The sequence below is a fragment of the Streptomyces sp. NPDC052910 genome (assembly GCF_055585605.1).
In genome coordinates, this window is sequence record NZ_JBVJJR010000006.1 from 292,647 (window position 1) to 523,332 (window position 230,686).

At 74.9% G+C, this 230,686-nt stretch carries 142 protein-coding genes, 3 pseudogenes and 1 riboswitch (2 of these 146 only partly in view); of the genes and pseudogenes, 59 read left to right on the forward strand and 86 right to left on the reverse strand.

Translation table 11 applies throughout. The features are described 5' to 3' along the window. The 4 genes from ACZ6X9_RS23100 to ACZ6X9_RS23115 all read right to left on the reverse strand — a co-directional run. On the reverse strand, positions 1-850 hold the 5' portion of the coding sequence (locus ACZ6X9_RS23100; RefSeq protein WP_469779885.1) for a helix-turn-helix domain-containing protein. 38 nt of this gene lie to the left of the window's left edge; only the first 850 of its 888 coding nucleotides appear in the window; the start codon lies at positions 848-850; its stop codon lies beyond the left edge, outside the window. A 491-nt stretch (positions 851-1,341) separates the two neighbouring features. Further along, positions 1,342-2,379 carry a TolB family protein gene (locus tag ACZ6X9_RS23105; RefSeq protein ID WP_469779886.1) on the reverse strand — a complete coding sequence of 346 codons (1,038 nt, stop codon included), beginning with the start codon at positions 2,377-2,379 and terminating at the stop codon, positions 1,342-1,344. A gap of 82 nt (positions 2,380-2,461) precedes the next feature. Next, positions 2,462-3,121 (reverse strand): pentapeptide repeat-containing protein, encoded by a 660-nt coding sequence (locus ACZ6X9_RS23110; protein ID WP_469779887.1) that lies wholly within the window; start codon positions 3,119-3,121, stop codon positions 2,462-2,464. Positions 3,122-3,260: 139 nt separating this feature from the next. Beyond that, a complete protein-coding gene (locus ACZ6X9_RS23115; protein ID WP_469779888.1) occupies positions 3,261-3,812 on the reverse strand; it encodes a hypothetical protein in 552 nt (183 codons plus the stop codon). Between the two features lie 336 nt (positions 3,813-4,148). On the opposite strand from ACZ6X9_RS23115, the gene ACZ6X9_RS23120 reads away from it, so the two are divergent. Further along, positions 4,149-4,550 carry a YchJ family protein gene (locus ACZ6X9_RS23120; protein WP_469779889.1) on the forward strand — a complete coding sequence of 134 codons (402 nt, stop codon included), beginning with the start codon at positions 4,149-4,151 and terminating at the stop codon, positions 4,548-4,550. Here ACZ6X9_RS23120 and ACZ6X9_RS23125 read toward each other — a convergent pair. Next, a complete protein-coding gene (locus ACZ6X9_RS23125) occupies positions 4,532-5,047 on the reverse strand; it encodes a GNAT family N-acetyltransferase (RefSeq protein ID WP_469779890.1) in 516 nt (171 codons plus the stop codon). The genes ACZ6X9_RS23120 and ACZ6X9_RS23125 overlap by 19 nt on opposite strands. 203 nt (positions 5,048-5,250) lie before the next feature. On the opposite strand from ACZ6X9_RS23125, the gene ACZ6X9_RS23130 reads away from it, so the two are divergent. Together ACZ6X9_RS23130 and ACZ6X9_RS23135 are read left to right on the forward strand one after the other, a co-directional pair. After that, a complete protein-coding gene (locus ACZ6X9_RS23130; protein ID WP_469779891.1) occupies positions 5,251-5,784 on the forward strand; it encodes a DinB family protein in 534 nt (177 codons plus the stop codon). A 261-nt stretch (positions 5,785-6,045) separates the two neighbouring features. Beyond that, the gene (locus ACZ6X9_RS23135) at positions 6,046-6,390 is read left to right on the forward strand and encodes a DUF1330 domain-containing protein (protein ID WP_469779892.1); all 345 of its coding nucleotides are present in this window, start codon (positions 6,046-6,048) and stop codon (positions 6,388-6,390) included. Between the two features lie 92 nt (positions 6,391-6,482). On the opposite strand, the gene ACZ6X9_RS23140 is transcribed toward ACZ6X9_RS23135, so the two are convergent. From ACZ6X9_RS23140 to ACZ6X9_RS23180, 9 genes are all read right to left on the reverse strand, one after another. Then, entirely contained in the window at positions 6,483-6,956 is a 474-nt protein-coding gene (locus ACZ6X9_RS23140) for a C40 family peptidase (protein WP_469779893.1), read from the reverse strand. Between the two features lie 7 nt (positions 6,957-6,963). Continuing rightward, positions 6,964-7,114: riboswitch (cyclic di-AMP (ydaO/yuaA leader) on the reverse strand. A gap of 180 nt (positions 7,115-7,294) precedes the next feature. Then, a complete protein-coding gene (locus tag ACZ6X9_RS23145) occupies positions 7,295-8,281 on the reverse strand; it encodes an endo alpha-1,4 polygalactosaminidase (RefSeq protein WP_469779894.1) in 987 nt (328 codons plus the stop codon). A gap of 158 nt (positions 8,282-8,439) precedes the next feature. Further along, a complete protein-coding gene (locus ACZ6X9_RS23150) occupies positions 8,440-9,108 on the reverse strand; it encodes a spherulation-specific family 4 protein (protein WP_469779895.1) in 669 nt (222 codons plus the stop codon). Then, the gene (locus tag ACZ6X9_RS23155) at positions 9,105-10,010 is read right to left on the reverse strand and encodes an NAD-dependent epimerase/dehydratase family protein (RefSeq protein ID WP_469779896.1); all 906 of its coding nucleotides are present in this window, start codon (positions 10,008-10,010) and stop codon (positions 9,105-9,107) included. Before ACZ6X9_RS23155 ends, ACZ6X9_RS23150 begins: the two co-directional genes overlap by 4 nt. 9 nt (positions 10,011-10,019) lie before the next feature. Further along, entirely contained in the window at positions 10,020-10,733 is a 714-nt protein-coding gene (locus ACZ6X9_RS23160) for a sugar phosphate nucleotidyltransferase (RefSeq protein WP_469779897.1), read from the reverse strand. A gap of 124 nt (positions 10,734-10,857) precedes the next feature. Next, entirely contained in the window at positions 10,858-11,925 is a 1,068-nt protein-coding gene (locus tag ACZ6X9_RS23165; protein ID WP_469779898.1) for an SDR family NAD(P)-dependent oxidoreductase, read from the reverse strand. A 343-nt stretch (positions 11,926-12,268) separates the two neighbouring features. After that, on the reverse strand, positions 12,269-13,702 hold the full coding sequence (locus ACZ6X9_RS23170) for a hypothetical protein (RefSeq protein ID WP_469779899.1): 1,434 nt from the start codon (positions 13,700-13,702) through the stop codon (positions 12,269-12,271). Continuing rightward, positions 13,699-15,222: a GT4 family glycosyltransferase PelF gene (pelF, locus tag ACZ6X9_RS23175; protein WP_469780064.1), complete on the reverse strand. Its 1,524-nt coding sequence runs from the start codon at positions 15,220-15,222 to the stop codon at positions 13,699-13,701. Before pelF ends, ACZ6X9_RS23170 begins: the two co-directional genes overlap by 4 nt. 78 nt (positions 15,223-15,300) lie before the next feature. Next, positions 15,301-17,475, reverse strand: a complete 2,175-nt coding sequence (locus tag ACZ6X9_RS23180) for a hypothetical protein (RefSeq protein ID WP_469779900.1) — start codon at positions 17,473-17,475, stop codon at positions 15,301-15,303. 1,059 nt (positions 17,476-18,534) lie between these two features. On the opposite strand from ACZ6X9_RS23180, the gene ACZ6X9_RS23185 reads away from it, so the two are divergent. Next, entirely contained in the window at positions 18,535-19,272 is a 738-nt protein-coding gene (locus tag ACZ6X9_RS23185; protein WP_469779901.1) for an O-methyltransferase, read from the forward strand. Positions 19,273-19,416: 144 nt separating this feature from the next. Next, entirely contained in the window at positions 19,417-20,616 is a 1,200-nt protein-coding gene (locus tag ACZ6X9_RS23190; protein WP_469779902.1) for a cytochrome P450, read from the forward strand. Between the two features lie 172 nt (positions 20,617-20,788). On the opposite strand, the gene ACZ6X9_RS23195 is transcribed toward ACZ6X9_RS23190, so the two are convergent. Continuing rightward, on the reverse strand, positions 20,789-21,526 hold the full coding sequence (locus ACZ6X9_RS23195; RefSeq protein ID WP_469779903.1) for a 2OG-Fe dioxygenase family protein: 738 nt from the start codon (positions 21,524-21,526) through the stop codon (positions 20,789-20,791). A 652-nt stretch (positions 21,527-22,178) separates the two neighbouring features. Between ACZ6X9_RS23195 and ACZ6X9_RS23200 the strand changes: the two genes are divergently transcribed. The 3 genes from ACZ6X9_RS23200 to ACZ6X9_RS23210 all read left to right on the forward strand — a co-directional run bounded on the left by ACZ6X9_RS23200 (position 22,179) and on the right by ACZ6X9_RS23210 (position 26,909). Further along, positions 22,179-23,297: an alpha/beta hydrolase gene (locus ACZ6X9_RS23200; RefSeq protein WP_469779904.1), complete on the forward strand. Its 1,119-nt coding sequence runs from the start codon at positions 22,179-22,181 to the stop codon at positions 23,295-23,297. Between the two features lie 178 nt (positions 23,298-23,475). Then, on the forward strand, positions 23,476-25,341 hold the full coding sequence (locus tag ACZ6X9_RS23205; RefSeq protein ID WP_469779905.1) for a serine/threonine-protein kinase: 1,866 nt from the start codon (positions 23,476-23,478) through the stop codon (positions 25,339-25,341). A 179-nt stretch (positions 25,342-25,520) separates the two neighbouring features. Further along, positions 25,521-26,909 (forward strand): DUF6777 domain-containing protein, encoded by a 1,389-nt coding sequence (locus ACZ6X9_RS23210; RefSeq protein ID WP_469779906.1) that lies wholly within the window; start codon positions 25,521-25,523, stop codon positions 26,907-26,909. Here the strand turns inward: ACZ6X9_RS23210 and ACZ6X9_RS23215 are convergent. Then, entirely contained in the window at positions 26,826-27,431 is a 606-nt protein-coding gene (locus ACZ6X9_RS23215; RefSeq protein WP_469779907.1) for a LysE family translocator, read from the reverse strand. The genes ACZ6X9_RS23210 and ACZ6X9_RS23215 overlap by 84 nt on opposite strands. Before the next feature lie 107 nt (positions 27,432-27,538). On the opposite strand from ACZ6X9_RS23215, the gene pdxR reads away from it, so the two are divergent. Further along, on the forward strand, positions 27,539-29,047 hold the full coding sequence (pdxR, locus tag ACZ6X9_RS23220) for a MocR-like pyridoxine biosynthesis transcription factor PdxR (protein ID WP_469779908.1): 1,509 nt from the start codon (positions 27,539-27,541) through the stop codon (positions 29,045-29,047). An 18-nt stretch (positions 29,048-29,065) separates the two neighbouring features. On the opposite strand, the gene ACZ6X9_RS23225 is transcribed toward pdxR, so the two are convergent. Beyond that, positions 29,066-29,653: a TetR/AcrR family transcriptional regulator gene (locus ACZ6X9_RS23225; protein WP_469779909.1), complete on the reverse strand. Its 588-nt coding sequence runs from the start codon at positions 29,651-29,653 to the stop codon at positions 29,066-29,068. 142 nt (positions 29,654-29,795) lie between these two features. Here ACZ6X9_RS23225 and ACZ6X9_RS23230 point away from each other — a divergent pair, with 142 nt between their 5' ends. The 5 genes from ACZ6X9_RS23230 to ACZ6X9_RS23250 all read left to right on the forward strand — a co-directional run bounded on the left by ACZ6X9_RS23230 (position 29,796) and on the right by ACZ6X9_RS23250 (position 35,604). Continuing rightward, positions 29,796-30,233 (forward strand): nuclear transport factor 2 family protein, encoded by a 438-nt coding sequence (locus ACZ6X9_RS23230; RefSeq protein WP_469779910.1) that lies wholly within the window; start codon positions 29,796-29,798, stop codon positions 30,231-30,233. 816 nt (positions 30,234-31,049) lie between these two features. Next, the gene (locus ACZ6X9_RS23235; RefSeq protein WP_469779911.1) at positions 31,050-32,048 is read left to right on the forward strand and encodes a terpene synthase family protein; all 999 of its coding nucleotides are present in this window, start codon (positions 31,050-31,052) and stop codon (positions 32,046-32,048) included. 363 nt (positions 32,049-32,411) lie between these two features. Further along, positions 32,412-32,753: a hypothetical protein gene (locus ACZ6X9_RS23240; RefSeq protein ID WP_469779912.1), complete on the forward strand. Its 342-nt coding sequence runs from the start codon at positions 32,412-32,414 to the stop codon at positions 32,751-32,753. Between the two features lie 522 nt (positions 32,754-33,275). Next, complete coding sequence (locus ACZ6X9_RS23245; RefSeq protein ID WP_469779913.1) at positions 33,276-34,394, forward strand: serine hydrolase domain-containing protein; 1,119 nt, start codon at positions 33,276-33,278, stop codon at positions 34,392-34,394. Between the two features lie 232 nt (positions 34,395-34,626). Next, positions 34,627-35,604 carry a DUF6528 family protein gene (locus tag ACZ6X9_RS23250; RefSeq protein WP_469779914.1) on the forward strand — a complete coding sequence of 326 codons (978 nt, stop codon included), beginning with the start codon at positions 34,627-34,629 and terminating at the stop codon, positions 35,602-35,604. Positions 35,605-35,708: 104 nt separating this feature from the next. Here the strand turns inward: ACZ6X9_RS23250 and ACZ6X9_RS23255 are convergent, their stop codons facing one another. From ACZ6X9_RS23255 to ligD, 3 genes are all read right to left on the reverse strand, one after another. Continuing rightward, positions 35,709-36,917, reverse strand: coding sequence for a hypothetical protein (locus ACZ6X9_RS23255; protein WP_469779915.1), 1,209 nt, complete (start codon positions 36,915-36,917; stop codon positions 35,709-35,711). 193 nt (positions 36,918-37,110) lie between these two features. After that, on the reverse strand, positions 37,111-37,515 hold the full coding sequence (locus ACZ6X9_RS23260; protein ID WP_469779916.1) for an SH3 domain-containing protein: 405 nt from the start codon (positions 37,513-37,515) through the stop codon (positions 37,111-37,113). 101 nt (positions 37,516-37,616) lie between these two features. Continuing rightward, on the reverse strand, positions 37,617-38,696 hold the full coding sequence (gene ligD, locus ACZ6X9_RS23265; RefSeq protein WP_469779917.1) for a non-homologous end-joining DNA ligase: 1,080 nt from the start codon (positions 38,694-38,696) through the stop codon (positions 37,617-37,619). 78 nt (positions 38,697-38,774) lie between these two features. Here ligD and ACZ6X9_RS23270 point away from each other — a divergent pair, with 78 nt between their 5' ends. Together ACZ6X9_RS23270 and ACZ6X9_RS23275 are read left to right on the forward strand one after the other, a co-directional pair. Continuing rightward, complete coding sequence (locus ACZ6X9_RS23270; protein ID WP_469779918.1) at positions 38,775-39,851, forward strand: ATP-dependent DNA ligase; 1,077 nt, start codon at positions 38,775-38,777, stop codon at positions 39,849-39,851. Positions 39,852-40,615: 764 nt separating this feature from the next. Then, positions 40,616-41,620 (forward strand): annotated as a pseudogene (locus tag ACZ6X9_RS23275) (glycoside hydrolase family 6 protein); the annotation flags it as partial. A 425-nt stretch (positions 41,621-42,045) separates the two neighbouring features. Here the strand turns inward: ACZ6X9_RS23275 and ACZ6X9_RS23280 are convergent. Continuing rightward, positions 42,046-42,891 carry an esterase/lipase family protein gene (locus ACZ6X9_RS23280; RefSeq protein ID WP_469780065.1) on the reverse strand — a complete coding sequence of 282 codons (846 nt, stop codon included), beginning with the start codon at positions 42,889-42,891 and terminating at the stop codon, positions 42,046-42,048. Positions 42,892-43,119: 228 nt separating this feature from the next. Here ACZ6X9_RS23280 and ACZ6X9_RS23285 point away from each other — a divergent pair, with 228 nt between their 5' ends. Then, a complete protein-coding gene (locus tag ACZ6X9_RS23285; protein WP_469779919.1) occupies positions 43,120-43,998 on the forward strand; it encodes a class I SAM-dependent methyltransferase in 879 nt (292 codons plus the stop codon). A 102-nt stretch (positions 43,999-44,100) separates the two neighbouring features. Here the strand turns inward: ACZ6X9_RS23285 and ACZ6X9_RS23290 are convergent, their stop codons facing one another. Both ACZ6X9_RS23290 and ACZ6X9_RS23295 read right to left on the reverse strand, forming a co-directional pair. Next, positions 44,101-45,222: a hypothetical protein gene (locus ACZ6X9_RS23290; protein ID WP_469779920.1), complete on the reverse strand. Its 1,122-nt coding sequence runs from the start codon at positions 45,220-45,222 to the stop codon at positions 44,101-44,103. Positions 45,223-45,370: 148 nt separating this feature from the next. Further along, positions 45,371-47,371, reverse strand: a complete 2,001-nt coding sequence (locus ACZ6X9_RS23295) for a glycosyltransferase family 2 protein (RefSeq protein WP_469779921.1) — start codon at positions 47,369-47,371, stop codon at positions 45,371-45,373. A 285-nt stretch (positions 47,372-47,656) separates the two neighbouring features. On the opposite strand from ACZ6X9_RS23295, the gene ACZ6X9_RS23300 reads away from it, so the two are divergent. The 3 genes from ACZ6X9_RS23300 to ACZ6X9_RS23310 all read left to right on the forward strand — a co-directional run bounded on the left by ACZ6X9_RS23300 (position 47,657) and on the right by ACZ6X9_RS23310 (position 49,596). After that, positions 47,657-47,785, forward strand: a complete 129-nt coding sequence (locus ACZ6X9_RS23300; protein ID WP_469779922.1) for a DUF6126 family protein — start codon at positions 47,657-47,659, stop codon at positions 47,783-47,785. Positions 47,786-48,147: 362 nt separating this feature from the next. Then, on the forward strand, positions 48,148-48,510 hold the full coding sequence (locus ACZ6X9_RS23305) for a DUF6233 domain-containing protein (protein ID WP_436780917.1): 363 nt from the start codon (positions 48,148-48,150) through the stop codon (positions 48,508-48,510). 120 nt (positions 48,511-48,630) lie between these two features. Next, the gene (locus ACZ6X9_RS23310; RefSeq protein ID WP_469779923.1) at positions 48,631-49,596 is read left to right on the forward strand and encodes a hypothetical protein; all 966 of its coding nucleotides are present in this window, start codon (positions 48,631-48,633) and stop codon (positions 49,594-49,596) included. 82 nt (positions 49,597-49,678) lie between these two features. Here ACZ6X9_RS23310 and ACZ6X9_RS23315 read toward each other — a convergent pair whose 3' ends face one another. Further along, a complete protein-coding gene (locus ACZ6X9_RS23315; RefSeq protein WP_469779924.1) occupies positions 49,679-50,101 on the reverse strand; it encodes a hypothetical protein in 423 nt (140 codons plus the stop codon). Between the two features lie 262 nt (positions 50,102-50,363). On the opposite strand from ACZ6X9_RS23315, the gene ACZ6X9_RS23320 reads away from it, so the two are divergent. From ACZ6X9_RS23320 to ACZ6X9_RS23330, 3 genes are all read left to right on the forward strand, one after another. Next, entirely contained in the window at positions 50,364-50,813 is a 450-nt protein-coding gene (locus tag ACZ6X9_RS23320) for a VOC family protein (protein WP_469779925.1), read from the forward strand. A gap of 331 nt (positions 50,814-51,144) precedes the next feature. After that, positions 51,145-51,423 (forward strand): acyl carrier protein, encoded by a 279-nt coding sequence (locus ACZ6X9_RS23325; protein ID WP_469779926.1) that lies wholly within the window; start codon positions 51,145-51,147, stop codon positions 51,421-51,423. Continuing rightward, positions 51,420-52,643: a beta-ketoacyl-[acyl-carrier-protein] synthase family protein gene (locus tag ACZ6X9_RS23330; protein WP_469779927.1), complete on the forward strand. Its 1,224-nt coding sequence runs from the start codon at positions 51,420-51,422 to the stop codon at positions 52,641-52,643. Before ACZ6X9_RS23325 ends, ACZ6X9_RS23330 begins: the two co-directional genes overlap by 4 nt. Before the next feature lie 173 nt (positions 52,644-52,816). On the opposite strand, the gene ACZ6X9_RS23335 is transcribed toward ACZ6X9_RS23330, so the two are convergent. Together ACZ6X9_RS23335 and ACZ6X9_RS23340 are read right to left on the reverse strand one after the other, a co-directional pair. Then, on the reverse strand, positions 52,817-53,029 hold the full coding sequence (locus ACZ6X9_RS23335) for a DUF5302 domain-containing protein (RefSeq protein WP_469779928.1): 213 nt from the start codon (positions 53,027-53,029) through the stop codon (positions 52,817-52,819). A 129-nt stretch (positions 53,030-53,158) separates the two neighbouring features. Then, a complete protein-coding gene (locus tag ACZ6X9_RS23340) occupies positions 53,159-54,586 on the reverse strand; it encodes a HEAT repeat domain-containing protein (protein WP_469779929.1) in 1,428 nt (475 codons plus the stop codon). Between the two features lie 326 nt (positions 54,587-54,912). On the opposite strand from ACZ6X9_RS23340, the gene ACZ6X9_RS23345 reads away from it, so the two are divergent. Further along, on the forward strand, positions 54,913-56,364 hold the full coding sequence (locus ACZ6X9_RS23345) for a PP2C family protein-serine/threonine phosphatase (protein WP_469779930.1): 1,452 nt from the start codon (positions 54,913-54,915) through the stop codon (positions 56,362-56,364). A gap of 94 nt (positions 56,365-56,458) precedes the next feature. Here the strand turns inward: ACZ6X9_RS23345 and ACZ6X9_RS23350 are convergent, their stop codons facing one another. Continuing rightward, positions 56,459-57,958: a DNA-binding protein NsdB gene (locus ACZ6X9_RS23350; protein WP_469779931.1), complete on the reverse strand. Its 1,500-nt coding sequence runs from the start codon at positions 57,956-57,958 to the stop codon at positions 56,459-56,461. A gap of 388 nt (positions 57,959-58,346) precedes the next feature. On the opposite strand from ACZ6X9_RS23350, the gene ACZ6X9_RS23355 reads away from it, so the two are divergent. Together ACZ6X9_RS23355 and ACZ6X9_RS23360 are read left to right on the forward strand one after the other, a co-directional pair. After that, positions 58,347-59,462, forward strand: coding sequence for an aminoglycoside phosphotransferase family protein (locus ACZ6X9_RS23355; protein ID WP_469779932.1), 1,116 nt, complete (start codon positions 58,347-58,349; stop codon positions 59,460-59,462). A gap of 226 nt (positions 59,463-59,688) precedes the next feature. Then, positions 59,689-61,722 carry an N-acetylmuramoyl-L-alanine amidase gene (locus ACZ6X9_RS23360; RefSeq protein WP_469779933.1) on the forward strand — a complete coding sequence of 678 codons (2,034 nt, stop codon included), beginning with the start codon at positions 59,689-59,691 and terminating at the stop codon, positions 61,720-61,722. A 70-nt stretch (positions 61,723-61,792) separates the two neighbouring features. On the opposite strand, the gene ACZ6X9_RS23365 is transcribed toward ACZ6X9_RS23360, so the two are convergent. Next, entirely contained in the window at positions 61,793-62,293 is a 501-nt protein-coding gene (locus ACZ6X9_RS23365) for a hypothetical protein (RefSeq protein WP_436781468.1), read from the reverse strand. A 129-nt stretch (positions 62,294-62,422) separates the two neighbouring features. On the opposite strand from ACZ6X9_RS23365, the gene ACZ6X9_RS23370 reads away from it, so the two are divergent. Next, on the forward strand, positions 62,423-63,145 hold the full coding sequence (locus tag ACZ6X9_RS23370) for a leucine-rich repeat domain-containing protein (RefSeq protein ID WP_469779934.1): 723 nt from the start codon (positions 62,423-62,425) through the stop codon (positions 63,143-63,145). A 96-nt stretch (positions 63,146-63,241) separates the two neighbouring features. Here ACZ6X9_RS23370 and ACZ6X9_RS23375 read toward each other — a convergent pair whose 3' ends face one another. Together ACZ6X9_RS23375 and ACZ6X9_RS23380 are read right to left on the reverse strand one after the other, a co-directional pair. Beyond that, positions 63,242-63,478, reverse strand: a complete 237-nt coding sequence (locus tag ACZ6X9_RS23375; protein ID WP_469779935.1) for a DUF397 domain-containing protein — start codon at positions 63,476-63,478, stop codon at positions 63,242-63,244. A 77-nt stretch (positions 63,479-63,555) separates the two neighbouring features. After that, positions 63,556-64,263: an alpha/beta fold hydrolase gene (locus ACZ6X9_RS23380; protein ID WP_469779936.1), complete on the reverse strand. Its 708-nt coding sequence runs from the start codon at positions 64,261-64,263 to the stop codon at positions 63,556-63,558. A gap of 111 nt (positions 64,264-64,374) precedes the next feature. Between ACZ6X9_RS23380 and paaK the strand changes: the two genes are divergently transcribed. Both paaK and ACZ6X9_RS23390 read left to right on the forward strand, forming a co-directional pair. Next, entirely contained in the window at positions 64,375-65,661 is a 1,287-nt protein-coding gene (gene paaK / locus ACZ6X9_RS23385; protein WP_469779937.1) for a phenylacetate--CoA ligase PaaK, read from the forward strand. 182 nt (positions 65,662-65,843) lie between these two features. Beyond that, positions 65,844-68,330, forward strand: a complete 2,487-nt coding sequence (locus tag ACZ6X9_RS23390) for a penicillin acylase family protein (RefSeq protein WP_469779938.1) — start codon at positions 65,844-65,846, stop codon at positions 68,328-68,330. An 80-nt stretch (positions 68,331-68,410) separates the two neighbouring features. Here the strand turns inward: ACZ6X9_RS23390 and ACZ6X9_RS23395 are convergent, their stop codons facing one another. Continuing rightward, the gene (locus ACZ6X9_RS23395) at positions 68,411-68,995 is read right to left on the reverse strand and encodes a CGNR zinc finger domain-containing protein (protein WP_469779939.1); all 585 of its coding nucleotides are present in this window, start codon (positions 68,993-68,995) and stop codon (positions 68,411-68,413) included. Between the two features lie 105 nt (positions 68,996-69,100). Between ACZ6X9_RS23395 and ACZ6X9_RS23400 the strand changes: the two genes are divergently transcribed. Further along, entirely contained in the window at positions 69,101-70,474 is a 1,374-nt protein-coding gene (locus ACZ6X9_RS23400; RefSeq protein WP_469779940.1) for an MFS transporter, read from the forward strand. 468 nt (positions 70,475-70,942) lie between these two features. On the opposite strand, the gene ACZ6X9_RS23405 is transcribed toward ACZ6X9_RS23400, so the two are convergent. After that, complete coding sequence (locus ACZ6X9_RS23405; protein WP_469779941.1) at positions 70,943-73,348, reverse strand: ATP-binding protein; 2,406 nt, start codon at positions 73,346-73,348, stop codon at positions 70,943-70,945. 445 nt (positions 73,349-73,793) lie between these two features. On the opposite strand from ACZ6X9_RS23405, the gene ACZ6X9_RS23410 reads away from it, so the two are divergent. The 3 genes from ACZ6X9_RS23410 to ACZ6X9_RS23420 all read left to right on the forward strand — a co-directional run bounded on the left by ACZ6X9_RS23410 (position 73,794) and on the right by ACZ6X9_RS23420 (position 76,158). Further along, on the forward strand, positions 73,794-74,222 hold the full coding sequence (locus ACZ6X9_RS23410; RefSeq protein WP_469779942.1) for a DUF8189 domain-containing protein: 429 nt from the start codon (positions 73,794-73,796) through the stop codon (positions 74,220-74,222). Between the two features lie 380 nt (positions 74,223-74,602). Further along, positions 74,603-75,547, forward strand: a complete 945-nt coding sequence (locus ACZ6X9_RS23415) for a thermonuclease family protein (protein WP_469779943.1) — start codon at positions 74,603-74,605, stop codon at positions 75,545-75,547. A gap of 140 nt (positions 75,548-75,687) precedes the next feature. Further along, positions 75,688-76,158 (forward strand): nuclear transport factor 2 family protein, encoded by a 471-nt coding sequence (locus ACZ6X9_RS23420; protein WP_469779944.1) that lies wholly within the window; start codon positions 75,688-75,690, stop codon positions 76,156-76,158. A 70-nt stretch (positions 76,159-76,228) separates the two neighbouring features. On the opposite strand, the gene ACZ6X9_RS23425 is transcribed toward ACZ6X9_RS23420, so the two are convergent. Both ACZ6X9_RS23425 and ACZ6X9_RS23430 read right to left on the reverse strand, forming a co-directional pair. Continuing rightward, positions 76,229-78,970 carry a serine/threonine-protein kinase gene (locus tag ACZ6X9_RS23425; protein WP_469779945.1) on the reverse strand — a complete coding sequence of 914 codons (2,742 nt, stop codon included), beginning with the start codon at positions 78,968-78,970 and terminating at the stop codon, positions 76,229-76,231. A gap of 352 nt (positions 78,971-79,322) precedes the next feature. After that, entirely contained in the window at positions 79,323-80,084 is a 762-nt protein-coding gene (locus ACZ6X9_RS23430; protein WP_469779946.1) for a phosphatase PAP2 family protein, read from the reverse strand. A 319-nt stretch (positions 80,085-80,403) separates the two neighbouring features. Between ACZ6X9_RS23430 and ACZ6X9_RS23435 the strand changes: the two genes are divergently transcribed. Beyond that, on the forward strand, positions 80,404-81,666 hold the full coding sequence (locus tag ACZ6X9_RS23435; protein ID WP_469779947.1) for a sensor histidine kinase: 1,263 nt from the start codon (positions 80,404-80,406) through the stop codon (positions 81,664-81,666). A 187-nt stretch (positions 81,667-81,853) separates the two neighbouring features. Here ACZ6X9_RS23435 and ACZ6X9_RS23440 read toward each other — a convergent pair whose 3' ends face one another. Then, positions 81,854-82,969, reverse strand: coding sequence for an NYN domain-containing protein (locus tag ACZ6X9_RS23440; protein ID WP_469779948.1), 1,116 nt, complete (start codon positions 82,967-82,969; stop codon positions 81,854-81,856). A gap of 163 nt (positions 82,970-83,132) precedes the next feature. Here ACZ6X9_RS23440 and ACZ6X9_RS23445 point away from each other — a divergent pair, with 163 nt between their 5' ends. Continuing rightward, positions 83,133-83,783, forward strand: coding sequence for a response regulator (locus ACZ6X9_RS23445; protein WP_469779949.1), 651 nt, complete (start codon positions 83,133-83,135; stop codon positions 83,781-83,783). 58 nt (positions 83,784-83,841) lie between these two features. Here the strand turns inward: ACZ6X9_RS23445 and ACZ6X9_RS23450 are convergent, their stop codons facing one another. The 11 genes and pseudogenes from ACZ6X9_RS23450 to ACZ6X9_RS23500 form a co-directional block, all read right to left on the reverse strand. Continuing rightward, positions 83,842-85,632 (reverse strand): FAD-dependent monooxygenase, encoded by a 1,791-nt coding sequence (locus ACZ6X9_RS23450; RefSeq protein ID WP_469779950.1) that lies wholly within the window; start codon positions 85,630-85,632, stop codon positions 83,842-83,844. After that, positions 85,619-86,428, reverse strand: coding sequence for a bifunctional 2-polyprenyl-6-hydroxyphenol methylase/3-demethylubiquinol 3-O-methyltransferase UbiG (gene ubiG, locus ACZ6X9_RS23455; protein ID WP_469779951.1), 810 nt, complete (start codon positions 86,426-86,428; stop codon positions 85,619-85,621). The genes ACZ6X9_RS23450 and ubiG overlap by 14 nt, the downstream gene beginning before the upstream one ends. A gap of 56 nt (positions 86,429-86,484) precedes the next feature. Beyond that, positions 86,485-88,326, reverse strand: coding sequence for an asparagine synthase (glutamine-hydrolyzing) (gene asnB, locus ACZ6X9_RS23460; RefSeq protein ID WP_469779952.1), 1,842 nt, complete (start codon positions 88,324-88,326; stop codon positions 86,485-86,487). A 110-nt stretch (positions 88,327-88,436) separates the two neighbouring features. Then, on the reverse strand, positions 88,437-88,940 hold the full coding sequence (locus ACZ6X9_RS23465) for an SRPBCC family protein (RefSeq protein ID WP_469779953.1): 504 nt from the start codon (positions 88,938-88,940) through the stop codon (positions 88,437-88,439). Between the two features lie 16 nt (positions 88,941-88,956). After that, the gene (locus ACZ6X9_RS23470) at positions 88,957-89,646 is read right to left on the reverse strand and encodes a class I SAM-dependent methyltransferase (protein WP_469779954.1); all 690 of its coding nucleotides are present in this window, start codon (positions 89,644-89,646) and stop codon (positions 88,957-88,959) included. 440 nt (positions 89,647-90,086) lie between these two features. Further along, positions 90,087-97,742: pseudogene (locus ACZ6X9_RS23475) on the reverse strand (beta-ketoacyl synthase N-terminal-like domain-containing protein); the annotation flags it as partial. A 51-nt stretch (positions 97,743-97,793) separates the two neighbouring features. Continuing rightward, positions 97,794-103,490, reverse strand: a complete 5,697-nt coding sequence (locus ACZ6X9_RS23480) for a type I polyketide synthase (protein ID WP_469780066.1) — start codon at positions 103,488-103,490, stop codon at positions 97,794-97,796. Next, entirely contained in the window at positions 103,487-110,011 is a 6,525-nt protein-coding gene (locus tag ACZ6X9_RS23485) for an SDR family NAD(P)-dependent oxidoreductase (RefSeq protein ID WP_469779955.1), read from the reverse strand. The genes ACZ6X9_RS23480 and ACZ6X9_RS23485 overlap by 4 nt, the downstream gene beginning before the upstream one ends. A gap of 37 nt (positions 110,012-110,048) precedes the next feature. Next, positions 110,049-116,105 (reverse strand): type I polyketide synthase, encoded by a 6,057-nt coding sequence (locus tag ACZ6X9_RS23490; RefSeq protein WP_469779956.1) that lies wholly within the window; start codon positions 116,103-116,105, stop codon positions 110,049-110,051. Between the two features lie 68 nt (positions 116,106-116,173). Further along, complete coding sequence (locus tag ACZ6X9_RS23495; RefSeq protein ID WP_469779957.1) at positions 116,174-126,634, reverse strand: SDR family NAD(P)-dependent oxidoreductase; 10,461 nt, start codon at positions 126,632-126,634, stop codon at positions 116,174-116,176. 135 nt (positions 126,635-126,769) lie between these two features. Then, positions 126,770-135,664 (reverse strand): SDR family NAD(P)-dependent oxidoreductase, encoded by an 8,895-nt coding sequence (locus tag ACZ6X9_RS23500; protein WP_469779958.1) that lies wholly within the window; start codon positions 135,662-135,664, stop codon positions 126,770-126,772. A gap of 689 nt (positions 135,665-136,353) precedes the next feature. Between ACZ6X9_RS23500 and ACZ6X9_RS23505 the strand changes: the two genes are divergently transcribed. After that, positions 136,354-137,163, forward strand: a complete 810-nt coding sequence (locus ACZ6X9_RS23505) for an AfsR/SARP family transcriptional regulator (RefSeq protein WP_469779959.1) — start codon at positions 136,354-136,356, stop codon at positions 137,161-137,163. 310 nt (positions 137,164-137,473) lie between these two features. On the opposite strand, the gene ACZ6X9_RS23510 is transcribed toward ACZ6X9_RS23505, so the two are convergent. Continuing rightward, a complete protein-coding gene (locus ACZ6X9_RS23510; RefSeq protein ID WP_469779960.1) occupies positions 137,474-138,607 on the reverse strand; it encodes a DUF5954 family protein in 1,134 nt (377 codons plus the stop codon). Positions 138,608-138,865: 258 nt separating this feature from the next. Here ACZ6X9_RS23510 and ACZ6X9_RS23515 point away from each other — a divergent pair, with 258 nt between their 5' ends. Then, positions 138,866-139,366 carry an NUDIX domain-containing protein gene (locus tag ACZ6X9_RS23515; RefSeq protein ID WP_469779961.1) on the forward strand — a complete coding sequence of 167 codons (501 nt, stop codon included), beginning with the start codon at positions 138,866-138,868 and terminating at the stop codon, positions 139,364-139,366. Positions 139,367-139,467: 101 nt separating this feature from the next. On the opposite strand, the gene ACZ6X9_RS23520 is transcribed toward ACZ6X9_RS23515, so the two are convergent. Next, positions 139,468-140,070, reverse strand: a complete 603-nt coding sequence (locus tag ACZ6X9_RS23520; RefSeq protein ID WP_469779962.1) for an HD domain-containing protein — start codon at positions 140,068-140,070, stop codon at positions 139,468-139,470. A gap of 335 nt (positions 140,071-140,405) precedes the next feature. On the opposite strand from ACZ6X9_RS23520, the gene ACZ6X9_RS23525 reads away from it, so the two are divergent. Then, positions 140,406-141,710, forward strand: coding sequence for a CAP domain-containing protein (locus ACZ6X9_RS23525; protein WP_469779963.1), 1,305 nt, complete (start codon positions 140,406-140,408; stop codon positions 141,708-141,710). 332 nt (positions 141,711-142,042) lie between these two features. Here ACZ6X9_RS23525 and ACZ6X9_RS23530 read toward each other — a convergent pair whose 3' ends face one another. Further along, positions 142,043-142,975 carry an NADP-dependent oxidoreductase gene (locus ACZ6X9_RS23530; protein ID WP_469779964.1) on the reverse strand — a complete coding sequence of 311 codons (933 nt, stop codon included), beginning with the start codon at positions 142,973-142,975 and terminating at the stop codon, positions 142,043-142,045. A 121-nt stretch (positions 142,976-143,096) separates the two neighbouring features. Here ACZ6X9_RS23530 and ACZ6X9_RS23535 point away from each other — a divergent pair, with 121 nt between their 5' ends. Continuing rightward, entirely contained in the window at positions 143,097-144,077 is a 981-nt protein-coding gene (locus tag ACZ6X9_RS23535; protein ID WP_469779965.1) for a GlxA family transcriptional regulator, read from the forward strand. 121 nt (positions 144,078-144,198) lie between these two features. Here ACZ6X9_RS23535 and ACZ6X9_RS23540 read toward each other — a convergent pair whose 3' ends face one another. Further along, on the reverse strand, positions 144,199-144,378 hold the full coding sequence (locus ACZ6X9_RS23540; protein WP_469779966.1) for a hypothetical protein: 180 nt from the start codon (positions 144,376-144,378) through the stop codon (positions 144,199-144,201). 1,071 nt (positions 144,379-145,449) lie between these two features. Here ACZ6X9_RS23540 and ACZ6X9_RS23545 point away from each other — a divergent pair. Next, positions 145,450-146,520, forward strand: a complete 1,071-nt coding sequence (locus tag ACZ6X9_RS23545) for a cation diffusion facilitator family transporter (RefSeq protein ID WP_469779967.1) — start codon at positions 145,450-145,452, stop codon at positions 146,518-146,520. A gap of 490 nt (positions 146,521-147,010) precedes the next feature. Here the strand turns inward: ACZ6X9_RS23545 and ACZ6X9_RS23550 are convergent, their stop codons facing one another. The 8 genes and pseudogenes from ACZ6X9_RS23550 to ACZ6X9_RS23585 form a co-directional block, all read right to left on the reverse strand. Beyond that, positions 147,011-148,585, reverse strand: a complete 1,575-nt coding sequence (locus tag ACZ6X9_RS23550) for an MFS transporter (protein ID WP_469779968.1) — start codon at positions 148,583-148,585, stop codon at positions 147,011-147,013. Positions 148,586-149,617: 1,032 nt separating this feature from the next. Further along, the gene (locus tag ACZ6X9_RS23555) at positions 149,618-149,995 is read right to left on the reverse strand and encodes a hypothetical protein (protein ID WP_469779969.1); all 378 of its coding nucleotides are present in this window, start codon (positions 149,993-149,995) and stop codon (positions 149,618-149,620) included. A 147-nt stretch (positions 149,996-150,142) separates the two neighbouring features. After that, complete coding sequence (locus ACZ6X9_RS23560; RefSeq protein WP_469779970.1) at positions 150,143-150,373, reverse strand: hypothetical protein; 231 nt, start codon at positions 150,371-150,373, stop codon at positions 150,143-150,145. Positions 150,374-151,127: 754 nt separating this feature from the next. Continuing rightward, a pseudogene (locus ACZ6X9_RS23565) lies at positions 151,128-151,691 on the reverse strand (TerD family protein); the annotation flags it as partial. 327 nt (positions 151,692-152,018) lie between these two features. Next, the gene (locus ACZ6X9_RS23570; RefSeq protein WP_469779971.1) at positions 152,019-152,579 is read right to left on the reverse strand and encodes a hypothetical protein; all 561 of its coding nucleotides are present in this window, start codon (positions 152,577-152,579) and stop codon (positions 152,019-152,021) included. Positions 152,580-152,840: 261 nt separating this feature from the next. Further along, the gene (locus tag ACZ6X9_RS23575; protein WP_469779972.1) at positions 152,841-157,136 is read right to left on the reverse strand and encodes a golvesin C-terminal-like domain-containing protein; all 4,296 of its coding nucleotides are present in this window, start codon (positions 157,134-157,136) and stop codon (positions 152,841-152,843) included. A gap of 403 nt (positions 157,137-157,539) precedes the next feature. Further along, positions 157,540-158,064 carry a cupin domain-containing protein gene (locus tag ACZ6X9_RS23580; RefSeq protein WP_469779973.1) on the reverse strand — a complete coding sequence of 175 codons (525 nt, stop codon included), beginning with the start codon at positions 158,062-158,064 and terminating at the stop codon, positions 157,540-157,542. Positions 158,065-158,153: 89 nt separating this feature from the next. Then, on the reverse strand, positions 158,154-160,364 hold the full coding sequence (locus ACZ6X9_RS23585; protein WP_469779974.1) for an MMPL family transporter: 2,211 nt from the start codon (positions 160,362-160,364) through the stop codon (positions 158,154-158,156). Between the two features lie 211 nt (positions 160,365-160,575). Between ACZ6X9_RS23585 and ACZ6X9_RS23590 the strand changes: the two genes are divergently transcribed. Further along, complete coding sequence (locus ACZ6X9_RS23590; protein WP_469779975.1) at positions 160,576-161,097, forward strand: ester cyclase; 522 nt, start codon at positions 160,576-160,578, stop codon at positions 161,095-161,097. Here ACZ6X9_RS23590 and ACZ6X9_RS23595 read toward each other — a convergent pair. From ACZ6X9_RS23595 to ACZ6X9_RS23615, 5 genes are read right to left on the reverse strand one after another with little or no spacing between them, the layout of a single operon-like run. Further along, positions 161,038-161,859 carry a thioesterase II family protein gene (locus ACZ6X9_RS23595; RefSeq protein ID WP_469779976.1) on the reverse strand — a complete coding sequence of 274 codons (822 nt, stop codon included), beginning with the start codon at positions 161,857-161,859 and terminating at the stop codon, positions 161,038-161,040. The genes ACZ6X9_RS23590 and ACZ6X9_RS23595 overlap by 60 nt on opposite strands. Then, a complete protein-coding gene (locus ACZ6X9_RS23600; protein ID WP_469779977.1) occupies positions 161,856-163,292 on the reverse strand; it encodes a flavin monoamine oxidase family protein in 1,437 nt (478 codons plus the stop codon). The genes ACZ6X9_RS23595 and ACZ6X9_RS23600 overlap by 4 nt, the downstream gene beginning before the upstream one ends. Beyond that, positions 163,289-165,061 carry an AMP-binding protein gene (locus ACZ6X9_RS23605; protein WP_469779978.1) on the reverse strand — a complete coding sequence of 591 codons (1,773 nt, stop codon included), beginning with the start codon at positions 165,059-165,061 and terminating at the stop codon, positions 163,289-163,291. The genes ACZ6X9_RS23600 and ACZ6X9_RS23605 overlap by 4 nt, the downstream gene beginning before the upstream one ends. Continuing rightward, positions 165,048-166,394 (reverse strand): flavin-containing monooxygenase, encoded by a 1,347-nt coding sequence (locus tag ACZ6X9_RS23610; protein ID WP_469779979.1) that lies wholly within the window; start codon positions 166,392-166,394, stop codon positions 165,048-165,050. The genes ACZ6X9_RS23605 and ACZ6X9_RS23610 overlap by 14 nt, the downstream gene beginning before the upstream one ends. Continuing rightward, the gene (locus ACZ6X9_RS23615) at positions 166,391-171,037 is read right to left on the reverse strand and encodes an amino acid adenylation domain-containing protein (RefSeq protein WP_469779980.1); all 4,647 of its coding nucleotides are present in this window, start codon (positions 171,035-171,037) and stop codon (positions 166,391-166,393) included. Before ACZ6X9_RS23615 ends, ACZ6X9_RS23610 begins: the two co-directional genes overlap by 4 nt. A gap of 551 nt (positions 171,038-171,588) precedes the next feature. On the opposite strand from ACZ6X9_RS23615, the gene ACZ6X9_RS23620 reads away from it, so the two are divergent. Then, complete coding sequence (locus ACZ6X9_RS23620; RefSeq protein ID WP_469779981.1) at positions 171,589-172,461, forward strand: alpha/beta fold hydrolase; 873 nt, start codon at positions 171,589-171,591, stop codon at positions 172,459-172,461. 127 nt (positions 172,462-172,588) lie between these two features. Here the strand turns inward: ACZ6X9_RS23620 and ACZ6X9_RS23625 are convergent, their stop codons facing one another. The 16 genes from ACZ6X9_RS23625 to ACZ6X9_RS23700 all read right to left on the reverse strand — a co-directional run bounded on the left by ACZ6X9_RS23625 (position 172,589) and on the right by ACZ6X9_RS23700 (position 190,276). Next, complete coding sequence (locus tag ACZ6X9_RS23625) at positions 172,589-173,725, reverse strand: SagB/ThcOx family dehydrogenase (protein WP_469779982.1); 1,137 nt, start codon at positions 173,723-173,725, stop codon at positions 172,589-172,591. Positions 173,726-173,766: 41 nt separating this feature from the next. Further along, a complete protein-coding gene (locus tag ACZ6X9_RS23630; protein ID WP_469779983.1) occupies positions 173,767-175,017 on the reverse strand; it encodes an ATP-grasp domain-containing protein in 1,251 nt (416 codons plus the stop codon). 98 nt (positions 175,018-175,115) lie between these two features. Then, the gene (locus ACZ6X9_RS23635) at positions 175,116-176,918 is read right to left on the reverse strand and encodes a glycoside hydrolase family 13 protein (protein ID WP_469779984.1); all 1,803 of its coding nucleotides are present in this window, start codon (positions 176,916-176,918) and stop codon (positions 175,116-175,118) included. After that, complete coding sequence (locus ACZ6X9_RS23640; RefSeq protein WP_469779985.1) at positions 176,915-177,466, reverse strand: sugar O-acetyltransferase; 552 nt, start codon at positions 177,464-177,466, stop codon at positions 176,915-176,917. Before ACZ6X9_RS23640 ends, ACZ6X9_RS23635 begins: the two co-directional genes overlap by 4 nt. Before the next feature lie 32 nt (positions 177,467-177,498). Then, positions 177,499-178,506, reverse strand: a complete 1,008-nt coding sequence (locus ACZ6X9_RS23645; RefSeq protein WP_469779986.1) for a methyltransferase — start codon at positions 178,504-178,506, stop codon at positions 177,499-177,501. A 252-nt stretch (positions 178,507-178,758) separates the two neighbouring features. After that, positions 178,759-179,025, reverse strand: coding sequence for a response regulator transcription factor (locus ACZ6X9_RS23650; protein WP_469779987.1), 267 nt, complete (start codon positions 179,023-179,025; stop codon positions 178,759-178,761). After that, positions 179,022-179,849 (reverse strand): HAD family hydrolase, encoded by an 828-nt coding sequence (locus tag ACZ6X9_RS23655; RefSeq protein WP_469779988.1) that lies wholly within the window; start codon positions 179,847-179,849, stop codon positions 179,022-179,024. The genes ACZ6X9_RS23650 and ACZ6X9_RS23655 overlap by 4 nt, the downstream gene beginning before the upstream one ends. Before the next feature lie 52 nt (positions 179,850-179,901). Further along, a complete protein-coding gene (locus tag ACZ6X9_RS23660) occupies positions 179,902-180,768 on the reverse strand; it encodes an endonuclease/exonuclease/phosphatase family protein (RefSeq protein WP_469779989.1) in 867 nt (288 codons plus the stop codon). After that, positions 180,765-181,757 (reverse strand): methyltransferase, encoded by a 993-nt coding sequence (locus ACZ6X9_RS23665; RefSeq protein WP_469779990.1) that lies wholly within the window; start codon positions 181,755-181,757, stop codon positions 180,765-180,767. Before ACZ6X9_RS23665 ends, ACZ6X9_RS23660 begins: the two co-directional genes overlap by 4 nt. 484 nt (positions 181,758-182,241) lie before the next feature. Beyond that, positions 182,242-182,874, reverse strand: a complete 633-nt coding sequence (locus ACZ6X9_RS23670) for a DUF1349 domain-containing protein (protein WP_469779991.1) — start codon at positions 182,872-182,874, stop codon at positions 182,242-182,244. After that, the gene (locus ACZ6X9_RS23675) at positions 182,871-183,707 is read right to left on the reverse strand and encodes an SDR family NAD(P)-dependent oxidoreductase (RefSeq protein ID WP_469779992.1); all 837 of its coding nucleotides are present in this window, start codon (positions 183,705-183,707) and stop codon (positions 182,871-182,873) included. The genes ACZ6X9_RS23670 and ACZ6X9_RS23675 overlap by 4 nt, the downstream gene beginning before the upstream one ends. Then, positions 183,704-185,074 (reverse strand): glycosyltransferase, encoded by a 1,371-nt coding sequence (locus ACZ6X9_RS23680; RefSeq protein WP_469779993.1) that lies wholly within the window; start codon positions 185,072-185,074, stop codon positions 183,704-183,706. Before ACZ6X9_RS23680 ends, ACZ6X9_RS23675 begins: the two co-directional genes overlap by 4 nt. Further along, positions 185,055-186,842 carry a 1-deoxy-D-xylulose-5-phosphate synthase N-terminal domain-containing protein gene (locus ACZ6X9_RS23685; protein ID WP_469779994.1) on the reverse strand — a complete coding sequence of 596 codons (1,788 nt, stop codon included), beginning with the start codon at positions 186,840-186,842 and terminating at the stop codon, positions 185,055-185,057. Before ACZ6X9_RS23685 ends, ACZ6X9_RS23680 begins: the two co-directional genes overlap by 20 nt. After that, entirely contained in the window at positions 186,839-188,167 is a 1,329-nt protein-coding gene (locus ACZ6X9_RS23690; protein ID WP_469779995.1) for an aminotransferase family protein, read from the reverse strand. The genes ACZ6X9_RS23685 and ACZ6X9_RS23690 overlap by 4 nt, the downstream gene beginning before the upstream one ends. Positions 188,168-188,271: 104 nt before the next feature. Next, positions 188,272-189,336 (reverse strand): phosphotransferase family protein, encoded by a 1,065-nt coding sequence (locus ACZ6X9_RS23695; protein ID WP_469779996.1) that lies wholly within the window; start codon positions 189,334-189,336, stop codon positions 188,272-188,274. A gap of 127 nt (positions 189,337-189,463) precedes the next feature. Beyond that, a complete protein-coding gene (locus ACZ6X9_RS23700) occupies positions 189,464-190,276 on the reverse strand; it encodes a response regulator transcription factor (protein ID WP_469779997.1) in 813 nt (270 codons plus the stop codon). Between the two features lie 220 nt (positions 190,277-190,496). On the opposite strand from ACZ6X9_RS23700, the gene ACZ6X9_RS23705 reads away from it, so the two are divergent. From ACZ6X9_RS23705 to ACZ6X9_RS23755, 11 genes are all read left to right on the forward strand, one after another. Then, the gene (locus tag ACZ6X9_RS23705) at positions 190,497-194,861 is read left to right on the forward strand and encodes a BTAD domain-containing putative transcriptional regulator (protein WP_469779998.1); all 4,365 of its coding nucleotides are present in this window, start codon (positions 190,497-190,499) and stop codon (positions 194,859-194,861) included. Between the two features lie 243 nt (positions 194,862-195,104). After that, on the forward strand, positions 195,105-195,770 hold the full coding sequence (locus ACZ6X9_RS23710) for an HAD family hydrolase (RefSeq protein WP_469779999.1): 666 nt from the start codon (positions 195,105-195,107) through the stop codon (positions 195,768-195,770). Positions 195,771-195,817: 47 nt separating this feature from the next. Next, entirely contained in the window at positions 195,818-196,954 is a 1,137-nt protein-coding gene (locus ACZ6X9_RS23715; protein ID WP_469780000.1) for a monodechloroaminopyrrolnitrin synthase PrnB family protein, read from the forward strand. A gap of 5 nt (positions 196,955-196,959) precedes the next feature. Beyond that, a complete protein-coding gene (locus ACZ6X9_RS23720) occupies positions 196,960-198,033 on the forward strand; it encodes a GHMP family kinase ATP-binding protein (protein WP_469780001.1) in 1,074 nt (357 codons plus the stop codon). Continuing rightward, positions 198,030-198,698: a class I SAM-dependent methyltransferase gene (locus ACZ6X9_RS23725; protein WP_469780002.1), complete on the forward strand. Its 669-nt coding sequence runs from the start codon at positions 198,030-198,032 to the stop codon at positions 198,696-198,698. The genes ACZ6X9_RS23720 and ACZ6X9_RS23725 overlap by 4 nt, the downstream gene beginning before the upstream one ends. Position 198,699: 1 nt before the next feature. Then, positions 198,700-201,096, forward strand: coding sequence for a pyridoxal phosphate-dependent decarboxylase family protein (locus ACZ6X9_RS23730; RefSeq protein WP_469780003.1), 2,397 nt, complete (start codon positions 198,700-198,702; stop codon positions 201,094-201,096). Next, the gene (locus tag ACZ6X9_RS23735) at positions 201,093-202,643 is read left to right on the forward strand and encodes a hypothetical protein (RefSeq protein WP_469780004.1); all 1,551 of its coding nucleotides are present in this window, start codon (positions 201,093-201,095) and stop codon (positions 202,641-202,643) included. The genes ACZ6X9_RS23730 and ACZ6X9_RS23735 overlap by 4 nt, the downstream gene beginning before the upstream one ends. A 209-nt stretch (positions 202,644-202,852) precedes the next feature. Further along, a complete protein-coding gene (locus tag ACZ6X9_RS23740; protein ID WP_469780005.1) occupies positions 202,853-203,956 on the forward strand; it encodes a hypothetical protein in 1,104 nt (367 codons plus the stop codon). Then, positions 203,953-204,969, forward strand: a complete 1,017-nt coding sequence (locus ACZ6X9_RS23745) for an ABC transporter ATP-binding protein (protein WP_469780006.1) — start codon at positions 203,953-203,955, stop codon at positions 204,967-204,969. The genes ACZ6X9_RS23740 and ACZ6X9_RS23745 overlap by 4 nt, the downstream gene beginning before the upstream one ends. After that, positions 204,966-205,784, forward strand: a complete 819-nt coding sequence (locus tag ACZ6X9_RS23750) for an ABC transporter permease (RefSeq protein ID WP_469780007.1) — start codon at positions 204,966-204,968, stop codon at positions 205,782-205,784. Before ACZ6X9_RS23745 ends, ACZ6X9_RS23750 begins: the two co-directional genes overlap by 4 nt. A 5-nt stretch (positions 205,785-205,789) precedes the next feature. Further along, positions 205,790-206,620, forward strand: coding sequence for an ABC transporter permease (locus ACZ6X9_RS23755; RefSeq protein WP_469780008.1), 831 nt, complete (start codon positions 205,790-205,792; stop codon positions 206,618-206,620). A gap of 87 nt (positions 206,621-206,707) precedes the next feature. Here ACZ6X9_RS23755 and ACZ6X9_RS23760 read toward each other — a convergent pair whose 3' ends face one another. Together ACZ6X9_RS23760 and ACZ6X9_RS23765 are read right to left on the reverse strand one after the other, a co-directional pair. Beyond that, positions 206,708-209,164, reverse strand: a complete 2,457-nt coding sequence (locus tag ACZ6X9_RS23760) for an FtsX-like permease family protein (protein WP_469780009.1) — start codon at positions 209,162-209,164, stop codon at positions 206,708-206,710. After that, the gene (locus tag ACZ6X9_RS23765) at positions 209,158-209,907 is read right to left on the reverse strand and encodes an ABC transporter ATP-binding protein (RefSeq protein WP_469780010.1); all 750 of its coding nucleotides are present in this window, start codon (positions 209,905-209,907) and stop codon (positions 209,158-209,160) included. Before ACZ6X9_RS23765 ends, ACZ6X9_RS23760 begins: the two co-directional genes overlap by 7 nt. Positions 209,908-210,063: 156 nt before the next feature. Here ACZ6X9_RS23765 and ACZ6X9_RS23770 point away from each other — a divergent pair, with 156 nt between their 5' ends. Both ACZ6X9_RS23770 and ACZ6X9_RS23775 read left to right on the forward strand, forming a co-directional pair. After that, complete coding sequence (locus ACZ6X9_RS23770) at positions 210,064-211,362, forward strand: sensor histidine kinase (protein ID WP_469780011.1); 1,299 nt, start codon at positions 210,064-210,066, stop codon at positions 211,360-211,362. Then, a complete protein-coding gene (locus ACZ6X9_RS23775; protein ID WP_469780067.1) occupies positions 211,362-211,994 on the forward strand; it encodes a response regulator transcription factor in 633 nt (210 codons plus the stop codon). The genes ACZ6X9_RS23770 and ACZ6X9_RS23775 overlap by 1 nt, the downstream gene beginning before the upstream one ends. 45 nt (positions 211,995-212,039) lie before the next feature. On the opposite strand, the gene ACZ6X9_RS23780 is transcribed toward ACZ6X9_RS23775, so the two are convergent. Continuing rightward, entirely contained in the window at positions 212,040-213,866 is a 1,827-nt protein-coding gene (locus tag ACZ6X9_RS23780; RefSeq protein ID WP_469780012.1) for a sugar-binding protein, read from the reverse strand. A 210-nt stretch (positions 213,867-214,076) separates the two neighbouring features. Here ACZ6X9_RS23780 and ACZ6X9_RS23785 point away from each other — a divergent pair, with 210 nt between their 5' ends. Together ACZ6X9_RS23785 and ACZ6X9_RS23790 are read left to right on the forward strand one after the other, a co-directional pair. Then, complete coding sequence (locus ACZ6X9_RS23785; RefSeq protein WP_469780013.1) at positions 214,077-215,546, forward strand: flavin-containing monooxygenase; 1,470 nt, start codon at positions 214,077-214,079, stop codon at positions 215,544-215,546. A 413-nt stretch (positions 215,547-215,959) separates the two neighbouring features. Further along, on the forward strand, positions 215,960-216,874 hold the full coding sequence (locus ACZ6X9_RS23790) for a short-chain dehydrogenase/reductase (protein WP_469780014.1): 915 nt from the start codon (positions 215,960-215,962) through the stop codon (positions 216,872-216,874). Between the two features lie 35 nt (positions 216,875-216,909). On the opposite strand, the gene ACZ6X9_RS23795 is transcribed toward ACZ6X9_RS23790, so the two are convergent. The 4 genes from ACZ6X9_RS23795 to ACZ6X9_RS23810 form a co-directional block, all read right to left on the reverse strand. Continuing rightward, the gene (locus ACZ6X9_RS23795; protein WP_469780015.1) at positions 216,910-218,430 is read right to left on the reverse strand and encodes an ABC1 kinase family protein; all 1,521 of its coding nucleotides are present in this window, start codon (positions 218,428-218,430) and stop codon (positions 216,910-216,912) included. Between the two features lie 112 nt (positions 218,431-218,542). Continuing rightward, positions 218,543-220,144 (reverse strand): PfaD family polyunsaturated fatty acid/polyketide biosynthesis protein, encoded by a 1,602-nt coding sequence (locus ACZ6X9_RS23800; protein ID WP_469780016.1) that lies wholly within the window; start codon positions 220,142-220,144, stop codon positions 218,543-218,545. Further along, a complete protein-coding gene (locus ACZ6X9_RS23805) occupies positions 220,141-222,405 on the reverse strand; it encodes a hotdog family protein (RefSeq protein ID WP_469780017.1) in 2,265 nt (754 codons plus the stop codon). Before ACZ6X9_RS23805 ends, ACZ6X9_RS23800 begins: the two co-directional genes overlap by 4 nt. Positions 222,406-222,523: 118 nt before the next feature. Continuing rightward, positions 222,524-229,030, reverse strand: a complete 6,507-nt coding sequence (locus ACZ6X9_RS23810) for an SDR family NAD(P)-dependent oxidoreductase (RefSeq protein WP_469780018.1) — start codon at positions 229,028-229,030, stop codon at positions 222,524-222,526. 1,118 nt (positions 229,031-230,148) lie between these two features. On the opposite strand from ACZ6X9_RS23810, the gene ACZ6X9_RS23815 reads away from it, so the two are divergent. Then, complete coding sequence (locus tag ACZ6X9_RS23815; RefSeq protein WP_469780019.1) at positions 230,149-230,442, forward strand: hypothetical protein; 294 nt, start codon at positions 230,149-230,151, stop codon at positions 230,440-230,442. Between the two features lie 7 nt (positions 230,443-230,449). After that, on the forward strand, positions 230,450-230,686 hold the start of the coding sequence (locus ACZ6X9_RS23820; RefSeq protein WP_469780020.1) for an ABC1 kinase family protein. The gene runs 1,290 nt beyond the window's last position; 237 of the gene's 1,527 nt are visible here — the first part of the coding sequence; it begins with the start codon at positions 230,450-230,452; its stop codon lies off the right edge, out of view.

A 230,686-nucleotide genomic window follows, 5' to 3' on the forward strand; every position in this document is an offset into this window, starting at 1 on the left:
CGCGGGCCAGGTCCCGCAGCACCGCGGCGGTGGGCGAGCCCTCCGCCGCGGTGTAGGCCACCATGATCTCCTCGGGGTTGTCGGTGAGCTGGAAGGTCTCCCAGGAGAGTTCCAGTGTCGTCCCGGCCTCCGGGCCGCGCAGCCGGCAGGTGGCGTGGGTGGTGTCGAGGACCGGCAGCTCGGTCCAGATCCGGTCGAAGTCGGCGCTGGCCGCGCGGAGTTCCGCGATGTGCCGGGCGAGATCCCGGTCGTGGGGCCACCGGCCGGTCACCGAGCGCAGATAGGCCACCGTCTCGTGGGCCTTGGCCTCCCAGTCGAGGTAGAGCGTCCGGGCCCGCGGGTCGGTGAAGACGATCCAGCCGATCGTCCGCCGTTCCGCCGGGAACTCGGCGAAGTCGACGAACACCCGGGTCGCCGACCGGTTCCAGGCGAGGATGGACCCGTCGCGGCCGACGAGGTAGGCGGGGCTGCCGGCCAGGGCGTCGAGCAGCCGGCGGACGCTCGCCCGCACGCGCGGCCCGGCGGCCGCCTCCGGACCGGCCGGCACCGGGCCCGCGGGCGCGGGGTCATGGCGGCCGGGCCGCGCCAGGTCGCGCAGGTAGCGCCGCTCGCCGGGGCTGAGCCGCAGCGCGTCGGCGACGGCGTGCAGGACGGCGTCGGAGACCAGTGACGCGTTGCCGCGCTCCAGCCGGATGTAGTGGTCGACGCTCACCGCGGCCAGCGCGGCCACCTCCTCGCGCCGCAGGCCGGGCACCCGGCGTGCGCCGTGCGCGGGCAGCCCGACGTCCCCGGGGTTCAGCCGGGTGCGGCGGGAGACGAGGAAGTCCCGGAGAGCGATCTTGGCGTCCACTCCCGCATTCTCCGCAGCGGCCGGGGTGGCGGGAGAGGCGGCAACCGGCCAGATTCCGGGCCGGCCCGGCGCCGTGCCAAGCCCCCTGCCAGGGCGAGTCCTGCCCTCCCTCGCGGGGGCGCCGGCGGGGGATGCTGGTTCCGCTTTCCCCGTACGTCCGGGGCCGCTCATGGGGGGCCGGACGTCCTGGGATCCCGTACGTCCGGTGCCGGGCCGCGGGCCCGGCGTACCCGAACGCCCCGCGCACGGCCTCGCGCGGGGCCCGGGCACGCCGGGAACGGCCCCGCGGCCCGGCACCGGCGTCCACACCCGCGCTTGCACCGGCATCCCGGAACCGTCCGGTCCATGTCTCGCGAAGGAGCGAACCGCCATGGCACGTCCGGCAACCCGCACGACGACGGCCCGCCACCCCGCCGGCCCGCGCCCGCGCACCGCGCGGCGGACCGGTCCCGGCCCCCCGGGCGGCCCTCGCCGGGGCGTCGGGTCCCGGCTCAGCGGCGCGGCGCCGGGACCCGCCACAGGGCGGACGGCCGGTCCTCGCCGCCCGGGTGGGACTCGAACGCGATCCACTTCCCGTCCGGCGACCAACTGGGGGCGCCGTCGTACGAGGTGTCGTCGTGGGTGACGCGGACCGGCCGGCCGCCGGTCACCGGGACGGCGAAGACCTGCGGCAGGTCCAGCCCACCGGCGGTGGAGGAGAACACCACCCACTTCCCGTCGGGCGACCAACTGGGGTCGGTGTGCTCGCCCTCGCCCCGGACGGCCAGTTCGCGGAGCCCGCCGCCGTCGGCGTCCATGACGTACAGGCGCCACTCGTCGGTGCCCTGCCGGCGGCGCTGGAAGACCAGCCGGTCGCCGGCGGGCGACCAGTTGGGCTGCCGGTTGTCGGTCCGGGTGGCCGGTCCGTCGACGAGCCGGGTACGCCCGGTGCCGTCGCGCCTGACCTTCCAGAGGGAGCCGTCGCCGCCGCTGCCGTCCTCGCGCTCGGTGCTCTCCTGGAAGACGATCCACCGGCCGTCCGGGGAGAAGCTGGGTTCCAGGTAGCCGGTGTCGCCGTCGTGTTCCGTCACCCGCTCGGGCCGGCCGCCGGGCCGGAGCACCCACACCTCGTCGCGGCCCGCGCGGTCGGAGGCGAAGGCGACGCCGGCGGACGGGTTCCAGCTCGTCCCCGGCAGGTTGACGGCGGCCCGGTCCGACTCGTCCAGCAGGGTCCGGGGTGCCTGCCGCCGGGCGCCGCCGAGGGGGAGCGTGCGCAGGGCGGCGGCGCCGGCGTTGTAGCCGCCGTGGAAGACCGTGAAGAGGAGGGACGTGCCGTCCGGCGAGAACGCGGGGTTCTGGGCGCTGGCCCGGCCGCCGGGGCGGTACAGGAGCTCGGCGCCGTCGCGGCGGGTCTCGGGGCGGGGGCCGGCGGACCGTGGGGGACGGGGGTCCTCACGGTCGTCGGTCCCGGACCCGGAGTCGGATCCCGCCTCGCAGGCCGTCAGCAGGACGGCGGCGGCGAGCAGGGCGGTGAGCGGACGTCTGCGCACCGGGCCGACGCTAGCGCAGGGGGGCGGCCGGGGTCCGCCGGAGGGCGGGATGCCCCGGTTCACACCGTTACCGGGCCGGCGGTCAGTCGTCCTTCACCGTGAGGCCGACGTGCCCGGCCAGGGCGGGTGCCAGGTCGAAGAGCTGCGGCGTGCTGATCGTCGCGCCGCCCAGGTCGCCGAGTCCGGCGGCGATGCCCAGCGCGGTGGCCCCGCGCAGGTCGGCCCGGGTGAGGCGGGCGCGTTCGAACCGGGCGCGCTCCAGGGAGGAGCCGGGGAAGCGGACGTCGGTCAGCGTCGCCCCGCCGAAGTCCACGTCCCGCAGCAGGCAGTCGACGAACACCACCTCCCGCAGGGTGGCCGAGCGCAGGTTGACCGAGTCGAGCTTGCACTGGTGGAAGACGACGCGGCGCAGCTCGGCGCGGTGGAGCTCGGTGCCCGCGAGGACGCCGGCGGCGAACTCGGCGTCCAGCCAGGTGGTGTCGGCCAGGTCGGTGCCGACCACGCGGACGGCGTGCAGCCACACGTCGTCGAAACGCGAGCGCCGGAAGCTGCCGCGCTCGAAGACCACCGAGGAGAACGCCGCCTCGCTGAAGAGGGAGCGGCCACCCTCCGCTTCCTCGAAGACCGAGCCGTCGAAGTGGAGACCCTCGTAGCTCTCCGCCCGCTCCACCGCACCGGTGAAGGGCGCGAGGCGGTGCGCGTAGGGCAGCGCGGCCAGGTCTCGGGGGGCGGGAACTCGCATGCGCCGCAGCCTACGTGACGGGGTCCTTGGCGCGCGGCCGGCCGGGTGGACGCGGGGGGCGGCGGGGGCGGGTGCCGGGCCGCGGTGCTCACCGGCCGCCTGGCCGGCTCACCGGCGGCCTGGCCTGGGGAGGCCCGGCCTAGGGAGCGGCGGCGCCGGCGGCTCCGCCTCCGCCCAGTGCCTGCAGCACGACGCCGAGGAGCTGCTGGAGGTCGCCCAGGAGTTTGCTCACGTCGGCGGCGACGCCGAGGATGTTGGCCGCGGCCAGGTCCATGAGGAGCTGGTTGAGGTCCTTGACGAGCTGGTCCACGACCTTCTGGACGTCCGCGACGACGTCCCGCTGGGCGGCGGCGCCCGGCTGGCCCGGCTGCGATGGCTGCTGGACGTGCGTCCTGACGGAGGCACGCAGCCGCGCGCCCTGTTCGGTGAGCTGACGCTGCATCTCCCGCAGCTTCTCCATGTCCGGCTTGGCCGCCTGGGCCTCTTTGCCGATCCGGGCGCCCAGCGAGAGGATGTCGCCCAGGCTCCCGACCGTGGTCAGCCGGTCGGCGGTGCTCGGGCCGGGCGCCGTCGCCGTCGTCGCCGCCGGCGGCACCGGCGCCGGGTCCGCCGCCAGGGCCGGCCCGGCGACGGCCAGGGCCAGCGAGCAGCAGGCCGCTAGGGCGGCGGTGGTCGTTCTGCTGATGCGCATGCGGGAAACTCCCTCCAGGAACGTCCCTCAGGGGGACGAGGCCCACGGTGTGCCGCCGCGCGGGGGCTCGCAACCGCTCGCCGGACCGGTGCGGGCCGCCTCGGTCGCCGCCCGCGGCCCTTGCGACCTGCTGTTTCGCCGTGGCCGACGGGACATCCCGGTGCCGGCGAGGGGTTCGGCCGGTAGGGTGCCCCGGTCCCTCCCCCGGAGGGGCCACCCCCACTCACCGTTCCCGGGCCACGTCCCAGTCCCCTGATCGCGGCTTCACCGCTCGTCCTCGAACCCCCCGGAGGAGGTGGGACGGGGGCGGCCTCCCCCACGGGGCACAATCGTCAGGTGCCCCGAAACACCATCACAGTCACCCCCACCACCCCCTGCCCCTGCGGCCTCGACGCCACCTACGGCGACTGCTGCGGCCCCCTCCACACGGGCCGGAAACAAGCCCCCACCGCGGAACGCCTCATGCGCTCCCGCTACAGCGCCTTCGCCGTAGGCGACGCCGCGTACCTCCTCCGCACGTGGCACTCCACCACCCGCCCGCCGTCCCTCGACCTGGACCGGAAGATCCACTGGACGGCCCTGGAGATCCTCGCCACCGAAGCGGGCACCGCCTTCCACCAGGAGGGGACGGTCGAGTTCCGCGCCCACTACGTCCTGCGGGGCCACGAGGACACGCAGCACGAACTGGGCCGCTTCGTGCGGGAGAACGGCGCCTGGGTCTACGTGGACGCCGCCTGAAGGCGGTCCGGCTCCCAGTCGGTCTCGTAGAACTTCACCCGCTCGTCCTCCCCCACCAGCCGCATCCCGGCCGCCTTCATGACGTGGTGGGAGGGGACGTTGTCGTGGTCGGCGTCCCCCTTCACCCGGCGGATCCCTCGCGCCCGCGCCGACGCCAGCGCGGCGCGCAGCGCCTCGGAGGCGTACCCCTTGCCGCGCTCGGCGGGCAGCAGCCCGTACCCGACGGTCACAGCCCCCTCCTCGTCGGCCGGCCCATGGAAGTCCAGCCCGCCGACCACCCGCCCGTCCTCCCGCCGCCGTATCTCATAAGCTCCAGGATGCCGCCCGGCCCCCTCCCGCTCCGCCGTCAGAAACCGGAGCGCGGCCTTGACGTCGTCCCCCTCCGGATAACCGGGCACCCAGTGCGGGAGCCGCTCCGGGCGCTCGGCGGCGATGTTCTCCGCCTCGGCGACGGTGAGAGGGTGAAGGATGAGGCGGGCTGTCACGAGATCGTCCATGACCGGATGCGTATCACCCACCGGGGCGGACGGGCATCCGGTTTTCACTCCCCGGGACGCCGCAGGGCGGCACGCAGCGGCCGACGGATCCCCTTCGCAGCGCCCGGATCCACGGGGAACACCTGCCCGCAGTCGCCGAGGTCGTCATGGACCCCCTGCGGGCAACGCAGCATGTCGACCGGATGTCACGTTACGTTCGAGGGATGCAGCAGCCTGCGCCACAGGTCCCGGCCCTCCTCGACGGGCCCGGCGTCGAAGTCTCCGATGCCCGTGAACTCCTCCTCGGGTACCTGGAGTGGTATCGCGAAGCGTTGATGCGGAAGCTCGCCGGGTTGTCCGACTCCCACCTCCGCACGCCGGTGCAGCCGCTGGGCTGGTCACCTCTCGCCCTGGTCCAGCACCTCGGCTGGGTGGAACGCCGTTGGATGCGCTGGGGATTCGCCGCCGAAAACGTCCTCGCGTACCCGCCCGGCGGCGACGAGGAAGAATGGACGATCCATGCCGGCACGCCCACCACGGAGGTCATGGACACCTACCGAGGCGAAGTGGCCGCGACGACCTCGCTGGTCGCGGTTGCGGACCTGGCCGACAAGGCCGGACTCGGCGGTCGCTTCCGGACACCCGACCAGGCTCCCTCCCTCGGGCGGATCCTCTTCCACCTACTCCAGGAGTACGCCCGCCACGTGGGTCAGCTTGATGTGGCAAGAGAGCTCATCGACGGGGCGACAGGGGAGTAACACGCCGGCCCCATCGCTCGGAACACGGGACGACCCGTCACGCGGGTGGGATCGTATATCCCCACGCCAATCCCACCGCCCGCCCACGGATCCGCCGGCCGGGTTTCGGCTTCGGCACCGCCTGGCACCGTTCGGGGCGGTGCGACGGAAAGCCGCCGGAGTCACGCCGGGCATGACCTGCCGGGTAATCGCCCGGCCGCGCGCCGCGCGGCAGGGTGGGGGTCACGACATGCCGCCGAGTCACCCGGTCAGGAGCCGACGATGCCCGCCTACGCCCTCGGTCATTTCCACAGCAGCGTCCCGCACCGGGACGTCGTCACGTACGTCGAGCGGATCCAGGACACTCTCGACCCCTTCGGGGGCCGGTTCGTGGTGCACGGTGGGGAGCCGGACGTCCGTGAGGGGTCGTGGGAGGGGGATCTGGTGCTCATCGAGTTCCCGGACCTGGAGCGGGCCCGGGCGTGGTACGACTCGCCCGCGTACCAGGAGCTGATCCCGCTGCGGACGCCGCATGTCCTGGGGGACGTCCTCCTCGCCGCGGGCGTGCGTTCCGGGTATCACCCGTCGGAGAAGGCGGACGCGATCCGGGCGGCCATGGGCGGCTGAGCGACCGGGGGGACCGGGGGCTGCCGAGGGGACGGGCCGGCGCCGCCGATCGAGCGCCGGCCCGGTGGTGCGACGGGTGGTGCGAGGGGGCGTCAGCGGACGCGGCCGTACCAGACGCTGTTGGCCCAGATCTTCTCCAGGCGGACCTTCTTGCCGGTGCCGGGAGCGTGCCAGATCTTGCCGCCACCCGCGTAGATGCCCACGTGGTAGACGTTGCTGCCGGAGTGGAAGAACACGAGGTCGCCGACGGAGCGGGAGCCGCGCGAGATGTGCCGCGTGGCGTTGTACTGGTCGGCGGCCACGCGGGGCAGCTTCTTGCCGGCCTTCTTGAACGAGTAGAGCGTCAGGCCCGAGCAGTCGAAGCGGTTGGGGCCCGTGGCGCCCCACTGGTACGGGGAGCCGCTCTTGGACGCCGCGACCTTGACGGCCTTGGAGCCGGGGGTGGCCGCCTGGGCGTCACCGGCCATGCCGGGGAGCAGGACGGACGCCGCGACGGTGGCGGCGGTGAGGGCCGATGCGGTTCCGGCCCGGGAGATGAGCGCGGGTATTCGAGGCAGCGCAGACATGCCGAGTAAGCCCTTCGTCATCCGCCTGCGAAAGATGACCTGTCGGGTTCGGGCTGACAAAGTTGCCCGGCCACCATGTGGCTTCACCCCTAGAACCACCGCCATCGTGGTCCGTCTTGCCTGGGTCTCCCGCTCCTGCCGATCCGCGTGTATCCGGTCCGCACCCGGAGCGGCGGCAGGACTCGGCGTCCGCCCGGGTCGCCCGCCTCTGTGACGGGTTCTTGGTTGTTCGGTGCATGATCCTGCACCATCCACCGGCGAAATCCGGTGTCGAAACGGCGTTCTGTGAGGTTCTTCACGCTCGCCGGAAGGTTTGATTCCGGCGGTGTCACCCGCTCTCAGCAGGGACGACGCCAGGAACTGAGACCGAGTTTCTTCTGCATCGAACTGAGCCCCAGATCCTTGGCCCGACCGCAGAACTCCCCGGGTTCCAGCTTGTATTCGACGTGGAACACCGCCTTGCCGCGCTTCACGAACGGCGACAGCTTGTCGCATTCGCCGAACTCGGCGCACTGTTCGTTCACGGCGAAGTCGAAGTCGCCGACGAGCTCCGGGATCTGGTCGAGGTCGTTCTTCAGCCCGACGGACATGCCGCGCTCATGGGCGAGCCGGGCGACCAGGCGGTTGAACGCGAGTTGGTGGGCGGCGGTGAGGGGGAAGCCGGTCTTGTTCCTGAACCCCTCGGTAAGGTCCGGTTCGACGGCGTCGAAGCCCTTCTCGCGGCACATGTCGAAACGTTCCGCCATGATCGGCTCAAGGACGTCGAGCCGCCGGATGTCGAGCCACTTCTCGCCCTTCCAGCCGTCGTTGTCCTCGCCCAGCACCGCCTCCGGGAACTTCTTCGCGTCGGGCCGCCAGTCCTCGTACGCGCCCACGTTGACGTAGCAGACGACCTTGCGGCCGTCGGCGTGCAGCCGTTCCACGGTCGCCGCGTCGTTCTCGAAGCCGTCGATGTCGTAGACGGGGACGTCCACCGAGGTGTCGACCTTCCCGTCGAGCTGCCACTGCCAGCGGGTGCCGGGGCGCGGTTGCCAGCGCGCCCGGCCGCCGTGCGCACCGGACGACGGGGCGGCCTCCGGCGACGACGGTGCGCCGGAGGGCTCACCGGCGGACGGCGTGCCGCCCCCGCCGCGCCGGGGCGCGGCCGACGTCCCGTCCGGGCCGCCGGGGCCCCCGGTTCGGCCGGTGCCGGCGTCGCGGCCGGGCCGGTGCTCCGCCGAGGCGCTCGGAGTCCCGTTCCGGTCCGGTCCGTCGGCCCGGTCCGTGTCCTCCGCGTCCCCCGCGCCCGAGCAGCCGGCGGCGACGAGCAGGGCGGCGGCCGCCAACGCCCCGGCGCCGAGGGCCCGGCGAGGACCCCGGCGCGGGGGGCCGGCCGGTTCCGGCCGGCCGGTTCGGCCACTCCCGGCTTCCCGGCGCCCGGCTTTCAAGCGCCCGGCTTTCACACGTCCGACCGTGGGACGTCCTGCCTTCGGGCGCCCGGCTTTCAGGCGTCCGGTGGTGGTGCGGTCTGCCATGGGTTCTCTCCTCTTCCCGGCACCGCGCAGTGCACTCCGGCGCCGCGCGAACCGGCCGTGCGGGACACGTGACCGGCCCGCTCCTGCGGCACACCGTAGACCAAGTGGCAGAAGCGCGAGGGGAGATGGGATTTCGTCCAGTCGGGTACGGCGGCCGCCCGGTACGCCTCCCAGGGCCCCTCGAAGGTGACGAGCAGATCGGCGATCCGCGCGTACCCGGGATCCGGGTGCGTCCCGTGGTTGAACACGACCGTGCGGGCACCCAACGCCCGCACCACCGTGGTGAGTCGGCGGAAGCGCGGCAGCGCGTCGGGCGCCGTGGGCACCTGGTCGAGGAACACCCCGTCGGCGCCGTACCAGCCCCGGTGCCGGCGGACATCCGTCAGCACCGCCCGCCACGAACGCCGCCCGTAGCCGGTGTCCACGTACCCCAGCACCGGGACCCCCGCGTCCCGGAGCCGGTCGGCGGCGGCGCGGAACGCCGGGTCGGGGCGCCGCCCGGGGCCGTCGGCCGCGTTGAGGACGACGCCGCGCAGCGCGGGGGCGGCCCGCAGCAGGGCCGCCCACGCGCCGGGGTCCACCGTCGGGTGGACGTACAGCGGTACCAGCAGCCGCCGGCCGCCGGGCGGCGGCGTCACCGGGACGCGTCCGCCGGCCGGGCCCGGGCGGCGGCCCAGAGGTCGGCGAGCGTGGCGTCGAACGGGTGCTCGGGATGCCAGCCGAGGGCCCGTTCGGCGGCCGTGACGTCGGCCTGCTGCCAGGGCAGCGCCGCCGAGCGCGGTGATCCGGCGCCGCCCTCGTCGAACCGCCCCCGGAAGCCGGCGGCCCGTGCCAGCCCCTCGGCGACCTCGCGGGCCGCGCGTGCCGTGCCGCTGCCGACGTTGAGCAGGCCGGTCACCGGCTCGGGGGCGGTGACGGCGAGCACGACGGCCCGGGCCACGTCGCGCGCGTCCACGAAGTCGCGGTGCGCGGAGAGGTCGCCGGTGCCGACGACGCCGTCGGGGCCGGCCTCCCGGATGCCCTCGGCCAGTCGGCCCGCGAGCGAGCCGGGCGGCGAGCCGGGGCCCAGCGGGTTGAACACCCGCAGCACAAGGGCGTCGAGCCCGGAGCCGGTGACGGCCAGGGTGCCGGCGAGCTTGGTGGCTCCGTACAGCCCGAGCGGGGCGGCGGGGGCGGACTCGGTGAGGGAGCGGGCGCCGCCACCCGCTCCGTACTCGGCCGACGACCCGAGGTGGACCAGCCGGGCGGTGGGCACGGCCTGCCGCAGCGCCTCGCAGAGCACGGCGGGGCCGCGCGCGTTGGTGGCGGTGAGGACGGTGGCGCTGCCGCCGGTGGCCCCCGCGCAGTTGACGACGGCGTCGGGGGCCGCCCCGCGCAGGGCGACGGCGAGGTCGGCGGGGTCGGCGCCGGCCAGGTCGCAGGGCAGGGCGGAGCCCGGCGACCGGCCGCCGTCGAGCACCCGCGCGCCGGGGAGGGCGCGCAGCGACTCGACGGCGTGCCGGCCGAGGAAGCCGGTCGCGCCCAGGACGAGGATCCGCATGCGGGTCGTTCACGCTCCTTTGATCAGCAGGTCGCGGCGGTGGGAGAACTCCGCGTTGGCCCGGTCGTAGTCGTCGGGGCGCCCGATGTCCAGCCAGTAGCCCTCGAACTCGTAGGCGTTCGGCGGCGTGCCGGCGGCGAGCAGGTCCAGGACCAGTTCGTCGAAGCCGAGCGGCAGGCCGGGTGTGTAGCGGGCCAGGGCGTCGCGGGAGACGCCGTAGACGCCCATGGAGACGCGGTAGTCCATGCTGGGTTTCTCGGTGAAGCCGGTGACCCGGCCGGCCTCGGTGGTGAGCACGCCGAAGTCGATGCTGACCTTGCGGGCGTAGGTGGCGATGGTGAGCGGGGCCCCGGACGCGCGGTGTCCGCGCAGGACGTCGGCGAAGTCGAGATCGGTGAGGACGTCGCCGTTCATCACCAGGAAGTGCTCGGGCAGCCGGTCCTGCATGGTGAGCAGGGGACCCATGGTGCCCAGCGGGCTCTCCTCCGTGGTGTAGTCGACCCGGAGGCCCCACTGGGAGCCGTCGCCGACGTAGGCGCGGATGATGTGCCCGAGGTGGCCGATGGCCAGGGTGCAACTGTGGAAGCCGGCCCCGGCCAACTGCCGCATGACGATCTCCAGGATCGCGTGCTGGTCGCCGATGGGGACGAGGGGCTTGGGCAGGGCGGTGGTGTAGGGGCGCAGCCGGATGCCTTTGCCTCCGGCGAGGATCACTGCGTGCATGGTGCCGTTTCCTCTCTGCGTGCGCTGCGTACGGGACGGGCGTACGGGGACGGGCGTACGGGGACGAACTGAACGGATCGGGCTCACGGGCGCGGACCGGGGGAAGCGGTCGCACGGTGTCCGGTCACACGTTGTAGATGCCGGTCTTGTAGCGGGCCAGGTTGGCCGGGTCGCGGAAGAACTCCACGGTGGCGGCGAGGCCGTCCTCCAGGCTGTGCGCGGGCGCCCAGCCGGTGGCGGCGCGCAGCCGGGAGGCGTCGCACACGAGGCGCATCACCTCGGAGGCGGCGGGCCGGACGCGGGCGGTGTCCTCGCGGACGTCGAGGTCCGTGCCCATGATCTTGCCGATCAGACCGACCAGGTCGCCGACGGATATCTCCTGCCCGGTACCGGAGTTGAAGGTACGGCCGACGACGCGTTCGGCGGGAGCGGTGCCGACGGCGCGGAAGGCGGCCACGGTGTCCTTGACGTAGCTGAAGTCCCGGGTGGGCCGCAGGTCGCCCAGGGTGATGGTGCGCTCCCCCGCCGCGACCTGCCCGATGACCGTCGGGATGACGGCCCGCATGGACTGACGCGGGCCGAAGGTGTTGAAGGGGCGCAGGGTGACGACGGGCGTCTCGAAGCTGGCGTGGTAGCTGTCGGCGAGCCGGTCGCCGCCCGCCTTGGAAGCGGCGTACGGGGACTGGGTGTTGATGGGGTGGTCCTCGGTGATGGGCACGGTCTGCGCGGTGCCGTAGGTCTCGCTGGTGGAGGTGTGGACCAGGCGGCGGATCCCCAGGTGGCGCACGGCCTCCAGGACGTTGAGGGTGCCGGTGACGTTGGTCTCCACGTAACTGTGCGGGGCGCGGTACGAGTACGGGATCGCGATCAGCGCGGCCAGGTGGTAGACGGTGTCGGCGCCCTTGACCAGGTCCTGGACGGAGCCGGGGTCGCGGACGTCGCCGAGGACGACCTCGACGGAGTCGAGCACCTCGGCGGGCAGCACCTCCAGCCAGCCGTAGGAGGAGAAGGAGTTGTACTGCACCATCGCCCGCACCCGGTGGCCGTCGGCGACCAGCGCCTCGACCAGGTGCGAACCGATGAACCCCTCGGCGCCGGTGACGGCGACGCGGCCGGAGGCGGGGGCGGGGGCGGGGGCGCCTTCAGGTGTGGGTGCGGGGGTGCTGCCGGGGGACGTGGACTGCGGGGACATGACTGATGCTCCTTCGGTGGTGGGTCGGGACGGCCGGGGACGGGACGGAGCCCCGGGGGTGGTGGTGGGTCGGGTGCGGTGGGCCGAGGGGTGGTGGTGGCCCGGGGGTGCGATGGGCCGGGGGTGCGGTCGGACGGGGTGGCGGCTGCCGGGTGTGCCGGCGCCCCTGGCCCGCGCCGACGACGAGTCGGACGACGGCCGGGCCACTTCCGACGCGAGCCGACCGGCGCACCGGCCCGGTGCCGGACGCGCCCGGCCCTCGGCCGCCGCGCCCGCGAGGCACCCCCGCTCCCCCCGCCGTCGGACGGCGCGCGTCCCTCCCGGGCGCCCGAGCCCGCCCGCTTCAGCGATGCGCCGTGATCCGCCCCAGCCGGACGGTCGCCGTGACCGCCAGGGCGGCCGTGGCGCAGGCGCAGACGACGAGTTGGACGACGGCCGGCGACGGCAGCCGGGCCACCAGGGCGGCGGCCTCCGCGGCGCCGGCCCCCAGACAGAGCAGGGCCGGTGCCCAGGCGATGCCGTACGCCTGGAGCAGCAGTCCCGTCCACAGCACCGCGCCGAGGGCGAGCAGCGCCGCCGTGCGCAGCGGGGTCGGCGGCGGGCCGCCGGGCCAGACGGCGTCGGCGGCGAGGGCCAGCGCCGCGAGGGCGGTGAGGTAGGCGGCGAGGCAGAGGCCGAGGACCCGGGCGACGCCGGCCGGCAGGCCGCGGAGTGTGGTGGCGTGGGCGAGGACCTTCAGGGCCCGGCTGCGGAACCGGTAGAGCAGCCATTCGGCGGCTCCCATGCTGAGGGTGAGGGCGATGACGGCGGGGCCCGCGGGGTCGGCGTGACTGCCGTGGCGCAGTACGTCGCCGAGCGCGGCGACGCCGGTCAGGACGCCGCAGCCGAGCCCGAAGAGCCCGTAGGGGGCGGAGGCGAGCGGGGAGAGGGCCGGTGGCGGCGTGCCCTCCTCCCGTACGGCCAGGACGTTCTGGTACGCCGCGGTGCCGGTGACGCCCGCCAGGGTGGCGAGCAGCAGGCCGACGGCCAGGGCGCGGGGCGGTTCGGCGACGAGGACGGCCGCGCCCCCGGCGGCGACGGGCAGCAGGGTGTACAGCAGGAGGCGTTCGCGGCCCAGGACGAGGAGGACGGTCGCGGCGGACAGGTAGAGGGCCTGGCCGACGGCGAACGAGGCGGCGCCCGGCGGCCCGTGGAAGGCGAGGGCCGCCGCGGTGGCCAGGAGCGCGCCGAGCGGGGCGCCGGTGCGCAGGCAGCGGCCGGCGGCGGCCCGGCCGCCGGCCGCGAGCCGGAGGTAGGCGCGGTGGGCGAGCGCCTGGTTCCACGCCCAGGCGGTGAGGGCGGCGGCGACCAGCCCGGCGGTGCCGGCGGGCAGTCCGCCGGCGCTCCGGCCGCCGGTGAGCAGGGGTGCGCCGAGGGCGTAGCCGAAGCCGGGGAGGGTGAAGACGAGGGAGCGGAGCAGGACCAGGGCGGGCCGTACCTGCCAGGGGTCGGGGGCGGGCGGGGGTTCGGGGTGGGCGCGCGGGACGCGGGCGAACAGCTCGGCGGCCAGCTCGAAGGCGTCGCGCCGGCCGTAGCGTCCGGCGATCTGTTCGCTGGTCAGGCCGTCGGCCTCCAGGACGGCGGCGATCTCGTCGGGGTGGACGGCGGCGGCGCAGACGTCGTGGAGTTCGCGGGCGAGCTCGTCGAGAGGGCCGTTCCCCGGCCGGGGCCGGGGGACGGCGGTGAGGTTGGGGACGGCCTCGGGATCCGGCGGTACGAGCCGCAGCGGACCGCTCATCGGACACCGCCGCCGGCCAGGGCCATGGCGGGCGTCCCGAAGGAGACGGCCGGTGCGGGAGCGGTCGCGGGCCGGCGCCGGGAGGCGTCGAGGTCGTGGTAGATCTCGCGGAAGGCGCTGATGGTCTGCCGGAGGGTGAACTGTTCGATGACCCGCAGTCGCGCCGACTCCCCCATGCGCGCCCGCAGTTCGCGGTCGCCGAGCAGGGTGAGCGCGGCCTCGGCCATGCTCTCCGGGTCGCGCGGCGGAACGACGAGCCCGCTGTCGCCGACGGCCTCCCGTACGCCGCCCACGTCCGTCGAGACCGTGGCCCGGCCGCAGGACATGGCCTCGATGAGGGTGAAGGGGAACCCCTCGCTGATGCTGGAGAGCATGACGACGTTGCCGGCCGCGTAGGCGTCACGGATGTCCTCGACGCGGCCCTCGAAGGTGACGGTGTCCCCCACCCCGAGCTCGGCCGCCAGTTTCTCGCAGGCGGTCCGGTAGCCCTCACCGCCGCGCGGGGTGCCGCCGAAGAGCCGCAGCCGGGCGTCCGGGACACGCTGTTTGACGAGGGCGAAGGCGCGGATGAGCGTGTCGAGTCCCTTGATGGGGTCGACGCGCCCGGCCCAGCTCAGGGTCGGCACCTCCGGTTCCGGGCCGGCGGGCGGGAACGCGGCGGGGTCGACGCCGTTGTAGACGGTGCGGATGCGGTCGGGCGGGGTGCCTCCGTGCTCCTCCCAGCGGCGGTTGTAGCGGTTGCCGGGCGTGACGAGGGCGGCGCACCGGTAGGACTCGACGGCGAGTTGCCGGAAGAGGCCGAGCATCAGCGCCTTGACGGGCCACCGGTAGGGCTCGGTGCGGAAGCCGAGGTAGCGCTCGCGCAGGTAGATGCCGTGTTCGGTGAGGAGGAACGGGGTGCCGTGGCGGTGGTGGGCGACCAGTCCGGGGACGGCCGCGAGGCCGCCGCTGACGGCGTGGGTGATGCCGTCGGCGGGGACGTCGGCGGCCAGCGGGCGCAGCGCGTGTTCCAGCAGGTCGGTGGCGGTGAGCGCGTCGTGGAGGGTGGGCCGGGCGGCGGCGGTGGGCAGGGCGGGCCGGTTCCAGACGCGGACGAGGACGCGGACGGCGGCCTCGCTCTGCAGGAGGGCCGGCAGGGTGCCGCCGGCGGCGGTGTCGGCGAGCCGGTGGAAGGCGGGGGCGAAGTCGTCCTCGTGCGCCGGGTCGAGCAGGGAGAGCAGGAAGCGCTCGTAGCCGGCGAGGAAGACGCGCAGGGCCCGGCCGCGCGGCGGGCGTCCGGCGGGGGCGGTGCCCCACAGCGGCAGGGCGTCCACGCGGTGGACGTTGGGCGGCAGTGTCCAGGCGAGCCGCTCCCGTCCGGTGCCGGTGACGGCGATGATCCGGAAGCGGATGTCGGGCATGCCCTGCACCAGTTGGTCGCACCAGACGCTGACCCCGCCGTGGCTGTGGGGGTAGGTCCCCTCGGTGAGCAGCGTCACCGAGGGGGCGTCGGCCGCGGGTGCGGCGAGGGGGCCGTGCATGGGTCCGTGCATGGGTATTCGGTTTCTCCGCGAGAGACGGCGTGACGTGGGGAGGTGCGCACGGAGGTACGGCGGTGCTCAGCGCCGGGTGCCGTCACCGGCGCCGCGGGGAACCCGGTGGCCGGTGCCCGGCGGGACGGGCAGGGCGGGGGCGGGCGCCTGGACGCGGGCGGCCTTGCCGGTGGCGTGCGGTGCGGCCGGGGCGCCGGCGGGCAGGGTGAAGACGGCCGCGTCCTGGCCGGCCACCGGGGCGGCCCAGCCGGAGCGCTGCCCGGCGTAGGCGTCGCCGAAGGGCGCGGAGGTGCCGTTCTTCACCTGGGTGGTGCCGGTGGGCAGGGTGAGGGTGGCCTCGACGCCGGCGGGCGCAGTGACGGTGACCGTGCCGCCGGTGCGGTAGGCGGTGACCTTGCCGGCGTCGACGGCGGCGGACCAGGCGGCGCGCTTGCGCATCTCGGTGCCGATGTCGCTCATGCGGAGGCTGACCAGCGGGGTGTTGTCGGCGAACAGGGCGGCGTGGTCGGCGAGGACCTTCTCCAGGACCTGGTAGCCGATCCGCTCCTCGGCGAGGTTGGACTGGTGCATGAAGTGCGGGCGCGGGTCGTTGGCGAGGACGTGCCCGAGGGCGATCCGGGCCTCCAGGGGCGCGATGTAGGAGGCGAAGCCGGTCTTGGTGTCCAGCGGGGCCTTGAGGCAGGTGGTGACGGCGGAGTTCTCGCAGATGCCGCTGCCGCCGTCGGCCTTCCTCGTGTAGAGCCAGTTGTACTCGTCGGTCTGCTCGGCGGCCTTGCCCACGTTGTAGTAGACGTTCATCGGGTAGCGGGAGACGGTCAGCGCGGGTCCGACCTGGCGCTGGCGCGGCTCCCGGGAGCTGTCACTGGCCAGCCACTTGACGCCGGTACGGGTGAGGGCGATGGGCAGGCCGGGGTTGTCGTCCTTCTGCTGCGGCAGGGTGCGCAGGCCGGAGTGCTCGCCGGTGACGAGCTCGTCGGGGTCGACCTTGAGCCCGCGGGCGGCGGCCCAGCCGAGGTTCTGGGCGATCTCCTGGGTGACCTTCTGCTCGTCCACCCAGCGGACGCGGCCGAAGAGGTCGGTGGAGCACTTCCAGGGGACGACGTTGGTGTTCTGCACGCAGCCGAGGAAGGCGTGGGTGTAGGTGTGGTTGATCCAGCGGAAGGACTGCTGGTCGGCCACGAACCGGTCGAGCAGCGGGTCGCGGGCGCCGTCGTTCGAGGCCCGGTACTCCTCGCTGCCGACGCCGTTGTACGCGAAGTCCAGCGGCAGGTTGTGGCTCTTCGACCACTCCTTGGCGTACTCGGCGTCGGCGGCCGTCATCCGGATCGGCGGGGCGTCGGGGGACGGGTTGCCGGGGCAGTCGACGTCGCCGGGGGTGCACTTGCGCTTGCTGTCCCACCGGTCGTCGGAGGCGAAGAGGTCGTCGACGTGGACGCCGAAGTAGGCGCGGGACGCGCCGAGGTGGACGCCCTGGGTCAGCCATTCGACGATGCCGCGGGAGACCAGCCGGAACTGGGTCTGGTACTGGTTGGCGACGAAGGTGACGACGAGTTCGCTGCGGCCGTCGTGGGTGTACTGGCCGATGAGCGAGCCGCGGGAGGAGGTGCCGGGGATGGGGGCGTCGAGGAACGTGGTGAAGGCGGCGCCGTCGTCCTGCCGCTCCAGGGGCGTCGACAGGTAGCCGTAGCTCTCCTTGACGTCGGCGTCGTTGTCCTCGAAGGGGACGTTCTTCCGCAGGTAGCCGAAGGGTCCGCCGGCGCCTTCGGCGGTGACCGTGGCGGTCTTGCCGTCGAGGGGGCCGCTCCAGCCGTGTTCCTGGGCGGCGTTCAGGCCGACAGCGGGCCGGGCGTAGGTGTAGGCGTCCACCTGACGGATGCCGAATCGTTTCTCGTACCCGGCCAGGGCGGCCATCTCCGGCGAACCGTCGCCGAAGGGATTGTCGTTGGGCAGCACGACGCCCTGGAACCTGGCGCGCGGTCTGCCGTCCACGGTGTCGCTGAGGTAGGCCGCGTCGATCCGCGGCCGGCCGGTGTCCTTGAGATCGACTTTGGTGTACGGCGTTCCCGCCGTGGCGAGTTCCGCGGCGATGGCCCCGACGGCGGGCCCGCCGTCGTCGACGAGCAGGACTCGCAGGTCGACGCGGGGTGCCGGATCGTCGGCGCGGGCGCCGGCGGCGGGCAACGCCAGCGCCGTCAGTGTCGCGGCGGCCCAGGCCGCGAGCAGACGTGTGGTACGTACCATGGTGCAACTCCCCCCTGCTGGGACGGCGATGACACGGCGGCGCCGTCCTTTTGGTGAAGATGTCCGCGCGGGGTGGCCGGGCCCCGGCGCGCACGGGTGGTCGAACCCCCGGTTGTTCGGTGGCACTCGGCCGGCTCCCCACGCCGGCCGCATTCGTCTCCCCGGCGCCCCGGTCGAGGGCGTGGGAGCGGGGGGCGGCCGGGAGGCTCAGCCGCCCCTCGATCGCCCAGCCATATAGTGCGGCATGCCGGATCGCGGCGTATGTCGCACGGCACAGGAGACCACCGGCGTTTACCTGTGCCTGGCCGGAATCAGCCGTAGCGCGACGGGCCCGGAACGGGACGGCGGCCTTCCGCCGGGTCACCCCGTTCGCCCGGGTGACCTGCCGTGACGCCATGAAGCCCGACTTCCGGACGCCCGTCTCCCGAACCTCAGTTCACTCCGCCGCCGAGGCGACGTGTGTCGCGAGATCGGCCTGATGACAACTGTCGGATTTGCCAGGTCTGTTCGAGCTCGCACGCTACGACACCGGACCCCCGCGAACCGACACCAGGGGGACTCGCGCGACGGCCCGCGCTCCCCGGCGCCGCCCCGGCCCCCACCACCGAAGAGCTTGACATGAACATTGCCTCGGCTTGGCATGGACCAGCCTTGCCGGGAGCTCCGGCGCGGACTCCACCGCCGCCTTCGCCGAGGGCCGCCGCACCACCCTTCGCCCGTCGGGCAGAGGAGGGCCGGGCCAGGGGCTCCCCGGTGGCGGCGTCCAGGCGGCTCGGGCAGGCTGCTGACAGGAGTCCGGCACGGGCCGCCCGCACGCGTTCCCGGTGGGAGCGGTGAGGAGACCGGCCCCACCGTAAACGCCGGCCGGCCGTCGGCGGTGACCGGGAGTCCGAGCGGCCCCCGGCGGATCCGCGGCCGGGGGAGCGACCCGGCCGCGCTCCCGCCGGACCCGGCCCGCCGCCTCCCGCCTGCCGTCCGCCGCCGGCGGCCTCGGCACACACCGGAAGGACCGGCCGGCCGCCGGACCCGGTCCGGCACCGCCGCGGAAGGGAAGCGACCATGGACGACGCCGGCACGCGGACCGACGAAGGCGCGGACGCCGTGAAGACCGTACGGATGACGCCCGACGTGTACGCGTACCTGCTGGCGCAGGCCGAACCTCCCAGCGCCGTGCAGGCCCGGCTCGTCGAGCGCACGCTGGCTCTCGGGAAGGTCGCCACGATGCGGGTCCCGCACGAGCAGGCGGTGTTCCTCACCCTGCTCACCCGTATCGTCCGCCCACAACTGGTCGTGGAGGTGGGTACCTTCACCGGCTATTCGACGCTGGCGTTCGCGCTCGGGCTCCCGCCGGGCGGCAAGGTGATCACCTGTGACGTCTCGCGGGTGTACACGTCCGTCGCCCGGGCCGCCTGGGAGGAAGCCGGGGTGGCCGACCGCGTCGACCTACGGCTCGGCCCGGCGGCGGAGACCCTGCGCCGCCTGCCCGCACACCCGGCGGTCGACCTCGTGTTCCTGGACGCGGACAAGCCCGGTTACCCGGACTACTGGGAAACGCTCGTCCCGCTGGTGCGCCCCGGCGGACTGCTCCTCGCGGACAACGTGCTGTGGCAGGGCCGGGCGGCGGCGCCCGACGCGCGGGGCGACGCGCGCGCCATCCGCTCGTTCAACGAGCGGGTCCGCGCGGACCCCCGCGTCGAGTCCGTGGTGCTGCCCGTGGCCGACGGCCTGACCCTCGCCCGCAAGCTCGGCGACGACACCCCACCCGGCCACGGCGCACGGGACGCCCCGGGCCGGTGACCGGGGGAACGGCGCGAGACGCCCCCGCGGCCCCTCGGCGCCGCCGCTCCCCGCGCGGCCCGCCGGCCGCCGTCGCGACCGGCCGGCGACGGAGGCCCCCCGGCCGTCCGACGACCCGCCACCACCCGGCCGAAGGAGTCCACGATGACACCGCCCCACGCCACCGCCCCCCTCACCCTGCCGGCCGGCGGCAGGACGTGCCCGTTCGCCCCGCCACCCGCCTACGAACACGCCCGCTCCCGTGGCCCGGTCTCCCGCGCGCGACTGTGGAACGGGGAGTGGTGCCGGCTGGTCACCCGGTACGAGGACGTGCGCGCGGTGCTGAGCGATCCGCGGTTCAGCGCCGACACCCGCCTCCCCGGCTTCCCCTTCCTCAACCCGGCCCGCCGGGCGATGGCCGAGGAGAACCGCACCTTCATCAACCTCGACGGCCCCGAGCACGCCCGGCTGCGCCGCGCGGTCCTGCGCGACTTCGAGCGCCGGAGCGTCACCGCGCTCAGGCCGCGGCTCCAGGACATCGCCGACGAACTGATCGACGCGATGGTCGCCGGCCGTCAGCCCGCCGACCTGGTGACCGCGTACGCCCTCCCGTTGCCGTCCCGGGTGGTCTGCCTGCTCCTCGGCGTCCCCTACGAGGACCGCGAGTTCTTCCAGCGGCAGAGCCGCACCCTGATGGACAACGGGGCCGACCCGGCCCCGGTCCGCGCCGCGATCCGCGAACTCGACCGGTACCTCGTCACCTTGGCCCGCGACAAGCGCGACCGGCCCGACGACGGCATTCTCGGCCGGCTGGCCGCCGAAGGGCTGCCCGACCGGGACATCGCCGCCATCGGCCGGCTGCTGGTGATCAACGGCCACGAGTCGACCGCGCACACGATCGCCCTGTCCGTACTCACCCTGCTGCGCCACCCGGCCGACCTCTCCCGCCTCCGGCACGACCCCGGTCTCACGGCCGGCGCCGTCACCGAGCTGATGCGCTACCTGACCGTCCTCCACAACGGCCTCACCCGGATCGCCACCGAGGACCTCACCGTCGGCGGGCAACCGGTCCGGGCCGGCGAAGGCGTCGTCTGCGTCCTCGGCGCGGCCAACCGCGACGAACGCGTCTTCCCCGACCCCGCCCGGTTCGACCCCACCCGCGACGCCCGCCGCCACCTGGCGTTCGGCCACGGTCCGCACCGCTGCCTGGGACAGCTCCTGGCCGAGCGGGAACTGTGCGTCGCGCTGGAGACCCTGCTGCGCCGCCTCCCCGGCCTGCGCCTCGCCGTCCCCTTCTCGGAGCTCGCCTTCCATTACGACACCCAGGCCTACGGCGTCCGCTCCCTGCCGGTGCGCTGGTCGTGAACGGATTACTCGTCCGAACGAGGCGCGCCCCGCCGGAGCGAACCGTCCCGGCCGGGGCGCCGGCGGAGAGGCTTCCGAGCCCCGCCCCGGCCCTGCCTGCGTACGCCCCCCGTCCAGCCTCCGGTTCGGTCCCCGGTTCAGTCCCCGTCCAGCCCCCGTTTCGGCCCCCGGTTCAGTCCCCGGGCGGGAAGAAGTCGACCAGCAGCATGTCCCGCAGACCTCGTTCGGCCCCCGCGGCCGGGCGGATGGGCGTGACGCCGTGGAAGACCCTGCGGTCGTCGAGGACGATGGTCTCGAACGGCGTGGTCAGCAGCGCCTCGTGGACGGGCGCCCGCTCCAGGTCGTAGAGGCGCGAGTCGGCCCCCTCGACGTTCTCGCGCCGGATGAGCACCTGGGCGACATAGCAGTGCCCGTCCTGGTGGATGCCCTCCGGAGCCGGGTGCCCCTCGGCGTCCGGGGTGGCGACGACGCGTATCTGGTGCACCCCGCAGGCGTCCATCCCCTCGCGCGGCCCGGGCAGCCGTTCCCGGAGGGTCCGGACGACCGTCGCCAGCGCCGGTCCCCCGGCCACGGCGTCGGCGAGTGGCGCGAACATGCGGTCCACGCCGCCGTTCACCGTGTTCACGGCGCGGTCCTGGAAGAAGGGCGCGTGCGGCAGCCGTTCCAGTTCGTCCGGACGGATGCGGAACCTGCTGTACCGGCGGAAGCGGTACGGTCTGCCGGTGCCCGGGTGCGGGTCGGCCGGCAGGTCGTCCCACGACGCGGTGAACGCGGCCGCCTCCCCCGCCGGGAGCGCCGCGAGGGCGCCCGCCAGCAGGTCGGCGGGGAAGTGGACGAACGGGGGCGGCAGTTGGCCGGCGGACGCCTCCGGGTTCTCCGGGGCGCGCGCGGACGCGGACGCAGGGGTCATACGACTTCCTCAGCCTTCCTCGGCCTTCGTGGGCCGTGGGTGCGCCGCGGGCCCTGCCGGGGCCTGCCGCGCACCCGTCGTGAATCCTCGGGTGAGCCGGTACCGGGGACCGAGCCTACGCACGACCGTGACCGGAACCCAGCGGTCCACAACCTCCGTCGTACAGGTCACACTTGCCACGCTGGCACCGGGCGGTGCACGGGGTGGCCCACCGCGTCCCGGCATCCGCCCGACCCGCCCTCGGTCGGCACCCTATTTCCGTCGGGCATTCCGGACATCCGGAATTCCGGTGTGCGGGGAATTCACCTCCGGTCCTCACGGACCACTCGCGGAATACACGATTCCGGCACACGCGCGCCGCACCGTCCGATGCGGCGCGTGACGTATTCCGTACGAACCGTCAGGCTGCTCCCCGGCCCGCGCCTTGCCCCTCCCCCGGCCCCGCCACTCACCCGGGAACCCCCGACTGACCTGCGTTTACCGCTTGGTAATGTCGCCGTACCGCCCGGGCGGGATTCCGGCGGACTTCCGGGGTGGAGATGCACGGCGCCGATCGGCGCCATAGCATGAGATTGCGGTGTATATACGGAACCTCCCCCGGTCGTCTGCCCTCTCTCTCAGGTGAAAGCACCTTCCAGGAGGAGTCACCACCGTGGGTCTCACGTCCCAGAATCTACTGCTGCTCTTGGTGTTCATCGCGGTCGCGGTGTGCGCCCTGGTTCTGTGGCTGTGGCCGCGCGCCGCCCGCAAGGGGGTGTTGGCGTGGGCCTCGCGTCTGGGCATGCTCGTCGTCTCCCAGGTGAGCGTCCTCGCGGTGCTGCTCGTCGCCGCCAACAACGAGTTCGGCTTCTACTCCACCTGGAAGGAGCTGTTCGGGCAGAACTCCAGCCACCAGGAGCTCCAGCCCGGCAAGGCGGGCGAGAAACGGCCGCCCGCGCTGGTGGTGAAGGGACAGGAGTCGGTGGGGCTCGGCCCGCGCGAGAAGGGCGGGCAGGTGGACAGGATATCGATCCACGGGCCGGTCACCGGCCTGAGCATGGACGGGTACGCGTACCTGCCGCCGCAGTACTTCCGGAAGGGCCACGAGAAGGACCGCTTCCCGGTGATCGTCGCGGTCACCGGCCAGCCCGGTGTCTCCAGAAACCTGATCACGCAGATCAAGGTCCCGCAGGCCGCGTCCAAGCTCGTCAAGGAGGGGAAGATGCGGCCGACGATCGTCCTGATGGTCCGGCCGTCGGTCGTCGCCGACCGTGACACCAACTGCACCGACGTCCCCGGCGGCCCGCAGGCGATGACCTTCTTCAACCAGGACCTGCCGCTGGCCGTCAACGACAAGTACCGGGCCGACAACTCGCGCGGCGGCTGGGGTGCCGTCGGCAACTCCACCGGCGGCTACTGCGCGTTGAAGATGGCCATGACCAACCCGGCCCGCTACGGCGCCGGCGCCGGCCTCTCCGCCGACTTCTTCGCCCGCCAGGACCGCGACACCGGCGACCTCTACGCCGGGAACAAGCAGCTCAAGAACGAGGCCGACCTCGTCTGGCGCCTCTCCCACATGCCCCCGCCGCCGGTATCGCTGCTGGTCGGCGTCAGCAAGAAGGGCGAGGAGAAGTACCTGAAGCAGGCCACGCACTTCACCGAGAAGGCCAAGTGGCCGACCAAGGCCGAGAAGCTGATCCGCGACGAGGGCGGCCACAACTTCCAGACCTGGCGCGAGGAGTACCCCGAGGTGCTGCGCTGGCTCGACAAGCAGCTCGCCGACCCCCGCTGACCCCACCGGCCCCTCTCTCCCCACACGCACCGTGCCCCGCCGCCGGTGCCGCGCCGCCGCCGAACCGGTCCCGTTCCGCGGGAACGGGAAGCGGCGCCGTCGCGTCCCAGCCGGTGTGGCCCGATTGCGCGGGTGCCCGGAGCGGCCCGGGCCCCCACGGGGGAGGGGGCGGGACGCCATGGACGCCAACGGCGGCGACGAGCGGTTTCCCCTGCTGGCCGGGCGGTACCGGCTGCTGGGCAGGCTCGGCAGCGGCGGCATGGGCGTGGTGTGGCGCGCCTTCGACGAGGTGCTGGGCCGTGAGGTGGCCGTCAAGGAGGTGCGGGCCCCGGAGCACCTGCGCGAGGCCGACGTCCGCGTGCTGCACGCCCGGCTGGTGCAGGAGGCCCGGGCCGCGGCCCGGATCAGCCACCCCTATGTGATCACCGTGCACGACGTGGTGGAGGAGCACGGCCGCCCCTGGATCGTCATGGAACTGGTCCGCGGCCGGTCCCTCGCCGACGTCCTGGAGACCGACGGCCTCCTGTCGCCCGGGGAGGCGGCGCGCGTGGGGTCGGCGGTGCTCCGTGCGCTCCGCAGCGCGCACGCCGCCGGGGTGCTGCACCGCGACGTCAAGCCCGCCAACGTGCTGCTCCAGGACGACGGCCGGGTGGTGCTCACCGACTTCGGCATCGCCCTCGTGGAGGGCACGGGCACCCTCACCCGCACCGGGGACGTCATCGGCTCGCCCGACTACCTGGCCCCCGAGCGGGCGCTCGGCAAGCACCCCGGCACCCCCTCGGACCTGTGGTCGCTGGGCGCCACGCTCTACGCGGCCGTGGAGGGGATGTCGCCGTTCCGCCGCGCCTCGGCGCTGGGCACGCTCCAGGCGGTCGTGCACGAGGACCCGCCCACGCCCCGCCGCGCCGGGCCGCTCGCCCCTCTTCTGCTCGGGCTGCTCCGCAAGGACCCGCAGGCGCGCATGGGTTCGGTGGAGGCGCAGCGCCTGCTGGACGCGGCGGCGTCCGGCGAGCGGACCCGGACGGGCACCGGGACCGTCTTCCCCGCCCGGGGGAGCTCGGGCGGAAGCCGCGGCGGTCACGGCACGGGCGGGAGCGTCCCCTCGGGGGCCTCGGAAACGGACGGCCGACGCGCGGGCGGGCCGGACGGGACCACAGAGGAACGGGCCGGAGCCGCCGCCGCGGACCCGGGGACGGCCGGGGGCGCGCGGACTCCCCGGCCGGGTCCCGGCACCGGGACGGCGACCGAGCCCTGGGCCGCCGGGCCGGGAACCCCGGCCGGATCGGGGACGCGCGCCCGGCCGGCCCCGGCCTCCGGCCACCGCACGCCCTCCGGCCCCGACCCGGCGTCCCCCGCCCCCGCCGGGACGGCCCCCGCGTCCCACCACCACGCGCCCGCCGGCCCCCGGGTGCCCGACCGGCCCTCGTACCGGGAGCCCGGCACTCCGTCGGGCCATCCCCCGGTGTACCTCCCGACCACCCCCGACGTCCGCCCGTCCGGCGCCTCCCCCGCCTCGCACGCGAACGCGTCGCACGCCCCCACATCACACGCCCCGGGCCCCGGAGCGCCCGCCGCCGGCTACGGCCCCTACCCTCCTCACTCCCCCTACGCCTCCTCCCCGGGCTCCCCGGACACCCCGGGCCTGCCCGGCTCCGGCTCTCCGGCCGTCCTCCGGTCGGCGGGAACGCCGGTCCTCCCCGTCGGCGGTACCGGGCCGGCACCCGCGCGCGGCGGCGGGCGGTGGTCCGCGCGCAGGCTCGCCGCTCCCCTGCTCGCCCTGCTGATCGCGGCCGGGGGCGTCTCGGCCGTCCTCTTCCTCGACGACGGCAAGGACCCGGGGACGACACCGTCGGGCGGGACGTCGACCCCGTCCTCGGCCCCGGGCCCGGTGCGGCAGCCGGACGTCTCCTCGGAGCCGAACGGCGGCCGGTCGTCGGCACCCGCGCCGACCGACGACGACCGGTCCGGCGGCCCGGCCGGCACGCCCGGCGCCACCACGACCTGTCCGCCGGGAAGCTGGGTGGCGACCTGCCGCCCCTACTGAACCGGCCACCGTCACACAACCGTTCACCGTCACCGAACCCACCACCGTCCGCAACGACCCGTCGAGACGGCCGTTTCGGGCCCCGTCCGGCGGCGGCCCGGTCCGCTCACGGCCCGTCCGCAAGACGTTCATCGGCAGCGCGAGAAGCAGTGCAAGAACCGGTAATCGGGGGTGCGCACATGTGGTTGACATCCGTCCCCATCGGCACGTCGGGCAGGCGGAAACGGCGCCGGATCCGGACCGCCGCCCTGCTGACGGTCCCCGTCCTGGCCATCGGCCCGGCCCTGGCGGCCTGTTCGTCGGACGGCTCCGGCGGCGACCGCAAGAAGAGCATCACGCTGGAGGCCGTCGGGCAGGCGGGCGACGGGCCGTTCGTCACGGACCCGCGCAGCGACGTCCAGGGGGTCAGCTCGACCGACGGCGGCGGCGCGACGGACGGCGACGCCCCCGGGGCGTTCGGCGGCACCCGGCAGACCTCCCGCTGCGACAAGGCCCAGCTCCTCAAGGACCTGGCGGGCGACCCGGTCAAGGCCAAGGCGTGGGCCGCGGCCCGGGGCGTCGCGGAGCCGGAGATCCAGGCGCACGTCAACGGTCTGACGCCGGCGGTCCTGATGCACGACACGCTCGTCACCAACCACAACTACGACGGCGACGGCAGGACGCGGGCCTACCAGGCCGTACTCCAGGCCGGTGTGGCGGTCCTCGTCGACGCCTACGGGAAGCCGGCCGTCAAGTGCAACTGCGGCAACCCGCTGCGGGAGCCGGACTCCTCGGTCGACGTGCGCGACGCCGCGTTCGACGGCCCGCGCTGGGAGGGCTTCGCCGCGGTGACGGTCACGGTCATCCGGCCGCGGCCCGCCGAGAAGGGCCCGATGAAGGCGATCCCGTTGGTCGACACCGAGCGGAAGGACCGGATGTTCCACCGCGAGGTCGGTGACGACGGCGCCCACGACTCCGCGCCGACGCCCCGGCCGCCGACGCCGGCCCACTCCCCCGGGGCCCCCGGTTCGTCCGGCCCGTCCGACGCCCCGGGTACGGGCACGGGGTCGCCTTCGCCGGCCGGGCCGGACCCGGCGACGCCGCCTTCCGACCCCTCTGCACCGTCATCGGGTGCGTCCGGCTCTCCCGGTTCGTCTTCGTCCCACCCGCCGGCCTCCGGCTCGTCGGGGACCGCCTCCCGCCCGCCGACCGGCAAGCCGGTCCCCTCCTCGCCCGCGCCCGGCGGGTCCGCCTCGCGCGGCTCGTCGACGCACCCGCCCTCGACGCACACCCCCGCGACGCAGCACGTGCCGTCGGCGCCCCACGTGCCGTCGAAAGCGCCCTCGGTCACCGTGCCCACCCATGCCGCTCCGACGGCGGCACACGAGTCCGGGGCCAAACCCTCCGCGCCGCGGATCGCCACCCCGCCGCACACCGCCTCCGCGCCGGCGGCCCGCCCGGCCGAACCGCCCGCCTCGGGCGGGTACGCGGGCCCGCGGACACCGTCAGAGGAACGCCAGTCCCAGCCCCAGCGCCGCGAAACCGCCCGCGAAGGCGCGCCGAACCCAGCGCGTGGCACGGGGACTTGAGACCACCCGGTCCCGGAAGAGCGCCGCGCACCGTCCGTAGCCGGCGAACACGAGGAACGTGAGGAGCACGAAGACGGCACCCAGCCCGGCCATGCGCGGCAGGGCGTGCGGCTCGTCCTCGCCCACGAACTGCGGGAGGAAGGCGAAGAAGAAGAGGGTGAGTTTGGGGTTGAGGATGTTGATCAGCACACCGTCGAGGACCGTCCGCGCCGCGGACCGGGGCGTGGCGGCCTCGTCGGGGACCAGCGCCCCCTGGTCCCGGAGCGTCGTCCAGGCCATGGCGAACAGGTAGGCCACCCCCGCGTACTTGAGGATCCGGAAGGCCGGGGCGCTGGTGTGCAGCAACGCGGCCAGCCCGGTGACGGCCGCCGCCAGGTGCGGCAGAGTGCCGAGGGTGCAGCCGACGGCGGCGACGAGGCTCGCCCGGGCGCCGCGCGAGAGACCGGCGGCCACGGTGTAGAGCACGCCGGTGCCGGGGGTGGCCACGACGATCAGTGAGGTCAGCAGGAATTCGAGGCTCAAGGCACTCCGTCCGGGGGCACGGGTGCCGGGGGCGCGGCACCGGGCCTTCTTCCCGGCCTTGCCCTCCCGGCGTCTTCTCCTTTCGACCCTGCCGCCACAATGGCCCGATGGACAGGTCCAATGAACGTTCATCCGAAGGGTCCATACCGCCGGGTGCCGCCGGTTCCGACTTCCTCCAGCTCGACGTCGGCGGCGCCCCGCCCGGCGGGCTGGCCGACTGGCTGACCCGGCGGCTCCGGGAGGCCATCGCCGACGGACGGCTCCCGGTGGGCAGCCGGCTGCCGCCCAGCCGGCTCCTGGCCGGTGAACTGCGGATCTCGCGGGGCGTGGTGATCGAGGCGTACCGGCGGCTGACGGAGGACGGGCACGCGGCCGGGCGCGGCCGGCACGGCACCTTCGTGGTCGCGGCACCGGCGGCGGCGCCCTTGGGGCCCTCGCCCTCCGGCCGGGTTTCGGCTCCGGCGCGGCCCGCCCGGCCCGCCGGGCTGTTCACGGCCCCCGGCGTGGACGCGTTCGACGTCCTGCGCACCGCTCCGGCCCGGATCGACCTGTCGCCCGGGCTGCCGGACCTCACGGCCTTCCCCCGGACGGCCTGGCTCAACGCCGAACGGGCCGTGCTCGGTTCGGTCGCCGCCTCCGCCTTCGGTTACGGAGACCCGCGTGGCACGCCGGAGTTGCGCCTGGCCCTGGTTCGCTGGCTCGCCAGGACCCGGGGGATCCTGGCGGACCCGGACGAGGTCATCGTCGTCGTCGGGGCGGCCCAGGCGATGGGGCTGGTGGCCCAGGTGCTGGTCCGGGAGGGGATCGGCGAAGTGGCGGTGGAGGACCCGGGCTCGCTGGGCGTCCGGCAGCACTTCCGGTACTGGGGCGCGGACACCCCGCCGGTGCCCGTCGACGCGGAGGGCGTCCGTGTCGACGCGCTGCGCGCCACGGGCGCGCGGGCCGTTCTCCTCACCCCGGCCCACCAGTTCCCCACCGGGGTGGTCCTGGGGGGTGCCCGGCGGCGGGCGCTGATGGACTGGGTCGCGGACGGCGGCCTGGTCCTCGAGGACGACTACGACGCGGAACACCGTTACGACCGGCCTCCGGTGGCGGCGCTGCGGTCGATGCTCTCGGACGGGGTCTGCTACCTGGGGAGCGTCTCCAAGCTGTTCGCCCCCGCCCTGCGTCTGGGCTGGCTGCTCGCCCCCGCCCGGTACCGGGAGGCCCTGGTGGCGGCCAAGCGCTTCACCGACCTGGGCAACGCGGCCCTGCCGCAGTTGGTCCTGGCCCGGCTGCTGGACTCCGGCGAACTGGAGCGCCACCTGCGGCAGTTGCGGCGGCGCCACCGGAGGCGCCGGGACGCGATGACCGAGGCGATCGGCGCCCGACTGCCCGGCGCGGTGGTGCACGGGGCCGCCGCCGGCCTGCACCTGATGGTCACCTTCGACGACGGCCCGGACGACACGGCCGTCGCCGCGGCGGCCCTGGAGCGGGGCGTGAAGGTGCACCCGCTGTCCTGGCACAGTGTCCGGCCGCGCCGGCCCGGACTCGTGCTGGGATACGCGGCGACGCCCGCGTCCGACATCGCGGAGGGCGTGGCGACCGTCGCGGAGGTGATCCGCGACCTGTCCTGACGCCTTGTCGGCTCCGGCTCACACCCCCATCAGGGCTCGCGCCGCCTCCCGGGCGTGCAGCGCGGCCTCGGGGGTGCCGGAGACGGCCGCGGTGGTGATCGCCCCTTCCGCGAGCAGGAGGAGCTGGTCAGCCAGGGCGTCGGAGCCCCCCGCGGCGGCGGCCAGTCCGGCCAGGTACCGCCGGAAGGCGTCCTTGTGGTTCCGGGCGGCGGCGGCGACGCCGGGGTGGGTGGCCCCCAGCTCCCCGTAGGAGTTGACGAAGGCGCAGCCCCGGAAGTCCGGCTCACGGAACCACGCGTGCAGCCAGTCGAAGACGGCCAGCACCCGTTCGGGCCCGGCCGGGCGCGCGTCGGCGAACCGCTCCAGGGAGGCGCGCCACCGTGCGTCCCGGCGGCTCAGGTAGGCCTCCACGAGGGAGTCCTTCGACGGGAAGATCCGGTACAGCCGCTTGAGGGACACACCCGAGGCGGCCCGGATCGCGTCCATGCCCACCGCCTGCAACCCCCGGCCGTAGAACAGCGCCTCGGCCGCGTCCAGGACCTTGCCCTCCGGATCGCCCGCCGAACTCCCCTGCGGCTCGGGCCTCGTCTGCGCCACGGTCTCCATCGTGCTCTCTCCTTGCGCGAGAACCATCGTTCTCATACGCTACCGCACACCGCAGAGAACGTACGTTCTCCACCTCCGAGACGCCCTTCCCCTCCGGCCGCCCGGCCGCCCTCGCCACCGACGCGAACGAAGGAAACCCGTCATGCCCGACGCCCCCAGGCCCCCACTGCCGCCCTTCACCGCGAAGACCGCCCTGGAAAAGGTGCGCGCCGCCGAAGCCGCCTGGAACAGCCGCGACCCCGAACGGGTCGCACTCGCCTACACCGAGGACTCGGAATGGCGGAACCGCGACGTCTTCCTCACCGGCCGGACGCAGATCGTCGCCTTCCTGCGCGACAAGTGGAGCCGCGAACTCGACTACCGCCTCCGCAAGGAACTCTGGGCGTACGGCGACGACCGGATCGCCGTCCGCTTCACCTACGAGTGGCACGACACCTCCGGCCGCTGGTACCGCTCCCACGGGAACGAGAACTGGGAGTTCGCCCCGAACGGCCTGATGCGACGCCGCTACGCGAGCATCAACGACGTCGCCATCGAAGAGCACGAACGCCACCTGCCCACCCCCGCCCGGGCCGCCTGAGCGCTTCATCGGCGGTGTACTGCTCGCGGCGGTGCAAGGTGAGGGCCGGGAGGAGCCAGAGGGATCCGTTCGGCGAACAGCCACGGTATCCGCAGCGCGAACACCTCCCCGGTCCACCTTCGGACCCCTTTGGGCTCTTTCAGTCGCTTGTTGCGATCTTCGGTTTTACGGGCGGAGTCTCGGTTTCCGGATGCGGGCCTGGTCCCGTCGTGGCTCGAAGCGCCGTGCTCCGGCTCGCAGTTGGGTGGTGAAAGCCATGTCCGAGGGAAGGGAAAAGGTCGGCGTCGTCAGCCAGTCGCGCGGGTGCCCGCGCCACCGGCCGGCGGTTCCGGTCCGGGCGGGACCCGCCGGGTCGTCGAGCGGATCTTCGCATGGCCGCACGTCGCGGCCACCGTCAACCAAGACGAACGTCAACCACTGTTCACTGTCACAGCCCCTTCACACGACGAACGGTGTGCCGTTCACGCCCCCGGCAACTTCTTTCACGGGCTTACTCACCTGACACGGCACCGCCTCCGCTGCGGACCGCCCATTCAACACGTGCACGCACCTGACTGCGTCCGGCCCTTCCTCCCTGCCGGCCCTTCCGGTGAGATGGGGATACACCCCTTGGGCGGCGGGTCAGGCAGTGGTGGAACGTCAGCCCACCACTGGTCCGCTCGTCGGCCCATCGCTCGGGTATCCGGCCAATCCCTCGGGGCTCAGGATCACATGCCAGCCGACAGCCTGTCCTTCATTCCTGAGGCTTGTCCCGTAAAGAGTTGTTTCGCGCGTCGTGGCCACACCGGTGCGCGCCCCCCTGGAAGGAACTCGCTGATGCCGCTCTCCCGCCTCGATATTCCCTTCGCGTACGAGTCCAGCCCTGACCTGGGCCGGGCCCGTGTCAACGGATTGCGAACAGCCCGTCGCACCGGGCTGGTGGCGGACGACCGCGCGGCCGACTACTGGCATGAAATCCTTGTCGCCGAACTGGGCTGCAACTATTGGCCCTACGCCAAGGGTGACGACGCCGACCTCGCGGCCGACGCCATGACGTTCTACTTCTTCATCGATGACCAATTCGACCGTACGCTGGGCACGAAGGTCGATGCATCGATCCATCTCATCGAGGAACTGACCGAACTTACCTTCCACAGCGGCAGCACGGTCATCGCCACCTCCGACACGCCCCTCGTCGTCCATTTCGCGGACATGTGGTCTCGCATCACCGAAGGCATGTCCAAGGCCTGGTGCGTGCGCGCCGGCCGCAACTGGCGTAACTACCTCTATGGCTACATCAGCGAAACGCTCGACAAAAAATCCGGAATGCCCGTCCAGGAAGATACCTGCCTGGCCGGCCGCCGGTACACCATCGGTGCTGAGACCTCCACCGACCTCTGCGAACGGTTCGGCCACTACGAGCTCTCCGAACTCGCCCTTGCCTACCCACCTCTGCAAGTCATGCGCCAGGTCATCTGCGATGCACTGACCTTCAGCAACGACCTGCAGTCCATCGACAAGGAAATCAGCGTCGAAGACACGGAGAACAACTCCATCGCAGTACGTGCGCGCCTGGCCGGGATCAGCATCGAGGAAGCAGCCGGGCAGATCCGCGACCACACGCACGCACTGATTGCTCGGTTCCTGGAGCTTGAGCGAGACGTCCCGCGCATGAGCGAGATACTGGGGCCACATGGAGCCGGGCTCAGCACGTACGTCGAGGCGCTGAAACTGTCGTTGGCCGGCTACAACCACTGGGGCAATACCACACCTCGTTACCACCGACGCCACCCGCATGCTTACCGGACGGCCTTGGACTACGTGGACCCGGTCTGAGTGAGCACCCTCGTTTCTCCTGCCGCCCTCTCCCGCCCCGGATACGGTCGGTCCGGCGCCGCCTCCTTCCGCCGGTTCACTGAGCGTTTTCAGCGTGGCCACTGATCGGGGGGGCGCCGGTGAGGTTGTTGGTGACAGATGGCAGTGGCTCCACCTCGGCAGGTCGTTGTGGTTCCAGCTTGATCGACATTGGATTCGGCCCCACCTGCCCTGGCTCGTGAGGACATGCCCTCGTCTGGGTAAATGGCGTCAGCCGCCTGCCCGATCCCGTCAGGTCGTGTCCGTCGTTCACGGTCATGTCGGAGGCCGTGCCGTTGGTCGTGGCCGTGTCGGCAGGCCAGGGTGGGCTTGTCGCGTGTCGAGTTGTTCGAACGCATCCGCCGGGACGTGCGTGTTGAGCCGCCGCTGTCGCAGCAGGCTCTGGCGAACAAGTACGGGGTCCATCGGCGGACGGTGAAGCAAGCGATGGCCTCGGCGGTCCCGCCGCCATGGAAGGCCGTCCGCAGGAAGTTCCGCGTCCTGGACCCGGCGGCGGAGTGGATCGACGCAAAGCTACGGGAGGACCTGAAGGCCCCGCGCAAGCAGAAGCACACGGTCGAGCGGATGTTGCAGCGGCTGGCTGAAGAGCATGACTTCGACCGGGTTTCGTACTCCACGCTGCGGGACCACGTCCGCAAGCTATGCCCGGTGGGATCCGGACGGTGATCCGGCGGTCGCCGTCGGCGCGCCGGGCGCCTCGGGGCTGCCCTTGATCAGGTTTGGCGGTCTCCCCAACCGCACGTTCCAGCGACCTGACGCTCCCTCACCTCGCGTCCACTCCATGCCCTATTGAACCGGCCACCCTGTCACCCCCTGCCCCCTGCCCACCACTAACCCGACAGGATCACCGCCTCGATCCAGGCGAGGTGGGCGGCGAGGATCTCCCGGAACGCGGTGTCGCGCTCCGCCCCGAGGGGGCGGAGGTCGCGGGCGCGGCGGTTCCGCGGCCGCGTCCAGGGCCTCCTCGGTCGACCAGCGCTTTCGCCGCGCCACGCCTCTCCTCTCCTCTCCTCTCACCGGATTCCACCCCACCAGTGCACTTGGCGTTGCACGCACCGCGTGCATAATGAGGACGTCGGCGCGCCGAGCCGACCCGGCAACGGGCAAAGCGGTGCGCCACCGTGCCCTGTTGCCCGGGCCGGGGACCGGCGTGGAGCTCGTCCCGGGGGAGACGAAAGGACGCATGACGTGCCGAACCCACTGGAATCCGCGGCGCTCGACACCGCCTTGGAGAACGTCCACCGTGCCGGCATACCCGGCCTGTTCGCCGAGGTCCGGGACGGCGATCGGGTCTGGCGCGGCGCCGCCGGGGTCGCCGACCTCGTCACCGGCCGCCCGGTCACCGCCGACATGCGGCACCGGGTCGGCAGCGTCACCAAGACGTTCACCGCCGCCGCGGTCCTTCTGCTCGCCGAAAGCGGGCGGATCGACCTGGACGCGCCGGTCGGCACGTACCTCCCGGAGCTGGTTCCCGGGGAACGCGGTGCCACGATCACCGTCCGGATGCTGCTCGACCACACGAGCGGCCTCGCCGAGTACCTCCCGTACGCCTACCCCTCCCTCAAGACGTTCCCCGACTTCGCCGGCACCGGCCCCCAGAGCCTGGACGATCACCGGTTCACCCGGTTCGACCGCACCGAACTGATCACCATGGGGGTCACCGCACCTCTCGCCGGCCCCCCGGGCGGGACCCCGGGGGTGTACTCCAACACCAACTACCTGCTCCTCGCCGCGCTCCTGGAGCGGATGTCGGGCACCACGGCGGAGCGGTACATCACCCGGAACGTCATCGAGCGCGCCGGGCTCCGGAACACCGAGTTCCCCGTCGGTCCCGAGCTCGCCGGGCCGCACTCCCGGATGTACGAGGCGTGGTTCGGCATGATCGACCCGCCGCGCGACTTCAGCGTCTTCGACATGTCCTGGGTCGGCCCCGCGGGCTCGCTGGTCTCCACCGTCGCGGACCTCAACCGCTTCTTCGGCCTGTTGCTCGCCGGGGAAATCGTCGGTCCCGCCTCGCTGGAGCGGATGCGGCGCACTGTCCCGGTCGTCTCCCAGGAGGGGAAGACCATCGAGTACGGACTCGGCCTGCACCCGACGAAAGCCCCCGGTCAGGACACCTTCTGGGGTCACGGCGGCACGGTCTGGGGCGCCGGCACCCTGGCCGTGACCCGTGCCGACGGCGGGCGGCAGGTGGCCGTGGCGGTGAACACGCAGCGGTGGAACCGGTTCGACTCCTCGGGCAGGCCGCGGCCCCACCCCATCGACGACGCGCTGGCGGCCTTCGTACGGGTGGCGATGTACGGCTGACCGGGCCGGGCCGCATGCCTCGTCCCGCTCGCGGCGGTACGCACCCGGCGCCCGAGCCCGGCCGCGGGCGCCCCGCCACGCACACACACCCCACACCCCACACCGCCGTCAGCACGGAGACCGGCGAACACTCCCCAGGGCGAACTCCCCGCCCGCCCGGGCGTGGCACCGCACCCCGCGTCGGCGTCCGGCCCATCCTGACCCCCGTGCACATCCCCCATCCGGACCGCCCGTGCGACGCCCGCTGACGGCCGCCGTCGCCGTGCTCGTCGCGCTGTCCGCCCCCACCGCCGGCGCGCAGCCGAGGGTGGCCGGGGGCCGGGGCGCGGCGGCGACGCCCGTCGTCGCGGCCGACCAGGCCACGCGGGCGGTGCACGTCCTCCGTTCCGACGCGCGGAGCTGGGACGTGAGCCGGGGCACGGGCGTCCTGTGGTCCTGGAGCGCCGACGACCAGCCGGGGCTGGCCGACCTGGAGCCCGGCTCGTCGTGGAGCAACCCGAGCGAGGCCAAACTCCGTGAACTCGGCGGCCACCGCTATCTGCTGGCCACCGCCTCGGGCGGGCTCGCGGCGGTGGTGGGGTACCCGGGCCGGGACGTGTACTGGGCCGCCCACACCGGTCCGGGCAACGCGCACAGCATCGACCTGCTCCCCGACGGCAACGTCGCGGTCGCGGCCAGTACCGGCGGCTTCGTCCGCGTGTACGCGGCCTCGACCGGTTCGCGCGCCACCCGGCACGCGGAGGTGCCGCTGCGCGGCGCGCACGGTGTGCACTGGGACCCCCGGACGCGCCTGCTGTGGGCGCTGGGCAATCGGGAGCTCGTCGCCCTGCGCGTGGACGGCCCGGCCGACGACCCCGGCCTGACCGTCGTCCATCGCAGCGCCCTGCCGACCCGCGACGGCCACGACCTCGCCCCCGTCCTCGGTACCAAGGGACGCCTGTGGGTGACCACCGGCACGGCCGTGTACCAGTACACGACGGGCGGACACCGCTTCGTGGACTACCCGCAGAGCTCCCGGATCAGCGCCCCCGGCGTCAAGAGCATCGGCGACGACCCGGCCACCGGCCGCGTCCTGATCGCCCGGCCCGAACCGGGCCACTCCTGCGTCTGGTGCACGTCCGTCCTGACCTTCCACCAGCCGGACGGCACCAAGCGGCTGGTGCGCGGCGCGATGTACAAGGCCCGCTGGTGGACGTCCCGCCGCGACTGATGCGGCCTCAGGGGCCGGGGCCGGACAGGCCACCGGAGGGCCGACGCCGGCTCCCCGGGGCCGGGGCCGGACGAGCCGTCGTACGGACGGAGGGGGCCCGTCCCTCAGCGGGAGACCGGCCTCGGCCCCTCCGCCAGCCGGGCGCGGACGTCCGCGGCGGCGTCGAGGCTGCCGGGCACCTGCTCCCACAGGGCGAGGAGGGCGGGGGCGAGCAGGGGCGCCCGGTCTCCGCTGTGCTGCCAGCAGTAGTGGGCGCGTTTGAGGGCCGCGACCGCCTCGGCGTCCGCCGGGCCGCCCCTGGCCAGCCGGTTGGCGGCGGCCGACATCCACAGTTCGGCCGCGCGCGGATGGTCTCCTGCCAGCCGGGCGAGGTCGGCGCGGACCTCGATCCACAGTCCGGCCTCGGCGCTCTGCGGCCCGTGCCGGCGCAGCACCTGCTGCTCCCAGGCGGCGGCCATGGCGGCGGCCTCGTTGTGCCGGCCGGCGTTGGCGGCGGCCAGGATGCGGGGCAGCGCGTCCTCCTCCCGGGCCGGCGCCGGCGGCTCGTCCGGCCGCGCGGACTCGACGGGGGCGGCGGGGGCGATGGCCGCCGCGGCGGGCGGCGCGGGGAGGGCCGCGGCCGGGGCCGCGTGCGCGGGGTTGGCCAGGACGGGCCCGGGGGTGCCGTGCCGGAGGACCAGCCGTCCGTCGGGCAGCCCCGCCTGGTCCAGGGCCAGTTGGTGGAGCAGGGCCGGGTCGAGGACGGGCCCCGCCGTGGGATGGCCGAGGTCGAGGGCGGTGAGGAAGGCCCTGGTGTACGGCGAGGCCTCGGCGGGGGCCCGGTCCGGGCTGGGGGTGACGACGCCGCACACCGCCGGGCCGGAGGTCAGCCGTCCGTCCCGGACGGCGGCGGCGACGTGCGGCCAGGATCTCTCGTCGGCCTCGACGTCGACGACGAGCAGCGTCGGTCCGACGCGCTCGCCGAGGGTGCGGGTCAGCCACTCCCAGGGCAGCCCGGTGTAGCGGACCGTGGCGGGGGTGCTCTCACGGAGCGCCAGGTGCACCTCCCCGCCCTTGCGGGCCGGCACCATCAGGTGGCCGGTGACCCACACCAGCAGCGGGCCCGGCACGCCGGCGGCGTCCCGGAGGTAGGCCAGCACGCTCTGCGGCCCGGCCATCGCCGGGAGCTGGACCACGTCCGCGGTCGCGGCCGCGAGGAAGCCGCGCGGCCGGGCCCCGGCGACGGCGTGCGCGGTCGGGTTCGGCAGGAGGCCCCGCCGCCGGTCAGGGGTGCCGTCCAGCAGCAGAACACAGCCATGGGTCAGGTGGTCCAACGCGTTCTTCCTTCCGGCCGATACGTAAGCTCGTGCCCCTGGCGTGGTGCCCGGTGCCGGATCCCACGTCCGTGCAGTACGTGAGGCAACTGTAGGCGCCCTCACGCGTATCGGCTCCGGCAATCACCCCGTGCGCGCGGGGTGGGGGTCCCGTCCCGCGCTCGGACGGGACCCCGTGCGCCCTGTGGGCGCGTCAGCCCATGGCGTTGCGCGACTCGGCGGTGTCGTCCACGGCGGTGCGGTTGAGCATGCGGCAGTAGGGCACGTCGGCGGCCTTGTTGTCGATGTACTTGGCCGCGACCCAGGTCTGGCGGTCCCTGAGCTGGTACCAGACGTTGTTGCCGCCGATCTCCTGGGCGCGGACCTTGCACCGCAGGCCGATCTGGATCCGGTGGCGCAGGATGCCGCGCACGGAGGCGTCGGTGCTGGGCAGGGCGCGCTCGTTGACACCGGTGCGGGCGCTGACCGTGCCGTACGCCCGGGCGGCGCCGTCCGGCGTCGCCCCGGCCGGTGCGGCGCACAGCACGGTACCCGCCGCGGTCGCCGCCAGCACGCCGGCGACGAGCCGGCCGGCACGGGTCGCGAGTCTCCTGGACATGGAACTCCTCTGGTACGAGGTGGGAAGAGAGCATTGCCCAGTTTCCACCACTTATGTCCGGGTATGCACGACAAGAGGCACCAAGCCGGACTGGCGTGTCGTCAGGTTTCGCTCTCTCGCCGACGTTTGGCGCCCGTTCGGGCTCCCCCGTCCCCGCCGTCGCCTTGCTCCCCGGGCTCCTTCTTCGCCCGGCTGGGCTGGACGCGCTTGGGCTCGCCCCGCATCTTGGGGTGCTCCGGCGGGTAGGGCAGGTCGCCGAGCCCGTGCTCGCTCTCGTCGCGGGCGGCGAGCTCCAGGGCGGCCTCCAGGGCGCAGGCGTGGTCGGCCATGTCCGCGTGGACGTCGCCGAGTTCCGCGTACCGGGCCGGCATGGTGGTGATGTCGAAGTCCTCGGGGGCGGCGCTCTCCAGTTCCTCCCAGCGGAGCGGCGCGGAGACGGGGGCGTGCGGACGGGGCCGGACGGAGTAGGCACTGGCGATGGTGCGGTCGCGGGCCGTCTGGTTGTAGTCCACGAAGATCTTCGCGCCGCGCTCCTCCTTCCACCAGGCCGAGGTGACGTGCTCGGGCATCCGCCGCTCCAGTTCCCGGGCGACGGCGATGGCCGCCCGGCGCACCTGCACGAACGTCCACCGCGGTGCGATGGGCACGAAGACGTGCAGGCCCCGTCCGCCGGAGGTCTTGGGCCAGCCGGTCAGCCCGAGCTCGTCGAGCAGTCCGCGCAGCTCCAGGGCGGCGCGTACCGCGTCCGCGTAGCCGGTGCCGGGCTGCGGGTCGAGGTCGATGCGCAGCTCGTCGGGGTGGTCGGTGTCGTCGCGGCGGACCGGCCAGGGGTGGAAGGTGAGGCAGCCGAGGTTGGCGGCCCAGAGCACGGCGGCGGTCTCGGTGGGGCAGATCTCGTCCGCGTACCGGCCGCTGGGGAAGGCGATCCGGCCGGTGGGGATCCAGTCGGGGAGGTTCTTGGGCGCCCGCTTCTGGAAGAACGACTCGCCGCCGACGCCGTCGGGGTAACGCTCCAGGGTGGTCGGCCGGTCGCGCAGGGCCCGCAGGATGCCGTCGCCGACGCTGAGGTAGTACCGGGCGACGTCGTACTTGGTGTAGCCGCGCTCCGGGAAGTAGACCTTCTGCGGGTTGGACAGCCGTACCGTCCGCTCGCCGACGGTGAGCTCCAGCGTCTCTGCCATGCGGCCACGCTAAGGCGTGCGGGCGGCCGGGCGCCTGTCGGCGGGCGGGCCGGCACCGCCGCCCGCACAATCGGGATCATGGACCTTCCGGTGATGCCGCCCGTGGAGCCGATGCTGGCCAAGCCCGCGGCGACGATCCCCCCGGGCATGCAGTACGAGGCCAAGTGGGACGGCTTCCGGGCCGTCGTCTTCCGGGACGGCGACGAGCTGGAGCTGGGCAGCCGCTCCGGCCGCCCGCTGACCCGCTACTTCCCGGAACTGGTGGCGGCCCTGAAGGACCGCGTGCCGGAACGCTGTGTGCTGGACGGCGAGATCGTCGTCGCCCGGGGCGGGCGGCTGGACTTCGACGCCCTGCTGGAACGCATCCACCCGGCCGCCTCCCGGGTACGCCATCTGGCCGAGACCACCCCCGCCGCGTTCGTCGCCTTCGACCTGCTCGCCCTCGGCGACGCGTCGCTGCTGGCCACCCCGCAGCGCGAGCGCCGCGAGGCGCTGGAGGACGCGCTCCGCGATGCCGGCGACCCGGTCTTCACCGCCCCCGTCACCTACGAACTCGGCGTCGCGCACCACTGGTTCGAGCGGTTCGAGGGCGCCGGCCTGGACGGGGTCGTCGCCAAGCCGCCGGACCTGCCGTACCGCCCCGGCGAACGCGTGATGGTCAAGGTCAAGCACGAGCGGACCGCCGACTGTGTCGTCGCGGGCCTGCGCCCGCACAAGAGCGGACCGGTCGTCGGCTCGCTGCTGCTGGGCCTGTACGACGCCGCGGGCCGGCTCCAGCACGTCGGTGTGTGCGGCGCGTTCACCATGAAGCGGAGGCAGGAGCTGATGGCGGAACTGGAACCGCTGCGCATGCCCACCGCCGAGGGCCACCCCTGGCAGGACTGGGCCGACGCCGACGCCCAGGCCGCCTCCCGCCTTCCGGGCGGCCCCAGCCGCTGGACCGGCAAGAAGGACCTCTCCTGGGTCCCGCTGCGGCCGGAGCGGGTGTGCGAGGTCGCCTACGACCACATGCAGGGCGACCGCTTCCGCCACACGGCCCGCTTCCGCCGCTGGCGCCCCGACCGTGATCCGGGCGGCTGCGTGTACGCGCAGTTGGAGGAGCCCGTGTCGTACGACCTGGCGGAGGTGTTGGGGGGCAGCGGGCCAGGGAGGTAGAGAGAGCTGTGCGGGGAGAGGGTCAGGGGACGGGGTGCGGCCGGGGCGTGCCCTTGACGCGGCACGCCGCGCCCGCGGGCTCGCCGGCGGGCGCGGCCTCCACGATGTCGCGTCCGCTCCGGGGCCCCGCCGGGCGCGGTGCGGACACCGTACGGGTACGGATACGAGTACGGGTACGGCACGGACGCGGTACGGGTTCCTTGGCCGGCGCGGGTGGGTGGGCGGGCGGCCCACCATGTCCCGTCCCGCATAAACGCCTCGCTGCCTCGCTGCCGACGTCCGCGCCCGCGTGCTCCACGAGACGGTCCCGATGCCGCCGCCGCGGATTCCGCCTCGCGAGGAACGCGGGCGGACCGAGCCACCGTCCCCGACCGGCCCTCACCCCCTCGCGCTGCGGCGACGGCACCCGCGACCGCCACCCGGCGGACGCGCACGCCGGCCTCGGTCCGTCCGGCGTCGCCCCCCGACGTCGGCACGGCGCGACCGTGAAGTGAGCAGGGGAAGCGGAAGGCCGCCGCCCGCGGAGGGGACGGCGGCCCGCCTCGCGCGTGTGGGCGCGGCCACCGTCGGTACGGCGCCACCGTCCGCAAGCGTCAGGACGTCACGCGGGCACCCGCACCCCCTGTCCCCGGGCCGCCCGTCCTCGCTCACCCGTCGGGGCCAACCGCCGACCCACACGGCGCAAGCCCGCGCGACCTGACGGCCCGCCACATTACAGCCTGGTAGCACGACGGATCCCCAGGTGAAGGGTGGAGCCCATGCGCATGACGAGTACGGCCCGCGTTCTCGTGCACGCCCGGCGGGGGGCCGTTCTGTTGGCGAGTGCCGGGGCGGTGTGCCTGCCGCTGTGCCCGGAACGGGCCGGTGCCGCGGACGGGGCAGCGGCGACCGCCCCGTTCTGGGTGGAACCCTCCGGGCCGGCGGTGCGTCAGGTGCGGGTATGGCAGGAACGCGGGCGGGAGGAGGACGCGGAGGCGCTGCGGCGCATCGCCGACCGGCCGGCGGCGGACTGGCTGCCGGGGGACGATCCCCGGGCGGAGGCCGAGCGGGTGACGCGCGCGGCGGCCGCCGAAGGACGTGTCCCCCTGTTGGTGGCGTACAACATCCCGCACCGCGACTGCGGCCAGTACTCGTCGGGCGGCGCGCCCGACGCCGCGGCGTACCGCCGGTGGGTGGCCCGGGCCGCGGAGGGCATCGGCGACCGCCGCGCGTGGGTGGTGCTGGAACCGGACGCCCTCGCCCACCTGGCCTCCGGCTGCTCGTCCCCGCCGGAGGCGCTGGCCGAGCGCCCGGTTCTGCTCGCCGAGGCCGTGCGGGCGTTCAAGGCACTGCCCGGGACGTCGGTGTACCTGGACGCCGGCAACGCGGGCTGGGTCTCCGACCAGCAGCGCCTGGCGGACCTGTTGCGCCGGTCGGGTGTGGGGCAGGCGGACGGTTTCGCGCTGAACGTCTCCAACTTCCACACCACGTCCGTCACCCGTGCCTACGGGGACCGGCTGTCGGCCCTCGTCGGCGGGGCCCACTACATCATCGACACCAGCCGCAACGGCAACGGCCCGCCGCCCCGGCAGGAGGGCAAGGAGGACGCGGGCGACGAGGCGTGGTGCAATCCGCCCGGGCGTGCCCTGGGGGCGGCTCCCACCACGGTGACGGGGTCTCCGCTGGTGGACGCCCTGGTGTGGGTGAAGCGGCCGGGCGAGTCGGACGGCGCCTGCCGGGGCGCGCCGCCGGCCGGGCACTGGTGGGCGGAGTACGCGCTGGGCCTCGCGACGACGCAGCCGACGCTGCCCGAGGCACCCCCTTCGGGGGTCGCCCCACCGACGGCCACCGCACCGCCGTCGGCTGCCGCACCCGCGACGGCTGCCGCGCCGCCGACCTTTGCCGCACCACCGACCGTTGCCGCGCCGCCGGCCCCACCCGCTCCCACGGCCCCGCCCGTACCTCCCGCTCGGCAACCGGCTCCCGCGCAGGGCGCACCCGCCGCACAGCAGGCGGGTCCCGCTCCGGCACCGGCCGCCGCGCCCGGCGTCACGCCCACCCCGGCCAGTCCGGCCCTCCCGGCGCCCGGGTCGCCCGCGGCACAGCCGCCCGCCCCGGCCGCCGCTCCCCCGCCCGCCGCCCCGGCACCGGCGCCCGGCCTGACTCCCGCGCCTCCGGGCGGTTGAGCGACGGGGTGCGGTGCCGGCGCCCCCTCCTACCTGCCCGTCGCAGCCGCCTCATCGGCGGGCGCGCAGGTCACCGGCGTGGCGTGGGCCGGGTCGAGCGCGTTGGTCACCAGGTGGAAGGTGACGGGATCCGCGAGGGCCAGCACCCAGTGCCCGCTCGGGTCCGGCGGACACACGTCCTGGAGCGTGACGTTGTCGACGCCGGGGCCGGAGAGGAACTGGGACCGGTAGGGCACGACCACCTCGTCGTGCCGCGTCGCGACGACCGTGTAGCGCACTCCCGGCACCACGTCGCCGTCGCGGTTGAGCGCCCGGAGGAAGTCGGATCCGGCGAGCTGCTCGCGCAAGGCGGGGTGGTGGAGCAGTGCCCCGGTGGCGGGGGCGACCCGGGTCGCCGTGTGCAGCCCCAGGAGGGTGGTGCCGTGGTTGCTGGGCGCGAGGCCGACCAGGTGGTGGACCTTGGGGGCGCCGCCGAGGAACCGCAGGTAGTAGCGCGGCATCATGCCGCCCTGCGAGTGACCGACGATGTCCACCTGCCGGGCGCGGGCCGTCGTGAGGACCGCGTCGACGAAGGAGGCGAGCTCACGGGCCGAGTGGGCGATCGGCCCCAGGCCGGCCGCGCCGGGGGCGTCGGGCACCCGCCCGTAGTCCAGGGAGAAGACGCAGTATCCGCGGCGCACGAGGTGTCCGGCGAGCGCCGGCCACGTGGCCGCGGAACCCAGCCAGGTGCCGTGGACGAGGACGACGGGGCGCGGGTGGGCGGCCGACGGCCGACAGCCCGGGTCGTTCCACCCGCCCCGCTGTCCGGCCGGGGCAAGTGCCGGGGCGGGGGCCGCGGTTGCCGACCCGACGGCCGGGGACGCCGCCCAGCCCATGAGCGCGAGGATCGGGAGGAGCAGGAGCAGCAGGGGTCTGGGCGTCGGGTGCGGTGTGGTCACTGCGGCGCTCTCCTGTTCGGCCGGTGGCGAAGTAAGCGCGGACCAGGGCAGGTTGCCCCCTCGGCGCTCAGCCGGAACCGCGCCGGGACCCGCTCGTGCGTTCACCGTGTCCACCGGCGGGAGGCTTTTCCGTCGTCCGCCGCCCGGCCCGGGTAGATACCGCGCATGTCGACTCCCGGCGAGGGACACCCGCCGCCGCCTCCCGTCCCGGCCGGTCTCCCGGTCGTCGCGCGGACGTGCCTGTGGACGCTCCATCACCGGGCGGCGGCCGCCCGGCGGCGTCCTCCGCTCCTCGAGGATCCGTGGGCCGTGCGGTTGGTCGAGCGGCACGGCGACTGGCCGTGGGTGGCGTGGTTCGGCCGCCCCGGCCCGCTCGTCACGCGGTACCTGGCCCGACGGGCCGACCTGTACGACGCGGTGACGAGGCGACTGCTGCGCGCTCATCCGGCGGCGACCGTCATCGCCCTGGGAGACGGCCTGGAGACGCAGTTCTGGCGCGTGGACAACGGCACGGTGCGGTGGCTGTCGGTCGACCTCCGCGACACCGTGACACTCCGCCGGGCCGTGCTGCCCCACGGGCCCCGGCAGCACACCGTCGGCTGTTCCGTCACCGAACCGGCGTGGGCCGAACACCCCGCCGTACGCCCACCGGTGATCGTCACCGCCCAGGGGTTGCTCATGTACCTTTCCCCGGCCGACGTCGCCGCCCTGCTCCGGCTCTGCGGCATCCGCTTCCCGGGCTGCGTCTTCCTCTACGACACCCTTCCCCCCTGGTTCACCCGCCTGGCCGCCCCCGCGCTGGCGCACGGCGGCACCTTCCGCTTCCCTTCCCTCCGGGGCATCGGCGCCCGCTCCGGCCTCCTGCCGCCCCCGGAGGGCGGGGGCACCGCGGCCGTCCACGCGATCACCCCCGTCGCGCTCCGCCCCTGGGCGACCGTCCCCCCGCCGCTCGGCCGGACTGCGCGCCTCTGCCGGGAAGTCGTGCCCACCTTCGGCTACCTGGAGCTCCCCGTACGGAGTCCGGCAACGCGAGGACGACGGTGAGGGCCCGGCGTGCCGCGGCATTCCAGCGGGCACCGGCACGCAAGCGGGTTCCGGGGCTCGATCGCGCCCCGGCCCACCGGCCCTTCCGCGTCGGCCGCCGTCTCACATGCCGCGTATGCGCCCGCCGGGCCCGCCCGTGCCGTCGGCGCCGCCGCCTACCATGCGCGCCAGCGCCCCGGTGATCTCGCGCAGCGAAAGCCGCTGTGCGCCGGACGGCGCGTCGATCTTCACGGAGGCGCCCCGGAAGCCGACCGTCAGGGGCAACCGGGCGCGCACGTCCTTGTCCAGCTCGGCCATGTCGACGGTGACGGCGGACAATCGGCCGTCCTTGACGGCGACATCGAAGGTGACGTCCTTGTCCGGCGCGTTCTCCAGTGCGCCCAGGCTCCTGTCCTTGCCGGCCTTGCGCAGTTGCCTCCGCACCGGCTCCAGGGCCTCGGAGAGCTGCCCGGCGGCCTTGCGGGCGGGGACGGTGACCTTGACGTGCTCGGCGCCGTTCCTGGTGCCGGCGTCCTTGACCTCGGAGTTGTCGGTGAGCGCCTTGCGGAGGGCGTCGGCGACCCGCTGCCGCGTCCGCGCGTCCAGTCCGTCGGTGGATCCGCCGTCCCGCTCGCGCTTCTCGGCCGCGAGCTTCTCGAACTCCGCGGAGTCGAGGACGACCCACTGTCCCTTGAGCGCGTTCCTCACCGCGGCCAGCGAGTCCGGCATGCGGTCGATCTTCGTCAGCGCGTCGTCGAACTCGCGGCGCTCGGCCCGTTCCTTGGCGTTCTTGGGCTTCACCATCCCGGCGAACGCCTTGACGTCGCCGCGCAGATACATCTTGCGGTCGACCGACCGCAGTTCGGCCAGGACCGTGCCGTCCTTCTTGGTGAGCCGTCCGGCGACAGACGGGCGGGCTCCGTCTCCGCCGCCCTTCCCGTCCCGGTCGTTGCCGCCGCCCTTGCCGTCCCCATCGCCCTCGCCGGCCCGCTCCTTCAACGGTCTGTCGGACACGACGGCGTAACTGACCTTCAGATCGGCGAGCAGACCGGCTTCTTCGCGATCGAGCCCGTCCTTGCCGTCCTTGCCGTCCTTCAGCGCGGCATGGACCTCCTCGGCGTTCGCGTCGAGCGCGAAGTCCACCGCGACGGCCTTGTCCTCCCCCAGTCGTGCGAACGCTTTCTCCAGCCTGGCGCCGGCGCCGGGCTTCTCCTCCGTGCCGCAGGCCACCGCGGTGCTCGCCACGACGAGCGCGCAGCAGGCGACGGCCAGGCCGGTGTGTTTGGTAGCGATGACGATCCCCCCAGATCGAATACGTGTCTGAGTAGACTCAATTACACACAGTGACCCCCTGTCAACTGTTTTCCGTCCGGAGTCGCCACGCGGCGGTTCGCTACACCGGCGTCCGCTGCCCCACCGGCCGGGCGGACTCGGGGTCCTGGCCGCCTTCCCGCCCCGCGTCCGCCAGGGCCGGCGCCGGCCCGCGGCGGCGCTGCGCCAGCAGCCCGGCCTGCCATACGCCCAGCGGGACGAGCGTCGTCACCAGGCCCAGGAACGCCCAGATCCGCATCGCCGTGTGGGCGTGGCTGAGCACGTAGGAGGCGAGCAGCGCGAACCCGAGGACGGCACCCCACGTCAGATGGGTGCGGAAGGTCAGTACGCGGTCCGGGCTGGCGGAGTCGCCCTTCGGCGTGACGACGAACCGCGAGCGGCGGCGCAGCAGGGCCTCACCCAGCGACCGGGCGTACAGCGGCGCCGAGAGGGCGGACATCAGCATGCCCGCGGTGCCGGACGAGCCGGCCGGTTCGTGGGGACTGACGTTGTGGCGGCGGTTCCAGACGTAGAGCCCGATCTGGAGGGCGGCGGCGTCGCCGTAGAGCATCAGCCACACCTGGGACTCGACGTTGATGCCGGAGGCACCGAGGGCCAGGAAGAGGACGCACGAGACGGCGCCGAGCACCCAGTTGAGCGCCGCCATGGGGTAATAGGCCACCATCAGGGAGTAGTTGATCACCCGGCCGGGCGACATCGTCCACACGGCCCGCCAGAACTGGCGGAGGAGCGTCTCGTAGGTGCCGCGGGACCAGCGCAGTTGCTGGGAGAAGAAGTCGGTCCAGGAGGAGGGGCCCTCGCCGACGGCGAGTACGTCGGGGGTGTAGACGGAGCGCCAGCGGCGCCCGGTGGCGGGGTTGCGGCGGCGGTGGATCTCCAGGCCGGTCGCCATGTCCTCGGTGATGGAGTCGTAGAGGCCGCCGATCTGACGGAGCACACTGACGCGGACGCAGTTGCTGGTGCCGACGAACATGGGGGCGCCGTAGGCGTTGCCCGCCCGCTGGATGAGGGCGTGGAAGAGGAACTGCTGGCTCTCGGCGGCCTTGGTCACCGCCGTGGTGTAGTTGCCGTAGACCTGCGGGCCGACCACGAAGGCCACGTCGGGGTCGCGGAAGTACCCCATCATCCGTTCCAGGAAGTTGGGCAGGGGTACGTGGTCGGTGTCCACGCAGGCCATGAACTCGTAGTCGTCGCCGTGCGCGTCGAGCCAGGCGTTGTAGTTGCCGTGTTTGGTGCGGGCCCGGAAGCTGCCCGAGGGCTGGTTCCACCGTTCGACGCCCTTGCGGGTGAAGTGGCGGACGCCGAGCCGCTCGCAGAGCCGCTTGACCTCGGGGTCGTCGCCCTCGTCGAGCAGCCAGACGTCCAGTACGCCGTCGTGCCTGACCCGGACCGCGCCCTCCAGGGTGGCGCGGACCATGGACAGCGGTTCCTTTCCCGGCACGAAGCTGGTGAGGAACGCGACCCGGGTGCCCGGCTGGGCGCGGACCGGGACGGGGTCCCTGGCCACCCAGGTGGCATGGGCGTTGGACACCACGTTGACCAGGCGGAACGTTTCGATGAGGCCGATGGACAGCGTCATCACGGCGTCGGCGACGCGCTCCCACTCGTCGATGAAGGGCCGCTCCACCCAGTGCTCGGGCAGCATCAGCCACACCAGGAGGGCGAGGGAGACCAGGGGAGCCGCCGTCACCAGCAGCAGGGCCCCGAGCTGCCCCCGGATGCCGCCGGCGACCAGGCGCCGGTAGCGCACCCGGTAGACGCCGGCGGGGGGCTCCGTCAACTCGCCCGCCAGTCTGCTGAATCCGTCGTAGTCGTAGTCCGGCGGGGGTCCGGCCGGTGCGGCGGCGACCGGGCCGCCACCCCGGGGGCCGTCCGGGCCGCCGGCGCCCGGTCCGCCGGAACCACCCGGGGTTCCGCCGCCCGAGCCGGGGGGCCCGCCGGGGGCCGAGCCGCCGCGGCCGCCCAGGGCGGGGACGACGTCGGCCGGGCCGCCGTCGAACGGCAGACCGCCGGCGGCGATCCCGCCCGCCGGGAGGGCGGCGGCCGCCCCCTCGCCGGACACGTTCGCGGCTTTCCCCCCACGGGCCGCCGCAAGCCGGGCCTCACGCGCAGAAACCGCCACCACTACACCCCCAGCCGCACAACGGACAGACGGGACCAAGCGGCTTCAAGCTAACAAACCGACCCTATGATCATGTGACAAACGCACCGGACATGCCCTGACTGCCCCCACATGGCCCCACGCGGCCCCACCCACCCCCCACGCCCCCAGCCCCCGGACACACCCGAGGGGTGACCACACTCTCGTGACCTACGATGACCGAACGGTGTTCGACGGGAGCGAGGCATGACAGACAGCGAGAAGTACGCCGAGAAGGCGATCGGCTGGCGCGTGCTGATCTACGTCGTCCTCGGCCATCTGCTGGCCGGCTTCATCTGGCTGCTCTTCTACCTGGGCTCGCACGCCTCGCACTGAGCCCCTGCGGCCCGGAATCCCACCCCGGCCGTCCCGACTGCCCCGGCCGCCCCACCCGCGGCGCCGCGCCTCGTGCTCCGGCCGCCCCCAGGACGGCGCCGGACGGTCCGGTGTTCACAAGGACAGGTGATTCCCGAACATACGGAATGCCCGCCTCCGACGGCTGTCCGATGCCACCTCGAATACACGCTTGTCCTATGCCGGACGAGACGGCGCAGCCACGGCCGTCCGGCGGCGCCCACAGGGCCGCGGGCACATGCCGAGGCGAACCGTACACCCTGGTCAACCCGCAGGTGAGCGCAGTGAGATCATCCTTCGGATCAGGGGTCGGGGCGGCTTCCGCGCTGCTACTGTCCCCGGTCATGGAGGAGCTCTTCAGCCCAGACGAACTCGACCGTATCGAGGCCGCGGCGCACCGCGTCGGCCGCTCCCCGCACGACTGGATCCGCGAGCTCGTGCTCAAACGCCTTTCCGGGGATTCCGATCAGACGCACATTTCCCAGCGGAGGACCCTGCGTCCCGATTTCGAGGACGCGGTCTGGCCGATCACCCTCTACCGCCGTTCCGGCGGCGTTCTCCAGGAACTGCACCACGCCGGGTGCTGGGTGCCGAAGGGCGGCGAGGACACCCTGACGACCGCCGAGGCACGGGCCCAGATGGCCACCCACGACGTCCGTCCCTGCGACGCCTGCCAGCCCGACCGGTTCCTCACCCCGTACGCCTGAGCCCCGCCGCGCCCGGGCTCCCGCGCCGCCCCGGCGCCCGGGCACCCGTAGGTCCGGGCGAGCACACCAACTACGCTGTCCACGTCAAGATCATCAGATGGCTGGGCGGGGTTGTTGGGCATGAGGGCAGGGACGCGGCTCACCGGGTGGGCGACATTGCTCGTCGGGTACGCCACCGCACTGCTCGCCGTCCTCCCCTACGGCACCGTCCCCTTCGCCGAACAGCCGCCCAAGCGCCACCTGCTCTGGATGGTGGGCGCCACGGCGGCCTGCGCCCTCTGCTGGATCCTGGCCTCCCTGGTCGCCCGCGCGCGCCGGCGGGCCGCGCTGCGCCGCGAGGCCTCCCGCCGGAGGGCCGCGCGCGGACGGGCGGCACGCCGCCGGGCCTCGCGCCGGGGGTACGGGGCGTGGCCGGAGCCGCCCCGGTCCCGTGTCCTGTGCTGGGTGCTGGGCCTAGGCATCGCCTTCGCCAGCGCCGCCGCGCTCAGCCAGGCGGTCGGCCCGGACGGGGCGCACGGCCGGTGGCTCGCCGAGATGAACCGGGCCGGCGGGCGCACCCACCAACTGACGGTCGCCCAGGTCGTCGGCAAGTCCCAGGTCACCGGCGCGGTGGAGCGGAACGTCGAGGAGTTCAGCTCCACGATCGTCGTCACCGTGCCCTTCGACTCCGGCCCGCGTCAGGTGACCGTCGACGGCGTGCGCACCCAGGGGGAGCTGGAGCAGGGCCGTTCCATCAAGCTGCTGTACGCCCCGAGCCGCCCCGAGCTGGGGGTGCGCCCGGCCTCGGACGACGACCTGTCGTCCACCGTCGGCCGCATCGTGGTCCGGCCGGTGATCTGGATCCTGGCCCTCGTCGCCGGGCTGAGCACGGCCGTCGCCATGCACCGCCGGGAGGCGGGGGTGGCCCGGGCCCGGCGCTTCGAGCCCTGGGTGCACCTGCCCGCCGCGGTGTTCCTGGCCGGCGGGGTGGTGCTCGTCCTCCCGCTGCTCACCGGCTTCCCCGACACCGCGACGGGCTGGGGGCTGGCCGCCGGCTCGGCGGCCGCCCCGTGGCTCGCCCTGGCCTGGGTCGTCCGGACGAGCTGAGCGAGGCCGCGTCCGAGCGGCGGACGTGCCGGGGGCCGGCCCCGGCCGTCGGCCCGGACCGGCCCCCGCACCCGCCGTGGTGTCAGGTGCGGCGGCGGCGCAGCGCCTTGCGCACGAAGTGGACGATCAGCCAGATCGCGATGATCACCAGGAGGATCACGACGATCAGGATGACGAGCAGGGTCTTGCCCAGCCTCTTGAGGAAGCCCTTCTTCTTCTTTTTCTTCTTCTCCTTGGCCAGGACCCGGTCGTCGGTGTCGGCCCGCTGGACCCACGCCGTCCGCCCGGCCTCGGCCGCGGCTGTGGTCCCCGTCTCCGCCGCGGCGGCCGGGTTCGCGGCGGTCACCGCGCGCACCTGCTGTACCGTCCGGGCCTCGGCCCGGCCGACCGCGGCCGACGCGGGCGTGGCCAGCAGAGCGGTGCCCAGCGCCAGCGCGACGACAGCGGAGATCCGGCGGGCCAGGCGCCCCCGGTACCGCTTCCCGTGCCGCTGCTCGCTCTTCATCGACGCCCCCAAATTCCGGTGCTGATTGGCTGTCGGACCGCCGGCCGGCCGGCATGCTCGGCGGCCGCCTGACGGAACCCCCCATTATCCGCACATCGCCCGGTGGTGAGCAGAGCGCGTTCCGCGCGAGGGAGCGGAGTCGGTTCCACGCCGATAGCCTGTTCGATCATGTGGCGACCGTGAAGGGCTCCGGCGCGGCGGGGCCCGACAGCGGGTCACGTCCCGTCTGCCCCTTCCCCCACCCCCTACTCCTGGAGACCCCATGGCCCTGCACTGGAAGCTCGTCGTCGACTGCGCCGACCCGAACCGGCTGGCCGCCTTCTGGGGCGCGGCCCTCCGCTACGAGGTCGAGGACCACGACGCCCTCATCGCCCACCTGCTCGGCGCCGGCGCCGTCGGACCGGAGGCCGTCGTCGAGGTCGCCGGCCGCCGGGCCTGGCGGGAGCTGGCCGCGATCCGGCACCCCGACGACCCGTTCGACGCGGAGCGCGGCATGGGACTCGGACGCCGGATCCTCTTCCACGCCGTCCCCGAGCCCAAGCGGGGCAAGAACCGGCTCCACATCGACGTCCACGCCGCCGCCGGTGAGCGTGACGCCGAGGTGGCGCGCCTGGAGGGGCTGGGGGCGTCGGTGCTGCGTGTGGTCACCGGGCACGGCGGCGGGCATGTGACGATGACCGACCCCGAGGGCAACGAGTTCGACGTGCAGTGACCCGGCCGCCCCGGAGGCCCGGCGCGTCGGCGGACGTGCGTTGCTCCGGACAGGTGTCATCGCGCCGACCGGCCCGCGCGCGTCGGCGATCGTCATACAGCCTGGTTGTTAGGTTGCCGCGGGTGAGTGGCGTACGGGCCGGACCGACGGGGACGGCGGCCCGTCCGGCGTGGGGCGGTGCCGGCGCCTCGCGGGAGCGGGGTGTCCGGGTGCGGACGGTCCGTGCCGCGGGCGCCCGCCCGGCGACCCGGGCCCCGCGGCTCCCCGGCGCCCCTCCCCTCGGTCCCCGGCACCCCTCGGTCCCCGGGCCCTTCGGCAGTGAGGAACAGGCATGACGTCTCTGTACGAGCCCATCAAATCCTGTATGGGCCGGTACTTCGACATCCCGGCGGAGAGCATCCGCCCCGAGAGCACCATGGAAGACCTCGGCATGGACTCGCTCGCCCTGGTGGAGATGATGTGTGTGCTCAAGGACGACCTGGGCCTGCGGATCCCGTCCGGTGCGGACCCGCTCTCCCTGCGCACGACGTTCGCCGAGGCGGTGGCCGCGGTGGAGGCGGCCCAGCGGGCGCCCGAGTCGGTCACCGGGACCCCGGGCCCGGCCGCGTGAGCGGCGACGGCGTCGCGGTCACCGGACTGGGGCTGGTCACGCCCGCCGGGGTGGGCACCGAGGCGACCTGGCGGCGGGTGTGCTCGGGGGTACCGACGGCCGCCGTCGATCCCGAACTCGCGGGCGTACCGGTGCCGCTGAGCTGCCGGGTCCCCGCCTACGACGTCCGGGCCGCCGTCGGCCGCCAGGCGTGGCGCATGGACCGCGTCGCCCACCTCGCCCTGACCGCCGCGTGGGAGGCGGTGGCCGACGCCGGCCTGGACCCGGCGACCTGGGACGGCGCGCGCGTCGGCGTCGTCGTGGGCGTGGGGTCGGAGAGCAAGGAGACGGCGGCGCGGAGCTTCGCCAAGTTCCAGCGCGCCGACTACGAGGGCGTGTCCCCGCTCACCGTTCCCCGTGTCATGGTGAACGCGGCGGCGGGCGAGATCGGTCTGGCCCTCCGGGCGCTCGGCCCCAGCACAGCGGTGACCACGGCCTGCGCCTCGGGGACGACCGCCCTGTGCACGGCCCGGGACCTGCTGCTGGCCGGCCGCTGCGACATCGTGCTCGCGGGCGGGGCGGAAGCCCCCTGCCACCCGCTGTCGTCGGTGTCGTTCTCGCAGATGAAGGCGCTTTCCACCCGGTTGCACGACCCGGCCGGGGCCAGCCGCCCGTTCGACGCCGACCGGGACGGATTCGTCCTCGCCGAGGGGGCCGGGATCCTCGTCCTCGAACGGCTCCCCGACGCCCGCGCCCGGCGGGCCCCGGTACGGGCGCTGCTGGCCGGGCACGGCACCTCCACCGACGGCTTCCACCACGCCGCCGCGCACCCCGAAGGGGCCGGACTGGAACGGGCGTTCAGAGCGGCGCTGGCGGACGCCGGGCTGGAGCCGGCGGACATCGGGCACGTGACCGCGCACGGCACCTCCACCCCGATGAACGACCGGATCGAGGGACAGACCCTGAGCCGGGTGTTCGGCCGCCGGCCGCCGCCGGTGACCTCCGTCAAGGGCGTGACCGGGCACATGCTCGGGGCCGCCGGGGCCGTCGAGGCGGCACTGGGCGTGCTGACGCTGGAGCACCGGCTCGTCCCGCCGACCGCCAACTTCGAGCGGCTCGATCCGGAGCTGGACCTGGACGTGGTGGCGAAGGAGGCGCGGCCGTGCCGCGTCGACGCCGTGGCCAGCGACTCGTGCGGCTTCGGCGGGCACAACGCGGTCGTGGTGCTGCGGCGGGTGTGAGGGAGGGGCGAGGCGGTCCCCGGGCCCGGGGGCACCGGGCCCGGGGAGGCGGATAGGGGGCCCGGGCGCGAGGACGCCGGGCCCGGGCCGGGAGACGTCAGGGGTCTCGGGCGGGCCTCAGGGGTGCGGACGGCGCCGGGCCGTCGCCGGACCGCGGCCGGACGCGCCGGCCGTCAGCCGCTCTTGCGGCGGAACGACCGCTGTCCGCCGGCCTTCCCGTGGGTGCCGTGGATCTTCGGCCCGTCCTGCACCCGGGCGCCGGCGCTCCCCTCGGCCGTCTTCCCCCGCTTGCGGTCCAGCGCCTCGCGGAACCTGCGCTTCACATCGTCCTCCGCGGCCCCGCCTGTACCGGCGCCGCCTTGCTCCCCCGCTGTTGAATCGGGCATCAATACCTCCTGAAGACACGGGTGTTCGCCACAGCTTCGCACAAAAGGGGCGCGCCGGGGCCTGTCGGGCGCGGATCGCCACCGGAACGGTACGGCGGGCGCGCGCCCGTCCCGGCCCGGGAGCGCCGTTCAGACCGGTGTCGTGTCCGGGCCGAAGCGGTCGAAGGCCGCGGTCTGGACCTCTTCCTCCTCGGCCGGATCGGCGGCGAGCCGGCGGAGCTGGTCCACGACCCGGGAGTCCGCCGTGGCCACGTGCCGGGCCGCGAGCTCGCGGGTGGTCTCCTCGCAGTCCCACAGGCACTCGACGGCGAATCCGGCGGCGAACGAGGGGTCCGTGGCGGCCAGCGCCCGGGCGGCCCGGCCGCGCAGGTGGGAGGAGGACGTCTCGCGGTACAGGTGACGCAGGACCGGCGCGGCGCAGGCGATCACGAGGCGGCCCGCCCCGTCGACGAGGTCCCAGAGCACGGGGGCGTCCGGCCCCTCGGTGCGGACGACCCGGCGCAGGGCGCCCAGGACGAGCGGCGCGTCGTAGGCGGCACCCCGGCAGGCGAGCATGCCCGCGGCGGCGGCGCCCAGGGCGTCCGTCCGGTGCACCCAGGCGCGGGCGCGCTCCAGGGCGGCGGGGCCGCGCATGCGCTCGAAGGCGGTCACCGCGGCGTCCGCCACGGCGCCGGACGGGTCCGCCGCGGCGGCCTCGATCAGCTCCAGGGCCTGGGGGTCCTCGTGCTCGGCGAGGTAGCGCAGCGCGGTGGCACGGGCGGCCTCGGGGCCGAAGGCGGCGGCCTCGATGATCTCCAGGCGGTCCTCGGGTCCCGCGACGGCGTTGAGGCAGCGGGTCGCGGGGACGTGGCGGTGCTGGGGCGGGTGGAGGGCGAGGCCTTCCTGGGCCCAGTCGAGCACCTCGCGCACGCTCCAGCCGGGCCGGGGGCCGGCCGGCCGCAACTGCCGCTGCCAGCGGTCGAAGGAGCCCTGCTCCCGGGCGGCGCGCACCCGGGCGGCGGTGGCCGGTGCGTGCGGGTCCTCGGCCCAGATCCGCCAGGGGCGGGGTTCGAAGGCGTCCCGCACCGCGGCGGCCAGGGCGGCCTCGCCCTCGGGGGACTCCGGGAAGCGGGCGACGACGGCCTCGCCGAGGGCGGCCAGGGCGGCGTCGTCGTCGCGCAGCGCCAGCTCGTCCAGGGCCCAGCTCCAGTTGCCGCCGGTGGCGGCGTAGCGGCGGAGCAGGGGCAGCGCGTCCTCGCGTCCGTACGCGGCGAGGTGGCCGAGGACGGCGAGGGCCAGGCCGGTGCGCTCCTCCGCGGGGTCGAGGAGGTCGTCCGGGTGGAAGAGGTGCTCCTCGATCTCCGCCAGGTCGCCGTCGAGATCCAGGTAGAGCCGCGCGTAGTACAGGGACCGGTTCTCGACCTGCCAGTCGCGCCGGGGGTCGCGGAGCACGCACTGGTTCAGCGCCGCGAGGGCCTCGGCCCGGGGCGCCGCGAGGGCGTGCAGGGTCCCGTCGCCGCGGCCTCGCTGGAGGAGGCCGAGCAGGGTGCCGCTGGGCGCTATGTCTGGATCGAACATGAGGTCAGCATCCGGTGCGGGGGGTCGGCTGGCAACGGGATTTCCGTCGTCCGGCATTCTTGCCGGTGTCCACCCGGGCTATGCCCGGTGAACTGTGGGGACTCGGTGACCGAGCGCCCGCAGCCTACCCGGAGTCGGGCGTTCCGCCGAGCCTCTGTCCGATTTTCCCCGGCACGCCGTTGGCATATGTCAGCGTCACCACCGGATCGGGTATGGCCAAACCGCTTACGGGCCCTCGCCCGCTGTGCAAGAGTCGTCACGCAGTCTTCCGGCCGCTCTCGCGGACCACGCCGGCGTCGGCCGCGCCCGCCTCATCGGAGTACCTGATGCCGTCCCCTTCTTCTGCCTCACCCGCGGAGCACCCGGCCGGCCGCGCCCCGGGCGGGCCCACCGCCCCCGGCGCGGTCGACGCTCTGATCTCGCAGACGCGGCGGCTCAGAGGCGGGATCGACGCCATCCGCCGCGAGACGGCCGGCGAGGAGCCGGCCGGCGACCCGGCCGAGCGCTGGCGGCGCGCGCTCTGCGACCTCGCCGCCCACCAACTGGACGACCTCGGCGCCCACCTCGGCCGGCTGCGGGAAGGACTGCCCGGGCCAGGGGAGCCCGGGGCATCGCGGGAGGCGACACCCGCGGCGTTATCCCCGGCCCCCGCGGGCAGCGCCGAGTGGAACCTGCTCACCGACGAGGTGACCTGGTCCGACGAGCTGTTCCGGATCCTCGGCCGACGGCCGGAGGACGGCGCCCTCACCCTGGACGAGTTCCCCTCCCTGCTGATCGAGGAGGACCGGGAGCTGCTCACCGCGCTGGTCACGGACTGCCTGGTGGACGGCAAGCCCATCGACGGCGAGTTCCGCGTCGTCCGCCCCGGCGGCTCCCCCCGCACCCTGCACATGATGGGCGAGCCCGTCCTCGACGACGACGGCTGCACGGCCGCCATGTGGGCCGTGCTCCGGGACGTCACCGCGCTGCGGCGCAGCCGGGACGCCGTCGACGCGACCGGGGACTCGCTCCGGGCGCACCGGCGGCGCGCCGTGGCCGAACGGCGACTGGCGGCCGAGCTCCAGGAAGCGGTGCTGCCGCCCTGGCACGAGCCGGACCGGCCCGCCCGGGGCGGCCCGGCCGGGCCCGGCGGGACGCTCGACGTCGCCGCCCGCCATCTCCCCGCCACGGACACCGACGCCGTCGGCGGCTGGTGCGACGCCCTGCCACTGCCCGACGGCCGCACCCTGCTCAGCGCGGGCGGGCTGACCGGCCGGGGCGTGGCCGCGGCCTCCGCAACGGCGGTGCTGCTCGGCGCGGTCCGCGGCATGGCCGTGGCCGGCACCGAGCCGGGCCCGCTGCTCGACTGCCTCAACCACCTGGCCACCGCCTCCGACCGGCCCGCCCTGGGCGGCGCGGTCTGCTGCCGGTACGACGCCGCCACCCGCACGCTGCTGTGGGCCCGGGCGGGCCACCCCGCCCCCCTGCTGTTCCGCGAGGGGCGCGTACGCCCGCTGCGGGCTCCGGCGGGCGTACCCCTCGGTGCCGTCGCACGGGCCGGCTACGTCCAGGCCGAGGAGCGGCTGCTCCCCGGTGACGTGCTCGTCCTGCACACCGGCGGCCTGTCGCCCCGCGACCCCGAGGCCGGCGGGAGGGCGGAGCCGCTGCCCGGGCTGGCGGCCCGGTTCGCCGCGGCCCGCAGCGCGCAGGAGTGCGTCCGGGCCGTCCTGGAGGAGTGGAGCGGGGTGGCACGAGACGACGGCGGGTGTGTGCTGGTGGCCCGGGTCGCCTCCTCCTGACCGGTGGTCCGCGCGCGCCCGTGGTCCGGCTCTCCGGCCACCGGCCGGCACGGCCGGCGGGAGCGCTGTCCGTGGGGCTCGCGAGCCCCGGGGCTCAGGCCGTGGCCGTCCGGCCCCGGCCGCCCGGCGCCTTGGGCAGCGCCCGCTCGATCTCCTGCCGCACCTCGGCGACCTGCGGGAACCCGGAGTACCTGTCGGTGAGCAGGTACATCTCCCGCAGCCGGTCCCAGGTGCGGTGGGAGGAGTTCTCCCCGATGGAGCGCAGCGCCTTCCGGGCGTAGGAACAGCCCTGCTCGGGGTCCTCGTCGAGGAAGCAGGCGGAGGCCATGGAGATGTGGTCGAAGATGATCGACCGCTTCTGGTTGGTCCCGGCGCGGAGCCGCAGCGCCTGGAGGGCGTGGCGCTGTGCCACGGCCGCGGCGGACGGATCGTGCTCGGCGAGGGTGCGGTAGGCCAGGGCCTGCATGCCGTGCAGATCCGCCTCGTTGAACATCTGCATCCAGCTCGGCGGGGGTACGTCCCCCTTGTCCGCGACGAACAGCTCCTCGGCCTGGCCCAGGGTCCGCCGCATGGCCTGGCCCCGGCCCATCGCCGCCTGCGCCCAGGCTTCGACGGTGCAGAGCATCGCCCGGGTGCGCGGCAGGGCCTCGTCGCCCGAGCCGGACTTGGCGAGCTTCATCAGGTCGAGCGCGTCGCCGGGGCGGCCGAGGTGCACCATCTGCCGGGCGGCCCGGGACAGCGCCTCGCCGGCCCGGGGCCGGTCGCCGCCCTCCCGGGCCGCGTGGGCCGCGATCACGAAGTACTTCTGCGCGGTGGGCTCCAGCCCCACGTCGTGGGACATCCAGCCGGCCAGCACCGCCAGGTTGGCCGCCACCCCCCAGAGCCTGCGCTGGAGGTGCTCGGGGTGGCGGTAGGCGAGCATGCCGCCCACCTCGTTGAGCTGGCCGACCACGGCCTTGCGCTGGAGCCCGCCGCCGCGGGCCGCGTCCCACGCGCGGAAGATGTCGACCGAGCGCTCCAGCTCGTCGATCTCGGAGGAGCCCACCGGGGCCGCCTCGTACCGCTCGAAGCCCGCCTGTTCGGCGTGGCCCGGGTAGGAGGCGCGGTGCAGGGGGTCGTCGAAACGGGGGGCGTCCGAGGCGAGGGCCGGATCGGAGTGCAGCCAGTCGTGCATCGCCCCGCTGAGTGCTGAGCCTGCGGCGAGCGCGGCGCCCGCGCCCACCAAGCCGCGTCGGTTGAGCATGAGGTCCATTCCCGTGAATTCGGTGAGGACCGCGGCCGTCCGCTCGGGCGGCCAGGGGAGACCGTCCTGCGACTGTCCCTTGCCCGCTCGCCCGCGCCGGCAGAACCCGAGGTCCTCGATGGTCACGACACGACCGAGGCGCTCGGTGAAGAGGGCGGCCAGCACCCGGGGCACGGGATCGCGCGGGGACTCCCCCATGTCGATCCAGCGCCGCACCCGTGAGGTGTCGGTCGCCAACTGCGGATGTCCCATGACCGCCGCCTGCCGGTTGACCAGCCTCGCGAGCTCGCCCTTGGACCATCCGGCCAGTCCGAACAGATCCGCCAGGCGGGTGTTGGGTTCCCTCGTCACGTCAAGCCCCCAGGTTCCTCGGCTGACTTGAAGGTAGCGGTCCCTCAGATGCCAGGCGACTATTCGCCAGGGTTCGCCAGGGCTCGCCAGATGGTGTGCCACCCGTCGATGGGTGTGATGTAGGAACGCGCCACCCCGACCACCCGGCGCGCATTCCCCAGGGTGCGCGACGACCGTGGGCCGGCCCGATCGCGAAGCGGTCGGACCGGACCGGATCCGACCGGCACACTGCCGGGCGGGACCGGTCCGGCCCGACGCGGCTCGTTCCGGGTCGGGCCGCCGGACCGGGCGGGAAGGGCCGGATTCGAAGGCAAGCGTCCCCGCGCAGGCGGGGGCGGTCCGGGGGCGCGGCGCAATTCGCCGGCACACGAAGGGATCTGTTCCGCCCATGTATGCAGCATCGGCCTCCGTGTCCGCTCCGCTCCGGCCCCCGCGGCCGCAGCAGATCCGCCCGCCGCAGGGCGGCGGACCGTACCTCGACCCCTCCCATGCCGTGGGAGCCGCGTTCGGGGGCGGACGGGCGCGGAGGGGCCCCGGGTTCGGCACACCGCCGGTCGGCGGGAGGATCGACCTGTCCGGCCCCGACGGCCCGGAGTTGCGCTCGCTGATCGCCTCGGTGCACCGCATCTGCCCGGAGTTCGCTCCGAGCCAGGTGCTGCGCCGGAGCGGGCGCTCCGTGGTGCTGGTCGGCACCGCCGGGCGCACCAGCGCCGTGGCGAAGTGTTTACTCGACCGCTCCCCCGCGGGCGCCGAGCGGTTCCGGCAGGAGATAGCGGCGTACCGCACCTTCGTGCGGCACCGTCCGCCGGTCCGGGTGCCGCGGCTGATCGCCGCGGACCCGGAGAACGGCATCCTGGTCGTCGAGCGCATGCCGGGCCGCCCGGCCGCCCTGCGGCGGCATCCGGCGGACACCCCACCGCGCGCCGACGTGCGGGTGGCGCTCGGCGCGGTCTGCCGGGTGAACCTCTGGCAGCCGCCGGTCGGCGTGTTCGACATGCCGCTCGACTACGCGAAGCACATCACCCGCTATCACGAGCTCGGCCTGCTCACCGACCGGGACATGGGGGATCTTCAGAAGCTGCTCCACGGCCTGGCGCATGTCCAGGGCCAGTTCTGCCACGGTGACGCGCACCTCGGGAACATGCTCCTCTCCCCCGCCGGCCCGGTGCTGGTCGACTGGGGTCAGGCGGGCTGGTACCTCCCGGGGTACGACCTGGCGACGCTGTGGACGGTGCTGGGGGACGCCCCCCTGGCGCGCCGGCAGATCAGCCAGCACGCGCAGGCCGCGGGGACGCCGGCGCGTGACGCCTTTCTGGTGAATCTGATGCTCGTGCTCACCCGCGAGATCCGGACGTACGAGCTGGCCGTCCAGCGGGCCCAGCAGGAGCCGGTCCCGCCGGGCGCCCCGGACACCGGCGAGGAGCAGCGGCTCCTGCTGCGTCGGCTGCACGACGACTGCGCGCTGGCCCGACGGGCCGTCCGAGCCGCGGTGGGCACCCGCTGAGGCCCGCCGCACCCGCCGACACGCCGTGCCCCGGGCGCGGCGTGTCGGCGTTCACTCCTCCGGCGCAGAGGGTCGCAGAGGTTCCCGCAGCCCAGGCGTTGACGTGCCCATAACGTGCGTTCCAGTCTGATTGACGGATCGTCTGTTCGGCACCGCCGCTTGGTAGGTTCGGGTCGCCACCACTCCGGCGCACGGTACGGCCCGGCCCGTCCTCGAGGAGGCTGCCTTGCGAGCTCCCGCTCCCGTTCCAGAGCACACGCCACGGAGACCCTTCCGAAGAGTCCGCACGGCCGGTGGAAGCGGCCATGCCCGCGGGGCGGCCGGCGCGCTCGCGTCGGCCGCCCTGCTGCTCCCGCTGGTCTCGGGCCTGCCGGCCGCCGACGCCGCCGCGAGCGGCCCCGACGTGCTCCAGCGGGACTTCGCCCGGGCGGCGGCCGAGTACCACGTGCCGTCGAGCGTCCTGCTCGCCGTGTCCTACCTCCAGTCGCGCTGGGACACCCATGCGGGGGCGCCCAGCGTCACGGGCGGCTACGGCCCGATGCACCTCACCGACGCCGCCACGGCCCTGGCCACCACCCGGGAGCGTCCGCACCACGGCGACGCCGGCGAGGACGCGCGCGGCGACGCCGCCCGGCCGCGCCGGGCCGCGAACCGCGCGGCGGCGGACGCGCACCGCGTCTCGCCCCCGGCCGGCGAGCTCCCGGAGCGGCTGCGCACCCTGGACCGGGCCGCCGGCCTCACGGGGCTGCGGCCCGAGGCGCTGCGGACGGACCCCGCCGCCAATGTGCGCGGCGGGGCGGCCCTGCTCGCCGACGCCCAGCGCCGGCTCGGCCGTCCGGCCGGCGGGGGCGCCGCCGACTGGTACGGGGCGGTGGCGCGCTGGTCCGGCGCCGCGGACCCGGCGACCGCGCGCGCCTACGCCGACGACGTCTTCGAGCTGATCCGCACCGGCGCCCGGCGGACGACCGACGCAGGACAGCGGGTGACGCTGGCGGCCGACCCGCGTCTCGTCCCGCACCGGGAGCGGACGGGCCGGGCGATGCCCCCGGCCGAGGGCGTCGAGTGCCCCGAGACCGTCGTGTGTGAGTCCGTCCCCGCGCCCTACCAGCGGCTGGAGGGTTCGGACTACGGCAACCACGACGTGGCCGACCGCCCCACCACGCAGAAGGCGGACTTCATCGTCATCCACGACACGGAGGCCACCTGGGAGAAGACCCTCCAGTTGATAAAGGATCCGGCGTACGTGTCGTGGCACTACACGGTCCGCTCCACCGACGGCCTCATCGCCCAGCACGTGCCGGTGAAGGACGTGGCCTGGCACGCCGGCAACTGGTACGTGAACTCCAAGTCGGTGGGCATCGAGCACGAGGGCTTCCTGGCCCGTCCGGACGCCTGGTACACGGAGGAGATGTACCGGACGTCGGCCCGGCTGGTGCGCCATCTGGCGCGGAAGCTGGACATCCCGCTGGACCGGCAGCACGTCCTGGGGCATGACAACGTCCCCGGCACGGTCCCGTCGACGATCAAGGGCATGCACACCGACCCGGGCCCCTACTGGGACTGGTCCCACTACTTCGAGCTGCTGGGCAAGCCCTTCCACCCGACGGCGAGCCCGTTCAGCGGCATGGTGACGATCAGCCCGGACTACGACGACAACGAGCCGGTGTACACCGGCTGTGAGAAGCCCGGCCAGGAGTGCGCGCCGCACGGTTCCGGCGCGGTCCGGCTGCACGTGGCGCCGCGGGACGACGCGCCGCTGGTCAGGGATGTCGGGCTGCGCCCGGACGGCAGCGCGTCGACCACCGACGTCAACGACACGGGGGCCCGGGCCTCGACCGGGCAGCAGTTCGCGGTGGCCGACCGGCTGCCGGGCTGGACGGCCGTCTGGTACCTGGGGCAGAAGGCGTGGTTCCGCGACCCGTGGTGGGAGCCGGTGGCGCTGGGGGCGCGCGGGAAGCTGGTGACGCCGCGCGAGGGGCTGAAGGAGGTCCCGGTCTACGGCCGGGCGTACCCGGAGAAGGAGGCGTACCCGGCGGGGGTGCCGGTGCAGGCGGTGACCCCGCTGCCGTACAAGCTGTCCGCCGGGCAGGCGTATGTGCTGGGCGGGACGAGCGCCGCGGAGTACCTGTACGCCAAGGACTTCGACCCCGCGAAGCACGTGGTGGTGCGGGGCAAGGACGTGTACTACGAGATCCAGTTCGGCCACCGGGTGGCCTTCGTCCGGGCGGCCGACGTGACGGTGCGCTCGTCGAACCGCTGACGGACGCGCGTATTCCCCGGGCCTGGCGAACGGGCCGGCCCGGGGAAGGCGCCCGGCGGGGTTCCGGGGCTCAGCCCGCCTGGAACATCTCCGCGGGGAGCGGCTTGAGCAACTGGTAGAGGTCGTCCGTGATCGGGCGGTCCCAGCTCGCGATGGTGACGAGGACGCCGTCGCTGCGGTCGAACTGGGTGCAGGAGACGCGGCTCTCCGAACACTTCAGGCGGCGCACGATCAGCAGGTTGTCCTCGTGCATGACCGGGGTGTCCTCGGTCTCCACCACCGTGACCGGCTCGTCGTTGCCGAGCGCGGCCAGGAGCTGCGCCACCTCGAAGGGCACCTGGCCCTCCTCCAGCTCCCGGGCCGGGGAGCCCTCGGGGAGATTGCCGATGATCATCGCCGGGCCGCGCCCGCCGAACAGGTCGTAGCGGAGGAAGACGCCCTGGCAACTGCCGTCGGGCGCGGGCAGCAGCCCGGCACCGAGGTCGCCCGGCCAGTCACCGGGGTCCATGGCGAGGACGTCGAAGTCCGGCCCCGTGGGGGTGGCGGCGCTGCGGCGGCGGAGGAAGGACATGCCCACATCGTACGTGCCCGGTGACGGGCGGCGCCCCCGGGGGAACCCCGGCCCGCCGGGCACGAGCGGCCCCCTGGTACCGTCGCCGCGCCCCGGGCCCGCCGGGGCGGTTCCGGGAGGGGACCGGCGATGCGGAACGGCACGCTCGACTACTGGCGGCACGGGCTTGGACACGTACCGGAGGAGGTCTGGCGGACGGAGGGCCTCCGGACGCTGATCCTCGCGGACAACGGGCTGACGGAGCTGCCGGCCCGGATCGGCCGGCTCACCGGCCTGCGCACCCTCGACCTGGGCCACAACGCCCTGACCTCGCTGCCGCCCGAGCTGGGCGCGCTGACCGGTCTGGACGGCTGCCTCTACCTGCACGGCAACGCGCTCACCGGCCTGCCCGCCGCGCTGGGGCGGCTGTCACGGGTGCGCTACCTCAACGTGGGCGACAACCGGCTGGCGGAACTGCCGGAGGACATCGGCGGAATGAGCTCCCTCGTGGAGCTGCGGGCTCAGCGCGCCGGCCTGACCCGTCTGCCGGACGGCATCGGCAGGCTGGCAGCCCTGCGCGAGCTGTGGCTGCGCGGCAACGCCCTGACGGATCTGCCCGGTTCGGTGTCGCGGTTGAGCGCACTGCGCGAACTGGAGCTCCGCGAGAACGCGTTGACCACCGTCCCCGGCCCGCTCCGCGGGCTGCCCGCGCTGCGCCGTCTCGACCTGCGGTCCAACCGGCTGACGTCGCTGCCCGACTGGCTGACCGGACTCCCGGCACTGGAAAAGCTGGACCTGCGGTGGAACGCGCTCGACCCGCCGCCGCGGCTGCTCGACGCGCTGGCCGCGCGGGGGTGTGTGGTGCTGCTCTGACGGGCCGAGGGCCGGAACCTCCGGCTGACGCTCCGCCGGCCGACGGGCCCGGCCCGGTGGACGCCGCCGATTCCCCGGAGGGGCGCGCGCGTTCCGCTACGTGAGGTCGAACTCGCCCTCCCGGGCGAGGTCCACGAAGGCGCGCCATTCCTCCGGGGAGAAGATCACGGCGGGGACGTCGGGGGTGCGCCGGTCGCGCAGGGCGACGTACCCGTCGATGAAGCCGACTTGGACGTCTCCCGTACCCGGGACGCCCGGCTGCCAGGTGGCGTTGGACAGGTCCAGCCGCTGCCGCCCGTCGTCCGCCAGGTACTCGGTCGCGCTCTTCGCCACGTGCCGTTCCCCTCCCGGTCGCACGGTGTCCCGTCCCGCCACCCTAGCGACCGCGCGCCGTCCGGGACAGGCCGCCGCTACACCCGGTCCGCGGTCTCCGCGAGGAACCGCTCGACCACGGTCCGGAACGCGGCGGGCTGTGCGGTGTGGACGAGGTGCCCGGCGCCGTCCAGCGCCGCCGGCCGCCCGTCCGGGAGCCGTTCGAGAAGCGCGGAGAAGAGGTGCGGGGGCAGGTGACTGCCGGGACCACCGGTGACGACGAGCGTGGGGGCGGTGATATTCGTGAGGCGCGCGGTCCAGTCGGGGTCGGGGGCGTTGCGCTGCCGGGTGAACTGGATCTTGACTGCCCAGTCGAAACCGAGCGGTCCGTCCGGGCGCGGTGGGACGACGGCCGGCGGATCGGCGGGGAGCATCGCCGGAGCCTCCTCCAGGATCAGCCGGGCGACCGCCGACGGACGTTCCTGGGCGACGATTTGGGCGACGACTCCGCCGAAGGAGTGCCCGGCCAGCGTCACCCGCTCCAGGCCGAGGGCGTCGAGGAGGCCGAGGACGTCGTCGCGCAGGGCGGGCAGGGCGTAGTCGCCGATGTGCTCGCTGGCGCCGTGGCCCCGGAGGTCGACGGCGTACACGCGGTGGGTGGTGGCCAGCCAGGCGGCCTCGGCCGCCCAGTCGCCGCCGTTCGCGCCGAGACAGTGCAGCAGCACGACGGGCGGCGCCCCTTGGGGGCCGTGGGTCCGGTAGGCGATGCGGACGCCGTTGACGACCACCGACGCAAGATCACTCATACGGGTGAGGGTAGTCGCGCGCCACCCTCTTGACGTCTGCGGGCAGTGGCTGATTCTTTTGCCGGAAGAGAAACTACCGAATGATCGGTCGGCACAACGGGGGTGGGCGTCATGACGGCAGCCGCGGCACTCGACGCGGGAGAGCGCCTGTCGCGCGACGAGCTGACGGCGCTGCAACAGGAGCGGCTGACCGCCACGCTGCGGCACGCCTACGACAACGTCCCTTTCTACCGCCGGGCGTTCGACGAGGCCGGGGTCCGGCCGGAGGACTGCCGCTCGCCCGCCGACCTCCCCCGCTTCCCGTTCACCACCAAGGCCGACCTGCGCGCCCACTACCCGTACGGCATGTTCGCCGTGGCACGGGAGCGGATCCGGCGCGTGCACGCCTCCAGCGGCACCACGGGCGAGCCCACCGTCGTCGGCTACACCGAGCGGGACCTCACCACCTGGGCCGACCTCGTCGCCCGCAGCCTGCGCGCGGCGGGCGCCCGGCCCGGCGACACGGTCCATGTGGCGTACGGGTACGGCCTGTTCACCGGTGGCCTGGGCGCGCACTACGGTGCCGAGCGGCTGGGCTGTACGGTGATTCCCGCGTCCGGCGGCATGACGGCCCGGCAGGTGCGCCTCATCCGGGACCTGCGGCCCGACGTCATCATGGTGACGCCCTCGTACATGCTCACCCTGCTCGACGAGTTCGAGCGGCAGGGCGTCGACCCGCGTTCCACTGCCCTGCGCGTCGGCGTCTTCGGCGCCGAGCCGTGGACGGACGAGATGCGCCGGGAGATCGAGGAGCGGTGCGGCCTCGACGCCGTCGACATCTACGGTCTCTCCGAGGTGATGGGGCCGGGCGTCGCCCAGGAGTGCGTGGAGACCAAGGACGGTCCGCACCTGTGGGAGGACCACTTCTATCCGGAGATCGTCGACCCGGTCACGGGCGAGGCGCTGCCCGACGGGGAGCCCGGGGAGCTCGTCCTCACCTCGCTCACCAAGGAGGCCATGCCGGTCGTGCGGTACCGCACCCGCGACCTCACCCGGCTGCTGCCGGGCACCGCCCGGGAGTTCCGCCGGCTGGAGCGGATCGCCGGCCGCAGCGACGACCTGATCATCCTCCGCGGGGTGAACCTGTTCCCCGGACAGATCGAGGCGGTCCTCCTGCGGGTCCCGGGGGTGGCGCCCCACTTCCAGCTCCGCCTCACCCGGGAGGGCCGGATGGACCGGCTGACCGTCCGCGCCGAGGCACGCCCGGGAGCGACGCCGGAGCAGCGGGCGGCGGCCGTGGAGACGATCGCCCGGAGGGTGAAGGACGACGTCGGTGTCTCGGTGACCGTCGAGATCGTACCGCCGGAGACGCTGGAACGGTCGGTGGGCAAGATCAGGCGACTCGTGGACGAGCGGTGACGAGCGGTGACGCACACTGACGAACGCTCATGAGCGCGCACGAGCGCTGACGGACGCGGGGCGAGGGCCGGGCGGGTCCGGTGCGATACGGCGTGAAAACACCCTGGGAGCACGGGCGTTCGCCTCAACCGTCCCACCGTCGTGGGAGTCTCTTGAGTCGTCCCTCAACGATGGGAGTCATCTTGCGCTTGCGTCACTCGTTCCGCGCCCTGGCCGTCGGCGGGCTCGCCCTGCTGACCGGTGCCGGGGCCCTGCCGGCCGCGGCGGCTCCGGGGGCCGCCGACCGTGGCGACCGGCCGTCCGCCGGCGGGCTCTCGGCGGTGATCCGCTACACCGAGTACGGCATACCCCACATCGTGGCCGACGACTACGCGAACCTCGGGTTCGGCAACGGCTGGGCCCAAGCCGCCGACGCCGTCTGCACACTGGCCGACGGTTTCGTCACCCTGCGCGGGGAGCGCGCCCGGTACTTCGGGCCGGACGCGGCCCCGGACCGGTCGCTGTCCGACGCCGCCACCAATCTCTCCAGCGACCTGTACTTCCGCGGCGTCCGCGACGCCCGGACCGTCGAGAGGCTGCTCGACCGGCCGGCGCCCGAAGGCCCCTCACGGCAGGCCAGGGAGCTGATGCGCGGCTGGGCGGCCGGCTACAACGCCTGGCTGCGGAAGAACAAGGTCACGGACCCCGCCTGCCGGGGCAAGGACTGGGTCCGCCCGGTCACCGCCACCGACGTAGCCCGGCGCGGTTACGCGCTGATCGTGCTCGGCGGCCAGGGGGCGCTGGCGGACGCCATCACCGGCGCCCGTCCCCCGGCCGCGACCGCTTCCGGTTCGGGTTCCGCTTCCGCTCTCAACTCCGGTTCCGGTTCCGGTTCCGCCGAGAGCGGGTCCGGCGCCGCCGACCCGGCCGCCGCCGCCCGGTCGTACTTCGCCGCCCGCCACGACAAGGGAATGGGGTCGAACGCCGTCGCCTTCTCGGGTGCCACCACGGCGAACGGGCGCGGCCTGCTGCTGGGCAACCCGCATTACCCCTGGCACGGCGGCCGCCGCTTCTGGCAGTCGCAGCAGACCATCCCGGGCGAACTCGACGTCGCGGGGGCCTCGCTGCTCGGCTCCCCCACCGTCCAGATCGGCCACAACGCGTCCATGGCCTGGAGCCACACGGTCGCCACCGGCGTGCCGATGAGCCTGTACGAGCTGAAGCCCGTCCCCGGCGACCCGCGCTCGTACCTGGTCGACGGCAGACCGGAGCGGATGACCGAGCGGAAGGTCACCGTGGCGGTCCGCGGCAAGGACGGCCGGCTCGCCGACGTCACCCGCAGCCAGTGGTGGACGCGGTACGGGCCCGTCGTCGTCGGGCTCGGCTCCGACCTGCCGCTGCCGTGGACGCCGGGCTCGGTGTACGCCCTGGCCGACCCGAACGCCGCCCAACTCCGCTTCGCCGACAGCTCGCTGGCCCTGAGCAAGGCGCGCGACGTCAAGGGCGTCCGGGAGGCGCTGCGGCGCACCCAGGGCCTGCCGTGGGTGAACACCATCGCGGCCGACTCCCGGGGACACAGCCTCTACACCCAGTCGCAGGTGCTGCCGCGCGTCACCGACGCGGTACGGCGCGACTGCGGGACGGCCCTGGGCCGGCGGACGTATCCCGCGTCGGGGCTCGCGGTGCTCGACGGATCGCGCGGCGCCTGCGCGCTGGGGAAGGACCGGGACGCCTTGCAGCCGGGGGTCTTCGGACCGTCGGCGATGCCCACCCTGGTCGACGCGCCGTACGCCGAGAACTCCAACGACAGTCCCTGGCTGGCCAACGCGGACCGGCCGCTCACCGGATACCCGCGGATCTTCGGCGACGTCGCCACCGAGCGGTCGCTGCGGACGCGCGGCGGGCTGGAGGACGTGGCCGCCATGGCGAAGCGCGGCAGGCTGACCGTGGCGGACCTGGAGCGGCAGCAGTTCGCCGAGCGGGCGCCCACCGGCGACCTCGCGGCGGCGGACGCGGCGGCGGCCTGTGCGAAGCTGCCGGGCGGCACGGCGAAGGGCCGGGACGGGCGGCCGGTCGACGTGTCGGGAGCGTGTGGTGTCCTGGCCCGCTGGGACCGCAAGCTGACCAACGGCAGCAAGGGCGCGCTGCTCTTCGACCGCTTCGTCCGCGCGCTGGTGCGCGAGGTGCCGGCGGACCGGTTGTGGCGGGTGCCGTTCGACGCCCGGAAGCCGGTGACCACGCCGAACACACTCGACACGGCGGAGCCGGGCTTCGCGCGCGCCCTGGCCGCGGCCGTGACCGACCTGCGGTCGGCGGGCATCGCGCTCGACGCGCCGCTGGGCGCGCACCAGTTCGTGGTGCGGAACGGCAAGCGGATCCCGGTGCCGGGCGGCACGGAGGTGCTGGGTGCGTGGAACAAGGTCGAGTCCCGCTGGGACGGCCCGCGCGGCGGCTACCCGGAGGTGTCGCTGGGCACCAGCTACGTCCAGGCGGTGGGTTTCGGCGGCGGCTCCTGCCCGGTGACCGCCCGGACCCTGCTGTCGTACTCCCAGTCGGACGACAGGTCGTCCGCCCACTACAGCGACCAGACCGAGCTGTTCTCGAAGGGCCGCATGATCAGTGGCCGGTTCTGTGAGAAGGACATTCTCGCGGCGCCGGGGCTGCGGGTGGTGCGGGTCAGCCAACGGTGAGCTGAGGAGGGCCCGTTGAGGGGCGTGCCGCGGGGAAGCGGCACGCCCCTCGCCGTCTTCTCCGGCCCGGGCGGCCGGCGTCAGGCGCGCGCCCGGCGGTGCTGGGCCACCTTGGCGCGGTTGCCGCAGGCCGCCATGGAGCACCAACGCCGCCTGCGTCCGACCGAGTTGTCGAAGAACCGGGCGCTGCACCGCTCGCCCGAGCAGACGCGCAGCCGGTCGCGGTCGGCGCTGCCGAGGATCTCGGCCGCGTCCACGGCGATCCGGCCGAGCGCGCCGCGCGCGTCCACCGGCGGGACGCCGGCCGTCAGCACCGGGACGCCGTCGCGCACGTCGAGGCGGGGCGGGTTCTCGGCGGCGCGGGCCAGCCACGCGTTGAGGACCCGCTGGGCGTCGGCGGGGAAGGCCGCGCCCTCGACGACCGCGAGCAGCCCGGCGTCCACGGCCTCGCGCAGTTCGACGGCCTGGGCCAGCAGCGGCTCGTCGACCGGGATGCAGGCGGGGCCGATCGCGGCCGCCTCGAACCACGCCGTGAGGTCGGCGGGGTGCCGCAGCAGTTCCCGGCCGCCCGCCCAGCGGTCCCGCCGGGTGTTGACGAAGTCGACGCTGACCCGGGTGCCGTACCAGACCCAGCCGGGGTCCTGACGCTCTTGCTCCGCACTCATAACCCCATGTTAGGTTACCCGCCTCGAACGAAGTAACCACATGACCGGTTACATGCGGCGGGTGCCGTGTGCGACGCGGTCGCGGCGCGAGAAGGGGTGGGCACGATGGCGGACGGCACGATGCCGGAACGGACACGGGGAGGCAGGGGCGGGGGCGGCGCCGCGATCTGGCTGCTCGCCCTGGGCATGTTCGCCATCGGGACGGACCTGTTCATCGTCGCGGACCTGCTGCCCTCCATGGCCGGCGAGCTGGGACTGTCCACGGCGGCGGCCGGCCAGACGGTGACGGTGTTCGCGCTGACCTACGCGATCGCCGCGCCGGTCCTGGCGGGCCTCACCTCGGCCGTCGACCGCCGCCCGCTGCTGGTCGCGGTCCTGAGCGTGTTCGCGGCGGGGAACCTCCTGTCCGCCCTCGCGCCCTCCTATCCGGTCCTGCTGCTCAGCCGGGTCGTCGCGGGCGCCGGCGCGGCGCTGTACTCCGCCACCGCGTCGGCCGTCGCGGCCGGGATCACCGCCCCGGAACGCCGGGGGCGGGCACTGGCCGTCGTCTACGCCGGCATGACCACGGCGATCGCCCTCGGCGTCCCGCTGGGCAGCCTGATCGGCCAGGTGTCCTCCTGGCGCTGGGCGTTCGGGTTCGTCGTCCTGCTGTCCCTGGTCACACTGGCGGGCCTGTGGCCCTGCCTGCCGTCGGTGCCGGGCCCGGGCGGGGCGGGCGTACGGCGGAGGACGGCCGCCCTCCGGGTCCGGCGGGCACCCTCCGCCCTGCTGACGACGGCGTGCTGGGCGGTGGGGACGTTCGTCGTCTACACCTACCTGGGCGCCCTGCTGGACCGGTTCGGGGACGTCGGTACCGCGGTACGGCCCTGGCTCCTGCTCCTCTTCGGCGTCGGCAGCTTCGTCGGCGTACTGGCCGGCGGACGTCTCGCCGACCGCGTCGACCCGCGCCGGGGCCTCACCGTCGCCCTGAGTCTGCTGGCCCTCACCCTGGCGGCACTGGCCCCCGCCCTGCGCTCCACGGCGGGCACCGCGGTCGTCCTCACCGTCTGGGGCCTCGTCCACTGGTCGTGCTTCCCCCTCGTCCAGCACCGCCTGCTGACCATCGGCGGCGAGCACGGCGGCATGCTCCTCGCCCTCAACAACAGCGCGGTCTACCTGGGCCAGACGGTGGCCGGCGCCCTCGGCGGACTGCTCGCCGGAGCGGGCGGGCTGGGCGCCCTGACCTGGACGGGGGCGGGCTTCGAGGGCCTCGGCCTGCTCATCCTCGTGGCGGGGTCCGTCGGGTGGCGCGGGAGCCGCCGCCCACCGCGGGCCGGCCTGGGCGCGGGCGAACGGAACGGCGCGCTGGGCGGCGCGGACGCCGTGACCGGCGCGGCGGCCGGCGGCGGACGCCACGCGGCGGACGACGGGAGCCGCGGGCGGCTCTCGGAGGAGGAGGACGGGTGCGGCGCGGGGACCGAGCGGCAGCCGACGCGGTGAGGTCCAGGCGCCGTGCGCCGCACAGTTCGGGTGGTGGGGGGCGCGCTGTGCCGTTGAGCGCATGACGCCGTGCGCGTCGCCGTCGGGCCCGGCGGGAGCGGGGCCGGCCGTGCGCCGAGTGGAGCCGGGGGGCCGGCCGTGGGCCCGGTGGCGGCAACCGGTCGCGGCTCGGCGCCCGATCCCGCGCCGGGTCGCCGGACCGGACCGCCGGACCGGCGACCTCGCGCCCTCGGCTGTCGCGCGGTGCGCACGCGCCGACGGGCCCGGCGGGGCGGGGGCCGGCCGTGCGCCGAGTGGGGCCGGGGGCCGGCCGTGGGCCCGGTTGCGGCAACCGGTCACGGTTCGGCGCCCGAACCCGCGCCGGATTGCCGGACCGGACCGCCGGACCGGCGACCTCGGGCCATCGGCTGTCGCGCGGTGCGCACGCGCCGACGGCGTGAGGCCGCCGCGACCGGTCGCCGGAGCGGGTCACCCCGGCGACAGCCCGGATCCGGCCGGGGGACGGTTCGCGGGGCCGGCCGCGGTCAGGCACTCCAGGACGTCCCGCACCCGTGGGTCGTCGAGTGACGCGTAGATCTCCATGGCGCGCCGGAGCGTCCGGCGGGCCTGCCGGGTACGGCCCTGGGCGAGGAGGCCGATGCCCAGTTGGTGGAGAGCGTGCGCGGTCCCGGCGCGCATGCCGGTGCGGCCGTGGAGGCGGATCGCCCGCTGGTAGCAGGTCTCGGCCCGGCGGTGGTCGCCGAGTTCCCGGTGGGCGGTGGCGATCAGCGTCCACGTCGACGCCTGGAGCCACAGCGAGCCGTGCGCGCGATGGAGTCGTTCGGCCCGGTGCAGCGGGGTGACGGCCTCCGCGGGCCGGCCGAGGGCGAGCCGTACCTCGCCGAGGCCGGTGAGGGTGACGGCCGTCGCCCACGCGTCGCCGGATTCCGTCGCGCGTTCCACGGCGCGGGTCACGTGGCCGAGGGCCTCCGCGCCGCGTCGTCGGCGCAGGCAGGACAGCGCGTGGGCGGCCAGCACCGTGCTCTCCCCGACGGCGTCACCCGCCGTGGCGAACCGCTCGACGGCCCGCCGGTAGTGCTCGTCCGCGCGTGCGTGGTCCCGCAGGCCGGCGCGGGCGGCGGCGAGCACGCTCTCGGCGCAGGCCTCCGCGAACGGCCCGCCGCCCGCCGCGGCCGCGTGGGCCGCGGTGCCGACGCTGAGCAGGTCGCTGTGGTGGTGGCGCAGGTACAGGAAGGACCACAGGGCGTACGGCAGCCGCCACGCCACCGGGCTGCCGGCCGCGCGGGCGGTCTCGACGCTCGCCTTCAGGTTGGCCCGCTCGTTCTCGCACCAGTCCAGCGCCTCCGTGAGCGAGGCGAACTCCGTCGGCACGCAGCGTGCGGGCGGTTCGACGGGGTCGCCCCGGTGCCGCGCGCGGCCCAGCAGCACGTCCGCCACCGACTCGGCCGAGAGGGCGTACCAGGCGATGCCCCGTGCGATGCAGGCGGCCGGTTCGCCGGGGGGCTCGTCGGCGTGGGCGCACTCGCGCGCGTAGTCGCGCAGCAGGTCGTGCATCCGGTACCGGCCGGGGCGGACCTCCATCACGAGGCTCGCGGACCGGAGTTCGCCGAGCAGCCGGGAGGCCTCGGCGGCCGGTTCGCCCAGCACGGCGGCCGCGGCGTCCACGCCCATTTCGGCGCCCGGGTGCAGGGCGAGCAGTCGGAACGCCCGCGCCTGGTCGGGCGGGAGCGCCCGGTAGGACCAGGCGAACACCGAACGGACCGCCGCGCCGCTCTCCCCCGGCACCGCGAGGACGTCCAGTCGCGCGCCGCCGCCGTCCGGCGCTCCGGCCGTGGCGGTGGCGAACCGGTCGCCCCACTCGGTCAGGTGCTCGGCGGCGATGCGCAGGGCGAGGGGAAGTCCGCCGCAGTAACGGGCGACGGCCGAGAGGGCCGAGTCGTCGGCTTCCATGCCGGCGGGTCCGGGGGCGCTCGGGGCGTTGGTGTCCTCTGTGGACGGCGGTGACATCATCCGGGTCCCCACCGGGTGCCGCCCGAGCGCGTCGCGCAGGAAATCCACCGCCTCGTCGACGGGCAGGGGTTCCAGACCGATCCGCAGGGCGCCGTGCCGGACGCTCAGGGCGGCGAGGCGCCGGCGGCTGGTGACGACGATCAGGCTGTCGCCGAGGGCCGGCAGCAGGGGGGCGACCTGGGCGGCGTCGGCGGCGTCGTCGAACACCACGACCACCCGGTGCTCCGCCAGGGAGCTGCGGACGAGGGCCGTCCGCTCGGCGGGGTCCACGGGGACGTGCTGCGGCGGCCGGCCGAGGGCGTGGAGCAGCCTCGTCGCCACGGCCTCCGGCGCGGCCCGCCTCCCGGACGGGCCGTGGGCGCCCAGATCGGCGAAGAGTGTTCCGTCCGGCCGGGCCGGGGCCAGGCGTCCGGCGAGGGTGACGGCGAACGTCGTCTTGCCGACGCCGCCCATCCCGTCGACCGCGATCACGGCGGGGCCGGAGTGCCCGGCGAGGAACGCCTCGACGCGCCCGGCCTCCGCCTCGCGCCCCCACATGCGTCCCACGGCGGGCAGTTGGGCCGGCACCGGGCCGCCGGTGTGCGATCGCTCCGGTACGGGTGAGGCCGCGTCACCCGTCCCTTCGGCCCGCAGCCGGTCGCGGACGAGGCGGGCCAGGTCGTCACCCGCTCCCAGGGCGCTGTCGCAGCGCTCGGCCAGTTCCGGGGTGAGGGGGCGCAGGCCGTTCTCGACCCGGCTCAGATAGCTCTTGCTGTAGTGGACCTGGAGGGACAGCCGGGTCAGCGACCAGCCGCGCCGGACCCGCAGGGTACGAAGTCGCTCGCCGATCAACACCGCTGTGTCCCCCATGCCACCGTGCGCCACGACCTCACCCTGTGTCCCCCGGGACTACCGTACCGCCCGGCCGTACGGCGCCGACTCGCAGGTCGGGCGGGTGCGGAGGCCCTCCGTTCCCCCAAGCCGGAATATCAACTTCCGCTCGGTGTCGGCGGTTGCCGGCGGGGTTGGCAACGGGAGGCAACGGTTCACCGGGTCCCGCGGCCCGCCGGCGGCACTACGGTCGAGGTGTTCAGGATCAAGGGCGCGGGGCCGCCTCGGTGCACCCCCAGGACACCCCCACGAACCGTGCCGGCCCCGCCCCTCCCCTTGTTCGTCCTTCCTCTTTCCCGTCCTTCCTCTTTCCCGTCCTTCCTCTTTCCCGCCCTTCGCGTCCTCCGCCTTCCCGGCCGCCGTGCCGAGCGGTTCCGCGCGCGGGCGGGCCGCACAGAACCGCCCTATGCCTTCGGCCCACGCAGTCACAGGAGTGATCATGACTTTCGCCGTCCTCCGCCGTTCCGCCCTCGCGGCCACCGCCCTCGCGCTGGCCGGCGCCGCGCTGACCGGCGCGGCCACCGCCCCGGCCCAGGCCGCCGCTCCCGCCAAGCCGGCATCGTCCTACTGCCATGTCTCCGGGCTCGGCGGCGACTACATCTGCGAGTACGGGGAGGCCTGGCAGACCTACCCGAACGGACAGCGGCAAGTGTTCGTCATCGGCGCGGACTTCGCCGTCTGGACCCGCTACAGCACCCCGGACCGCATCTGGAGCAACTGGGAATCCCTGGGCGGCAAAGCCGCCAGCGGCGTCCGCGTCGAGGGCAACCGGAGCTGGACCCCGACCATCTCCCTCGTCGGCACGGACGGCGACCGCTGGTACCGCCACCGCCTGGCCAGCGGCTCCTGGACCGCCTGGCAGAAGTGACCCGGCCCCACTCGCAACGGGAACGCGGCGGGCCCCCGAGGCAACGGGGGTGGGGGCCCGCTCGTCACCGGGTGCCGGCCATGGCGGAAGGCACTCCGGTACGACCGGCCGGAAGGACGAGACCCGTCACCTGACGACGGAAATATCCGGCAGTGGCCGCCGCCAGTCGCCCAGCTCCGCGGTCAGCACACGGCGGGCCGCCTGCCGGGCCCGGTCCCACCCCTCGTCGCACAAGGCCGGCCGCCTCGGCCCGGCGGTGACCGTGCCTGCCGTTCGGGCTCTTTCCCTTCACCCACAGGAGCGCCCTTTGTTGCGGTGCCGGGAGGGTGGTGTGACGCTGTGCGCGGGCGGCTGCCCGGTGTTCAGGAAGGATGGAAGCCGTGATCGACCCCGTACAGGTTCTGTGGTCACCGGCCGGGGAGTCCATGCCCTCCCTGGGCTCCGACGCCCTGGTGGACGTGCACGACGGCGATACGCCGAACATCCGGATGCCCGTTCGCATGTTGTCCGTCGACACTCCCGAGGTGACGGCGAGATCGGCCGAGGGCGCGTCGCACGTGGACGAGAAGTTCGCGGAGCTGGCCGGGTGGATCGAGGAGGGGAAGGCGCCCGTTTCGGCCGAACTCGCCGAGTTCCTGCTGCCGAAGATCCGGACCGGCCGGGCCGGCACTCTCCAGTTCGAACAGGGGACGGAAGCCGCGCGGTTCAATACGGACAACATCAACAAACGGTTGAACGAGAGCATTCCGGAAGGTTCACCGCCGCGCAAGAAGCCGCGGAAAATCTTCGTGCGGACGGCCGACGCGCCTTTCGACGACCACCACCGTCTGCTGGCCTATGTCGCCCCCGACTACGCGAAGGAGGAACGGGCCGTCCTCACCCGGCGGCAGCGCTCCACCTTCAACCTCGACCTCATCGCCTCCGGCTGGGCCGCGACCTTCGTCATCTACCCCTCCATTCCCGGGGAGCTCGACCTTCCGCTGACCCTGGAGGCCGCGGACAAGGCCGTGAAGGGAAAGAAAGGCATCTGGAAGGAACCGGCCACTCTCCTGGGATACGAATACCGGGCCTTGGAGAAACTGCACACGGTGACCCGGAAGATCGTCGACGGCACACCGCTGCGCCCCGGCGAGTCCTTCTCCTGGCGTCAGCGGTACTGCGCCGACCTGCGTACCCGCGAACTCTTCGGCCCCGAGGACTATTTCCGGGTGCCTCCGGTGTACCGGCTGTGGTTCTGGCCGAAGGACGTCAACGAGGCGATCGGGCGGCTCAACCTCGTGCCGTCACGGGAGTTGGGGGGCGGGCGGCGGGGCGGCGACGGGTGAGGTGTCCCTACCGGGTCCGTCCGTTACCTCGCAGGTAATCGCTCTCTCCGTGCACCCGCGCCACACTGATGCACATCCGCCGCGGCTGTACTCGTCAGCCCCGCACGGGCGGCATCACCTCACGGTCAGGAGAGAGCCACATGAGCACCGTACCCCCCGTCACCGGCGGCGAGGTTTCCGCCGGCGACGTCACCGCCGCGACCCGGACCGTCGTCGGCGAGTTGCTGCGGCGGATGGCGGAGGGGGATCCGGAGCGGATCGCGGAGCTGTACGCGGACGGGGCGGACTGGGCGTTCGACTGGCCGGTGGAGGAACTCGGACGGGTGGAGACACCGTGGATCCGGGAGCGGTCGAGCCGGGCGGACGCGGCGGCGCACTACCGGGAGATCGCGGCGCACCACGTACCGGAGGAGACGGACACACGGATCGAGCGGGTGCTCGTGGACGGGACGGACGCGGTCGTCACCGGTGAGTTGCGGCTCACGGCGCGACCCACGGGACGGCGTTACCGGGCCCGGTTCGCGCTGCATCTCACCATCGAGGGCGGTCTGGTGACGCGTCATCACGTGTACGAGGACAGCCTGGCCGTCGCCCGGGCGTTCACGGTCTGAGCCCGGAGCCGGCCTCCGAGCCCGGAGCCGGCCTCCGGACGCGGAAGCGGCCGACGCCCGGCGGGGCCGGTCAGGCCGGGCCGCGGTGGCGGGCGGCACGCGTCTGCTGGAGGGCGGCGACCTGGCGGTAGAGCTCGGCGGCCTCCGCCGTGCGGCCGAGCTGCTGCAGACAGCGGGCCTCGTCGTTGCGGCTGGCGAGCGCGTCGGGGTGGTCCGCGCCCAGGACGCGTTGACGGGCCTGGGCGACGTCGCGGTAGACGGCGAGGGCGTCCGTCCAGCGGCCGAGCCAGCCCAGGCCGACCGCCACCTCGCGGCGGCTGACGAGGGTGTCGGGGTGGTCGGCGCCGAGCACCCGGGCGCGGATGGCGCAGACGTCACGGGCCTCGGCGAGGGCTTCCTCCCAGCGGCCGAGCCGGCCGAGGTTGACGCCCATGCCGTGCCGGGCGCGGAGGGTGTCCGGGTGGGCGGCGCCCTGTACGCGGGCGCGGTCCTCGATCAGGGCGCGGTACAGCTCCAGCGCCTCGCCGCTGCGGCCGAGACGTCCCAGGCAGATGCCGGCCTCGTAGCGGGCGGCCAGGGTGTCCGGGTGGTCCGGGCCGAGCACGCGCGTGCGGGCCGCCGCCACGTCGCGGTAGATGCGAAGGGCGTCGCTCCAGCGGTCCAACTGCCCGAGTGTGTAGGCCACTTCGTAGCGGGTGACGAGGGTGTCGGGGTGGTCCGGGCCGAGTACCCGGGCCCGCGCGGCGGCCACGTCGTGCGCCAGGCGGTACGCCTCCTCCGGCAGGCCCAGTCTGCCGAGGCTGAAGGCGAGGTTGTGGCCGCAGCGGAGGGTGTCGGGGTGGTCGGGGCCCATGATGCGCTCGCGGGCCGCCAGGACGTCCGCGTACACCTCTCGCGCCTCGAAGTGACGGCCGAGCCGGCCGAGCACGTACGCCGTCTCCTGACGGGCCGCGAGCGTGTCGGGGTGGTCGGGACCGAGCGTGCGGGAACGGGCGGACGCGGTCCGGGCGAACTCGCGGAGCGCTTCCTCGGGGCGGCCGAGGCGGCTGAGCGAGAAGGCGACCTCGTAGCGGCTCGCGAGGGTGTCGGGATGGTCGGGGCCGAGCAGCCGCTCCCGCTCGGCGAGCACGGCGCGGTGCGTCTCGTCGGCCTCCGCCCAGCGTCCGGCGCGGCCGAGACGGAGTCCGCCGGTGTGCCGGGCGGCGAGTTCGTCCAGCACGTCCGGGGGGACGGGGGCGGAGGCCGCGGCGGGGCCGGTGTGCCCTACGGGGTTGGTGGCGGGAGTGCTGCCGGTGGGGCGGGGGGTGCCGGCAGGACCGGAGCCGAGGCCGGTGGAGAGGAGTGCCCCTGAGCCGATGGACAGGCGGGGGTCGGTGCCCGGGGCCCGCACCGGGGCGACGGTCCGGCGGACCGTTCCGCCCCTGGCATACCTTCCATCCCTTCCGCCTGCTTCACCCCTTGCATCCCTTCCGCCCACTCCGTCCGTCGCGTCGCTCCACGCGACCGTCCACGCCCCGGTCAGCACGGCCGAGGGGTCGGGCGGGAGGGCCGTGGCGCCGGTGCCGGCGGCCTTGGAGCCGGTGGTCATGTTCCGCGCCCAGGCCGGGAGCCGGGGCGGCGGTTCGGACGGACGGCGCGAGTCGGCACCGGCGCGCGGCAGCCCCTCGGCGTACAGACCGGAGGACGGGCCGCCGCCGGCGTGGACGGCCTCGCCGGGGTGAGCGGGGCCGGTGTCACCGGGGTGAGCGTCGTCGCCGACGCGGATGTCGATGCCGGCGTACGCCGTGCCACCTGCGTACGCGGCGCTGTCGGCGTACGCGGGGCTGCCGGTGTACGGCGTGCCGCCGGGGCGGGGAGCGCCTCCGGTCCGAGCGCCTCCGGTCCGCGGCGGGACGCCGGCGTGGGGAGCGTCGCCGGCGTAGGGAGCACCCCCGGCAGGGGGAACGCCGCCCGTGTGCGGTCCGGGCCGGGCTCCGGTGAGCCGTCGGACGAGTTCCTCCGCGTCGTCGGGACGGTCGTCCGGCTCCTTGGCGAGCAGGTCCAGGACCGCGTCCTCGAACGCCTGCGGCAGCTCGGGACGCAACTCGCGCGGGGGCCGGGGCGGGGTGTCGCGGTGTCCGACGAGCACGGCCCAGGCGTCGTCCATGTCGAACGGCGGTGTCCCGGTGGCGATCTCGTAGAGCACACAGCCGAGGGAGTACAGGTCGCTGCGGTGATCGACGCTTCCTCCGCCGATCTGCTCCGGGGACATGTAGTGGGGGGTGCCCATGGCGATGCCGGTTCCGGTGAGCCGGGCCGTGAAGCCGATGTCGTGGCCGAGGCGCGCTATGCCGAAGTCGCATATCTTCACCGTGCCGTCGGTGAGCCGCATGATGTTGGCCGGTTTGAGGTCCCGGTGGACGATGCCCTGGCGGTGGGTGTACGCGAGGGCGGCGCCGACCTGTTCGGCGATGTCGACGACCTCGGGGACGGGGAGCGGGTGCTGCTTGTTGTCCTCCAGGAGCTGGCTGAGGTTGCGCCCGTCGAGCAGCTCCATCACCAGGTAGAGGACCCCGTCGCTCTCGCCGAAGTCGTGCACGACCGTGATGCCGCGGTGCTGGAGCGCCGCCGCGACGCGGGCCTCGCGGCGGAAGCGCTCGCGAAGCACCCGAAGGTAGGACGGTTCGTGCCGGGGACCGAGCGGTTTGAGGCATTTGACGGCCACGTGCCGGCCCAGGGACTCGTCGCGGGCGCGCCACACCTCTCCCATGCCGCCCCGCCCGATCCGGTCGAGCAGCTCGTACCGGCCCTGGATCAGCCTGGTCTCCGCCATCCCCGCCCCGCCGCCCCCGTCGATTTTTCCGCGCCGCCCCCGGCCTCCCCCAAGTATGGCGGCCTGCCCCGGCGGCTTGTAGGGCGGCGGGAGCGGCTCGTGGGGGCGTGGACGGGGGCCCGCCGGGCGCGGGGCGGGGCGGCGGGGCGGTTTGCGGTGAGGTGGGCGGGGTGGGGTGGACCCGGGGGCGGTCCCGCCTGACCGGAGGTCCGGCCTGGCCGGCCGGGTCGCACCGGCCGGACGCCCGGCCGGTCAGACGGGACCGCCCGGCCGGGCCGGCCGGGAAAACCCGAGGGCCCGCCGCCTCCGGGGAGGCGGCGGGCCCTCGGTGGGAGCTCGCGCGGCGCGGCGCTCAGCGGGCGGCGTGCCTGCGGTGCCGCCCGGAGCGGCGGGGGCCGCCCGGGGTGTCGGCGTGGCCGGGATGCCGGGCCTCGAGCTCGGCCCGCTCCTGTTCCAGGCCGAACCGGCCGAGCAGCGGCAGCCGGTCGATCCTGGGGAGCAGCCAGACGTGCCAGATGCCCGTGATGAAGAAGATGGCCGACCCGGCGACGAGGACGGACCCGAAGGTGTCGGTCGGGTAGTGGGCGCCGATGTACATCCGGGAGAAGGCGACCAGCAGCACCGCGAGGACGCCGCACACCGCGACGGTGCGGCGGTGGCGGGACTCGCGGAAGAGGAAGTAGACGGCGACGGCCACCGCCACGGTGAAGGCCGTGTGGCCGCTGGGGAAGCTGTTGGAGCCGATCTCCGGGTCGAGGGAGAACTGCCGCGGCGGCCGCTCACGGGCGACGAGGGCCTTGGCGACCTGGGTGCTGTTCCAGCCGACCGCCACCACCAGGAACGTGGCGACGGCCTGGATCGGCCGCCGTCGGGCGATCAGGAGCCAGCCGCTCCACAAAGCGAGGATGATCACACCCGCGACGGGCGACGCGAGGTAGCTGACGCCCTCCATCACGTCGTTCAGCCAGCCGGTACGGGTGTTCGTCTGGATCGTGCGGTCCAGGTCCAGATCGTGCGGCTGGATCAGCGACGTGTGCGCGGCGGTCATGCCGAGCACGATCGCTGCCGCGAACAACAGGACGGAGTTGCGCAACCAGTGGCGCACGTAGGGCATGGGTGGGGCGTCCTTCGTATCGGCATGGCGGCGCCGGGGGCGGCAGCACGCGCTTGATGACGAGTACGTGCCGCATGCTCCGGGGCACCGGTGCGGCCGTACTACAAAAACTACACGTGCGAGCGGGTGCCTCCCCAAGTGCGGCGGTCACGACGGAGACCGCCGGACGCGCTGTGTTACCGCCACCTCACGCACCGCCGCCTCACGCACCGCTGCCCCGGCGGGCCGGTACCGGCCTCCCCTCACCCCCCGCCCGTACGTCCTGTTCCGTGTGGGCTTCCCCACGACGGTCGATCATGGTCGCCCTAGACTCCGGCGGATGGAGCGAACGAGGGGGTGGCGGCCCGCCCGAGCGGCCGTCGTCAGGAGCGGCTGCGGGGCGGCCGGGGTGGGTGTGGCGGCGGTGGGGGCCGTGGTGTGGCCTGACGCCGGGGGGACGGCGGTCGCCACGATGACGGTGGCGGCCGTGCTCGTCCTGGCGGCGACGGGCTGGTGGTCCCGCGACCCGCGCCGCCTCGCGTGGACGGCGGTGGCCGTGGCGGCGGTGTGCGGGCTGGGCACCCTGTGCGCGGCGCCCGGCACGGCCGTCGAGGGGTCCATGGCGATCAGGCTCGCCTTCGTCGAGTACCTGGCCGGTACCTGGCTCGTCCTGCTGGTCACCCGCGCCCTCCCGCCCCGGCGGTCGGCCGCGCTCTGGCCGGTGCTCGGGGTGGCCGTGTCCACGGTCCTGCTGCGGGCGGGCGCCTACGACGGCGCGCTGGAGGCCGCCGGGCAGTCCGCCTTCCTGGCCGCCGGACCCCTGGCCGCCGGGGCGCTCGGCAGCGCCCTGTACACGGCCCGGGAACGGCGGTCGCGCGGCATCCGGGAGGCCCGCCGGGCCCAGCGCCTCGAACTCGCCGCCGATCTGCACGACTTCGTCGCCCACGACGTCTCGGGCATCGTCGCCCTCGCGCAGGCGGCGCAGGTCGTGCACGAGGCGCGGCCGGAGCGGGTGCCGCCGTTGCTCCGGCAGATCGAGGAGGCGGGGGTGCGGGCGCTGGGGGCCATGGACCGTACGGTGCACATGCTGCGGGACGGGGACGGTCGGCTTTCCGCCGCCGGCCCCGGAACGGACGCGTTTGCGGCCGACGACGCCGTCGCCCGGGCGGCGGCGTACGGGCTCGACGACGTGCCGGGGGTCGTGGACCGGTTCCGGGCATCCGGCACGGCGGACGTGCGGCTGACGGACGAAGTGCCGCCCGGGCGACGGGCGGACGTGCCCCGCGAGGTCGCGGCGACCGTGCACCGCGTCGTCGTCGAGGCGCTGACCAACGTGCGGCGGCACGCTCCCGGTACGGAGCGGGTGCGGGTCGTGCTCTCCTACGGGGACGGCGCGGCGGGGCCGGCGCTGTCCGTCGCGGTCACGGACTCCGGGCGCGGGGGCCCGCCGCGGGCCGGCCGGCCGCTTGCCGGTGAGCGGCGGAGCGGGCTGGGGCTGGCGGGGCTCTCCGAGCGGGTGGAGGCACTGGGCGGGGCTTTGACGGCGGGGGCGCGTGAGGGTGGGGGGTGGGCGGTGCGGGCGGAGTTTCCGTTGCGGTGGTGAGGGGGTGAGGGGGTGCGCCGCTCGGCGGCCCCGCGCGCCCGCCGCCTTCGCACGCACGGCCGTGGGCCACCGCCAGGCTGTCGGCCGGACAGGACCACGCCGCCGCCTTCGCGCGCACGCCACGCGGGGGCGGCTCCCCCGGTGGGAGCCGCCCCCGCGTGGTGCCGCCTTCCGGTCGGGCACCCGTTCAGGCGCGTCCGCAGCGGCCGCAGGCTCCTCTGCGGCGGAGGTGGTAGGCGAGGGTCGCGGCGCCCAGGGCCAGTCCCCAGACCGTCCAGAGGATGCCGGGACCGTTGGCGCCCCACATCTCGACGGTGACGTGGCGGGCGTTCATCAGGCCGCCGGGGACGAGGACGAGGGCCACGGTGGTGGCGGGGATGACGGCCGTGAGGGGGTGGACGCGCTTGCCCGCCTTCCACCACACCCAGCGGGGCCAGACCTCGCCCCAGCGGCTGATGAGGCCGTGGGTCAGCAAACCGCCGGCGGTGGAGAGCAGGCCGAGCCCGAGGCCGATCTCCAGCATGCCGGGTGTGTCCCGCATGTCCTCCAGGAACGCCCGGGAGATGCCGAGCGGCCAGCCGAAGTACCAGGCCAGGCGGGTGAAGTCGTAGGGGATGGAGGACAGGGCGGCCGTGCGGACGGCCCAGCGGCCCCAGCGCCGGGCGGCCTCCGGCGTCGTCCAGCGGGCGGCGCCGTGGGCGGACCGGCCGCAGGCGGTGCAGCGGTTCGCGGTGCGCCACTGGTAGGCGAGGGTGGCGGCGGCCCACAGCAGGCCCCCGACGAAGATGATGATCAGGTTGCCGCGATGCCAGTAGAGGACGTCCCCGACCCCGTCCTGCGGACCGGGTATCCCGGTGAAGGCGAACACCACCAGCAGCGGTGCGAAGACCAGCAGTCCGAGGAGGGAGTAGTCGGGGACGGCGAAGGCCATCACGCAGGCCGAGGTCCATCCGTAGGCGAGCAGCCAGGTCCGGGCCCGGCCCTTGCCCACGCCCCGGGCCATCAGCACGCCCGCGACGACGCCTGCCGCGCCCACCGCCGCGATCACCGGACCGACGATCTCCGCCCGGCTGGGTTCCAGCAGGGAGGCCGAGGAGCGGTCGTCCGCGACCTTGGCGAAGGGGTAACCGGCGCCACCCGCCGCCCAGTAGAGGCCCGCGGCGCCGTACAGCAGGGACCACAGGGCCGCCAGCCAGCCGGACCAGACCGGCCACCGGGACCACCTGCGCTCCCGGGCCGCCCCCGGGGGCGGCCCGGTCACGCCGTCCCGGACCGGTTCCGCGGTGGTCACCTGTGCGCTCATGGCGGTCTGTCTCCTCGTCCCCGACCGGCGGTCCTGTCCGCCGGTGCGGTGACCAGCCTCCCGTCCGGGGCCGGTCCGGCACATCTGCCGAACGGCAGACTCCGGGGGCCCGCCGACGGGCCCGGGCTATGCCGTCCGGCGGAGGGCCGCTACCGTGACGATCATGAGCATCCGCATACTCCTCGCCGACGACCAGGAAGCGGTCCGCATCGGTTTCCGGCTGATCCTCGACGCGCAGCCGGACATGGAGGTCGTCGGGGAGGCCGAGGACGGCCGGCAGGCCGTCGAACTGGCGGGCAGGCTGCGGCCGGACGTGGTGCTGGCCGACATCCGGATGCCGCGGCTGGACGGGCTGGAGGTCACCCGGCTGCTGGCCGGCCCGGACGTGCCGGATCCGCTGCGGGTGGTCGTGGTGACGACGTTCGACCTCGACGAGTACGTGCACGCGGCGCTGCGCAACGGCGCCTGCGGCTTCCTGCTCAAGCGGTCCGGCCCGACGCTGCTGGCGGAGGCGGTGCGGGCGGCGATGGCGGGGGACGCCATGGTCAGCCCGTCGGTGACGGTCCGCCTGCTGCGGCAGTTGCGCGCCCCCGAGCCGCCGCGCGCGGCGCCGCCCGCCGAGGCGCTCACGGAACGCGAGGCGGAGATCGCCCGGTTCGTCGCCAAGGGGCTGACCAACGCCGAGATCGGCGCCGAACTCTTCATCTCCCCCGGCACGGTGAAGACCCACCTCGCGCACATACAGCGCAAGTTGGGCGTCCGCAACCGGGTCGGCGTCGCCGCCTGGGCGTGGGACAACCGGGCGGCTTCCTGAGCGCCTGTCGGCGGCCGCGGGACCGGCCGGGCCCGGCGGCCCGGCCGGCGGGTTTCCGTCAGCCGCGGGAGGCGCCGGTCTCGTCCCCTCGGATCCGCAGCAACCGGGCCACGACGCCCGGCAGTTCCCCGGCCCGTGAGCCGTCGGCCGCGCGCCAGGCCACATGCGCGTCCGGGCGGACCAGGACGCAGCCGTCCGGGCCGACCTCGCGCACCCGTGCCCACTGCCCGTAGGGGTCGCGCAGGTCCTCGGGCGTGCCGATGACGCGGACCGTCACCGGAACGCCGGTGAGGCGGGCGGTCTCGTGGGCGGCGGCGTGCCAGCCTTTCCCGCCGGGGCCGGTGAGCAGCACGAACGTGCCGCGGCCGACGACGTCGAGGGTGGAGCGGGCGCGCCTGCCGTCTTCCAGCCAGGCGTGCGGGAGGCGGGCGCCGGGCCAGGTGGTGGGCCGGTAGTAGAGCTCGGGGTCGCGGTCGGAGGCCGGTTCCGGGGTGTCCGGGGCGGTGGCGCCGTCCCGGTAGCGGTAGCCGAGTTCCACACCGTGCGCGTTGACCTGGTAGTCGACGCGGCGGGTGGCGACGGCGAGGGCGGCGGCACGGGCCCGGGCCTCTGGGGAGTCGTCGTGCAGCGTCTCCAGGATGCGCAGTTGTTCGTCCGCGCTCTGGCCTTCGGCGAAGCCGAGCGCCTCGGGCACGGCCAGCAGGTCGGCCATGCTGCGGAAGGCCCGGTCGACCACCTGTCGCCCGACCGGGTGCCGTTCGCTGTGGTAGGTGTCCAGCAGCCCGGGTCCGGCCGGGCCGTCGAGGACGAGTTTGAGCTTCCAGCAGAGGTTGAACGAGTCGGCGACCGCCGAGTTGAGGCCCAGCCCGTTGGTGGGCGGCCCCTGGTGGACGGCGTCGCCGACGCAGAACACCCGCCCGTCGCCGTACCGTTCGGCGACCGTGCCGTTGACGTCCCAGGGCGAGACGTCCTTGATGCGGACGGTGACGGAGTCGTCGCCGATGCTCTCCAGGATCCGCGCGCGGACCGCCGCGTGGTCGGCGGGGTCGAGGGGGCTGTCGGGGTGCGGGAAGGTGAGGAACACCCACTCGTCCCAGGGGCGGACGCTGACGAAGACCCGGCCGTCGGTCGGGGGACGGCCGGGGACGGCGCCCACGTAGAGGATGCCGGGCCGGTGGGCGGCGTAGCGGCTCAGGTCGGCCTCGAACCAGACGGAGACGGCCTTGGCGACGGACTGCGCGCCGGTGAGGCCGAGGCCGAGCTGCCGCAGGACGCGGCTGCGGGCGCCGTCCGCGCCGACGAGGTAGTCGGCGCGGACGGTGTACTCGCGGCCGGTGCCGCGGTCGCGGACGAGCGCGGTGACGCCCTTCTCGTCCTGTGTCAGGGACAGGAACTCCTGCCCGAACCGGAGTTCGCCGACGCCTGCCTCCTCCACCGCCTCGACGAGGATCGGTTCCAGCAGGTGCTGCGGCAGGTTGCACATCCGGGCGGGGCTGGCCGCCCGGTAGTCGCCGATCCGGTCCGGCCCGTTGCCGTAGGCGTCGAGGCGGGCGACCTCGGGGTCGGTGAAGGTGGACATGAACACGTGGTTGGCGAGGAGGTCGGGCGGGGTCGCCCGTTCCATGACCCGCCGCTCGACACCCAGGTCGCGGAAGATCTCGCCGGTGCGCTGGTTGAGCAGGTGGGCGCGGGGCGTGTGGGCGGTCCCGCGGTGCTTGTTGACGAGGAGGTGCCGGACTCCGTACCGGGAGAGGGCGAGGGACGCGGCGAGGCCCGCCGGGCCGCCGCCGACGACCAGGACCGGCACCCGGACGTCGGCGGCGTCCCCGCCGGGTTCACAGGCCGGCATCCGTGCTCCCCCCGGCCTTGCGGGCGTATCCGGCGTAGATGACGGAGATGTCGGTGCTGGTGCCCAGCCGGAACTCGCGGCCGAGTTCGCCGTACGAGATGTGGCCGCGCGCCCGGCGGCGGAGCAGCCGCAGCACCTCCAGCCGGCCGCGGCTGGAGGAGAAGCCGACCTGGCCCTTGTTGCGCAGCCCGTGCCGGCCGAAGATCCGGTAGAGCTCGTCGGGCTTGATGAACTGCCGCCAGACGTGCAGGTCCTTCTCGGCCCAGCTCACGGACGGCCAGTCCTGTGCCATTTTCACCATGACCAGCCAGGAGGCGAGGGTCCGGTTGATGGTGTCGTAGAGGTAGTGCCCGCCGGGGCGCAGCACCCGGGACGCCTCGGCGACGGCCCGGTCGACGTCGGTGACGTGTTCCAGGGTGTCGCAGCAGTAGACGAGGTCGAAGCTGCCGTCGGGGAACGGGAGTTCCTCGGCGGTGCCTTGTCGGTAGGTGATGTCCAGCCCCTCCCGCTTCGCGTGCTCGGCGGCGGCGTCCAGCGAGGGCTGAGACGGGTCGATTCCGGTGACGCGGCAGCCGGCCCGGGTGAACTCCTCGGCGAGCAGACCGCCGCCGCAGCCGATGTCGAGGACGCGCAGGCCGTCGAGGTCCATCCGCAGCCGGCGGGTGAGGACGTCGTGGAAGTAGGCGAAGCGGGCGGGGGTGAACTCCTGGAGGGTGGCGAACGGCCGGTCGTCGCGCCACCAGGAGTCCGGCCGGTCGTAGACCGCGTTGTTGACCTTGACGGGTGCGTCCTTCACGGGGGTTCCTTACGGGTCGGAGGCGGAAGCGGAGGCGGGGCGGCAGGTGGCGGGGGTCAGGTGAGCTTGACGACCGGGCGGCGGACGTCCAGCCAGACGGCCAGGTCGAGGACGCGCTCGAAGGCGTCCCGCGCGTCGCGGCGGACGGCCTCGGGCGCGCCGTGGGCGGCCTCCCGCAGGGCGGCGCCGTCGAAGAAGCCGACGGCCTGGTGGTCCTCGGCCAGCAGCTCGGACACCTGTGTCTGGAGGGCGGAGACGTAGCGGAGTTCCTGCGTCCGGGGGTAGAGGGCCTTGACGCGCTCGACGACGGAGCGCGGCAGGACGTCCTGGGTGGCCGCGCGCAGCAGGCTCTTCTCCCGTCCGTCGTGGGTCTTCATGGCCCACGGGGTGTTGTAGACGTACTCGACGATGCGGTGGTCGCAGAAGGGGACGCGGACCTCCAGGCCGACGGCCATGCTCATGCGGTCCTTGCGGTCCAGGAGCATGGGCAGCAGGCTCGTCAGGTGCACGTGGCAGAACTCGCGCATGCGGCGCTCGTGCGCGCCCTCCCCCGGCACCTCGGGGACCGCGGCCACGGAGTCGGCGTACCGCTGGGCCCAGTAGCCGGGCACGTCCAGGGTGCGCAGGAGCAGCTCGGGGTCGATGAGCTTGGTGGGGTGGCCGGACGGGTCGAGGGAGGAGGCCGTGACCCAGGGGAACATGGCGCGTTCCTGGACGGCCGGGAGGTGGAACCAGGGGTAGCCGCCGAAGACCTCGTCCGCGGACTCGCCGGAGAGGGCGACGGTGGAGTGCTCGCGGATCGCCTTGAACAGCAGGTAGAGGGAGTTGTCGGCCTCGCCGAAGCCGAACGGCAGGTCACGCGCGGTGACGACGGCGCGGCGCACGGCGGGGTCGGCGAGCTGCTGGTGATCGAGACGGATGTCCTGGTGGACGGTGCCGACGTGGCGGACGACGTCCCGGGCGAAGGGGGCGTCCTGGGTGTCGTGGAGGTCGTCGGGGTTGAACCCCTCGCTCTGGACGAAGTCGACGGTGAACGTACGGGCCTGCTTGCCCCGCGCGGCGAGGTGGCGGCCGGCCAGAGCGGTGAGCGCGCTGGAGTCGAGGCCGCCGGAGAGCAGGACGCACTGCGGGACGTCGGCGACGAGCTGGCGCGCCACGGTGTCGTCCAGCAGTTCGCGGATCCGGCGGACGGTGCTCTCCGTGTCGTCCGGGTGCTCCTTCGCCTCCAGCGTCCAGTAGACGTGCTCGCGCACACCGCCGCGGTCGACGGTGACGACGGTGCCGGGACGCACCTCGCGCAGGTCCGCCCAGACCGACCGGCCGGGGGTCTTGACGAAGCCGAACAGCTCACGGAAGCCGTCGGTGTCGACGACCGGTTCGACGAGCGGGTGGGCCAGGACCGTCTTGGCCTCGGAGCCGAAGACCACACCGTCCTTCGTGAGGTGGTAGTGGAGGGGCTTGATGCCGAGCCGGTCGCGGAGCAGGACGAGCCGTTCGGTGCGGCCGTCCCAGATGCCCAGCGCGTACATGCCGTTGAGCCGGTCGGCGAGGGCGGGCCCCCACTCCAGGTAGCCGCGGAGGACCACCTCGGTGTCGCTGGCGGTACGGAACGCGTGGCCCCGGCGCCGGAGTTCGGCGCGGAGCTCGGTGAAGTTGTACGCCTCGCCGCTGTAGGTGAGGACGACGGGGCCGTCGTCCGTCTCGGCGACCATGGGCTGGACGCCGCCCTCCAGGTCGATGACGGACAGCCGGCGGTGGCCGAGCGCGGCGTGCCGGGACAGCCAGGTGCCCTCGGCGTCCGGGCCGCGGCAGACCATCGTGTCGTTCATGGCCCGCAGTACGGGCCCTTCGCCCTCCAGGTCGCGCTGGAAGGAGATCCAGCCTGCGATACCGCACATGGTTGCCCAGCCCTCGTTTCCGGTCGTTCGGTGTCTGTCGGTGTCTACGGTTGTCGTCCGGCGGACGCCGGAGCCCCTCTTCCTTCGCGCGGGGGGCTCCGGCGGGTGGTTCAGCGCCGGTCGGTCATGTACGTACGCAGTCCGTCGATGTGCGACCGGCCCGTCGGTGCGAAGAAGAACCGGTCCAGCGCGTACCGCAGGGGCGGGAGGCTCCAGGGGGCGCGGAGTTCCGCGGCCCAGCGCCAACGCAGCCGGGAGCCGTGGGCGGTGGGTTCGACCACGTAGTCCTCGACCAGCCGCCGGAAGATCGGACGGGAGGCGGCGACCCCGGTGAAGGTCTTGCGTTTGCCGTCGTCCCAGCGGTAGAAGCGCTCCTTGAGGACGAAGTTCCCGCTCATGTGGATCTCGCGGGTGGTCCCGACGCCGAAAGGCCGTTCCGAGGTCCAGCGCAGTTTTTCCATGCCCCGGGTCCAGCTCGACGCCTCGTCGCCGGTGAGCACCGCCCACGTCTCCTCGGGCGGGAAGGGCAGCTCGACGGTGCGGGTGTGGCGCATGGGCGCCGAGGTGAGGAAGGCGTCGCCCGCCTCCAGGATGGGGTACCAGCGGTGTGCCATGGCCGTCTCCCTCCGCTCAGCGGGCCGTACGGGCGCGCCAGAGGGCGACGCAGCCGCGCACGACGAGGTCGTGGTCGGTGAAGTGCTCGCCGAGCTGGTCCCTGAGGTCCTCCAGGCTGTCCTCCTGGTTGTGGAAGACGCCCTTGGCGTTGAGCTTGTCCATCAGCGAACGGCCGACACGGGTGACCGGGACGCCCTGGGAGAGGACCGTGCTGCCGAAGACGTACCCGCCGGGCTTCACGGCACGCCCCGCGTGGCGGAGGGCTATGCCCTTCTCGCGGATGCTGCCGGGGATGCAGTGCAGCAGGAAGCTGAGGGCGACCGAGTCGAAGGAGGCGTCGGGCACGGGCAGCGGTTCGAGGGCGTTGCCCTGGACCTGGGTGACGCGGTAGCGCTTCAGGCGGCGGGCGGTGAAGGCGAGGGTGCTGGGGTTGAGGTCGACGAGGGTGATGTCCGGGTCCGGGGTGGGGAACGGGCAGTGGTCGAGCAGGTAGCCGGTGCCGACCCCGACCTCCAGGTGCTTCTCGCCGACGCAGGTGGCGTACATGCGGTGGAAGTTGCGCGGCGAGCAGCGCCAGAAGAGGGGTGCGCTGCCGCGGAAGACGACCAGGTCGTAGAAGGTGAGCGCGCGCCGGTGGTAGGCGGACTGGCCGTCGAGGACGTCCTGGTCCACGGGTTCCGGACGGCTGACCTGATCGATGCTCATGAGTGCGGTGTCCTTCGCTGTTGACGGTGGTTCGGGTGGGTGGTGCGGGTGGTGGATGTGTGGGGGGCGTAGTGCGGTTGTGGTCGTGAGGGTGCGGGGTGGGCGGTGCGGTTGTGGTCGTGGGGACGCGGGAGGCGCGGTGTGCCGCCCGTCGGCGACACGGCCGTGGCGGGCCGCGGCGCAGCGGCTCAGCGGCGGTGGGGCGGCTCGACGGTGTCCCGGCCGGCGGCACTCGGGCCGGTGGCACCCGGACCGGTGGCGCCCGGGGCCGCGGCGGCCGTGTCCCCGGCCATGCTCGTAGCGTCCGGACTCGCGGCGGCCGGGCCCGTGGCGCCCGGGTCCGTGGCGCCCGGGTCCGTGGCGTTCGAATCTGTGGCGCCCAGGCCCGCGGCGTCCACGCCCGCAGCCTCCGGGCCGGCGAGCCGGTCCAGGACGGTTCGCAGGGTGCCGGCGGCGTGTTCTCCGGCCAGGCCGAAGTGGTCGCCCGGCACCTCGCCTACGGTGTCCGCCGCGGGCCAGACCGCCTGCCAGCCGCCGTCCGCGAGGCCCTGGAGCTCCGGGCGGTCCGCGAACGCGGCCAGCGGTTCGGCGGCCCGCAGGTGGACGACCGGGGTGGCCAGGGGCTCGGGCCGCCAGGCGGTGAACAGCCGGTCGTAGCCGCCCATGGCGGTCAGGCAGGTGTCGTCCCAGCGGTCGTCGCCGGGTCCGAGGGAGCCGCCGCCGGCGCGCAGTCGCCGGCCGATCTCCTCCTGGATCGCGGTCAGCGCCGGACTGCCGGGGAGGTAGCTGTCGAGCAGGACGAGGGCCCGGGCCGGGGTGCCGAGCGCCTCCAGCCGGGCGGCGACGGCGTGGGCGATCCAGCCGCCCGCCGAGTGGCCGAGCAGGGCGAACTCCCCGCCGTCGGCGCACCGGAGGGCGTCCTCCGCGTGGTGGCGGGCGAGCGCCTCCAGGCCGTCGGGAAGGTTCTCACCGGGGGTGAAGCCGGGGGCCGGGAGGGCCCACAGCTCGGCCGTGCCGTGGGCCGCGGCGGCGAGCCGGGCGTACTGGTGGGCCCCGGAGCGGCCGGCGAACGACGGGAAGCAGAGCAGGCGGGTGCCGGCCGGGCCGCGGGAGAGCCGGACGGGGGCCGGGCTCGCGGTGGGACGCTCGCCGGAGCCGAAGACCGGGCGGTACCGGGAGGCGGTCCGCAGCAGCTCCTGGAAGGCGGCGAACTCGCCCAGCTCCCCGGCCCGCAGGGCGAGCGCGGCGAGGGTGCCGCCGCCGGGCCCCCCTTCGACACCGTCGTCAGCGGGGGGTTCCTCTTCCAGGGCGGCCAGCAGGTGGGCCGCGAGCGCCTTGAGGGTGGGGTGGTCGAAGACCAGCGAGGTGGACAGGGTGAGGCCGGTGGCCGCCTGGAGGGCGGCGCGCAGCTCGGCCGCCGCCAGCGAGTCGAAGCCCAGCTCGGGCAGGCCGACGCTCGCCTCCACGGCGTCGGTCGTGGGGTGGCCGAGGACGGCGGCGATGTGCGTCGCCGCCAACTCGGTGACCAGGCGCTCGCGTTCGCCGCCGGGGAGCGGCCGTAGGCGGTCGCGCAGCGCCGGCCCCTCGGTGACGGGCTCGGCGGCGGCCGGAACGGTCGCGCCCGTGACGGCGATTCCCGACGTGACGGGGGTTCCCGGCGTGGCCGGAGCGACGACGTCCGGCCAGTAGCGCTGCCGCTGGAAGGCGTAGGTGGGCAGCGCGACGCGGCGGGCGCCGCGTTCAACGTGGAACCGGGCCCAGTCGGGGCCCGCGGCACCGCGCGTGTGCGCCCGGGCGAGGGCGGCGGTGACGCTCACCGCCTCGTCGTGGCCGCGCCGGAGCAGCGGTACGGCCGCCGCCGGGGTGTCCGCGTCGGCCAGGGCGTCCCGGACCAGCGCCGAGAGGACACCGCCGGGGCCCGGTTCGAGGAAGGTCGTCACGCCGTCGGCGGCCAGCCGCCGGACGCCGTCGAGGAACCGCACCGGGCGGCGGATGTGCCGCACCCAGTAGTCCGGGGAGCACACCTCCTCCGCCTCCAGGATCTCTCCGGTCACGTTGGACACCAGGGGGACGCGGGGCGCGCGGTAGCCGAGGCCGGCCGCGACGGAGCGGAAGTCCTCCAGCACCTCGTCCATCAGCGGCGAGTGGAAGCCGCGCGTCACACGCAGCCGCTTGGTGCGCCGGCCCCGGTCGGCGAGAAGGCCGGCCACCCGCTCGACGGCCTCGCGCGGGCCCGAGACGACGGTGGCCCGGGGCCCGTTGACGGCCGCGATCCCCACCCGGTCGTCTCCGGCCAGGACGGCCGCCACCTCGTCCTCGGCGGCTTCGACGGCCACCATGACACCGTCCGGCGAGGACGCCGCCATCAGCCGGCCCCGGGCGGTGACCAGGGCGCAGGCGTCCTCCAGGGAGAGCACCCCCGCCACGTGGGCGGCGGTCAGCTCGCCGACCGAGTGCCCGCCGAGCCGGTCGGGGACCACACCCCAACCTTCCATGAGGCGCGCGAGCGCGACACCCGTGGCGAAGAGGGCGGGCTGGGTGTACGCGGTGTCGTCCAGCAGAGCGGCCTCCGGCGTGCCCTCCTCGGCGAACAGCACGTCCCTGAGCGGGCGTTCGAGGTGGGCGTCCAGGTGGCCGCAGACCTCGTCCAGCGCCTCGGCGTAGGCCGGGAACGCCGCGTACAGCGCGCGGCCGGCGCCCGGCCGCTGGCTGCCCTGGCCGGGAAAGAGGAAGGCCGTCCGGCCGCCCGCCGCGACGTCGCGGACGACGTGCGGCGCCGGGGTCCCGGCGGCCAGGGCCGCCAGCCCGGCGAGCAGCCCGTCGCGGTCGGCCGCGAGCACGGCGGCCCGGTGCTCCAGCGCTCCGCGCGTGGTGGCGAGGGAGTAGCCGATGTCCAGCGGTGTCAGCCCGGGGCGTTCGTCCACGTACGCGCGCAGCCGTTCGGCCTGGGCGCGCAGGGCCTGTTCGCCGCGGGCGGAGAGGGCGCAGGGGACGAGGGTGGCTCCCCTCCCGCGCGCGTCGGTGCCGGCCGCTGTGCCGTTCACGGGCCTGACCGCCCCCTTCGCGGGCGCGGAGGCGTTCTCGGCGGAAGCCGACTCGCCGCCGACGGGCGCGGACGGTTCCTCCGCGGGCGCGGGCCCGCCCTCCGCGGGGGCAGGCACGCCGCCACCCGGCGGGGACTGCCCCACGGCGAGTGCGGAGACGCCCCCCACGGGCGCCGGCTCACCGTCCGCGAGTACGGACACACCCTCGGTCGAGGCCGACTCGCCCCCGGTGGGCGCGGGTTCGCTTCCCGCAGGCACGGGCATGCCGCCCGGGGGCACGGGTGCGCCCTCGGCCTGTGCCGGCTCCCGCACCGCGAGTACGGACGCGGCCTCGACGGGGGCCGGGAGGCCGCCCGCCGGCGTGGACACGTCGCTCGCGGGCGCCACCTCACCGCTCACCGGCGCGAACGCGCCCTCCGTCCGCCGCGGTTCGGGCTCCTCGGGGGCCTGTTCCAGGATGACGTGGGCGTTGGTGCCGCTGATGCCGAACGACGAGACGCCCGCCCGGCGGGGGCGGCCGGGCCGGGGCCATTCCCGGGGCTCGGTGAGGAGGGCGACCGTGCCGGAGGACCAGTCGACGTGCGGGCTGGGCTCGTCGGCGTGCAGGGTGCGGGGCAGGACGCCGTGTTCCATCGCCTTGACCATCTTGATGACGCCGGCGAGGCCGGCCGCGGCGGCGGTGTGGCCGATGTTGGACTTCACCGAGCCGAGCCAGAGGGGCCGGCCGGCGGGACGGTCCTTGCCGTAGGCGGCGATCAGCGCCTGGGCCTCGATGGGGTCGCCGAGGGGGGTGCCGGTGCCGTGGGCGTCGACGGCGTCCACGTCGGCCGGGGTGAGGCCGGCGTTGGCGAGGGCCTGGGAGATGACGCGCTGCTGGGAGGGGCCGTTGGGCGCGGCGAGGCCGTTGCTGGCGCCGTCCTGGTTGGTGGCGGTGCCCCGGACCAGAGCGAGGACGGGGTGGCCGTTGCGGCGGGCGTCGGAGAGCCGCTCGACGAGGAGCAGGCCGGCGCCCTCGCCCCAGGCGGTGCCGTCGGCGGCGGCCGAGAACGCCTTGCAGCGCCCGTCGGGGGCCAGTCCGCGCTGCCGGGAGAAGCCGACGAACGCCTGCGGCGTGGACAGTACGGTCACGCCGCCCGCGAGGGCGAGCGCCGACTCGCCGGAGCGCAGCGACTGGCAGGCCAGGTGCAGGGCGACGAGCGAGGAGGAGCAGGCGGTGTCGACGGTGACGGCCGGGCCTTCCAGGCCGAACGCGTAGGCCAGCCGGCCGGAGATGACGCTGGCGGCGTTGCCGGTGAGGACGTACCCCTCCAGGCCCTCCGCCGCGCCGGCGGCCAGTGCGGTGTAGTCCTGGCCGCTGGAGCCCGCGAAGACGCCGGTGCGGCTGCCGCGCAGCGAGGTCGGGTCGATGCCGGCCCGTTCGAACGCCTCCCAGGCGGTCTCCAGCAGCAGCCGCTGCTGCGGGTCCATGGCCAGGGCCTCGCGGGGGCTGATGCCGAACAGTGCGGCGTCGAACCGGTCGGCGTCCTCGATGAAGCCGCCCTCGCGGGTGTAGGTCGTGCCGGGGTGGGCGGGGTCGGGGTGGTAGAGGGCGCCGAGGTCCCAGCCCCGGTTCCCGGGGAACGGGGTGATGGCGTCCCGGCCTTCGGCCACCAGCCGCCACAGGTCGTCCGGACCGGCCACACCGCCCGGGAAGCGGCAGGCCATGCCGACGACGGCGATCGGATCGTCGTCCGCCGCGACGGTCCTGGCGGACGGGGCGGCCGGCGCGTCCTCGCCGAGGAGTTCCGCGAGGATCCTGCGGCTCAGCGCCTCGGGCGTCGGGTGGTCGAAGACGACGGTCGCGGGGAGCGGCAGTCCGGTGGCCGTGCGCAGCCGGTTGCGGAGCTCCACGGCGGTGAGCGACACGAACCCGATCTCGTTGAACGGCCGTCCGGGCTCGACCCGTACGTCCTGTCCGAGCACGGCGACGGCGTGTGCGGCCACCAGGTCGGCCAGCACCCGTATCCGTTCCGCCTCGGGCAGCCCGTCGAGCCGTCGCCGCAGCGCGGTCGCGGCGGTGCCGGGCTCCTCGGCGTGCTCCCGCCGGTCGCCGGCGGGGCGTTCGCCGCGCCGGGACCACCAGGCCGACAGGGTCGGCAACAGGGCGTCCAGGCGGGCGAGTTCGTCGGGGTCGGCCACCTCGAGGAGCGCGGCGAGCGCGTCGTGGTCCTCGTCGGCGACGGCCGTCCAGAACCGCTCCTCCAGGGGGTCCCGGGCGCCCGCCGCGCCGGGGCGGGTCTCGACCCAGTAGCCGCGCCGCTGGAAGGCGTAGGTGGGGAGGTCGGTGAGACGGCGGGCGGCGGGCGGGAAGGCGGGGGCCCAGTCGACGGAGAGGCCGCGGGTGTGCGCCTCGGCGAGGGAGGTGAGGAAGCGGCGCCAGTCCCCCTCGTCGCGGCGGAGCGAGCCGACGGCGACGGCCTGGACGCCCGCGTCCTGCGCGGCCTCCTCGATGCCGACGGTGAGGACGGGGTGCGGGCTGCACTCGACGAACGCGCCGTGCCCCTGCGCGAGGAGGCCGCGGACGACGGCCTCGAAGCGCACGGTCTCGCGGAGGTTGCGGTACCAGTAGTCGGCGTCGAGGCCGGCGGTGTCCAGCGGCTCACCGGTGAGGGTGGAGTGGAAGGGGACGGTCCCGGTGCGGGGCCGGATGCCGGCGAGGTCGGCGAGGACGCGCTCACGGACGCGCTCCACCTGCGCGGAGTGCGAGGCGTAGTCGACGGGGATGCGCCGGGCGCGGATCCCACGGGCCTCGCAGCGGGCCAGCAGCTCGTCCAGGGCGGCGGGTTCGCCGGAGACGACGGTGGACAGCGGCCCGTTGACGGCGGCGACGGACGCCCGGTCGCCGAGCCCGTCGAGCAGCCCGGCGACGGCGTCGGCGCCCAGGGTGACGGCCACCATGCCGCCGTCGCCGGACAGGATCTCGCCGATGGCGCGGGAGCGCAGGGCGGCCACCCGAGCGCCGTCCTCCAGCGACAGGCCGCCGGCGACGCAGGCGGCGGCGATCTCGCCCTGGGAGTGCCCGACGACGCCGGTGGGTTCGACGCCCATCGACCGCCACAGCGCGGCCAGCGACACCATCACGGCCCACAGCACCGGCTGGACCACGTCGACGCGCTCCAGCCCGGGAGCGCCGGGGGCACCGCGCAGGACGTCCGTCAACGACCAGTCCACGAACGGCTCCAGGGCCCGTTCGCACGCCTCGACGCTCTCCCGGAAGGTGTCGCTGGTGCCGAGGAGGCCGACGGCCATGCCGGCCCACTGCGAGCCCTGGCCGGGGAAGACGAACACGGCGCCGTCGTGGGTGGCGCCGGCCTCGCCGGTGACGACGCCGGGCGCGGCCCCGGCGTCCGCCGCCTTCCGTACCCCGTCGGCGAGTTCGCCGCCCCGGCCGATGACGACGGCCCGGTGGGCGAAGGTGGTACGGCCGGTGGCCAGCGTCCAGCCGACGGCCGCCGGGTCGGTGCCCGGCCGCTCGGCGAGGTGCGCGGCGAGCCGCTCGGCCTGGGCTTGGAGGGCGCTCGCGCTCTTGGCGGACAGCAGCCACGGCAGCACGCCGGCGTCCTCGGCGGGCGCGGCCGGTTCGGCGTCGGGGGCCTGTTCGAGGATGACGTGGGCGTTGGTGCCGCTGACGCCGAAGGAGGAGACGCCGGCCCGCCGGGGCCGCCCGGTGTCCGGCCAGGCGCGCCGCTCGGTCAGCAGCTCGACGGCGCCGGCCGGCCAGTCGACGTGCGGGGTCGGCTCGTCGGCGTGCAGGGTGCGCGGGAGGACGCCGTGGCGCAGCGCCATGACCGTCTTGATGACCCCGGCGACACCCGCCGCGGCCTGTGTGTGGCCGATGTTGGACTTCAACGATCCCAGCCACAGCGGCAGTTCGGCGGGCCGGTCCCGGCCGTAGGTGGCGAGCAGCGCCTGGGCCTCGATCGGGTCGCCGAGCTTCGTGCCCGTGCCGTGGGCCTCGACGGCGTCCACGTCCCGGGCGGAGAGCCGGGCGTCGGCGAGGGCCTGCCAGATGACCCGCTGCTGGGAGGGGCCGTTGGGCGCGGTGAGGCCGTTGGAGGCGCCGTCCTGGTTGACGGCGGAGCCGCGGACGACGGCGAGCACGGGGTGGCCGTTCCGGCGGGCGTCGGAGAGGCGTTCCAGGGCGAGCATGCCGACGCCCTCGCCCCAGCCGGTGCCGTCGGCGGCGGCCGAGAACGCCTTGCAGCGCCCGTCGGGGGCCATGCCGCGCTGCCGGCTGAACTCGACGAACATGCCCGGCGACGCCATGATCGCCGCGCCGCCGGCCAGGGCCACCGTGGACTCGCCGCGCCGCAGCGACTGGCAGGCCAGGTGCAGGGTCACCAGCGACGACGAGCAGGCGGTGTCGACGGTGACGGCCGGGCCCTCCAGGCCGAGGACGTACGACAGGCGGCCGGAGAGGACGCTGGCCGCGCTGCCGGAGAGCAGATAGCCCTCGAAGTTCTCGGTGGCGCGCTGGAGGAGTGCGCCGTACTCCTGGTGGCCGGTGCCGACGAAGACGCCGGTGCGGCTGCCGCGCAGGGTCTCGGGGTCGATGCCGGCGCGTTCCAGCGCTTCCCAGGAGGTTTCCAGCAGCAGCCGCTGCTGGGGGTCCATGGCCAGGGCCTCGCGGGGGCCGATGCCGAAGAAGGCGGCGTCGAACCGGTCGGCGTCGCGCAGGAAGCCGCCCTCGCGGGCATAGCAGGTGCCCGGGTGGTCGGGGTCCGGGTGGTAGAGGGCGTCGAGGTCCCAGCCGCGGTCGGCGGGGAACGGCGCGACGGCGTCCCGCCCCTCGTCGACGAGCCGCCACAGGTCCTCGGGGCTGCCGACATCGCCGGGGAAGCGGCAGGCCATGCCGACGACGGCGATCGGCTCGCCGGCGACGGCCTCCATCTCCTCCAGCCGGCGCCGGGTCTCCCCCAGGTCGGCGGTGACGCGCTTGAGGTAGTAGCGCAGTTTGTCCTCGGTGCGCTGTGGCACGCCTCCGCCGGTGGCGGTTTTCTCCTCGGTCCCCATGGACGCAACACCCTTCACAGTTTCGACTTCGACGGCACGGTTTCCGAGCGGTCAGGAGATTCCGAGTTCCTTCTCGATGTAGTCGAAGACCTCGTCGTCGTCGGCGGCGGAGAGGTCGGCGCCGAACGCCGGTTCGTCGTCCGCCGGGGCCGGCCGGTCGCCGTCCCAGCGGGCGGCGACGGCCCGCAGCCGGGTGGCGGCCCGGACCCGGTCGGGGTCGTCCGGCGGCAGCGCGGCGAGCGCGGCCTCCAGTCGGTCGAGGTCGTCGAGGACGGACCGGGCGGCGGGCGCGTCCCCGTCCGGCAGCGCCTCGCGGAGGTGACGGGCCAGGGCGGTGGCCGTCGGGTAGTCGAAGACGAGGGTGGCGGACAGCCGGGTGCCGGTGGCGGTGGTGAGCCGGTTGCGGAGTTCGACGGCGGTCAGCGAGTCGAAGCCGAGCTCCTCGAACGGCTGGTCCGGGGCGACGGCCGCGGCGCCGGCGTGGCCGAGCACCTGGGCGGCCTGGGCGCGGACGAGGTCGAGCAGGACGCGGTCGCGCCCGGCGGTGTCGAGTCCGGCGAGGCGCTGCCGCAGGTCCTCGGCGGCGTCCGGGCCGGCACCCCCGACGGCCTGGGCCGGCGGCGGTACGAGCCCGTGGAAGAGGGGCGGCAGCCGGTCGGAGGCGGCGCGCAGGGCGGCCATCTCCAGCTTGACGGGCAGCAGGACCGCGCGGTCGGCGCCGAGGGCGGCGTCGAACAGGGTCAGGCCCTCGTCGGCGGAGAGCGGCAGCACACCGGAGCGGCGCATCCGCCGCCGGCCGGCCTCGTCGAGCGCGTCGGCCATGCCGCCGGTGCCCTCCCACGGCCCCCAGGCCAGGGAGAGGGCGGGCAGTCCGGCGGCGGCGCGGTGCCCGGCGAGGGCGTCGAGGTAGGCGTTGGCCGCCGCGTAACTCCCCTGCCCGGCGCCGCCGAGGGTGGCGGTGGCGGAGGAGAACAGCACGAACGCGGCCAACGGCCGTTCGCGGGTGAGCTCGTGCAGGTGACGGGCGGCGTCGGCCTTGGGGGCGAGGACGGCGGCCGCGCGCTCGGCGGTGAGGGCCGGGACGACGGCGTCGTCCACCACGCCGGCCGCGTGGACGACGGCGGTCAGCGGGTGGGCGTCGGGCACGGTGTCCAGCGCGGCGGCCAGGGCCGTACGGTCGGAGACGTCGCAGGCCCGGACGTCCACCCGGGCGCCGCGCGCCTCCAGGTCGGTGACGAGCTCCTTCGCTCCCTCGGCGGCCGGCCCCTTCCGGCCGAGCAGCAACAGGTGCCGGACGCCGTGCCGTTCGACGAGGTGCCGGGCGACGAGGGCGCCCAGGGCGCCGGTGCCGCCGGTGACGAGGACGGTGCCGTCGGGGTCGAGGGCGGTGGGCGCGGCGTCGGCCGGGAGCCGGGCCGGGGCGAGCCGGGGGACGCGTACGGCGCCGTCACGGAGAGCCAGTCGGGGCTCGCCCGAGAGGAGCGCCCGGAGCAGCTCGGGGCTCACGTCGGCGTCCGGCGGCAGGTCGGCGAGGACGAACCGGCCGGGGTTCTCGGCCTGCGCGGCGCTTACCAATCCCCAGACGGCGGCGAGTTCCGGATGCGGGACGGCCTCGTCCGGGCCGGTGGCCACAGCTCCGCGCGTCAGGACGGCGAGGACGGACGAGGAGGTGCGTTCGTCCCCGAGCCACCGTTGGAGCAGCGTCAGCGCCTCGGCGACGGTCTCCCCCACCGGCCGGCCGGGGGCGACGGCCGTCAGCGCCACGTCGGGCGCGGGCGCGGCGGGGACGGACATGTCAGGCGCAGGCGTGTCGGGGACGGATGCGTGGTCGGGCACGGGCGCGTAAGGCGCAGGCGCGTCGGGCAGGGACGCGTGGTCGGGCACGGACGCGTCAGACGCAGGCGCCTCAGGCACGGACGCCTGATCGGGCACGGACGCGTCAGACGCGGTCAGGCCGGTCTCCAGCCGGTCGCCCGCGGGCAGGGCCGCCTCCACGCCCGGCAGGCCGTCGCCGAGTACCGTCCAGGTGCGGGTGCGGGTCTCGGGGTTCCCGGCGGGGGCGGTGGTCCAGCGGAGTTCGTGGAGGGCGTCGTCCCGGCGGGCGGCGCGGAGTTGGCCGAGGGAGACCGGGCGGGCCTGGAGGGAGTCGGCGGTGAGGACGGGCGTGCCGTCGGCGGCGGCGACGGTCAGCCGCATGGCGTCCGGTCCGGCGGGGGCGAGGTGGACGCGGAGGGCCGTGGCGCCGGTGGTGTGCAGGGCGACGCGGTTCCAGCAGAAGGGCAGCCGGACGGTGTCGCCGGTGTTGCCGACGAGCCCGGCGTGCAGGGCCGCGTCCAGCAGTGCCGGGTGCACCCCGTACCCGGCCGCGTCGGACCGGGCCGCGTCGGGCAGCCCGACCTCGCCGAACACCTCGTCGCCTGACCGCCAGAGCGCGCGGAGGCCGCGGAAGGACGGTCCGTAGGCGAAGCCGTCGGCGACGACCGACGGGTAGAAGTCGGCGAGGTCGACGGGGGTGGCGTCGGCCGGGAGCCAGTCGCCGCCCAGGTCGCGGGCGGGCGCCGGGGTGCCGGGCGCGAGGGTGCCGTGGGCGTGCCGGGTCCATTCGGCACCGCCGTCGGGCCGCGAGTGGACGGTGACCGTGCGGCGGCCGTCGGCGTCGGGGGCGCCGACGGTGAGCTGGACGTCGGCCGGGCGGGTGCCGGTGAGGATCAGCGGCGCCTCCTGGTCGAGTTCCTCGACCGTGCCGCAGTCGACGCGGCGGCCGGCGGCGAGGACGAGGTCGAGGTAGGCGGTGCCGGGGACGATGACCGTGCCGAGGACGACGTGGTCGGCGATCCAGGGGTGGCTGCGGGAGGAGATGCGGCCGGTGAGGACGAGCCGGTCGTCGTCGGCGGGCCGGAGGGCGGCGGTGAGCAGTGGGTGTCCGGCGGCGTCGAGGCCGAGCGCGGCGGGCCCTGCCGTGCCGTCGCCGGCGTCGGCGGGCCGCAGCCAGTGGCGTTTGCCCTGGAAGGCGTAGGTGGGCAGGTCCAGGTGCGGGGTGGGTCCGGCGGGCAGGGCGGCGGCGAGCCCGGTGCGGGCGCCGCGCGCCCAGGCGTGGGCCAGTGCCGTGCGGACGGTCTCGGGTTCGGGCCGGTCCGGGCGCAGCAGGGGGACGGCCGTGAGGTCGCCGCCGTCCTCGGCGGCGGTGTCCTGGGCGAGGGCGGACAGCACGCCGGCGGGGCCGAGTTCGAGGCAGGTGCGCACGCCCTGGGCGAGGAGGCGGCGCACGCCGTCCCGGAACCGGATGGTCTCGCGGACGTGCCGCACCCAGTACGCCGGGTCGCGGGCCTCGTCGGCGGTGAGGGGGCGGCCGGTGAGGTCGGAGACGACCGGCAGGGCGGGCGCGTGGAGGGTGACGCGGTCGAGGACGGCGCGGAAGTCGTCCAGCATGCCGTCCATGCGCGGCGAGTGGAAGGCGTGGCTGACGTCGAGGCGCTTGGTGCGGCGGCCCTCGGCGGCGAACCGCTCGCCGATCTCGCGGACGGTGTCCTCGTCGCCGGAGACCACGACGGCCCGGGGGCCGTTGACGGCGGCGACGGCCGCGAGGTGGGTGCGGCCCGCCAGCAGCGGCAGTACCTCGTCCTCGTCGGCCTGGACGGCCACCATGGCTCCGCCGAACGGCAGTCGGGCCATCAGCCGGCCGCGGGCGGCGACGACGGCGGCCGCGTCGTCCAGGGAGAGCACCCCGGCGGCGTGTGCGGCGGCCAACTCGCCGACGGAGTGCCCGAGGACGGCGTCCGGCCGCAGCTCCCACGACTCCAGGAGCCGGAACAGGGCGGTCTCCAGCGCGAACAGGGTGGTCTGGGCGTACAGGGTGCCCCGGAGCGGAGCCGGGTCGCCGGTGCCGAGGAGGAGGGCGCGGGTCTCGGCGCCGAGCCCGTCGCCGAGGGCCTCGCAGGCGGCGTCGAGGGCGCGGGCGAACGCCGGGTGGCCGGCGTACAGCTCCGCGCCGGCGCCGGCGCGCTGGGCGCCCTGGCCGGTGAAGAGGAAGGCGGTCTTGCCCGCCCGGCGGACGGTGTCGCGGACGAGGCGGGGCGCGGACACGCCGTCGCGCAGCGCGTCGAGGCCGGCGAGCAGGTCGTCGCGGGTGGTGCCGGTGACGACGGCGCGGTGGTCGAGGGCGGCGCGGGAGCGGACGAGGACGCGGGCGAGGTCGCCGGGGCGCCACTCGGGGTGGGCGCGGACGGCGTCGCCGAGCCGGGCGGCCTGGGCGCGCAGCGCCTCGGGGGCCCGGGCGGACACGGCCCACAGCAACGGCCCGTCACCGTCCGGCAGTTGGTCTTCCGCTTCGTGGCTGTCGCCCTGTTCAAGGATGACGTGGGCGTTGGTGCCGCTGATGCCGAACGACGACACGGCGGCGCGCCGGGGGCGCCCGGTCTCCGGCCAGGCGACCGGCTCGGTGAGCAGGGAGACGGCGCCGGAGGACCAGTCGACGTGCGGTGTGGGCTCGTCCACGTGCAGGGTGCGCGGCAGCGTGCCCTGGCGCATGGCCAGGACGGTCTTGATGACGCCGGCCACGCCGGCGGCGAGCTGGGTGTGGCCGATGTTGGACTTCACGGAGCCCAGCCACAGCGGCCGGTCGGCGGGTCGCCCCTGCCCGTAGGTGGCGAGCAGCGCCTGGGCCTCGATGGGGTCGCCGAGGGACGTGCCGGTGCCGTGCGCCTCGACGGCGTCGACCTGGTCGGGGGTGAGTCCGGCGTCGGCGAGGGCCTCGCGGACGACGCGCTGCTGGGAGGGGCCACTGGGGGCGGTGAGCCCGTTGGAGGCGCCGTCCTGGTTGACGGCGGAGCCGCGGACGACGGCGAGCACGGGGTGCCCGTTGCGGCGGGCGTCGGAGAGCCGTTCGAGGAGCAGGACGCCGCCGCCCTCGCCCCACGCGGTCCCGTCGGCGCCGGCGGCGAACGCCTTGCACCGGCCGTCGGGGGCGAGGCCGCGCTGCCGGCTGAACTCGACGAACATGCGCGGCTCGGCCATCACGGCCATGCCGCCCGCCAGCGCCAGGGTGGACTCGCCGCGCCGCAGCGACTGGCAGGCGAGGTGCAGGGCGACCAGCGACGACGAGCAGGCGGTGTCGACGGTGACGGCCGGACCCTCCAGACCGAGGGTGTAGGCGAGCCGGCCGGAGGCGACGCTGACGGTGGTACCGGTCAGCAGGTAGCCCTCGGCGCCGTCGGAGCCCTGCCGGGCCCCGGTGGCGTAGCCGAGCGGCGCGGTGCCGACGAAGACGCCGGTGCGGCTGCCGCGTACGGACTCCGGGTCGATGCCGGCCCGTTCGAACGCCTCCCAAGTGGTCTCCAGCAGCAGCCGCTGCTGGGGGTCCATGGCGACGGCCTCGCGGGGGCTGATGCCGAAGAACGCGGCGTCGAACCGGTCCGCGTCACGGACGAACGCCCCGTGCCGCACATAGCTCTTGCCGACCCGGTCGGGGTCGGGGTCGTACAGCCCGTCGGTGTCCCAGCCGCGGTCCTCCGGGAACGGGCCGACGGCGTCGGTGCCGTCGGCGAGGAGCCGCCAGAAGTCCTCGGGGGAGCGTACGTCCCCGGGGAAGCGGCAGGCCATGCCGACGATCGCGACGGGTTCGCGGGCGGCGTCGGCGAGCCGCTGGTTCTCCTGTTTGAGCCGGGTCGCCTCCTTGACGGACGCGCGCAGCGCTTCAAGGACCTTCTCGTAACTTGCAGCCATCGTGGTTCTCCGCCGTCCTGGCGCTATCGGATGTCCGTCATGTCAAGGGCCATGTCCACCAGGCTGTCGGCGTCCATGGTGTCGATCTCATCGGTGTCCTCCGCCGGGCCGTCGGGAGGCGACTCCCTTTCGTCGGCGGCCAGTCGGAGGAGCGGGTCGAGGAGCCCGGCGGCCCGGAGGCGGGCGACCGGGATGCCCGCCAGCAGCTTCCGCACGCCGGCGTCGTCGGCCGTCCCGCCGGATCCGCCCGGGCCGCCGGGCCCGTCGCCGGGACCGTCTCCGTCGTCGGGCAGCAGCAGGGTCCGCAGGTGGGCGGCGAGGTCGGCGGGGGTCGGGTGGTCGAAGACGAGGGTGGCCGGGAGCCGCAGGCCGGTGGCGGCGTTGAGGCGGTTGCGCAGCTCGACGGAGGTGAGCGAGTCGAAGCCGAGCGCCTTGAACGGCTGCCGGTCGTGCACGTCCTCGGCCGAGGCGTGGCCGAGGACGGTCGCCGCGTGGCCGCGGACGAGGTCCAGCAGGGCGCCCTCGCGTTCGGCGGCGGGCAGGGCGGCCAGCCGCGCCCCGAGGGCGTCCCGCGACTCCCCCGGCGCGGACTCGGCGGTCCGCCGGGCGGGTGCGCCGGCCAGGGCCCGCAGCAGCGGCGGGACGCCCCCGGGTCCGGCGGCGGCGCGCAGGGCCGCGGTGTCGAGCCGCAGGGCGACGGGCAGCGGCCGGTCGCCGGCGAGGGCGGCGGCGAACAGCTCCAGGCCCTCCGCGTCGGTGAGCGGGGTGACGCCGGAGCGCCGCATGCGGGTGTGGTCGGCGGCGTCGAGGTGGCCGGTCATGCCGCTGGCGGTCTCCCACAGGCCCCAGGCGACCGACAGGCCGGGCAGGCCGTCGGCCCGCCGCCGCCGGGCGAGTGCGTCGAGGAACGCGTTGGCGGCGGCGTAGTTGCCCTGGCCGGGGCCGCCGAGGGTGGCGGCGGCCGAGGAGAAGAGGACGAACGCGCCGAGCGGGGTGTCCCGGGTGAGCTCGTGGAGGTTCCAGGCGGCCCGGACCTTCGGGCGCAGCACGGCGTCCACCTGACGCGGCGTCAGTGCGGTGACGACGGCGTCGTCGAGCACCCCGGCCGCGTGGACGACGGCCGTGAGCGGCCGGTCGGCGGGGATGGCCGCGAGCACGGCGGCCAGCGCCTCCCGGTCGGCGGCGTCACAGGCGGCGAAGACCGCCTCGCAGCCCAGCGCGGCGAGCTCGGCGGTCAGTCCGGCGGCGCCCGGGGCGTCGGCGCCCCGCCGGCCCAGCAGCAACAGGTGCCGTACGCCGTGCCGTTCGGCGAGGTCCCGGGCGACCAGCCCGCCGAGGACGCCCGTACCGCCGGTGATCAGGACCGTGCCGGCCGGGTCGAGGGCGTCCGGCATGGTGAGGACGACCTTGCCGGTGTGCCGGGCGCGGCTCATGAACCGGAACGCCTCGGGGGCCCGGCGGACGTCCCAGGTGGCGGCCGGCAGCGGCCGGAGCACGCCCCGCCGGAACAGTTCCATCAGCTCGCCGATCATCGCGCCGATGCGCTCGTGCCCGGCGTCGATGAGGTCGAAGTACCGGTAGGTGGTGCCCGGGTGGGCGGCCTCCGCGACCGCGGCGTCCCGGATGTCGGTCTTGCCCATCTCGACGAACCGCCCGCCGGGGGCGAGGAGCCGCAGCGACGCGTCGACGTACTCGTTGGCCAGGGAGTTGAGGACGACGTCCACGCCGCGCCCGCCGGTGGCCGCCCGGAACGCCGCCTCGAAGTCCAGATCGCGGGAAGAGGCGATGCGTTCCTCGGGCACGCCCAGGGCGCGCAGCGTGTCCCACTTGGCGGGACTCGCGGTGGCGTACACCTCGGCGCCGAGGTGCCGGGCGATCTGGAGGGCGGCGAGCCCGACGCCGCCGGTGGCCGCGTGCACGAGCAGCGTCTCGCCGGGCCGGACGGCGGCCAGGTCCACCAGCCCGTACCAGGCGGTGAGGAACGCGATGGGGACGGTGGCCGCCTCGGTGTACGTCCAGTCGTCGGGCATCCGGGCGAGCAGCCGCCGGTCGACGACCGCGTGCGGCCCGAACCCGCCGGGCACCATCCCGAACACCCGGTCGCCCGGCGCGAACTCGGTGACGCCGGGGCCGGTCTCCAGGACGACGCCCGCGGCCTCGCCGCCCATGACGTCCTGGTCGACCATGCCGAGCCCGAGGACGACGTCGCGGAAGTTCATGCCGGCGGCGCGCACGGCGATCCGCACCTGCCCCGGCCCGGGCGGGCCGGCGGCCTCGGGGGCGGGGACCAGCGCGAGGTTCTCCAGGGTGCCCTTGCTGGTGACGTCCAGCCGCCAGTCCGGCGCGTCGTGCGGGGGTTCCAGGGACCGGCCGGCGGCCGCCCGCGCCAGGGCGGGGACGAGCATCCGGCCGGCGCGGAGGGCGGCTTCGGGTTCGTCCGAGGCGAGGGCGGCGGGCAGTGCGCGGCGGGAGCCGGGCAGCCCGTCGGTGTCCAGCAGCGCGAACCGGCCCGGGTGCTCGGTGCGGGCGGAGCGGACCATGCCCCAGACCGCCGCGTGCGCGAGGTCGTGCACGGTCTCCCCGGGAGCGGCCGGTACGGCGCCGGAGGTGACGAGGACGAGCCGGGACGACGCGCAGCGCTCCTCGGCCAGCCAGTCCTTGAGGAGGGCGAGGAGCCGGTGCGTCACCTCGGTGGCGGCCCGGTCGGCGGGGGCGCCGCCGGTGTCGAAGCGGCAGGGGACGACGACGGTGCCGGGGACGGCGGGGGCCGCGGCGAGCGCCGCGAGGTCGCCGTGGACGGGCACGCCGGGGTGCCCGTCGGCCAGCCCGAGGACGTCCTCCCCCAGGACCGCCCAGTCCGTGTCGCCTCCACCGGCGGGGGTTTCGTTCCTTTCGGCCCATTCGACATGGAAGAGGGAGTCGTGGTGCCACGCGGTGCGCGCGGACTCCAGTCGCTCCCTGGTGACGGTCCGGCTGACCAGGGACGCGACGGAGGCGACGGGCGCGCCGGAGCCGTCGGCCGCGCGGAGCGCCAGGCCGTCGTCGGTGGGCGTCAGGTGGACGCGGAGGGCGGTGGCGCCGGTGGCGTGCACGGTGACGCCGGTCCAGGCGAACGGCAGCCGCACGTCACCGGCGGAGCGGGCGGCGGCGGGGTGCAGGGCCGCGTCGAGCAGGGCCGGATGCAGGGCGAACGCGCCGGCGGAGTCCCGCTGTTCGCGGGGCAGCCGGACCTCGGCGTAGAGGTCGCCGCCGCGCTCCCAGAGAGCCCGCAGCCCCTGGAAGGCCGGTCCGTAGCCGAGGCCCTGGTCGGCCAGGCGCGTGTACAGCGTGTCAACGGGAACGGGGGCGGCTCCCGGAGGCGGCCACGCGGTCAGGTCCCAGTCGGGGGCGGGCCCGGTGTCCGGGGCCAGGAAGCCGGTGGCATGGGCGGTCCAGGCGGCGTCGGGCGCGGCGCCCTCGGGCCGGGAGTGCAGGGCGAGCGCCCGCCGGCCGTCCTCGTCGGCGTCCCCGACGGACAACTGGACGTGCACACCGCCGCGCTCGGGCAGGACGAGCGGCGCTTGAAGGGTCAGCTCCTCCAAAACGTTCCCGCCGGTCACATCGCCCGCGTGGACGGCGAGTTCGGCGAGCGCGGCCCCCGGGACGAGGGTGGTGCCCCAGACAGTGTGGTCGGCGAGCCAGGGGTGGGTGGCGACGGACACCCGCCCGGTGAGCAGCAGCCCGTCCCCGCCGGCCACCGGCACGGCCGCGCCGAGCAGCGGATGCCCGGTGGCCTGAAGGCCTGCCGCGGTGACGTCGCCGGTGGCGGCGTCTCCCTCCAGCCAGTAGCGCTCGCGTTGGAAGGCGTAGGTAGGCAGGTCGACGCGGTGACGGGCACCGGCGGGGAAGACGGTGGCCCAGTCGACGGAGACGCCCTGGGTGTACGCCTCGGCCATGGAGGTCAGGAAGCGCCGCCAATCCCCCTCGTCGCGGCGGAGCGAGCCGACGACGACGGCCGGGACGTCCGCGTCCTGCGCGGTCTCTTCGACGCCGACGGTCAGGACGGGGTGGGCGCTGCACTCGACGAACGCCCGGTGTCCGGCGGACAGCAGGCTGTCGACCACCGTCTGGAAGCGGACGGTGCTGCGCAGGTTGCGGTACCAGTAGTCCGCGTCCAGGCCGGCCGTGTCGAAGACCTCACCCGTCAGCGTGGAGTGGAAGGGGACCGATCCGGAGCGGGGGCGGATGTCCGCGAGCTCCTGGTGGATCCGCTCCCGGATGCGCTCGACGTGCGCCGAGTGCGAGGCGTAGTCCACCGGCACCCGCCGCGCCCGGATGTCCCGGGCCTCGCAGTGCGCCAGCAGCTCGTCCAGGGCGCCGGCCTCGCCCGACACCACCGTGGAGCGGGGGCCGTTCAGCGCGGCGACGGAGATGCGTCCGCTCCACTCCGCCAGCAGCGCCTCGGTGTCGGCGGCGGGCAGCGCGACGGAGACCATGCCGCCCTCGCCCGCGATCTCCAGCAGTGCCCGCGAGCGCAGCGCGACGACGCGGGCGCCGTCCTCCAGCGACAGGCCGCCCGCGACGCAGGCGGCGGCGATCTCGCCCTGCGAGTGACCCACCACGGCAGCGGGCTCGACACCGACGGACCGCCACAGCCCGGCCAGCGACACCATCACCGCCCACAGGGCCGGCTGCACCACGTCCACCCGGTCGAGCCCGGGCGCACCCTCCGCACCGCGCAACACGTCCACCAGGGACCAGTCCACGAACGGCGCCAACGCCCGCTCACAGTCCGCCAGATGACCGGCGAACACCTCACTGGAGCCCAGCAGTTCGACGGCCATACCGACCCACTGCGAGCCCTGCCCCGGAAACACGAACACCGGACCGTCCGCCTCACCGGAGGCCACCCCGCACACCACACCGGAGGCGAACTCACCATCCTCCAAGGTCCGCAGCCCGTCGCGCAGTTCGCCGACGCCATCCCCGACGATCACCGCCCGGTGCTCGAACGACGACCGCCCCGACGCCAACGACCACCCCACCCGCCCCGCATCCGCGCCCTCGACGGCCTCGGACAGCCGCGCGGCCTGCGCCCGCAGGGCCTGCGGCGAACGGGCGGAGACCACCCACGGCAGGACGCCCGTATCGCTCTCGGGAGCTGTGGCGGGCTCCTCCTCCGGCGCCTGCTCCAGGATCACGTGCGCGTTGGTGCCGCTGACGCCGAAGGAGGAGACGGCGGCCCGGCGGGGGCGGCCGGTCTCGGGCCAGTCGCGGCGTTCGGTGAGCAGCTCGACGGCGCCGGACGACCAGTCGACGTGCGGTGTCCGTTCCTCGGCGTGCAGGGTCTGGGGCAGGACGCCGTTGCGGAGGGCCATGACGGTCTTGATGACACCGGCGGCTCCCGCCGCGGCCTGGGTGTGGCCGATGTTGGACTTCAGCGAACCCAGCCACAGCGGCCGGTCCATCGGGCGGCCCTTGCCGTACGTCGCGAGGAGTGCCTGGGCCTCGATCGGGTCGCCGAGCTTGGTGCCCGTCCCGTGGGCCTCCACCGCGTCCACGTCGGCCGGGGTGAGTCCGGCGTCCTCCAGGGCGCGGCGGATGACACGCTGCTGGGCGGGGCCGTTGGGGGCGGCGAGGGCGCTGCTGGCGCCGTCCTGGTTGACGGCGGAGCCGCGCAGGACGGCGAGGACCCGGTGGCCGTTGCGGCGCGCGTCGGACAGCCGCTCGACCAGCAGCATGGCGACGCCCTCGCCCCACGCGGTGCCGTCGGCGCCGGCCGCGAAGGACTTGCACCGGCCGTCGGGGGCCAGTCCGCGCTGCCGGCTGAACTCGACGAAGGTGTTGGGGGTGACCATCACGGTCACGCCGCCGGCCAGGGCGAGCGTGCAGTCGCCGCGGCGCAGCGCCTGCGCGGCGAGGTGGAGGGTGACGAGGGACGAGGAGCAGGCCGTGTCGACGGTGACGGCCGGGCCCTCGAAGCCGAACGTGTAGGCGATCCGGCCGGAGGCGACGCTGCCGGACGTGCCGGCGCCGAGGAAGCCCGCGACGGCTTCCGGCACCTCGATGCCGCGGTTGCCGTACTCGTGGTACATGAGCCCGGCGTAGACGCCGACGCGTTCGCCGCGCAGGCGGCGCGGGTCCACCCCCGCGCGTTCGACGGCCTCCCAGGCGGCTTCGAGCAGCAGCCGCTGCTGGGGGTCCATGGCCAGGGCCTCGCGGGGGCTGATGCCGAAGAAGGCCGGGTCGAAGCCGTCGGCGCCCTCGATGAAGCCGCCCTCGCGGACGTAGGTGGTGCCCGTGCGGCCGGACTCGGGGTCGGGGTCGTAGAGGTCGTCGATGCGCCAGCCCCGGTCGGCGGGCGGCGCGCCGATGGCGTCGCCGCCCTTGACCACCAACTGCCACAGGTCCTCGGGCGAGTTGACGCCGCCGGGCAGCCGGCAGCTCATGCCGACGATGGCGATCGGCTCGTGGCCGCCGTCCTCCAGCTCCTTGACGCGGCGACGGGACTCCTTGAGTTCGGCGGTCGCCCACCGCAGGTGTTCGCGCAGCTTCTCTTCGTTGCTCACTTCGAGCCAGCTCCTCGGGGGGTGTGCGGTTCGGTGGTCAGCCGCGTTCTGCGGTGCGCAGCTCTCGTAGCGCTTCGAAGAGCTCGTCGTCGGTGGCGGAGGCGAAGTCGTCGTGTGGGCGGGCTTCCCGGCCGGTGTCCGCGCCGGGGCCGCCGGAGCCGTGCTCGGGTCCGCCTCCCGGGGCGGCCGGGTCCGCGCCCCAGCGGGACAGCAGGTCCTTCAGGCGGCGGGCCACGAGTTCCCTGGTCCCGTCGTCGGCGGCGTAGGGGGCCAGGGCGGCCTCCAGCCGGTCGAGTTCCTCGGCGACCGGCCCCGCGTCGGCCGTGTCCGCGTCGGCCGGGTCCGTGTCGCCGGTGGGCGCGGTGGCGGTGAACTCGGCGCAGAGGTGGTCCGCGAGGACGGCCGCCGTCGGGTAGTCGAAGATCAGGGTGGTGGGCAGGGGCAGCCCGGTGGCCTCGTGCAGCCGGTCGCGGAGTTCGAGGTCCGCCAGGGAGTCCAGGCCGAGGTCGACGAAGCCGCGGTCGGGTGCGATGTCGGCGGGGGTGGCCTCGCCGAGCACGGCCGCGGCGTGCGTCCGGACCAGCCCGAGCAGGGCCCGCCGGCGCTCGGGCTCCGGGAGGGCGGCGTAGCGGTGGCCGGGCGAGGTGGGCGCGGCGGTCTGCCGGCCGGCCGCCGGTTCCACGGCGGCACCTGCCGTCCGGGCGCCGTGCAGATTGTCCGGCCGCGGACGCCGGTCGTGTGACGCGCCGTCGGCCGGTGCCCGGAGGAGCGCCGGGAGCTCCCCTTGCTCCGCCGGCCGGGCGGGGTCGAGCCGGAGCGGCAGCAGGACCGGGTCCCCGTGCGCGCCGGCGGCGTCGAGAAGCGCGAGGGCGTCGTCCGTCGCCAGGGGCAGGACGTCCGACCGGCCGAGCCGTGCCCTGCCGGTCGCGTCGAGCGCGTCGGTGAGCGCACTGCTCCGGGCCCACAGTCCCCAGGCCAGCGACTGCGCGGGCAGGCCGCGCGCGCGGCGGTGGCGGGCGAGGGCGTCCAGGCAGGCGTTCGCCGCGGCGTAGCCGCCCTGCCCGGCGGAGCCGAAGGTGCCGGCGGCCGAGGAGAACAGCACGAACGCCGCCAGGTCGTGGTCCCGGGTCAGTTCGTGGAGGTGCCAGGCGGCGTCCGCCTTGGGGCGGAGGACGGCGTCGAGGCGCTCGGGCGTCTGCGCGTCCAGGACTCCGTCGTCGGTGACGCCCGCCACGTGGTACACGGCCGTCAGCGGGTGCTCCCCCGGTACGCCGGCGAGCAGCGCGGCGAGCGCGGCGCGGTCGGAGACGTCGCAGGCGGCGACTGTGGCCTCGGCACCCAGTTCGGCCAGCTCCGCCGTCAACTCCGCCGCCCCGGGGGCGTCCTGGCCCCTGCGGGCGACGAGCAGCAGCCTGCGCGCTCCGGCACGGGCCAGGTGCCGGGCGAGCTCGCCGCCGAGGGCGCCCGTGCCGCCGGTGACGAGCACGGTGCCGCGCGGGTCGGGGGCACGGGTGGCGCCGGGGTGAGTGTCCGCCTCCATGGCGGTTCGCGCCAGGCGCGGGATCAGGATCGTCCCCTCCCGCACGGCCGCCTGCGGCTCGCCGCTGTCCAGGACGGCCGTGAGCAGGTGCTCGTTCACAGGCGCGTCGGTGTCGAGCAGCACGATCCGGCCCGGGCGCTCGGCCTGGGCCGTCCGCAGCAGCCCGAGTGCCGCGGCGGCGGCCGGGTCCGGAACGTCCTCGTCGGGACGGACGGCCTGGGCCCCGCGCGTGACGACGACGAGGGTCGCGCCGGCGAAGCGGGGCTCCGCCGACCAGGACCGGGCGAGCTCCAGGGCGGCCCGGGCGGCCGCACGCGTGGCCTCCGGGCCGGTGGCGCCGGTGGCGGACGGGGAGAGCGCGTGAACCACCGCCCGGGGCACGGGCTTTCCCGCGTCGATGGCCGCGGCGAGGGAGGCGAGGTCCGGGTGGACGGGGGCTCCGGTCAGGCCGGCCGCCGGCGCGCCTTCGGGGCCGCTGGCACCGACGAGGACGACGGAGGCTCCGGTGGCTTGGGAACCCTGACCGGAAGCGGAGGGTACGGGGGCGTCGGGGGTGCCAGGCCCGACGGCAGCGGGGGTGGCGGGCGTGTCCTGAACCGGCGTGGACGCCGGGGCGGACGTGGCGGGTCCGTGCCCGTCGGCGGCGGCAGCGCCCTGCTCGCGGCCACTGGCCCGGTGGGTGGCGACGGACGCGGTGGGAGCGTCCCCCTCGGCAGCCCCCACGGATGCGGAGGCAGCGGTGGCCGGCGTGCCCTGGCCGACCGGCGTGGACGCCGGGGCGGACGTGGCGGGTCCGTACCCGTCGGCGGCGGCAGCGGGGGCAGCCGCCGGGGCGTTCCAGTCGGGAACGGTGGGGGCGGGTGCGGGGGTCCATTCCACGCGGTACAGAGCCGCCGGAGTGCACTCCGCGTCCCGCTCGCCCCTCGTGCCCTTCCCGTCCCACTCGCCCCTCGTGCTGTGCCCGTCCCGCTCGCCCGCCCAGGGGCCGTCCACCGCTCCGGGCCGCCCGTCGCGGACGGTCCGGAGGATCACGGTGCCCGCCGAGGCGACGGGGGCGCCGGCCGGGTCCGCGAGGTGCAGGGTGACGGTGTCCGGGCCGGTGCGGGTGAGGCGGACGCGCAGTGCGCCGGCGCCCGGGGTGTGTACGGCGACGTTCCGCCAGGCGAAGGGGAGCCGGGGCGCGCCGCCGTCCTTCTCCGCGAGGACGCCGAGGGCCTGGAGGGCGGCGTCGGCGAGGGCGGGGTGGAGGCGGTACCGGGCGGCCTCGGCCTGCCGGTCGTGGTCGAGGGCGGCCTCGGCGTGGACCTCGTCGCCGAGGTGGTGGAGGGCCCGCAGGCCGCGGAAGGCGGGACCGTAGGCGTAGCCGCGGGCGGTCGCGCGCTCGTAGAAGGCGGTGACGTCCGCTTCCCGGGCGCCTTCCGGCGGCCTGCTCATCAGGTCGTACGCGACTCGCGGCGCGCCCTCGGCCAGGGTGCCGCTCGCGTGCCGGGTCCAGCCGCCCTCCTCGGGGCGCGCGTCGAGGGTGAGCCGGCGGCGGCCGGACGCGTCGGGGGCGGTGACGGCCAGCCGGAGGCGGACGCCCGCGTCCTGGACGGCGAGCGGTGCGTGCAGGGTCAGTTCCTCGACCAGTGCGCAACCGGTGTGGTCGGCGGCCCACAGGGCGAGTTCGAGGAAGGCCGTCCCGGGCAGCAGGGTCCGGCCGAGGACGGTGTGGTCGGCGAGCCAGGGGTGGGTGCGCGGTGACAGCCGCCCGGAGTACAGCGTCCCCGCGCCGTCGGGCAGTTCGACGGCCGCGCTCAGCAGCGGGTGGTCGACGGGACCGAGCCCGGCGGAGGCGACGTCGTCCGCGGCCGGGGCGTCGTCCAGCCAGTAGCGGCGGCGCCGGAACGGGTAGGTCGGCAGGTCGACGCGGCGGAGGCCGGTGGCCGGCAGGGCTGCCGACAAGTCCACGGCGGCAGCGCGGACGTGCACGGCGGCGAGGGCGGCCAGCAGCCCCCGGGCGCCGCCGTCCTCGCTCAGCGCGGGGACGGCGAACGAGTCCGGGCCGGCGGCCTCGGCGAGGGCGTCGGCCGGGCCGCCGATCACCACGAAGGCGGTCCGGCCGCGTCCCGCCGACTCCCGCACGGCGTCGGCGAGTCCGTGCTCGGCGCGGCCGGCGCCGGGCCGCCAGGACGTCTCCCCGGCCGCCGTGCGGAACGGCACCTCCGCCGGGCGGGGCGTCACGGCGTCCGCGCCGTGGCCGGTCACCACCCGGGCGCCGTCCGCCAAGGACAGGACGCCCGCGACACAGGCGGCGGCGATCTCGCCGACGCCGTCGCCGACGACGGCCGACGGGCGGACACCGTGGTGCCGCCACAGCGCGGCGAGCGACACCGCGACGGCCCACCGGGCGGCGCGGACCCGGGCGGCACCGGTGGCGTCGGGCCCGCCGGGCGCGTGCCCTTCCCCGGCATGCCCACCCGTACCGGGCGTCGTGGCCGTGCCCGATGCGTCCGGCGCCCCGCCGCCACCGGTGACGGCGCCCGGCCCGCCCGGGCCGTCGGACGTGACGGGCGCTCCGGTCCGGCCGGGCACACCGGACAGCCGGTCACCGCCGGCTCCCGTCACCGGGGCACCCGCGCCTCCCCCGGCCGTCCCCCGAGCCGGCGCGGGCGCGCTGATCGCCTCGGTGAGGTCCCGCAGGACGTCCGCCTCGGGCCGGCCCGTGGCGGTGGCGAGCGCGCCGGCACACTCCTTCAGGTGCCGGGCGAACACCGGGGACTCGTCCAGCAGTCGGCGTACCGCTCCCCCGGCACCGCTCTCGCCGCCGGGGAACAGGAAGGCGACCCTGGACGCGCCGCGCACCGTGCCTCGCACCGCCCGTTCCGGCGCCGCCGCGTCGGGCTCGCCGGCCGCCAACGCCGCCACGGTGGAGCGGAGTTCATCGCGTCCGGTGCCCACGGCCACCGCCCGGTGCTCGAAGAGCGAGCGGCCCCGGGCGAGGGCCGCGCCGATGTCGGCGGCGGTCTCCTCAGGGTGTGCGTCGAGGTGGGCGAGGAGGCGCGCGGCCTGCTCGCGCAGAGCTTCCGGGGTCTTGGCGGACAGCGCCCAGGGCACCGCCGACACGACGGACGGCGGTGCCGCCTCGGTGTCGGGGGCCGTCCCGGTGTCCTCGGCCGTCGCGGTCTCCTCCGGGGCCTCTTCCAGCACCACGTGCGCGTTCGTACCGCTGACGCCGAAGGACGAGACACCGGCCCGCCGGGGCCGTCCGTCCGCCGCCGGCCAGGGCGCGGGTTCGGTGAGGAGGGTCAGCGCGCCGGCCGACCAGTCGACGTGCGGCGACGGCTCGTCCACGTGCAGGGTGCGCGGGAGGACGCCGTTGCGCAGCGCCATCACCATCTTGATGACGCCGGCCACGCCCGCCGCGGCCTGCGCGTGGCCGATGTTGGACTTGACCGAGCCGACCCGCACGGGCCGGTCGCCGGGCCGGTCCTGCCCGTACGTCGCGAGCAGCGCCTGCGCTTCGATGGGGTCGCCGAGTGTGGTGCCCGTGCCGTGGGCCTCCACCGCGTCCACGTCCGCCGCCGTCAACTCGGCGGCGGCGAGGGCGTCGTGGATGACGCGCTGCTGGGCGGGGCCGCTCGGGGCGGTGAGGCCGCTGCTGGCGCCGTCCTGGTTGACGGCGCTGCCCCGGATGACGGCGAGGACGGTCTGGCCGTCGCGGCGGGCGTCGGAGAGCCGGCGGAGGACGAGCATGCCGGCGCCCTCGCCGAGGGCGGTGCCGTCGGCGCCGGCGGCGAACGCCTTGCAGCGGGCGTCGGGGGCGAGGCCGCGCTGCCGGCTGAACTCGACGAGGGCCATGGGCGAGGCCATCACGGTGACGCCGCCCGCCAGCGCTGTGGTGCTTTCGCCGAGCCGCAGCGACTGGCAGGCGAGGTGCAGGGCGACCAGCGACGACGAACAGGCGGTGTCGACGGTGACGGCGGGGCCCTCCAGGCCGAGGGTGTAGGCGACCCGGCCGGAGGCGACGCTCGCGGCACTGCCGTTGCCGATGTAGCCCTCGAACTCGGGCGGTACGCGGCGCAGTCGGGCCGCGTAGTCCTGGTAGATCACGCCGGCGAACACGCCGGTGCGGCTGCCGGCGAGCCCGGCCGGGTCGACGCCGGCGCGCTCCAGCGCCTCCCATGAGGTCTCCAGCAGCAGCCGCTGCTGGGGGTCCATGGCCAGCGCCTCGCGCCCGCTGATGCCGAAGAAGCCGGGGTCGAACCGGTCGGCGCCGTCCAGGAAGCCGCCCTCGCGGACGTACACCCGGCCGTGCCGGGCCGGGTCCGGGTCGTACAGCTCCGGATCCCAGCCACGGTCGGTGGGCAGCGGGTTGATGGCGTCCGTGCCGGCCGCGACCAGTTCCCAGAGGTCCTCGGGCGAGCTGACGCCGCCGGGGTAGCGGCAGGCCATGCCGACGACGGCGATCGGCTCGCGGGCGCCGGCCTCGGCCTCGTGCAGCCGCTGCCGGGTCCTGCGCAGGTCGACGGTCAGGCGCTTGAGGTAGTCGAGAACCTTTTCGTCACTGGTCATGTCGCTTGTGGCCCTTCTCTGGCACGAACAGTTCCCGGGTGCCGGGGCGGGACGGCCCGCCCCGGCGGTCAGGACCTGCGCAGTTCGTCGTCGACGATGTCGAGGAGCTCGTCGAGGGTCGCCGCGGTCACCGCGTCGTCGTCCCCGGCGGCGGGTTCCGCGTCGTTCTTCAGCTCGGTCAGCAGGTCGCGCAGCCGGGCCGCGATCCCGGCCCGGCCGGGGTCGCCGGCCGGCAGGGCCCGGACGGCGGCCTCCAGGCCGTCGAGTTCCGCGGACCCGGGTGCGGGCGCCGCCTGTTCGTCCGTCGCCAGTCGGGACCGCAGGTGCCGGGCGAGGGCGTCCGGGCTGGGGTGGTCGAAGGTGAGGGTGGCCGGCAGCCGCAGTCCGGTGGCGGCGGCGAGCCGGTTGCGCAGTTCGACGGCCCGCAGCGAGTCGAAGCCCGCTTCGAGGAAGCCGCGGCCGGTGTCGACCTCGTCCGGCGAGCCGTAGCCGAGGACGGTCGCCACGTGGGCGCGGACCAGGTCGAGCAACACGCTCCCGCGCTCGCCGGGCGGCAGCGCCGCCAGTCGGGCGGCGAACCCGGCTTCGCCGGCTGCCGGTTCGGCGGTCACCGCCCGGCGCCCGGCCGGTGCCGCGAGCGTCCGCAGCAGCGGCGGCGGGGTGCCGGTCCGCAGGGCGGTGAGGTCCAGCCGGGCCGGGAGGACGAACGCCCGGCCCTGGCCGAGGGCCGCGTCGAAGAGGGCGAGGCCCTCGGCGGCGGTCAGCGACAGGACGCCGGAACGCCGCATCCTGGCCCGGTCGGCGTCGTCCAGCCCGCCGGTCATGGCGCTGACATCGGCCCAGTGGCCCCACGCCATCGACACGGCGGGCAGGCCGAGCGCGCGCCGGTGGGCGGCCAGGCCGTCCAGGAAGGCGTTGGCGGCACCGTAGTTCACCTGGCCGCCGTTGCCGAGGGTGCTGCCGGCGCCGGAGAACAGCACGAACATCGTCAGCGGCAGGTCCCGGGTCAGCTCGTGCAGGTGCCAGGCGGCGTCGGCCTTCGGCCGCAGGACCACGCTCATCCGGTCCGGCGTGAGGGAGGTGACGACGCCGTCGTCCAGGACGCCGGCCGCGTGGACCACGCCGGTCAGCGGCGGTTCGGCCGTCGCCACGACCCGGGCGAGCGCGTCCCGGTCGGCGACGTCACACGCGACGGCCGTCGCCTTGGCCCCCAACTCGTGCAGTTCCGCGATCAGTTCCGCGGCGCCGGGTGCGTCCGGGCCGCGCCGGCCGGCCAGCAGCAGGTTCCGTACGCCGTGGACGGTCGCCAGGTGTTTGGCCAGCAGGCCGCCGAGCGTGCCGGTGCCGCCGGTGATCAGTACGGTCCCGTCCCCGGGTTCCACGGCCCGAGAGCCGTCCGGGGCTCCCGCCCGGGCCAGCCGGGGGACGAGCACGCGGCCCGCCCGGACGGCCGCCCAGGGCTCATCGGCGAACGGCACCGACGGCAGGGCGCGGACGGAGGCGGCGTCGCCGTCCAGGTCGACGGCGGCGAACCGGCCCGGGTGCTCCACCCGCGCGGACCGCAGCGCACCGTGCACGGCGGCGGCCAGCAGGTCGGTGACGTCCTCGCCGTCGCCGGCGCTCACGGCGCCGCGCGTCACCCACACCACGCGGGTGTGCTCCAGGGCGGGGGCGGCGAGGCAGGCCTGGAGGACGGACAGGACGCGGTGGGCCGCGGTGTGGGTGGCAGCGGCCGGGTGGGTGGTGGCGGCCGGTTCGGTGTCACCGGACGTGTCGGCCGCCGCCGTTCCCGTCCCCGTCCCCTTCCCCGTCCAGGGCAGCAGCAGGACGTCCGGAGCCGGGGCTCCGCCGTCGAGCAGGGCGTCGAGCCCGGCGTGGACGGTGACGGACGTGCCCGCGTCCGCCAGCGCCCCCGCCAGGGCGTCCGCCTCCGGGGAGGAGCCCAGCACGGCCCAGGTGCCGTCCACGACACCGGAGCGTTCGGTCCGTTCGGTCCGTTCGGTCCAGTCGAGGCGGAACAGCGCGTCCCGCACGTCCGTCGCCGCGTTGCGGAGCTGCTCGGGCCGGACGGGCCGGACGGCGAGCGACGCGACGGAGGCCACCGGCCGGCCGGTGGTGTCGGTCGCGGTCAGCGTCACGGTGTCCGTGCCGGTGCGGGCGAGCCGGACGCGCAGGGCCGTCGCTCCGGCGGCGTGCAGCGTGACACCCGTCCAGGCGAACGGCAGTCGGACCCGGTCCACGCCGTCCAGCAGGGTGGTGTGCAGAGCGGCGTCGAGGAGTGCGGGGTGGACGCCGAACCGGGCGGCGTCCGCGTGCTGTTCCGGCGCCAGCCGGACCTCGGCGTGGAAGGCGTCCTCGGTCCGCCACACCGCGCGCAGCCCCTGGAAGGCCGGGCCGTAGCCGAACCCGTCGTCCGCCAGCCGCTCGTAGAGCCCGTCGAGGTCGACGGGAACGGCCGCGGGGGGCGGCCAGGCACCGGCGGCCGGGACGGCCGGCTCCGCCGGGGCGGCGGTGGCGAGCGTGCCGGTGGCGTGGCACACCCAGCCGTCGTCGGTGAACTCCCCCACGGCGGTGGCGGGCCGGGAGTGGATCCCCACGGGCCGCCGCCCGTCCGCGTCCGGCGCGCCGAGCCGCACCTGCACGTCGATCGCGCCGGCCGGCGGCAGGACGAGCGGCGCCTGGAGCGTCAGTTCCTCCAAGGTGCCGCAGCCGGCCCGGTCCCCCGCGTGCGCCGCGAGTTCGACCAGGGCGGTGCCGGGCAGCAGGACCGTGCCCCAGACGGCGTGGTCGGCGAGCCACGGGTGGCTCTCCGTCGACAACCGGCCGGTGAACAGCAGCCCTTCGCCCCCGGCCAGGGCCACCCCGGCACCCAGCAGGGGGTGATCGGCGTCGGCCAGTCCCGCCTGTCCGACGTCGCCGGAGGGGCGCGGCGTGTCGACCCAGTAGCGCTCGCGCTGGAAGGCGTACGTGGGCAGGTCGACGCGGTGACGGGCGCCGGCGGGGAAGACGGTGGCCCAGTCGACGGAGACACCCTGGGTGTACGCCTCGGCCAGGGAGGTCAGGAAGCGCCGCCAGTCCCCCTCGTCCCGGCGCAACGAACCGACGACGACGGCCGGGACGTCCGCGTCCTGCGCGGTCTCTTCGACGCCGACGGTCAGGACGGGGTGGGCGCTGCACTCGACGAACGTCCGGTGTCCGGCGGACAGCAGGCTGTCGACCACCGACCGGAAGCGGACGGTGCTGCGCAGGTTGCGGTACCAGTAGTCCGCGTCCAGGCCGGCCGTGTCGAAGACCTCACCCGTCAGCGTGGAGTGGAAGGGGACCGATCCGGAGCGGGGACGGATGTCCGCGAGCTCCTGGTGGATCCGCTCCCGGATGCGCTCGACGTGCGCCGAGTGCGAGGCGTAGTCCACCGGCACCCGTCGCGCCCGGATGTCCCGGGCCTCGCAGTGTGCGAGCAGCTCGTCCAGGGCGGCGGCCTCGCCCGACACCACCGTGGAGCGGGGGCCGTTCAGCGCGGCGACGGAGATACGTCCGCTCCACTCCGCCAGCAGTGCCTCGGTGTCGGCGGCGGGCAGCGCGACGGAGACCATGCCGCCCTCGCCCGCGATCTCCAGCAGTGCGCGGGACCGCAGGGCGACGACCCGGGCGCCGTCCTCCAGCGACAGACCACCCGCCACACACGCGGCGGCGATCTCGCCCTGCGAGTGACCCACCACGGCGACGGGCTCGACACCGACGGACCGCCACAGCCCGGCCAGCGACACCATCACCGCCCACAACACCGGCTGGACGACATCCACACGCTCCAGCCCCGGAGCACCCGGCACCCGCCGCAGCACATCAGTGAGCGACCACTCCACGAACGGGCCCAACGCCCGCTCGCACTCGGCGACCCGCTCCGCGAACTCCTCAGAGGTGTCCAGCAGTTCGACGGCCATACCGGCCCACTGCGAGCCCTGCCCCGGAAACACGAACACCGGACCGTCCGCCTCACCGGAGGCCACCCCGCACACCACACCGGAGGCGATCTCACCATCCGCCAAGGTGCGCAGCCCGTCGCGCAGTTCGCCGACGCCATCCCCGACGATCACCGCCCGGTGCTCGAACGACGACCGTCCCGATGCCAACGACCACCCCACCCGCCCCGCATCCGCGTCCCCGACGGCCTCGGAAAGCCGCGCGGCCTGCGCCCGCAATGCCTGCGGCGAACGGGCGGAGACCACCCACGGCAGGACGCCCGTACTCGTCCCCGCCGGGGCCGCGGGCTCCTCCTCGGGCGCCTGCTCCAGGATCACGTGTGCGTTGGTGCCGCTGATGCCGAACGCCGAGACCCCGGCCCGGCGCGGCCGGCCCGCCGTCTCCGGCCAGTCGCGGCGCTCGGTGAGCACCTCGACGCCGCCCGACGACCAGTCCACGTGGGTGGACGGCTCACCGACGTGCAGGGTGGGCGGGAGGACGCCGTGCCGCAACGCCAGGACCGTCTTGATGACCCCGGCGACGCCGGCCGCGGCCTGGGTGTGGCCGATGTTGGACTTCACCGTGCCGAGCCACAGCGGCCGGCCGGCGGGCCGGTCCTGCCCGTACGTCGCGAGGAGTGCCTGGGCCTCGATGGGGTCGCCGAGCTTGGTGCCCGTCCCGTGGGCCTCCACGACGTCCACGTCGGCGGCGGCCACCCGCGCGTTGGCCAGGGCCTCGCGGATGACACGTTGCTGGGAGGGGCCGTTGGGGGCGGCGAGGCCGTTGGAGGCGCCGTCCTGGTTGACGGCGGAGCCGCGGACGACGGCGAGGACCCGGTGGCCGTTGCGGCGCGCCTCGGAGAGGCGTTCCAGCAGGACGACGCCGGCGCCCTCGGCCAGGCCGAAGCCGTCGGCGTCGTCGGAGAACGCCTTGCAGCGGCCGTCGCGGGCCAGCCCCCGGAGCCGGCTGAAGCCGACGAACGCGTCCGGGGTGGGCATGACGACGCTGCCGCCTGCGAGCGCGAGCGTGCAGTCGCCGGCGCGCAGGGCCTGGCAGGCGAGGTGCAGGGCGACCAGGGACGAGGAGCAGGCGGTCTCGACGGTGACGGCCGGGCCCTCCAGGCCGAAGGCGTAGGCGAGCCGGCCGGAGACGACGCTGGTGACGCTGCCCGTCACCACGTAGTCGGCGATCTCCGGGGGCGCGTCCTGGGGGCGGGGCCCGTAGCCGTTGGTCATGGCGCCGATGAAGGAGCCGGTGGCGCTGCCCCGGAGGGCCTCGCGGCCGATGCCGGCCCGTTCGAAGGCTTCCCAGGCGGTTTCCAGCAGCAGCCGCTGCTGGGGGTCCATGGCCAGGGCCTCGCGGGGGCTGATGCCGAAGAAGTGGGCGTCGAACCGGTCCGCGTCGTGGACGAAGCCGCCCTCGCGGACGTAGCTGGTGCCGGGGCGGTCGGGGTCGGGGTCGTAGAGGTCGTCGAGGCGCCAGCCGCGGTCGGTGGGGAAGCCGGAGACGGCGTCGCCGCCGGAGGCGAGGAGCCGCCACAGGTCCTCGGGGGTCTCGACGCCGCCGGGGAACCGGCAGGCCATGGCGACGATCGCGATGGGGTCGTCGTCGGTCGCCCGCGCGGCGGGGGCCGGTGCGCTGTCCGCGGGCGCGTTGGTGGGCGGGGTGTCGCCGAGGACGAGGTCGGCGAGGTGGCCGGCGAGGGCGAGGGGGGTCGGGTAGTCGAAGACGAGGGTGGCGGGCAGCCGCAGTCCGGTGGCGGAGGCCAGCCGGTTGCGCAGCCCGACGGCCGTCAGCGACTCGAACCCGAGCTCCTTGAAGGCCCGTTCGGCGCCGATGGCGTCGGGCGCGGAGTGGCCGAGTACGGCCACGGCGTGCGTCCTGATCAGGTCGAGCAGGGCGCGCCGGCGGTCGGCCGGGGAGAGCCCGGCGAGGCGTTCGCGGAGTTCGGCGCCCTCCCCGGCGGGCGCCGCGGTGGTGGTGCCGTCCTCCTTGGCCGGGCGGGCCTGCGGCAGGTCGCGCAGCAGGGCGCTGGGGCGGGCGGAGGTGAAGAGGGGGACGAAGCGGTCCCAGTCGATGTCGGCGACGGCGATGAAGGTGTCGCGGTGGTCGAGCACCTGCCGGAGGGCGGCGAGGGCGAGTTCGGTGCGCATCAGGGGCAGGCCCTGCTCGTGGACGCGGCGGCGCCGGTCGACGACGTCGAGGCCGTGGTCCTCCCAGGTGTGGACGGCGTCCTCCCAGACGCCCCAGGCGACGGTGGTGAGCGGGAGGCCGCGGGTCCTGCCGTGTTCGGCGAACGCGTCGAGGGCGGCGTTGGCGGCGGCGTAGGCGGCGTGTTCGCCGCTGCCCCAGACGCTCGCGATGGAGGAGAACATGACGAAGGCGTCGAGTTCGGCCGGGTCGAGGAGGTCGGCCAGGTGCCGGGCGCCGGCCATCTTGGCGCCGACGGCGTCGGCGAGCGCGTCGTACGTGGTCGTGTCGACGCGGTCCAGCTCGATGTGGGCGGCCGTGTGCAGCACGGTGCGCACGGTGTGGCCGTCCTCGGCGAGGCCGGTGAGCAGGCGGGCGACGGCGGCGCGGTCGGCGAGGTCGCAGACGGCGAGGGTGACGTCGGTGCCCGACTCGCGCAGCTCGTCGCGGAGTTCGGCCGCGCCCGGGGCGTCGGCGCCGCGGCGGCTGACGAGGACGAGGTGCTCGGCTCCGGAGGCGGCGAGCCACTGGGCGAGGCGGCGGCCGAGGACGCCCGTGCCGCCGGTCACCAGGGCGGTGCCGCGCGGTGTCCAGGCGCGGGCCGGACGGGCGTCGCCGAGCGGCGCGGGCAGCATGCGGCGGGCGAACAGCCCGGCGGGGCGCACGGCCACCTGGTCCTCGGCGGCCTCGGTGATGCGGGGGCGCGGCCGGGCCTCCCCGGTGGCCGGTCCGGCGTCACGGCCGGCCGGCCCGGGGTTCCCGGTCACCGGCCCGGCGTCGCCGGCGTCCGCCCCGGCTTCCCCGGTGACGGGTCCCGCTGTTCCGGTGCCCGGCGCACCGGTGAGAGTGCCCGGCCTCCCGGTCCCCGCCAGCGCCCGGCAGAGCCGGTCGAGCGTCCGCTCGTCCGGGCCGGTGCCGGCGGGCAGGTCCAGGAGGCCGCCCCAGCGTTCGGCGTGCTCCACGGCGACGACCCGGCCGAGGCCCCAGACCTGGGCCTGGACGGGGTCGGCCGGCGGGTCGGACGGCCCGGTGGCGACCGCGCCGCGGGTGACGCACCACAGGGGCGCGGTCACCCCCGCGTCGCCCAGCGCCTGGACCAGGCCGAGGGTGAGGAAGACGCCGGTGCCCGTGTCGGGGCGGCCGGCCCACGGCCGGGTGTCCAGGGCGAGGAAGGACAGCACGCCCGCCGGTTCCGCGCCGGACAGGGCGGTGCGGACGCGGTCGGCCAGCGCCTCCCGGCCGGCGTCGGCGGCAGGCGGCTCGACGGTGACGACGCGCGCACCGCGAGCCGTCAGGGCGTCCACGGCCTCCCCCGGCCACGGGTCGTCGCCGTGTCCCTCGGGGAGGACCACGAGCCAGGTGCCGGACGGTCCGGTGCCGGCGGTACCGGCGTCGACGGGCTTCCAGCCGATCCGGTAGCGCCAGTCGTCCACGGCGTCGCGCTCGCGGTTCCGCCGCCGCCAGGAGGACAGCACCGGGAGGAGGGAGGCCACGGAGGTGCGCTGCTCGTCGTCCTCCAGCCGGAGGGTGGCCGCGAGGGCGTCGGCGTCGCCGTCCTCGACCGCGTGCCAGAAGCCGGCCTCCGGCCCGTCGGCGGTTCCGGTCTCCTCCGGCGCGGTCTCCTCCAGCCAGTAGCGGCGGTGCCGGAAGGCGTAGGTGGGCAGGTCGACGAGGCGGCGGGCGCCGCCGGAGAACAGGGACGGCCAGTCGACGGCGAGGCCCTGGGCGTACGCCTCGGCCATGGAGGTCAGGAAGCGCCGCCAGTCCCCCTCGTCGCGGCGGAGCGAGCCGACGACGACGGCCGGGACGTCCGCGTCCTGCGCGGTCTCCTCCACCCCCACGGTCAGGACGGGGTGGGCGCTGCACTCCACGAACGCCCGGTGTCCGGCGGTCAGCAGTCCTTCGACCACCGTCTGGAAGCGGACGGTGTTGCGCAGGTTGCGGTACCAGTAGTCCGCGTCCAGGCCGGCGGTGTCGAAGACCTCGCCGGTGAGGGTGGAGTGGAACGGCACCGACCCCGGACGCGGCCGGACGTCGGCCAGTTCCTCGCGGATGCGGTCGCGGATGCGCTCGACGTGGGCGGAGTGCGACGCGTAGTCGACCGGGACCCGCCGCGCCCTGATGTCCTCCGCCTCGCACCGCTCCAGCAGTTCGTCCAGTGCACCCGCGTCCCCGCACACGACCGTCGAGCGGGGGCCGTTGAGCGCGGCGACGGATATGCGGCCGTCCCACGCCGCCAGCAGCGCCTCGGCCTCGTCCGCCGGCAGCGCGAGGGAGACCATGCCGCCCTCGCCCGCGATCTCCAGCAGCGCCCGCGAACGCAGCGCCACGACCCGGGCGCCGTCCTCCAGCGACAGACCACCCGCCACACACGCGGCGGCGATCTCCCCCTGCGAGTGCCCCACCACGGCAGCGGGCTCCACGCCCACCGAACGCCACAGTCCGGCCAACGACACCATCACCGCCCACAGGGCCGGCTGCACCACGTCCACCCGGTCGAGCCCGGGCGCACCCTCCGCACCGCGCAACACGTCCACCAGGGACCAGTCCACGAACGGCGCCAACGCCCGCTCACAGTCGGCCAGATGCCCGGCGAACACCTCACTCGAGCCCAGCAGTTCGACGGCCATGCCGACCCACTGCGAGCCCTGGCCGGGGAAGACGAACACGGGCCGGCCGAGGGTGCCGCCCGTGGCGCCGGTCACCACGGCGGAGGTGGTGGCGTCGCCGGTGGTGAGGGCGGTGAGGCCGGCGAGCAGTTCCTCGCGGTCGCCGCCGATGACGACGGCACGCTGTTCGAGGGCGGCGCGGCCGGTGGCGAGGGACCAGCCGATCTCGCCGGCGCTCCACCCGGCGTGGCCGGTGACGTCGGCGCGCAGTCGGGCCGCCTGGTCGCGGAGGGCCTCGGGGGTACGGGCGGAGAGCAGCCACGGCAGGACGCCGGAGCCGTCGGCGACCGCGCCGGTGCCGGTGGGTTCGTCGGTGCCGTCGGCGGGCGCCTGTTCCAGGATGACGTGGGCGTTGGTGCCGCTGATGCCGAACGAGGAGACGGCGGCCCGGCGCGGGCGGCCGGCCTCGGGCCAGGCGCGTTCCTCGGTGAGCAGGGCGACGCCGCCGGCGTCCCAGTCGACGTGTGGGGTGGGCGCGTCCACGTGCAGGGTGCGCGGGAGGACGCCGTTGCGCAGCGCCATCACCATCTTGATGACGCCGGCGACGCCCGCCGCGGCCTGCGCGTGGCCGATGTTGGACTTCAGGGAGCCGAGCCACAGCGGCCGGTCCGCAGGCCGCCCCTTGCCGTAGGTCGCCAGCAGGGCCTGGGCCTCGATGGGGTCGCCGAGCTTGGTGCCCGTCCCGTGCGCCTCGACGGCGTCCACGTCGGCCGCGGTGAGGCGGGCGCCGGCGAGGGCGTCACGGATGACGCGCTGCTGCGCGGGGCCGTTGGGAGCGGAGAAGCCGCTGCTGCCGCCGTCCTGGTTGACGGCGGAGCCGCGCAGGACCGCGAGGACCCGGTGGCCGTTGCGGCGGGCGTCGGAGAGCCGTTCCAGCAGCAGGACACCGGCGCCCTCGGCCCAGCCGGTGCCCTCGGCTCCGGCGGCGAACGAGCGGCAGCGGCCGTCCGGGGAGAGGGCCCGCTGCCGGCTGAACTCGACGAAGCCGAGGGTGTCGGCCATGACAGTGACGCCGCCGGCCAGGGCGAGGGAGCACTCCTGCCGCCGGAGGGACTGGCAGGCCAGGTGGGCGGCCACGAGGGAGGAGGAGCAGGCGGTGTCGACGGTGACGGCGGGGCCTTCGAGACCGAGGGTGTAGGCGATGCGGCCGGAGACGACGCTGCCCTGCCCGCCGGTCATCAGGTAGCCCTCGAGGTCCTCGGGGGCCTTGCGCAGCCGGGAGGCGTAGTCCATCTGCATCACACCGGCGAACACGCCGGTGCGCGTGCCCCGGACGGACGACGGGTCGATGCCCGCCCGCTCGAACGCCTCCCACGCCGTCTCCAGGAGCAGCCGCTGCTGCGGGTGCATGGCCGTGGCCTCGCGGGGGCTGATGCCGAAGAAGTCGGCGTCGAACCCGGCGGCGCCGTGTACGAAGCCGCCCTCCCGGACGTAGGTGCGGCCGGGCACGTCGGGGTCCGGGTCGTAGAGCGCGTCGACGTCCCAGCCGCGGTCCTCGGGGAACGGGGTGATGGCGTCGGTGCCGGTGGCGACGAGCCGCCACAGGTCCTCGGGCGACCGGACGTCACCGGGCAGGCGGCAGGCCATGCCGACGATGGCGATGGGCTCGGTCTGCGCCTCGGTCAGCTTGCGGTTCTGCTGCCGGAGCTGCTCCGCCTCCTTGAGGGAAACCCTCAGCGCTTTGATGACTTCTTCGCTGGATGCGGTCACAGCTCACTCCGAAGGTCGGTTCCGTGCCGGTCGGTTGGGGCCGAGTCGGTCGTCGCCGAGTCGGTCGTCATCAGGTCGGGTGCCATCGAGTCGGTCGCCGTCGTGTCCGTTGCCATCGGGTCGGTTGTCACCAAGTCAGTCGTCACCGAGCGCCATCCGTACGAGGCTCTGGAGGTCCATGCTGTCCAGGGGGTCACCGTCGGCGGCTTCGGGCTCCGCATCGTCCGGTGCGCCGTCCGGCGCGCCGGCACCGACGGGGACGCCGGCGGCCTCGGTGAGCCGCAGCAGCTCCGGCAGGAGCCCGGCCTCGCGCAGGCGGGCCAGCGGGACGGCGGCGAGGGCGCGGCGGAACTCCCGCTCGTCGGGAAGGGCTTCCGGTGGACCGGCGGGCGGCCCCTCGGCGGGACGGAGTTCCGCGTCCAGGTAGCGGCCGACCGCGGCCGGGGTGGGGTGGTCGAAGATCAGGGTGGGGGGCAGCCGGCGGCCGGCGGCGGCGCCGAGCCGGTTGCGGAACTCCAGGGCCGTGAGCGAGTCCAGGCCGAGTTCCAGAAAGCCCCGGTCGAGGTCCAGGGCGTGCGGGGCGGTGTGGCCGAGGACGTCGGCGAGCCGGCCGCGGACGAGTTCGAGGAGGACGCGTTCGCGTTCGGCGTCGGGGAGCCCGGCGAGCCGCCGCTCCAGGGGCTCGTCGGGCACGGCCTCGGCCGTGCGCCGGGCGGGGGCCTTCACGAGGCCGCGCAGCAGGGCCGGGACCTCGGCCTGGGCGCGGGCGCCGGCGGTGTCCAGCCGGGCGGGCACAAGCAGCGCGGGACCCTCGCGGCCGGCCGCAACGGCGGCGTCGAAGAGGGCGAGGCCCTGGTCGGCGGCCATGGGCAGCAGTCCGGCACGGCCGAGCCGGCGGACGTCGGCTTCGTCGAGGTGGCCGGTCATGCCGCTCGCCTCCGCCCACAGGCCCCAGGCGAGGGAGAGGGCGGGGAGGCCCTGGGCGCGCCGGTGGTGGGCGAGGGCGTCGAGGAAGGTGTTGGCGGCGGCGTAGTTGGCCTGCCCGGCGGTACCCAGGAGGCCGGCTGCCGAGGAGAACAGGACGAAGTCCGACAGCTCCTGATGCTGCGTCAGTTCGTGGAGGTGCCAGGCGGCGTCCGCCTTGGGCCGGGCGACGGCGTCCAGTCGGTCGGGGGTCAGGGAGGCGATGACGCCGTCGTCCAGGATGCCGGCGAGGTGCACGACGGCGGTCAGCGGCGGCTCGGCCGCGGCCACCACCCCGGCCAGCGCGTCCCGGTCGGACACGTCGCAGGCCGCCACGGTCACCCGGGCGCCCAGGGCGGTCAGTTCGTCCCGGAGTTCCGCCGCCCCCTCGGCGTCGGGCCCGCGCCGGCTGACGAGCAGCAGGTCGCGGACGCCGTGGGCGGTGACCAGGTGGCGGGCGAGCGTCCCGCCGAGGAGGCCGGTGCCACCGGTGAGGAGGACGGTGCCGCCGCCGAACCCGGACGGTCCGTCCGCGGCTTGGGCGGCCCGCGCCAGCCGGGGGACGCGGACCGCGCCGTCCCGGACGGCGAGTTGGGGCTCGTCGGCGGCGGCCAGGGCCCGCAGCAGGGCGGGGGCGGCGGCCGCATCGGTGCCGTCGGTGTCCAGCAGGGTGATGCGACCGGGGTTCTCGGTCTGCGCGGACCGGGCCAGGCCCCAGACGGGGGCGTGCGCCAGGTCGGGGACGTCCTCGCCGGGTGCGGTGGCGACCGCGCCCCGGGTGAGGAGGACGAGCCGGGAGCCGGCGAACCGCTCGTCGGACAGCCAGGAGCGCACCAGGTGCAGGGCCTGGTGGCCGGCGGCACGGGCTGCCTCGGCGGCGTCCCGGTGCTCGGGTGCGGCGGGGCCGCCGGGTTCGCCAGGTTCGCCGGGTCCGGGAAGCAGGGGGACGAGGACGACGCGGGGGGCCGGGGTGCCGTCCGTGACGGTGTGGGTGAGCGCGGCGAGGTCCGGGAGGCCGGTGGCGCGGGCACCGGCGGCGGTGAGGGTGGCGGCGAGGCCGTCGGCCCCGGGCCCGGCCACCGCGAGGGCGGGAGCGGGGGTGGCGGTGTCCGGCAGGGCGGTCCAGGTCAGTTCGTGGAGCGGCGGGTGGGTGCCGCGGGCGGCGGCACGCAACCGGTCCGGGCTGACAGGACGGAGGGTCAGCGACGCGACGCGGGCGGCGGGCCGGCCGGTCTCGTCGGTGGCCTCCAGGGACAGGGTGTCGGGGCCGGTGCGGGTGAGGCGGACGCGGAGCGTGGTCGCTCCCGAGGCGGACGCGGTCACGCCCATCCACGCGAAGGGCAACCGGACACCGTCGGAGCCGTCGAGCAGGCTAGCGTGCAGGGCCGCGTCGAGCAGCGCCGGGTGGACGGCGTAGGCGCCGGCGTCGCCGTGCGTGTCCTCGGGGAGCCGGACCTCGGCGAGGAGGTCGTCACCGTACCGCCAGGCGGCGGTCAGCCCCTGGAAGACGGGCCCGTACTCGAACCCGACGGCCGCGAGCCGGCCGTAGGCGCCGTCCAGGTCGACGGGGGTCGCGCCGGGCGGCGGCCAGGCGCCGGGGTGTACGGCACCGGGAAGAACGCCGGCGTCGCGCTCCGACGGCTCGCCGGCACCGCCGGCGAACGGGTCCGGCGCTCCGGCACGGCTTCCCGTGGAGGCCGCGGCAGGTGCGCCGGCGACGTCCCCGGCCCACGGCCGCGCCGTGCCACCGGCGGACGAGCGGGAAGCACCGGTACGACCGTCCGGCGCGGCCCCCGCGGGAGCGGGAAGATCGTCGGCGTCGCGCGTCCGCGGTTCCCCGGCGGCACCGGCCGGGGAACCGGAACCCCCGGCACGTCCCGCCGGCGAGGCCCCGGACGGCGCACCGCCGACCTCGCCGCCCCGCGGCTGCTCCCCCGCTCCACCGGCCGTCGAACCCGAGCCACCGGCAAGCCCCTCCGACGAGGATCCGGCCGGGGCCAGCACGCCCGTGGCGTTGCGTGTCCACGGTTCGTCCGCGGCGTCCGGCTCGCCGGGCGCGCCCGGCGCGGCGGGCTCCGGGCGCGAGTGGACCGTGACGGGCCGGCGGCCGTGTTCGTCCGCCGCCCCGGCCCTGATCTGGACGGTCACCGCCGCGTCCGCGGGGTCCGTGGGGAGGACCAGCGGCGTTTCCAGGGTGAGTTCCTCGACGGTGCCGCAGCCGGTGTCGGCGCCCGCGCGCAGGGCCAGTTCGACGAGGGCGGTGCCGGGGAGCAGGACGGTGCCGCGGACGGCGTGGTCGGCGAGCCAGGGGTGGGTGGCGAGCGAGAGCCGGCCGGTGAGGACGGTGTCCCGGCCGTCGGCGAGGGTGAGGGCGGCACCGAGCAGCGGGTGGCCGGCGTCGGCGAGCCCGGCCTCGCGGAGGTCGCCGGCGGGCCGGGGCGCGGTGGCCCAGAACCGTTCGCCGCGGAACGGGTAGGTGGGCAGCTCGGGGACGAACCGGCGGGCGCGTTCGGGGAACAGCCCGGGCCAGTCCACCGGCAGGCCGCGGGTGTACGCCTCGGCGAGCGAGGTGAGGAACCGGCGGGGGCCGCCCTCGTCGCGGCGCAGCGAGCCCGTGACCACGGCCGGGGTCCCGGCCTCCTCGGTGGTCTCCTCGATGCCGACGGTGAGGACGGGGTGCGGGCTGCACTCGACGAACGCGTGCCGGCCACGCTCGGCGAGCTCCCGGACGACGGGCGCGAAACGCACGGTGGTGCGCAGGTTGGTGTACCAGTACGCGGCGTCGAGCCGGGCGGTGTCGGTGATCTCGCCGGTGACGGTGGAGTGGAAGGGGACGGTGCCGGTGCGGGGCCGGATGTCCGCCAGGTCGGTGAGGATCCGGTCGCGGATCCGTTCGACCTGGGCGGAGTGGGAGGCGTAGTCGACGGGGATCCGCCTCGCCCGGATCCCCCGTTCCTCGCAGCGGGCCGACAGGTCGTCCAGGGCGGCCGGTTCGCCGGATACGACGGTGGACAGCGGCCCGTTGAGCGCGGCGACCGACACCCGGCCGTCGTACGCGGCGATGAGCTCGGCGGTGGCGTCGGCGCCGAGGGTGACGGCCACCATGCCGCCGTCGCCCGCCAGTTCCTCGCGGATCACCCGGGAGCGCAGGGCGACGACGCGGGCGCCGTCCTCCAGGGACAGGCCGCCCGCCACGCACGCGGCGGCGATCTCCCCCTGGGAGTGGCCGACCACGGCGACCGGTTCCACGCCCGCCGACCGCCACAGCCCGGCCAGGGAGACCATGACCGCCCACAGGACGGGCTGGACGACGTCCACCCGGTCCAGGCCGGGAGCGCCGGGACGCCGCCGCAGCACGTCGGTCGTCGACCAGTCGACGAAGGGGGCCAGCGCCCGCTCGCAGGCGGCGATCCGGCCGGCGAACTCAGGGCTCGCGTCCAGGAGTTCGACGGCCATGCCCGCCCATTGCGAGCCCTGCCCCGGGAACACGAACACGGCCCCTGCGAGGGGCGCCGCGGTGCCGGTGACGGCCTCGGGGGCGGCCTCTCCCCGGGCTACGGCCTCCAGGCCGCGCAGCAGCTCGTCACGGTCCTCTCCGACGACCACGGCGCGGTGCGCGAACGCGGCCCGTCCGGCCGCCAGTGACCAGCCGACCGCCGCCGGGTCCTCCGGGGCGCCGGCCGCGAGGCGTCCGGCCTGCTCGCGCAGGGCCTCCTGGGTGCGGGCGGAGAACACCCACGGCACGGCGCCCGGCCGCTCGCCCGCACCGCCCGGTTCGTCGTCCGGGGCCTGCTCCAGAATGAGATGGGCGTTGGTTCCGCTGATGCCGAACCCGGAGACGCCCGCGCGGCGCGGCCGGCCGGTCTCCGGCCACGGCCGCTCCTCCGTCAGCACCTCGACCGCGCCCGCCGACCAGTCGACGCGCGAACTGACGGCGTCCACGTGCAGGGTGCGCGGCAGGACGCCGTGGCGCAGGGCCATCACCATCTTGATGACCCCGGCCACGCCGGCCGCCGCCTGGGTGTGGCCGAGGTTGGACTTGAGGGAGCCCAGCCACAACGGCCGGTCGGCGGGACGCCCTTGGCCGTAGGTGGCGAGCAGTGCCTCGGCCTCGATGGGGTCGCCAAGCCTCGTGCCCGTCCCGTGCGCCTCGACCGCGTCGACCTCGTCGGCCGCGAGGCCCGCGTCGGCGAGGGCCTCCCGGACGAGCCGCCGCTGCGCGCGGCCGCTCGGCGCGGTCAGGCCGTTGGAGGCGCCGTCCTGGTTCACCGCGGAACCCCGGATGACGGCGAGCACGGGACGGCCGTTGCGGCGCGCCTCGGACAGCGGTTCCAGCAGCAGCAGGCCGACGCCCTCGCCCCAGGCGGTGCCGTCCGCCGACTCGGCGAACGCCTTGCACCGCCCGTCGGGGGCCAGCCCGCGCTGCCGGCTGAACTGGACGAACAGACCGGGCGCCGACATCACCGTCGCCCCGCCGGCCAGGGCGAGGGAGCACTCGCCGCGGCGCAGCGACTGGCAGGCGAGGTGCAGGGCGACCAGCGACGACGAACAGGCGGTGTCCACGGTGAGGGCGGGCCCGTCCAGACCGAGGACGTACGACAGCCGGCCGGAGAGGACACTGCCCTCGGTGCCGGTGAGCAGGTGGCCCTCGATGCCCTCGGCCGGTTCGTACAGGCGCGGGCCGTACTCCTGCCGCATGGCGCCCACGAAGACGCCGGTGGCGGAGGAGCGCAGGCCGGCCGGGTCGACCCCGGCGCGCTCGCACGCCTCCCAGGCGGTCTCCAGCAGCAGCCGCTGCTGCGGCTCCATGGCGAGTGCCTCGCGCGGGCTGATGCCGAAGAACGCGGCGTCGAACCGGTCGGCGTCATGCAGGAACGATCCGTGCCGGACGTAGGTGGTGCCGGGCCGGTCGGGATCGGGGTGCTGGAGGGAACCGAGGTCCCAGCCGCGCCCGGTGGGGAACTCCGAACGGGTCTCGCGCCCCTCGGCCACCAGCCGCCACAGGTCCTCGGGTCCGCGGACGTCCCCGGGGAAGCGGCAGCCGATGCCGACCACGGCGATCGGTTCCTCGGCGATCGGTTCCTCGGCGGCCGGACGGGCGGCGGTCCGGCGCCGGACGGGCTCGGGGCGCGGGTCGAACAGCAGCGTGCGCAGGTGCTCGGCGAGAGCGGCGGGCGTGGGGTGGTCGTAGAGGAGGCCCGTGGGCAGCGGAAGCCCGGTGGCGTCCCGGAGCCGGTTGCGCAGGGCGACGCCGGCGGCGGAGTCGAGGCCGAGCTCGCGGAAGGTACGGTCGGCTCCGAGGCCGGACCCGTCGGCGCCGAGCAGGTGCGACGCGTGCGTCCGCACCAACTCTTCCAGGGCCCGCCGCTGTTCGGGTGCGGACAGCGGGGCCAGACGGCGGGCGAGGGCGGAGCCCGGGCCGGGGTCGGGGGCGGCGCACCGGAAGGGGTACGAGGGCAGTTCCACCCGCCGGGCACCGGCGAGGGCGGGAAACGTCGTCCAGTCGACGTCCACACCGTGGGCGTGGAGTTCGGCCAGCGCGGCGAGGAAACGGCCCGGGCCGCCGTGGCCCCGGCGCAGCGTCTCCACGACGACGCCGTCCGCACCGGCCCCGGCGTCGTCCAGCGTCTCCTGAAGGCCGACGGTGAGGACGGGGTGCGGGGACACCTCGGCGAACGCCCGGTGACCGTCCCGAACGAGCGCGCGGCACGCCGCGTCGAAGCGGATCGGCTCGGTGATGTTGCGGCACCAGTAGGCGCCGACCAACTCCTGGGTGTCGAGGCGGTCGCCGGTGAGGGAGGAGTAGAACGGCACGTCGGACGGGAGCGGCGTGACGGCCCCCAGGTCGGCCAGCAACCGCTCGTGCTCCGGGCGGAGTTGCGCGGAGTGGGCGGCGAGCCCGTTGCTCAGCTTCCGGGCGCGGACGCCGTCCGCCGCGAGCTCGTCCAGCAGTTCGGCGACGGCCTGGCGCTCCCCGGAGACCAGGGTGGCACGCGGCCCGTTGGCACCGGCGAACACCAGCCGGTCACCGAACCGGGCCAGCCTGGGCGTCAGTTCGTCCCGGGACAGGAGGACGGACGCCATGTCCCCGCGGCCCGCCACCCGGGCCTGAGCCGCACTCCAGGGCACGACGACGCGGGCGGCGTCCTCCAGGGACAGCGCGCCGGCGACGTGCGCTGCGGCGATCTCGCCGAGGCTGGCGCCCACGACGGCGGCGGGTTCCACGCCGTGGGAACGCCAGAGGGCGGCGAGGGAGACCATGACGGCGAACAGCGCCGACTGGACGACGTCCACCCGCCCGATGCCGGGGGCGTCGGCCGCGCCGCTCAGGACGTCGAGCAGCGACCAGTTGGTCAGCGGGTCCAGCACCGCCGCGCAGGCGTGCGCGTGAGCACGGAACACGGCGGAGCCGTCGAGGAGTTCGCGTGCCATGCCGGTCCACTGGGTGCCCTGGCCGGGGAAGACGAAGACCGCCCGCCGGCCGCTCTCGGCGCCGCCGGTCGCGACGTTGCCCCGGACGGTCCCGGGAGTGCCGTCACCGGCGGCCAGGGCGGTCAGGGCGTGGACGGCGTCGGCACGGTCGGCGACGAGGAGGACGGCACGGTGCGGGAAGTGGGTGCGGGTGGCGGCCAGGGAGAGGCCGATGTCGGCGAGGCCGTCCCCGGGATGCTCCGTGACGTGCCGCAGCAGCCGCTCGGCCTGGGCACGCAGCGCGCCGTCGGCGTGCGCGGAAAGGGGCCACGGGATGAGCGCCGGCGAGGCGGGTGCTTGCGCGGAATCGAGGGCGCGGTCCGCGCCGGGGCCGGAGGGGCCACCGGCACCCGAACCGGACGCGGGAGCGGGGGTGTGGCCGGAAACAGCAGCGGGCGCACCTTCCGCGTCAGGGCCGGAGACATGACCGGCACCCGGACCGGACGCGGAAGCGGGGGCCCGACCGGAAGCCGCTGCGGGGGCGCGGTCCGCCCCGGTCCCGGCAGGGCGACCGACACCCGGACCGGACACGGGAGCGGAAGCGGGGCACGTGGCGACGGGATCGGCGCCGGTGCCCGGCTCGTTCGGAGCCGGAGCCGTCTCGGCAGCCGGCGCGGTGGGTGTCGAGTCGGACGCGTACGGGGCCTCCAGCCGGAAGCCGTCGACGGTCATGCCGTCCTGGTCACCCCGGGCGACGGCGGACAGCACGGCGAGGAAGTCGATGACGCCGCCGCCCCCGGCGACCGGTGAGTCCGGCGGCACTTCGCCGACCGAACCCGCGGGCTGCCCGTCCGCCCCGGCGGCGGCCCGTATCAGGCAGTGGATCCGGTCCCCGGCCCGTACGGCGTCCGCCCAGGGCTTGAGCACGACGGCGAAGGCGCCGGACTCCGGCGACGAGCCGAGGCGCGCGGCGGCGGCAAGGGCGAGGGGGTGCCGGCCGGCGCGCACGCTCCTTACCGCGCGGGCGACGGCCCCGCCCGGCGCGTCCGCCGCCGAGGGCGGTTGGGTCACCAGAGACCCATCACACGCCGGGGACCCACCACACGCCGGGGATCCACCGTCCGCCGGGGACGCGTCGGACGCCGAAGGACCACCGCCCGCCGAGATCGCGTCGGTCGCCGCGGGCCCGCCGGCTTCCGAGGATCCGCCGCTCACCGAGATCGCACGGCCGTCCCGCACGGAGCTCGCGCCGGGGCCGGTCAGCCGCAGGGCGGCGGCGACGGTCTCCGCCATCGGGCCGGGCGGAACGGACCCAGGGCCGCCGTCGAGGAAGAGGCCGGCCGGGATCTCGCCCGCGCGGGGCGCGATGCCCGCGTTCTCCAGTGCCGCGTAGGCGAGTTCGGCCAGTACCCGTCCCGCCGCGTCGAGCCGGTCGGCCTCCTCCGCGGAAAGGCCGAAGAATTCCGCGTCGAACAATGCGGGGTCGCACCAGGAAACGGCGTGCGGGGCGGGTTCCTCGGTCATTCCGTCCGCGAACGCCCGCGATATGTCCGCCGGGTCCAGGGCCCAGGGGGTACGGCCCGCCATTCCGACGACGGCCACCGCCTCGTCCGGGGCGCGGGGCGGTTCCGGCGCAAGGCGATCGGAATTGCTCATTGGGTTGCTCCCCGTTACCCGGCCGGACACTCGGACATGAATACGCCGCGGCCCCTGACCGCTTTCTTTCCGGACTTCTCCGGACGACTTCGGGCACCCTAGCGCGACCCTCTTGGCGGCGTCTTGAAGCCGTCTTGGATCGCTCTTGGACGCGCCACCGTCCACTCTGGAAACAGGAAAGCAACAATGCGGTTCGCCGAATTACGACAACGGAATTCGCGGCGGCCCGTCCGCGTACCGTCGGCGGCGTGAACCCTTTCCGAACGGGGGCCGACGGGAGGGTCGGGGCGACAGCCGGCGGGAAGGCGGTGGAGGGGAATCCGGAGGGGGCCCGACCGGAGGGGCCGGGTCCGGCACCGCTGCCGGTTCCCGTGCGCCGCACCAGCGGACTTACGCCCCCTGCGTGTTGTTCGTCACGTTTATTCAGGACCCTTTTGTGTCAATGGGGCCTCCCTCGTCGATCATGCCCAGTGGGGCACTGGTGCGTACGGAGGGGTCCTGTTGGATCATCATCCGTCCGGGAACGGATGCCAGACTGCCCACGTCAGGAAAAAAGGGGCACACTTGGCGTCGGAGGTGCGAACGCGCGTGCGCCTCCGGCCGTCATGCGCGGAAACGGTCCGGGACCGGCGGGAACGACCATTCCCGTACCGGCCGCCGTCAGGAGTCGTGTCAGGAGGAAAGCGTCGATGTCCATAACCACCGGGTTACAGATCAGCGTTCTGGGTCCGCTGGAAGTACGGGCCGGAGGCCTGCCCGTGGATCTCGGGCCGGCCCGCCAACGCGCCGTGCTGGCCGCTCTTTTGCTGACACCGGGTGAAGCGGTTACTCCCGAACGGCTGACCGAGGCCGTATGGCCGCGCAACCCTCCGAATGCCGTGATGACGACGCTGCACAGCTATGTGTCCAATCTGCGGAGGAAATTGGAACCGGGCAGTCCACCACGGTGCCGCAACCGGATCCTGCGCCGGGAGGCCGCCGGTTACGTCCTCGCCGTGGAACCCGAACGCATCGATGTCTGCCGTTTCGAACAACTGCTGCGCGACGGCCGCCGACTGCTCCTTGAGGGCCGCCACCAGGCCGCCGGCCACGTCCTGGAGTCCTGCCTGGCCCTCTGGCGCGGAACGCCCTACCCCGAGATGTGCGACGACGCGCTGGGCACCCAGGCGGCGGCCCGCCTGGAGGAGTTGCGGCTGCTCGCCCTGGAGAGCCGCTGGGAGGCCGAACTGGCCCAGGAGCAGGACTACTCGGTGATCGCCGCCGACCTGGCGACGCTCAGCATGAAGTTCCCGACCCGCGAACGGCTGAGCTGGCTGCACATGCAGGCCCTCTACCGGGCGGGCCGCCAGGCGGAGGCGCTCAAGGTCTACCACCAGACCCGGCGCCTGCTGGCGGACGAGTACGGCGTCGACCCGTGCCCGGAGCTGCAGGACCTGTTCGGCTCCATCCTGCGGGGCTCGCCGGCCGTCGGGCGGTCGCGCCCCGGCGCGGTGCTCTAGCGGCCCGCCGCCGTCCGCGGCTCCGGTACTCCCGGACGCACGACTCCCGCCCGTCCGGCCGCCCTTGACCACCCCCACCGGTTCGAGGACACCGCTCCGTACCTGCCGGGAGACGGACCGTGCACGGAGACGACAGCGCACGGAGACGCCCGCGCACGGACGGAGACGAGCGCACACGGGGAGGGACCGTACGAGACGACGGCCCGCACCAGGGGACGGTCCACGCCGACCGGACAGCGGCCGACCCCGCCACCCCGCAGCGTCACCCCTTCACCCGCGGAGGTCCGCCCTTCGCGGAAGACCCCGGCCCTCAGGAGGACCCCGATGCCCCGCCACGGCGTCGCCGCCGCTCGCGCTCCTTCGCCGCGAGCTCCATCATCTCCCTGATCTCGGCGGGCGGTTCCACGTCCTCGGCGTGCTCGACGTCGTCCTCTTCCTCGTCCGTGAGCAGGCCCTGCTCCCTGAGCTGCCGGTCGTGCACCATCACCGGCGGCTGGGGGTCGGGGTCGGACGGGCGCGGGCCCTCGGGGCCGTCCGGGCCGATCCTGACCAGCCGCTCGACCCGGACGACCCGGAACAGCCGGTCCGCCACCCGGAGCGTGGCACCCCGCTCCTCGTCGAAGCGGTCGGCGGCCAGCGCGTACTCCTCCCGTTCCCGCGCGCCCAGCCGCCGCATCGCCGGGGCCATCACCCGCAGTTCCGACATCACGACGTCCCGGGCGGTCTGCGGAGTGGCACACCCGCTCGCCAGCGGGGCCCAGTGCCCGCCGACACACTCCGCGACCATGAACTCGGCGGGCAGCAGCACCCCGCCGGGGTGGGTCAGCGTCGCGCCCACCGAGTCTTCGCACACGTCGTCCGGGACCGTTCCCGGCGCCCGGACCAGGGACAGCAGCTCCGTCTTGAGGATGCCCTCGGACAGGCCCGTCGGCGCGGCGGTGTCAAGGACGAAGCCGGTGACCGGATCGTCGGCGTCCTGTCCCTCTCCAGGTCCGGCCGGGTCCGGGTCGGAAGGGCGCGGCGGCTCCGGGCCGTCGGGTCCCGAGCGGACGAACCGCTCGGCGCGCACCACCCGGTGTCGGGCGCCGAAGGCGGTCAGTTCGTCGGCGGGCTCCCAGTCCAGGAGTTCGTACGCCGTGACACACTCCGCCAGAGCCGCCCGGTCGCCGGCCTCCTCCGCCTCGTGGGCGAGCCGCCGGAAGTGCGAGGCCAGGGTGTCCCTGGCGTCCTGGGGCGTGGTGTCGCCGAAGTACGGCAGGACTTCCCAGCCGCCCTGCTCACGCTCCCGCGCCGCTCCGAAGACCGCTCCGCCGACGCCCAGGAGCTCGGGGTAGGCCTCCCGGGCGTGCCACGCCTCCTCGTCCGCGAGCGCGGCGACCGGGGCGGTCGGCGGGGCCATTCTGATCTGCCGGTAAACCGGCACGTGTTCGGCGTGATCGGACATGCCCACCAGCATGTCGGTCCGGACGGGCCCGCGCAGCGGAACGGGACATCGCGGCCCGGGGGCGCGCCGGCCGGCCGGCATCCCGCCCGCTGCCCTGGCTCCGCCGACCGCGCGGGGCGCGCGCCCTGCGTCGTACGCCGGGTGGCACGGGAGCGCGCGGCACGACGCGTCGTCCGGTTCGCGCAACTCGTCGCGCCGAGCGTTCCGTTGCTCCATCCTGGAGTCGGGAGACCTCCGGCCGGAAGCGAAGGAGTTCAGGTGGGGAAACCGCGACTGCCGCTCGCCGAGTACGTCGCCGGCCTGTCCAAGGCGGCCGTGTACGCGGCGCTGTTCTTCACCGACACCGAGGACCGCCCGCTCCAGTTGCGGTCCTCGGTGACACAGGGGCTGTGGCGGTTCCCGGGCGGGGACATGGGCCCCGGTGAGAGTCCGTTCGGCACCGCCGTGCGGGAGTGCCGGGAGGAGACGGGCATCGTCTTCACCGGCCGGCCGCGGCTCCTCGCGGTGGACTTCGTCCCGCCCGGGCGGTGGCCGGTGGCGAAGGCGGAACTCGTCTTCGACGGCGGCCGGCTCGGCCGCGACGCGCTCGCGCGGATCGTGCTGGACCCCGGCGAGCACGACGCCTGGGAGGTACGGCCGATGAGCGACTGGGCGCGGACCATGGACAGCCGCTCCTGGCAGCGGCTCGCGGCCGTCAACCGGGCCCGGCGTACCGGCACCACGGCCTACCTGGAGAGCGTCCCGGACTGCGCCTGCTGACGCGCCCTGGCGGCCCGGCGTGCCCGCGTCCCCCGGCGGCACGCGTCCACACCCCTCACCTGCGCCGGTCCGTGTCCCTCATGGCCGCCGGCCCGCGTCCCTCACCGGCGCGCGTGCCCGTACCGGGCGGCCGGGCCGTCGAGGTCGGGCTCGCCGAACCGGTCCCGCAGTGCCTGGAAGGCGGCGGTCTTCCCCGGCCCGAACAGCCGGGCGAGGCCGGCCGCGTAGGTGTCGGCGGAGAGGAACGCCGGCGGGTCGCTCTTGGTGTGGAACTTGTCGGCGTACATGACCAGTTGTTCCTCGATCGTCGTCGCCACGTAATCCGCCTCCGGCAGCGGGAGCCCCTGCCGGCGGACGTCGTCCCGGGTGAGGCCGACGCCGATGTGGCACGAACAGAACCGGCACAGCCGCTCCGGGAACCCCTCACCGCGCAGGATCTCGTGCCCGATCACCCCGTGCCGGATGTACTCCCCGAGCCGGAGCCCGCCGTCCGCGTCGAACAGTTCGTACGCGCCGATGTCGTGCAGCAGCGCCCCCGCCCGCACCCACTCGGCGTCCGCCTCCGGCGCCGCCCCGGCCCGCAGTTCCTCGGCGAGCTCCGCGACGACGCGGCAGTGGGTGTACACGAGCGCGAACGCCTCCGGTGTGGGGGCGTACTTCTCGTGGAGGGCTCGGATGTCGTCGACCGACGGCGGAGAGGACATGCCCGCAGCGTAACAACGTGTCCCGGACGGGGCGACGGGCGGCCGGGCCACCGCCGCCGACGACGAGACGGACCGGGGAGCGCGCCGAAGCGCCGGCGCTCGACCGGCCCGCCCGGGCACACCCGAAGCGACCGGCGCGGCCGAACCCCCATCATCGCGCTTCCCCCTCCCCTTTCCCCCACCCACCGCCACCCCGGAACCCACGCGGGAACCACCGCGCCCCCGCCCTCGTTCTCAGCAGCGGGAGGCGGGGGCCGGAGCGGTGCCGGTGGTGACCGGCGCGGTGCCGGCGGGGGCCGCGTCCCGTTTCCCGTACGGCGAGGACGTGATGACCGATGAGCACGCTGGTCCCCGGCGCCACCCTGGAGTTGCCCGACGGCGCCCTGACCCTGGAGGTGACGGGCCCCTACGACGTATCGGTCCTGATCACCGGAGCGGACGGGAAGGTGGCCGGCGACGCCGACTTCGTCTTCTACAACCAGCCGTCGGCGCCCGGCGTCCGGCTCGGTTCCGGCCGGGTCGTGGTCGACCGTGCCGCCCTCCGCCCGGGGGCGAACCGGCTGACGGTCGTCGTCAGCCCCGAGGACCCGGGGGTCCGGCCGGCCGCGCTGCCCGTCCCCGGCCTGCGGGTCGCCGGGCCGGGCGGCCGGCCGCTCGCCCGGTTCGCGCCGCCCCGGCCGACGGACGAGAGGGTGCTGCTCCTCGCCGAGGTGTACCGCCGGGGGACCAACTGGAAGCTGCGCGCACTCGGACAGGGGTACGCGGACGGCCTGGCCGGCGTGGCGCGCGACTTCGGCGTCGAGGTGGCGGACGAACCCGGTCCCGTGAGCGCCCCGGCGCCCGCTGCCGCACCCGACGACGCGCACGCGTTCGCCGCCCTCGTCAACGCCGAGCGCGCCCGGGCCGGTGTGCCGCCGGTGAGCGCGGACGCACGGCTCACCGAGGCCGCGCGCCGGCACGCCGACGGCATGGCCCGGCAGGGCCGGCTGTCCTCCGAGGGGCCGTCCGGCATCTCGGTGTTCCAGCAGGTCACGGCGTGTGGTTACGCGTACCTCGGGTTGGCGGAGCAGTTGGTGTCGGGGCCCCGGTCGCCCGCCGCCTTCCTGGAGTTCTGCCTGGGCGACGCCCGGTCGTCGGGCCCGGTGCGGGATCCCGCCCTCACGGCGGCCGGGGTGGCCTACGCGGTGGACGCCCGCTCCGGCGACACGTTCTGGGCGGCGCTGTGGGCCCGGCCGTTCAGCGCCGACGGGCTGGCGCGCACGGCCGCCGACGTCCTCGCCCTCACCAACGTCCACCGGACCGGCGCCGGTCTTCGGCCGCTGTCAGGGGACCCGCGGCTCACGGCCGCGGCCCAGGCGCACAGCGCGGACATGGCGGCGCGCGGCTACCACTCCCACGTCTCCCCGGACGGGCGCCGCCCCTGGGACCGTGCCGTCGCGGCGGGCTGCGTCCACCGCGCCGTCGGCGAGAACATCGCGTGCGGCCAGCGCTCCCCCGCCGAGGTCGTCGAAGGCTGGATGAACAGCCCCGGCCACCGCGCCAACATCCTCACCCCGGGCTTCACCCATCTCGGCGTCGGCTTCGCGGGCGGCGGTCCGGCGGGCACCTACTGGACCCAGCTCTTCGGCGGAGCCACCTGAGCCGTCGTCCCTCGGCGGAGCCACGTAAGCCGCCGTACCGTAAGTCGCCGTGCCGTGAGCCGCCGTACCGCCGCGGACGGCAAGCCCGTTCCGGCCCGGCCGCGCGGAGGCCGGGTGCCCGGTTCGCGCACCGACGCGGCCGGCCGGCAGCGGGTGCCCGGCGCCGTGCGGCGGAGTCCCGATCGTCAACTTCCGTGCGCCTGCGCAGCGGTGCGGCCACCGCGAACCCGCGCGGAACGGGTCCTCGCCGTGCCCCGACCGCCACGACGCCTCGCGGCCACCCGCGCCTCGCGGCCCGGTCGCCCCGGGCCTCGGGCGGACGGCGTCGCACCTCACCCGCCCACGGTCAGGACGATCTTCCCGGTCGTGCGCCCCCGCTCGGCCAGCGCGTGCGCCTCGGCGGCCCGTTCCAGCGGCAGCACCGTGTCGAGGACGGGCCGCAGCCGCCCGTCGGCCGCCAGGGCCGCGACCTCGCGCATGCCCGCGCCGTCCGCCTCGACGGCCATGAAGGCGGCGCGGAGGCCGAGCGGTTCGGCGTGCCCGGCGAGAGCGGCCTCGTCGGGGGAGGCGAGGGAGACGACGATGCCGCCGGGGCGCAGGGTCCGCAGCGAACGCGGGCCGTACGCAACGCCGATGGCGTCGAGGACGACGTCGATGTCACGGGCCTCGGTGGTGAAGTCGGCCCGGGTGTAGTCGATCAGCTCGTCGGCGCCGAGCCGGCGGAGGAGGGCGTGTTTGGCCGTACGCGCGGTGCCGATGACGTACGCGCCCCGGGCCTTGGCGATCTGGACGGCGAGGTGGCCGACGCCGCCGGCCGCCGCGTGGATCAGCACCCGCTGTCCGGGGCGCACGTCCGCGACGTCCACCAGCGCCTGCCAGGCGGTCAGCGCGGCGAGCGGGAGGGCGGCGGCCTCCTGGTGGGACAGCGCGTCGGGCTTGCGGACGAGGTGCCGGGCGGGTGCGGTCACGTACTCGGCGTAGGTGCCCGCCGGGAGCGGGTGGCGCGGCATGCCGAACACCTCGTCGCCGGGCCGGTGCACGGTGACGCCGATGCCGACGGCCTCGACCACGCCGGACACGTCCCAGCCGAGCGGGACGACCGCCCCGGCGAGGCCGCCGGTGGCCCGGTGCCAGACGTCCGTGGGGTTGACGCTGGTGGCGTGCACCCGGACCAGCACCTCGGCGGGGCCGGGCTCCGGCCGCTCGGTCTCGACGACCTTGAGCACCTCGGGGCCGCCGAACGTGTCCTGGCGGATCGCGCGCATCTCACATCTCCTCGGGGGGGCTGGGCCGCTCCCGGTCGGACCGGCCTCGCACCGCCCACACTTCCGCGCCGGAGTGATCACGACGAGTGGCAGGAATGTCAGGTTGTGAAAGGATCTTGCCATGCATCGTGTGGTCGTCCTGGCCCTCGACGGGGTCTACCCCTTCGAAATGGCCATCCCGGTAAGGATCTTCGGCACCGCGGCCGGCCCGCGCGGCGAGCCGCTGTACGAGGTCGTCACCTGCGGTCTGGAGGCCCGTCCTGTACGTACGAGCGCCGATTTCTCCGTCACCGTGGAGCACGGCCGCGACGCCCTGCGATCGGCGGACACCGTGGTGATCCCGCCGTTCACCTGCGGCCCCACCGGCGACGCCGACCGGTTCCCGCCGGGTGTGACCGAGGCGTTGGCCCTCGTCCCGCCGGACGCCCGCATCGTGTCCATCTGTACCGCTTCCTACGTACTGGCCGCGGCCGGCCTGCTGGACGACCGGCCCGCGACCACGCACTGGTTCGAGGCCGAGCACTTCCAGCGGGCGTTCCCCCGCGTCCGGGTGGACGCGAACGTCCTCTTCGTGGACGACGGCCGGGTGCTCACCGCGGCCGGGGTGGCGGCCGGCGTCGACCTCTGCCTGCACCTCGTCCGCAAGGACCACGGGAGCGAGACCGCCAACCGGGTCGCCCGGCTGTGCGTGGTGCCGCCCTGGCGCGAGGGCGGTCAGGCCCAGTACATCGAACGCCCGGTGCCGGAACCCACGGCGGCCTCGACCGCGGCGACCCGCGCCTGGGCGGCGGAGCGGCTGCATCTGCCGCTGCCCCTCACGGAGCTCGCCCGGCACGCCGGCATGAGCACCCGGACGTTCTGCCGCCGGTTCCGTGACGAGGTGGGCATGCCGCCCGGGCAGTGGCTCACCCAGCAGCGCGTCCGGCACGCCCGCCGGCTCCTGGAGACCACCGACCTGCCGGTGGACCGCGTAGCCGCCGCGTCCGGGCTGGGCACCGGCGCCTCCCTCCGCCGGCACCTGTCCGCCGAGACGGGCGTGTCCCCGGCGGCCTACCGCCGGACGTTCCGGTCACTGGCCGACGCGGACGTGGAGGCCGCCTGAGCGCCCGGGTGGACACAGCCCGGCGGGCACAAGCGATCCGAGGGGAGGACGGCGCGTTCGAGGTGTTCGCCCGGCGCCGCCCCGAGGTGACTGTCCGTCACTACGCGCGGGCCGGTGTTCGTCACCGCCGCGGGCGCCGGCGGACCAGGATGCGGAGGGTGGCCCGGGCGTCCCGGCGACGTTGCGGACTGCGGGCGGCGACCGAGGCGACGACGACCGTCAGCAAGGCGACGGCGCCGGTGAGTCCCGTGGCGGCGGCCAGTACGGCCGCGCTGTTCAGCATGGGGGGAAGCAGGGACATGGCAGAACCTCCTGGGCGTACGGCCCGAGGGTCCGGTTCACCGGGCCGTGGTCCGCGGGAACCGCTACGCCGGATTTCCAGCGACCTCCGGGCGATTGAGGAGCCCGTCGTTACGCTGATACGAAGCATCGGAAAAAGTGTCCGGCGAAGTCTCGTGTCACGTACGGCGCGAGCGGATTCACCACGCGGATGGCGGAACGTTCACACCCCACGGGCCCAGTACGGGCGCGTACCGACCGCCGGAAGGGAACCGGCAGGGGCTGAAAGGGCGGGCAGGAAGGCCAACCACGTGCCCGTCCGCCGTTTTCGGTGATCCTCCTGGCGAAAGTGCCGAAAAGGTGCGTCCCCGCCCATCGGGAGACGGCCCTGCCGCGCACCCCTTCGAACCGCTCGCGTACTTGAGCGAACCCATGCGGAATCGGGAGCGGGCGGACCGCCGATGGGCAGGTTCGTCCACGAACATTTCCCCCACGCTTCCCAAGTAGCATTCGCACTCCCCCGGTTCCCTTTCCCCCGCGGCTCTCCTCTCTCAAGTCCCCACGCCCTCCGGCGTCCTCCGGATCTTCCTCCCTCCCGCTGCCGGTCGCCTCCGTCGACTCCACGCCGCCCCCGAGTCGCTCCCGCTTCCGGGGCTCCGGCCCCGGCGCGGCGCATCCGCTCGTCGCCGCCCCGCCCGCCTCGGGTGAACTCCGCGCCCTCGTCCTCCAGTCGATCAACACCGGCGTGGTGAGCACGCACCACGCACCGATCACGACCGGACCGGAACGAGCGACAGCCGTCGGATGCCCGCCACCGACCGTTACGTCACGGCGCGTTGGAGCACCGGCCCGGCCCGCCTCGTCCCTGTGATCTGTCCGGATTCCGCCGCCGCCTCGCCGTTTCCTGCGGTTCTCCGTGGCGCTCCGGTGCTTTCCGGCCACCGCCGAGGCGGCCGCCCAGGGAATCGGAGGAAAGAAAACGGGAAATCTCCGCACCGGAGCGCGCTTTTGATAACCGTCTCCATTGCAGCCTTTGAAATCCCGGAAACAATGCGCTTCACTTTCCCTGCCCAGCCCGGAACGAGGGGGTTTCATGCAGCAGGCGCACCGGCATGCCGGGGAGACGAAGGCGGACGGGGAGGGACACCGCCGCGATTCCCATGACGGCCACGACCACGGACACGGACACGACCACGGGCACGGACACGGCGGCCACAGCCACGGGGTGGCCGCCGACGCGGACCGGCGCTGGCTGAGCATCGCGCTCGGCCTGATCCTGGCCTATATGGCGGTGGAAGTCGTCGTCGCTTTCCTGGCCCATTCGCTGGCCCTGATCTCCGACGCCGCCCACATGCTGTCCGACGCCGGCTCCATCGTGCTGGCCCTGGTCGCGATGCGGCTGGCGGCCCGCCCCGCCAAGGGCGGCTACACCTACGGGCTGAAGCGGGCGGAGATCCTCTCGGCCCAGGGCAACGGGCTGACCTTGCTGCTGCTGTCCGTCTGGCTGGCGTACGAGAGCGTGAAGCGGCTGATCGATCCGCCGGCGGTCGGTGGCGGCATGGTGCTGGCCACCGCCCTGTCGGGCGTGGTGGTGAACATCGCCGCCGCGTGGTGCATGTCGAAGGCCAACCGGTCCTCGCTCAACGTCGAGGGCGCCTTCCAGCACATCATCACGGACCTGTACGGCTTCGTCGCCACCGCGGTGGCCGGTGCGGTGGTCATGCTGACCGGATTCACCCGCGCCGACGCCGTCGCGACCCTGGTGGTCGTGGCGCTGATGCTGCGGTCCGGGGTGTCCCTGGTCCGCGCATCGGGGCGGATCTTCCTGGAGGCCGCGCCCCCCGGCATGGAGCCGGACGAGGTGGGCGCCCGGATGGCTCGGCAGGACGGCGTGGTGGAGGTTCACGACCTGCACATCTGGGAGATCACCTCGGGCGAGGTGGCGCTCTCGGCGCACGTCCTGGTAGAGCCGGGCGGCGACTGCCACGCCGTGCGGACCGCCGTCCAGGCCGACCTCCGCGCGGGATACGGCATCACCCACGCGACGCTGGAGGTGTGCGAGGCGCCCGGCGAGCTGGTGACCGTCGGCTCCGTCGAGACGGCCGGCGGGCACTGCGAGGACCCGCACGGCACGGTCCACCGGCGGGTGCCGGACGCCGGCTGAGCACACGGGCGCGGCACCCCGCGCCCCCAAGGACAGGAACCGCCCCCGCCCCCGTCGGGGGCGGTTTCTCATGTTCCGGGCACGCCACCCGGTTCGTCCCCTTCCGGCGCCCGCCCGCCCCCTGCCGAGGACCGGCAGACGCCTGAGCGGGCACGCTCCACGTCACCGCACGAGCCGGCGTCGCCGCCCGGACGGTGAGCGGCCCGGGCCGGGCGACGGACGCCCGGTCGCCGGTCGCCGCCCGGGCGGCGGACTCACAGGCGAGTCCGACGCCGCCGTACCGCGCTCGCGACGGCTCGGCGTCGTGGGCGGGTCGGCGTCGCGGGCGGGCCGGAGCGGCGAGGTCAGGGCGGCCTGGTCAGAGCGGCCTAGTCGGAGCGGCCTGGTCGGAGCGGCGGTGCCGCCCGGGGCCCGAGGGCTCGGCGGGCGGTACGGCCGGGCGGGGAGGCTCGGGCCCCGGGTGCGAGGCGGGCTGCGGTGTGACGCGGGGTCAGGCCGGTTCGGGTTCGGCCCTGCCCGGGCTCTTCTCCGGTTCGGGGGCGCCGGTGAGCAGGTCCTTCTTGCGGACCAGGGTCAGTGCGACGGCCGCGGTGACCACGCAGATGGCGGCGGCCCAGGTCATCACGGTGGACGCGCCGTCGGACAGGGCCGTCTCCAGGGTGCGGCGGACATGGTCGGCCGCGGCGTCCGGGACGTGGTCCAGGGCGCGGGAGATGTCGCCCTGGGCGGCGGCGGAGACGATCTCGTCATGGTCCGCGCCGGCCAGCACCGGCTCGCCGTCGGCCCGGTCGGAGACGCGGGCGCGGAAGAGGACGCCGAAGAGCGCGGCTCCGGTGCCGGCACCGAACATGAAGAGGCTGTTGACGGCCCCGGACGCCATGCCGGCGCGCTGCTTGGGCACCACGTTCACGGCGAGGGACATCGACGGGCTGCCGGCCAGTCCGCCACCGACACCCCACAGCAGCAGGCCGGGCAGGGCGGCCCAGATGGTGGTGTCGCGATCGAAGGACCAGGCCATGGCGAGGCCGCCGACGGCGAGGATGCCGAAGCCCGCGGCGATGATGTGCGACGGCGAGTACCTGGCCTGGAGCTTGCCCGCGACCAGGCCCATGCCGAGCTGCGGGGCGAAGACGGCCATCATCAGCAGGCCGTTCTGCAACGGGCTGAGCCCGCGGGCGCTCTGGAAGTACAGGATGTAGTACACCGAGCCGCCGACCGTGGCGAAGCGGGAGAAGAAGGCGATCAGCGTGGCCGCCACGAAGGTGGGCACCGTGAACAGCGACAGGTCGAGCGTGGGCGCGTGCACCCGCCGTTCCAGGACCAGGAATCCGGCCAGCAGCACCATGCCCGCTCCGAACTGGGCGAGGGTCGCACCGCTCGCCCATCCCTGGTCCTCCCCCCTGGTGAGGGCGTAGTTGACGATGCCCAGGGTGAGGACGAGCAGGCCCGCGCCGGTCCAGTCGATGCCGGACAGGGAGGTGCGCGGCGGGTCGGCGGGCAGCCGGGTGCGGCAGAGGAAGAGGGCTGTCGCCCCGATCGGCACGTTGATCAGGAACAGGTAGCGCCACTGGGTGAGGTCGACCAACAGACCGCCGATGACCGGCGCGACCGCGCCACAGGCGCCAAGGGTGGTGCCCCAGACGGCGATCGCCATGTTGCGCGCCTGCCCCTCGTAGACCTGGGCGATCAGCGGCATCGCGTTGGCCAGCACGAAGGCGGCGCCGATGCCCTGCACACCGCGGGCCAGGTCCAGCGTCAGCGCGTTGGGGGCGATGCCGCAGGCGAGGGACGAGAGGGTGAACAGGGCTATGCCGCTCATGAACATCGCCCGGCGCCCCAGCCGGTCGGAAAGCGAGCCGGCCGCCTGCTGGAAGGCGCCGAACGTGACGGTGTAGCCGATGATGATCCACTGCAAGGCGGCGAGAGAACCACCGAGATCGGACTGGATGGACGGCAGCGCCACGGAAACGATAGTGATATCGATGACCAATAGCGCCGAGGCGACGACGGTGATGATGAGCACGATGCGGGCTTGCCTGCCCATCGCGGTGTCCGTGGCGCTCACTGAAGCCTCTCCGTTGCGTTTCCGCGGCGGCCGGCGGAGCCATGGCGGTGCATTGACAATCGTTTCCGAATTCATTCCGGCGAGCCGCCGCCTCATCGAGTAAGGGTCACCTTACCGCGCATGGTGGCGCGAGCTTAGCACTTGAATTCCGGCTATTCCGATGGGCGGACCACAATTTCGGCCGCTGCCGGTTGATTTGGAATTCGCTGGTCCCGACGGCCAGTCAGTCAGGGCGCTGCAAAAGGGAGTTGATTTCCATTTTCCCGGTCATGGTGAGCGGCAGAGGGCAGCCCTCGGTGCGATCACGCCGGTTCGGGGGCCTGATGCGACGTCAGGGAGCCCGGCTTCAGGTGGAACCCGTGACGCTCCCGGTCGGGCCGTAGAGGATGTACGCGTGCTCGGGGGTCCCGGCGGCCGTACAACTTCCGCGCCAGAGCGGCCGGAAGCGCCTCCTTGGCCGGGTCGACCGTCACAACCGAGGCGTGGCGGCGCGCCACCGCGCCTCGGCATCCCCCTGCCATGCCCTTCGGGCGAACCGTGGGTCCGGAGGCGTGGAGGGCGTGGGCGGGGTTCGCGGCGGCTGTGCGGGGCCGGTCGCGGCCCTCGCGTTCGACCGGGCGTCCGGGAAGCCCCCGTTGGCCGGACACGTAGCGCACGTATCGTCGAATCGGCGCTCCCACGCGGTCACACCGAGGTCTGCCGCCCACATCGGCGTCCGGCGGCCCGGACACCCTCGCCGGACCGCCGGCCCCGGCGACGCGTACGATGCCCGGCCGCTGCCCCCCCCGGCCGCCGGGCTCAACTCCCGCCGGAGGACGCTGCGGACGGCCACACGACGGCAGGTGGTACGGCCGGCCGGCGCCTGGCGGCGTACCGCGCGCGGCCAGACAGGGACGGCGCCGGGGCCGCGTACCGGGTACCGCGTGCCGCGTGCCGCGTGAGGGATGATGCCGACGGTGGGGCGCCGGGACGCCGCAGGGCGGCGCCTGACCGGGCGGGGCGGGCGGTCGGCCCGCACCCGGGGCCGTCACCTCAGGATCGGTGCTTGCCGGGCGACGGCCTCCTGGAACCGGCTCGCGCCCCGGTCCCCGCGCCACGCCGGAGGAGCCGGCCGCGCCGGCCGCCGCCCATGGCGAACGTCAGCCAGCGGTCGGCGCCCCGGGCCGCCAGGAACCGCCGGCGCTCCCGGCGCGAGCGCGGGCGTGCCGCCTCCTCGCGCGGCGCGTTCGGCGACGCGAGCGCGGCGGAGGCGAGGCGCCGGCCCGCCCGCGCGAGATCGGCCAGGACATGGTCCCGGTCCCGCTCGCCGCGTCCGGCGAGCAACTCGGTGTAAAGACCTTCGATTTCCGCCACGGCCGCGCCGACGAGCAGGTCGCCGCCGCCCGCCGGTGCCGTTCTGTCCCGCGCCATCCGCAGCCCCCTTCGGACGAGTGGTCGCGACGCGTCGCGGCGACGCGTGGTCGCCGGGGTCGCGCCCGAGACTTGCCCGGCCGCGCGAGCGGACAACCACGCCGACCGGAGATCGTCCCGACCGCGGCGGCCCGACGGGGTGCGGGTTCAGGGGCTGACCGGGTCGAATCCGTAGCGCAGGGGCTCGTCGTCCACACGCACGTCGCGCCGGTAGACGTACAGCGCGTCCACCCGCGCGTCACCTTCGGCGTTCTCGACGACGCACGGACGGGTGAACTGCACCACCGCAGGCCGCCCCACCACCTTGATCCTCACGCCGTCGGCCGGCCCACCGGCCAGCACCGCCGTCTCCTGCCCCCGCACACCGTCGTCCGCCATGGGAACACTTTACGCATTGCGCAAGTGTCGAACGGACGGGGGCGGCGCGGGCAGGAACGGACGAAGGCGGCGCGGGCAGGAGGGGGCGGAGGGGCCGTCAGTCCTCGTAGTAGTTGTTGACGATCACGTCCGGCTCGTCGTCGTCGAACGCCTCGTTCAACAGCGCGCCGCCGACGAGACCCGCCGCGCCTGCGCCGATGAGCGCGCCGGTGCCGAACCGGCGACCGCCCTGCTGACCGCCGCCCTGCTGCGCGTCACCGTGCGGGGCCGGGTAGCCCTGCTGCGGGGGCTGGGGGTATCCCTGCTGCACGGGCTGCGGATAACCGGCCTGCGGGTACCCCGCCTGGGGCTGGGTGTAGTACGGGGGCGGCGTGGTCTGCACGCGGTGGGCGCAGCCGCCACAGGCCTGGACCGGCCGGGGCACACCCCACTGCGGCGCCCAGGACACCGTCGTCATGCCCGGGCCGTGGGCGGGGTCGAAGAAGCACGTCACGGAAGAACTCCCTGTCAGTGGCTGGGGTGCGGCGAGTGTCGGCGCGGAGTGCGCCGACGGGACGACGACCGTCGGGGTCGGGACCGGGGCCGAGGCCGGTGCGGGGGCGGCGGGGGTGGGGGCGGCGGGGGTGGGGGCGGAGAAGGCCGCGGGGGCCTCCTCGCCCGCCTTCCGGGTCCGCACGGATCCCACCGGTTCGGCGGACGCGGCGGCCGGCACCGGCCCCGCCGACGCGTCGGGCCCCGGCGCCGCGTCCCGGAGCACGTCCACGCCGTAGTCGGAGGCGATGCCCGCCAGGCCCGACGCGTAGCCCTGCCCCACCGCCCGGAACTTCCACTCCGCGCCGTGGCGGTACAGCTCCCCGAAGACCATCGCGGTCTCGTCCCCGGCATCCCCGGCCCCGAGCTCGTAGCGGGCCAGTTCGGCGCCGCCTTCCCCGTCGGTCACCCGGATGTGCGCGCCGCGGACCTGCCGGAAGTCCTGGCCCCGGGCCTCGGCCTCGTAGAGGGACACCGGGAAGACGATCTTCATCACGTCCGCGGGGACCCGGCCGAGGTCGACGTGGATCCGCTGGGCGTCGCCCGCCGGGCCGTCGGCGCCGGCGTCCCCGGCGTGCCGGACCGAACCGTCGGGGCTGGTCAGGTTGTTGAAGAAGACGAAATGCCGGTCGGAGAGCACCTTCCCGGACCGGTCGCACAGCAGCGCGCTGGCGTCCAGGTCACAGCCCGGGGCCGCCTGCCAGCCCAGTCCGACCGTCACCGCCGCCAGGCCGGGGGCCCGCGCGCTCAGCGAGACGTTGCCGCCCTTGGTCAGGGGCACACCCATCTCCGTTCCCTCCACCACCGCCCCGGCGCCCGCGCGTTCGCCGCGCGGAGCGCGCCCGGGGCTCGTCCGGTTCTCTGTTGGCACGATGTGTGACGGGCGGGCCCGGAACGGCTCCGGCGCGGCGCGCGGCGACGCGGACGGGGCGTCTCACCTGGGGGGACGTCATGTCTCCCCGGTTCGCCGCCCTGTCACCGCCCGACGCGCATACTTTAGCGCTTGCGCAACAGGGCAACCCGCGGGGTGGGCCGGAGAACCGCCGTCACCCCGCCGCGCCACCCACCATGCCGTTCCCCACCACGCTCCCCCACCACACGCCCCCGCCGCAGCCTACGCCGCGGGCGGGACCCGCCGGCCGTCCGTGCGACCGGATCCGGCCGCCGCGCGCTCCGCCGTCACCCGGCTCGCGAGCAGGGCCACCAGGAGGGCGGCGAAGACCCAGAACACGGGTGTCCAGAAAGCGTCGTCGAGGGGCCCCCACAGGGCGAGCGACGCGCCGCCCGCGGCCAGGACCGCCTGGACGACCGTTCCGGCCCGCCGGCCCGAGAGGGTGAGGATGTGGCCGAACCAGGCCAGCGCGCACAGCGGCGCGCCGAGGAGGATCGTGAAGACGGCCAGGAACATCGACACCGGCACGCCCACCAGCCAGGTCACGCTGATCAGCCAGGCGAAGTAGCAGGAGGCGACGGCGGGGCCCGGGACCGGTCGGCCGAACCGGTGCCTGAGGACGAGATCACCCCAGGTGGCCAGGGCTGCCGCGGACAGTACGGCCAGCAGGACCGCGGTGACGCGGGCCATGTGTTTCTCGGTGTCCCAGAGCACCGCCACGACGGCCGCCAGGGTTCCGGCCGCGAGGACCGGTACCAGGCCCATGAGCCTGTTCTTTCCCATCGCCCCATCACGCCTTTCCGCGTTCCCGGTGCCGGATCGTGCCCACCGCCGGATGCCTGTCCGCTGCCGGACGCGGACCGGGTGCCGCGGGAGCCCATGTCCACCGGACCCCCGCGGCACCCGGCCGCCGTGCGCTCCCCGGGGCGGACGCCCCGGGGGTGTTTCGTCGGTACAGGACGCGTCCCGGCCGGTCTGCCGCGACCGCCGGGACCGGCGATGTCGTCAGTCGACGGAACCGCCGGGACCGGCAGGACCGTCGGTCTAGTCGAACACGTCCTCGTGGGCCTTGTTGTCACAGTAGATGCCGGCGCCCGGCCGCTTGGACGGCGGGTCACCGATCACGGGCACGGGCTCCTTGATCGCCCACGGGTTGCCGCCCCGTCCCCGGGTGGTGATGTCGCAGATGCCGAAGGCGTTGTCGTACTTGAGGTCGGGGACGTTGGAGAACTTCTTCCAGTCGCCGTTGTGCACCGGGCCGTTGGACGGCTTCCCCTCGTTGTCGACGACCTTGCCGTCGAGGTACAGCCACAGGTCGGGCATGAAGCTGCTGTACACGAGGCCGCGCTGGGGCGCGGTGCCGGCGCCGTCCGCCCGCTGGGTCGAACGGACCGAACCGTCCGCGCAGAACGCCATGCTGACGTTCTGCCAGATGGGCGGCGCGTTGCCGATCTGCGAACCGGCGACGTTGCTGGGACCGCGGTACCGGAAGAACATGCTGTAGATGTCACCGGCCATCCGGCCGACTTCCTCGGGCACGTTGGCGTTGCCCTTCACCGCGTCCACCCAGGCCGACGCGTTGGTGTCGACGGACGACTGGGCGATCATGGCGCGGAAGCCGTGGACACCGCCCATGACGCTCCGCGTCTCCACGCACTTGCCGTCCTCGACGATCTTCGGCGCGCGGACGTTGGAGATGTACGCCTGGCCCGGGACGTTCCCCGTGCCGATGGGGTCCACCTGGGTCTTGGCACCGCTGTAGACGTTGGCGTCGATCTCGTCGAAGCGGAGGTCGGGCGGCGCGATGCCGTAGTCCTTCTGGACGGCGAGCATGAAGTCGCGGACGAACGGCGCGATGTGCGCGTCACCGACGATCTGCTGGGTGCCGACGTCCTCGGAGCCCTCGATGATCTTCCCGTCGTCGCCGACGAGGAAGCCGACGTCCGTGTGCGTCTTCAGCTTGTAGTCGTGCTTGCTGGCGAAGGCCTGGTTGGGGTCCACCGACGGGTCGGGGCGCGGGTTGGCCATCGCCATCCAGATGGGCTGGGACATCGACGGCGCCCCGCTGCCGGGAACCGGGCCCTTGCCGCCGGCGACGATCTGGTCCCGCCACCGGCGGGCGGCGCCCGCGGTCTCGGGCATGACGCACCCCTTGCCGGGGGACGAGCACGCGGGCAACTGCAGGATGCCGCGCTGGGTCTTGTCGGGGTCGTCCCAGACCTTGCCGCCCTCGGTGAGGCCCATCGCCCAGTCGTACATCGTGGTCATCGTCCGCAGCGGCGTGTTCATCAGCCACGGCAGGTTGGTGTTGGTCTCCTGGTTGGGGTCGAAGATCGACACCGCGTCGAACCGGCGCTCCTTGTAGGTGGCGTTGATCGGCGCGACGGCGACGGCGTCGAAGGCGATGTCCTGTTCACCCTTGCCGTCGTCGGTGACCGAGCTCAGCCGCACCTTGGGGGCGCCGTTGAAGAGGAACGCGCCGATGGTGACCCACCGGTTGCCGTCACCGGGCTGGCTGACGATCCGGGTCCTGGTCCCCTTGGCGGTCTCGATCTCGTACCGCGCCCGCTTGGTCTGCGCGCCGTGGTCCGGGAGGTGGACCAGCACCTTGGCGGCGCCGTTCACCGTCTGGTCGAACGCCCAGGTGCCGACGACCTTCAGCCGGCCGCGCTCGTCGTCCGCCTTGCGAGTGTGCGCGAACCAGAAGTGGCCGGCGTAGCCCGCCCCGAGCTGCTGGAAGTCCATCCTTCCGGCCGGGGTGTCGAAGTCGAGGGTGAACGTCCCGCTGGTCTGCCGCGGCGTCGGGCAGTCGGGGCGCATCACCGGGGTGCCCGGCGGCACGTCGTCGACGACCATGGCGTTGTCAGGCAGCCCCTCGGTGGTGCACTTCGGCGGGTAGGCGGTGCCGTCGGCCTCCTCCTTGTAGGTGTCGTCGAAGCGCAGGATCTCGTTTCCGCACTGCTTCTTGTCGCAGTCCTTCCACGTGACCTTCTGGTTCCACCAGCACTTGAGGTCCAGGCGGTTGCAGGCGCCCAGGCCGGGCTCGTTCTTGTCGTTCGGGCCGATCCTGCTCGGGTCGCACTCGTTGGCCTGGGTGCAGAACAGGCTCTCCGGCGGCTTGACCTGGGTGCGGTAGGCGGGAACGGTCCACCAGGCGGGACGGAAGCCGTGCACCAGCTTGCCGGGTGACTCGAGGGCCTCCAGCGGGCGCGCCGCCCAGCCGAGGACCTTCTCCTGGTAGGGCCAGTCCTGCGGGTGCGCGGCCTGCGAGTAGTCGTCGCCGCCCACCCCGTTCTCCAGGAAGGGGGTGCGGTTGGCCTTCCACAGCGGGTTGGCCGGGTTGTTGGTGAAGCCGACGCCCCACAGGCCGTCGTGTTCACCGGCCTTGGCGCGGGGGTAGTAGCCGGAGTTGTAGGCCCAGAGGGCGAAGAACCAGTTCTCCAGCCACTTCGGGTCGCCGTTGTTGACGATCAGGCCGTCGGCGCGGGTCACGTTCCACTTCTCGACCAGGATGTTGACGCCGGCGGCGATGTTCGCCGTGTAGTCCAGCGCGACGGCCTCCTGCTGGAGCGTGGAGAGCGGCTTCTCGTCCTTCTTCTCCTTGCCGTGCATGCGCATGCCGTCGGTCACCTGGGTGATGCCGTAACCGCAGTCGGCCTCGGACCAACTGATCCACCACGGGTCGTTCTGCTGGCCGTCGGCCGAGTACTGGACGCCGTAGTAGTTGCCGATGAGCGGGTTGCCGGTCACGCCCGGTACCACGACCCGGGAGGCCTGCCACATGTTGGACTCCTGCGCGGTGATGCCGAGCATCACCTGCGCGGGGATCCGGCCGCCGCCGTCCAGCCCCTTGAGGGGGAAGAGGCTCTGGGGCTGGTAGGCGCCCATGCCGAGGTTCTTCCAGTTGGCGGGGCGCGATATGTGCTTGTTCAGGTTGTTGGTGATGGCCTGGTCCACCGCCCATTCGACCTGCCGCGGCTTGGGCTGCATGGCCTGTTTGGCGGGGTCGTTGCGCGGCACCGAGCAGTAGCGCTCGGGCTCGGCGGTGCCGGCGAAGGAGTTGTGCGCCTTGGCGCCCTTCGGTTTGCCGCCGGGGGTTCCGAGGACGGGCGACGGGGCGCTGCCCTGACCGGGCCGGCCGATGACGGTCCGGTCGGGGGCGACCCGGAACGCGGCTTTCCTGCCGGTGCCGTTGACGGTCAGCCCGATGTCGACCGGGCGGGGGGCCGAGGCTTCCTCGGGGCTGACCCGGGAGTCCTTGCCGTCGGCCCATCGCACGTCGGTGACCAGGGCCTCGCCGCGGGTGGTGGCGCGGGCGTCCTTCGGTGCCGCGACGCGCCGCACCGGGCCGGGCAGCTTCCCCGCAGCCTCGGTGGCGCCGGTGACGAAGACCTTCCCGTCGGCGCTGCCGGTGACGTCCATCTTCGTCAGCGGGCCGCGGGCGAGCACCGGCGGGCGGGTCCGTCCGGCGTCCGCGGCGGCGATCTCCTTCGCCGTGACGCGCTTGACCACACCCTGCGTCCGGTCGTCCGGCGCCCCGGTGGCGGACGGCTTGGCGCCGGCGCGGTCGAGGTAGACCACGCCGCCTTCGGCGTCCGGCTTGAGCTGGAACGGGACGCGGTCGGTGCGGGCGATCACCCGCCGCGCGCCCGAGGCGTCGATGCGCACCAGTCGGGCGGCGTCGGCGGCGACGATGCTCCCGCCGACCGGGACGGCCGAGGTGACCTGTCCCTTGACCTCGATGGTCCGGCCGCGCTTGCCGGCCGCCGCGTCGACCTCGACGAGCCGGGTGGCGTTCCTGCTCTCGCCGCCGGCCTGGGTGAGCACGGCGGTCTCGCCGGTTCCGCAGCCGGGGCTGAAGTAGGCGAGCGACGCCTGGCGGTCGAGCTTGGTCACCCGGCCGGTGGTGAGGTCCACGACGGCGGTGAACGCGCCGCGGGCCATCAGTTCGGGCTTGTTGGTGAAGGTGCGCGGCGCGTAGGCGACGACCGCCCGCTGCCCCGAGCCCGTGACACACGCGTTGCCGATCCACATGTCGGCGTCGAACCCGGGCTCGGAGAGCGTGGCCGCGGTCTTCCAGGCGTAGCCCGCCTTCTTCTCGGCGACCAGCACGTGTAAGCCGGTGCCGTCGCCGGTCGTCGTCCACGCCCGGTCCCCGGACGTCCGCCACCCGTCCCCGAGCGTCGCCGCGCGTTCCCCGGCCGGCACCGCGGCCGGGTCACCCCCGCGCTCCGCTCCTTGCCCGGCCGGCGGCTTGACGGTCCCTTCGCCCGACGCCCACGCCCCCGGCGGTATCTGCACGACCGCCACCCCGACGGCGAGCGTCGCGGCAGCGGCCATGGTTCGTCTGAAACGTCTCGATCTCACACATCCTCCACTGATGCACCAGAGCTGTGATGCACGTCAAGTGACATACGTGACACCTGAGTTGGCGTCACTGTACAGATGGAGGAGGGAACTCAGAGGGGGTCGGCGTACGTTGTCCGTCCGCCCGGCCACGGCGGTTCCGGGTGGGGACGGCGTCGTCGGGGAGCGGCCGACGGTGAAACGCCGGGGCCGCGCCGCGTCAGGGGCGCGCCAAGGGTGTCCCGGGGGTGCGCGCCCATCCTCGTCCCCCGGCGGGAAACGCGGAGCCCCCGGAGAGAGCACGGAGACGGCCGGGAGACGGCCCGGAGACGCGCACCCGGCGGCAGACCCCGGCGCGTCGGGGGCGGTGCCGCGATCGCGGCGCCGCCGGCCCGCCTCAGGGGCGCGGCGCCCGCAGCCCCAGCAGCCTGGCGACGGTCGCGAGCACGGTGGTCACGGCCCGCAGGACCGGGCTGTGCAGACGCATCGCGTCGGTGTGTTCGGTGAACAGGATCGACATGTAGGTGAGCGTCTTCGGACCGCTCATCTTCGTGATCTTCCCCTGCCGGACCAGGAGGCCCATGCGGTCGAGGTATTCCTGGAAACTGCCGGCCGGCTGGTGCACATTGCGGATGACGACGGGCTCGTGGAAGTTGTTGCGGTACGTGTGCACATGGCCGGGCCGCACGATCAGTTCCTCACCGGGGCCCCGGGTGTGCCAGGTGCCGTCCAGGAAGATCTCGACCCGGCCGGACCGCACGTAGAACTCGTCGGTCTGCGCCGGGTGGGTGTGCGGCGGGGTGGCGGTACCGTGCCGCGGCACCGTCATCTCGATCTCGAACCCTTCGGTCGCGGGGGAATCGGTGCGTTTGGTGTAACGGATGTGGGTGCCGTCGGGGAGGGTGAAGGCGTCCAATGGCATCTGCGCTCCTGCCTTTCACGGTCGGCTCGGTCGCCGTCGTCGGTCGTTGTCGGTCGCTCGCTCGCTGTCGGTCGGTCGGTCGCTGTCGGTCAGTCGCCGCGCACGGCCGGGTCGCGCGCGTTCTCGCCGTCGGTCCGGGCGGCGGCCTCGGTGGTCGCGCCGGGGTGGCCCGGAGGGTGCGGCAGGGGCGCGCCGTCCGATTCGCTCAGCCCGATGCGCCGGTGGAGCAGGCGCAGCGGTCGCGGGGACCACCAGTTGCCCTTGCCCATCAGTTCCATCAGGGCGGGCACCAGCGTCGAGCGGACCAGGGTGGCGTCGAGCAGGACGGCGAAGGCCACGCCCAGCCCGATCTCCTTGAGGAAGACGATCTCGGAGATGGAGAACGCGACCATCGCCACGCAGAACATCAGGGCGGCGGCGGTGATGATGCGGCCGGTGCGTTCGACGCTGACGGCCACGGCGTCCCGGGTGCCGAGCCCGGAGTCGTGCGCCTCTTTGATCCTGGACAGCAGGAACACCGTGTAGTCGGTGGACAGTCCGAGGACCATCGCCATGATGAGGATCGGCTGGGTGGTGTCGAGGGCGCCGGTGCTGCGGTAGTCCAGGACGCCCTCCAGCCGGCCGTCCTGGAAGACGAAGACCAGGGCGCCGAAGGCGGCGGCCACCGTCAGGCCGTTCATCACCAGGGAGACCAGCGGCAGCGTCGCGGAACCGGTGGCGAGGAACAGGAAGACCACCGTGGCGAGCACCACCACGAGCACCGCCCACGGCAGCCGGTCGCCGAGGCTGCTGCCCTGGTCGACGAAGCGGGCCGACTCGCCGCCCACCAGGAAGGCCGTGGGCGCGTCGAGGCCGCGGATGTCCCGCACCAGCTTTTTGCCGTCCTCCGACAGGGGGGCGGAGGCGGGCTGCACCGTGATGAGGGAGGTGTGGTCGGACAGCGGCACGGGCGGGCCGACGAACGCCGTGTTCGGCAGCGCCTTGATCCGCGGTACGAGGGGAGCGGCCGCCCGGGCGTCGTCCTCCACGACGACGTAGACGGCGCGGGAGAGGGCGGGGCCGAAGTCCTCGCGCAGTGTGTCGGCGACGGCGTGGCTGCTGCGGGTGTCGGGCAGGACCCGCTCGTCGGCGATGACGAACTTCGTGCCCAGCGACGGGAGTCCGAGCACGACCAGGACGGCGAGGCCCGCCAGCGCGATCCGGGCGGGGCGGCGCATGACGAACGAGGCGAGCCGGTACCACCCGCCGGAACGGCCGGCGTGGGACTCGGAGTCGGCGCGCCTGCGCAGTCGGGAGGGGGCGAGCGCGTCGATGCGGTGGCCCAGCACGGCGAGTACGGCGGGCAGGACGACGAGTGTGGCGAAGACCGCGAGCAGGGGGACGGCGATGCCGGCGATGCCCATGGAGAGCAGGAAGTTCTCCTCGAAGACGGTCAGCGAGGCGAGGGCCCCGGCGACGGTCAGGGCGCTGAACACGATGGTGCGGCCCGCGGTCCGCAGGGTGACGCGCAGCGCGTCCTGGTGGGTGTCCGTGCGGGCGCGTTCCTCGCGGTAGCGGCTGATGAACAGCAGGCTGTAGTCGATGGCGAGGCCGAGGCCGAGGCCGGTGACCAGGTTGAGGGCGAAGATCGAGACGGTGGTCAGCTCGGTGAACACCCGCAGCGTGAAGTAGGTCATCACCACGGTGACGCCGGCGACCAGCAGCGGCATCAGCGCGGCGACCAGCCCCCGGAAGAACCAGAGCGCCAGCAGGAACAGGACGGGGAACGCCAGCGTCTCGGCGGTGAGGAGGTCGTCGGCGGAGGTCTTGTTGATCTGGGCCTGCGCGGTGTCGATGCCGCCGACGGCCGCCCAGGGAGTGCCGGCGAAGGCGTCGAGGACGTCCTGCGCGACGTTCTGCCGTTCCTTGACCGAGACCTGCCCGAAGTTGGCGACGACCACGGTGGCCTTGCCGTCCTTGGAGACCAGGGATCCGCCCTGGGGGTCGAGCAGGCTGGAGACCCGCGCGATCTGGAGGTGTCCGCGCAGTTCGCCGACCACGCGGGAGACGCGGTCCCGTGCCTCGGTGCCACCGGTCCCGCCCGGGGCGTCCACGATCACGGTGATGCCGGGGTTGGGGTTGAAGTGGGCGGATCTCTGGACCAGTTCGTCGGCGCGGACACTGTCCGACGAGGGGTTGGTCGCGTCGTAGGGCGTCACATGGTCGGAGACCGAGAGGCCGAACGCGGCGCATCCCGCGATGAACAGGGCGCCCACCCACAGCACCCATCGCGCGTGCCTGATCACGAAGTGATTCCGCACCCCACTCCTCTCCCCGTTCCCACGCCCTTTTCCGGTCACCTGTCGGTCCGCCTTCCCATCATGTGCAGAACCTGTCCGGTCGAAACCAGTGCGGATCAAGCCGAAGTGCGTTGCGCCGCACGGTATTTCCTTCGGCTCGCCGGATTCCCTTCCCCCGGACCGTATCCGTGTGCCACTCTTCCCGGGAAAGCAGAAACGAGGGAGGTACGGAATGCCGGGCCCGCTGCGGAACGCAGATCCGCGGAGTGCGGATCCGAAGGAACTGGCGCGCCGGTCCTTCGCCGTCATCAACGCGCACGATCTCTCGATGGCCGATTTCTGGTGCGACGACACGGTCTACCACGTGGTCGGCAGCGGTGTGTACCGGGGCGAGACGGCGATCCGCCGGTATTTCACCGAATTGCTGTCCGCGTTGCCCGACTTCCATCTCGAAGTGGAGCGGGAGATAGCGCAGGACGGCTGCGTGGTAGTGGTGTGGAATGGCTTCGGGACGTTCCGCGGCACCCCGCTCCAGGGGATATCGGCGACCGGCAGGCGGATCTCCCTGCACGGTGTCGACATCATGGAGACGGACGGTGCCTTCATTCGCTCCAATACGATTCATATGGATGGGCTTTCCCTGGCCAGGAACATCGGTCTGCTGCCGCCCGACGGGTCGGCAGCGGACCGCGCGCTAAAAGCGGGATTCAATGTGCGGACCAAGGCCCGCGGGCTGTTGTCGTCCCGTCGGTAGCCGGCGGGCCAGCGTCTCGGCGAACGCGCGGGGGTGGCTGTCCGGAAAGAAGTGACCCCCGGGGACCCAGTCGAGGGTGCAGGCCGCCGAGGTCAGAGCGTGCCAGGCGGCGAGCCCCTCGGGTCGGGTCTCCGGGTCGTCCCGGCTCCCGACCACCGCGATCGGTTGCGCGAGGGGCGGGGCCGGCCGCGGCCGCCAGTGTTCGACGGCCGAGAAATCGGCCCGCAGCATCGGTTCGAAGACCGCGAACACGGCCGGCTCGTCAAGGACTTCGGCCGGGGTCCCGCCCATCCGGCGCAGGTGCTCGGCGAACAGCGGCGTCGGCAGGTGGGACACCGGCCGCCGGCGGGCGGGCCCGCCGGGCGCGTCCCGGGCGCAGGCCACCAGGGCGTCCGGCTGCCGTACCGGGAGCCCGGCCAGCCGCACGGACACCGCGTAGGCCAGGGCCGCGCCCATGCTGTGCCCGAGCAGGGCGTACGGGTGCGCGCTCCCGGGCCACGACACCACGTGGCCGGTGATCTCCTCGGCCAGCCCGTCGAGCGAGCGCCGCGGTTCCTCGCCGAGCCGGGTGCCGCGGCCCGGCAGGTGCACGGCCCACAGCGCGACGTCCGGCAGCGCGACGTCCGGCAGCGCTCCGGACAGGTGCCGGAACGCCTCAGGGCCGGCCCCCGCGGGGGGAAAGCAGAGCAGGTGGAGGACCGCGGAGCCGGCCGGAGGGCCGGACAGCCGGCGGAACCAGAGCTCGTCGGCGGCCACGGTCACGACACCTCCTCCGGTTCCGCGGGCCCGGGTTCCGGTGCCGCGTGCCGTTCGCCGTCCAGTGCCGCGAGGATCCGTCGCGCGGCCCGCTGTCCGGAGGCCACGGCGCCCTCCATCCCGCCGAAGGACTGCCAGGTCGTCTCCGCTCCCGCCCAGTGCACCAGCCCGTCGGGGGTGCCCATGTCGGCGAGCGGGCCGGTGATCAGGCCCTGTTCGGCGAGGCCGAAGTAGCAGCCCCGGGCATGGGGGTCGGCCGTCCAGTCCTTCTCCACATAGCGTTTGACCTGCCGGGCCGCCGGCCCGTACACCCGGGCCAGGGAGGCGAGGACGGCGTCCTTGCGCTCCCCGGCCGGCAGCGCGGAGAACGCGTGCGCCCAACCGCCCGGGACGAAGCCCGCGAGGACGCCGTGCGAGCCGTCCAGCGGTGAGAGGTCGAAGGTCGAGGAGACCGGCGGACGGTCGCTGACCATCTGCCCGTTCAGCCCCCGCTCGCGCCAGAACGGCTGGTCGTACACGGCGAAGACCTTGACGATCGCGCCCATCGGCAGGCCCCGCAGGGCGCGGGTCCGGGCGGCGGGGAGCCCGGGCGTGAAGTCGATTTCGGCGGCCAGGGCGGGTGGCACCGCCACCACGGCCCGGCGGGCCCGGACCGTCGTCGTGTCGGTTTCCGCCTCCACCCCGGAGGCCGACTGCCGGACGCGGCGCACGGCGTTCCCGAGCAGCACCCTTCCGCGCAGTCGGTCGGCGAGGGCGTCGGCGACGCGGTGGGCGCCGCCCAGGAAGCGGTCGGCCATCAGCCCGCCCTTGACCCGCGTCAGGGCCTCGAAGCCCCCCAGCGAGTCGATGTAGGCAAGCGCCTGCAACAGGGTGACCTGATGCGGCTCGGCCCCCCAGACGGTACGGACCGCGAGGTCCACCAGGGCGCGCCCGCGGCCCGTCCCGATCCGGTCGTCCAGCCACCGGCCCAGGCTCAGCCGGTCCCACTCCGGGGCGTGGGCGGCGAGCCAGGGCGCCTCCCGGGGCAGGGTGCGGGCCAGCGTGTCGAGACCGGCGGTCGCGCGGCCGGCGGCCACCAGGTCCGGCAGGGGGACGGGCGGCAGCCCGGCCCGGAACCGGCGCACCCGCCCGCCGTGATCCAGCAGCCGGGCGCCCCGGTCGTAGGTGGGGTGCGAGCCGATGCCCAACTCGGCGGCCAGCGCGATCAGCCGGTGCTTCGACGGGCCGAACCAGGTGCCGCCCAGGTCGAGCGAGACCCGTTCGTCCAGCGGCTCCCCCAGGACCCGGCCGCCGACCCGGTCCCGCGCTTCGAGGACCAGCGGCTCGAGGCCGGCCTTCCGCAGGGTGTCCGCGGCCGTGAGGCCGGCGAGCCCGGCTCCGACCACCACCACGTCCGCCTCCCGGGGCGGCACGCCCCCGCCCTTCCCGCGGGGGCTCACCGGCCCACGCTCGCCAGCTCGCGCAGCTCGCCGGCGAAGAAGAGCTGCCGGCACCGGGCGCGCCGGGTCTTCCCGGAGGAGGTGCGGGGAATGGCCTGCCGGGGAACGATGACCACCCGGTCCGGGGCGTGTCCCAGGCGTTCCCGCAGCCTGGTCATGACCCGTCCGGCCAGCCCGGCCGCGTCGTCGCCGCTCCGGCCGATCTCCGCGACCACCACGACCCGTTCGGTGTCGGGCAGGCCGAAGGCGGCGCAGACCTGGCCCACTCCGTCCACCTCGCAGGAGAGGTGTTCGTACTCCTCGGGGTAGAGGTTGCGGCCACCGGCGATGATCACGTCCTTGATGCGTCCGCAGACGACCAGCCCGTCCTCCGTGAGGTAGCCGAGGTCACCCGTGTGGAGCCAGCCGTCCCGGATCACCTCGGCGGTGGCCTCGGGGGCGTCCCAGTACCCGCGCATCACCGAGGGGCCGCGCAGGCACACTTCGCCCACCCGGCGCGGGCCGAGCTCCGTCCCGTCGTCACCGGTGATCCGGATGCGCACGCCGGGGACGGGCGGACCGCACACCACGAGCTCCCGGGCGTCCGGGGAGCCGGCGGGTACGGGCTCGGCCACCCGCTCCGCGGCGAGCCGGCCGGCGGCCACCCGCTCACGGACCATCGGCCGGTCGTACGGGCTGATGGCGACGGCCAGGGTCGCCTCGGCGAGGCCGTACATCGGCGTGATCGCCTCGGGGCGCAGGCCGTGGGCGGCCCCCGCCTCGGCGAAGGCGTCCAGGTTGGACAGCCGGATCGGCTCGGCGCCGTCACCGCACATCCGCAGCGCCGACAGGTCCAGGGGCCGCGGGCGCTCCGCCATGCCCCGGGCGGCCAGCCCGTAGGCGAAGTTGGGCGCCACGGTGTGGGTGGCGCCGTAGCGGGAGAGCGCGTCGACCCAGGAGTCCGGCCGGGCCAGGAACTCCTCGGGCGGCTGGAGCACGAGCCGGGCCCCGCCGGCCAGCGCGGCCAGCGTGGAGATCAGTCCCATGTCGTGGTAGAGCGGCAGCCAGTGGACGACCACCCCAGGCGGCCCGTCGTCCATGCCCAGCGTCCGCCAGGCCACGGCCGCGTTCGTCAGGATCTGACGGTGTGTCAGAGTGACGGCCTTGGGCGTGCCGGTGGTGCCGGAGGTGAACTGGAGGTAGGCGACGTCGTCCGGCGCGCAGTCGGCCGGCGCGGGGGCCGGGCCCTGGTGGGAGACCAGTTCGGAACAGGCGACCAGGGGCCGGTCCGGGCGGACCCCACGGCCCAGGCGCCGCCCCACGAAGCCGTGGAAGGCGTCGGACACCACCAGGCAGCGGGCGCCGACGTGGTCCAGGCGCCGCTCCGTCTCCGCCATCAGGTCGCCCAGGTCGGCCAGCCGGTGGGGCAGCGGAACGATCACCGGTACGGCACCGGCCCGCCACACCCCGAAGAGGGTGCAGAGGAACGCCGACGACGTCGACGACATGACGGCCACCCGGTCGCCGGGCCCCACTCCCCGGAGGGCGAGGGCCGCCGCGACCCGCCGGGCCGTCGCGGCGAGCACCGCTCCCGGCAGCGGCGTCTCCTTCAGGTCCTTGTCGACGAGCAGGAATCCGGGCCCGCCCCGGGCCACGCGCTCCAGGACGTCGGGGACGGTGGCCGCCCCGAAGACGATCTCCGGGCGCGGGTATCCGATGGCCGGGCCGCCCTGGGCCGCCGCTTCTTCGCGGTCGGCCGCTCCGGCCGGTATGACGTCACTCGTGTGCATCGCTCTCCCCCTGAGTTCCCGCCGGCCGAGCGGCCGGCGCCCCCGTGGGCCGGGGCGGCGTGCCCCCGGCCCGCTGTGTGCGGCGTGCCCCCGGGCGGGCCGCGGTCTGCCGGTCCAGGTAGTCCGCGACCTCCCGGGCCAGCCGGGGCGCGTCCCGGCGGACCCGGCGCAGGTTGCCGCTGAACGGATGGGTGTAGCCCATGAAGTAGAAGCCCGGCGCCCAGGGCAGGGGCCGGGCCCCGTCGGTGAGCGGATCGCCGTCCGCGTCGAGCACGTCCAGGTGTCCCACGAGGGCGTCGAGTCCGCGCCGGTATCCCGTGGCGGCGATGACGACCTCGGGCCGGATGCGGCTGCGGTCGCCGAGGATCACCTGGTCGCCCTGGAAGGAGTCCACGGCGGCGACGGGCTCGATCAGCCCCGCCCGGAGGGCGCCGAGGAACCCCGTGTCGATGACGGGGGTGACGCCGGCGACCCGGTACTGGCTGTACAGCCCGGCCCGGGGGGCCGACAGGCCGTACTTGGTCAGGTTGCCGACCGACAGCCGGTTGACCGGGCCGAGCAGGAGGTCGCCGAGGCGCGGTGGCAGCGTCTCCACCAGGGCCGGACCCAGCAGGGTCGGCACGCCGAGCAGGGAACGCCGGACGACGTGCGGTGGGGTGCGCACCGAGAGCCGGGTCCGGCGGACGCCGCCGCGGGACACGATCGAGGCGATCTCCGCGCCGGAGTTGCCGGTCCCCACCACGAGGACGTCCCGCCCGGTGAACGGGGCGGCGTTGCGGAACGCGGAGGCGTGCAGCACCCGGCCGGTGAAGCCGTCCAGGCCCGGCCAGTCGGGGATGAACGGCACCCGGTTGTAGCCGGTGGCGACCACCACCACCGGAACCTGCCACTCCCCGTCCGAGGTGGCCACGCTCCAGCCCTGCGCGGCCCGGTCCACCCGTTTGACCTCGACGCCGTGCCGGACCTCGATGCCGTGGTGCGTGACGTAGCGGCCCAGGTAGTCCAGCAGCCGGTCCCGGGTCACCCAGGTCCCGTCCGCGCGGGAGAACGGCATGCCCGGCAGGAACGACATCCAGTTCGGGGACTGCAGGCGCAGCCCGTCGTAGTGGTCGTGCCAGGGTGCCGCGAGCCGGTCGGTCCGCTCCAGGACCACGGTGCCGACACCGCAGCGTTCCAGCATGGCCGCGGCGGACAGACCGCTGGGCCCGGCGCCGATGACCAGCGCCTCCACGGCCCGGCGGCCGGGCGCGTCCGCGGGGCGGCCGCGGCGCCGCCGCACGGTGTGCAAGGACGGGAACCGCTTCCCGGCCGGTTTGCCTGCCCGGAGCATCATGACGCGTGTACCTCCGCCGCCAGTCGGTCGAGTTGGGTGCCGAACGACCGGGCGAGGGACTCGATCGTGGACCGGTTGTGCAGGTGGGTGCTGTAGTTCCAGACGAGCCGGATCTCGCCGCCCTCCGACAGCGCCATCAGGTCGATGACCCGGGGACGCCGGCCCGCCCCGCTGCGGTGGTAGCCGAAGGACTCCTCCACCGGGCGCGCGTCGCCGGTGAAGTACTCGCTGACGTCACCCCAGAAGTTGAAGCCGACGTCCGGTGGCGCCAGCCGGGCGAGGCGGGCACGGATTCCGGGGTCGGGGTGCAGGTACCGGAGCATGCCGTAGCCGACGCCGCGGTGCGGTACCGCCCTCAACTGGTCGCGCACGGAGAAGAGTTCCTCCAGGGGACCCGATCCTTCGGTGCGGCGCAGCAGCATCGGCGAGAGCGTCGAGAGCCGGGTGACCGTCCGGGCGATGTCGAGGTCGCCGAAGACCGGTTCGCGGCCGTGGCCCTCCAGTTCCACCATCAGCTCTCCGGCTCCCGTCCACGCGGTGACGGTGCGCAGGAGGGCGGTCAGGAGCGCCTCGCGGACCTCCACGCCGTGCCGGCGGGGAAGGGTGGTGAGCACCGTCTCCGCGGTGGCACCGGTGACGGTGGCGAACAGCCGCTCGGCAGAGGACTGGACGTTCTCGCCGTGCAGGTCGACGGGGACCGGCTGCCGCGGGTGGTCCACGAAGCCGGTCCAGAGCGGCAGTTCGGCGGCGAGCTCCGCGCTCGCCGCGTGGTCGGCCAGCCGCTCCACGCACCAGGTGACCGGTGCGGTCTTCGGCGGCAGCACCACGTCCCGGCCGGCCTCCAGGTGGAAGTACGCGGTGCGCAGGTCCTCGTAGAAGACCCGGGACGAGTAGTAGTCCATCACCAGCCAGTGCGCGCTGACCAGCAGGCGCGGCGGCCGGGCGGGGCCGAGGTCGAAGCAGGTGAGCAGGACCGTGGGTCCGTCGGCGAGGTGGAGACTGCCGTTGCGCTCGGCGACGTGTTCGCGGAGGACGGCCTCCAGTTCGGCGTCGGGCACGTCGCTCAGGTCGACGGAGGCGACCAGGGAGCCGGTGAGCGCCTCCTCGCCCGCCAGCCGCCCCTGCCACACCCCGTCGACGCGACGGAAGCGGGTCCGCAGCGCGTCGTGCCGGCGCAGCACCTGCCGCAGTGCCTCGGCGAGCAGGCCGGGGTCCACCGGGGTGTCGAGGACGAACACGGGCCACATGCCGTTCCAGTGGTCCATGTTCTCGTAGGACTGCTCGAAGAACCACTGCTGGCTGGGGGTCAGGCCGACCGGCCCTTCGACCAGGCCCTGCGGTGCCTCGTTCGCCGGCGCGGTGCGGGCCAGGGCGGCCTGTTCGGCCACGGTGCGGTGGGCGAAGAACTCCTGCGGCGTGAGGTGGAGGCCCTCCTGGGCGGCCCGGGCCAGCACCCGTACGCCCAGCAGGGAGTCCCCGCCGGCCTCGAAGAAGTCGTCGTGCCGGCCGATGGCGGTCCCCCGGGGCAGTACGGAGGCCCAGGCGCCGGCCATGGTGCGCTCGCGCTCGTTCGCGGGTGGCTCGGCGACGGCCTCGGCCGGCTGTTCCGGCTCGGGCAGCGCGGCGCGGTCGACCTTGCCGTTGGGGCTGAGCGGCAGGGTCTCCAGGACGGCGAACCGGCCCGGGACCATGTACGCGGGCAGGTGCCGGGCGACGAACGCGCGGAGCGCGTCCGCGGCCGGGGGCCGGCCGGGATGCTGGGGCACCACGTAGGCGACCAGCCGCCGTGCGCCCCGCTCCGGGCCCACGGCCGTCGCGACGGCGGCCCGTACCGCCTCGTGCCGGGTCAACACGGCCTCGATCTCGCCGAGTTCGATCCGGTGCCCTCCGATCTTCACCTGGAGGTCCTCGCGTCCGAGGAATTCGAGGGTGCCGTCCGGCCGGTACCGGCCGAGGTCCCCGGTGCGGTACAGGCGTTCACCGGTCTCCGGGTGCACGGGGAACCGTTCGGCCGTGCGCTCCTCGTCGTGCCAGTAGCCGGAGGCCAGGCCGACGCCGCCGATGTACAGCTCGCCCGTCACGTGGTCGGGGCGGGGACGCAGGTGGTCGTCGAGCACGTGGAACGTCTGGTTGCGCAGCGGAGTGCCGTAGGGGATGCTCCGCCAGTCGGGCGCGACGCGCTCGACGGGGTGGGCGATCGACCAGATCGATGCCTCGGTGGCCCCGCCGAGGCTGATGATCTGGGGTTCGCCGGGGGATAGCGCGCGGATGCGGTCCGGCAGGGACAGGGGTATCCAGTCACCGCTGAGCAGGATGAGGCGCAGGGAGTCCGGGAGTCTGCGGCCGCGGCGCTCGGTGTGTTCGGTGAGCAGCTCCATCAGGGCCGGCACCGTGTTCCAGAGGGTCACCCCGTGGGTGTCGAGGAGACCGGACCAGCGGGCGGGGTCGCGGACGTCCTCGGGCGCGGGCAGGACGAGCGTGCCGCCGGCCCCGAGCACGCCGAAGATGTCGTAGACGGACAGGTCGAAGCCGAGCGACGACAGGCCGAGCACCCGGTCCCGTTCCCCCACGCGGAAGCGGCGGTTGATGTCGTCGACCGTGTTGACCGCTCCCGCGTGCGGGATGACGACGCCCTTGGGCTCGCCGGTGGAGCCGGAGGTGAAGATGACGTAGGCGGGGGCGTCCGGGTCCACCGGCACGTCGGTTCGCCGGTCCGGCGGGGCGGGCCGGCGCGCGTCGACGACGACCTCGCGCGGTCCTGCGGGGAGTTCGATGCCGGGCTGGGTGACGGCGACCGTGGCTTCCGCGGCCGCCAGCACCTGCGCGACGCGCTGCGGGGGGAGCCCGGCGTCGACCGGCAGGTAGGCGGCGCCGGCCCGGAGGATGCCCAGGACGGCGACGACCTGCTCCCAGCCCTTGTGCATCACGACCGCGACCGGGTGGCCGGGGAGCACGTCGAGGCCGGTGAGGCGGGCGGCCAGCTCCGCGGCGCGCTCGTCCAGTTCGCGGCGGGACAGGACCCGGCCGGGAGCGATCACCGCGGGCGCGTCGCCGTGCTCGCGCAGCCGTCGGTCGACGGCGGCGTGCAGGGCCTCCACCGGGCGCGGGCCCTCGGTGGCGTTGACGCGCCGGCGGACGGCGAGCTGCCGGTCCGGGAGCGGCACGGCGGCCGGGCCGCGCACCCGCCCGGGGTCGTCGGCCAGGGTCTCCAGCAGGTTCCGGTAGGCGGCGAACATGTCGTCGAGCACTCCGGCCGGGAAGACGTCCTCGGCCGCGTCCCAACTGACGTTCAGGCCGTCACCGAGGGAGACCACCTGGTTGTCCAGGTACACCTGGGGGGTCTGGGACACCGCGTGGCGCTCGGTGAAGACGATCCCCTCCAGGTCCTCGACGCCGCTCCCCCGGTCCTGGATGAGGCTGGTGAACACCACCGGCATGAGGGCCCGCCGGCCGCCGCGGGCCATTTCCCGCTGCACCCTGACGCCGCCGAACTCGCTGTGCTCCAGGTCCTCGCGCAACTGCCGCTGGAGTCCGGCCGCGGCCTCGTCCAGGGCCGGGGTGGCCCCGAGGTCGCAGGCGAGCAGGACGGTGCCGGTGAAGTCGCCGACCACGTGCGGTAGTTCCGGGTGCCAGTACGGGCGGTCCGCGAGCGTCACGTTCACGGTGAACCGCGGCGTCTTCGACCAGGTGCGGAGGACGGCGGCGTAGGCCGTGCACAGGAGCGCGGAGGAGGTGACGCCGAGGCTCGCGGCCCGTTCGGAGAACCGGCGCCAGCGCTCGGCGTCCAGCCGGAACCGGCGGCGGACGAACCGGGGCGCGTCCGTGCCGGACCGCTCGACGAGGGGCAGCTCGGGGGCGGCCGGGATCTCGCCGAGCCTGCCCAGCCAGTAGTCCCGGGCCTTCGCGTGGCGCGGCGTCGCGCGACGGGCCTCCCGCGCCGCGACGTAGTCCCGGAAGGTGACGCCGAGGGCCGGCAGTTCCGCTCCCGGTTCGAGCATCAGCCTGATCCACTCGCCGAGCAGGAGCCGGACGCTCCCGGCGTCGACGAACAGCAGGTCGACGCTGAAGTGCAGCCGGACCAGGTCGGGGGCGACGGTGTGGGTGCGCACCTCGTACAGCGGCCAGGTCTCCTGGTCGAACCGCTGCCCGGCGAGCCGGTCGCGGGTCTCGGCCAAAATCCGGTCGCGGTCCTCGGCGGAGAGCCCGGAGAGGTCGGCGTGGGCGACGCGGTAGGGCTCGCCGACGGGAAGCACCCGTTGGCGCCCGTCACCGTCCATGACGGCCCGGAGCATGTCGTGTCGCTCGACGAGCCGCCGGAACGCGGCCTCGACCTGTTCGGCCGGGACGGCGGTGATGTCGAGTTCGAGGTAGAAGTGCGCGGACCGGCCGCCCGCTTCGAAGCCACGGCCGCCGAGCCAGTAGGCCTGCTGTACGTCGGTGAGCGCGAACGGCTCGAACCGTTCCCCCGGAGCGGGCCTGATCGGTTCCTCGCCGGCCGCCGGCCCCCGCGCCGCCGCCTGCCCCGCCACGGCCCGGGCGATCTCCCGCAGCGTGCGCGGCCCGAAGAAGAAGTCCAGGGGGAGATCGGTGTCCCAGCGCGCTTCGAGGGCCGAGCGAAAGGCGGTGGCGGCCAGCGATTCCAAATGGAGGGGCTCGTCCGGCCCGATGGTTTCCTGACGGCCGGTGGAACCTCGGCAGAGCTGCGCAAGCGCGCGCAGAATATCCGGCTCTTGGTTTCCGTGAATGTCCGTGCTGACGATTTCTTCGCGCATGGATCCCCGTTGTCCCGTCGTCGCTTCCCTGCCACCGGCAGGGACTGTCATGACTGCGGGTGGCACATACTTCCAACCATTGCAGACATATGTCAAGAATATTTCTTACACCACCCCTGAGCTGCACTTTCTTCGGTAATTCATGATCGCGAAATACTGTGGAATATAAAGTTCCGAACGCGGATGAGATGTGATTGATCCGCGAGTAACGGATGATTGATCAATTGATCAAGGCGTTCACCTGGACTCTTGCCATGACAGGACGAATGGATCAAGACCGCGGACGCGGCAGTCACCCCGATTCACCCCAAAAGAGACATTTCGAATGGCGATCGGGAGTCATCGATCCCCCCTCCGACAATTCCCGTAAAATAATCCGGATCTCTGAATTTTTTACGGGCGGAGTGCTAGGTTGCGAAGCCATGGGAATGAAGACAGCCTGTGGTATCGCGTACCGTCGTACCGGCAGCGGAGAACCGCTCCTTCTCATTCACGGGACCGGTGGATCCCACGCCGTCTGGAATCCGGTCCTCGACCTGCTCGCCCACGAACGCGACATCGTCGCGGTCGACCTGCCCGGCTGCGGGGCGAGCCCGCGGCACACCGCCCACGGCCCGCTGACCAATGCCTCGGTGGCCGACCGACTGGCGTCCTTCGCCGAGGAGATCGGCGTGAAACGTCCCCACGTGGCGGGTGCCTCGCTCGGCGGTCAGGTCGCGCTGCTGCTCGGTGCCCGGGGCCTCGCCCGCTCGGTCGTGGCCTTCTCCCCCACCGGCTTCTACACCGCAGGCGAGGCCCGCCGGCTCCGGGTCCTCGTCTCGGCCCTGCGCCTCTCCGCCCGGCTCGCCCTGCCCCTGGCCCCCCGGCTCGCCCGCAGCGCCGCCGGCCGACAGATCCTGCTCGGCACCAGCTACGGCAAGCCCGCCGCCGTCCCCCCGGAGGCGGCCCTCGACACGGTCCGCTCGCTCGCCCTGAGCACCAGCGTCGGCGACATGCTGCGGCGGGCCAACCGTGAACTGCCGGGCGGAGGGCTGGCCTCCACACCGGAGGCCGCCGCCCACCCGAACCCGGAGATCGTCGAGGGCCTCGCGGACGTCCCCCTCACCATCGCCTGGGCACAGAAGGACGTCTTCCTCCCCGCGCGGATGGCGGAACGCGCCCGTCGCGCCTTCCCCCACGCACGCCACGAAATCATCCCCGGCGCAGGCCACTTGGCGACCTGGGACGCTCCCGCCCGGGTCGCCGACCTGCTCCTGGAATCCACCCTGACCACCACCCGCGCGACCGCGCCCTGACGAGCCGGCGCGCTGCGGGCCGCCCGCGCTCCCGCTGCCCGGAAAAAGGGGGCACCCTCGACGGGCTGGTTCGGCCCGTCGAGGGTGCCCCCTTGAGGAGGGTGCTGAAACAAGCGGCAGAGCGGGCTCAGTGGCCGGCCGGGGTGCCGGTGTCGGGTCCGGTGGGGCCCGGGTACAGCGTCGCGCGGCGGAAGGCTTCGAGGCCCGCGGGGGGTTCGGGGGTCGGGGGGGTGGTGGGGAGGCCGGTGGCGAGGGCGTAGAGCGCCGTTTCGTGGATGCCGTCCAGGCCGAGGGCCGCTTCGACCTCCGTGTCGCGGAAGGCGGCGGTCTGGAAGGGGCCGAGGCCGAGGGCGGTGGCCGTGAGGGCGAAGGTCTGGCCGAGGTGGCCGGCGTTGAGGAGCATGACGCGGTAGGCGCGGGGAGCCCGGTACTTGCTGCTCATGCGGTCGACGACGGCGGTCACGAACACGGTGACCGGGGCTTCCGCGATGGCGGACTGGTCCCAGCACAGGTGGGCGGCCTGCTCCCGGGTGAAGCCGGGGTCCAGCAGCTCCAGGGAGTGTTCGACGCAGTTGTAGTGGTACAGGCCGGGGGTGACACCCTCCACGGCGAAGACACCGACGTACGCCTCCAGTTCGTGGCGGGAGCCGCCGGCGGCGCTGGTGCGCTTCATGAGGGCGCCGAAGTCCTGGCCGTCGAGGAACTCGCTGGGACCGAACACCATGGCCAGGAGGGCGGCCAGCGGGCGGAGCGGCAGTGCGGCCGGTGCGAAGGTGCGGTGGGTGCGGCGGGCGTACAGCGTCCGGACGTACCCGGCGTCCACGTCGAGGGGGGTCCGGGGCAGCAGGACGCGGTCGGCGTCGGGGTAGTTCTTGAAGAGAGCGGAGCGGCGTCCGGCGCGGAAGTCCTCGTGGACGTCCGGGGTCTCGCTGTAGTCGGCGTCCTTGCTGGCGTAGTGCAGGACGGCGGCCTCCGGCGACCAGCTCTCCCAGTGCTCCGCCAGCCGTTCGTCCTGTGCGCCCTCGTCGGCGGAGACGAGGAACCCGTAGGCGTGCAGCTCGCGGACGGCCGCGCGGCAGGAGTCCGGGTCGTGGTCCGGGAACGCGGCCACGGCGTCGTCCTCGGTGGACCAGTCCGTGAAGACCGCGAGGATGTCGGCGGCCACGGGCGCGACGGACATGTGGGCGCCGGTGAGGTAGTTCTGGACGACGAAGGAGCCGTCACGCCAGTGGCAGACGAGGGCGTGGGCGCGCCGGAGCTTCAAAGCGTTCTCCTCGGAGTGGGACGGCGGGGCGGACGGACGGGTCAGGCGACGTCGTAGAAGTCCGGGCCGTCGAGGTAGCGGACGGTGGCGAGGTCGCGCCGGACGGTCTCCAGGACGTCGTGGCGCAGTTCGACCAGCAGGGGGTAGGTGAGGTCGTTGACGGTCGGTTCGATCACCTCGCCGGGGTGGACGAACTCCCGTACCCCCTCGAAGCTTTCGAGCTTCTTCAGGTCCTCCAGGCGCCGGTAGCCCTTCAGGGTGCCGGTGACCGGGGAGATCATCGGGGCGCCGGCGAAGAACCGCCGCACCTCGTAGCGTTCCTCGCAGCGGGCGAGGAAGCGGTCGGGGTCGGTGTAGGCGTCCACGGTCCAGTTCAGTTGGGACTCGCCGATGGACGCGTGGGCGTAGTGTGCGAGGTTCCCGCCTCCCATGCGTGCCGCGACCTCGACCACGCAGGGTCCGGCCGGGGTCATCCTCACCTGGGCGTGGGCCGGGCCGTGGCGGATGCCGAGGGCGTCCAGCAGGCTCTCGCAGTAGCGGACGACCCGTTCGGTCTCCGCCCCTTCGTAGGGCAGGAGCAGCATGCCGTCGCAGAGGTCGAGCACGCCGTTGGCGGTGATGTGGGTGGAGGTCCAGATGTCGCAGACGTGGTGCCGTCCGTCCCGGCTGACCGTGTTGACCGCGTACTCGGTTCCGGCCAGGTACTCCTGGGCGAGGACGGTGTCGTTGCGCTGTCCGAAGACGTTGTCGGTGCCGGCGAGGGAGCGGTAGGCGCGCACCGCCTCGTCGGGGGTGTCGCAGTAGTGCACGCCGTCGCTGCCCGCGCTGCCGACCGGCTTCACGACGACCTTGGCGCCCAGGTCGCCGTGCCATTCCGCCAGTTCGTCGGCGTCGGTGACGAGGAGCTGGCGCGCGGTCCGCAGCCCCGCGGCGGCGATCGTCTCGGCCATGGCGAACTTGTCGCGCCGGGCGTGGCTGCCCGCCGTGCCGTTCGTCGGCAGGCCGAGCCTCTCGCTGAGCAGGTCCGCGAAGGGCACGCCGTACTCGCTGTCCGGGACGACCGCGACGGGCCGGTAGCGGGAGAGCTCGCGGAGCGTCTCCTCCACGTCGCCGCGGTGGACGATCTCGGCGACGCAGCCGGCCGGCTCGACCGAGCGGTACAGCGGGGGCCGTACGGGCGTGCTCTGCACGTGGACGCACGCGTAGCCCGCGTTCCGGAACGCGGCGACGAGGCCGCCGGACTGGTCGGCGGGGCTGGCGTCGACGAGCGCGACGTAGCCGTTCTGCGTCATGTGTCACCTCTGGGGACCGTTGTGTGGGGCCGTCGTGGGGGGCGGCGTGGGGCCGTTGTGTGTATGGGGGGGCGTGATGTGTATGGGGAGGGCGTGGGTCAGGCTCGGGAAGCCGTCGCCGGGCTCAGCCAGGCCGCCGCGTGCGGCGGGAGCGGGCCGCCGTCGGCCACCGGCTCGCTCGACAGCAGGACGGCGTACCCGGCCGGCAGGGGCGCCGGGCGGGCCGAGAAGTTCACCGCGCAGACGACGTCCCCCCGCCGGAAGGCGAGGACGTCCTCCGGCACGCCGTCCGCGTCCGTGAGCCAGGCGAGGGCGCCGTCCCGCAGGCCGGGGAGTGACCTGCGCAGCCGGATGGCCCGGCGGTACAGGCGGAGTACGGAGCCGGGGTCCCGTTCCTGGGCCGCGACCGTGCGGTCCGCCCAGTCGTCCGGCTGCGGCAGCCAGGTCTCCCGCCCGGGGCGGGTGAAGCCGTACGGCGGCGCGTCACCGGACCACGGCAGGGGGACACGGCAGCCGTCCCGCCCGGGGTCGGCCCCGCCGGAGCGCAGGTACACCGGGTCGCGGCGGACGTCCGGCGGCAGGTCCTCCACCTCGGGCAGGCCGAGCTCCTCGCCCTGGTAGAGGTGGACGGAGCCCGGCAGGGCGAGGGTGAGCAGGGCGGCGGCCCGCGCCCGCCGCGTACCGAGGGCCGGGTCGGTGGGGACGCCGGCGGTGACGGTGGCGAAGTCGAACGAGGTGTCCCGTCTGCCGTACCGGGTGACGGTCCTGGTGACGTCGTGGTTGCCGAGCACCCAGCTCGCCGGTGCGCCGGTCCGCGCGGCGACGGCCAGCGCGCCGTCCACGGCGGCGCGGACGCCCGTGCGCGTCCAGGGGCTTTTGAGGAGGGCGAAGGTGAAGGCGGTGTGCAGTTCGTCGGGGCGCAGGTAGCGGGCGAGGCGGTCGCCGTCCTCGATCCAGAGCTCCCCGAGCAGGACCCGGCCGCCCGGGCGGGGACCGTGCGGGCGGGAACCGTGCGGGCCGGAGTCGCCCCGGCAGAAGTCGTTCGGGCCCGAATCGCCCGGACCCGAGTCGCCCGGGTGGACGTCGTCCGAAGGGAAGCCGTCCGGGTAGGAGTCCGCGATCCTGCGCCACGACCGGTAGATGTCGTGGACGGCATCGCGGTCGACGTAGGGATGCTCCCCGGGCCGCCGGCCCGTTCCGTCCGGTGGCGCGAGGTCCGGCAGGTCCGCGTCCTTCGCCAGCAGGTTGGCCGAGTCGACCCGAATCCCCGCGACGCCGCGGTCGAACCAGAAGCGCAGGACGGACGCGAACTCGGCTTGTACGTCCGGGTGGTCCCAGTTGACGTCCGGCTGCCCGGGGCTGAACAGGTGGAGGTACCACTCCCCCGGACGCCCGTCGGCGTCCGTCGTCCTGGTCCAGGCGGGGCCGCCGAACTCGGAGCGCCAGTTGTTCGGCGGTTCGTCCCCGGCCGGCCCGCGCCCGGGGCGGAAGTGGAAGAGCCGCCGTTCCGGGCTGCCCGGGGGTGCCGCCAATGCCGCTCGGAACAACGGGTGTTCGGTGGAAAGGTGGTTGGGGACGACGTCCAGGATCACCCGGAGGCCGAGCGCCCGAGCCTCCTCGATCAGCAGCTCCGCTTCCTCGAGGGTGCCGAACAGCGGGTCGACGGACCGGTGGTCGGCCACGTCGTAGCCGCCGTCGGCCATCGGCGAGCGGTACCACGGCGTGATCCACAGGGCGTCGGCGCCGAGTCCGGCCACGTACGGCAGCCCGGCCCGCAGACCGGCGATGTCGCCGGTCCCGTCGCCGTTGCCGTCGGCGAAGCTGCGCGGGTAGACCTGGTAGACCACCGCGTCGCGCCACCACTCGCGCGGGGCCGCCGGGGCGCGTTCTCCCGGCGTCACGGCCGCGGCCCTCCGTCCGGGGTCCGTACCACGCGCGCGGGGTTGCCGACGGCGACGACGCCGGGCGGCAGGTCCCGGGTGACGACGCTGCCGGCCCCGACGATGGTGCCGGCGCCGATCGTCACACCGGGCAGGACGATCACTCCGCCGCCGAGCCAGGCGCCGTCCTCGACGGTGATGGGCCGGGCGCTCTCCCACGCGCCGTGCCGCAAGGCGGGGTCGTGCGCGTGGTCGGCGGTGTAGAGCTGGCAGCGGGGGCCCATCCGGACGTCGGAGCCGATGGAAATGGGCGCGCAGTCGAGGAGCACGGCGTCGAAATTGATCCGGGACCGTTCCCCGAGGGTGATGAAGAATCCGAATTCGCAGAGGAAACGCGGGACCACGCGCACGTCCGCTCCGACGGCACCCAGCAGGTCCGGCAGGATCCGGTTCCTCTCCGCCTGGTCGGCCAGGGCGGTGGCGTTGAACCGGTCCAGGAGTTCCTCGCACCGTTTCCGGTACGGGCGGAGTACGGGGTCGTTGGCCGGATAAGGCTCTCCGGCCGCCATCCGGCTCCGCATCTCCTCGAATTCCACTTGTTTCACCGGCCCTTGACGCCGATCACCATGGACTCGGGTCCGGCGAGGTGCTCGACCCGCGTCTCCCCGAATCCGCATTCCCGCAGCCACGCGGTGCAGTCGGCGCCCGTGTAGTCGAATCCCTCGGGCACTTCCATGTGCATGATGAGGCTGAGGATCAGGCCGATGGCGTTGTTCCGGCGTTCGTCGTCGATGAGCGTCTCGTAGATCAGCACCGCGCCCCCGGGCGGCAGTGCCTCGTACGCCTTGCGCAGCAGGAGTTTCTTCTCCTCGAGACCCCAGTTGTGCAGGACGTGGCCGAAGACGAGGACGTCGGCGCGCGGCAGGTCGTCGTGGAAGAAGTCGCCCGCCCGGAACTCCGTGCGGTCTTCCAGGCCGTGCCGCCGGGTGTAGTCGAGGAATCCCTCGCGGGCGGGCGGCAGGTCGAAGCCGGTCGCGGAGAGGTGGGGGTGGCGGAGCAGGACCCGGGCGGCCAGCGCCCCTTCGGCGCAGCCGATGTCGGCGAGCGACCGGTGGCGGTGCCAGGGGAAGCGTTCGGCGATGGCCTGGGCGGAGTCGAGGCTGAGGGCCGTCATGTCGCGCTGGAAGAAGCGGACCTGCTCGGACGTGCGGTAGACGGACGCGTAGTAGTCGCGGCCGGTGGTCGCGCCGTTGAGCGCCTCGCCCGTGCGCAGCACCCGGGTGAGGTCGTCGGCCATGCCGGCGCTGCGGGCCAGGAAGCCGCCGCCGAGGTAGGCCTCCTCCGCGCCGGGGTCCAGGTAGGCCGCGGCGGCCGGGGAGTTCGCGTACCGCTCGCCGTCCTTGTCCAGGAGGCCGAGCGCCGTCAGGGCGTCGAAGAAGTCGGGGGCGACGCGGTGGTGTACCCCGGTGCGGCCGGCCAGGTCGGCGGTCGTGAGGGGGCCGGGCACGAGTTCCCGGAACACGCCGAGTTCCAGGGCGCTCAGCAGGGTCCTCGTCTTCCAGTGGGCCCACATCAGGTCGACGACCGGTTGCGCTGACGTCGTGTCCATGTCTCTCCCCTCGCCTGTCTCTCTCCCCACGTCCGACCGGGGGCCGGAAGAAACTCCCGGCCCCCGGTCGGCTGCCTGCCGTCGGATCAGCGGTGACGGTGGATGAGGATGGTGCGGGCCTCGACGGGCTTGGCGGCGAGCTCGATCTTCTTCATGGTGATCTCCTTCTTTTCCGGTGACGGATCGAACGAAGCGACTGCGGTTTTTCCTGCCCCGTGTGCCGCTTACGGGAATGACTCTGCCGTCTCCGCGTCAGGCGGCAAAGTCACGGGATTCCGGGACCGGTTCCGCTTCCGTGGCGTCGACCTGTGCGGCGCACAGGGCCAGCACCATGAGATGGACCCGGGTGGTGGCCCCCGTCTTGCCGCGGATACGCCGCAGATAGGTGTCGACGGTATGGACGCTCAGGCCCATGCGGCGGGCGATCCGGTGATAGGTGTGGCCCTCCGCCAGGTGCACGAGGACTTCGCGCTCCCGCCGCGACAGCAGGGAAACCGATTCCTGGACTTTCTGGATCACAACGTCACCTCACGTTCGTCTTGCGCGTCGAAAGCGTCCGCACGGTCGAAAGCGCCCTGTCCGCCGGGCACGCTCTGCCCACCGGGCGCCCCTTGCGCCCCTTGCACCCCTTGCACCCAGGGCACGTCTTCCGTACGGGACGCGTCTTCCGTACCGGGGCCGAGCAGGTCGGGCCGGGTGAAGTCCAGCGCCGGCAGGCCGGACACCACCAGGTCGGCGGCCGTGTGGTCGAGGTCCCGGGTCAGGGCGGTGGGCACCGCCACGACCGTCATGCCGGCGGACCGCGCGGCCGCGATGCCGGTGAGCGAGTCCTCCACGGCCACGCACCGGGCCGGCGCGACCCCCAGGGCGGCGGCGGCCGCCAGGTAGGCGTCGGGCGCGGGTTTACGGTGGGTCACGTCGTCGCCGGTGACGACGGCGTCGAGGTACCGGCCGAGGCCGTAGTGGCGGAGCCACCGGCGTACCCAGGGGCCGTCCGACGAGGAGGCGACGCCCAAGCGCAGCCCGGCGGCGCGGGCCCGTTCCAGGGTCCGGGGCAGGCCGGGCAGCAGTCGGACGTGGTCGGGCGTCATGAACTCCGCCCAGTACGCCTCGAGTCGGTGCCGCAGCAGGGCGTCGTCCGGGGCCCCGCCGCCGTACCGGTCGCGGAGCAGGGCGAACAGCCGTGGATAGCCCTCGGGCCGTCCGCAGACCTCGCGGGCCCACAGCTCGCGCGGCAGCGGGACGCCGTACTCCGCGAACAGGGCTCCGCAGGCGAGGAAGTCGGGGCGGACGGAGTCCACCAGGGTGCCGTCGAGGTCGAAGACCACGGCGTCGTGGCGCACAGGGCACCGCCTTTCGGAATGTGGGGGGTGGCCGGTTGTGGGGGGTGGCCGGTCACCCGCGGCGCAGTCGGACGGTGACCGGCCGGTGGTCGGACGCGGGCGGCCGGCCGCCGCGCGGCGCGGGCCACGGGTCGGGGGCCGTGTAGCCCGCCAGCCGGGGCACGAGTGAGGGGGACAACAGGAGGACGTCGATACGGCGTTCGCCTTCCGCCGGCGGGACGGTGCCGAAGGTCGGCGAGCGGTCGCCCAGGTGGGCGCCGGCGTCGACGAGGAGGGGGTCAGCGGGGTCGCCGAGGAGCGTCCGCAGCGGGGCGCGGTCGGAGCGCCCGGTCCCGTCGAGCAGGTGGTCGGCCCTGCGGTGCACCGGGACGCGGCTCCAGTCGGGCTCCGGGTCGCCGGGCGGCAGGCTGTTGGCGTCCATGCCGGCGACCAGCGGCGGCAGCGCCGGGTCCGCGTACCGGCGGAGGTGGTCGGCCTCGATCCGGCGGCCGGTCGGGCTGAACGGGTCGAGGTGGGCGACGAGGACGCGCAGCGGCGTGCTCCAGTCGGGCAGCCGGAGGGTGACGAGGCCGTGGCCGTGCCAGTGCGTCAGCGCGGGGTCGGGGTGTTCGCGGTCGACCAGCCCGATGTCGCGCTGCCAGAAGACGGCCTGGTGGCAGCCGGTCTTGGCGGGGAACAGCGTGCCGTCCATCCCGAAGCCGGCCTTGGCGTCCTCGAACAGCCGGCCGCCGTCGCGGTGCCAGCCCCAGCCCTCCGTCGTGAGCAGGACGCGCGGGCGGATGGCGGCGACGAGCGCGCACTGGGCGTGCCACCGCTCGTCGCGACCGTGCAGCCGCTCGATACCCGCCTCGTACAGGTTCCAGAACATCAGCGTGTCGGTCCCGGCCGGGCCCGGTCCCGCGGGGTGTGTGAGGGTCATTTGACACCGACCACCATCGAGTGGGGTCCGTCCAGGCGCTCCTCGTAGGTGTCCCGGAAGCCGGTGCGGCGCAGCCAGTCGCGGCACTGGGCGCCGGTGCAGCCGGAGCCGCCGGGCCGTTCGGCGTGTGCCATGAGGCTGAGGAGGAGGGCGATGCCGTCGCCCGGGGGTTCCTCGGCGGCGAACGCCTCGTACACCAGGACGGCGCCGCCGGGCGGGAGCGCCGCGTACGCCTTCTCCAGCAGCCGCAGCCGCTCCTCGTCGGTCCAGTCGCGCAGGACGTGTCCGAGCACGACGACGTCCCCCCAGGGCAGTGGGTCGCTGAAGAAGTCGCCCGGCCAGAAGGCGGCGCGGTCGGCCACGCCCAGACGGGCGACGTACCGTTCGAACCCCTCGCGGGCGGGAGGCAGGTCGAAGCCGACGGCGGTGAGGTGGCGGTGGTGGAGCAGCAGCCGGCCGGGCAGCGCGCCCTCCGCGCAGCCGACGTCCACCAGGCTGCCGTAGCGGTGCCAGGGGAACCGCTCGGCGATGGCCCGGGCCGGGCCGGTGCTCAGCGCGGTCATCGACTGCTGGAAGGCGCGGGCGGAGTCGGCCGTGGCGTACGTCCCCGCGTAGAAGTCGCGCCCGTCCCGCGCGCCGCCGGGCGCCTTGCCGGTGCGCAGGACGCCGACCAGGTCGTCGGCGACGCCCGCGCACTGGGCCAGGAAGGCGTCGCCCAGGTAGCCGGCCGGTTTGCCGGCGTCCAGGTACTCGGCGGCCTCGGGGGTGTCGGCGTACCCGCCGCCGGTGCGGCGCAGCAGGCCGAGCGCGACGAGGGCGTCGAGGAAGTCGGCGGCCGGACGCGGGTGCAGCCCGAGCCGGTCGCGCAGGGCGGCGGCGGGCAGCGGGGCCGCGGCGAGCGCGGTGAACACGCCCAGTTCGACGGCGGCCGCCACGGTCTTGGTCTTCCAGCGCGCCCAGAGCAAGTCGGTCACGGGCTGCGGGGACATCACGGGAGCCTCCGGTTCTCCGGTGCGGGTGGGGTGAGCTCCGGCCGCCGGGGGCCGGTACGGGGGGTGGAGGGTGCCTGCCGGTGGGGAGGGGTGCGGACGGTGGGGCGCGGTCGCCGGTGAGTGGTACGGGCGGTGGTCCCGGGCCGTCGGAAGGCGGTACGGGCGGTGGGTTCCGGACGGCGTGCCGCGGTACGGGCGGTGGAGCACGGCCGCCCGTCGGCGGTACGGAGGGCCGACTGCGGACGACGGGCGGCGGGGGAGGCAGTCGGCTCCGGATCACGGGTGGCGGGACGGGCGGCGGGCTCCGGATTCCGGGCGGCCGTCGCCGGGCGGTTCGCCACGGTGAGGGCGGTGGACCGCAGCCGTCCGGGAGCGGTACGGAGGGTGGCCCCCGGCCGTGCCGTGACGGCATGGGCCGGGGCTTCCGGCGACCCCGGCGCGGCGCGGACGCCGGACTGCGGCCGTCCCGGCGCGGTGCGGCTCACCGGCGGTCGGCCAGGGCGGCCGGGGCGCACCGCAGGCCGGTGAAGCGGGCGGTGACCGCGTCCGAGAACGGTGCCTGGGCGAACAACCCGAGCCGGACCTCCGGCGCGCCGCCGGGCCACAGGAAGGTGCGGACGAAGTGCCACTCCCCGGCCGCGTCCTCGCGGCAGAAGACGGCGTACCGCTCCCCCTCCCGCGTCACCAGCAGCCCGGCGCCCGGCCCGGTCAGGACCGGGCCCGCCGCCTCGTCGGACCCGGGCCGGGAGACGACGGTGACCACCGCCCAGCCGCCGGCCCTGGTCCGTTCCGCACAGACCTTGAACCAGCCGCCGGCGCCGTGCACGACGATGCCCCCGGCGTCACCGAAGTCCCGTCCCCGGACGTCGACTCGCACCTGGACGGTGTGGTCCCCCGCGACCGTCCGGGTCAGTGCGGGGACGCCCGACGCGGAGTACCAGCCGGGCATGGCGAACAGGTCGGCCCCGCGCTCGGCGCGGACCTCCAGGGCGGACGCGGTGCGGACGGGGGCGGTGCCGGGGCCCGTGAAGGACCAGCCGGGCCCGTCGAAGGGGACGCCGCTTCCTTCCGGCACCGGAGCGGCGGCACCCGGCACCGGCGCGGGCGCCGTCACGGTGCGGTCATCCCGCCGTCGACGCTGATCGCCTGCCCGGTGACGCGGGGCGCCCCCGCGAGGTAGAGGACCAGATCGGCGATGTCCTCGGGGGTCTGGAACTCCCGCTGCGGGACCATCGCGCGCATCCGCTCCCAGCATTCGTCCTCGGTCTCGCCTGGCCGGGTGAACTCCGAGAGGAGGTACTGCCACATGCCGGTTTTGACCATGCCCGGGCAAACGGCGTTGACGCGGATGCCGTCCTTCGCGACCTCCTGCGCCAGGGCGGCGGTGAAGCCGACCACGCCGAACTTGGCCGCGCAGTAGTGCGCCACCTTGGCGAAGCCCGAACGGCCGGACACGGAGGAGAAGTTGACGATGGATCCACCGCCGGAGGCGCGCAGCAGCGGCAGCGCCTCCCGCGAGGAGAGGAAGACGCCGTCGAGGTTGCCGGACACCACCTGTTGGAACTCGGCGAGTTCCATGCGCTCCACGGGGGACACGTGGGTCACCCCGAAGGCGTTGACGACGGTGTCGAGGCGGCCGGGCCCCTCGGCGACCCCCCGGTAGAGGCGGCGTACGGCGTCCTCGTCCGTCGCGTCCACCTCGGCGGCCGTCACGGCCATGCCCTCGGCGGCGAGCCGGACGGCGAGTTCGCGGGCCTCGGCGTAGCCGGTGACGGCCGTGGAGCGGTAGTGGTTGTAGGCGGAGGGCAGCCGGTCGGTGTCGGCGGCCACGACCCGGGCGCCGTTCCGGGCGAGGGTCTCGACCACGGCCGCGCCGATGCCGCGGCCGCCGCCGACGACGAGCGCCACCTGGCCGGCCAGGCGGGTCCCGCGGTCGTTGCTCGTCATGGGGTGTCTCCTGTCGGTGCGGCGCCCGCGAAGACGGGCGCGAGGGTGTAGGTGAGCGGGGGGACGACCAGGGCGTCCAGGAGCCGGGGAAAGGCCCGGTAGTCGGCCAGGTTGCGGTCCGGCGCGGTGACGAGGCGGCGCAGCGCCGGGTCGTCGCGGCCGGTGCGGGCGGCCAGCGCGTCGAGGGCGGTGGTCAGGGTGGCGTCGTGGCGTTCGAAGAAGGCGCGGAAAACGGCGGTGGCCTCCGCCGCGTCGGGGGCGGGCCCGGGCCGGGGCGCGACGCGCACGGCCTCGGGCAGGACGGTGTCGTGCCCGGCGGGGGCCGGGACGGGGTGGCCGGCGAGGGTGCGCAGGAACGTGGCGTCGGTGTACGGGGTGGTGGAGCGCAGGTCCGCCGGGGCGATGGCGCGGGTGAGCAGCCGCTCGGCCAGCACGTCCTCGTCCACCCGGCCGAGCGGGCCGACCCGGCCCATGTCGAAGGTGGCACGGGTGTCCAGGACGGTGGGGATCAGGTTCTCCGGCGGCAGCAGTTCGACGGCCGGGCCGACGGCGGCGGCGAGCACCGGGACGCCGTGGGACAGCGCCTCCAGGACGACCCGGCCGAGCGTCTCGCGGGAGGCTGTGCTGGGGAAGAGCAGCACGTCGATCGCGTCGAAGAACGCGGCGAGTTCCTCCTGCGGCCGGACGCCCGCCATCCGCACGGCGTCGGACGGCACGCCGGCGCGGTCCAGGGCGGCGTACACGGCGGCCGGTTCCCAGCGCGGGTCGTTGGGCTTGCCCGCGCACACCAGGCGGACGGCGCCGCGGGATTCGCGGTGGCAGCGGGCGAACACCGACAGCACCTGGTCGAAGTTCTTGGCCAGCGACAGCGCCCCGAGGTAGCCGACGCGCAGCGGCCGGCCGGGCGGCGGGACGGGCCGGGGGGACCGCCGGGGCAGCCGGTCCAGCATGGGATAGGCGACGGCGGAGCCGTAGGCGGTGACGGAGGGGAAGTTCCGGATGAACAGCCGGCGCGTGTACTCGGTGGGGAACAGCGCCAGGTCACCGGGCCGGACCAGCGGCGCGCAGAGTTCCTCCTGCGCCCAGTAGCCGGACCAGAGCGCGGTGTGCACCTCGCGGACGATGCGGAAGTCTCCGCCGTGCCGTTCCCGCCAGTGGTGGTAGAGGAACGCGTACGGGCCGGACCCCGCGTACACCACGTCGTCGGCGCCGAGTCCGGCGACGCAGCCGGGTCCCGCGGTCAGGTCGTGCAGGACGGCGGGGGCGCGGCGGGCGAGCAGCCGGGACATCTCGCGGTGCATGAGGACCGCACCGTCGACGATGCCCTCGGCGTCCGGCGCCCGGTAGTCATGCGTATGCAGGCGCATGCCCGGCCTCCTGTCGGTCCTCGCGGAGCGCCGTGAGGCGTGCGCGGAGCTGCGCGACGTCCATGCCGTGCAGGGGCAGTTGGTGCCGGTGGACGCGGGTGGCGATGTCCCGGCGCACGGCGTGCACCTCGACGGGCAGCAGGTAGGCGGAGCGCAGCCGTTCGCCGAAGCCGCCCTCGGCGCCGTTGTACTCGACGCTCAGGACGCGGCGGGCGCGCGTGAGCACGCCGAGGGCGTCCGGCCCGAGCCGGGGGGTGAGCGCGGCGCAGTGCAGGTGCGGCAGCCCGAGGCCGCGGTTGGCGTCGTCCACCAGCACACCGGCGTAGCCGAAGGTCACCACGACGGCCTCCGGGTCGGCGCCGTCGGGCGGGGTGAGCCAGACGCCGCCGTCGAGGTCGGCCGAGCAGTCGCGGGCCGGGGGCGTGAACGGGGCGTCCACGAGGCTGACGACGTGGGCGGTGGCGGGGTCGCGGGCGAGCCGGTCCAGGCAGGCGTCGAACTCGGCGGCGGTGACCGGCTCGTACACACGGGTGTGCAGCAGCAGGCCGAGCAGGTTGACGGCGTTGTGGGCGCCGCCCCAAGCGCCCCAGCTCCGCCCGGCCAGGACGAGGAGGTTGCGGACGCTGGTGGTGGCCTCGGTGAGCATGCTCAGCGAGTCCATGTAGTACATGGCGTCGGTGGCGACGACCTTGGTGACGTCGTCCGGGAGGGACAGCGTCATGCCGGCGGTCAGGGTCTCGGCGAGCCCGGTGTTGGTGTACGGCACGTGGCCGCGCAGCCCGAAGCGGGCCGCCATGTCCGGGGTGAACACGGCCAGTTCGGCCCCGGAGCGGCGCTGGTGGTCGGCGAGCAGGCGGCCGGCGCCGGCGGCGAAGGACGCCGGCCGGGGTGTGTCCGTGCCCCGCGGGCCGGCCGGCGGGCGGAAGCTGTGCTCGCCCTTGCGGGTGCGGCAGACGAGCGCGGCCGGGCCGGGCCGGGCGAGCAGCGTTCCCAGGGCCTCCTCGACGGCCCGGTCGTCGCGGCCGTCCGTCTCCACGAGGTGGCCGAGGAAGGCGGCCAGGTAGCCGGTGTTGACCGGCTTCGCCAGCGGTTCGATGCCCTTGCCGTTGGCGTCCACGACCAGGACGAGGTTGTCGAGTCCGGCGTCGTACGCGAAGCGCAGCGCCTCGAAGGCGGCGCCCTCGTGCAGTTCGCCGTCCCCGGCGAGGCAGACGACCTTGCGGTCCTCGCCGCGCCGCGTCAGCTCCCAGGCGAGGCTGACGGCCTGGGCCACGCCGACGCCCAGGCTGTAGCGCATGGTGTTGCGGAACCCGAGGTCGCGGTGGACGACGCCGGTCAGTCCGCCCTGGTGCAGGGTGGCCAGCGGGGCGAAGGGCAGGGTGCCGCGCACGTAGTGTTCGGCGTAGAAGGCGGGGGCGATGTGGCCGCGGCCGACGACGAGTTCGGCGGGGGCGTCGTCGTCGGTGAGCCCGTGGGCGAAGCATGCGCGGACCAGGGGCAGCGAGGACAGGTTGCTCTGCAGGTTGCCGGAGCCCGCGATCTCGTGCATGCGCAGCAGGACGTCGGCGCTGTCCGTGTGGAGACGCTCGGGGACCTGGGCGGCGATCCGGCGGAGGCCGTCCGACAGCCGTTCCTCGCCCGTCCGGGGGCCGCCTCGCATGGCCTCCATCGCGTCCAGTTCCCGTTGCGCCACGGTCCGTTCGGCGGCGGTGAGCCGGGGCAGCGCCTCCCGGAGGGGCGCCGCGAACCGCTCGTGCAGGCCGTTCACCGGGCGCCTCCGACGACCTCGTCCAGAGCCTCGCCCAGGATGCGCGCAGCCTCGTCGATCTCCGCCGTGGTGGTGATGAAGGCGGGCGCGAGGACCACCCAGTCGTCCTGGCCCCGGAGGATCAGGCCGCGGCGCAGGCAGGCGGAGGCCACCCGCTCGCCGAGGCGTTCGCCGGGGCCGGCCAGCTTCACGCCGTACAGCAGCCCCGCCGCGCGGACGGTGCCGCGCCCGCCGGCCGCCTCGCGGAGCCGGCCGTCCGTGTACGCCGCGAGCTCGCGGATCCGGGCGGGCCAGTCACCCTCGCGGAACAGGGTGACGGCGGCGAGACCGGCCGCGGCGGCGAGCGGGTTGGCGGCGTAGGTGTGGGAGGGGGCGAAGGACACCGGGCCGCCCTCCTCGCCGAGTACCGCGGCGACGTGCCCGGCCATGAGGACGGCGGCCAGCGGCGCGTACCCGCCGGAGATGCCCTTGCCCGCGCAGAGGATGTCGGGGGTCACGCCGTAGGTCTGGGCCGCGAAGGGCTGCCCGGTGCGGCCGAAGCCGGTGACGATCTCGTCGAAGACCAGCAGGACGCCGTGGCGGTCGCACACCTCGCGGAGGGCGGGCAGGTAGCCGTCCGGGGGGACGGCCATGCCGCGCAGGTGGATGACGGGTTCCACGACGAGCGCCGCCACCGAGTCGGGCCCCTCGGCCTCGATGGTCCGCTCGATCATGGCGGCGGCGAGGGCGCCGGACCGCTCCGGGGGAACGTCCCAGAAGCCCTCCAGGCAGTCCGGCGGCCACACGTGGACGACGCCGGGCAGGCCGGGCCCGAACCGGGTGGTGTCGGGGCGGCCGGTCAGCGACAGGGAGCCGAAGGTGGCCCCGTGGTAGCCGTGGTAGTAGCTGAGGATCTTCACCCGGCCCGGCTCGCCGTGGGCGCGGTGGTAGAGGCGGGCCAGGCGTATCGCGGCCTCCACGCTCTCCGACCCGCCGTTGACCAGCTTGGCGGCCGTGATGTCGGCGGGTGCCAGGTCCACCAGGGCCCGGGCGAGCTCCAGCGCGGCCTGGTTGGTGCCGTGCAGCGGCGGGTTGAAGGGCAGGGTGCGCAACTGGTCGGTGACCGCGCGGACGATGGGCTCGCAGTCGTAACCGAAGCAGGTCACGAAGACGCCGGACAGGGCGTCCAGGTAGCTGCGGCCCGCCGCGTCGGCCAGCCGGACGCCCTTGCCGGACGTGAAGAGGAGCGCCTCGGGCGAGTGCGGGACCTCGAAGCAGAAGGCCGACAGGTCGGACGGCCAGGGGGACAGGGGGTGTCGCGGGTCGGTGGCCACGTCGTCGGTCATGGAGGCTCCTGGTGTGAGAGTGCGGCCGGGGGCCGGTGGTGCCGGACGGAGGGGGTGTTGGACGAAGCGGGTGTTGGACGAAGCGGGTGTTGGCGTTCGTCGGTTCAGTCGCCCGGCCGGCCGGTGAGCAGCCGGTGCGTGGTGAGCCGGCGGGCCGGGGACAGCAGGTCGAAGTAGGCGAGCCACTGCGGGAAGAGCAGGCCGCGGTCGAGGACGTCCTTGGCGATGTCCACGACGACCGGGAGGGAGTGTGCCGTCAGGACGGGCATGAGCAGGTGCTCGTCCCCGGGCCGCAGCAGGCCGCGGCGGCGTCCGGAGCGGAGCATTCCGGCGAGGACGTCACGGGCCGCGCGGGTGTCGTCGCCGCAGGCCAGGACGGCCGTGTCGGCGATCCAGGCGAGGTCGAGCAGCCGGTCGCCGACGTGCAGGTTGTCGAAGTCGAGTACGGCCAGGACGCGCGGCTCCCGGTGTGGGTCGAGGAGGAAGTGGTGGACGTGCAGGTCGCCGTGGACGACGGACGGGCGGGCCGGCGCGCCGGGCACCTCGCGCAGCAGCGGCTCGGCCGCGCGGAGTGCGCGCAGGGCGTCGGCGGTGGCGCGGTGCCAGTGGTCCGCGCCGCGCTCGGCCTTGGGCAGCAGCCGGTCCACGGCGTCCCGGAAGGCGGTGGGCCCGTGCTCCTCCTCGACCAGCGGCGGCAGGTGGAGCGGGGCCAGTTCCCGGGCGGTGTCCGCGGGGAGCGCGTCCAGCGCCTCCCGCAGGTCGAGCCCAGCGGCGACCACGGCCGCGGCCGCCCGGGCGCCGCGCGCCGGTACGCCGGGGCAGTGGGAGGTGAGTTCGCAGGGCACGCCGTCATGCTCGACGGCGGTACGCCCGTCGGCCGCCGGCACGGCGGGCGGCACCGGGACCCCCCGCCGGCGGCAGTGGTCGGCCACCCGGTCCTTGAGCGGATAGAACGGGCCGGGCCGTACCGCTTCCGCGTCCGGCCGTACCTTGAACACGTGGTCGCCGCCGGGCGCCGCGACCCGCCACAGCCCCGCCGTGTGCGTGAGCGGGGCCGCGCCCCCGACGCTCAGCGGGCTCAGACCGGCCCCCGCCCAGGGCTCGCCCCAGTGCGTGGCGAGGGCGTGGCGGACCCACTGCTGCGATCCTGCCGGGGCGGTGACGGGCATCGGGGCTCCTTTCCCTGGCGGTGACTGTCCGATGGGGGAAAAGAGTGCCGAACCCGGGCGGCGGGCGAAGGGATTCGGGGACCACTCTGCCCTTTGTTCTCCGGACCGTGCCCGTATGTACCCGAGATCAGATCAGCCCGGAACGGATGGCATAGGAAACCGCATGCGCGCGGTTGCGTACCTCAAGGCGTTCCATCATTCGGTACAGGACGTTCTTGACGGTCCGCTCGGAATAGGCCAGCCGGTCCGCTATTTCGGCCAGTTCGCGTCCTTCCGCGATCAGCCGCAGAATGTCGGCCTCGCGGGCGGTCAGTTGCCGGGCGGAGGCCAGGCCCTGCGGAATGAGGACGTCGCGGTACGCGCGCTGCACCTGGTCCAGCAACTGCCCCTGGAGGTCCGCCGGCAGACAGCCGCCGCCGTCCCGTACCTGGAGCAGGGTGCGGACGAGCGTCTCGGGCGTCGTGTCGCGCCGCCACAGCACCGCGCGGACCCCGCATTCGACGGCCAGGGCGACGTCGGCCTTCCAGCGGGTGCCGGCGATGACCAGGAACGGGCCGGTCCGCCGCTCCGCCGCCAGTCCGCGCAGGACACCGAGGGTCTCGCCGCTCACCGTGTCGGCGGCGAACACCGTGACGTCGGCGTCTTCCGGCCGGGAACGGGCGGCGTCACCCGGCGCACGGCGGGCCCCCGCCTCCGGGCGGGAGCCGTCGGCCGGTTCGTCGTCCCGGCCCGCCACCGTCACCCGCTCGTCGATCTCCAGGTAGCTGGCCAGCCCCGTGTAGGTCAGGTGGTCCGCGGCGTGCACGGCGACCCGCAGGGGCGCGGGGGCGACCGCCCGGCGCACCTCACGCCGTCGGTTCTGGGCGGTGCCGCGCCCGGAGTACGTCGTGACGCGCCGGTCCGTGGCCACCGTACGCAGCCCTAAAATTGGCGTGCTCATTTCACTCTCCCGTTCCGTGCGGAGACCGCGGGGAATTGCGGGCACCGTGCCACACCGGCCTTGCCGGGTTCTCCCGCGCCTTGCGCGCGGCTTGTACATCCGCTTGACGCGTCCTTGAACAGCGCTTGGCCGCCGCTGACGACCTGTGCGAAGATCGCCTCGCGACGGGGTCAACCGTTCGAAATGCCGCGCGGCCGGGCCGGAGGAAAGCGGACGACTGATGGCACTTCCCGAAGACCAGTTGGCCGCGGACGCGCGGGGCGGCTCCGACGGTCCCCGCCTGTGGCTCCTCGGACCGATGAGCGCCGACGCCGGCGGGCGTGACGTCGACCTCGGCCCGCCGCGCCGCCGCGCCCTCCTGGCGCTCCTCGCGATGCGGGTCGGGCACGTCGTGCCCGCCCGGCAGTTGACGGAGGAACTGTGGTGCGGCCGGGTCCCCGACCGCGGCCCCGCCTCCCTGCACAGCTACATCTCCCACCTCCGGCGCTCCCTGGCCCCACCGCCCGAGTCCCCCGCCTCCGATTCCGCCTCCGCCGGTTCGGCTTCCGCTTCCGGTTCCGGCCCGCGGAACCGGCTGATCCGCCGCATGGCCACCGGTTACGTCCTCGGCCTGCGCCGCGAGGACGTCGACACCTGCCGCTTCGAGGACGCGGTGGCCGAGGGACGCGGACTGCAGCGCGACCGGCGGCACGCCGAGGCCAGGGACGTCCTCGGGGCCGCCCTGAAACTGTGGCGCGGCACACCGTACGAGGAACTCACGGGCTACCCGGCCCTCGCGGAGGAGGCCGAACGGCTGGCGCGCCTGCGCCTGTCGGCGGTCGAGACCTGGGCCGACGCCTGCCTCGCCCTCGGCGACCCGGAGGCGGTGGCCGAACTCGACACCGAGGCCCACGCCCACCCGGGCCGCGAACGCCTGGCCGGCCAGGTCATGACGGCCCACTACCGACTCGGCCGGCAGGCCGAGGCACTCCACGTCTACACGCGCACCCGCGACTGGCTGGCCCGCGAGCTCGGCGTCGACACCGGGGAGGAGCTGCAACGGCTCCACCGGGCCATCCTGCGACGCGAACCGGCCCTGTCGGCGGCGGCGCCGGGGCCCGGCGGGCCGGGCACGGGGGCGTCGTGGCCGGAGGTGTCCGGGCGGGGACGGGCGAGCTCGGGGATGCCGGGAATGCCGGGGCCGTCGGATCCGTCCGGCCCGGGGACGCCGGGTCCCGGCGGCCCGGGCGCCGGAGCGTCACGGCCGGAGGCACCCGGGCCGGGCCGGCCGGGCTCGAGGACGACGGACCTCCCCTACCCGTCGGGCCCGGGGACGCCGGAACCCGACGGGCCGGGCGTGGGGACCTCATGGGCGGAGACGCCCGGGCCAGGGCGGCCGGGCGCGAGGACGACGGACCTCTCATACCCGTCGGGCCCGGGAACGCCGGAACCCGACGGGCCGGGCGTGGGAACGTCATGGGCGGAGGCTCCCGGGCCAGGGCGGCCGGGCGCGGCGATCTCGCATCTCTCGGACCTCTCGGGCTCGGGAGCACCAGGAATGGGGGCACGAACGCCGAGTCCGGGTCTGTCAGACCCGGGGGCCTGGATCCCGGGCACGCCGGGCTCGGGCGTGCCCGGACCGGACACGGCTTCAGGCCTGCCGCGCCCGTTGCCGCCGGTCGCCGGACCGCCGGCAACGGGCGCGTCGGGGACGGGCCCTGCCGGGACCGGCCCGGACGGCACCGGCCCGGACGTCACCAACCCGGACCGCACCGGCCCGAGCGGCGTGCCCCTGCGCGATGGGCTCACCGCCGCCGTCAGGCCGGCCCAGCCCTCCGCCGCCCCACTCGCATCGGCAGCACCACGCACCCGACCGACCACACCGCCGACGCACGAACGGCCTTCCTCCGCGTCACCGCACGCCCCTGCCTCACGCGCCCTCCACGGTCCGCCGGAGACGGGAACGCCGCGGCTGCGGCCGGAGATGCGGCCCTCCCCCGCCATGCCCTCCCCTGCCATGCCGTCGGACGACGTGCCGTCGGAACCTCCGTCCTCGGCCCTGCCCTCGGCGGCCCCGCCGACGGCCCCGACGACGTCCCAGCCGTCACCCACGTCGCAGCCGTCCCAGCCCGCACTCGACATTTCCCACCACCCCATACCCCCGCACGCCCCTGGCCGGCGGCCCGTTCCCGACCCGGCCGCGGCCCCGGCGCGGACGTCCGTGGCCGCCCTGCCGCCGGAGCACCACGCGGCGGCTCCGCCGCCCCGGCCGGCCCCGCCGGCCCCCGCGCCGTCCGGCGCCCCCGGCCGCCGGGCGTTCGTCGGCCGGGACCGGGAGCTGGCGGCGCTGCGCATCCTGGTGGCGGATGTGCTGGCGGGCAAGGGCCGGGTCGCGGCCGTGCTCGGGGAGCCGGGGATCGGCAAGTCGCGCCTGTTGTCGGAGGTCGCCCAACGCCTGCCGCACACCAGCGTGGAGGCCGTGTGGGGCTACTGCTTCTCCGGCCCGGGCGCCCCGCCGTACTGGCTGTGGACGCAGGTGCTGCGGCAGATGGCCGCCTCCCGGCCGCAGGCGTTCCGTGCCGTGCGGGAGCGGTTCGGCGACCGCCTCCTCCCCGTGCTCGACAGCGCGTCCGACGCCGCGGGCCGGCACGACCGCCATCCGGAGGTGGCGCCGGACCGCTTCCGTACGTACGACGCGGTCTGCGAGGCGCTGTTGTCGCTGGCGGACGAGGCACCGCTGCTGCTGCTCCTGGAGGACCTGCACTGGGTGGACGCCCCCTCGCTGCAACTTCTGCGTCTGCTCGCCAGCCGGCTCAACGGCAGGCGCCTCGGCATCGTGATCACCACGCGTACCTGGGAGTTGGAGAGCGACCCGGAGCTGGGCGAGGCGCTCGGCGAGACGCTGTGGAGTCCGCGCACGGAGAGCATCCGGTTGCACGGGCTGCCCGAGGAGGCCGTGTCCCTGCTGGTCTCCGTCGCGTCGGGGCCGGGCGTGCCCGCCGAGACCGTCCATCGCCTGCACGAACGCAGCAAGGGCAATCCGTACTTCGTCCACCAGTTGATGTCCCTGCTCGGCGACCCCGCCCGGCTCCACGACCCGCAGGCCGTACGGCAGTTGTTCACGCGTGTCCCGTCGGGGGCGCGGGAGGTGCTGACGCAGCGGTTCGCGACGTTGCCGGACGTCACGCGGGACCTGCTCCGGCTGTGTGCGGTGATCGGTTCGGAGATCGACCCGGAGCTGCTCGCGGAGGTGTCGGGACACGGCCGGGAGGCGGGCGAGCATCTCGAACCGGCGTTGCGGGCGCAGTTGTTGTCGGGTGACCCGGCGGGTCCGGGTACGTTGCGGTTCACCCACGCGCTGGTGCGTGAGACGCTGTACGGCGAGCTCGACCGCGGCCGGCGCGCGCGGCTGCACGCCCGGATCGCGGAGACCCTGGCCGCCCGCCCGGGCGGCCGGCACGACGCGGTGGAGCAGCACGCGCACCACGCGTGGGAGGGCTCGCGGGTCCTGGCGCCGGCCCGGGTGCTGCCCGCCCTGTGCCGCGCCGCCGACGACGCCGAGCTGCGGCTCGCGTACGAGCGGGCGGAGATGTGGCTGCGGCGGGCCATCGACCTGCTGCGCCTGCTGCCGCCCGACGACCCTGCCGCGCCGTTGCTGGAGCGGCAGTTGCAGATCCAGCTCGGCCAGATGCTGGCGACCACGCGCGGTTACGGTGACGCCGACGCGGAGGCGGCGTTCACCCGCAGCCGGGACCTGAACCCGGTCACCGGTGCCCAGGACGAGCCGACGGCGCTGTGGTCGCTGTGCACCGCGCACTTGGTGACGGGCCGGTACGACGGCGCGCTCGGATTCTCGGACCGGCTGCGCGCGATGCCGGGCACACCGCAGGACCCGGTCGCCTTCCTGGGTGCCCGCTACGGGCGCGGCATCGTCCTGCATGTGCGCGGCCTGCTCCCCGACGCCCTGGTCGAGTTGGAGTCCGCGGTGACGCGGGCGGACGCGCTGGGCGCGGAGGGTGCCCGCCAGGTGGCGCGCCTCTTCCAGCACGACCCGCGGGTCTCCTGCCGCTCGTACGACGCTTTCACCCGCTGGTTCCTGGGCGACGACGACGCGGCGGCGTCCCGCCGCGCCGAACTCCTCGACATCACGCGGCACGACAGCCGCCCGAACGACCAGGCGTTCGCGCTCTATGTGGACGGGATCCTGGCCGGCCTGGAGGGCGACGTGGAGACGGCCCACCGCTCGGGCCGGCGTGGCCGCGTCGTCGCGGACCGGTACGGTCTGCGGTACTGGAAGCACATGCTGTCGGTCTGCGAGGGCTGGGCCCTCGCGCACACCGGCGCGGCGGACGCGGGGATCGCCCTCGTCACCTCGGCGGTCGCCGGCCTGGACGCCTCGGGCACGCTCATCCGCCTCCCCCTCCACCTGGGCTTCCTCGCCGACGCCCTGCACCACGCCGGCCGCCCGGACGAGGCGGCCTCGGCCCTGCGCCGCCTCCACCGCGAGACGCGGACCCGCGGCGAACGCGTCTATCTTCACCCGCGGCTGCCCTCGACGGCCCTGGCCGCGCGCCTGCTGCCCTCAGCGGAGGTTCCGGCTCCGTAGTCCCGGGGCCGGCCGCTCACCGGGACCCCGCCCTTCGGCATGCCGTCGGGCGGGTTCCGGAGATCGTCAGGCTTGTCCCACTCCGGCCCGTTCGGGGGCTGAACGTCCAGGTCACAGCGGTGAGACGACTGTTGACGGGGTCTCCGGCGCACCCTAGTGTCATTGGTCCAGACTAATGGCGCGGTTCCGGGGGGACGACGCATGCGTGCGTTCCGCTTGGAGCCGCCGCGCACGGGGGGAACTGTGCTGAGGACGGGGGAGGCGCGCTCCGGCGCGGACGGTCGGCTGATCGTCCTGGACTTCGACGGAGTGCTGCTCGACACGGAACGCATCGGCGTCGCCGTATGGCGGGAGCTGCTGCGCGAGGCCGCGCCCGGCCTGCGGCGCGTCCTCACCGTGCGGGCCGACCGCACCCTCGACCGCGCCGCGCTGGCCCGCCGGCTGGCCGTCGCGACCGGACGGCGGCAGGCCCGGGTGCTGTGGGACGAGTTCGAGCGCCGCAACCGCGCGCAGGCGGACCGCACCGACACCACGCCCGGGGTGCGGGCCTTCCTGGCGCACTGCCGGGAGCGCGGGCACACCCTGGCCGTCGCCTCCGGCAACGCGCCGGACTGGGTGGAGGGGCACCTGGCCCGCCTCGGGCTGCGACCGCACTTCACCACCGTGACCTGCGCGGGCCCCGGCGTACGCACGAAACCCGCACCCGACACCTACCTCCGCGCGGTCGCCGCGGCCCGGACCGGGACCCGCCGCGCCCTGGCGGTCGAGGACTCCTACACGGGTCTGGCCGCCGCCCGCGCCGCCGGACTGCCGGCCGTGTGGGTCACCGACGCGCCCCGCTCGGCCACACCGCCGGCACCCGCCGCCCGCCGCGTACGGGACCTCGGCGAACTCGTCGGCCGGCTCTGACCCAGCCGCTCCCCCCTGCCACCCGACACCCCACCACCGACCCTGCTTTGGGCGCCGCCTTCGCCATGGCCGCGCCCGTGAACTGGGAGCACGTGATGCCCGGACTCGCCCTGCCCATGCGCGACCTCGACCGCGCCGTCGCCACGTCGGACCCGCTCGACGCGGCCCGTGACGCACCCCGGCTGCCCGCCCTCAACCGCGCGGCGGACATCGCCGGGCTGACCGCCCTCGCCCGGGACTGGGCGGGCCGCGCGGAGAGCGCCGTCCACGACCCGACCACCGCGAGCGCGGCCCTGCGCGACCTCGGCTTCGCCCTCGCCTCCCTCGAACGCCACGGCGTCGACTACCGCACCGTGCCCGGCGCGGAGGAACTCCTGCTGAAACTGGGCGCCGTCGCCGAGGAGGTGCCGCGCGACAGCGTCTACACGTACGCGCTGCGCAATCCGGAGGACGCGCCGCGCTCCTTCACCGACCTGCCCGAGGAGGACCTCTTCATCCGCGAGGTCCGCACCGCGGGCGTCGCGCTCCGCCCGGCCGTGGACGCCCTGACGGAGGCGCTGCCCGCGGCGGTGGACGACCCCGCCCTGCCCGGGCTGCTGGCCGAGGCCACGGCCGGCTTCACGGTGTTCGCCCAGTGCCTGCTGTCGGTCAAGCGCACGATCACCCCGCGGACGTTCTCCTTCGGGATGCGCCCCTACTTCCCGCCCATGACCGTCGGCGGACAGGTCTTCTACGCCCCGGGCGGCGCCCAGATGACGCCGCTGCTGGTCGACGTGGCGCTGCTGCGGCCGGAGCCCGGCGACGCGCGGGAGGAGTGGTACGAGGGCTACCTGCGCGAGAACCTGCCGTACCTGCCCGCCGCCTACCGGGACGCCGCCGACGCGGCGCGCCGCCACCGCCCGCTGCTGCCCCGCCTCGTCGAGGAGGCCGCCCGGCACTCCCCCGGCACCCCGGCGGTCGTCCGCACCCTGACCGAACTGCGCCGTCTGACGCAGGAGTTGCTGCACTTCCGGCTGCCCCACGTCCAGCTCGCGAAGGCCAACATGAACATCCGCCCCGACGGCTCCCTGGGCAGCGGCGGCTACACGACCGACTCCCTGGACAAGCTGGCCGAGCTCACGCTGGCCCGCCACCGGCTCCTGACCGACGCGTGCGCCGCCGCCGGCGGCGGCGAGGAGAGATGACCCCCATGTTCGCACCGTTCGCGCCCGGCACCGTGCACCACCCGCTGACCGCGCCCGTCGGCCCCCTGACCCCCGCCACGGAGGTCCGCCTCCGCTACCCCACCCGGCTCAACGCGATGGCACTGCACCCCGGGGCCGTCGCCGAGGACAACCACCTCGTCTACGACGCCGGTGAGCTCGTCTTCTCCGTCGCCCGCTTCCATCACGTCCGGGTGCGGCGCCGGGAGCCCGGCACGGGTCTGACCCTGCACCCCTCCGTGACCCGCCCGGACCTCGTCGCGCACGCGGCCCGCATCATGTGCGCCGCGCTCGGCGTGGCCTGTGACCTCGAAGTCGCCGTCGAGAGCGACCCGTTGCCCGTCCACGCCGGGTTCGGGTCCAGCAGCAGCCTGATCGCCGCGGTCGCCGCCGCCGTCAACCACCTGTACGGCCGGCCCGTCGACCGAGCCGACCTGCTGCCGTACCTGACCGCCAACCACGGGGAGGAACACGGGAGTCTGCCCGGGATGCTGACGCCGGTGCAGTGCATCGGCGGGTCGGCCGCCTCGGGGCTGTACCCGGGCGGCATCCAGGTCGTCGCGGGCCGCAGCACCGTGGTGCTGACCGTGGACGTCCCCGACGACTTGTCGCTCGTCATCGGGGTGCCGCGGGGTCGCGAGGAGCAGCCGACCGACGCGCTGATGGCCGCCGAGATCGCCCACTTCGACCGCTTCCGCGCCACCGGGGAACGCTGGTCGCCCACCATCGCCTTCCGCATGCTGCACGAGGCGATGCCCGCTGCGCTCCGGGGCGACCTGGGCCCGCTCGGCTCGCTGGTCTTCGACTACCGGTTCCGGATGGGCAGCATCGAGAACTGCTCCTTCTCCCACCCGGGCCTGACCGGACTGGCCCGGGAGCTGGAGCCGCTGTGGGACGGGAAGGCCGTGCCCGTGCTGGCGCTGTCCTCGGTGGGCCCGGCGTTCTTCGCCCTGACGAGCGACCCGGTTCGGTGCGCGGACCGCTTCGCCGCGCTCGACATGGAGGTCGTGCACGCGCGGCCGCACAACGGCACCTACGAGGAGACGGGGCTGACCCGATGACCGAGACGACCACCGCCGCCGCCCGCGCGGCCGCCTACTGGAACGCGCCGGACACCGTCGAGGCGTTCCGTGCCCTGCCCGTCCAGCCCTACCTGACCGAGCTGCTGGAGAGCGTGCCGGTCGCGGGGCCCGCCCTCGATCTGGGCTGCGGGGGCGGCCGCAACACCCTGGCCCTGCTCGACCGGGGCTACGACGTGGTCGCCGTGGACCTGCACCAGGGCATGGTCGCCGCCACCCGGGCCCGTACCGCCGGCCACCCGGCGGGCCGCGTCACGGTCCGCGAGGGCGCCGCCCACGCGCTGCCCTGCCCGGACGCGTCCTTCGCGCTGGTCGTGTGCTACGGCGTGCTGCACAACGCCGTGGACCGGGACCAGTGGGCGACGGCGGTCGGTGAGATCGCCCGCGTCCTGCGCCCGGGCGGGCTGCTGGCCCTGAACACCTTCACCTCCGACACCCTGGACCCGGCGCTGCGGCCGGGCGGCGCCCCGGGCCGGTACCTGCTGCCGGACGGGGTCCCGATGACGCTGCTGCCCCACGAGGAGGTCCTGGCCGCGTTCGCCGCGGCGGGGCTGCGCCCCGACGGGGAGACCCACACCTACGTACGGATGCTCGACGTCGGGCCGCGGGCCGTGCTGCGCTGCGTGCTGCGCCGGGAGGGGGACTGACGTGCCCGACCTGGACGACGGCTCCACCGAGACCGACCCCTTCCCCGAACACCCGCTGCCCGAGCACGAGTTGCGCGAGCGGCTCGACGCCCGGCTGGCCGAGGTGCCGGGCTGGCACTCCCCCGGTGACCCGGTGCGGCTCGGGTTCGCGATGACCGCGCCGCACCCGCTCGCGCTCGACGCCCTGGACCGGTTCACCGCGCGCAACGCCAACAACGTCGGAGTGCACACCCGGTTCGGCGCCGGCACCCACGGCACCCGCCGCCTGGAGCGCGAGGCGGTCCTCGCGCTCGGCGGGCTGCTGCGCGCCGACGCCGTCGACGGCTACGTCACCGGCGGCGCCAACGAGGGCACCCTGGCCGGGCTGCGCATCGGCCGCAACGCGCTGCGCGCGGCCGGCGCCCGCGACGTGGTGGTCCTCGCGTCCACGCTGACCCACCACTCCGTGGCCAAGGCGGCCGAGATCCTCGACGTGGAGCTGCGCCTGTGCCCGGCGGGCCCGTCCTGGCTGCTGGAGCCGGAGACGGTCCGGGCCGAACTGGCGGCACTGGCCGAGCGCCCGGACCGCACCGGGGTGATCGTCGTATCCACCGCCGGGTACTACAACACCGGTCTGGTCGACCCCGTCGACCGCATCGGCGACGTGCTGCGCGAGCACGCCGCGTCCGGTGGCGGTCTGGCACTGTTCCACCACGTGGACGCCGCCCACGGCGGGATGATCCTGCCCTTCACCGACCCGGACGCCGCCTTCGACTTCCGGCACCCCTTCGTCCACTCCGTCGTGCTGGACCCGCACAAGTCCGGTCTTATGCCCTACAGTTGCGGCGTCTTCCTGTGCCGCAAGGGCCTGCTCGGGCACGGGGCCGTGCCCGCGCCGATGTCGGGCTTCGTGGACGAGACCATCACCGGCTCGCGTTCCGGCGCCATGGCGGCGGCCCTGTGGTCGCTGGTGTTCGGGGTGGCGGCGGAGGGCTACCGGGACGTGTTCCGCGCGTCCCTGGCCGTGCGCGACCGGCTGGCCGGCGCGATCCGCGCCGCCGACCCGGACGCCGTCCTGCTGCCGGCGCCGGGCAACCCGGTGCTGGTGGCGGGCTTCTCCCGGGACGGCGGCCGGCTGCCGTCCGAACTCGCGTCCCGGTACCGGCTGGTGGGCAACAAGCTGCCCTGGACCAACCCGGACGGCCGCGTCGGGGAGCGGCTGTTCCACCACTTCTACGCGATGCCGCACCTGACGCGCGAGCACGTCGACGAGTTCCGCGCCGCCCTCGTGGCGGCGCTGGAGCCCCGGCCCGAGCCCGCCGCCCCGGCCGGCCGCCGCCCCGCCCCCGACCTGCCCGACGCGCTGCGGAACCTGCGGCGCGACAGCGTCTGCCTGCGGCACGTCGTGGTGCACCCGCCGGGCCGCCGCGATCCCGACGGCCACCCGCACGCCTACTCGTTCCACACCTTCCAGGACCGCGCCGGACTCGGCGAGGAGCTGCGCGCCCGCCCCTGGACGGGCGACGGGGGCCACTCCGGCCTGTACGTCTACGCGCCCGACCTCGACGCGCCGTTCGCCAACGAGCTGTTCGGGGTGACCGACCCCGAGCGGTACGCGCTGGAGGTGCTCGACCGCAACCAGCAGAAGCTGTCCCTCGTCGGTGCCGCCCACTTCGCCCTGTTCGGCCCGGAGCGCCGCACCCCCGACCGGCCGCTCCTGCTGGCCAACTTCCACGCCGACGGCGTCCTGCGGTCCGTCGAGTACAAGTACGGCGACCGCCGGCTGGCCGACGAGGTGCAGGTGTTCGCCGACGCCCTGGTGGTGAAGGTCGGCAAGGACGGACGCAGCGTGCGTCGCACGGGGGACGACTACTCGTTCTCACTGGACACCTCGCTGGAGCTGCGGGTGCGGCTGACGGACGACGACGCCCCGCCGCGGGTCCTGCGGGTCGCCCGGCACGCCGACCCCGCGCTGCCGCGCCGCCGCCATCTGCTGCGCGGGCAGTACCACCGCTTCCCCAACCGGTTCTTCGACGTCGTCGCGGAGGTGAGCGTCGGCCGGCGCTTCCGGGGCACGGTGACCGACGAGCGACTGGGTCTGCATGATGGGCGGTTGCTGGCGCGGTCCGCCGGGTGGGGTCTGGTCCGGGTGGAACCGTCGTTCGCGGACGGTGTCCTGGAGGTGCGGCTGACGGCCGTCGGCGGCATCGAGGGCCGCGTCTTCCGGGTGCCGCTCGGCCTGGGCGCGCGGCTGACCGCCCTGCTGCCCGGCGTCCCCGTCGGCGACCCCGAGCGGCTGGACCCCGCCGAGGTGGTCGCCTGGGCCGCCCGGCTGCACCCGGTCGCCGACGCCCTGCGGGAGGCGGCCCTCACCCGCGACGGGCTCCGGTCGCTGTCCGCGCCCGGGGTGCCGTCGTGACGGCCGCCGCCCTGACCGTCCTGTGGGGCGTCCTGCTGTGGGGCGCGGCGCTCAGCACCCGCGCCGCGCTGACGGCCCGCGCGCTGGACCGCCGGCGCCTGCCGGGGGAAACGGTCCCGGCCGGGTCCGCGCCGCACGTGGTGCTGCTGATCCCCGCGCTGCGCGAGCAGGAGCTGCTCGGCGAGGTGGTGCGCGCGGCGGCCTCGCTGGCGTACCCGCCGGGCCTGCTGCACCTCGTCGTCGTCACCACCGAGCGCGAGGAGCGCGACAAGCGGGCGGCGGCGGACCGGCTGCCGGCGCTGGCCGCCGCCCTCGCCGGAGCCGCTCCCGAGGACGCCGCCGCCCGCCTCGCCGGACTCGTGCCCTCGGGACGGGCCGCCGGGATCGCCCGGCGCACCCGCGCCTCCGCCGACCCGGCGGGCACGCTGCGCGCCGAGGTCGAGGCCGTACCGACCACGCGGGAGGTCGCCGACGACCTGCTGCCCCGGATCGCCGCCGAGTACCCCGGCGTCGGCCTGCACCACCTCCACTACACGGCCGAGGGAGCCAAGAGCGGCCAACTGGTGCACGCCGTCGAACGGTTGGGAACACTGCTGCCGGCGGACGCCGACCCGGCCTCCACCTACGTCGGGCTGTACGACGCCGACTCCCAGCCCGACCGCACCACCCTGCTGCACCTGGCCGCGGCCGCCACCCGCGGTGACGGCCCGCCGCCCGACCTCGTCCAGCAACTCCCGCTCCAGCTCCGCCGTCCCACGGCCGCCCGCCCGGGGGCGGCCGACGTGCTGCTGCGCGCGCACGCCCTGGCGGACCTGCGCCGCCGCGCCGGTGTGGAGGCCCACCGGATCCTGGCCCGCGCCCGGCTCCGCTCCGCGCGTCTGCCCGCGGCCGTGACGGCCGTCGCGGAACCGGTGGTGTACGGGGTCGGCGCCGGCCTCTTCGTCCGGCACGACACGCTCGTGGCCATCGGCATGTACGAGGAGCCGGTCGACGACCTCCTCGTCGGCTACAAGCTGTCGGCCGCGGGCGCGTCCATGGACGTCCTGCCGGTGTTCAACCTCGTGGACCGCTACGCCACCGTCTCCGCGCTCTCCCGGGCCTACGCGCTGGTGGCCCACGGCAGTCTGGCCGGCTGCCGCCGGCTGCTGACCGACCCGGCGCTGCGCGCCCACGGGCCGCGCAACACCGCGGTCCTGGTCAAGGAGGGCCTGGACACGCTGTGGTGGTTCGCCGGCCCGGCCGTCGTCCTGGGCGCCGCCGCCACGCTCGCCGTCCGGGGCGCCCACGCGGCGCTGCTCACTTGGGCCGCCGCGGCGCTCGCGTACGGCGCCGCGCACGCCGTGTGGTGCGTACGGCAGGCGGACCGCCGGCTCCGCGCCCACCGGGGCGCCGACGCCCGCGCCGAGCCTCCCGGCGGCCTCCCGGGCCGCGCCGCCCTGTACCCGGCCTTCCTCGTACAGCCGTTACTGCACTGGGCGGGCCCGGTCCGGCACACGGTCCGGCTGCTGCGCGGCGGGCCCGTGACCCACGGCAAGACCGAGCGCTGACCGCCGCGGAACCCGCCACCGGCACTCCGCGCCGGAACCTCGGCCACCTGGGCGTCGCCTCCGGGCCGGCCTCCGGGCCGGCCTCCGGGCCGGCTCCCGGAAGGCGCCCCGAGCTCCCGTGGCCGGCACCTCCGAACAGGCCGAAGCCCCAAGCCCCCGGCGAACCCCCGAGCCCCACCACCGGCACCACCCACGAGAGAGTCCCGAGCATGACACCCACTCCTCCCCCCGTCCGCCTGTCCGCCGCGATCATGGCCCATCCGAGCCGGGAGGCCGCGGCGCGCCGACTGGGCGAGGCCCACCCCGCCCTCGCCGCACGCGTCGTCACCGACCCGGACCCGCAGGGCCCGCCGTCCGCGCTGCGCACCGCGCGCCGCGCCTGGCGGGCGGTGGCGCCGGGCGCCACCCACCACCTGGTGCTCCAGGACGACGCGCTGCTCTCCCCCGGGTTCGCCGGCACGGCCGCCGCGCTGGCCGCGGCCCGGCCGGAGCACTCCGTCAGCCTGTTCACCGAGTGGGGCTCGCGGACGGCGAACGCGGTGCGCGCGGCGGCCCTGCTCGGGTACGCCTGGGCGCCGGTCGTCGACGACTACCTGCCGTCCGTCGCCCTCGTCCTGCCGGCGCCGCTCGCGCTCGGCTTCGAGGAGTACGCGGCGAAGGCGGCGGCGGACGCCACCGACGACGTCACGCTGCTGGACTACCTGCGGGGCGTGGAGAAGGTGGTGCCCGTCGCGGGCCCCGTCGACCACGCCAACCCGCCGAGCCTCGTCGGCAACGACGTGATGGGCCCGCGCAGTGCCGCCTGCCCGGCGTCCTTCGACGGTGCGGGCACGGACGGCCCGACGCTGCCCGCCATGCCGGCGGTCCCGTACTTCTGCTGGTGGGAGCAGCTCGCGGTGGTCTACGTCCGGGACGCGGCGGCGCCGGACGGGTGGCGCCGCGTCCCCGCCGAGGAGGCCCTGGCGGAACGCGGCATCCCCCGGGAGCGGGTGGTCACGGCCCTGCGCGAGGAGCTGGCGGCGCTGCCGCACCGGGAGTTCGTCCACGACCGGGTCAGCGACGTGCTGCTCGCCGAGGTGTGGACCACGGCCTACACGCTCGGCGTGGTCACCCGCGAGCTCGGCGGGGAGCCCGACCCCGGGCGGCCCGCCGCCCGCGCCGCGCTCGCCACGCTCGCGCCGGGCGCGCTGCGGCGCGTGGTGCCGGTGCGGTGGCTGCCGGCCGTCGGCGCACTGCTGACCCCGCTGGTCCGGGCGGCGGTGCTGCGCGGCGCCGCGGACGCGCCCGCGCCCGGCGCCGAGGGCGCGCGGTGACCGGCTCCGGACCTGCCGCCGGCGGGCCCGTCATCGAGGTCACCGGCGTCACCAAGACCTTCCGCGCCTGGGACCGCGCGTCCGCCCGTACGCTGCGGCACCCGCTGCGCCGCCGGCGGGAGCGGCGCGCGGTCGCGCTCAGCGACGTCGAACTGCGCGTGGGACAAGGCGAGTTCATCGGCCTCCTGGGGCGGAACGGCGCCGGCAAATCTACGCTGATCAAGCTGATGACGGGCCTGCTGCTGCCCGAGTCGGGCACGGTTCGGGTGTGCGGCCTGGACCCGTACGCCGACCGGGAGGCCAACGCCCGCAACATGGGCGTCACGTTCGGCCAGCGCACCCAGTTGTGGTGGGACCTGCCCGCGCGGGACTCGTTCGCCATCCTGCGCGACATCCACGGACTGGCCGCACCGGCCTGGCGGGCCACGCTGGCCGAACTGGACGACGTACTGGCCCTGTCCGCCTTCTGGGACACGCCGGTGCGCTTCCTGTCGCTGGGCCAGCGGGTGCGCTGCGACCTGGCCGCCGCGCTGCTGCACCGCCCCCGGGTGCTCTTCCTCGACGAGCCCACCATCGGCCTGGACGTCCTGGTCAAGGACCAGGTGCGGGAGCTGCTGACCCGACTGGCCGGCACCGGCGACCACTGTGTGGTCCTCACCACGCACGACATGGCGGAGGTCGAGGCCCTGTGCCGGCGCATCGTCGTCATCGACCACGGCCGCCTCGTCCACGACGGCCCCCGCGACCGGCTGCCCGGGACGGACGCGGAACCCGCCTTCGTGGTCGAGTTCGACGGCCCGCCGCCCGCCCTCGACCTGCTGACCGCCGAGGTCGTCTCCCGGGAGGGCGCGACGGTACGGGTCCGTCCGCTGCCCGGCGGCGACCGGGCGCGGGTGACCGCCGAGCTGCTCGCCGCCCACCCCGTGCGCTCCGTCGTGTACGAGGGCACGACGGCGGAGGACGTCCTGCGTCACCTCCAGGGGAGCGCCCCGGCACCGCGGGCGGGCCGATGAACCCGGAGCACTCCGCCCCGCGCGCCCACAAACTGCTGTTCCTGGTGCCACGCACGGAATGGGCGTACCGGCCGCGGGTCGCCGTCACCGCTTTCGTCATCGTCACGCAGGTCTTCCTCTACGTGCTGCTGTGGCGGGCGCTGTACGCGTCGAGCGGCGCGCCGGTCGTCGGCCTCGACGAGCGACAGGCCGTCACGTACTCGGTGCTCGCCACGCTGCTCGGCACCGGGCGCGTGGTCATGGAGGGGGCCTCCCAGGAGACCGCGCAGAGCAAGATCCGTGACGGGTCGGTGGTGTTCTGGTTCGTCCGCCCGCTGTCCGCCCGCCGCTACTGCGCCTGGCGGGGCGCGGGCGAGAGCCTGTACGCCACGCTGTGGCTGCTGGCCGGCCTCGCGGTGGGCGCGGCCTGCGGCCTGGTGGCGCTGCCGCCGTCGTGGGCGGCGCTCGCGGTGACGGTCCCGTCGTACGTCCTGGGCCAGGTGCTGCTCTACCAGATCGGGCTGCTGGTGGACCTGACGAGCTTCTGGACCGTCACCAGCTTCGGCGTCAACCGGCTGGCGGCCTTCGCCCAACTCCTGCTGTCCGGCGGGCTGGTGCCGCTGTGGTTCTTCCCCGGCTGGTTCCGCGAGACCGCCGGGCACCTGCCGTTCGCCGCCACCGTCAACGTGCCCGTGTCCCTGTACACCGGCCGCCTCACCCCGGCCGAGAGCTGGCCCTACCTGGCCGAGGCGGCCCTGTGGTGCGTCGCGCTCGCCCTGCTCGGCCGCCTGGTGTGGCGACGGGCGGCCCGCCGGCTCCTGGTCCTGGGAGGCTGACCGCGATGACCACGCACCCTCCCCTCGCCGCGGCGCCCGTGGGCCGGCTGCGCCTGGCGGCCGTCATCCTGCGCGCCGGGCTGCGCAGTCAGCTCGCCAACCGCGCGGACTTCGCGATGGCCGTCGCCAACGGCGTCACGTACCAGATCACCGTGCTGCTGTTCGCGTCGGTCATCTTCAGCCGCTTCCCGTCCCTGGGCGGCTGGAGCCTCGGGGAAATCCTGCTGATCAGCAGCATCCGCATGCTGGGGCACGGGCTGTACATGCTGTTCTTCGGCAACCTCGGCCTGCTGCCGCACCTGCTGCGCGAGGGCCGCTTCGAGGCCTTCCGCACCCGCCCCGCTCCCGTCCTGTTGCAGGTGTTCACCTACGAGGCGCCGATCAACGCGCTGGGCGACCTGGTGGTGGCCGTCGCCTCGCTCGGCGTCTGCCTGTCCCTCGTGGACGTCACCTGGACACCCGCGGCCGTCCTCTTCCTCGCCCTCGCGGTCGTATCGGCGACGGCCCTCGAACTGGCGCTCAACCTCCATATCGCGGCACTCGTCCTCCGCTTCCGCGGCAGCGAGTCCCTGTTCTTCTGGCTCGACAACACGGCGGCCAACTTCGGCAATTACCCGCTGTCGGTCTTCCCGGCGGCACTCCAGGCGGCGTTCACCTTCGGCGTGCCCATCGCCTTCGCCGGCTACTACCCGGCGGCCTGGCTCACGGGCCACGCGTCCACGGTCCCCTTCACCCCCCTCCTCGTCCACCTCTCCCCCGCCGTGGCCCTCCTGCTCCTCCTCTCCGCCCGCACCGCCTGGCGCGCGGGCCTCGCCTGGTACGCCCGCAACGGCTGACGCGGCACCCCTGTCGCGTCACGGCCGGCCTCCCCCGCGGGGGCCGGCCGGCACGACGGCGGCCCCGCACGGAACGGGACCGGGAGATCACCATGGCGCCCCCGCCGACCCCACCGCCCCTCGGCGCAGGGAGAATCCGGCCGTGACGACGGCCGGGATCACGGCGAGCACGGCGCAGGCACCCGTGGCCGCCGCGAGCACCGCCCACGGCATCTCCACCGGTGCCCGCACCGAGAGCAGGGCCAGCGCACCCCACATGCCCGCCAGGTCGAGCCCGGCGACCAGCGTTCCCAGCACCCCGCCGACCAGGGTCACCGCCAGTGCCTCGGCGCCCACCAGCCGCAGCACCTGCCACCTGGTGGCACCGGCCAGCCGGAGCGCGGCCAGTTCACGGTCCCGGTCGGACGTCGCCATGACCATGGTGTTGGCCAGGGAGATGCCCGTGTAGACGAGGGCGATCCCGAGCACCAGGAAGAGGCCCGCCCGGGTCGTCCGGTCGGTCTCCGGGGACACCGCCTGCACCCAGGCGTCCCCGGTGCGCACCTCCCCGCCCGACGCCCGCGTCGCCCGGCGCAGTCCGGCGGCCACGGCGTCCCCGTCGGCGCCGGCGGTGAGGCGGACGTCGACCCGGTCGACGGGGGCCCCGGGGGCGTTGCGCGGGGTGACGTAGACGCCGTTGTCCCCGGTGCCGCTGCTCATGACCGCGGCGATCCGCAGGGACTTGCTCGTGCCGTCGCCGAGCCACACGTCCACCCGTTCGCCCACCGTGTGCCGTTCCCACTCCTCGTTGACGATGATCGAGCCGTCGTCCAGGTCGCCCGGCTTCCCCTCGGTGACGGGGAGCCGGGTCGTCGCGGCGAGCGGTCCGGGGTCGACGGCCCGGGCGTCCGACCTGACGAGCGCAGCTCCGTCCTCCAGGACGTACACGGCGCTCGTCGCGCTCGCCGCGATCTCGGTGCCCGGTACGGCTCGCAGCCGCCGCAGCGTCGCCGCGTCGAAGCCGGGGTCGCGCGCCGGGGTGACGACGAAGTCGGCGGCCGTCCGCGCCCGCACCTCGGCGGCCTTCGCCGCGCCGACGGTCGCGGTGGCGCCGAGCAGGGAGCCCGCCAGGGCGACCGTGACCAGGACAGGTGCCGCGACGGCGGCGGTGCGGCGCACCCCGGCCGACGCGTTCTCGCGCACCAGCATCCCGCCCGCCCCCGGCAGCCGGGCGGGCAGCCAGGTGACCAGCCGGGTCAGGGGACGCACCAGCGCCGGCGCGAGCAAGGCGGCCGCGGTGATCAGCAGCAGGGGCCGGCTCACGTAGGTCTTGCGCCGCAACAGGTCGCCGGGGTCCGTCAGCAGGGCGAGGCACAGCGTCACCACGGCGGCGGCCAGCAGGGCCACGCCGGGCAGCCGACGTCCCCATGTCATGGGCCGGGTGTCGACGGACGCCTCGCGGAGCGCCTCGGCGGGCCCGGTGCGCCCGGCCCGCCACGCCGCGGCCAGCGCGCCGCACAGGGCCACGCACAGGCCTGTCCAGAAGGCGAGTTGGTACGGCCAGAAGAAGTCGCCGACGGTGAACCAGCGGGGCGCGAGGCGTTCGTCGACCGCCCGGGCGGCGAGCCGGGGAGCCACACGGGAACCGAGCGCACAGCCGGCGGCCGAAGCGACCACCCCGACCACGAGTGCCTCGGCGACGACCAGGCGGCGGAGCTGTCCCGGCGTCGCCCCGGCGGTGCGCAGCAGCCCGAACTCGCGGCGCCGCCGGGCGACCGCGAACGCGAACGTCGAGGCCACCACGAACACCGATACGAACCCGGTCACGCCGCCGGCCGTGCCGAACAGTGCGATCATCGCGGCGCGGGCCTCGTCGTCCCGGTCGGGATCGGCGTCGGCGTACCGGCGCGCGCCGCCGGTGAGGACCCGGACGCCCTCGCTGCCCCGCACCACCGCGCGCACGGCCGCCGGGTCGGCGTCGACCACGAGCTGCGTGCTGCGCGGGACCAGTTCGGCGGCGCGGGCGTCAGTGAAGAACACCGGGTGCTCGAAGCCGCGTCCGGTCACGGTGCCCACGACGCGCACCGTGCCGGCGTCGGTCCGTATACGGGCGCCCGGACGGGCCCGGTCACCGCTGACGACGACCTCGTCCGCGGCGCGGGGCGCGCGTCCCGCCGCCAGCGCGTACGGAGCGAAGCGCGCGGTGGACCAGGGGTGCCCCACCAGACCGGCGGGCCCGCCCTCGGCCCGCACGGGGAACGACCGGTCCTCCACGACGGTCCCGAGGTTCCGCAGCCCGGCGACGACGGCGCCGGGCACAGGGCGCGGCTGCGCGAGCCTCCGCGTGCGGTCGCCGGCCGGGGTGGCCACCTTCAGGGTGTCCCGGCCCTTGACGACGACCGGTGCGGCGGCAAACCGCTCCGGGCCCCGGCCGGGAGCATCCCGTGCGGACGCCAGCACCAACCCCATCACAGTGATCAGCGCCACGCCCAGCGCGAGGGCGACGAAGCTGCCGGCGAAGGTGACCCAGCGGACGCGCAGGGTGTACAGCGCGGTCCTCAGCACGGCGCCGCCTCGAGCGTGGTCACGCGTGTCGCGATGTCCTCGGCGGAGGCGCCGGTCAGGTCGCCGTCGACCCGGCCGTCCACGAGGAAGACGACACGGTCGGCTCGGGAGGCGGCGACGGGGTCGTGGGTCACCATGACGACGGTCCGGCCGTCCCGCTCGACCATGCCGCGCAGCAGGGCCAGCACCTCGCGGCCTGTGCGGGAGTCGAGCGCGCCGGTCGGTTCGTCACCGAACAGCACGTCCGGGCGGGTGATCAGGGCACGGGCCAGGGCGACCCGTTGCTGCTGGCCGCCCGACAGCTCCGTGGGGCGGTGCCGGGCCCGGTCGCCCAGTCCCACCTGTTCGAGCGCCTCCCGTATCCGGGCCTTTTCCGGGCGGCGGCCGGCCAGCCGCAGCGGCAGGGCCACGTTCTGCTCGGCCGTCAGCGAGGGCAGCAGGTTGAACGCCTGGAACACGAAACCGACGCGCTCGCGGCGCAGCAGTGTCAGCCTGGTCTCGCTCAGCCCGGTCAGTTCGGTGCCGCTTACGGTGACCGAGCCGGAGGTGGGCCGGTCCAGGCCCGCGGCACACTGCAGCAGGGTCGACTTGCCGGATCCGGACGGTCCCATCACGGCGGTGAACGTCCCGCGCGGGAAGGCGAGCGTCACCCCGTCGAGGGCGGTGACGGACGTACCACCCGCGCCGTACCGCCGGGTCACGGATCGCAGTCGGATCGCGTCGTCGTTCCTGTGGTCGCCCATGGCACCCGCTCCTCGGCTCGTAGAGCCCCAACAAAACCGTGGAACCCGGGAGTACGCAGTACGGCCGGAACGAGACCTGGGGTAGGGCCAGGCCTACCCCGGGTACGGGCCCAGGGCCGATGGCACCGGCGGCACGGCCCGTCTACGGTCGTGCGCATGCACCCTCGGAACGTGTGGCAGGCCATGTCCCGGCCGGGCTTCCTGCTGTCGGCCTGGCCTTGGCGCTCCGCCGCGTACCTGCTCACCGGCGCGGTGACCGGCGTCGCCGTTCTGGTGGGGATGGTGGCGGCGGTGGTGGTCTGCGGCGTCCTCACCGTCGTCCTGGTGGGGCTGCCCCTGCTCGTCACGGTCGCGCTCGTGGGGGCCCCGGTGGCCTGGGTGGAGCGGCGCAGACTGCCCCTGGTCGACCACGGCCCGGCGCCCGGCCGGCACCGGTCGCCGGTCGCGCCGGGGCCGTGGGCCTGGCTGACCGCCCGGTTGCGCGCACCGGCGACCTGGCGGGAGTTCGGCCACGCGCTGCTGTTCGCCGTGCTGTTGTGGCCGGTCGACGCCCTGGTGGTCGCGTGCGCGCTGCTCCTCCCCCTGTCCATGGTCGCCACGCCGCTGACGCTCGCCACGGTCGGCGGCGGCCGCGAGACGAAGGTGCTCAAGCAGTGGACGGTCACCACCTGGCCGGCCGCGTACGGTGTCGCCGTGCTCGGCCTGCTCCTCCTGGGCCTGTGCTGCTACGTGCTCGGCGTCGCGGCCGGTGCCCGCGCCGGCCTTGCCCGGCTGCTGCTCTCCTCCCGCGAGGGCGAACTGGGCGCCAGGGTGGTGGAGCTGACCCGTTCCCGCTCGCGCCTGGTGGACGCCTTCGAGGCGGAACGGCGCCGTATCGAGCGTGATCTGCACGATGGAGCGCAGCAGCGGCTGGTGGCTCTGACGATGATCCTCGGCCTGGCCCGGCTGGACGTGCCGCCCGGCCCCCTCGCCGACCAGCTCGCCAAGGCCCACGACGAAGCGGGCCGGGTGCTGGCGGAGTTGCGTGAACTCATCCACGGCATCCACCCCAAGGTCCTCGCGGACTACGGCCTGGAGGCCGCCGTGGCCGACGCCGCGGACCGCTCCGCGATCCCGGTCGACGTCGACCTCGATCTGCCGGGGCGGCTGCCCCAGGCGGTCGAGTCCGCGGCGTACTTCGTGGTCTGCGAGTCGCTCGCCAACGTGGCCCGGCACAGCGGTGCCCAACGCGCCGAGGTGCGCGGATGCCACCGTGACGGCCGCCTGGTCCTCCGGGTGCGCGACGACGGCCGGGGCGGCGCGGAACCCTCGGCGGGCAGCGGGCTCACCGGACTCGCGGACCGGGTGTCGGCGCTCGATGGCAGACTGGCCCTGTCCAGCCCGCCCGGCGGACCGACCCTGATCCTTGTGGAGTTCCCGTGCGAGTCGACAGCAGCGGACGGCCTCTCCGGGTAGTGCTCGCCGAGGACAGCGTGCTGCTGCGGGAAGGGCTTGTCGGCCTGCTCGGCCGCTGCGGCAACGAGGTGGTGGCGGCCGTCGGGGACGCGGAGTCCCTGGTCGCCGCGGTCGCGCGGCACGCCCCCGACATCGTGGTGACGGACGTGCGCATGCCGCCCGGTTTCCGGGACGAGGGCCTGCACGCGGCGGTGCGGCTGCGCGAGGAGCGGCCCACTCTGCCGGTTCTCGTCCTCAGTCAGTACGTGCAGCGGGCCTACGCCGCCGAACTCCTGGACTCGGGTGACGGTTCGGGCGTCGGCTACCTGCTCAAGGACCGCGTCGGCCGGGTCGGGGAGTTCCTCGACGCGTTGCGGGAGGTCGCGGACGGCGGGACGGTGATCGACCCTGAGGTGGTGCGCCAGTTGCTGCGCCGCCGCCGCGATCCGCTGGAACGGCTCACGCCGCGCGAGCGCGAGGTGCTGGCGCTGGTCGCGGAGGGCAAGTCCAACGGCGCGGTCGCCAGGGAGCTCGTGGTGTCCGAGGCCGCGATCGGCAAGCACATCGGCAGCATCCTCACCAAGCTGGACCTGCCCCCGGCGGAGGAGACCCATCGCCGGGTGCTGGCCGTCCTCGCCTATCTGCGGGCCTGACCGGCGACACGGGCCCCGGTGACCCGGCCGGCGTGGGCCCGGCGTTCACTCCGGTCGGCGCGGACCGCAGCCGAGGGGGACGCCGGTGCGGTGGTGCTGGTCGCGGGAGGGGGGCGAGTCCTCGCTGCGGGCGGCCACCAGGGGGATGTCGGGGGCGTGCGCGGGGCGGCCGGGGGGCGGGGTGTGGCCGGGGAGGCGCAGGGTGCCCCAGACGTACGGGTCGGCCTGGGCGCCGCCGTACGCGGACCAGGCGCGCCGGGAGTGGCCGGTCTTGTCCCGGGTGTCGGAGTCGTAGAGGAGGACGTTCGCGGTGAGGCGGTCGGGGTCGGCGGGGGCGGGGAGGCCGGTGAGGGGGATCTTCACTTCGACGGTGTAGCCCTCGTAGGGTTCGGTCACCGTGGACGCCACGGCCAGGCCGGGGGCGGTCCGGGCCGCGGGGCCCTGCCGGTTGTCGCCGTCGCGGGCCGCGCACGGTCCTCCTCCGTGCGCGGTGAAGGGCAGGACGGCGGCCTTGAAGGTCGTGGACGTGTCGTCGGAGCGGCCCTCCGGGTCGAGGTCCACCTCGACGGAGTCCGTGCGCCAGTGGCGCTTGCAGTCCTTGGCGGCGTCGAGCGCGGCGCCTTTCTCGTCGTCCGTGACGTGCACCAGGACGTACAGGTCGTCGCCGTTCCGGGAGAAGCGGGCGTCGGCCGCGCAGTCCCTGGCGGTGGCGCAGCGGGTGCCCTCCCAGTGGGCGAGCTCCACCGCCTTTCCGGGGTATTCGCCGGGGTCCGCCCTGCCGTTCACCACGGGGGCCCGGGCGACCTCGGGCACCGTGGCCGAAGGGGGTTCCGGGTAGTCGGGCTGGGCCTTGCCGGCCAGCCACGGCATTCTCACGCGCCGTGCCCAGTCCCGGAATTCGGCGTACTGGGGCCGCAGACCGGACTGCGGACGTTCCCCGGACGTCAGCGGTTTTCCGTCGTCCGCCACCACCGTGAACCATTCGCAGGGGAGTTCCTCCGCCGGTGTTCCGAGCTTCTCCGGCAGTGCGCCGAAGCCCTGTGTGACGTACACCCGGGCGGCGTCCCGTTCCCGTTGCGCCCAGGTCGCGCCGCCGGCGGAGCGCCGGCCCGGCCAGACGCCGAGCACGGGCAGCCCGGTGTTCCCGTCCTTGATCCGCTTCCCGTCGCACCGTGCCCCGACGGGTCCCTTGAAGCCCCAGCTCTGGGTGAGGAGCCGAGTCGGCCGCCAGGGCCGGTACTTCTCGTGCCGGAGCTGTTCGGGGAAGGCGTCGCTGTCACCGGCCAGGGTGAACGCCTCGATCGCGAGACGTCCCGCCTGCTGGTGGGCGCCGTGCTGGCCGAAGGGCCGCGGGTCCATCGTGACCACGGTCCGGGGGGTGGTCGCCCGGATCACCCGGACGAGCCGCTCCAGGGTGTCCGTCTCCCGCCGGGGCCTCGGGTTCCATGCCCGCCCGACCAGGGGGGCGTTGAGCGTGTACCAGAAGTCCGGCTTGTCGAGGTAGTAGACGTCGCGGATCCCCACGACGCCGACGGCCTCGCGCTCCTCCTTCTCGCGGATCATGCCGAGCGGAACGCCCTCCTCGTCGCCGACGGCGTTGCCGCCGCCCTCGCCCCGGGTGATGGTCACGACCGCGCTGCCGAGTCCGTTCTCCTCCTTCCACCGGCCGAGGGTGGCGAGGGACTGGAACTCGTCGTCCGGGTGGGCGCCGATGAACAGCACGTCGGCGTGCGCCCGGTCCGTACCGCCGCCGGACGGGGTGCGCGCGGACGGCTCGCCCGTGTCGCGGGCGGCCGGCGCGGACCCGGCCAGGAGCAGACCGGTCACCGCGAGGGCGAGCGGCAGCCTGCCGCTCGGTCGGCGTGGGGGCACGGGGACCGGTCCTTTCCTCGGGGGCATCCACCATGGCAGCCGCCGGAGCCGGGGCGGGGGCGGCTCCCCGGCCGCGCCGGGGTGACGTCGCCGCCGCGCGGACCGACGGTTCGTCGGCCGGGCGCCGAGTGGGCCCGCCCCGGCCGGGTAGGTAACCGGGGCGTTCGGCGCGGCGGCTCCCAGGGCGCCGGAGGCGGGGAGGCGGCGCGTATGCACATCGTCGTGGTGGGAGCGGGGTTCGGCGGCATCGCGGCCGCCGTCGAGCTGCGGCGGCACGGGTTCCCGGACGTGGTGGTGCTGGAGGCCGCGCCGGGTCTCGGCGGCACCTGGTTCCACAACACCCATCCGGGTGCCGCCTGCGACACCCCCAGTCACCTGTACGCGTACTCCTTCGCGCGGGGCTACCCGTGGTCCCGCCGGTGTGCGCGGCAGCCGGAGATCCTGGACTACCTGCGGCGTACCGCCCGGCACTTCGGCGTCGACTCCGCGGTGCGGACCGGGCTGACGGTCACCTCCTGCGCCTGGGACGACGCCGCGTGCCGGTGGACGGTACGCGCCCGTTCGCGGACGGGCGCGGAGGACGTCCGGCGGGCGGACGCCCTCGTCCTGGCGACGGGCCGGCTGAACCGCCCGGCCGTCCCCGAACTGCCGGGCCTGGCGCGGTACACGGGCCACCGGTTCCACTCCGCCCGCTGGGACCACGGGTACGAGCTGCGGGACCGGCGGGTGGCGGTGATCGGGACCGGTGCCGCCGCGGTGCAGTTCGTCCCGCGGATCGCGCCGGTCGTCCGCCGCCTCACCGTCTTCCACCGCAGTGGCAACTGGTTCCTGCCCCGCCTCCCGGAAGGCCACCCCGCCGGACGGGCGCTGCTGCGCGGGGTGCCGGGCCTGCGGCACGGCGCCCGGTCGGCGGCCCTCCAGGGCGCGGAACTGCTCGCCCTGGCCGCGCGCCACCCCCGGAGCCTCGGCCGCCTGGCCGCCTGGGCCTCCGGCGCGCACATGCGACGTCTGCTGCCCGACCCGGAGCTCCGTCGGCGGGTGTGGCCCGACTACGCCTTCGGCTGCCGGCGGGTCCTCTTCGACTCCGACTATCTGCCGACCCTGGCGCTGCCCCACGTGGACCTGGTGACGGAGCCGATCGTGCGCATGGCGGAGGACGGCCCGGTGACGGCGGACGGCCGGACGCACCCGGCCGACTGCGTCGTCTTCGCCACCGGCTTCCGGACGACCGAGTCCGCGCTCGGTCCGGACGTGACCGGCACCGGCGGCGTTCCGCTGCGGGCGGCCTGGGCCGAGGGTCCCCACGCCCATCTGGGCATCATGGTGCCCGGTTTCCCTTCGATGTTCCTCATGTACGGCCCCAACACCAATACGTCGGCCGGGTCGGTCCTCCACTTCCTCGAGGCCCAGGCTCGGTGGACGCGGCGGGTGCTGGAGGCGGTCCGGGACGCCGGGGCCGCGGCGGTGGAGGTCCGGCCGGAGGCCGAGGCGGCCGGTGTCCGGGCGGTCAGGGCCCGCTTCGCCGGGACGGCGTGGAACACGTGCGCCTCCTGGTACCGGGACGACGCCGGCCGGCACGTCGTCAACTGGCCCGGGACGATGGCCGAGTACAGTCGGCGCACCCGCCGCCCCGACCCGGCGGACCTGCGGTTCGTCCACCGTCCGCCGCGGGGCGGGTGAGGGGCGGTGAGGGGCGGGCGGACGCCTCGCACCGCTCCGGCACGGCACCGGCCGCCCCTCTTCGGACCGTCCGCTTCCGTTCCGTGGTCATCCTGTCCGACTTTCCGGGGTGCGCCGGGGTTCTCCGGGACCGCCGCGTGCACCGCCCGGCGCCCGGGAAGCATCCCCGCGTCGGGACCGGGACCGGTGGGAGCGCGGCGCCTCGGCCGGGTGCCGGGGGCCGCGACCCCGCCGATCCGTCCGCGGCCGCATTGTGACAACCGGCAGAGGGGAGAACCCGTCGTGTCGCCTTCCGCCGACCGCCGCCACGCCCCGCCGGCCCGGAGTGACCGGCGTCCCGCGCCCCGGGCCGGGGCCTCACCGGTGCCGTCCTCCCACCGGGCCCCGGGCCCCGCGTCGCCCGGAGGAGCACGGTGAGCCGTCGCCGGCCGGCCGACCGGCCGGTACCCGCCGCATGGCGCCAGGCCCTCGCGGGCCGCACCGTCGTCGTCACCGGCGCCGCGCGCGGGCTCGGCGCCCTGCTCGCCCTGCGGTTGAGCGACTGCGGCGCACGACTGGCCCTGGTCGGACTGGAGGAGGAGCGGCTGGGCGTCATGGCCGGCCGCTGTCCCGGCCCGGCGCACCACTGGGCCGCGGACGTCACCGACGGGCCGGCGCTCACGGCCGTCGCCCGCCGGGTGACCGACCGCTTCGGCCGGGTGGACGCCGTCGTCGCCAACGCCGGGATCGCCGTCCACGGCCGCCTGACGGACATCGAACCCGAGGTCTTCGCCCGGGTGATCGAGGTCAACCTGCTCGGCAGCGCCCTCACGGCCCGGGCGTTCCTGCCCGCCCTGCTGGCCGCCCGCGGCCATCTGCTGCAGATCGCCTCCGTCGCCGCGCTCGCCCCGTTCCCCCTGCTCACCGCCTACGCGGCGAGCAAGGCCGGCGCCGAGACCCTCGCCCAGGCCCTGCGCGCGGAGACGGCCCACCGCGGTGTCACCGTCGGGGTCGCCTACATGAGCTGGACCGACACCGACCTGGTGCGCGCCGCCGACCGCTACGCCCCCCTGCGCGCGATGCGGCGGTCGTTCCCGCCGCCGTTCGGCCGGATCCATCCTCCCGAGGCCGTCGTGGACCGGCTCGTCGCCGGCCTCGTCCGGCGCTCCCCGTACGTCTACGGGCAGCGCTGGCTGCGCGGTATCCGCCTCGCCCGTCCGCTGGTCGCCTCGGTCACCGCGCACGCGGGCCCCGGTCTGATGCGCCGTATGGATCCGGCCTTCGCCGCGTCGCGCGACACCGTCCTGCGGCCCCTGGGCCGGGGCGGGGAGGCGGCCTGGCCCGGCTGATCCGCCGGCGCCCGGCCGGGCGCCGGCACGGTGTCTCAGTGCCGGCGCTTCCACCACCACAGCGCGGAGGCCGCCAGGACGGCCCGTGTCAGGCGGCGGTGCCGCAGGTCGCTGTGGTGTTCGGCGAGGGAGAAGCGGCGCTGCACGGGCATGAACTGCACCGTCAGCTCGCCGCCGGCCAGCGAACGGGTGACCGTGCGCAGGTCGCGCAGCGCGTTCTCACCGAGGGCGAGTGCCTGGAGTGCCTGGTATCCCAGGTGCGGGGCGGAGCGGGCCTCGCGGGTGAAGGCGCGCACCACGTGGGGCACGGAACGGACCAGGACCTCGGTGACGGACAGGTGCGGCGCCACGAGGCGCACGGACCCCTCGATGTTGGAGAAGGACTTGCTGAGCAGGCCGATCATGGGGTTGGTCTGGATGCCGCGCGCGGTGGAGTGCTTGAGCAGGCTCGCCAGCGAGGTGCCGAATCTGAGCCGTTCGAGAGGGACGTTGTGCAGGGCGGGCACGAGGATGGTCATGTCCTGGTGGAACCCCGCGAGGTCGGCCCAGGGCATGGGGCGGCCCATCTCCGGCCAGTTGCGGGCCACGATCTGGGCGTCGTTCGCGGCGAGGCCGAGGAGGGTCATGGTCAGGGCGAGGCTCAGGTGACGGTCGATACGGCCGACCATGCCCCAGTCGATCAGGGTGGTCACCCCGTCGGGAGCGACGAAGACGTTGCCGGGGTGCGGGTCGGCGTGGAAGGTGCGGTCGAGCAGGTACTGCCGGCACATGAACGTCAGCAACTGGCCGCCGATCTCCTCGCGTACGGCCAGGGGGAGGCTCCCGGTGCCGGCCTCGCGGATGCTCACGCCGGCGGCACGGGTCTGGACCAGCACGCGGGGAGTGACGAGCACGGTCTCCGGGACGCGCAGCAGGCCGTACGGGCCGACGGCCCGCCGGGCGGCGTCCATGTTGGACGCCTCCAGCGTGAAGTCGAGCTCGTGACGCATGGCGTCGAAGACGACGTGGAGCATGGCGGAGAAGTCGACGGTGGCGCTCAGCAGGGGCGTACGCCGGGAGAGCAGCCGTACGGCGGTGCTCACCAGACGCATGTCGGTGCGCATCACCGCCCGTACGCCCGGCCGTTGGACCTTGACGACGACCGGGCGGCCGTCGGGCAGCCGGGCGGCGTAAGTCTGGGCCACGGAGGCGGCGCCCAGCGGCCGCCGGGTGTCGAGGTCGGAGAAGCGCTCCCGCCAGTCGGGGCCCAGCTCTTCCTCCAGGACGGGCTCCAGGTCGGTGAAGGGGACGGGGGCCGCCCGGTCGTGCAGGGTCTCCAGTTCCGCGGCGACGGCTTCCGGGATCAGGTCCTGCCGGGTGGAGAGCACCTGGCCCAGCTTGACGTACAGCGGGCCGAGCCGCTGCAGGGCATCGCGCAGCCGCACCGCACGGGCCCGGGCGGCGGCGCCTTCCGCCACGGACCCGGGCCACAGTCGGGCGCCGCCCGAGCGGACCTCTTCCACCGCGAGGTCCGCCAGGACGGAGAGCAGCAGCCGACATCGCTGGGCAGGGAGCACGATCGGCCCGCCTTCCTCGCCGCGAGCCCCGGTCGTCCTTCTCCTGGCGTGTCCCCGGCCCGTGGCAGCGCCCGGCCGGATCGGGCCTTCCGGTCCCGCCCACCGCACGGCCTCACCGGCGTGCTCCCGGTGCGGCCGGCTCGGCGGGGGCCGGCACCTCCGGGAGGGCGGGCGGCAGCCGGTAGCGGGCGCAGGCGGCCGGCAACCGGACCCCGGCGAGCCGCAGTTGGGCGACGCGGGCCTCGAACGCCGCTCCGCGTATCAGGTGGGTGGCCACGGCGACGGCCGACCGCCGGGCCGGATCCGCCAGGGCGCTGCCGGCCGTCCAGGCGTTGAACGCGCCCATGGCCGGGCCGCACCAGATCTGCCAGTCCGCGCGGCGGCCGGTCTCGCCGGTGACGGCCCACCGCGAACCCATGGCGAGGTACCAGCGGAAGACGGTCGCCATACGGTACTTGGGGTCCTCCTCCGCCCGCCGGAGCCGGTCGGGGTCGTGCGTGCGCAGGTAGGCGGCCGTGTCGCGCCACACCTCGGCCAGCGGTCGCCGCAGCAGGCTCTCCTCCAGGTGGCGCCGCTCGGCGGGCGGGATCTCCGTCAGGGCGGCGTGGTCGTGGTAGAGGCGGAGGAGGCGCGCGGCCCGGCCGGCGAACATCGTGCCCCGGCCGAGGACCTGCACCCGGACGCCCTGCTCGAACAGGTCCGCCGACGGTGCCATCACGCAGTCGGACGTCCCGGCCTCCGCCAGGAGTTCCTTGACCTCGGCGGAGGTTCCCGCTTCCACCGAGGCCTGGTTGACGGAACCGGTCACCACGTAGTCGGCGCCCAGGGCGAAGGCCGCCATCACGGCCTCCGGCGTCCCGATCCCGCCCGCAGCGCCCACCCGCACCGGCCTGCCGCCGGGGAGCTCGCGGGCCAGGCGGTCGCGCAGCCGCAGGACCTCCGGCAGCGCGACGGCCAGGGGACGGCGGTCGGTGTGGCCGCCGGAGTCGGCCTCGACGGTGACGTCGTCGGCCATCGGCACGGCACGGGCCAGCCGCGCCTGCCCGGTGGTGACCGATCCCCCGGCGAGCAGCTCGCCGACGAGGGACGCGGGCGCCGGGCGCAGGAACATCCCGGCGGTCTCGGGGCGCGAGACCTTGGCGACGACGCGGTGGGCGGCCCGCACCCCGCCGTCCCGTCCGGGGCTCAGCCCGGTCAGCCGGTACCGCACGAGATCGGGGGTGAGCCGGACGAAGGCCGACGCCTCGACGCAGCGCACACCGTGCCGCAGGCACAGGTCGACGCAGACGCGTTCCATGGCGGGGGCCATGGGACTGTGGATGAGGTTGCAGGCGAACGGCAGCCCGTGCCGCCCGAGTTCGCGTTCCAGGCGCTCCAGTGCCGCGGCGAGCCGCGCGGCGGGCAGCCCGGCGGAGCCGAAGGCGGCGAGCCACCCGTCCCGGGCGAGCGCGGTGACCAGGTCCTCCGAGGCGATGCCGCCGGCCATGGCCCCGGCCATGTAGGCGTGGCGGACCCCGTGGTCGCGCCGGAAGCCCGCCGCACCGAGCGCTTCCGGTGGCAGCGGCCCGGCCGAGGCGAGGACCGCCGTGCCGTCGCCGGGCACCGGGGGCCGGTCGGTCGCGCCGACGCGCCCGCCGGCCCGCACGATGTGGCAGGGGCGGCCGGCGGCCGCGAGCAGGGCGTACACCCCGTCGGGGTCGTGGCGTACGGTCACCGGCCCGCCTCCCGTCCGGCGGCCGGCCGCCGCTCGCGCGGCGCGGGGCCGATGTCGACCGCGATCCCGGTCACCCGGTAGATGCGCAGGCCGTCCCGCCAGACGGAGCCGTCGGCCCGCACGAGCACCCGCCCGGCGTCCCGGCGGACCTCGCGGACGTGGACCTCGGCCCGCACCCTCCGGTGCTCGCGCAGGATCTGCCCACGGTAGGACCAGCGCATCTCCTCGCCGACCGCGACCTCGGGGACGGGACGGTCCATGCCGTCCGTCAGACCGGTGAGAAGAGCGAAGGCGTGCACCGCCTGGTAGAGCGTCTGGACGCCGACGGAGCCGGGGAGGACCGGGTCGTTGAGGAAGTGGTGGTCGAAGAACCAGTCGCCGGGGTCCACCGGCTTGTCGCACAGCACGTATCCCCGGCCGTGGTCGCCGCCGTGCGGCACGACGACGGTGTCCGCGAGGAGCGCCAGACGGCCGCGGCCGAGCCGGGGGTCGCCGCTCAGATCGCGGCGGAGGACGCCCTCCGGCGGGTCGGGTTGTTGGTCGAGCCAGGGCGGGACGCAGCGGCCGTCGTCGAGACCCTGCTGCTGGGCGAGGAGCTCGGGGGTGAAGTAGCCGTGGACGGTGGTGCCCGTCCAGAAGGTGCCTTCGCCGTCGAGTAGTTCGATGTCGTAGCGTTGCATGATGCCGCCGGGCAAGGGAGTGTGGGCGCGCAGCGTGCCGCGCTGTCGGACGGTCGTGCCGCGCAGGTTGACGCGGCGGAGCAGCCGGGCGGTCCCCTCGAGATTGCGGCAGGTGAAGTCCTGGTCGGGGTACTCGGTCGACACGCCGAGCGCTCCGCCGAGCAGACCGCACGGCTGCAACGCCATCTCCATCAGGGCGAATTGCGGCATGGCGCCGTTGTGCTCGCGGACGTACCAGGGGTCGGGAGGGACGTCGTGGGCGGCCCGGCCCCCGCTGCCCGCCCGGTACTCGCCGCGGCGACCCGCCGCCCCCTCCGCCGGGGACTCGCCGCGGCGACCGGCCGTCCCCTCCACACGGGAGACGAGGAGGAGGTCGCCGCGCGGCAGGCGGGGGCGGACGCGCGTCGTCGGGAGGCGCTCTCCCGGCGAGTGCATGAGCCGTGCCGGCTCGCCCTCGGCCGTGTGGGCGACGTGCGTTTCGTGGGCGAAGACCGGGCGCCCGCCGGGCGCCTTCCGGCAGGTGGGGGTGCCCGTCACCCGGTCCATGCCGCCTCCCGGGCCCTCGTGGAGGGCGACGGCCGCCTCGCGCAGTCGGGCGACGAGGCGTTCGCCGACGGTGATCCGACAGTCCCCGACCACGTAGGGCCGGGGCACCATGCCGCACCGCGTCACGGCGACCTCGATCTCCGCCGCCCTGCCGCCGTCGAGCGCCGCGCCGTCCACCACTTCGACGCGGACGGTGGTGCCCGGCCGGGGCTCCGCGCGGGCCCCAGGGACGCAGAGGTGGAATCCCTGGTGGAAGGCGTGGACACGCAGGACTTCCAGGGTGGTGAGGACCGCCCACGTCCACACCGCCTCCCCCTTGGGCGGCCGGGCCGTGGCCCGCACGACGGCCTGAGGCCACAAGCCGGTGCGGATGTCGATGGCCGTGACCTCCTCCAGCCGCCCCGGCCGAGCCCAGGGCGCGGGGAGCACCTCGGGTGGCAGACCCGTCTGGTCGAAGCCGGCGCCCAGCACCCGCGCCGCGTCTCCCCGGGCCAGCGCGTCGAGGTCGGCCGGGGACAGGTGGTCCACGAGGGTGCGTGCCAGGGGGCGGGGTTCCGGCGGGTAGCGCGGCGGCGCCTCTTCGGGCCACTCCCCGTGCGCCGTGTCCTGGAGCGCGACCGTGGCCACGGCCCTGCCCCCGGCCAGGACGCGCCGGACTCCGCTACCGGATGCCTCGGCCCGGAGGGCGCCCGGCGTCTCCGGCGGGACGTCGTGCCAGACGACCGTGGCGCGTACCGGTCCGTGCCCGTCGGGCAGGGCACGCGCGGCGGCGTGCAGGACCCCTTCGGCCGGGTCGAGGGCCACCGGCTTCCCGGTCGGGCCGGCCCCTTCCGTACCCGCGCCCCGCGTCTCCCCGTTCGGTACGGACACTTCACCCGGTACGGACATTGCCCGCGCGGGGAACGCCGTCGCCCGGCCGAGCCACCGGGCCGCGATCGCCCGGTGGGCCTCCAAGACGGCCGTATGGGCCGCCTGGAGGCGTTCGGCGACGCGCTCGTGGATCGCGCCGGCGTGGTCCCCGACGGGACCACCCACCGGAGCGTCCCGCGTGGACGCCCTCGCTTTCGCCGCTTCCCCGGCCACGGGCCTTGCACCCACAGGGGGTTCCGCCGGCGTGACCCCTTCGAAGTCGAGTTCCTCCACGGCCCCTCCCTCAGCCCGCACGGTGGGTGTCGAAGCCCAGAAGTTCGGCGATCCGCCAGGGATCGGCCCACAGGGTGCGCACCCCGGTCCACCGCTGGAGCACCCGGCCGTCCGGAGCGCATCCGGTGACGTCCCAGAGGGAGAAGACCGCATCGGACTCGGCGGGCTTCCGCTCCACCCGGACGACGAACGCTTCGTCGTCCGGCAGAGGCGCGCACAACTCGGCGCGTTCGACGCCGACGGGGACGGGCCACAGTTGCTGACCGGGATCGGTGACCCCCGCCAGGCACACCCCCTGCATCAGGAGATCGGCCAGTCCCGGGGTGTGGAAGCGCCCGGAGAAGCCGCCCTTGCCCAACGGAGGCTCCGGCATCCGCGCGACGACGGTCAGCCCGGCGGACACCCCCGGGAGTTCGTTGCGCAGACCCGCCAGGCTCGGCCCGTGGAACAGCCGGCCGCTCGCGTAGCCGGGGTGCGGGGCGTCGGAGACCGTGCAGGGCGGCAGGGCGATCCGCTCACCCGGCTCCGGCGCCCGTTCGTTCCAGAGGAAGCGCCCCTCGTAGTGGAGTTCCTCGCGCTCGTCATCGCTCAGCAGGGAGAACTTCGTCCACCGGTGGTGGTCCCGCTCGTCCTCGGGGACCAGGCGCACCCGAAACGTCCGGTGGTGGTTCTCCTCGGTGAAGCCCAGACCCCGTACGATCCGGAAGTCACGGCACTCGACCACCGCGCCCGTGCCGCCCAGGGCCCGTTCGACGCTGCTCACCCCCCAACCGACGGCCGCCGTCAGAGGCAGGACCGAGACCCCGCCGAACCTGTGGTCGCGCAGCACCGGTTCGGCGGCCGGCCCGCGAAGGAGGCACCGCGCGGTCACCCCTTCCGCGGGCAGCCGGCCGACTTTCCGGTACATGGACGAGACCGGGCCGACGACGACCGTCGCCCCTCGCTGCAGACCCGGGTCGGCCAGGAGCCGGACGAAGTGGCCGCAGCCCTCCTCCCGGGCCAGGACGGGGACCCCCGCCTCCACGTACAGGTCCCGCATGCGAGCCGCCATGCCACCGGCCCACGGCCCCCACGCCACCGGCAGCACCCGGCAGTGGGGGTGCGCCTCCCGGAAAGCGCGGCCGAAGCGGTTCAGCGCCTCGTTGGCCAGCGCGTAGTCACTCTGTCCCGCGTTGCCCCAGACCCCGGAGACCGACGTGAAGAGCACCAGGTGCCGCAACCGCCCGGCGTCCAGCGCCCGCAGCACGTGGTGGAGACCGGCCGTCTTGGTGTCCACGACCGCGGCGACCGAGTCCGCCTCCATACGGGCGAGCGGTTTGTCGCCGAGCACACCGGCACCGTGGAACACGGCGGTGACGCGAGAGGCGTACGGTGCCAGGGCCTCGGCCACGGCCGCGCCGTCCCGGACATCAACGGCCAGGTACTCCGCAGCGGCGCCGCGCTCGCGGAGCCCCGCGAGGACCGCGCGGATCCGCCGGTGCGGGGCGTCGGCACCCTCCGCCGCGCCCGTGTCCGCCTCTTCCCGTTCCTGGGAGGCCGCGGTCTCCCCGAGGTCCGCAGCGTGGTCCGGCCCCTCCGTGAACGGGGTGCGTCCGAGCAGCAGGAAGTCGAAGCGCCGGGTCTCCGCGAGCGCGGTGACGCACCAGGCGGTGATGCCCGACGCTCCGCCGGTGACCAGCATCAGGTCACGGCCGGCGGGGGCCCGGCCCCCGTTGACGGCCACGGCCGGGGACGCCGGGGTTTCGCTGACGGGCGCTGCCGGGACCATTGGTCCCTCGCTGCCGGCCGGCGTCGAGACCGCCGGGGCCCCACCGTCGCCCACCGCCGAAACCGCCGGAGCGCCATTGACGGTCGCCGCCGAGGCCGCCGCACCCTCGTTCAGGGCCGCTGCCGAGGCCGCCGTATCCTCGCCGTCGGTCACCGCCGTGACCACCGCGTTCTCGCTGTCGGTCGTGGACGAGACCGCCACGGCCCCACCGGCGGGCACCGCCAAAGCCACCGGATCCCCGTCGACGGCCACCGCCGAGACCGCCCCGCCCCCATCGACGGCGACCGCCGGAACGGACGCGCCCTCGCCGGCGGTCGCCGACGCCGCCGGGAGCGCCGTCTCCTTCACCACGGGGGTACGGCGGCCCGTCGTGTCCCGGCCCACCTCGTGGACGTCGACGGCCAGGTCCGCGATCTCGGCGGTGAAGGCCGAGGCGAGGGCCGCGTCCGTGAGGTCCGGGGCGAAGTCCAACGCCCGGCAGAAAAGGGCGGGTTCCTCCAGGGCCACCGTCTTGACCAGTCCCCCGAGCCCGCCCGCGAGGGCGGCCGCCACATCGCCGCCGGACCCGGCGTGCCCCAGCGCTCCGTCGAGCCGGGTCACGGTCACCAGCGCGGCGCGCCCACCGGCGCCGGCCGCGGCCGTGAGGGCGGGGCAGGCGTGCTTCGCGACGAGGACGGCGTGCCGGAGCCGAGCGATCACGTCTTCCTCCCGCTGTCCGGCGGTACGCCCCATCGGCAGGACGCAGAGCCGTACCTCCTGCTCATCCGCGATGAGTTCGCCCATGCGGGCGGCCAGCTCGGGCTCCGACAGGTCCGCCAGCCGGCGGGCGGCGGGTTCGTCCCCGGCGCCGGCGGGCGGCTCCGCGCCGGGGAGGCGCAGCGAGGCCACATCCCAGCCGTCGTCGCGGAGGGCCCCGACGAGGACGGCGGACAGCGCGGTGCCGTCGTCCAGTACCAGGGCGCGGCGGCCTTCCGGGTAGGCGTCGAGCCGGACGTCCGGGTCCGGCAGGTCCCGGAGGGTGACGACGGCGGTCCCGGTCCGCAGTTCCCCGGGTGCGCGCTCGTGCAGCGCCGGCCCGCGCAGTGCCTCGGTGAACTTGTCCGACAGCTCGCGTACCGTGCGGGCCTCGGTGAGCCGGTAGAGGGTGCCCCGGTCGAGCTGCGGGTAGCGGCGCCACACCTCCGCGCCGATCTCCACGCGTTTGAGGGAGTCGATGCCCAGGTCCTCCTGGATGAGCATGTCCGGCTCGATCATGTCGGGGTCGTAGCCGGTCCGTTCGGCGGTCACTTCCCTCAGCACCCGCTCGATCTCCGTCGCGTCGACCTCCCCGGCGGGGGCGGCCGCCTCCGGCGTCTTCCCTCCGGATTCGGCGTCCAGGAACGCGGCCAGGGCCGAGCGGGCGGCGGTCGGTTCCGGCGAGCCGTTGGGCGGCGCGGCATCCGCCACGGGCGCCGGCTCGGGCACGACCTCTCCGGAGGCCGTCACACCCTCCGCGGACCACGCCGGCCCGGTTCCCCCGATCTCGGCCGTGTGCACGCCGAGTTCGGTCGCCGGGTCGCCGGTGGGGTCCAGCAAGCGGGCGACGACCTCTCCGGCCCGGGTGTGCGCGTCGCCGACGGCGAGGCTGTGTTCGGTGACGGCGGTGACCGCCTCGACCAAGGAGGCGTCCACGGAGCCGTCGTCCGCGCGGCGCCGCAGCAGGCCGGTGAGTTCCCGGGCGACGTGGAGCTGGCTGTCCAGGTAGGCGGTGTGGGCGGTGAGGTGCCGGGCCGCGGCGGCGGCCAGCGCGTCGTGTTCCACGGCGGCCGGGGCGGCGGGTGACGCCTGGTGTACCCGGCGCTCGGCGTCCCGCGGGCGTGCCGCGTCCTGCCGGCGTGCCGCGTCCTGCCGGCGTGCCGCGTCCGCGAGGGCCGCCGCCGCCTCGGTGACGGCCGCGCGGTAGGCCGGGCGACGGGCCACGACGGCGAACTGTGGTCCCTCCAGCGTCCGGGCGGCCTTCGAGGGGGCGGGGCGCGCGGGCCGCGGCGGCGCGTCGTGGCGGTTCAGGCCGGAGAGCGGGTAGCCGAGGACGGCGAGCCGCACCGCCGCGCGTTTCAGGGCGGCGTACCCGTCATGCCCCGGGCCGGTGTCACAGGGGACGGCCGCCACCGCACGGTCCCCGAGCAGCCGCTCGACGAGCCGGGTGAGCGTGCCCCGGGGCCCGCATTCCACGAACACCCGCACTCCGTCGGCGTACATGGCCTCGACGGGGGCGGCGAAGTCCACGGGCCGGAGCGGTTGTCCGGCCAGGAGGCGGCGGTTGGCGTCCGGGTCGTCCCCGTACCGGGCCCCCGGTACGCAGGAGTGGACCGGTACGGCGGGGACGCCGAACTCCCGCTCGGCGCAGGCCGTCGCGAACGGCCGCGCGGCGTACGCGACACACGGCGTGTGGAAGGCGGCGTCGACGGCCAGCCCCTGCGCGGGGACGCCTCGGGAGACGGCGTGGCGGACGAACGCCGCGACCGCGTCGGTGGGTCCGCCGACGACGTACTCGTCCGGGGCGTTGCGGTTGCAGATCACCAGGCCGGGCCGGCCGGACAGCAGCGACCGTACGGTGTCCTCCGGCGCCCGGACGGCGGCCATGGTGCCGGCGTCCCGCCCGGGAGGAGGCCGCAGCGCGGCTCCCCGGGCGTGGGCGAGCGCGGTGAAGGCGGCGTCGTCGAGGACTCCGGCGGCCCACAGGGCGGTCAGTTCGCCGAAGCTGTGGCCGAGTACGGCGGCGACGGGAAGGCCGAGTTCGCGCAGGAAGGCGAAGTGCCCGCGGGACAGCGCCCCGATGGCAGGCTGGGCGTGGGTGGTGCGGCGCAGCCGCAGGGCGTCCCCGTCGGGGCCGTCCTTGGCTCCGGCGGGCGGGAAGACCGTGCGGGTGAGGGCGTCCGTGTCCGGGAACAGTGCGTCGGCGGCCTCGAAGGCGGCCCGGACCGCGGGGACGGCGAGGGCGGCGTCCCGGCCCATGCCGGTGTACTGGCTCCCCTGGCCGGAGAAGAGGACGCCGATCCCGGGCAGCGGGTCGAGGGCCCGGTGGCGGAAGTGGATGCCCCTGCCGTGGTCCCAGCTCTCGTGGGACGGGTTGACGCGCAGTTGCTCGACCGCCACCGCGCGCAGGCCGGCGTGCTCGGCGGCGTCGCCGGCCAGGTAGCCGATCCGGGCGTGCCCGGCGGGGATCGGGCCGGTGTCGGGCGGCTCGTCGTCCTCCAGACGGCGGCGCAGCAGTTCGGCGTTCTCCGCGTGCCAGATCCGGGCGTGTGGTGTCCGGTGGCCCGCCCGGACCGGGTCTCCGTCCTCCGGAGCCTCCTCCAGGACGGCGTGGTAGTTGACGCCGCCGAATCCGAAGGCGGACACGCCGGCGCGGCGCACCGGGCGGGACGCCTCCCGGGTCCACGGCCTGGCCTCGGTGTTCACGTACAGCGGCCCGTCGTCGTCGGTCAGCCTGCCCTGCGGCTCGGTCACGTTGGCGGTGGGCGGCAAGACCCGGTGGTGGAGGGCGAGCGCGGCCTTGATGAGCCCGGCGGCACCGGCCGCCGCCTTGGTGTGCCCGATCTGCGACTTGACGCTGCCGACGGCGGCCCGGCCGGTCCGTCCCTCGGAGCGCAGGAGGGTGTCGAGCGCCTCCAGCTCGACCGCGTCCCCCGTCGGGGTGCCGGTGCCGTGTGCCTCGATGAGGCCGACCGAGCCCGGCGGGCACTCGGCGTCCTCATAGGCGCGCCGCAGCGCCGCCAACTGGCCTTCCCCGCAGGGCGCGTAGATGCTCCGCCCGGATCCGTCGCTGGACCCGCCCAGCCCCCGGAGGACCGCGTAGACCCGGTCGCCGTCGCGCACGGCGTCGGCCAGTCGTTTCAATGCCAGCAGGCCGATGCCCTCGCCGACCAGGGTGCCGTCCGCCCCGGTGTCGAACGGCCGGACGCGCCCGGTCGGGGAGAGCGCCGGGGTCTTGGTGAAGCAGAGGTAGGACACGATCGAGTTGTCGGCGTCGCAGCCTCCGGTGAGCATCATGTCGGCCCGGTGTGCGAGGAGTTCGTCAACGGCGCAGCGGACGGCGGCGAGCGAGCTGGCGCACGCCGCGTCGACGGTGTGGTTGGCCGCGCCCAGGTCGAACCGGTTGGCGATCCGCCCCGAGACGACGTTGCCCAGCACGCCGGGGAACGAGTCCTCCGTCCACGGCGGCAGTCCGGCCAGGTGGGCCCGTACGACCCGGTCCGCCGTCTCCGCGGCGACGCCGCAGGCCAGCATCGTCTGTCGCATCTCGTGCGCGGTCAGCCGGGCGACCAGGGGCAGCAGGGTGGAGTTGTTGCCGCAGACGCCGAGCACGACTCCGGTGCGGGCCGGGTCGTACCAGCCGGTGCGGCCCAGCGCGGCGTCGGCGAGGACGTCGGCGGCGGCGCGCAGGGCCAGCAGTTGCACGAGCCCTGTGGAGTCCAAGGTCCGGGGTGACAGTCCGAGTTCGAGGGGGTCCACCGTCTCGGGCGTCAGGAATCCGCCGCGCCGGCAGTAGGTCCTGTCCTCGGCGAACGGGTCGGGGTCGTGGTGGATGTCGGCGTCCCACCACTGTTCCGGGACCTCGCCCGTGCAGTCGCGCCCTCGCACGACGTTGTCCCAGAACTCCGTCACGTCCCGCGCCCTGGGGAACATCCCCGCCAGGCCCACGATGGCGACGGGGTCGCGGGCGAGACGGCGGTCCGTTCCGGATGAGGGGTCGCGGGAGAGCAACACGGATGACACCCCTTCTCGTCGTGTCGTCTTCTTCGCCTGATCCGTTCGGCGCCCGGCGCTCGTACGCTGCGCGGCCGGCACCGCGCGGCCCGCGGGAACGGCCGCCGCCGGCGAAAGCCCACCCCGGTGCCGGCCCACGGCGGAACGTCCGCCGTGCGGATCCCGCCGCCCCCTTCGGGCCCGAACGCGGCCGTGCCGGTCCGTCCGCCCTCTCAGCGTGCCCCGGCCCAACCCCCCGAATCCCGGCTCCCGGGACCGGACCAATAGTCGGACAGCCATACGAGCCGCCCTCCCGACGCGCCCGCGAAGACCTCCGGGACGGCGACGGCACGACCGACGAGCACGGCCTTCGCCCGCTCCCGCCCCGGCCCCGGCCCACGAGGCGCACGCCCGCTCCGGCGACAGGCTCCCCCGCCGACCATCAAAGGTCGGGCGGCGACGCGAACCGGAACGGACACCCCCGCGCCCGAACGGGGACCCGCCCCACGCCCGACGCCGTACCCGCCCCCGGCGCCCCGCACGGCACCCACTGCGACCTTCTCCGGGCCGACGCCCTCGCCACGTGCGCGCACACCCGCGGTCCACCCGTCCTCGGCGCCTTCCACCGCTGTCGGAAGAGCCTGCTCCCCCACGCCCGTCCGCTGTCGGCCCCTTGGATACCGACGCCCTCACGCGCCTCGGCAAGGCCTTCGATTCGCCGGCGTGCCGGCGCTCGAACGAGCAGGCCGGCAGCACGCGTTGCGGGAACGGATCATTCGGTGCCCGGGTGGGATTCGTCGACGCGTCGGCTGCCCGGAAGAGCGTCCGGTCGGCTCCCGGAGTCCGGCGGAGGGGCACGGAACCCCCGGTCCGACCATCGCATGACACGTTGGGCGTGCGGTTTCCCGCGGCGGGAATTCGAGGACGTCTCCCCCGACCTCGGCGCGCCACGCTTCGTCCCGCCGCACTCGCCGCCTCCCCGGATACAGCCCGCGCGCGTTCCGCCGCAAGACCGTCATGCAACGCTTTCAGCAGTCGCACGGTGGTTCCCGAGTGTGCGACCGCGTGCGGGGGTGAAACCTTGAGTATGTCCCGGCGGACGCCGGACTCCAGGGCGGACAGGCACGAGGGGGTTCCTGATGGCCAGGAGGCGCAAGAACAATCTGCTGGACGACATGCTCGACCGCGCTTGGGACATCGACCGGGACCTGCGGCGGGCGACGCGGCGCGCCTTCAATCACAAGAAGAAGAACGGAAACCGTGGGAACGGCCGCAAATGGGCCAAGCGCAACAACGAGGCCATCGAAGCCCTGACGATGCAGGTGCAGGCCCTGACCCAGCAGGTCGCCCTGTCCCAGCAGGTCGCCCTGTCCCACAACCAGCGGCAGGGCACCGCCAAGGCGGCCAAGGGCAGCAGCGTGGCGAAGGCGTAGGGGGGGCGTGCCGGGCGGCCGCGGAACCGACACCGTACGCGTCTTCGGTCGCCTGCTGGCCGACGAGGCGTCACGCTCCGTGCACCACCGCCTCGCCCGCGGACGTCGCCCCTCTGCCGACGAGGTCTCCCGGGAGCACCGAGCCGTGGCCCTCCGGGTCGCGCTGGAGGAACTGGGCCCGCTGTACGTGAAGGTCGGGCAGATCCTGTCCACTCGGCCCGACCTCGTTCCGCGGTACGTGATG

Bases quoted from the DNA above. Each gene is read 5' to 3' on its own strand.
- ACZ6X9_RS23465 (WP_469779953.1), bottom strand. From the start codon at position 88,940: ATGGCACACCGCTGGTACCCCATCCTGGAGGCGGGCGACGCCTTCCTC.
- ACZ6X9_RS23305 (WP_436780917.1), top strand. From the start codon at position 48,148: ATGGAGGAGCTCTTCAGCCCAGACGAACTCGACCGTATCGAGGCCGCG.
- ACZ6X9_RS23380 (WP_469779936.1), bottom strand. From the start codon at position 64,263: ATGAGTGATCTTGCGTCGGTGGTCGTCAACGGCGTCCGCATCGCCTAC.
- ACZ6X9_RS23270 (WP_469779918.1), top strand. From the start codon at position 38,775: ATGGACCTTCCGGTGATGCCGCCCGTGGAGCCGATGCTGGCCAAGCCC.
- ACZ6X9_RS23555 (WP_469779969.1), bottom strand. From the start codon at position 149,995: ATGGCGCGGGACAGAACGGCACCGGCGGGCGGCGGCGACCTGCTCGTC.
- pelF (WP_469780064.1), bottom strand. From the start codon at position 15,222: ATGCACGGCCCCCTCGCCGCACCCGCGGCCGACGCCCCCTCGGTGACG.
- ACZ6X9_RS23690 (WP_469779995.1), bottom strand. From the start codon at position 188,167: ATGACCGACGACGTGGCCACCGACCCGCGACACCCCCTGTCCCCCTGG.
- ACZ6X9_RS23535 (WP_469779965.1), top strand. From the start codon at position 143,097: ATGCATCGTGTGGTCGTCCTGGCCCTCGACGGGGTCTACCCCTTCGAA.
- ACZ6X9_RS23525 (WP_469779963.1), top strand. From the start codon at position 140,406: ATGAGCACGCTGGTCCCCGGCGCCACCCTGGAGTTGCCCGACGGCGCC.
- ACZ6X9_RS23430 (WP_469779946.1), bottom strand. From the start codon at position 80,084: ATGCCCTACGTGCGCCACTGGTTGCGCAACTCCGTCCTGTTGTTCGCG.
- ACZ6X9_RS23680 (WP_469779993.1), bottom strand. From the start codon at position 185,074: ATGCGCCTGCATACGCATGACTACCGGGCGCCGGACGCCGAGGGCATC.
- ACZ6X9_RS23285 (WP_469779919.1), top strand. From the start codon at position 43,120: ATGTCGACTCCCGGCGAGGGACACCCGCCGCCGCCTCCCGTCCCGGCC.
- ACZ6X9_RS23440 (WP_469779948.1), bottom strand. From the start codon at position 82,969: ATGAGCGCACAGGTGACCACCGCGGAACCGGTCCGGGACGGCGTGACC.
- ACZ6X9_RS23195 (WP_469779903.1), bottom strand. From the start codon at position 21,526: ATGACCCCTGCGTCCGCGTCCGCGCGCGCCCCGGAGAACCCGGAGGCG.
- ACZ6X9_RS23325 (WP_469779926.1), top strand. From the start codon at position 51,145: ATGACGTCTCTGTACGAGCCCATCAAATCCTGTATGGGCCGGTACTTC.
- ACZ6X9_RS23235 (WP_469779911.1), top strand. From the start codon at position 31,050: ATGCCGCTCTCCCGCCTCGATATTCCCTTCGCGTACGAGTCCAGCCCT.
- ACZ6X9_RS23705 (WP_469779998.1), top strand. From the start codon at position 190,497: ATGGCACTTCCCGAAGACCAGTTGGCCGCGGACGCGCGGGGCGGCTCC.
- ACZ6X9_RS23590 (WP_469779975.1), top strand. From the start codon at position 160,576: ATGCCGGGCCCGCTGCGGAACGCAGATCCGCGGAGTGCGGATCCGAAG.
- ACZ6X9_RS23110 (WP_469779887.1), bottom strand. From the start codon at position 3,121: ATGCGAGTTCCCGCCCCCCGAGACCTGGCCGCGCTGCCCTACGCGCAC.
- ACZ6X9_RS23320 (WP_469779925.1), top strand. From the start codon at position 50,364: ATGGCCCTGCACTGGAAGCTCGTCGTCGACTGCGCCGACCCGAACCGG.
- ACZ6X9_RS23755 (WP_469780008.1), top strand. From the start codon at position 205,790: ATGACCACGCACCCTCCCCTCGCCGCGGCGCCCGTGGGCCGGCTGCGC.
- ACZ6X9_RS23620 (WP_469779981.1), top strand. From the start codon at position 171,589: ATGGGAATGAAGACAGCCTGTGGTATCGCGTACCGTCGTACCGGCAGC.
- ACZ6X9_RS23765 (WP_469780010.1), bottom strand. From the start codon at position 209,907: ATGGGCGACCACAGGAACGACGACGCGATCCGACTGCGATCCGTGACC.
- ACZ6X9_RS23400 (WP_469779940.1), top strand. From the start codon at position 69,101: ATGGCGGACGGCACGATGCCGGAACGGACACGGGGAGGCAGGGGCGGG.
- ACZ6X9_RS23610 (WP_469779979.1), bottom strand. From the start codon at position 166,394: ATGATGCTCCGGGCAGGCAAACCGGCCGGGAAGCGGTTCCCGTCCTTG.
- ACZ6X9_RS23575 (WP_469779972.1), bottom strand. From the start codon at position 157,136: ATGGCCGCTGCCGCGACGCTCGCCGTCGGGGTGGCGGTCGTGCAGATA.
- ACZ6X9_RS23560 (WP_469779970.1), bottom strand. From the start codon at position 150,373: ATGGCGGACGACGGTGTGCGGGGGCAGGAGACGGCGGTGCTGGCCGGT.
- ACZ6X9_RS23435 (WP_469779947.1), top strand. From the start codon at position 80,404: ATGGAGCGAACGAGGGGGTGGCGGCCCGCCCGAGCGGCCGTCGTCAGG.
- ACZ6X9_RS23180 (WP_469779900.1), bottom strand. From the start codon at position 17,475: ATGGTACGTACCACACGTCTGCTCGCGGCCTGGGCCGCCGCGACACTG.
- ACZ6X9_RS23310 (WP_469779923.1), top strand. From the start codon at position 48,631: ATGAGGGCAGGGACGCGGCTCACCGGGTGGGCGACATTGCTCGTCGGG.
- ACZ6X9_RS23135 (WP_469779892.1), top strand. From the start codon at position 6,046: ATGCCCGCCTACGCCCTCGGTCATTTCCACAGCAGCGTCCCGCACCGG.
- ACZ6X9_RS23190 (WP_469779902.1), top strand. From the start codon at position 19,417: ATGACACCGCCCCACGCCACCGCCCCCCTCACCCTGCCGGCCGGCGGC.
- ACZ6X9_RS23445 (WP_469779949.1), top strand. From the start codon at position 83,133: ATGAGCATCCGCATACTCCTCGCCGACGACCAGGAAGCGGTCCGCATC.
- ACZ6X9_RS23725 (WP_469780002.1), top strand. From the start codon at position 198,030: ATGACCGAGACGACCACCGCCGCCGCCCGCGCGGCCGCCTACTGGAAC.
- ACZ6X9_RS23165 (WP_469779898.1), bottom strand. From the start codon at position 11,925: ATGTCCCCGCAGTCCACGTCCCCCGGCAGCACCCCCGCACCCACACCT.
- ACZ6X9_RS23570 (WP_469779971.1), bottom strand. From the start codon at position 152,579: ATGGGAAAGAACAGGCTCATGGGCCTGGTACCGGTCCTCGCGGCCGGA.
- ACZ6X9_RS23125 (WP_469779890.1), bottom strand. From the start codon at position 5,047: ATGGACGATCTCGTGACAGCCCGCCTCATCCTTCACCCTCTCACCGTC.
- ACZ6X9_RS23505 (WP_469779959.1), top strand. From the start codon at position 136,354: ATGTCCATAACCACCGGGTTACAGATCAGCGTTCTGGGTCCGCTGGAA.
- ACZ6X9_RS23155 (WP_469779896.1), bottom strand. From the start codon at position 10,010: ATGCGGATCCTCGTCCTGGGCGCGACCGGCTTCCTCGGCCGGCACGCC.
- ACZ6X9_RS23160 (WP_469779897.1), bottom strand. From the start codon at position 10,733: ATGCACGCAGTGATCCTCGCCGGAGGCAAAGGCATCCGGCTGCGCCCC.
- ACZ6X9_RS23410 (WP_469779942.1), top strand. From the start codon at position 73,794: ATGACTTTCGCCGTCCTCCGCCGTTCCGCCCTCGCGGCCACCGCCCTC.
- ACZ6X9_RS23260 (WP_469779916.1), bottom strand. From the start codon at position 37,515: ATGTCCAGGAGACTCGCGACCCGTGCCGGCCGGCTCGTCGCCGGCGTG.
- ACZ6X9_RS23300 (WP_469779922.1), top strand. From the start codon at position 47,657: ATGACAGACAGCGAGAAGTACGCCGAGAAGGCGATCGGCTGGCGCGTG.
- ACZ6X9_RS23490 (WP_469779956.1), bottom strand. From the start codon at position 116,105: ATGACCAGTGACGAAAAGGTTCTCGACTACCTCAAGCGCCTGACCGTC.
- ACZ6X9_RS23450 (WP_469779950.1), bottom strand. From the start codon at position 85,632: ATGCCGGCCTGTGAACCCGGCGGGGACGCCGCCGACGTCCGGGTGCCG.
- ACZ6X9_RS23785 (WP_469780013.1), top strand. From the start codon at position 214,077: ATGCACATCGTCGTGGTGGGAGCGGGGTTCGGCGGCATCGCGGCCGCC.
- ACZ6X9_RS23205 (WP_469779905.1), top strand. From the start codon at position 23,476: ATGGACGCCAACGGCGGCGACGAGCGGTTTCCCCTGCTGGCCGGGCGG.
- ACZ6X9_RS23425 (WP_469779945.1), bottom strand. From the start codon at position 78,970: ATGGCGGAGACCAGGCTGATCCAGGGCCGGTACGAGCTGCTCGACCGG.
- ACZ6X9_RS23520 (WP_469779962.1), bottom strand. From the start codon at position 140,070: ATGTCCTCTCCGCCGTCGGTCGACGACATCCGAGCCCTCCACGAGAAG.
- ACZ6X9_RS23720 (WP_469780001.1), top strand. From the start codon at position 196,960: ATGTTCGCACCGTTCGCGCCCGGCACCGTGCACCACCCGCTGACCGCG.
- ACZ6X9_RS23210 (WP_469779906.1), top strand. From the start codon at position 25,521: ATGTGGTTGACATCCGTCCCCATCGGCACGTCGGGCAGGCGGAAACGG.
- ACZ6X9_RS23365 (WP_436781468.1), bottom strand. From the start codon at position 62,293: ATGTCCTTCCTCCGCCGCCGCAGCGCCGCCACCCCCACGGGGCCGGAC.
- pdxR (WP_469779908.1), top strand. From the start codon at position 27,539: ATGGACAGGTCCAATGAACGTTCATCCGAAGGGTCCATACCGCCGGGT.
- ligD (WP_469779917.1), bottom strand. From the start codon at position 38,696: ATGGCAGAGACGCTGGAGCTCACCGTCGGCGAGCGGACGGTACGGCTG.
- asnB (WP_469779952.1), bottom strand. From the start codon at position 88,326: ATGTGCGGTATCGCAGGCTGGATCTCCTTCCAGCGCGACCTGGAGGGC.
- ACZ6X9_RS23115 (WP_469779888.1), bottom strand. From the start codon at position 3,812: ATGCGCATCAGCAGAACGACCACCGCCGCCCTAGCGGCCTGCTGCTCG.
- ACZ6X9_RS23700 (WP_469779997.1), bottom strand. From the start codon at position 190,276: ATGAGCACGCCAATTTTAGGGCTGCGTACGGTGGCCACGGACCGGCGC.
- ACZ6X9_RS23675 (WP_469779992.1), bottom strand. From the start codon at position 183,707: ATGACGAGCAACGACCGCGGGACCCGCCTGGCCGGCCAGGTGGCGCTC.
- ACZ6X9_RS23645 (WP_469779986.1), bottom strand. From the start codon at position 178,506: ATGGACACGACGTCAGCGCAACCGGTCGTCGACCTGATGTGGGCCCAC.
- ACZ6X9_RS23315 (WP_469779924.1), bottom strand. From the start codon at position 50,101: ATGAAGAGCGAGCAGCGGCACGGGAAGCGGTACCGGGGGCGCCTGGCC.
- ACZ6X9_RS23630 (WP_469779983.1), bottom strand. From the start codon at position 175,017: ATGACGCAGAACGGCTACGTCGCGCTCGTCGACGCCAGCCCCGCCGAC.
- ACZ6X9_RS23540 (WP_469779966.1), bottom strand. From the start codon at position 144,378: ATGTCCCTGCTTCCCCCCATGCTGAACAGCGCGGCCGTACTGGCCGCC.
- ACZ6X9_RS23545 (WP_469779967.1), top strand. From the start codon at position 145,450: ATGCAGCAGGCGCACCGGCATGCCGGGGAGACGAAGGCGGACGGGGAG.
- paaK (WP_469779937.1), top strand. From the start codon at position 64,375: ATGACGGCAGCCGCGGCACTCGACGCGGGAGAGCGCCTGTCGCGCGAC.
- ACZ6X9_RS23580 (WP_469779973.1), bottom strand. From the start codon at position 158,064: ATGCCATTGGACGCCTTCACCCTCCCCGACGGCACCCACATCCGTTAC.
- ACZ6X9_RS23130 (WP_469779891.1), top strand. From the start codon at position 5,251: ATGCAGCAGCCTGCGCCACAGGTCCCGGCCCTCCTCGACGGGCCCGGC.
- ACZ6X9_RS23530 (WP_469779964.1), bottom strand. From the start codon at position 142,975: ATGCGCGCGATCCGCCAGGACACGTTCGGCGGCCCCGAGGTGCTCAAG.
- ACZ6X9_RS23345 (WP_469779930.1), top strand. From the start codon at position 54,913: ATGCCGTCCCCTTCTTCTGCCTCACCCGCGGAGCACCCGGCCGGCCGC.
- ACZ6X9_RS23420 (WP_469779944.1), top strand. From the start codon at position 75,688: ATGAGCACCGTACCCCCCGTCACCGGCGGCGAGGTTTCCGCCGGCGAC.
- ACZ6X9_RS23665 (WP_469779990.1), bottom strand. From the start codon at position 181,757: ATGTCCCCGCAGCCCGTGACCGACTTGCTCTGGGCGCGCTGGAAGACC.
- ACZ6X9_RS23750 (WP_469780007.1), top strand. From the start codon at position 204,966: ATGAACCCGGAGCACTCCGCCCCGCGCGCCCACAAACTGCTGTTCCTG.
- ACZ6X9_RS23510 (WP_469779960.1), bottom strand. From the start codon at position 138,607: ATGTCCGATCACGCCGAACACGTGCCGGTTTACCGGCAGATCAGAATG.
- ACZ6X9_RS23140 (WP_469779893.1), bottom strand. From the start codon at position 6,956: ATGTCTGCGCTGCCTCGAATACCCGCGCTCATCTCCCGGGCCGGAACC.
- ACZ6X9_RS23340 (WP_469779929.1), bottom strand. From the start codon at position 54,586: ATGTTCGATCCAGACATAGCGCCCAGCGGCACCCTGCTCGGCCTCCTC.
- ACZ6X9_RS23605 (WP_469779978.1), bottom strand. From the start codon at position 165,061: ATGCACACGAGTGACGTCATACCGGCCGGAGCGGCCGACCGCGAAGAA.
- ACZ6X9_RS23230 (WP_469779910.1), top strand. From the start codon at position 29,796: ATGCCCGACGCCCCCAGGCCCCCACTGCCGCCCTTCACCGCGAAGACC.
- ACZ6X9_RS23225 (WP_469779909.1), bottom strand. From the start codon at position 29,653: ATGGAGACCGTGGCGCAGACGAGGCCCGAGCCGCAGGGGAGTTCGGCG.
- ACZ6X9_RS23470 (WP_469779954.1), bottom strand. From the start codon at position 89,646: ATGAGCATCGATCAGGTCAGCCGTCCGGAACCCGTGGACCAGGACGTC.
- ACZ6X9_RS23695 (WP_469779996.1), bottom strand. From the start codon at position 189,336: ATGCCCGTCACCGCCCCGGCAGGATCGCAGCAGTGGGTCCGCCACGCC.
- ACZ6X9_RS23355 (WP_469779932.1), top strand. From the start codon at position 58,347: ATGTATGCAGCATCGGCCTCCGTGTCCGCTCCGCTCCGGCCCCCGCGG.
- ACZ6X9_RS23170 (WP_469779899.1), bottom strand. From the start codon at position 13,702: ATGAGCGGTCCGCTGCGGCTCGTACCGCCGGATCCCGAGGCCGTCCCC.
- ACZ6X9_RS23185 (WP_469779901.1), top strand. From the start codon at position 18,535: ATGGACGACGCCGGCACGCGGACCGACGAAGGCGCGGACGCCGTGAAG.
- ACZ6X9_RS23770 (WP_469780011.1), top strand. From the start codon at position 210,064: ATGCACCCTCGGAACGTGTGGCAGGCCATGTCCCGGCCGGGCTTCCTG.
- ACZ6X9_RS23335 (WP_469779928.1), bottom strand. From the start codon at position 53,029: ATGCCCGATTCAACAGCGGGGGAGCAAGGCGGCGCCGGTACAGGCGGG.
- ACZ6X9_RS23370 (WP_469779934.1), top strand. From the start codon at position 62,423: ATGCGGAACGGCACGCTCGACTACTGGCGGCACGGGCTTGGACACGTA.
- ACZ6X9_RS23815 (WP_469780019.1), top strand. From the start codon at position 230,149: ATGGCCAGGAGGCGCAAGAACAATCTGCTGGACGACATGCTCGACCGC.
- ACZ6X9_RS23500 (WP_469779958.1), bottom strand. From the start codon at position 135,664: ATGAGCAATTCCGATCGCCTTGCGCCGGAACCGCCCCGCGCCCCGGAC.
- ACZ6X9_RS23640 (WP_469779985.1), bottom strand. From the start codon at position 177,466: ATGGCGGCCGGAGAGCCTTATCCGGCCAACGACCCCGTACTCCGCCCG.
- ACZ6X9_RS23740 (WP_469780005.1), top strand. From the start codon at position 202,853: ATGACACCCACTCCTCCCCCCGTCCGCCTGTCCGCCGCGATCATGGCC.
- ACZ6X9_RS23395 (WP_469779939.1), bottom strand. From the start codon at position 68,995: ATGAGTGCGGAGCAAGAGCGTCAGGACCCCGGCTGGGTCTGGTACGGC.
- ACZ6X9_RS23280 (WP_469780065.1), bottom strand. From the start codon at position 42,891: ATGGGCTGGGCGGCGTCCCCGGCCGTCGGGTCGGCAACCGCGGCCCCC.
- ACZ6X9_RS23660 (WP_469779989.1), bottom strand. From the start codon at position 180,768: ATGACCCTCACACACCCCGCGGGACCGGGCCCGGCCGGGACCGACACG.